Source organism: Cohnella lupini, assembly GCF_003386205.1.
GTDB classification, from domain to species: domain Bacteria; phylum Bacillota; class Bacilli; order Paenibacillales; family Paenibacillaceae; genus Cohnella; species Cohnella lupini.
On the sequence record NZ_QRDY01000008.1, the window covers coordinates 1 to 220103 of the forward strand.

177 protein-coding genes and 4 riboswitches are annotated in these 220103 nt (G+C 52.3%); of the genes, 147 read left to right on the top strand and 30 right to left on the bottom strand.

The window, feature by feature from the left end; translation table 11 throughout:
* Window positions 1-133: 133 nt before the first annotated feature.
* On the bottom strand, window positions 134-8380 hold the full coding sequence (locus tag DFP95_RS15025) for a carbohydrate binding domain-containing protein (RefSeq protein WP_115993469.1): 8247 nt from the start codon (window positions 8378-8380) through the stop codon (window positions 134-136).
* Between the two features lie 128 nt (window positions 8381-8508).
* Between DFP95_RS15025 and DFP95_RS15030 the strand changes: the two genes are divergently transcribed.
* The 10 genes from DFP95_RS15030 to DFP95_RS15075 all read left to right on the top strand — a co-directional run bounded on the left by DFP95_RS15030 (window position 8509) and on the right by DFP95_RS15075 (window position 22527).
* A complete protein-coding gene (locus DFP95_RS15030; RefSeq protein WP_115993470.1) occupies window positions 8509-9552 on the top strand; it encodes a LacI family DNA-binding transcriptional regulator in 1044 nt (347 codons plus the stop codon).
* A 532-nt stretch (window positions 9553-10084) separates the two neighbouring features.
* Window positions 10085-11038 carry an ABC transporter permease gene (locus DFP95_RS15035; RefSeq protein ID WP_115993471.1) on the top strand — a complete coding sequence of 318 codons (954 nt, stop codon included), beginning with the start codon at window positions 10085-10087 and terminating at the stop codon, window positions 11036-11038.
* A 14-nt stretch (window positions 11039-11052) separates the two neighbouring features.
* Entirely contained in the window at window positions 11053-11928 is an 876-nt protein-coding gene (locus DFP95_RS15040; RefSeq protein WP_115993472.1) for a carbohydrate ABC transporter permease, read from the top strand.
* Window positions 11929-12008: 80 nt separating this feature from the next.
* Window positions 12009-13562 carry an extracellular solute-binding protein gene (locus DFP95_RS15045; protein ID WP_115993473.1) on the top strand — a complete coding sequence of 518 codons (1554 nt, stop codon included), beginning with the start codon at window positions 12009-12011 and terminating at the stop codon, window positions 13560-13562.
* A gap of 70 nt (window positions 13563-13632) precedes the next feature.
* Window positions 13633-14886 carry an FAD-dependent oxidoreductase gene (locus DFP95_RS15050; RefSeq protein WP_115993474.1) on the top strand — a complete coding sequence of 418 codons (1254 nt, stop codon included), beginning with the start codon at window positions 13633-13635 and terminating at the stop codon, window positions 14884-14886.
* A 46-nt stretch (window positions 14887-14932) separates the two neighbouring features.
* A complete protein-coding gene (locus DFP95_RS15055; RefSeq protein ID WP_115993475.1) occupies window positions 14933-16570 on the top strand; it encodes a response regulator in 1638 nt (545 codons plus the stop codon).
* On the top strand, window positions 16563-18419 hold the full coding sequence (locus DFP95_RS15060; protein WP_115993476.1) for a cache domain-containing sensor histidine kinase: 1857 nt from the start codon (window positions 16563-16565) through the stop codon (window positions 18417-18419). The genes DFP95_RS15055 and DFP95_RS15060 overlap by 8 nt, the downstream gene beginning before the upstream one ends.
* Window positions 18420-18476: 57 nt before the next feature.
* On the top strand, window positions 18477-20573 hold the full coding sequence (locus tag DFP95_RS15065; RefSeq protein WP_115993477.1) for a glycoside hydrolase family 36 protein: 2097 nt from the start codon (window positions 18477-18479) through the stop codon (window positions 20571-20573).
* A gap of 279 nt (window positions 20574-20852) precedes the next feature.
* Entirely contained in the window at window positions 20853-21938 is a 1086-nt protein-coding gene (locus tag DFP95_RS15070) for a glycosyltransferase family 2 protein (RefSeq protein ID WP_425453291.1), read from the top strand.
* 4 nt (window positions 21939-21942) lie between these two features.
* Window positions 21943-22527, top strand: a complete 585-nt coding sequence (locus DFP95_RS15075; RefSeq protein WP_115993479.1) for a glycerol-3-phosphate acyltransferase — start codon at window positions 21943-21945, stop codon at window positions 22525-22527.
* Here DFP95_RS15075 and ald read toward each other — a convergent pair.
* Window positions 22500-23624: an alanine dehydrogenase gene (gene ald / locus DFP95_RS15080; RefSeq protein WP_115993480.1), complete on the bottom strand. Its 1125-nt coding sequence runs from the start codon at window positions 23622-23624 to the stop codon at window positions 22500-22502. The genes DFP95_RS15075 and ald overlap by 28 nt on opposite strands.
* Before the next feature lie 121 nt (window positions 23625-23745).
* On the bottom strand, window positions 23746-25407 hold the full coding sequence (locus tag DFP95_RS15085) for a PucR family transcriptional regulator (protein ID WP_245987682.1): 1662 nt from the start codon (window positions 25405-25407) through the stop codon (window positions 23746-23748).
* A gap of 771 nt (window positions 25408-26178) precedes the next feature.
* Here DFP95_RS15085 and DFP95_RS15100 point away from each other — a divergent pair.
* Window positions 26179-26745: a hypothetical protein gene (locus DFP95_RS15100; protein ID WP_115993482.1), complete on the top strand. Its 567-nt coding sequence runs from the start codon at window positions 26179-26181 to the stop codon at window positions 26743-26745.
* A 55-nt stretch (window positions 26746-26800) separates the two neighbouring features.
* Here the strand turns inward: DFP95_RS15100 and DFP95_RS15105 are convergent, their stop codons facing one another.
* Genes DFP95_RS15105 through zwf form a run of 3 tightly spaced genes read right to left on the bottom strand, consistent with a single transcriptional unit; the run spans window position 26801 to window position 30215 of the window.
* Window positions 26801-27754, bottom strand: a complete 954-nt coding sequence (locus tag DFP95_RS15105; protein ID WP_115993628.1) for an NAD(P)/FAD-dependent oxidoreductase — start codon at window positions 27752-27754, stop codon at window positions 26801-26803.
* Between the two features lie 38 nt (window positions 27755-27792).
* Window positions 27793-28704: a phosphogluconate dehydrogenase (NAD(+)-dependent, decarboxylating) gene (gene gnd / locus DFP95_RS15110; protein ID WP_115993483.1), complete on the bottom strand. Its 912-nt coding sequence runs from the start codon at window positions 28702-28704 to the stop codon at window positions 27793-27795.
* The gene (gene zwf, locus DFP95_RS15115; protein WP_115993484.1) at window positions 28689-30215 is read right to left on the bottom strand and encodes a glucose-6-phosphate dehydrogenase; all 1527 of its coding nucleotides are present in this window, start codon (window positions 30213-30215) and stop codon (window positions 28689-28691) included. Before zwf ends, gnd begins: the two co-directional genes overlap by 16 nt.
* A 271-nt stretch (window positions 30216-30486) precedes the next feature.
* On the opposite strand from zwf, the gene DFP95_RS15120 reads away from it, so the two are divergent.
* The 4 genes from DFP95_RS15120 (at window position 30487) to DFP95_RS15135 (ending at window position 32995) form a co-directional block, all read left to right on the top strand.
* Window positions 30487-30807, top strand: a complete 321-nt coding sequence (locus DFP95_RS15120) for a winged helix-turn-helix transcriptional regulator (protein WP_115993485.1) — start codon at window positions 30487-30489, stop codon at window positions 30805-30807.
* Between the two features lie 532 nt (window positions 30808-31339).
* Complete coding sequence (locus DFP95_RS15125) at window positions 31340-31693, top strand: DoxX family protein (protein WP_115993486.1); 354 nt, start codon at window positions 31340-31342, stop codon at window positions 31691-31693.
* 18 nt (window positions 31694-31711) lie between these two features.
* A complete protein-coding gene (locus DFP95_RS15130; protein ID WP_115993487.1) occupies window positions 31712-32488 on the top strand; it encodes a pirin family protein in 777 nt (258 codons plus the stop codon).
* Window positions 32489-32500: 12 nt separating this feature from the next.
* Complete coding sequence (locus DFP95_RS15135; protein ID WP_115993488.1) at window positions 32501-32995, top strand: MarR family winged helix-turn-helix transcriptional regulator; 495 nt, start codon at window positions 32501-32503, stop codon at window positions 32993-32995.
* A 74-nt stretch (window positions 32996-33069) separates the two neighbouring features.
* Here the strand turns inward: DFP95_RS15135 and DFP95_RS15140 are convergent, their stop codons facing one another.
* Window positions 33070-34431, bottom strand: a complete 1362-nt coding sequence (locus tag DFP95_RS15140) for a YVTN family beta-propeller repeat-containing protein (protein WP_115993489.1) — start codon at window positions 34429-34431, stop codon at window positions 33070-33072.
* Window positions 34432-34598: 167 nt separating this feature from the next.
* A riboswitch (cobalamin riboswitch) is annotated at window positions 34599-34793 on the top strand.
* A gap of 200 nt (window positions 34794-34993) precedes the next feature.
* Here DFP95_RS15140 and DFP95_RS15145 point away from each other — a divergent pair.
* The 25 genes from DFP95_RS15145 to DFP95_RS15265 all read left to right on the top strand — a co-directional run bounded on the left by DFP95_RS15145 (window position 34994) and on the right by DFP95_RS15265 (window position 63860).
* Entirely contained in the window at window positions 34994-36025 is a 1032-nt protein-coding gene (locus DFP95_RS15145) for an ABC transporter substrate-binding protein (protein WP_181907444.1), read from the top strand.
* The gene (locus tag DFP95_RS15150; protein ID WP_115993491.1) at window positions 36022-37059 is read left to right on the top strand and encodes a FecCD family ABC transporter permease; all 1038 of its coding nucleotides are present in this window, start codon (window positions 36022-36024) and stop codon (window positions 37057-37059) included. Before DFP95_RS15145 ends, DFP95_RS15150 begins: the two co-directional genes overlap by 4 nt.
* 4 nt (window positions 37060-37063) lie before the next feature.
* Entirely contained in the window at window positions 37064-37852 is a 789-nt protein-coding gene (locus tag DFP95_RS15155; protein WP_115993492.1) for an ABC transporter ATP-binding protein, read from the top strand.
* Window positions 37845-38894 (top strand): nicotinate-nucleotide--dimethylbenzimidazole phosphoribosyltransferase, encoded by a 1050-nt coding sequence (gene cobT, locus DFP95_RS15160; protein WP_245987683.1) that lies wholly within the window; start codon window positions 37845-37847, stop codon window positions 38892-38894. The genes DFP95_RS15155 and cobT overlap by 8 nt, the downstream gene beginning before the upstream one ends.
* The gene (gene cobU, locus DFP95_RS15165; RefSeq protein WP_115993494.1) at window positions 38887-39468 is read left to right on the top strand and encodes a bifunctional adenosylcobinamide kinase/adenosylcobinamide-phosphate guanylyltransferase; all 582 of its coding nucleotides are present in this window, start codon (window positions 38887-38889) and stop codon (window positions 39466-39468) included. The genes cobT and cobU overlap by 8 nt, the downstream gene beginning before the upstream one ends.
* Window positions 39469-39473: 5 nt before the next feature.
* Window positions 39474-40439, top strand: a complete 966-nt coding sequence (cbiB, locus tag DFP95_RS15170) for an adenosylcobinamide-phosphate synthase CbiB (RefSeq protein WP_115993629.1) — start codon at window positions 39474-39476, stop codon at window positions 40437-40439.
* The gene (gene cobS / locus DFP95_RS15175) at window positions 40412-41233 is read left to right on the top strand and encodes an adenosylcobinamide-GDP ribazoletransferase (RefSeq protein WP_115993495.1); all 822 of its coding nucleotides are present in this window, start codon (window positions 40412-40414) and stop codon (window positions 41231-41233) included. Before cbiB ends, cobS begins: the two co-directional genes overlap by 28 nt.
* A gap of 12 nt (window positions 41234-41245) precedes the next feature.
* Window positions 41246-42319 (top strand): threonine-phosphate decarboxylase CobD, encoded by a 1074-nt coding sequence (gene cobD / locus DFP95_RS15180; protein ID WP_115993496.1) that lies wholly within the window; start codon window positions 41246-41248, stop codon window positions 42317-42319.
* The gene (locus DFP95_RS15185; protein WP_115993630.1) at window positions 42319-43944 is read left to right on the top strand and encodes a cobyric acid synthase; all 1626 of its coding nucleotides are present in this window, start codon (window positions 42319-42321) and stop codon (window positions 43942-43944) included. Before cobD ends, DFP95_RS15185 begins: the two co-directional genes overlap by 1 nt.
* Window positions 43937-44485, top strand: a complete 549-nt coding sequence (cobO, locus tag DFP95_RS15190; protein ID WP_115993497.1) for a cob(I)yrinic acid a,c-diamide adenosyltransferase — start codon at window positions 43937-43939, stop codon at window positions 44483-44485. The genes DFP95_RS15185 and cobO overlap by 8 nt, the downstream gene beginning before the upstream one ends.
* Before the next feature lie 466 nt (window positions 44486-44951).
* Window positions 44952-45536: a restriction endonuclease gene (locus tag DFP95_RS15195; protein WP_115993498.1), complete on the top strand. Its 585-nt coding sequence runs from the start codon at window positions 44952-44954 to the stop codon at window positions 45534-45536.
* 74 nt (window positions 45537-45610) lie between these two features.
* On the top strand, window positions 45611-48370 hold the full coding sequence (locus DFP95_RS15200; RefSeq protein ID WP_115993499.1) for an MrcB family domain-containing protein: 2760 nt from the start codon (window positions 45611-45613) through the stop codon (window positions 48368-48370).
* Window positions 48342-50753, top strand: a complete 2412-nt coding sequence (locus DFP95_RS15205) for a DUF2357 domain-containing protein (RefSeq protein ID WP_115993500.1) — start codon at window positions 48342-48344, stop codon at window positions 50751-50753. Before DFP95_RS15200 ends, DFP95_RS15205 begins: the two co-directional genes overlap by 29 nt.
* Window positions 50754-50799: 46 nt before the next feature.
* Entirely contained in the window at window positions 50800-51675 is an 876-nt protein-coding gene (locus tag DFP95_RS15210; protein ID WP_115993501.1) for a hypothetical protein, read from the top strand.
* A gap of 126 nt (window positions 51676-51801) precedes the next feature.
* Complete coding sequence (gene mutT, locus DFP95_RS15215) at window positions 51802-52188, top strand: 8-oxo-dGTP diphosphatase MutT (RefSeq protein ID WP_115993502.1); 387 nt, start codon at window positions 51802-51804, stop codon at window positions 52186-52188.
* Between the two features lie 103 nt (window positions 52189-52291).
* Window positions 52292-52864 carry a hypothetical protein gene (locus DFP95_RS15220; RefSeq protein ID WP_115993503.1) on the top strand — a complete coding sequence of 191 codons (573 nt, stop codon included), beginning with the start codon at window positions 52292-52294 and terminating at the stop codon, window positions 52862-52864.
* A 138-nt stretch (window positions 52865-53002) separates the two neighbouring features.
* Complete coding sequence (locus tag DFP95_RS15225) at window positions 53003-53761, top strand: restriction endonuclease (protein WP_115993504.1); 759 nt, start codon at window positions 53003-53005, stop codon at window positions 53759-53761.
* Between the two features lie 12 nt (window positions 53762-53773).
* Complete coding sequence (locus tag DFP95_RS15230; protein WP_115993505.1) at window positions 53774-54508, top strand: suppressor of fused domain protein; 735 nt, start codon at window positions 53774-53776, stop codon at window positions 54506-54508.
* 52 nt (window positions 54509-54560) lie between these two features.
* The gene (locus DFP95_RS15235) at window positions 54561-55016 is read left to right on the top strand and encodes a GNAT family N-acetyltransferase (protein WP_115993506.1); all 456 of its coding nucleotides are present in this window, start codon (window positions 54561-54563) and stop codon (window positions 55014-55016) included.
* 1070 nt (window positions 55017-56086) lie between these two features.
* The gene (gene aroA, locus DFP95_RS15240) at window positions 56087-57394 is read left to right on the top strand and encodes a 3-phosphoshikimate 1-carboxyvinyltransferase (protein WP_181907445.1); all 1308 of its coding nucleotides are present in this window, start codon (window positions 56087-56089) and stop codon (window positions 57392-57394) included.
* Window positions 57395-57439: 45 nt separating this feature from the next.
* Window positions 57440-59032 carry an AMP-binding protein gene (locus tag DFP95_RS15245; RefSeq protein WP_115993508.1) on the top strand — a complete coding sequence of 531 codons (1593 nt, stop codon included), beginning with the start codon at window positions 57440-57442 and terminating at the stop codon, window positions 59030-59032.
* 32 nt (window positions 59033-59064) lie between these two features.
* Window positions 59065-60198 (top strand): acyl-CoA dehydrogenase family protein, encoded by a 1134-nt coding sequence (locus DFP95_RS15250; RefSeq protein ID WP_115993509.1) that lies wholly within the window; start codon window positions 59065-59067, stop codon window positions 60196-60198.
* Between the two features lie 8 nt (window positions 60199-60206).
* Window positions 60207-62216, top strand: coding sequence for an FAD-dependent oxidoreductase (locus tag DFP95_RS15255; protein ID WP_115993631.1), 2010 nt, complete (start codon window positions 60207-60209; stop codon window positions 62214-62216).
* Window positions 62217-62256: 40 nt separating this feature from the next.
* On the top strand, window positions 62257-63039 hold the full coding sequence (locus DFP95_RS15260) for an SDR family oxidoreductase (RefSeq protein WP_115993510.1): 783 nt from the start codon (window positions 62257-62259) through the stop codon (window positions 63037-63039).
* A 389-nt stretch (window positions 63040-63428) separates the two neighbouring features.
* Window positions 63429-63860 (top strand): hypothetical protein, encoded by a 432-nt coding sequence (locus tag DFP95_RS15265; RefSeq protein ID WP_115993511.1) that lies wholly within the window; start codon window positions 63429-63431, stop codon window positions 63858-63860.
* On the opposite strand, the gene hprK is transcribed toward DFP95_RS15265, so the two are convergent.
* Both hprK and DFP95_RS15275 read right to left on the bottom strand, forming a co-directional pair.
* Entirely contained in the window at window positions 63835-64743 is a 909-nt protein-coding gene (hprK, locus tag DFP95_RS15270; RefSeq protein WP_115993512.1) for an HPr(Ser) kinase/phosphatase, read from the bottom strand. The two genes, DFP95_RS15265 and hprK, sit on opposite strands and share 26 nt — an antisense overlap.
* Before the next feature lie 29 nt (window positions 64744-64772).
* A complete protein-coding gene (locus tag DFP95_RS15275; RefSeq protein ID WP_115993513.1) occupies window positions 64773-65228 on the bottom strand; it encodes a hypothetical protein in 456 nt (151 codons plus the stop codon).
* Between the two features lie 278 nt (window positions 65229-65506).
* Window positions 65507-65603, top strand: a riboswitch (glycine riboswitch).
* A riboswitch (glycine riboswitch) is annotated at window positions 65604-65720 on the top strand.
* 87 nt (window positions 65721-65807) lie between these two features.
* Here DFP95_RS15275 and gcvT point away from each other — a divergent pair.
* The 21 genes from gcvT (at window position 65808) to DFP95_RS15380 (ending at window position 88272) form a co-directional block, all read left to right on the top strand.
* Window positions 65808-66935, top strand: coding sequence for a glycine cleavage system aminomethyltransferase GcvT (gcvT, locus tag DFP95_RS15280; RefSeq protein WP_115993514.1), 1128 nt, complete (start codon window positions 65808-65810; stop codon window positions 66933-66935).
* Window positions 66935-68287, top strand: a complete 1353-nt coding sequence (gene gcvPA / locus DFP95_RS15285) for an aminomethyl-transferring glycine dehydrogenase subunit GcvPA (protein ID WP_115993632.1) — start codon at window positions 66935-66937, stop codon at window positions 68285-68287. The genes gcvT and gcvPA overlap by 1 nt, the downstream gene beginning before the upstream one ends.
* Complete coding sequence (gene gcvPB, locus DFP95_RS15290) at window positions 68284-69741, top strand: aminomethyl-transferring glycine dehydrogenase subunit GcvPB (protein WP_115993515.1); 1458 nt, start codon at window positions 68284-68286, stop codon at window positions 69739-69741. Before gcvPA ends, gcvPB begins: the two co-directional genes overlap by 4 nt.
* 27 nt (window positions 69742-69768) lie before the next feature.
* Window positions 69769-70158 carry a glycine cleavage system protein GcvH gene (gene gcvH, locus DFP95_RS15295; protein WP_115993516.1) on the top strand — a complete coding sequence of 130 codons (390 nt, stop codon included), beginning with the start codon at window positions 69769-69771 and terminating at the stop codon, window positions 70156-70158.
* A 430-nt stretch (window positions 70159-70588) separates the two neighbouring features.
* Complete coding sequence (locus DFP95_RS15300) at window positions 70589-71638, top strand: carbohydrate ABC transporter permease (protein WP_115993517.1); 1050 nt, start codon at window positions 70589-70591, stop codon at window positions 71636-71638.
* A gap of 15 nt (window positions 71639-71653) precedes the next feature.
* On the top strand, window positions 71654-72550 hold the full coding sequence (locus DFP95_RS15305; RefSeq protein ID WP_115993518.1) for a carbohydrate ABC transporter permease: 897 nt from the start codon (window positions 71654-71656) through the stop codon (window positions 72548-72550).
* 30 nt (window positions 72551-72580) lie between these two features.
* Window positions 72581-73477 (top strand): HAD family hydrolase, encoded by an 897-nt coding sequence (locus tag DFP95_RS15310; protein WP_115993519.1) that lies wholly within the window; start codon window positions 72581-72583, stop codon window positions 73475-73477.
* 2 nt (window positions 73478-73479) lie between these two features.
* Window positions 73480-74880, top strand: coding sequence for an MBL fold metallo-hydrolase (locus tag DFP95_RS15315; RefSeq protein WP_115993520.1), 1401 nt, complete (start codon window positions 73480-73482; stop codon window positions 74878-74880).
* Between the two features lie 52 nt (window positions 74881-74932).
* A complete protein-coding gene (locus DFP95_RS15320) occupies window positions 74933-76333 on the top strand; it encodes an ABC transporter substrate-binding protein (RefSeq protein WP_115993521.1) in 1401 nt (466 codons plus the stop codon).
* 7 nt (window positions 76334-76340) lie between these two features.
* Window positions 76341-77114 carry a DeoR/GlpR family DNA-binding transcription regulator gene (locus DFP95_RS15325; protein ID WP_115993522.1) on the top strand — a complete coding sequence of 258 codons (774 nt, stop codon included), beginning with the start codon at window positions 76341-76343 and terminating at the stop codon, window positions 77112-77114.
* 129 nt (window positions 77115-77243) lie between these two features.
* Window positions 77244-78827 (top strand): hypothetical protein, encoded by a 1584-nt coding sequence (locus tag DFP95_RS15330; protein WP_115993523.1) that lies wholly within the window; start codon window positions 77244-77246, stop codon window positions 78825-78827.
* Window positions 78828-78927: 100 nt separating this feature from the next.
* Complete coding sequence (locus tag DFP95_RS15335) at window positions 78928-79446, top strand: DUF302 domain-containing protein (protein WP_245987685.1); 519 nt, start codon at window positions 78928-78930, stop codon at window positions 79444-79446.
* Window positions 79447-79791: 345 nt separating this feature from the next.
* Complete coding sequence (locus tag DFP95_RS15340) at window positions 79792-80412, top strand: class I SAM-dependent DNA methyltransferase (protein ID WP_115993524.1); 621 nt, start codon at window positions 79792-79794, stop codon at window positions 80410-80412.
* A gap of 12 nt (window positions 80413-80424) precedes the next feature.
* The gene (locus DFP95_RS15345) at window positions 80425-80931 is read left to right on the top strand and encodes a CYTH domain-containing protein (RefSeq protein WP_115993525.1); all 507 of its coding nucleotides are present in this window, start codon (window positions 80425-80427) and stop codon (window positions 80929-80931) included.
* 137 nt (window positions 80932-81068) lie between these two features.
* Window positions 81069-81416, top strand: coding sequence for a DUF2294 domain-containing protein (locus tag DFP95_RS15350; RefSeq protein ID WP_115993526.1), 348 nt, complete (start codon window positions 81069-81071; stop codon window positions 81414-81416).
* A 192-nt stretch (window positions 81417-81608) separates the two neighbouring features.
* A complete protein-coding gene (locus DFP95_RS15355) occupies window positions 81609-82739 on the top strand; it encodes an ABC transporter substrate-binding protein (RefSeq protein WP_115993527.1) in 1131 nt (376 codons plus the stop codon).
* A 29-nt stretch (window positions 82740-82768) separates the two neighbouring features.
* Window positions 82769-83698, top strand: coding sequence for a nucleoside hydrolase (locus tag DFP95_RS15360; RefSeq protein ID WP_115993528.1), 930 nt, complete (start codon window positions 82769-82771; stop codon window positions 83696-83698).
* An 83-nt stretch (window positions 83699-83781) separates the two neighbouring features.
* The gene (locus tag DFP95_RS15365; protein WP_115993529.1) at window positions 83782-84603 is read left to right on the top strand and encodes an ABC transporter permease; all 822 of its coding nucleotides are present in this window, start codon (window positions 83782-83784) and stop codon (window positions 84601-84603) included.
* 4 nt (window positions 84604-84607) lie between these two features.
* Window positions 84608-85396 (top strand): ABC transporter permease, encoded by a 789-nt coding sequence (locus DFP95_RS15370; protein ID WP_115993530.1) that lies wholly within the window; start codon window positions 84608-84610, stop codon window positions 85394-85396.
* A 38-nt stretch (window positions 85397-85434) separates the two neighbouring features.
* Window positions 85435-86499, top strand: a complete 1065-nt coding sequence (locus DFP95_RS15375) for an ABC transporter ATP-binding protein (RefSeq protein WP_115993531.1) — start codon at window positions 85435-85437, stop codon at window positions 86497-86499.
* A gap of 63 nt (window positions 86500-86562) precedes the next feature.
* Window positions 86563-88272, top strand: coding sequence for an adenine deaminase (locus DFP95_RS15380; RefSeq protein WP_115993532.1), 1710 nt, complete (start codon window positions 86563-86565; stop codon window positions 88270-88272).
* A gap of 99 nt (window positions 88273-88371) precedes the next feature.
* Here the strand turns inward: DFP95_RS15380 and DFP95_RS29415 are convergent, their stop codons facing one another.
* A complete protein-coding gene (locus DFP95_RS29415; RefSeq protein WP_245987686.1) occupies window positions 88372-94377 on the bottom strand; it encodes a discoidin domain-containing protein in 6006 nt (2001 codons plus the stop codon).
* A 483-nt stretch (window positions 94378-94860) separates the two neighbouring features.
* Here DFP95_RS29415 and DFP95_RS15410 point away from each other — a divergent pair, with 483 nt between their 5' ends.
* The 11 genes from DFP95_RS15410 (at window position 94861) to DFP95_RS15460 (ending at window position 113277) form a co-directional block, all read left to right on the top strand.
* Window positions 94861-96801, top strand: a complete 1941-nt coding sequence (locus DFP95_RS15410; RefSeq protein ID WP_115993533.1) for a sensor histidine kinase — start codon at window positions 94861-94863, stop codon at window positions 96799-96801.
* Entirely contained in the window at window positions 96794-98320 is a 1527-nt protein-coding gene (locus tag DFP95_RS15415; RefSeq protein ID WP_115993534.1) for a response regulator transcription factor, read from the top strand. Before DFP95_RS15410 ends, DFP95_RS15415 begins: the two co-directional genes overlap by 8 nt.
* Window positions 98321-98464: 144 nt before the next feature.
* A complete protein-coding gene (locus DFP95_RS15420) occupies window positions 98465-99967 on the top strand; it encodes an ABC transporter substrate-binding protein (RefSeq protein WP_115993535.1) in 1503 nt (500 codons plus the stop codon).
* A gap of 93 nt (window positions 99968-100060) precedes the next feature.
* On the top strand, window positions 100061-100996 hold the full coding sequence (locus tag DFP95_RS15425) for an ABC transporter permease (RefSeq protein WP_115993536.1): 936 nt from the start codon (window positions 100061-100063) through the stop codon (window positions 100994-100996).
* 42 nt (window positions 100997-101038) lie between these two features.
* Window positions 101039-101953 (top strand): carbohydrate ABC transporter permease, encoded by a 915-nt coding sequence (locus DFP95_RS15430; RefSeq protein ID WP_115993537.1) that lies wholly within the window; start codon window positions 101039-101041, stop codon window positions 101951-101953.
* 18 nt (window positions 101954-101971) lie between these two features.
* Window positions 101972-103297 (top strand): glycoside hydrolase family 125 protein, encoded by a 1326-nt coding sequence (locus DFP95_RS15435; RefSeq protein ID WP_115993538.1) that lies wholly within the window; start codon window positions 101972-101974, stop codon window positions 103295-103297.
* A complete protein-coding gene (locus DFP95_RS15440; protein ID WP_115993539.1) occupies window positions 103290-106427 on the top strand; it encodes a beta-galactosidase in 3138 nt (1045 codons plus the stop codon). Before DFP95_RS15435 ends, DFP95_RS15440 begins: the two co-directional genes overlap by 8 nt.
* A 16-nt stretch (window positions 106428-106443) precedes the next feature.
* On the top strand, window positions 106444-109239 hold the full coding sequence (locus DFP95_RS15445) for an alpha-mannosidase (RefSeq protein ID WP_425453287.1): 2796 nt from the start codon (window positions 106444-106446) through the stop codon (window positions 109237-109239).
* A gap of 216 nt (window positions 109240-109455) precedes the next feature.
* Window positions 109456-110937, top strand: a complete 1482-nt coding sequence (locus tag DFP95_RS15450; RefSeq protein ID WP_245987687.1) for a spore germination protein — start codon at window positions 109456-109458, stop codon at window positions 110935-110937.
* Window positions 110938-110985: 48 nt separating this feature from the next.
* Window positions 110986-112128: a Ger(x)C family spore germination protein gene (locus tag DFP95_RS15455; protein ID WP_181907446.1), complete on the top strand. Its 1143-nt coding sequence runs from the start codon at window positions 110986-110988 to the stop codon at window positions 112126-112128.
* A gap of 42 nt (window positions 112129-112170) precedes the next feature.
* Window positions 112171-113277, top strand: a complete 1107-nt coding sequence (locus DFP95_RS15460; protein ID WP_181907447.1) for a GerAB/ArcD/ProY family transporter — start codon at window positions 112171-112173, stop codon at window positions 113275-113277.
* Here the strand turns inward: DFP95_RS15460 and DFP95_RS29420 are convergent.
* Entirely contained in the window at window positions 113267-113740 is a 474-nt protein-coding gene (locus tag DFP95_RS29420; RefSeq protein ID WP_281273418.1) for a DUF4183 domain-containing protein, read from the bottom strand. The two genes, DFP95_RS15460 and DFP95_RS29420, sit on opposite strands and share 11 nt — an antisense overlap.
* A gap of 606 nt (window positions 113741-114346) precedes the next feature.
* Here DFP95_RS29420 and DFP95_RS15470 point away from each other — a divergent pair.
* The 22 genes from DFP95_RS15470 to DFP95_RS15570 all read left to right on the top strand — a co-directional run bounded on the left by DFP95_RS15470 (window position 114347) and on the right by DFP95_RS15570 (window position 140985).
* Window positions 114347-114757 carry a DUF4183 domain-containing protein gene (locus DFP95_RS15470; RefSeq protein ID WP_115993544.1) on the top strand — a complete coding sequence of 137 codons (411 nt, stop codon included), beginning with the start codon at window positions 114347-114349 and terminating at the stop codon, window positions 114755-114757.
* Between the two features lie 548 nt (window positions 114758-115305).
* Window positions 115306-116595: an ABC transporter substrate-binding protein gene (locus DFP95_RS15475; protein WP_115993545.1), complete on the top strand. Its 1290-nt coding sequence runs from the start codon at window positions 115306-115308 to the stop codon at window positions 116593-116595.
* 63 nt (window positions 116596-116658) lie between these two features.
* Entirely contained in the window at window positions 116659-117543 is an 885-nt protein-coding gene (locus tag DFP95_RS15480; protein ID WP_115993546.1) for a carbohydrate ABC transporter permease, read from the top strand.
* Window positions 117544-117561: 18 nt separating this feature from the next.
* Complete coding sequence (locus tag DFP95_RS15485; protein WP_115993547.1) at window positions 117562-118377, top strand: carbohydrate ABC transporter permease; 816 nt, start codon at window positions 117562-117564, stop codon at window positions 118375-118377.
* A 45-nt stretch (window positions 118378-118422) separates the two neighbouring features.
* Entirely contained in the window at window positions 118423-119448 is a 1026-nt protein-coding gene (locus tag DFP95_RS15490) for a LacI family DNA-binding transcriptional regulator (protein WP_245987688.1), read from the top strand.
* 37 nt (window positions 119449-119485) lie between these two features.
* On the top strand, window positions 119486-120430 hold the full coding sequence (locus DFP95_RS15495; RefSeq protein ID WP_245987689.1) for a carbohydrate kinase family protein: 945 nt from the start codon (window positions 119486-119488) through the stop codon (window positions 120428-120430).
* A gap of 25 nt (window positions 120431-120455) precedes the next feature.
* Window positions 120456-121745, top strand: a complete 1290-nt coding sequence (locus tag DFP95_RS15500; protein ID WP_115993550.1) for a glycoside hydrolase family 125 protein — start codon at window positions 120456-120458, stop codon at window positions 121743-121745.
* A 25-nt stretch (window positions 121746-121770) separates the two neighbouring features.
* Window positions 121771-124830: a glycoside hydrolase family 2 TIM barrel-domain containing protein gene (locus DFP95_RS15505; RefSeq protein ID WP_115993551.1), complete on the top strand. Its 3060-nt coding sequence runs from the start codon at window positions 121771-121773 to the stop codon at window positions 124828-124830.
* Window positions 124831-124854: 24 nt separating this feature from the next.
* Entirely contained in the window at window positions 124855-125793 is a 939-nt protein-coding gene (locus tag DFP95_RS15510; RefSeq protein ID WP_115993552.1) for an aldo/keto reductase, read from the top strand.
* Complete coding sequence (locus tag DFP95_RS15515) at window positions 125790-126545, top strand: sugar phosphate isomerase/epimerase family protein (RefSeq protein WP_245987690.1); 756 nt, start codon at window positions 125790-125792, stop codon at window positions 126543-126545. Before DFP95_RS15510 ends, DFP95_RS15515 begins: the two co-directional genes overlap by 4 nt.
* Window positions 126546-126576: 31 nt before the next feature.
* Window positions 126577-129723 carry an alpha-mannosidase gene (locus DFP95_RS15520; protein ID WP_115993553.1) on the top strand — a complete coding sequence of 1049 codons (3147 nt, stop codon included), beginning with the start codon at window positions 126577-126579 and terminating at the stop codon, window positions 129721-129723.
* 226 nt (window positions 129724-129949) lie between these two features.
* Window positions 129950-130141: a hypothetical protein gene (locus tag DFP95_RS28665; RefSeq protein WP_147304170.1), complete on the top strand. Its 192-nt coding sequence runs from the start codon at window positions 129950-129952 to the stop codon at window positions 130139-130141.
* Window positions 130142-130218: 77 nt separating this feature from the next.
* Complete coding sequence (iolD, locus tag DFP95_RS15525; protein ID WP_115993554.1) at window positions 130219-132084, top strand: 3D-(3,5/4)-trihydroxycyclohexane-1,2-dione acylhydrolase (decyclizing); 1866 nt, start codon at window positions 130219-130221, stop codon at window positions 132082-132084.
* 23 nt (window positions 132085-132107) lie between these two features.
* The gene (gene iolC, locus DFP95_RS15530) at window positions 132108-133103 is read left to right on the top strand and encodes a 5-dehydro-2-deoxygluconokinase (RefSeq protein ID WP_115993555.1); all 996 of its coding nucleotides are present in this window, start codon (window positions 132108-132110) and stop codon (window positions 133101-133103) included.
* A 22-nt stretch (window positions 133104-133125) separates the two neighbouring features.
* Window positions 133126-134586: a CoA-acylating methylmalonate-semialdehyde dehydrogenase gene (locus DFP95_RS15535; protein WP_115993556.1), complete on the top strand. Its 1461-nt coding sequence runs from the start codon at window positions 133126-133128 to the stop codon at window positions 134584-134586.
* Between the two features lie 39 nt (window positions 134587-134625).
* Complete coding sequence (gene fba / locus DFP95_RS15540) at window positions 134626-135501, top strand: class II fructose-1,6-bisphosphate aldolase (protein WP_115993557.1); 876 nt, start codon at window positions 134626-134628, stop codon at window positions 135499-135501.
* On the top strand, window positions 135502-136314 hold the full coding sequence (gene iolB, locus DFP95_RS15545) for a 5-deoxy-glucuronate isomerase (RefSeq protein ID WP_115993558.1): 813 nt from the start codon (window positions 135502-135504) through the stop codon (window positions 136312-136314).
* A 439-nt stretch (window positions 136315-136753) separates the two neighbouring features.
* Entirely contained in the window at window positions 136754-137698 is a 945-nt protein-coding gene (locus DFP95_RS15550) for an LLM class flavin-dependent oxidoreductase (protein WP_115993559.1), read from the top strand.
* A gap of 60 nt (window positions 137699-137758) precedes the next feature.
* The gene (locus DFP95_RS15555; protein ID WP_115993560.1) at window positions 137759-138739 is read left to right on the top strand and encodes an aldo/keto reductase; all 981 of its coding nucleotides are present in this window, start codon (window positions 137759-137761) and stop codon (window positions 138737-138739) included.
* Between the two features lie 360 nt (window positions 138740-139099).
* Window positions 139100-139597, top strand: a complete 498-nt coding sequence (locus DFP95_RS15560) for a DinB family protein (RefSeq protein ID WP_115993561.1) — start codon at window positions 139100-139102, stop codon at window positions 139595-139597.
* Window positions 139598-139678: 81 nt separating this feature from the next.
* A complete protein-coding gene (locus DFP95_RS15565) occupies window positions 139679-140671 on the top strand; it encodes a helix-turn-helix transcriptional regulator (protein WP_115993562.1) in 993 nt (330 codons plus the stop codon).
* A gap of 8 nt (window positions 140672-140679) precedes the next feature.
* Complete coding sequence (locus DFP95_RS15570; RefSeq protein ID WP_115993637.1) at window positions 140680-140985, top strand: putative quinol monooxygenase; 306 nt, start codon at window positions 140680-140682, stop codon at window positions 140983-140985.
* On the opposite strand, the gene DFP95_RS15575 is transcribed toward DFP95_RS15570, so the two are convergent.
* Window positions 140982-142070: a M24 family metallopeptidase gene (locus DFP95_RS15575; protein ID WP_115993563.1), complete on the bottom strand. Its 1089-nt coding sequence runs from the start codon at window positions 142068-142070 to the stop codon at window positions 140982-140984. The two genes, DFP95_RS15570 and DFP95_RS15575, sit on opposite strands and share 4 nt — an antisense overlap.
* A gap of 105 nt (window positions 142071-142175) precedes the next feature.
* Window positions 142176-143672, bottom strand: a complete 1497-nt coding sequence (locus tag DFP95_RS15580; RefSeq protein ID WP_181907448.1) for a glycosyltransferase family 2 protein — start codon at window positions 143670-143672, stop codon at window positions 142176-142178.
* Between the two features lie 187 nt (window positions 143673-143859).
* Here DFP95_RS15580 and DFP95_RS15585 point away from each other — a divergent pair, with 187 nt between their 5' ends.
* The 3 genes from DFP95_RS15585 (at window position 143860) to DFP95_RS15595 (ending at window position 148185) form a co-directional block, all read left to right on the top strand.
* Window positions 143860-145668: a sensor histidine kinase gene (locus DFP95_RS15585; protein WP_115993565.1), complete on the top strand. Its 1809-nt coding sequence runs from the start codon at window positions 143860-143862 to the stop codon at window positions 145666-145668.
* On the top strand, window positions 145665-146816 hold the full coding sequence (locus DFP95_RS15590) for a response regulator (RefSeq protein ID WP_115993566.1): 1152 nt from the start codon (window positions 145665-145667) through the stop codon (window positions 146814-146816). The genes DFP95_RS15585 and DFP95_RS15590 overlap by 4 nt, the downstream gene beginning before the upstream one ends.
* 115 nt (window positions 146817-146931) lie before the next feature.
* Window positions 146932-148185 carry a family 43 glycosylhydrolase gene (locus DFP95_RS15595; RefSeq protein ID WP_115993567.1) on the top strand — a complete coding sequence of 418 codons (1254 nt, stop codon included), beginning with the start codon at window positions 146932-146934 and terminating at the stop codon, window positions 148183-148185.
* An 82-nt stretch (window positions 148186-148267) separates the two neighbouring features.
* Here DFP95_RS15595 and DFP95_RS15600 read toward each other — a convergent pair whose 3' ends face one another.
* On the bottom strand, window positions 148268-149377 hold the full coding sequence (locus tag DFP95_RS15600) for a peptidylprolyl isomerase (RefSeq protein WP_181907449.1): 1110 nt from the start codon (window positions 149375-149377) through the stop codon (window positions 148268-148270).
* A gap of 182 nt (window positions 149378-149559) precedes the next feature.
* Here DFP95_RS15600 and DFP95_RS15605 point away from each other — a divergent pair, with 182 nt between their 5' ends.
* Together DFP95_RS15605 and DFP95_RS15610 are read left to right on the top strand one after the other, a co-directional pair.
* Window positions 149560-150411: a patatin-like phospholipase family protein gene (locus DFP95_RS15605; protein ID WP_115993569.1), complete on the top strand. Its 852-nt coding sequence runs from the start codon at window positions 149560-149562 to the stop codon at window positions 150409-150411.
* 54 nt (window positions 150412-150465) lie between these two features.
* Complete coding sequence (locus DFP95_RS15610; protein WP_115993570.1) at window positions 150466-152391, top strand: PAS domain S-box protein; 1926 nt, start codon at window positions 150466-150468, stop codon at window positions 152389-152391.
* Between the two features lie 18 nt (window positions 152392-152409).
* Here DFP95_RS15610 and udk read toward each other — a convergent pair whose 3' ends face one another.
* On the bottom strand, window positions 152410-153045 hold the full coding sequence (gene udk / locus DFP95_RS15615; RefSeq protein ID WP_115993638.1) for a uridine kinase: 636 nt from the start codon (window positions 153043-153045) through the stop codon (window positions 152410-152412).
* A 136-nt stretch (window positions 153046-153181) separates the two neighbouring features.
* Here udk and DFP95_RS15620 point away from each other — a divergent pair, with 136 nt between their 5' ends.
* The gene (locus DFP95_RS15620; protein WP_115993571.1) at window positions 153182-154171 is read left to right on the top strand and encodes a Gfo/Idh/MocA family protein; all 990 of its coding nucleotides are present in this window, start codon (window positions 153182-153184) and stop codon (window positions 154169-154171) included.
* Window positions 154172-154240: 69 nt separating this feature from the next.
* Here DFP95_RS15620 and DFP95_RS15625 read toward each other — a convergent pair whose 3' ends face one another.
* From DFP95_RS15625 to DFP95_RS15640, 4 genes are read right to left on the bottom strand one after another with little or no spacing between them, the layout of a single operon-like run.
* A complete protein-coding gene (locus DFP95_RS15625) occupies window positions 154241-154606 on the bottom strand; it encodes a DUF6220 domain-containing protein (RefSeq protein ID WP_115993572.1) in 366 nt (121 codons plus the stop codon).
* Complete coding sequence (locus DFP95_RS15630) at window positions 154603-155136, bottom strand: hypothetical protein (RefSeq protein ID WP_115993573.1); 534 nt, start codon at window positions 155134-155136, stop codon at window positions 154603-154605. The genes DFP95_RS15625 and DFP95_RS15630 overlap by 4 nt, the downstream gene beginning before the upstream one ends.
* A gap of 38 nt (window positions 155137-155174) precedes the next feature.
* On the bottom strand, window positions 155175-155864 hold the full coding sequence (locus tag DFP95_RS15635) for a response regulator transcription factor (RefSeq protein WP_115993574.1): 690 nt from the start codon (window positions 155862-155864) through the stop codon (window positions 155175-155177).
* A complete protein-coding gene (locus DFP95_RS15640) occupies window positions 155861-157390 on the bottom strand; it encodes a sensor histidine kinase (RefSeq protein ID WP_245987691.1) in 1530 nt (509 codons plus the stop codon). Before DFP95_RS15640 ends, DFP95_RS15635 begins: the two co-directional genes overlap by 4 nt.
* A 189-nt stretch (window positions 157391-157579) precedes the next feature.
* Here DFP95_RS15640 and DFP95_RS15645 point away from each other — a divergent pair, with 189 nt between their 5' ends.
* From DFP95_RS15645 to DFP95_RS15695, 11 genes are all read left to right on the top strand, one after another.
* Window positions 157580-157777, top strand: a complete 198-nt coding sequence (locus tag DFP95_RS15645) for a hypothetical protein (RefSeq protein ID WP_115993575.1) — start codon at window positions 157580-157582, stop codon at window positions 157775-157777.
* 12 nt (window positions 157778-157789) lie between these two features.
* Window positions 157790-158314, top strand: coding sequence for a TraR/DksA C4-type zinc finger protein (locus DFP95_RS15650; RefSeq protein ID WP_115993576.1), 525 nt, complete (start codon window positions 157790-157792; stop codon window positions 158312-158314).
* A 270-nt stretch (window positions 158315-158584) separates the two neighbouring features.
* Complete coding sequence (locus tag DFP95_RS15655) at window positions 158585-159154, top strand: TetR/AcrR family transcriptional regulator (RefSeq protein WP_115993577.1); 570 nt, start codon at window positions 158585-158587, stop codon at window positions 159152-159154.
* Between the two features lie 94 nt (window positions 159155-159248).
* Window positions 159249-159572 (top strand): NIPSNAP family protein, encoded by a 324-nt coding sequence (locus DFP95_RS15660; RefSeq protein WP_115993578.1) that lies wholly within the window; start codon window positions 159249-159251, stop codon window positions 159570-159572.
* A 31-nt stretch (window positions 159573-159603) separates the two neighbouring features.
* Entirely contained in the window at window positions 159604-160155 is a 552-nt protein-coding gene (locus tag DFP95_RS15665) for an NAD(P)H-dependent oxidoreductase (RefSeq protein WP_115993579.1), read from the top strand.
* Entirely contained in the window at window positions 160152-160787 is a 636-nt protein-coding gene (locus DFP95_RS15670) for a DsbA family oxidoreductase (protein WP_115993580.1), read from the top strand. The genes DFP95_RS15665 and DFP95_RS15670 overlap by 4 nt, the downstream gene beginning before the upstream one ends.
* 40 nt (window positions 160788-160827) lie before the next feature.
* Entirely contained in the window at window positions 160828-161565 is a 738-nt protein-coding gene (locus DFP95_RS15675; protein WP_115993581.1) for an SDR family NAD(P)-dependent oxidoreductase, read from the top strand.
* Between the two features lie 53 nt (window positions 161566-161618).
* Entirely contained in the window at window positions 161619-161855 is a 237-nt protein-coding gene (locus DFP95_RS15680) for a tautomerase family protein (protein WP_115993582.1), read from the top strand.
* Window positions 161856-161990: 135 nt separating this feature from the next.
* Window positions 161991-163574, top strand: coding sequence for a spore germination protein (locus tag DFP95_RS15685; RefSeq protein ID WP_115993583.1), 1584 nt, complete (start codon window positions 161991-161993; stop codon window positions 163572-163574).
* Window positions 163571-164749 (top strand): Ger(x)C family spore germination protein, encoded by a 1179-nt coding sequence (locus tag DFP95_RS15690; RefSeq protein ID WP_115993584.1) that lies wholly within the window; start codon window positions 163571-163573, stop codon window positions 164747-164749. The genes DFP95_RS15685 and DFP95_RS15690 overlap by 4 nt, the downstream gene beginning before the upstream one ends.
* A complete protein-coding gene (locus DFP95_RS15695; RefSeq protein WP_115993585.1) occupies window positions 164746-164976 on the top strand; it encodes a hypothetical protein in 231 nt (76 codons plus the stop codon). The genes DFP95_RS15690 and DFP95_RS15695 overlap by 4 nt, the downstream gene beginning before the upstream one ends.
* Here the strand turns inward: DFP95_RS15695 and DFP95_RS15700 are convergent.
* Window positions 164965-166068 (bottom strand): GerAB/ArcD/ProY family transporter, encoded by a 1104-nt coding sequence (locus DFP95_RS15700; RefSeq protein ID WP_115993586.1) that lies wholly within the window; start codon window positions 166066-166068, stop codon window positions 164965-164967. The two genes, DFP95_RS15695 and DFP95_RS15700, sit on opposite strands and share 12 nt — an antisense overlap.
* A gap of 560 nt (window positions 166069-166628) precedes the next feature.
* Here DFP95_RS15700 and ku point away from each other — a divergent pair.
* Entirely contained in the window at window positions 166629-167462 is an 834-nt protein-coding gene (ku, locus tag DFP95_RS15705; RefSeq protein ID WP_181907450.1) for a non-homologous end joining protein Ku, read from the top strand.
* An 84-nt stretch (window positions 167463-167546) separates the two neighbouring features.
* On the opposite strand, the gene DFP95_RS15710 is transcribed toward ku, so the two are convergent.
* Entirely contained in the window at window positions 167547-168668 is a 1122-nt protein-coding gene (locus tag DFP95_RS15710) for a transglutaminase domain-containing protein (RefSeq protein ID WP_181907451.1), read from the bottom strand.
* An 81-nt stretch (window positions 168669-168749) separates the two neighbouring features.
* Window positions 168750-168838, bottom strand: a riboswitch (cyclic di-GMP riboswitch).
* A gap of 108 nt (window positions 168839-168946) precedes the next feature.
* On the opposite strand from DFP95_RS15710, the gene DFP95_RS15715 reads away from it, so the two are divergent.
* From DFP95_RS15715 to DFP95_RS15725, 3 genes are all read left to right on the top strand, one after another.
* A complete protein-coding gene (locus DFP95_RS15715; RefSeq protein ID WP_115993589.1) occupies window positions 168947-170293 on the top strand; it encodes a cytochrome P450 in 1347 nt (448 codons plus the stop codon).
* A 66-nt stretch (window positions 170294-170359) separates the two neighbouring features.
* Window positions 170360-170809 (top strand): GNAT family N-acetyltransferase, encoded by a 450-nt coding sequence (locus DFP95_RS15720; RefSeq protein ID WP_115993590.1) that lies wholly within the window; start codon window positions 170360-170362, stop codon window positions 170807-170809.
* Between the two features lie 51 nt (window positions 170810-170860).
* Window positions 170861-171484: a hypothetical protein gene (locus tag DFP95_RS15725; protein WP_115993591.1), complete on the top strand. Its 624-nt coding sequence runs from the start codon at window positions 170861-170863 to the stop codon at window positions 171482-171484.
* Between the two features lie 23 nt (window positions 171485-171507).
* On the opposite strand, the gene DFP95_RS15730 is transcribed toward DFP95_RS15725, so the two are convergent.
* Complete coding sequence (locus DFP95_RS15730) at window positions 171508-171867, bottom strand: helix-turn-helix domain-containing protein (protein WP_115993592.1); 360 nt, start codon at window positions 171865-171867, stop codon at window positions 171508-171510.
* A 212-nt stretch (window positions 171868-172079) separates the two neighbouring features.
* Here DFP95_RS15730 and DFP95_RS15735 point away from each other — a divergent pair, with 212 nt between their 5' ends.
* Together DFP95_RS15735 and DFP95_RS15740 are read left to right on the top strand one after the other, a co-directional pair.
* Entirely contained in the window at window positions 172080-172415 is a 336-nt protein-coding gene (locus DFP95_RS15735; RefSeq protein ID WP_115993593.1) for a LytTR family DNA-binding domain-containing protein, read from the top strand.
* Window positions 172416-172484: 69 nt separating this feature from the next.
* Window positions 172485-172763, top strand: coding sequence for a hypothetical protein (locus tag DFP95_RS15740; protein ID WP_115993594.1), 279 nt, complete (start codon window positions 172485-172487; stop codon window positions 172761-172763).
* 69 nt (window positions 172764-172832) lie between these two features.
* Here DFP95_RS15740 and DFP95_RS15745 read toward each other — a convergent pair whose 3' ends face one another.
* Both DFP95_RS15745 and DFP95_RS15750 read right to left on the bottom strand, forming a co-directional pair.
* Window positions 172833-175805 (bottom strand): DEAD/DEAH box helicase, encoded by a 2973-nt coding sequence (locus DFP95_RS15745; RefSeq protein WP_115993595.1) that lies wholly within the window; start codon window positions 175803-175805, stop codon window positions 172833-172835.
* Window positions 175802-177445 carry an SWIM zinc finger family protein gene (locus DFP95_RS15750; protein WP_115993596.1) on the bottom strand — a complete coding sequence of 548 codons (1644 nt, stop codon included), beginning with the start codon at window positions 177443-177445 and terminating at the stop codon, window positions 175802-175804. Before DFP95_RS15750 ends, DFP95_RS15745 begins: the two co-directional genes overlap by 4 nt.
* Before the next feature lie 166 nt (window positions 177446-177611).
* Here DFP95_RS15750 and DFP95_RS15755 point away from each other — a divergent pair, with 166 nt between their 5' ends.
* The 4 genes from DFP95_RS15755 (at window position 177612) to DFP95_RS28910 (ending at window position 180138) form a co-directional block, all read left to right on the top strand.
* On the top strand, window positions 177612-178037 hold the full coding sequence (locus DFP95_RS15755) for a MarR family winged helix-turn-helix transcriptional regulator (RefSeq protein WP_115993597.1): 426 nt from the start codon (window positions 177612-177614) through the stop codon (window positions 178035-178037).
* 74 nt (window positions 178038-178111) lie between these two features.
* On the top strand, window positions 178112-179386 hold the full coding sequence (locus DFP95_RS15760) for an MFS transporter (protein ID WP_115993598.1): 1275 nt from the start codon (window positions 178112-178114) through the stop codon (window positions 179384-179386).
* Window positions 179387-179505: 119 nt separating this feature from the next.
* Entirely contained in the window at window positions 179506-179871 is a 366-nt protein-coding gene (locus tag DFP95_RS15765) for a hypothetical protein (protein ID WP_115993599.1), read from the top strand.
* A gap of 90 nt (window positions 179872-179961) precedes the next feature.
* On the top strand, window positions 179962-180138 hold the full coding sequence (locus tag DFP95_RS28910) for a hypothetical protein (RefSeq protein WP_181907452.1): 177 nt from the start codon (window positions 179962-179964) through the stop codon (window positions 180136-180138).
* A gap of 54 nt (window positions 180139-180192) precedes the next feature.
* Here DFP95_RS28910 and hflX read toward each other — a convergent pair whose 3' ends face one another.
* Entirely contained in the window at window positions 180193-181470 is a 1278-nt protein-coding gene (gene hflX, locus DFP95_RS15770; RefSeq protein WP_115993600.1) for a GTPase HflX, read from the bottom strand.
* Window positions 181471-181965: 495 nt separating this feature from the next.
* Between hflX and DFP95_RS15775 the strand changes: the two genes are divergently transcribed.
* The 4 genes from DFP95_RS15775 (at window position 181966) to DFP95_RS15790 (ending at window position 187555) form a co-directional block, all read left to right on the top strand.
* Complete coding sequence (locus tag DFP95_RS15775) at window positions 181966-183096, top strand: site-2 protease family protein (RefSeq protein ID WP_115993601.1); 1131 nt, start codon at window positions 181966-181968, stop codon at window positions 183094-183096.
* A 172-nt stretch (window positions 183097-183268) separates the two neighbouring features.
* Window positions 183269-186742, top strand: coding sequence for an RCC1 domain-containing protein (locus DFP95_RS15780; RefSeq protein ID WP_115993602.1), 3474 nt, complete (start codon window positions 183269-183271; stop codon window positions 186740-186742).
* A 206-nt stretch (window positions 186743-186948) separates the two neighbouring features.
* Window positions 186949-187152, top strand: coding sequence for a hypothetical protein (locus tag DFP95_RS15785; protein WP_115993603.1), 204 nt, complete (start codon window positions 186949-186951; stop codon window positions 187150-187152).
* Between the two features lie 46 nt (window positions 187153-187198).
* Window positions 187199-187555, top strand: a complete 357-nt coding sequence (locus tag DFP95_RS15790; RefSeq protein WP_115993604.1) for a GNAT family N-acetyltransferase — start codon at window positions 187199-187201, stop codon at window positions 187553-187555.
* Between the two features lie 101 nt (window positions 187556-187656).
* Here the strand turns inward: DFP95_RS15790 and DFP95_RS15795 are convergent, their stop codons facing one another.
* Window positions 187657-188487, bottom strand: coding sequence for a helix-turn-helix domain-containing protein (locus DFP95_RS15795; RefSeq protein ID WP_115993605.1), 831 nt, complete (start codon window positions 188485-188487; stop codon window positions 187657-187659).
* A gap of 114 nt (window positions 188488-188601) precedes the next feature.
* On the opposite strand from DFP95_RS15795, the gene DFP95_RS15800 reads away from it, so the two are divergent.
* Window positions 188602-189600 (top strand): Gfo/Idh/MocA family protein, encoded by a 999-nt coding sequence (locus tag DFP95_RS15800; protein ID WP_115993606.1) that lies wholly within the window; start codon window positions 188602-188604, stop codon window positions 189598-189600.
* Between the two features lie 21 nt (window positions 189601-189621).
* The gene (locus DFP95_RS15805; protein WP_342768242.1) at window positions 189622-190569 is read left to right on the top strand and encodes an aldo/keto reductase; all 948 of its coding nucleotides are present in this window, start codon (window positions 189622-189624) and stop codon (window positions 190567-190569) included.
* A gap of 93 nt (window positions 190570-190662) precedes the next feature.
* Here DFP95_RS15805 and DFP95_RS15810 read toward each other — a convergent pair whose 3' ends face one another.
* Window positions 190663-191925, bottom strand: a complete 1263-nt coding sequence (locus tag DFP95_RS15810; protein WP_115993607.1) for an MDR family MFS transporter — start codon at window positions 191923-191925, stop codon at window positions 190663-190665.
* A 223-nt stretch (window positions 191926-192148) separates the two neighbouring features.
* Between DFP95_RS15810 and DFP95_RS15815 the strand changes: the two genes are divergently transcribed.
* The 5 genes from DFP95_RS15815 (at window position 192149) to DFP95_RS15835 (ending at window position 198024) form a co-directional block, all read left to right on the top strand.
* Window positions 192149-193483, top strand: a complete 1335-nt coding sequence (locus tag DFP95_RS15815; protein ID WP_115993608.1) for an ABC transporter substrate-binding protein — start codon at window positions 192149-192151, stop codon at window positions 193481-193483.
* Window positions 193484-193594: 111 nt separating this feature from the next.
* Window positions 193595-194464, top strand: a complete 870-nt coding sequence (locus DFP95_RS15820; RefSeq protein WP_115993609.1) for a carbohydrate ABC transporter permease — start codon at window positions 193595-193597, stop codon at window positions 194462-194464.
* 5 nt (window positions 194465-194469) lie between these two features.
* Entirely contained in the window at window positions 194470-195297 is an 828-nt protein-coding gene (locus DFP95_RS15825) for a carbohydrate ABC transporter permease (RefSeq protein WP_115993610.1), read from the top strand.
* A gap of 157 nt (window positions 195298-195454) precedes the next feature.
* Window positions 195455-197242 (top strand): cache domain-containing sensor histidine kinase, encoded by a 1788-nt coding sequence (locus DFP95_RS15830; protein ID WP_115993611.1) that lies wholly within the window; start codon window positions 195455-195457, stop codon window positions 197240-197242.
* Window positions 197239-198024 (top strand): response regulator transcription factor, encoded by a 786-nt coding sequence (locus tag DFP95_RS15835; RefSeq protein ID WP_115993612.1) that lies wholly within the window; start codon window positions 197239-197241, stop codon window positions 198022-198024. Before DFP95_RS15830 ends, DFP95_RS15835 begins: the two co-directional genes overlap by 4 nt.
* A 135-nt stretch (window positions 198025-198159) precedes the next feature.
* Here the strand turns inward: DFP95_RS15835 and DFP95_RS15840 are convergent, their stop codons facing one another.
* Window positions 198160-199515 (bottom strand): dicarboxylate/amino acid:cation symporter, encoded by a 1356-nt coding sequence (locus tag DFP95_RS15840; RefSeq protein ID WP_115993641.1) that lies wholly within the window; start codon window positions 199513-199515, stop codon window positions 198160-198162.
* Window positions 199516-199899: 384 nt separating this feature from the next.
* Here DFP95_RS15840 and DFP95_RS15845 point away from each other — a divergent pair, with 384 nt between their 5' ends.
* Genes DFP95_RS15845 through DFP95_RS15855 form a run of 3 tightly spaced genes read left to right on the top strand, consistent with a single transcriptional unit; the run spans window position 199900 to window position 201771 of the window.
* A complete protein-coding gene (locus tag DFP95_RS15845; RefSeq protein WP_115993613.1) occupies window positions 199900-200238 on the top strand; it encodes a hypothetical protein in 339 nt (112 codons plus the stop codon).
* A gap of 32 nt (window positions 200239-200270) precedes the next feature.
* On the top strand, window positions 200271-201149 hold the full coding sequence (locus tag DFP95_RS15850; protein WP_245987692.1) for a cytochrome c biogenesis CcdA family protein: 879 nt from the start codon (window positions 200271-200273) through the stop codon (window positions 201147-201149).
* Window positions 201150-201177: 28 nt separating this feature from the next.
* Complete coding sequence (locus DFP95_RS15855) at window positions 201178-201771, top strand: TlpA family protein disulfide reductase (protein WP_115993614.1); 594 nt, start codon at window positions 201178-201180, stop codon at window positions 201769-201771.
* Between the two features lie 14 nt (window positions 201772-201785).
* On the opposite strand, the gene DFP95_RS15860 is transcribed toward DFP95_RS15855, so the two are convergent.
* Window positions 201786-202934, bottom strand: coding sequence for a ParB/RepB/Spo0J family partition protein (locus tag DFP95_RS15860; protein ID WP_115993615.1), 1149 nt, complete (start codon window positions 202932-202934; stop codon window positions 201786-201788).
* Between the two features lie 114 nt (window positions 202935-203048).
* Here DFP95_RS15860 and DFP95_RS15865 point away from each other — a divergent pair, with 114 nt between their 5' ends.
* The 12 genes from DFP95_RS15865 to DFP95_RS15920 all read left to right on the top strand — a co-directional run bounded on the left by DFP95_RS15865 (window position 203049) and on the right by DFP95_RS15920 (window position 214940).
* The gene (locus DFP95_RS15865; protein WP_115993643.1) at window positions 203049-204296 is read left to right on the top strand and encodes a multidrug effflux MFS transporter; all 1248 of its coding nucleotides are present in this window, start codon (window positions 203049-203051) and stop codon (window positions 204294-204296) included.
* Between the two features lie 38 nt (window positions 204297-204334).
* Complete coding sequence (locus tag DFP95_RS15870; RefSeq protein ID WP_115993616.1) at window positions 204335-205276, top strand: sugar phosphate isomerase/epimerase family protein; 942 nt, start codon at window positions 204335-204337, stop codon at window positions 205274-205276.
* Window positions 205277-205792: 516 nt separating this feature from the next.
* Entirely contained in the window at window positions 205793-206539 is a 747-nt protein-coding gene (map, locus tag DFP95_RS15875) for a type I methionyl aminopeptidase (protein WP_115993617.1), read from the top strand.
* A 16-nt stretch (window positions 206540-206555) separates the two neighbouring features.
* Entirely contained in the window at window positions 206556-207356 is an 801-nt protein-coding gene (gene modA, locus DFP95_RS15880; RefSeq protein WP_115993618.1) for a molybdate ABC transporter substrate-binding protein, read from the top strand.
* A gap of 20 nt (window positions 207357-207376) precedes the next feature.
* Entirely contained in the window at window positions 207377-208030 is a 654-nt protein-coding gene (rnhA, locus tag DFP95_RS15885; protein ID WP_115993619.1) for a ribonuclease H, read from the top strand.
* Between the two features lie 290 nt (window positions 208031-208320).
* Window positions 208321-209427, top strand: a complete 1107-nt coding sequence (locus DFP95_RS15890; RefSeq protein WP_115993620.1) for an ABC transporter substrate-binding protein — start codon at window positions 208321-208323, stop codon at window positions 209425-209427.
* A gap of 88 nt (window positions 209428-209515) precedes the next feature.
* A complete protein-coding gene (locus tag DFP95_RS15895; protein ID WP_115993621.1) occupies window positions 209516-210436 on the top strand; it encodes an ABC transporter permease in 921 nt (306 codons plus the stop codon).
* A gap of 2 nt (window positions 210437-210438) precedes the next feature.
* Window positions 210439-211239 (top strand): ABC transporter permease, encoded by an 801-nt coding sequence (locus DFP95_RS15900; RefSeq protein ID WP_425453292.1) that lies wholly within the window; start codon window positions 210439-210441, stop codon window positions 211237-211239.
* Window positions 211236-212288, top strand: a complete 1053-nt coding sequence (locus DFP95_RS15905) for an ABC transporter ATP-binding protein (RefSeq protein WP_115993623.1) — start codon at window positions 211236-211238, stop codon at window positions 212286-212288. Before DFP95_RS15900 ends, DFP95_RS15905 begins: the two co-directional genes overlap by 4 nt.
* A gap of 3 nt (window positions 212289-212291) precedes the next feature.
* Entirely contained in the window at window positions 212292-213086 is a 795-nt protein-coding gene (locus tag DFP95_RS15910) for a DeoR/GlpR family DNA-binding transcription regulator (protein WP_115993624.1), read from the top strand.
* Between the two features lie 5 nt (window positions 213087-213091).
* Entirely contained in the window at window positions 213092-213958 is an 867-nt protein-coding gene (locus DFP95_RS15915) for an alkaline phosphatase family protein (protein ID WP_115993625.1), read from the top strand.
* Entirely contained in the window at window positions 213948-214940 is a 993-nt protein-coding gene (locus tag DFP95_RS15920; RefSeq protein ID WP_115993626.1) for a PHP domain-containing protein, read from the top strand. Before DFP95_RS15915 ends, DFP95_RS15920 begins: the two co-directional genes overlap by 11 nt.
* A 101-nt stretch (window positions 214941-215041) precedes the next feature.
* On the opposite strand, the gene DFP95_RS29425 is transcribed toward DFP95_RS15920, so the two are convergent.
* Window positions 215042-219121 (bottom strand): bifunctional 2',3'-cyclic-nucleotide 2'-phosphodiesterase/3'-nucleotidase, encoded by a 4080-nt coding sequence (locus tag DFP95_RS29425; RefSeq protein WP_245987693.1) that lies wholly within the window; start codon window positions 219119-219121, stop codon window positions 215042-215044.
* Window positions 219122-220103: the final 982 nt, after the last annotated feature.

Here is a 220103-nt window from a genome sequence, read left to right on the forward strand (position 1 = left end):
CCTTTTTAGCCATAAAAATATCCCCTTCAAGTTCACTCGTTCCTCATGATAACATAAGGTTTTTTTCGAGTGTCTACCTGAAGGGGATAATACCATCCCGTGATGGATGTGGGGTTTAGTTTGTTTGGTTCGGCTAGTCGATCAAGCCGAACTGCTTGGCTGCATGAATCAATACCGTAGCCGCTTGAGCGCGCGTGGATACGGCTTTCGGACCGAAGCTGTCCGAGGAGACGCCTTGCATGAATCCAAGCTTATACATGAGCAGTACATCATCCGCATAATTCTCGTCGATGCTTCCGCCGTCTTTGAATAGCGAAGTAAGTGCAACGCTAGCCGTCGGCGCAGCGACATGGTCGTATGCAGCCGCCGCGGATAGGATGCTTGCCATTTCTTCCCTCGAGATCGGTTGAGTCGGCTTGAACTTGCCGCCATCGCTTGTCGTTACCCGATCGAGCAAGCCGGCGGATTTCGCCTTCATGATGGCGTTGGAGAAGAAATGGGTCGCAGGAACATCGCTATAGGCTTTCGTATTCGCGTCCGCGTCCGGGAGCTGCATCATGTTGATTACCATTTGCGTAAACTCGGCTCGGGTGATCGCCTTGGAGGGGGCGAACCTTCCGTTGCCGACGCCGACGACGAGTTTTTTGGCGGCTGCTTGCTCGATGGCTTCCGTATACCATTTGCCTTTTGCCACATCGGCGAACTCGACATGGTTCTCCGCAACGACATACGTGCTATTCGTGAGAGATTCGATAACCAAGTATTTCACGCCATTGATTTCTTTAACGAGATGAGGAACGAATATTAAGTCGTTCGAGGTCTCGTCGATTTTCCAGACGCCGAACCATTCGGGTAGCGAGAAGGGTATTTCCTTTCCTTGTTCGTCGATCGTTGCGTCCGGAAGGCGAATCGATCTTGCTATGGAGTCGTCGAATCGAGAGAGCGTCGCCACCGTTTCTCCCGTGCCGTTATCGATAGCTTCGATCGTATAGCTCACGCCGGCGAATACTTTGCCGCTCGGATAAAGTCGGCTAACCGTTTCGTTAACCGCGGTATCGGTGGACGCGTCCGTTAAAGTCACTTTAAAGCTGATATCATCCTTTGTAAGCTTGCGAGCTACCAGCAGATCCGATAGGCCGTTCGTAATCTCGGCTAAATTCGTCGGCAAGCCATATCCGCCGAAAGGTGTCATTATATCTATGACGGAATTCGGTTTCGAAGCCGCGAGGCTTCCCAAAGCTTTTCCCGAAATCGTCAAGTAGGCTTTTCCGTCGACAGGGGTTAGTTCAGCCGTATATTCATTGGCTGCTTCGTTATAATCCAATGCATCGATCATCTTTCCGTTAGCGTCGATAACAATCGAATCACTCGTTGGATTTCCGCCATCGTTGCTATTGTTAACGTCGTTAACATCGGTAGGGCTATCTACTTCTTCGTTATTTCCGTCTTCTTCGTCCTCGCTATCGTCGCCAGTGTTGCCGTTATCGGTCTGCTCGTCGTCCGTCAGAACGATCTTGCCCCACTTTTCCCTGTTCGTGGAATTGCCGTCTACGCCGTTCCAGAAAAATTGACGTTCGCGCCCTTTGGCACCGCCTTCGTCCATGCCCATGTCGTAGCGGATAACCGTACCGTCCCCGATAGCGGTGGCGCCGATATCCGCGAAAGCGATCTTCGCGTCGATCGTGTACCCTTTGCCGTCGGCATCCATTCGGGCCGCCATATCGATAACGGGCTGTTCCTGCTCCCGATAGCCGGTCCAATAAAAAGCGGTTTGCGTGTCGCCATTGTCGTCCACGGCAGCCGCCAACAATATTTGGCTGTCGTTATACTGCATGGAGCCGCCGTCGTTCACGTTATTCGGGCCGAAGAACAATTCGACCGCATCGCCGGCCCATAGGTAAGCCTTCGCGGCGGGTACGGTGTTCGCCTTGATGACGTTCGGGCTTTGCATCGGCGTCGGATCATCGATATGCGCGCGAATATAGTAATTCTCGTCGTCCCAAGTCAGACTCATTTGCGCTCCGATTCCTTGCTGCATCAATCCGAGAACAAGATCGACGTCCGTAATGTTCTGAGTGACCGCATCCGCCCATTCCGTATCGAAATCTCCAATCGTCGGAGCGGCTCCTGCCTTCGTCACGTCAAGCACCTTGTCGGAGGCTCGATCGACTTGTCCCGGTTTGAATTCATGCTGATACGGACTCGCGTTTCCCAATATGAGGTCATAGATTTTGGCGTTCGTCGTAGATACCGATTGCAAGAAGTCCCGATAGGGACGTCCCGCGACGTTAACGAGCCCGATCGCTCCGGCTTCGCCGTTAAGCCCTTGAAACCATCTTCCGGTAGGCGCTTGATCGAGGAAGGTAAACCAGTTCGTCCCTACGATAAAGCCCGATGCCGCCGCCTTCTCGACGTAGTTGCTGTACATCAAGCCCTTCTCGTGCTCGCCTTCCGCCATTCTTGCGGCGAACGTAAGGCCCGTCGTCGGATCTCCGTAATGGAACTCCGTCATAATAAAAGGCGTTTCTCCAGCAAGCTCATATAGGCGCTCGAGCACTTCAAGATTCAAGTCATAAGTGTAGTAATTGTAAGTGAGCACGTCTAGGTATTTGCCCGCGTATTCGGCCAAGTATTCCCGCAGCTTGCTGTCGTTCATGACGTTGGCCAGCCAACGGTCTCCTATGACCAAGTGATTAGGGTCGTACTTTCTCGTATAATAAGCGATTTGCTTGTAGAGCTCATCCAGATAGATTTCCGTGAAGTCGTCCATATCTCGCGTGGCGAGTTCCGTCTTAGCGGCGAAGGATCCGTTCTTGAGCGCGTCGAAGCTTGCGAAGCTCAGATCCCATGCGGCGTTAAAGCCCGCGATGGTGCCGTATTTCGCCGCGAGCATTTCCACGAGCCTAACCTTGCTTCCGGAGGAAGCGTTGGCGGCCGGAACGGCGGACTTCAGCTTGTTGTAGGGAAGCTCGTTGGCAAACATATAACCTATCAATTCCGTATCGTTCGCGTTATTCGCCAGTGCGCTGAATTTGACGTCCATCTGGTTCAACATATCCGGGTGGAAAATATCGAACAATTCGGTGTCCCCGATTTTCAGGCTCGGCATCGGAAGCCATGAAAGATCCGGCATGCCGCTCGCGTTGGACCAAGCGCCAAGTCCGGTAAAGCCGAGCGACTTCACGAAGTCGACGCTGTCCGCGGAGTATTGCGCCTGGTTAAAGGGCTGTCCGGTCCGGCGAATCAGGTTCGCGACGTAGAACGAGAAGTTCCCGTTCCCGTCGTAAGCGGTTTTGAATGGTCCGTCTTTGCCCGGAAGCCACTCGTATACGGATTCGCGACCGTTGACAACGGTGAAGGTCTCATCCACGTATCCCGTGCCGTTGACCGCCAAGTTAAAGTACAGATTGCCGAGAGGATCGACCATGACCGACTTGCCGTCGAGCTTCCCGATATGGAAAAATCCCGTTTCCCGCAGCCCGTGGACGTCTTTGCTTCCAGCCAACCCGCCGTAAGAATCCCGGCCGCCAGGAGCGGTCAGACCGGCGGTAAACTCCTCGTCGTCGATGGAGGCTTGGGCGAATTCCTCGTCGTCGTTAATTTTCCCCGGGAATTCGGCCGAGCGGATTTGCCCGTATGGATCGACGATCACTTCATCCGCGTTGATGTACGAGAAGGTTCTGGTCAAGCTCGTTTTCTTGCCCGTCTTTTCCGTCCATGCGGTTAAGGTCGCGGAAGAATCCAGCTTGATCGGCGCTTGATACAAAGTCTTGGCTTGGCTTCCCGTTATTTTGTAGTAGATTTCGCCGTCGGGCTCAATCGTGCTCAGAGCGATGAATTGCCCGGGCTCGATCTCTCCCGACCCCGGAGTTGCCGTGACCGGCGCGGCGGTAGCGTTAATCGCGATCTCCGAAATCTGGACGGAGTCCGGAACTGCATTGTCGGGTATCGTGATTTTCAGCAAAGTCATGCCCTCGGGAATGTCGTAGCTCTCGTAAATAGTAAGAGGCAGGTTGGACTTCGCCGTATTCGCATAAGTATCCGCCGTTAACGCCAAATCCTGATACTCGCTTCCGTCTTGGGAGACGGAAACCGAGAGAGGGGAGGGGGCAATCCCGCCGTCCGCATATAAGGAAACGGAAACGGACTTGATGTCCGAATTCAAATCGTATACCAGATAACCATCTCCCGTTCCGACGCGGGCTGCCCTGGCGATGTCGCCGCCGTACCAGGCAGGATTCGCGGCATCGATGCGAATATTGGACGTTTGTTCGGCTGAATCCAAGCCGCCCAGCTCGTCGATCAAGCCTTCGGAAAGAATGAGCTCATTGAAATCGATGATGGAAAAAGCCGCGTTTTCTTCCCAATTCGACTTGCCGAGCTCGAAATCGCGGTTAGGCAACGTATTATTGCGACCTTCCGCATGCAGAAGGAAGTCGTCGAGGTAGAGCGCGCCTTCGCTGCTTTCGTTAACGATCTTAAGAATAGCGTTAGCCGACGCGGCGGCCGTAAACGAGAAGGTTTTCTCTTCCCATTGTCCGGAGAGCGAGGAGAAGCTATGCTCGGCCAGACTTTGCTGATCGTTCGCGTTCAATAGCCGAACCGAGAAGTCGGCATTGCCCTTCGCCCATAGCTTGAAGGTATAGGTTTGATTCGCCGCGATCGGAATAGCGGGGGAGAGGAGGGTTTCCAGTCCGGCCGTTTCCGGCGAGGCGGTAACTTTCATCGCCCAGCTTCCGCTATGGGCATTGGAGCTTCCGGCTGGAGCGGAATAATCGATCGCCGCGAAGTGGTTGGCGGGATGCCACCATTTCGCGCCTCCGTCCTCGAAATCTTCCGCGATCAGGCTGGCGCTGCCGTCCGTCGCCGCCAATGACGCGTCGTCGATGTAAACGCGGCCGGTATGGCTGCCCGAGCTACGATCTCCGATCTTGATGTTGTATTTTCCGGTAGTCGTCGGAGTGTAGGTCGCGGATACGTATTTCCAGTCCGCCGAGGCTTCGAAAGGCGCAACGAGCACCTCCGCCCATGAGGTCGTGTTCTGAATGACGAGCGCCATGCGACCCGAGCCTTTGATCCATGCGCCGAATGTATAATTGACTCCCGCCGTCAATGTGGGTTGGGCGGAGTAGCTGGAGCCGTTGGTGTCGCCGGTGCCTTTGACGTTTGCCGTCAATGCCCAGTTGCCGCTATGCGTATAGGAAGTCCGGGAAGGCTTCTGGATCTCTTCCCAGTCTTCGTCGCCGGAACCGTCGCCCGTGCCGTCCGGCTTGACGTATTCGCCCGTCGCGCCCAGCAGCAAGATATAGTCGACTTTGAAGCTATCGAAGTTGTCGAGCACGTCGTCCGGATTGATTTGCAGCTTGACGGTCGCTCCCTCCGGAATCTGAACGTCATCGATGACGACATAACCGTAGCTATCCGACCACGAACGGCCGTGCTGCGGGAATAGTATATTCTTCTTCGTTAGAACGTTATTGACGTACAGAGAAGCCTTCTGGTCGGATTGCCAGCCTTGATACACGATCGCGATGCCGTCGTCGGCTTTGTTGGCGTTCCCGAAGGAAAGCGAATTTCCCGACCTGTACATCAGCGCGATTCGTCCGCCGGAAGCCCACGGATCGCCGTGAAGCTTATTCGCGCTTCCCGAGAGAACGCCGTCTTCTCCTTCGATTTGCACGTAAGTGTCGCCGATTCCGTCAATGTCGGAAGGCTCGATAGCCGGAGAGGTGTCCGGTGCTCCGTTCGGATTCCATAGCTCACCGAATTTCGCCGAAGCTTGGGGGAAAGCGACGGTATCGTACAAATCATGATCGCCATCGCTTGCCGATACGTTAAAGTAGACATGCCACGCTACGTTATTGTTATCGATCCATTCGTGCATCTTCTCGATGAAATAGGGATTGTCCGCGCCTCCCATTCCGTCTTCCGGCCGTGTCGCCAGACCCCACTCGCATATGCCTAGAGGAACGCCCTGATCCGCGGCGAAAGCGGCGATCATATTCAGGCCCCAGTTGCCGTCGTTTACTTGCGAGGTCCAAGCCAACTGCTGCCTTCTTAACTTCTCGGCCGGGTCCGCGTTAGCATAGCCCGCTCCGTAAATAGGGGATCCGCCGCTTTGCGCCCAGGTTTGATCATAGTGGTCGATCCCGACGAAATCCACGTAATCCCGTCCGGGGAACGCGGCTTCCAGATCGACGCCCCAGATGGCCGTCGCCGGGTTCCAGACGAACTTGAATTGTTGGCCCTCGATGCTTCTAAGCGTCGTTACGAATTGGCGGAAGGCTTCCGCGAAATCCAAGCATTTCTGCAGGTGGTCGGGATTGTTGGCGTTGCCGACCGACCAAATATACCAGCCGCCGTTGAATTCATGCCCGAAGCGAATCGTGGCGTTGGCCATTCCGGCGGCGATAAGGTTCTCGCCTAATTGCCTATAGTGGTCGTTATAGTCGCCGTTTGCCGCGGCAGCCAGACTTCCGCCCGTTTTCGGAAAAGGATAGGCAGCCCATAACATGCTCCCGGCAAAGGGCGAATCCTCCCATGCGGCCAGACGGTTTCCGCCTTCCAGGTCGGACCATGTATTCTGCTCGAGGAAGTCTTCGGCGAGAGTAGGGGTTCTGCCGATCCATTCGCCGAAATCGGCTACTCCGTCCGGGTTCCGGTCCCAGGAATAAACGCCGAGGTTGTTTACGCCGTCGTACTGCTGCGCCGGAGGGTTGTCGGATTGATTCGGATAACGCGTAAATACGGTGCCTTTGTCGCCGCCCCAATATTTCAGCTGCTCTTCGAAGCCGCTGTTCGTAAGCAGATTCGTCTGCACCGGAATGCCGAAGAAGAGATCGTCCAAGTACATCGTTCCTGCTGCTTCCGCTTCGGGGAGGACGTTGCCGGCGCTATCGGATATCGAGAAAATCACGGTGCCCGAATAGGTACCGGAGTTAAAGCTCGCGGACACGTAAGACCAAGTACTCGTGGCCTTCGGTCTTATGAATTGAATGTTGTCCCCGTTGCTTTTGGCGGCTTTGATCGTGACGGCTCCGCTGCCCTTGATCCAAGCGCCGAACTCGTAATTCGTATCCGCGGTTATGCCGCTTACCTGCTGAGTGACGGTTTTCCAGTCGGACTTCTTACCTTTAGGTTTAGCTTCCATAGACCGGTTGCCGGTATGCATGTTCGGCGTATTGTCCGGTTCCGTCGGCGGTTCGCTAGGAGGATCCGTCGGATCTGACGGATCGGTAGGGTCGCCCGGTTCCTGGGGGTCATCGTTCTCCGCGATTCCTTCGGCAACCGAGAAGACCGGAGGGGCGCTATTGTTAGCCACCGTCCATTCCGCGAGCCCGGCCGTGGCTTCGAAGCTGGAATTAATCAATAGGTTAACCGCGGTCCCCTTTACTCCGAAGAACGCGTCATCCATATAGGTTGTTCCTTGCGCTTCGGCTTGCGTAATCCCCGAACCGGGAACGGAAGCGCTGTCATAAATGGAAAAGTATAGGTCCTCGTTCGATGCCGCCGTATACTCGGCATTCCAATAGACCCAATCGCCCGTCGCTTTTTGCCGGACGAACTTCAAAGCGCTGCCGGAGCTCGAGCCTTTCGATATTTTCATCGTTGCCGCGCCGTCGCCTTTGACCCACATTCCGAATTCATAGATCGTGCCCGCGCTAATCCCCGTCACTCTCTGCGTAAGATATGCCCAGAGGCTAGGCAAACCCGCGAGGTCGGCTTTCAGCGAATGCGTTCCCGTGTAAACGGTCGTGTCGACGGGAGGGTCTTCCGGCTCGACCGGCTCCTCCGGCGGCTCGGTTTCCGGGATTCCTTCGACGACGGAGAAAACGTCCTTCAGCAGCTTGTTCCAGCCGTCCGTGCTCGCCTCGAAGCCGGGGTTCTGCAAGAGATTGGCGCCCGTGCTTTGCGCTCCGAAGAAAGCATCGTCGATGTACATGGATCCTGCTACCTGGCTTTGCGGGAAAGCAGTCGCCGCGCTGTCGACGATCGAAAACGTCATTTTGCCGGAACGCGTTCCGGAATTGAAATCGACGGTATAATAGCTCCATTCCTCCGTTGCGACCAGGCGCGTGAAGGATACGGTAGAACCGGCCGCGGCTATTTTCAAAGTCACGATCCCGCTGCCTCTCGCCCATATGCCGAACGTGTAATCCGTATTCGCGGTAATGCCGTCCACCTCTTGCTCGACGTAAGCCCAGTTGCCGGATTCGCCCTTAAGCGCCGCTTGCAGCATATGCGCGCCGGAATGAGAGGCCGGATCGTCCCCCGCTGCCGAGACGGTGGCAAGGTTTGCCGGAACAACGGTTAATAACATGAGAACCGCGCACAAGATTGCGGTTAATCGCTTCATTTTCTTGAAGAGTTGCATCATCATCTTCCTCCTTGATTTAATTTGAGGGTTGCCAATCTATGAGAACGCCTTCATTCTAGGTAAGAAAGCGCTTAGAATATAGTTTCAATTTAGTTACATTTATCGATAACGGGTTTACTAGGGGGAGCAGCATGCCTAGGAAGAAGACGATTACCCTATACACGATCGCCGAGGATTTGGGCTTGACGATTCATACGGTGTCCAAAGCGCTGAGAGGATTGCCGGGTATGTCCGAGGCGACCCGGAAGACGGTGTTCGATCGGGCGCGCGAGCTCGGCTACCGGACGAAGGAGCAGGAGGCGGGCATGTCCGCGGAGCGAATACCGTGGGCGAACGCCAAGCCGCGGAGGTTCGCGATGCTCGTCATCGGGGATACGAATTTTCATCGGCTGCAGTTGGAAGGGGTGGACCTCCGTCTCCGGGAACTCGGGCATTCGCTACATCCGCTCATCGTTCCGGCTGCGGTATCGGAACAATCGGAATTCGACGAGTTGCTGAACGCGAACGACTTGGCTTTCGTGGACGGCTTGTTTCTGACCGCCGCCATACCGGAGTGGATGGAGGCCGCGCTGCTGAAGCTGCCGATTCCGAAGGTGCTGATCAACTATCCGTCCGATTTGGCGGAGGTGGACAGCGTCATCTGGGACGTGGAATACGCGGTTCATCGATCGGTGAAGGAGCTGTACGATCGCGGTCATCGCCGCATCCTGTACGTCGTGGATATCGAGCCGCTCCGCGGCTTTCGCCTGAGGTGGAAGGCGTTCGCGGCGGCGACGGAGATGCTCGGCTTGGAAGGCTTGGCCGATCCCGGAGAGCATGTCATCGGGTTTGCCGCTGACCGGGACGTCTGGATGGACCATCTATGCGGGAAGCTGAGCTCCGGACAATATACGGCCATTCTTAGCGTCGTTCCGGGGTTGGCCGAGTGGGTATATACGGCTGCCCGTATTCTTAAGTTAAGCATACCGGAGCACTTCTCGTTGGTCGGGATGGAGAACGAGGAAAATCGGTTTTACCCCGATATGTCCCGCCCGATACTGCTCGTGAGAGAAGCGGGAGAGCGGGCGGTGGAGCTGATGCTGAGGAGAATAGCCAATCCGCTGCTGCCGTACGAGCATGTCAGGCTCAAGGGCTCCTTCTATGCGGGAAATACGATACGCGCTCTCAGGGCTTAAGGCGCCTGCGGGCTTTCAATGGACGATCCACCGAGGATCGTCTTTTTTGCACGGAATAACCCGTCCAGACCGGGTTATTAATCCCTCGCGGCCCAAATTTCGCCGAATAACCCGTCCAGACCGGGTTATTAATCCCTCGCGGCCCCAACTTCGCGGAATAACCCGTCCAGACCGGGTTATTAATCCCTCGCGGCCTCAAATTCGCAGAATAACCCGTCCAGACCGGGTAATTTGCCCCTCGCGGCCCCAATTTCACCGAATAACCCGTCGAGACCGGGTAATTTGTTCCTCGTGGCCTCAACTTCGCCGAAGCACTATTTATACTCAACTGACCGCTCGATAAAAACGTAACCTGCCGTCCCAAGGACGGCGAAACCGTTTTTCTTGGCTGCCAAGTCCCTAGGACGAAGAAGCCGTTTCTCTTGTTTAACCCCGCAAACTTTATAGAATACGACCAGAAATCGAAGGATTGACTGCTACTCACGCGCTTGCCGATTCTCTAAAATGAAGAAACGACAGAGACAAGAAGGTGATGACATTGAGTAAAGCCGCTACGCCGCCAGCCGCTCGCATCGGAGCGGGAAGCCGCCGCTGGAAGCTGATCCGCGGAAATCTCGGCCTGTATGCGTTGCTGGTTCCCGGGCTTTTATTCCTCCTATTGTTCAAATACGCGCCAATGTACGGCATCATAATCGCCTTTCAGGATTTCAACATTTTCGCCGGAGTGGCCGCTAGCGATTGGGTGGGACTGGCGCAATTCGAGAAGCTGATTCATTCCGACGAGTTTCTGCAGGTGCTCGCGAATACGTTACTGATCAGCTTGTACAAAATCGTCATTCTCTTCCCGATTCCGATCGTGCTCGCGCTTCTGCTGAACGAAGTCAGGAAAATGTTATTCAAGCGCACGATTCAAACGATTATTTATTTGCCGCATTTCCTTTCGTGGGTCATCATTTCGGGGCTGTTTCTTAACATCCTCTCCCCGTCCGGCGGGATCGTCAACGAAGTCATTCGCTCGCTTGGCGGGCAGCCGATTTCATTCATGACCGACAACGACCTGTTCCGCAGCATCGTCGTATTCACGGCAGGCTGGAAGGAAATCGGCTGGAACGCCATCGTCTTCATCGCGGCGATCGCGGGAATAGAGCAAGAGCAATACGAAGCCGCGTCCATTGATGGCGCCGGCCGGATCAAACAGATGATATCGATCACGTTACCGGGCATTCTGCCTATCATCATGCTCATGTTAATCCTGCGAATCGGTAGCTTGCTGGACGCCGGAACGGAGCAAATCTTGACCATGTACAATCCGCTCGTCTACGAGAATGGGGACGTCATAGGAACGTACGTGTATCGAATGGGTCTGGGCCAGCAGGATTACAGCTTCAGCACGGCGGTCGGATTATTCAATTCCGCAGTCGGCTTCCTGCTGATCGTGATCGGCAATAGCCTCAGTCGTAAATTTCTGCAACGAAGCATCTGGTAGGAGGCGAAAGGATCATGCGCGGTAAGAAATTCGGAGATCTCGCGTTGGACGGAGGCATTTACCTCATTCTGATCGCGTTGGGATTAATAACGTTGCTTCCGTTCGCCAACGTACTCTCCAAGTCGGTCAGCGTAGAGTGGGCGATCGTCTCGGGCAAAGTCGGGATTTTCCCGGTCGGGTTCCAGCTCGATACGATGCAATTCGTCATCACCTCGGAGCAATTTCTTCGTTCGTTATTTAATTCGGTACTGATCGTCGTCATCGGAACGGTGGCGTCCTTGCTCATCACGGCGCTGACCGCCTATCCGTTATCGAAGCGGGAGCTTCCCGGCATGGGCATCGTCATTGTCCTGTTCATCTTCACGATGATGTTTAACGGGGGCATCGTTCCTAACTATTTGCTCATCCGCCAGCTAGGCTTAATCGACGATTTGGGAGCCCTCATATGGCCGGCATTGATCAGCGTGTTCAATCTGCTGATTATCAAGAGCTACTTCGAGAGCCTGCCGCCAAGCCTGGAGGAGTCCGCGAAGATCGAAGGGGCACGGAACTACACGATTCTGTTCCGAATCATCCTTCCGCTCAGCGGTCCCGTGCTGGCGACGATCGGGCTTTTCTACGCCGTCTATTATTGGAACGATTATTTCAACCCCATGCTCTACATTAACAGCATGTCGTTGAAGCCTCTTCAATTGTATTTGCAGGATATCGTCATTAACGCGGATACTTCATCGGCCTTGAACGGAAGCACCGACAATCTGATGAACGTTCCTCCGGAAGGGGTCAGATCGGCAACGGTCATCGCTTCGACCATTCCGATCGTGCTCGTATATCCGTTCCTGCAGAAGTACTTCAATAAAGGGGTTCTGATCGGCTCCGTCAAAGGCTGAGTTCCATCGCGTTAACTCTCTCGGGAATCCCCGATAGATTAATGATATATAATAAACATTACATCCAGGAGGGTCATGAAATGAGAAAAAGTTCTAGGTTCGTCATCGCAATGGTAATGGCTTCGCTTATGGTTATGTTATTGGCAGCGTGTTCATCGAACAACAACGGGGAGAACGCTTCGGGCGCGGCAAGCCCGGCGGGTTCCGCGGTATCGTCGGAAGCGGGCAGCCCGGCGGCATCGCCGGAGGACAAGCCGTCTTTAAAGAGATTGGGAGTCTGGCAAGACCAAGACTACAATGCTTATCCGGTAGCGAAGATGCTGGAAGAGAAGACGGGGTATAAGGTTCAATACGACATGCTTCCCCAAGATTGGACGGAGAAGCTTAATCTACTGATGGCATCCGGCGAATCGTACGATCTCGTCTCGATGTTCAGCGATATGGCGCTTTACTCGGACTATGCCCAGAAGGGCGCGTTGATAGACTTGACGCCTCTGATCGACCAATACGGTCCGAACATCAAAGCGGCTATCTCGCAACAATCGATCGATGCGCTTAAGGTCGACGGTAAGCTCTACGCGATTCCGACCTCGGTCACTTACGACATCAATAGCAGTATTCTCATCCGTACGGATTGGCTGGAGAAGGTAGGCCTGCAAATGCCGACGACGACGGATGAATTGGTTGCGGTGCTTAAAGCATTCAAGGAAAAAGATCCGGGCGGCAACGGAGATCAGAACGTTGCGTTGACGGGCAAAGGCGACCAAGCGATGTTCGACAACATCGTAGGCGCGTTCGGGATGCCGAATACTTGGAACGAAGTAGACGGACAATTGGTTCCGAGGCTTATGGATCCCGCTTACAAGGATTACGTCGCATTCGTAGCGGACTTGTATAAGCAAGGTCTATTGGATAGAGAGTACGTCGCCAACAAAGACGCTACGGCCAAAGAAAAGTTCAACAGCGGCAAAGCCGGCGCGATTATCGTTCACTGGGCCGATATTCCGACGATCTCCGACGCGCTTACTAAGAACGTTCCGGACGCGAAATTCGCCTTCGTACCCGCTCTGAAAGGACCTGCGGGCAAAGCCGGATTCTCTTCTAACGCGGGATTCGATCGGTTGACGATCATTCCGAAAGCTTCCAAGCATCCGGAAGATGCCATCAAATGGATTAACGCAAGCTTGGAGCCGGAAACGTTCAAGAATCTGGCTATCGGCGAGGAAGGTAAGCATTATACGGCCGAAAACGATGCTTACACGCCAATCCTTCCTGCTTTCAACGACGAGCGCAATTTGGCGAATAACTTCATGTCGGGCGCGGACGAGCAAAGCTACCCGCTGTACTGGCAAGCTCGCGTTCGTAAAAATCCGGTCATGTTCGAAGCGTTCGATACCCTTAACAACAAACAGCCGGACGAGGTAAAAATACAGAACGTGTTGGGACTTGCTCCTTACATGCAGCAATACTCGAAGAGCAATCAGCAGTTGGAAGCAATGGTCACCGACTATACGGTGAAGCTGATTGCGGGCGCCGAAGATTTGTCGGGGCTGGAAGCCTTCCAAGCTAAGTATAAAGCGGCAGGCGAAGAAGCAAGCGCGAAAGAAGTTAACGATTGGTACGCGAATAAGTAAATCAAAATCAAATAAGCGGCGGCGAGTAAGCAAATCGCTTGCCGCTTCTTTCATTGGAGGAGAGCCTTCCATGCTCAAGGAGAGTTATTCATTCGAACGCCGGATCGAGACGCATATGCAAGCGGACGTCATCGTTATCGGAGGCGGTCCGGCAGGTACCGCCGCGGCGATTAGCGCTGCGCGCTGCGGCAAGAAGGTTGCTTTGCTGGAGAAAACGGCGCAGCTGGGTGGCATGGGAACGCTGGGTAATGTCAGCATCTTTATGCCCGTTGGCAACGTGACCGGCATCTATCGGGAGATCGTCTCGGAGATGCTGGCGGAATATTTGCCGTCCGGTCATCATGAGTCTATCGACCCGCAATATTCTCCTTTCTTGCTTCGCCAATATCTGAACGAGAAGATGAAGAAGGAGCAAGTGCAGGTATTCTTCCATTGCGAATTCGTCGGTACGATTCATAAGGATGGACGAATTCAGGCCGTCGTCGTATCGACGAGAGAAGGCTTGAAAGCGTTCGAGGGAGAGACCTTCATCGATTGCACGGGCGATGCCAGGGTGGCGATCGATGCCGGCGTACCTTATCGTACCGGCAGGGAAGAGGACGGCTTAACGCAGCCGATGACCTTGATGTTCACGATGCAGAATACGGGCAAACCCGTAACTCCCCTATTGCCTGAAGGCTGCTATCGATACGAGGAAGAATCCGATCTGCCGCAAGGACGAAGATTGTATTGGGAGCGCAATAACGACGGCACGCTGCTCGTCAATATGTCGCGCGTTAAAGCGAACGGAGCTATAATTAAGGATGTCAATTACGCGGAGGCGGAAGCGCTGAAGCAAGTGTTCTCGATCGTGAATTATTTACAGAGAACAGGGTTCGAGACGTATGCTTTAGCCCATATCGCTCCGCAGACCGGAGTCAGGGAAACGAATCAAATTCGGGGACTTTATACCCTTAGCGAGCACGATGTGGTGAACGGAACGCGGTTTCCGGATGCCGTCGCACAGACCAATTACGAGATCGACATTCATAGCCCGGATGCGAAGAAAACGACCGACGAGCGGAAGGTCGACGGCTACGATATTCCTTATCGCTGCATGGTGCCCGCGGAGTTCGGCAATTTGCTCGTAGCGGGAAGAGCGATCTCCGCGACTCACGTGGCTATGTCGTCGATGCGCGTTCAAGCGACCTGTTACGCGATGGGACAGGCTGCGGGTATTGCGGCGGCTGTATCGATAGAAGATTCCTGCTCGATGCAGGATATATCCATCGATAAATTGCATGGCCTATTGGAATACCAAGGAGTTCGATTCAGCGGGCGATGATTTCGACGAGCCATCATTTTCAGGAGTGGGAAAGGAGGTCGGAACGATGTACAGATTGCTGATCGTGGACGACGAGCCGACGGTAAGGTTCGGCTTGCGATCTTATTTCGACTGGTCTTCTTACGGAATCGAAGTGATGGGCGAAGCGGACGATGGAGACGTTGCGCTCGACATGATCGAGAAGGAGCGGCCCGATCTTATACTGACGGACGTTCGGATGCCGCACATGGACGGAATTGCGATGTCGCAGCAAGTATCGGCGAAATATCCACAGTGCAAAATCATTTTCGTAAGCGGTCACGGAGACGCCGATTATATGAAATCCGCCTTGAAAATCAGCGCCGTGGACTACATCTTCAAGCCGGTGAATCTGCAGGAGCTAGGAGCTGCGGTTAAACGGGTCGTTACGGAGCTTAACGCGGAACGGGAGGAGCGGCTTCATCAAGAGGAGCTGCTAGTTAAGCTGAAGGAAGGCATGCCTCTGCTGAGGGAGAAATTCCTGCTGGCTTTGATCGGGAACGGAGTGCCTAAGCTGGAGCTTCGCGAACGGATCGAATTCCTCGGCTTGGATCTGGCTGTCGAGTCTTCCTATTGGGTCATGGTCATCTCCGTGGACGACTTGGCTGAAGTGATGGGGAAACGTTCGGAAAGCGATCGGCAGCTGTTGTGGTATTCGGTGCTGAACATCTTCCAAGAGCTCGTCGATGCCCATCTTCGGGGCTACGCCTTCGAGCATCGGAACGGCGAGTTCGTCGGCGTTCTGCAGATCGATGCGGACGGCCCAAGCGTTCCGGATGCCGCGGAAGCCTTGCTGGCGTTGGCCGGCGAGACTCGCGCGAACGTGGAGCGCTGGCTGAAGCTCGGCGTGACCATCGGAATCAGCGACCGGGTAATTGCCTTGACCGACCTAGCCCATGCTTATAAACAAGCCCGCGAGGCTGTCGATCATAAATGGTATTTGGGCAAAAACCGGATCATCACGATGAACAGTCTAGAAAGTCCCGAATCGGATGCGGGCGGGCTGAGCAGATATGATCTCGTTCCTAACGAGCAGCTCATGTCCGCGTTGAAAGCCGCGGATTCGGACAAGCTGCGGGAAATTCTCGATGAGATCTTCGCGGGTTTGAGTCGCAATCGGCGAGACGGATCGAAATACGGACGTAACGTCTGTCTGCAGATCGTCCTTGCGGTCGGACAGCTATTGCTTGAGCTCGGCGTGCAATCCCCGGAGCTGGAGACGTCGGAATCCAGGCTAATGGAAACCTTATTCGAGACGGAGACGGCAGACGAGATGCGCCATTTGATCGAGGCATACCTGTCGGCGGCATGCGAACGAATTCGCGACAAGCGAACGGGCAAGGTGGCCAACTTAGTGGAGCGGGTACGTGCCGTTATTGAACAAGGCTATTCGGATGGCAGCTTGACCGTAACGGAAATCGGCAAGGCGGTCTATTTGACCCCGACTTACGTAAGTCTTCTGTTTAAGCAAGAGACCGGACAAACCATTAACGAATATTTGACGCAGGTACGGGTGGATAAAGCGAAGGAGCTGCTGCGCGATCCTCAGTATAAATTTTATGACATTTGCCATGCCATCGGGTACACCGATCCGAGCTACTTCACCAAGCTGTTCAAGAAAGCGACCGGAGTAACTCCGAGCGTGTACCGTGACACCCATGCGTAAAGCCCATGAAGACGCGTCGCATCGGTCGGATTACGGCATCGGGTCGGTTCGTCGACTGCTGCACCGCTTCTCCATTCCTCGTCCGTGGCTGCTGGCCTACTTGTTGCTAATTGTCGTTCCGGCGGCCGTATTCCTGTATGGCTATTACGAGCGCTCCGCTTCCATCTTGAAGAACGAAGTCATGAGGACGATGCAGCAGGCTCTGAAGCAAGCGGGCAGTAATCTCTCTTATCGGCTGGAGCACATTCAGGATATTAGCAATGCCGCCTTCATGAATTCCAATCTCCATTCCTACCTTTCCGTCGGAGCCGACGATCAGTCGATTGCCATCCAGTTGAAGGTTATCGAAGACTTGAGGTATTTGGTGGACACCGTTCAGTCGAATTCCGACGTATACCATGTCCGCCTGTTCGTTGATAAATCCAAGCTGTACGCGCAGGAGAGAATCAACTTCTTCACGCTGGACAGCTTGCAGGCTCGGCCTTGGTACCCTGCGATTATCGGCGGTAATGGAGGAATTGTCTGGACGGGCATATATCATGAAAGCTTCCTAGGAGAAGGGGACGCGAATATCTTCTCCGCCGCCCGCATGCTGCGCGACCCCGAGAACTACGACAAGGTGTCGGGAGTGTTAATGATCGACGTTCAAGAGAGCTTAGTGTCGGATATTCTGTCGGCATTGCAATTCTCTCCGGGGACGCAGGTGTATCTCGTGGACGAGAGCGGAACGATTGTCTATCACCCGGATCGGTCATTAATCGGTACGAAGGTCGACAGGTCCATATTCGATGTCTTGAGGCAGGGAGACGAAGGCATTCGTACGCTGAAGCAGAATTCGGACGCCAATAACGTGATGTATACGACATTGAATCCAACAGGCTGGAAGCTGGTCGCGCAAGGCACCGAATCCCAGCTATCGCCTCAATCGGTCAAACTCACCCAAAGGTCGGAGTGGACCTCTCTCATTGAATATGTCACTTTGTTTCTCATATTGCCGTTCGTGCTGCTGGCGATTATCGTACGGGGGATGAATCGCAGGGTGAACCATGTCATTACCGTTATCCGCAAGGAAGGAACGGACAGCTTGAACGATCTCCCGGCGGCAAGCGGAGATTTCCATATGCTCGAGAGAAGCGTCGACCATCTGATCATTCGGGTACGCACGCTAGTCGAGGAGAAGTACAAGGCCGAGCTTCATGAGCGCGAAGCGCAGCTTCAGGCGTTGCAGGCGCAGATTAATCCGCATTTTCTCTACAACACGCTCGATACGATCAATTGGATCGCGATCGGCAAAGGCGCGACGGACATTAGCCAGATGATCGACAGCCTCGCGAAATATTTTCGGCTAAGCCTGAATAAGGGCCAGAGTATCGTCAGCGTCGAGGACGAGCTGCGTCTCGCCCAAGTGTATTTGGAAATTCAACAGAGCCGGTTCCTGGATACGTTCGACTTCAAACTCGAGATCCAAGAGGGACTGGACGCGTACCGGATGCCGAAGCTGATTCTTCAGCCCATCGTCGAGAACGCGCTGCTGCACGGAATTCGCAAGGCGAAGGATAGGCGCGGCCTTATCGTCATCTCCGCCAAGGAGGACAAGGGAGATCTCTTCTTCGCGGTTTCCGATAACGGAATCGGTATGGAAGAGAGTCTGGCGAGCCGGCTTCTCACGGAGGCGCCAACTGAATCAGCCAACCGCGGTTCCTCGGATAGCGGAAGCTCCTATGGCTTATTCAACGTAAATGAGCGAATTAAGCTTTATTCCGGAGAAAATTACGGAGTCGGCATTGATTCGCGGCTTGGCGTTGGCACTACGGTTACCGTTCGATTAAAGGCAGGTTTTTCGGAATGATTGACGCTCTCACGGGGCTTTGTTATATGAAAACGGAAACTATGGGAGAGGTTCGACATGGACAACAGAAGAATAGAACATTCCGAAGGCGAGCTGCGGCTCGTATTTGAAATTACCGATCAGGCGGAGGTCAAACTGCTCCACTTTGCTCCTTCTCGATATGTAGAAGAAGAACTGGATAACAAATCTTTCGCGAACCGCCGACTCGTCGAGGTGCAGTGCACCGGCGAGAACGGCTTCGTCCATCACGGGATGAAGCATGTCGGTACTTTGCCCGGAGGGCGCTTGAAGTATCGGACGCATCGGTTGATCAAGCATGACGGCGGCAATAGTCTCGGCATTGAACAATCGGACGAGAAGACCGGCCTCGTTGTCGTCAGCCACTATCGGTTCTATGACGGCTTGCCCTTAGCCAAGTGCTGGACGGAGATTCGGAACGAGGGAACGGAAGCGTTGCCGGTCGAGTACGTCTCGTCGTTTGTCTATAACGGAGTATCCAAGGAAGGCGATAAGCCATGGGACGAGAAAATGCGGCTCCATATCCCCCGCAATTCTTGGTGCGGAGAAGTGCAGTGGCAAGCCCACTCCTTGCCGGAATGGGGGCTGTCGCGTGTCTTTCATCATTCGGTGAATCGGATTTCGATTAACTCTCAGGGGACTTGGTCGTCTTACGAGCATATGCCGATGGCCGTGCTCGAGAATACGGAAGCCGGCTCGTGCTTATTCTGGCAAATCGAGCATAACGGCTCCTGGCAGTGGGAGATCAGCGACGCCGAGGTCAACCAGCTCTACATCCGGCTGAGCGGACCGAACGAGAACGAAGGCCATTGGGCGAAAACTCTGCTGCCGGGAGAGAAATTCGAGTCGGTGCCCGTTGTCGCGGGGGCGATAAAAGGCGATTTCACTGAAGCGACGCGCCAATTGACCGGATATTTGAGACGCGTCCGCCGTCCGGCCGAAGATAATCGCCGGCTTCCCGTCATTTTCAACGATTTCATGCACGCCCTTTGGGGAGATCCGACCACAGCCAAGCTGACGCCTTTCGTCGATGCCGCCGCCGATTCCGGATGCGAAATCTTCTGCATCGATGCTGGATGGTACGAGGGAGTCCTCGGAGAATGGCTTCCGTCCAAGACGAGGTTCGAAGGCGGACTGGGGGCGATGATCGGCTATATCAAGTCCAAAGGAATGGTTCCCGGACTATGGCTGGAGCTCGAATCCGTGGATACGGCAAGCCCTCTAGTCGCAAGAGCGGAGGAGAATTGGTTCTTCCGGAAACGGGGCAAACGAGTCGTGGACGCAGGACGCTATCAGCTCGATTTCCGTCATCCGGATGTCGTGCGACATGCCGACGAGACCGTCGATCGTCTCGTAGCGGAATTCGGCATCGGTTATTTCAAATTCGATTACAACCAGAATGCGGGTATCGGAACCGATGTGAACGCGGAAAGCGCGGGCGATGGACTGCTTGGACATAACAGAGCCTACTTGGCATGGGTAGACCGTTTGTTCGAGCGCCATCCGGGCCTGATCGTGGAAGCTTGCGCAAGCGGAGGTATGCGTATGGACTATGCAACCCTCTCTAGGTTCAGCCTTCAGTCCGTAAGCGATCAGATGGACTATCGCTTAATGGGCATGATCGCCGCGGCTAGTCCGTCCCTCGTCCCGCCGGAGCAGGCGGGGGTTTGGGCATATCCGCTGAAGGAGTCGGACGACGAGGCCGTTATTTTCAATATGGTTAACGTCATTCCGTTTCGAGTCATTCTTGGCGGGCAACTGCACGAGGTGAGCGAATCGGGCAGGAATCTCGTACGCGAAGCCATCCATTATTATAAAACCGTACGTGAATTCCTTCCGGAATCGGTACCTTCCTGGCCGCTGGGCATTTCAACGATTTACAGCGATTGGACCTGCTTGCAGCTGGTCGGCGGAAGTCGCGTTCTGATCGCCGTCTGGCGGTTAAATAGCGATAAAGAGGAGATAGCCATTCCGCTATCTTCGCTTCAAAACAAGAACGTTTCCTTTCGAATGGCCTATCCGGCTGCGGCGACAGCGACAAGCGCGGTCGGGAATTGGGAAAGCGAATCCGGCGTATTAACGGTGAGATTGCCTCAGCTGTATAGCGCTCGGATTATAGAAGCGACTCTTTCTTAAGGAAGCGAAGTTACGGACTCAAACAAATAGTAAGGCGGCGAAGGATTCGACTCCCGAGCCGCTTTTTTGCTATATAGCCGCTATCTGCGGATCGGATATTTAGGATTAGCCGGATAAGTAACCGAAGCTTGTCATAGAAATGATAAAGGAGAGATTGGAAGCGGAGGGTCCGGTGAAAGGCCACCCTGCGGCGCGAAATGAATATGCTACCTAAAGTCAATCTGTTACAATATTATGGAACATTTATCCACTTCCGCTAGAGGGAGGAGAGGTTTCGTGATCTGGTTCATTTCGCTCGCGATCTGTTGTTCCGTCGGCTTCATCCTGTTCAGGCGAAATACGATTCCTTCTCGAAGCCCGCTTAATTCGTATTCTGCCAAGAGGTTATCCGTCGTCATTCCGGCACGGAACGAGGAGCATAACCTGCCCCAATTGCTGCAATCCTTAAGGGAGCAAACGCTCCAGCCGTTCGAGATTATCGTCGTGGACGATTTCTCGGAAGACGGAACGAGGGAGACGGCCGAGAGCTTCGGCGTGACGGTCATCGATAATACGGAGCTTCCGCCCGGATGGACGGGGAAAAATTGGGCGGTGTGGAACGGCTACTCGCATGCTTCCGGGGAGTTGATCGCTTTCTTGGATGCCGATATTCGGCTCGCTCCGAGCGCTTTGGAATCGTTGTGCGCAGCGAGGGAGCGATACGGGGGAGCCGTATCCGTCGTTCCCTACCACTACACGGAGAAATTTCACGAGAGACTCGCCCTGCTCCCCAACATCCTCGGCGTATTCGCGTTCACGTCTCCTTTCGAAGCGCGCAATCCTACCAAGGGCTTGTACGGTTCATGCATTCTCGTCGACCGGGCGGATTACGAGCTGGCGGGTGGCCACGAGAGCGTCAAGTCCGAGTTGCTGGACGATCTCAACCTGGGCGCCAAGTTTATGAAGGCCGGCATCAAGGTTACGAACCTAATCGGGCATAAATTGGTTTCCTTCCGCATGTACGCCCAAGGCATCCGAAGCGAGCTCGAAGGCTTCGGGAAAGGCGCCGTCCTTAGCGCGTCCTCTCTGAGTCTCGGTACGATTCTATTGATATCCCTCTGGCTGGTCGGGCTGCTCGTCTCCGAATTATTCGTCTTCGCTTTCGATACTTCCTTGGCAGTTCCGCTCGCATTCGGCTATTTTCTATACATGGCTCAAATGATTTATTTCGTTAAATATATAGGCCGTTTCGGAATCGCGATGATATTGCTGCATTTCCTGTCCGGCTTGTTCTTCATCGTCGTGATGCTTTACTCGCTCTATCAAGTCGTCGTGTTGGGACACGTGGCATGGAAAGGGCGGAACGTCAAAGTAGGAGGCCGATAGACGAATGCTGACGTTGTGGATCGCGATATCATGGCTGTCGGGCTCCCTGATGTTCTCGTATTGGCTCGGCTTGATGGCCCGCCATAACCTGGGAACCATCGGCGACGGAAATCCCGGCGGCGTTAATCTTTACAAAGCGGCGGGCTTCCGCTGGGGATTGACCGGCATCGCGCTGGATTTCTTGAAGGGCTACTTGCCCGTTGCGATTCTCCTGGGTAGCGGAACGATCGAGGGGATGGCCATCGTACCCATCGCGGCTGCTCCCGTATTGGGGCACGCGACAACCCCCTTCCTGAAATTCAAAGGGGGTAAAGCGATCGCCGTCACGTTCGGAGTATGGAGCGCGCTAACGCAATTCGAAATATCGCTCGTTTACGCCGTAACGTTGGCTGTATTATTGCTGATCGTCAGAGGGATCAAGGGCGGTTCGTCCTCGTCCAGATCGGACGCCGCGCAGATCCTCTTCGGAATGCTAATCGTTCTTGGATATATGCTGGCAAGACATTTTCCGAGGGAATTGCTGTGGTGCTGGTTAGCTATTTTCTCGGTATTGGTCTATAGTCACAGGCGCGAATTCAGAAAAGAGTAAACATCCGTATGCTCGTAGCCATGAGCTTCGGCTACCGCTTGATAGGTCACGTGACCCGCGACGACGTTAATGCCCTTGGCGATCGCATGGTTGTCCGAAGCCGCGCGAACGTAACCTTTGTTCGCGATTTGGAGTCCGTACGGCGTCGTTACGTTCGTGAGCGCCAGCGTGGAGGTTCTAGCTACGGCTCCGGGCATATTCGCGACGGCATAATGGATGACGCCGTGCTTCACGTAGGTCGGATCGTCGTGCGTCGTAATCCGGTCGATCGTCTCGATCGATCCGCCCTGGTCGATGGCTACGTCGACGATGACCGAGCCCGGGCTCATTCTGCGCACCATCTCTTCGGTCACGAGACGAGGAGCGCGCGCTCCGGGAATCAATACCGCGCCGACGACGAGATCCGCACCGCGAACGACTTCCGCGATGTTGTACGGATTGGACATGATCGTCTTCACCCGTCCTTGGAATTGATCGTCCAGTTGGCGAAGCCGATCCGGATTCAGGTCGACGATGCTCAAGTCCGCGCCGAGTCCGATCGCCATTTTCGCCGCGTTCGCTCCCACGATGCCGCCGCCGATTACGGCTACCTTGCCGGGTTCGACGCCGGGGACGCCGCTCAGCAGAATGCCTTTGCCGCCATGCGCCTTCTCGAGGAAGTGGGCGCCGATCTGAACCGCCATACGCCCTGCCACTTCGCTCATCGGAGTGAGGAGAGGAAGGCTGCCGTTGTCCAGCTGAATCGTTTCATAAGCGATCGCCGTCACCTTGTTGTCTACCAGCGCTTGCGTCAATTCCGCCTCCGGAGCTAAGTGCAGGTATGTATATAGGATGAGTCCCGCATGGAAATAGCCATATTCCGAAGGGATCGGTTCTTTCACCTTTACGACCATCTCCGCCGTCCAAACCTCTGCTGCGCTTCCGACGATTTTAGCTCCAGCTTGAGCATAGTCCTCATCCGTGAATCCGATCCCTTGACCAGCCAGAGTTTCAACCCAAACCTCGTGTCCAGCCGCGGCATAGGAGTGCACGGAGCCCGGCGTCATTCCCACGCGATACTCGTTATTCTTGATTTCCTTAGGAACGCCGATGATCATCGTCATTCTCCCTCTCGTTACGATCGATTAAAAAAGATTCATTCTCTACTTGTCTCCAAGTGTAGAATGAATCCGTCGTCGTTCCATTGGACAGAATGTAAGGTAATCTAACATAACATTTTCACATTTCCGATTCGGGGTTCAGAAGCTGGTAGACTCGAAGGGCAACCTGCAGCGCGATACGCTTCTCCGGGGACATATAGTCCTGGCCAAGCAGCTCTTCGATCTGCTCCAACCGGTAATAAAGCGATTGACGAACGATAAAAAGCTTTTGAGCTACGACCTGCTTGGAGCCGTCGTGATCCAAATAGACTTTCAACGTTCGAAGCAACTCGCTGCCTCTCGTCCGATCGTGTTCGATTAGCGGTCCTAAACAGTTGACCACGAACGCGTGAAGCGCCTGTTTGTCCCCGATATGAAACAGCAATTGGTAGACTCCGAGTTCATCGAAGAACAAGCTATCCGACTGCAACGTCGAAGAAAGAGAAATCGACTGGATAGCTTCCTGATAGCTGACATAAGCATTCATAAAACCCCGATTGGCTTGTCCGACGCCGATGATCAGCTTCATATCCTCGTCGGCCTTCATGTGCCGTAGCGATTGGAATACGTGCTGAAGCCTCTCCTTCGCGGGTTTTTTCGGCGTTTGGTCGAAGGCCAGGACGATCAGCCTGTTATTTTTCAGCGTGATAAGAGGGTGGAAGGCCTGTTGCTCGAAGACGGAGCGAACCGATAGGGACAGGTGGATGCCGTGAGACTCGTCGTCTCCTCCGGCGGCAGAACCCGTCTCTTGTCCGTGTGCGAATTCAATCAGGCAGACGTGGTAGCTCAGCTCGTTGAGTCGCTTGAATTCCGTTCCGATCAGAGCCTTGATCTGTTCTTCGTCGCGGATGCGAAGGTGGAGCAAGTCTTCTACCCAGAGCGTCTGGGAGTACAGCTTGCGCTCCTCCATATACCGTTTGCGAAGCAGGTCCTGGGCAATGGATAGAGAGGCCGAATCCAGAATCAAATATTCGTATTCCTGCGGTTTGCGATCTAGCGCGACGACGAGGTGCGCCCATGTTTTACCCATGGCTCCGACAGGTTGGATGATGATCGATTGACCGTCTACCTCTAACAGCTCGGGGGATGTCGTATTGGCCGCCGTCTGCGTTAGATCGCGAAGCGGTGCTTCCAGAAGCTCCGTCCAACGCTTGGTTTCATGGTTGTCGACGTGCGGAATAAAGTGGGGTTGTCCATCTTGCGGAAGATAGACGACCTGCGATTTCAGGCTGCTTTGGAGCAACTGAAGCACATGGGTCACACCTTGCGAGGTTAAGGTCATGCGGTGGAATTCCCGGGATATTTTCTCCAGATCCTTCAGCGCTTGATGGTGTTGGTTAATGATGTGTTCGTGGATGTCCTGCGTAATATCGATAAAACGAACCGCTTGCGGAAAAATAATCAGCGGCAATCCGGCAGTTTCGGCCAGCTCGATCCACTCATTGGGCACCGAGCTGAGGTAGTGGCCCATCTCTATGCACAGGCATGCGACATCCCGCTTAACTAATTGCTCGAGGTAGGTCGTGAACAGGCCGGTATCCGAATTAAACGCGGCACCCGTCGTCAGAATCATTTCCCCGCCTTGTAGCAGCTGCTCGAATTGTATGACCTCTATAATATGCACCCAACGCACCAGTCGTTGTAGCCCTTGCTTCCCTGCAGCGATATAGGCATGACGAAAATGGGGCTTCTCCAGCGCTTCTTGGACCGTTAACTGATAATCGCGAACCAATCGCTTCACGTCGCTTTCTTCCAATCTAGTCTTGCGTTCGGCTATCTTTCTACAATATAAGAGTTCGGCGGAAAATGAAAGTTTCGTTACTCCTGACGCTTACAGCACGCTTGGGGGCTCTACGCATAAAAAGTATGTCTACAGCAAACTAACCCCGCTTCAACCCCCGCGTAAGCATAAAAAGTATGGCTACAGCAGACAACCCGGCTTCAATCCTCGCGCAAGCATAAAAAGTATGGCTACAGCAGACTAACCTCGCTCAAACCCTCGTGTAGGCATAAAAAGTATGGCTGCAGCAAACTAACGTCGCTCCAATCCTCGCGCAGGCATAAAAAGTATGGCTACAGCAGACCAACTAACCTCCAACCCTCGCGCAGGCATAAAAAGTATGGCTACAGCCCGGAGGTGCTTTCGGCAATAATTAGAGCGGCTGGGCCGCATTAAATCGAAGTTGGAGGTACTTTCGGAGGAAATAGAGCGGCAGCGCCACTTTAAATCGAGTGTGGAGGTACTTTCGGCAGAAATAGAGCAGCTGGGCCGCTTTAAATCGAAGTTGGAGGTACTTTCGGAGGAAATAGAGCGGCTAAGCCGCTTTAAATCGAGGCTGGAGGTACTTTCGGAGGAAATAGAGCGGCTGCACCGCTTTAAATCGAGGCTGGAAAGTGCTTTTGGCAGAAAGTCTGTATACAGCTCGGAGTGGGTGAGATTTTGGATCGGTGTTTTTACCGAAATATCTCCAACCAACACAATACCCGCGCGAGAAGCGGCTATTCCGCCACAATGACCTCCAACCAACTCAATACCCGTGCGAGAAACGGCTATTCCGTCACAATGCTCTCCAACCAACTCAATACCCGCGCGAGAAACGGCTATTCCGCCACAATGACCTCCAACCAACTCAATACCCGCGTAAGAAGCGGCTATTCCGCCACAATGACCTCAAACCAACTCAATACCCGCGCAAGAAGCGGCTATTCCGCTACAATGGTTTCCAACCAACTCAATACCCGCGCGAGAAGCGGCTATTCCGCCACAATGATCTCCGACCAACTCAATACCCGCGCGAGAAACGGCTATTCCGCCACAAGGGTCTCCAACCAACTCAATACCCGCGCGAGAAACGGCTATTCCACCACAATGACCTTCAACCATCACAATACCCGCGCGAGAAGCGGCTATTCCGCCACAAAGACCTCCAACCAACTCAATACCCGCGCGAGAAGCGGCTATTCCGCCACAATGGTCTCCAACCAACACAATACCCGCGCGAGAAACAGCTATTCCGCCACAATGGTCTCCAACCAACTCAATACCCGCGCGAGAAACGGCTATTCCGCCACACATTGAACACATCAAAAAACCAGCCCAAGGGCTGGCTTTTCGTATATGTGAACGAATTCGATCAGCCTTCGATCGAATCCAGGTATCGTTCGGCGTCGCCGGCGGCCATGCAGCCGGATCCGACCGCGCTCGCGATCTGGCCGTATCTGTCGTCCTGCACATCGCCGCAGGCGAACACGCCGGCAATGTCCGTTTCCGTCGTTCCCGGCTTGACGAGCAGATGTCCCCGTTTGCCGACGGGAAACTGTCCCCCGAGAAACGCCGTATTGGGCTTGCTTCCGATGGCGACGAAGACGCGCTCGGTCGGGATGACCTCCTCCAAGCCGGAGGCGTTATTTCTCACCTTAAGGCCCGAGACGTGGCTTCCGTTATCCAAGATTTCCAGAGGGGTAACATCCATAACCCATTTGATTTTCGGAGAACGACGTGCGCGCTCCTGCATGCCCTTGGATGCCCGAAGCTCGTTCCGGCGATGCACGATCGTGATCTCAGAAGCGTACCGGGTTAAGTACAACGCTTCTTCCAACGCGGAATCTCCGCCTCCGACCACGACGACCTTCTTATCCGTTGCGAAATATCCCGTGCAAGTAGCGCACGTGCTGACTCCGCGTCCGAAGTTTTCCTTCTCTCCGGGGATGTTCAACGTCTTGAAGGAAGCGCCGGACGCGATAATGATCGATTCGGTGAAGATAGGCTCCATCTCGACCGGGCCATGCGCGGAATTGTGTCCCACCAATCGAATCACGTACGGGCGTTTGGATAGATCCACGCTCTCGACCGTCCCCGTCTGAATGTGCGCTCCGAGCTGCTCCGCTTGTTTGCTCATATCGTCCAGAAGAGCAGGTCCGTTAACTCCTTGAGGGAATCCGGGGTACGCGTCTACCTCCATCGTCGTCAGCAAATACTTGCTCGACTCCAATCCCTTGATTACAAAAGGCTCCGCGTTAGCCTTGGCCAGATAGATGGCGGCGGACAGGCCGGAGGGACCGGCTCCGATGATGACTGCTTTATGCACGTGCACGATGGGGATCGCCTCATTTCTTTCAGAGTGAGTTAGACGGTTTGCAAAGGCTCCGTCTTCTCGACCGCATGGCCGCCGAATTCGTTGCGCAAGGCGGCTACGACTTTGCCGGTGAACGTATCGTTCTCCAGCGACCGATAACGCATCAGCAGCGACATGGCTATGACCGGAGTCGCGGCTTGCAGATCGAAAGCCGTTTCGACGGTCCATCTGCCTTCGCCGGACGATTGCATGACTCCCTTGATCTCGTCGAGATTCGCATCCTTGGAGAAGGCGCGTTCGGTCAGCTCCATCAGCCAAGAGCGAATGACCGAGCCGTTGTTCCAGACGCGTGCCACTTGCTCGAAGTCGAATCCGAAGCCGCTCTTTTCCAATACCTCGAAGCCTTCCCCGATAGAAGCCATCATTCCGTATTCGATGCCGTTGTGGACCATTTTCAAGAAATGCCCGCTACCGGCCTTGCCTGCGTACAAGTACCCGTTCTCGACCGACGTATCCCGGAAAACGGGCTCAACGATGCTCCACGCTTCGGGATCTCCGCCGACCATATAACATGCGCCGTTACGCGCGCCTTCCATGCCGCCGGAGGTGCCAACGTCAAGGAAATGGATGCCGTGGGATTGCAATTGGTCATGACGACGAACCGATTCTTTATAATGTGAATTTCCGGCCTCGATTATGATATCTCCTTGCGAGAGCAACGGAGTGACTTCTGCGATAACGGAATCCACGACGGAGTGAGGAACCATGAGCCACAGAATTCTCGGCGCGGCCATAGACCGGACGAGCTCCTGCAGATTCGTCGTTCCTTGCGCGCCAAGCTTCTTCACCGATTCGACCGCGTCCGCGTTCAAATCGAACGCGGTAACCTTATGACGATGATCCAGTAAATTTTGCGCCAAGTTAAAACCCATTTTTCCTAGTCCGATTAAGCCGATATCCATGTTTGTTCCCTCCTGATGATGTTGTTTGCTTGCGGCGGCTTAGGATCCAGCCACCATTCGAAGCCGTCTTCCTCGAGCAATTGGTCGGAGGCTTCGGGTCCGTTCGAGCCGGCTTCATAAGAATGAAGGGGAACGAGGTTCTCCTCGAAGGCTTCCAAGATCGGTTGAACCCATTGCCACGACAGCTCGACCTCGTTCCAATGGGCGAAGAAGGTGGCGTCGCCTCTAAGAGCGTCGAAGATCAGCCGTTCGTACGCTTCCGGCAGCTTGTCCTGCTCCGCGTTGAAGCTTAATTGCACCGGCTCGAGATTTCCGTTGCTCGCGAAGTTCTTGCCGTTGAATTGGAAGGACACCCGTTCGTTCGGATTAATCTCGATAACCAGAAGGTTCGGGGAAGTGATCTCGTTGCGCGATAAGTATAATTCCTTGGTCGGGTTTTTGAATTCCACCACGATTCGGGTCGACTTTCCGGACATTCTTTTGCCGGTACGGATGTAGAAAGGAACGCCTTCCCACTTAGGATCTTCGATCCATAGTCTGGCGGCTACGAACGTGTCGTTCTTGGAAGTCGCTTCGATGCCAGGTTCCTCTAAATAGCCGGGGACGTCTTTTCCATTGACCGAGCCGCTTGCGTACTGGCCGCGAACTACGCTAAGCGCCGCTTCCGGCTTGTTGATCGGTTGTAGCGACTGAATAATTTTACGTTTCTCGTCTTTGATGTTAGAAGGGGTAATCTGACTCGGAAGGTGAAGGGCGGTCATCATCAGCACCTGCAGCATATGGTTCTGCACCATGTCCCTAATAGCTCCGGCATTATCGTAATAGCCGGCACGTTCTTCCACGCCGACCGTCTCACTGGCCGTAATCTGCACGTTGGCGATATGGTCCTTGTTCCAGACGGCTTGGATAACCGGGTTGGCGAGCACCAGCGTTTCGAGGTTCTGCACCATGCTCTTGCCTAGGTAATGGTCTATGCGGTAGATTTCGTTCTCTTCGAACGCTTCACTTAGCTTGGCGTTAAGAGAGCGGGCGGACGACAAGTCGTGACCGAAAGGCTTCTCGATAATAAGACGTTTCCAGCCCTCGGTATCGCCGAGTCCGCTTTCCTTGATCTGAAGCGCGATCACGTCGAAGAATTCCGGCGCGACGGACAGGTAGAACAGGCGATTGCTCTTCATGTTCAGCTCGTCCTCGCGAGACTTAACCAATTGAAGCAGTTTGCGATAATCCTCGGTATTGTTCACGTCTAGCGGATGGTAGCGGAATGCCGATAAGAAGGCGTTCAGATCGGAGCTTGAGACCGCGTTGGCGGAGCGTCTGGAGAATTGCCGCAGCGATTGCTCCACTTGGCTCTGGAACGTGTCGTTCGATAGTTCGCGTCTACCCAATCCGATGATGGAGAAGGAAGGCGGAAGCTTTCCGTCCACGAACAGATTGTACAGCGCGGGATATATTTTTCTCTTGGCAAGATCTCCCGTCGCGCCAAACAATACGTAAGTCATAGGTTCCATCGTGATTCCTCCTAGCGCGTCTAAAGCGGCGCTTTATGGTTACTAATAGTAACCTGTATACTTAACATCGCCTATCTTACACCCGGTGCAGGGGTACGTCAATAAAAAAGTGTCGAAAGTGTGAATATAAAAAAATAAGTGTCATGTATGCGTTTTCTATGATAAATTATATTTAATGGAGTGATTCGGAAATGTTATCGATGTGCTCATTCGTATTATTAAGCCATCTCGATTGGGTAATAATAAGTAAACTGATTAAGGAGCGGATACGATGGATGCAGTGAAGAATACGGATACGATATGCGAGAAGGTCGAGCATGTACACGACATCATCAGCAAGAAGTGGGTCAGCTCCATTATTCATACTCTTATGGAAGAACCCAAACGCTTCAGCGAGATCAACGCTTATATCCCGGATCTCAGCAAACGCGTGCTGAACGAGCGAGTTAAGGACTTGGAAGACATGGGCATCGTCATTCGGAATGTTATCACGGAGCGGCCGATCCGAACGGAATATTCCTTAACCCGTAAAGGCGTCGAGCTAGGCAGAGCGCTAAAGGGACTAGAAGAATGGGCGAACAAGTGGGTATAAGAGCGATAGCGGCTATGTAAGTTTAAGGCGGGAATTCTCCTCGGAGGGTTCCGGCCTTTTTATTGATACAACGATATCTGCCGTCACAACGGCGGCGAAGCCAGTTACCGCTGCGGCGATCAAGGTGAGGTAGTAGCTAAGTGAGTTTAGAGATATCTCGTTCAAATACGATGTGTTTCATTGTACTTCTGGAGCACGATCAAGAATTTAGCTGAATAAAGATGTTTTTTATTCCTATGGGTCCCCATTTGGTCTATTCCTTTCCTAAATACGATCTATAGTGATGTTCCTCATCCTACTTTGATTGCAAAAGCGCCAAACTGCTCCAATAACGATGATTACCATTCTATTTGCGCGCCTGGGGTGGGCTTATTTTCCGTTGCGGAAAAATTTGAGGCAAACCGTACCCGCAGAGCACGCTTTATTGTCGTACCGACGCAGACGGCGCCCCCTTATTACTTTTATCTTGACGAATCATATATCCTAAGTGTAGGATAAATATCGTTAGGATATAAAATATAGGGGAGTGAGAATGATGAACGTATTGTCCATCGTGCTTCAAAGTATTCTTGGTCTAGGGTTTCTAATGTTCGGGCTTGGCAAATTCGGCAAGCAGATGAAGGAAGAGTTCAACCGATACCAACTGTCGTCCTCCATGAGGATTTTCACGGGGCTGGTGGAAATCGCATCGGCCATTATCGTTATTATTGGAATTTGGGAGGATCCCTATGCCGCGGTCGGCGGAATCCTGATTGCCGTTACGATGTTCTTCGCGGTGCTGGTCCATTTGGTTCGCGTTAAGGATCCGGCAGGCAAAGCACTCATGCCGTTCATTCTGTTCGTACTGGGCTTAGTCGTGGTCGCTTTGAATTGGAGCACATTCTAATAGAAGGAGTTGTTCGATATGAACATTCAAATATTAGGACCGGAGAAACAAGCCAGAGAAGAATTCGACGGCGGTAAAATAATAGCGCAGAAGCCTCTCGGTTTCTCGGGACAAGGGGCCGTCACGGTTAGGCTTGGACCGCTTTTCTACTGGGCATGGGGGCAAGCGGCAGCGGCGGGGGGAATCGGATTCCATCCTCATCAAGGCTTCGAGATCATGACTTACGGGATTGCGGGCAAGGGTCTTCACCGAGACACGCTGGGCACGGAAAGCATTCTGGAAGCAGGAGATATTCAGCTCATGCAAGCGGGCTCCGGTCTTCAGCATGCGGAAAGCGTAGATGCCGGCTTCGAGAGCTTTCAAATCTGGCTTGAGCCTTACTTGACCGAGGCCGTCAAGCGCGCGCCGACTTACACCTTGTTCAAGCACGAGTCGTTTCCTCAGACTCATCGCGACGGCGTGAACGTCAAGACGATCGTAGGAGAGGGCTCGCCCATCGACAAGCTAGTGACGGATGTAAGAATGTATGACGTCGAGATCGAGCGGGGATCGACTTACGTCCATCGGTTATTGCCGGGACGGACGCTTGGCGGGTTAGCGATCAGAGGAAATGGCGGTTTCGTGGGGACGCTCGGCGTGGAGCCCGTTTCTTTTCAAAATAAAGATTTTGCGATCGTCCAGGGCAACGTCCAAGAGGAAAATGTCATCATTCGCGCAGAGGGCGAGAAGCTTCGGATGTTCCTGATTGAAATTCCAACCGAAGTCGAATATCCTTTGTATAACAAAGCCAGATAAGGTGGATGACTAATGACTGAACGCGATACCGAAGGTCAGGCGCTGGATTTAAGACTTATACGAGTCATGAAGAATATGGCGAACGCCATGTTCAAGAGCTTGGAGCGGGACATCGACAGTTATGGACTTAGCGTGGAAACCTTTCAAATTCTCGAGCTTCTTTATAATAAAGGTCCGCATCCCATCCAGAAGATCAGCGAAACCTTCTTGATTCCTAGTGGAAGCATCACCTACGTGGTCGATAAGCTGGAGAAAAAGGGCTTCGTGGAACGGGTTCCCATCCCTGGCGATCGGCGCAAGGCGAACGTCACGCTGACCGACGAGGGACGCGGCTATTTCGATAATATTTTCCCCAAGCATGCCGGGTTGATCTCCGACAATCTGAGCTTCGTAACTGACGAAGAGAAGCACCAGCTGATCGTGCTGCTTAAGAAGATCGGTCTGGGAATCGTGGAGCGCCAGAGCGGGGAAAGCGGACAAGCTCATGGGGAAGATAGCGGAAAATGAAAATAGGTCGGAGCCTCTTCATGGGGTTCCGGCCTATTTTTTGGCGCCTCGTGTGCGACTATTGCGAATGTGCGCTAAGGAATAACCGCGACGCTATTCGGTCCGCTTCCTACTGCTATGGCTAGGATGACAGTATTGGTATTCCCGTCGACGACGGAAACCGTACCGTCCGTTGAATTGGCCACATAGACGCCGTTCGTTAAGGGATTTACCGCTACGGCCTGTGGCGAATTCCCTACAAGTATGGTATCCAAGACGGTATTGCTGATCGCATCGATGATCGAGAGCGAATTGTCCGTGCCATTGGGCACGTATACTCGGCGAGTAATGGAGTTTACTCCGATGCCGACGGGTATGTTTCCTACTTGAATAGGAGTAAGGGGAGTATTGGCGAGCCCGCTAACGGGCGTGACGGTGCCGTCGCCGAGATTCGCCGCATAGATCAGGTTCGATGAGAGATCGGCCGCCACCCCAACGGGGACGAAGCCAACCTGGACGTTGTCTATGATGGTATGCGTCAGTCCGCTGATGACGGTAACACTGGCGCTTGCTTGGTTGGCTACGTATATTCGATTCGTGATCGGGTTCACTCCGATAGCGACCGGGCTGCCACTCACTAGAATCGTGGTGATTACGGTATTGGTCGCTCCATCGATAACCGAGACAACGTTATCACCCGTACTTGCGACGAAAATCTGATTCGTATTCGGATTCACTCCGATTCCTGTCGGACCAGTGGTGACTTGAACGTCGGTAATGACGGTATTCGTAGCTCCATCGATCACCGTGACCGTGTCTACGCCACTATTGGATACGTATATCCGATTCGTCGCCGGATTCACTCCGATGCCACCCGGTCCTGAGCCTACGGGAACAGTAGCTATGACGCTAAGAATATTTCCGTCAATGACGGAGACCGAATCATCGTTGAAATTCAACGCATAGATTCGATTCACCGAAGTCGGAATCGCAGGACCGGCAGGACCTTCGGGGCCAGTGGCTCCTTGGGGTCCGGCGGGGCCAGCGGCACCGGCAGGGCCTTGAGCGCCGGCAAGTCCAGGCGGTCCGGCGATTCCTTGGGGGCCGCTAGGGCCTTGAAGGCCGGGAGCTCCCGGTAATCCGGCGGGGCCTTGAATTCCGGCAACTCCTTGAATTCCCGGAATACCTGGCGGTCCCATCGGACCTTGCGGACCGACAACTCCCGGCGGTCCCGAATTTCCTTCCGCACCTGCGGTACCCCGTAATCCTCTAAACCCGCGGAGACCCCGTAATCCAACAGGCCCTCTTAATCCAGCCGGACCTCGCCGTCCTCTATACCTCGGGGACTCCTCCAGCTCATCCACTTCATGTTCAAGCTTCCGTACTTTTCTACGTAATATTTTAACGACTCGTCGAATTTGCAAGGGTTTACGCTTGGAATTTCCGGAACAGCCCACTGTCAGGCACCTCCTAATCATGATGATGTTTGCACTATGTTATGACAAACAACCAATGGAGGGCTGGACTATTGACTATTTGGGCATGGATTTACGCCCAGGTCGTTCTTCTCTTTTCCTATCGATTAAGCTATAATGCACAAGTGAGATACTCGCTTGATCAATTGAATATTTTACAGCCTGTAGGTGCCTTAGACGCGTCAAGCGATTAAGGTTAAAAGGGAAGTCGGTGCAAATCCGACGCGGTCCCGCCACTGTATATCGGGGACAACCTCGCAAGTCCACTGTTCCGCAAGGAATGGGAAGGAGAGGAAGTCGTCTAACCCGTAAGCCAGGAAACCTGCCTACTCGGCTTCGCCAACGAACATCCTTCGCGGAAAAGGACTGGCCGAATCGGGATAACTATTACAATCTGCTAGATATAGCATGGATTTTCCCTGAATCAGCTAAACCCCTTGTTTCCATATGGAGACAGGGGGTTTTCTCGTTGAATGGCTCTGCCGGTAAAAGATTTAATCGTTCAAGCCCTACTCCATCACTTATTCTGAAGGGAAGAATGAAAATGAAACAACGTTTAGGATTAATGGGATTAATACTTGCTATCGTTATCGTATTAGCGGGGTGCGGATCGAATAACGGTACGAATGCGGCGAATTCGACGAATTCGGGAACCGCGTCGGCGAGCGCTTCCGCCTCCCAGCCAGCCGAATCGCAGCAGAGCGAGGAAGCATCGGCAAGCATCGAGACGAAGCAAACGACCTATCCGCTTACGGTCAAGGATGCGAGCGGAGAGGAAATCACCTTCGAGAAAGCGCCGGCGCAAATCGTATCGACTTCCCCTTCGGAGACGGAGATCTTATTCGCGCTCGGTCTTGGAGACCGGATCGTGGGCGTCTCGGACTTCGATAATTATCCGGCGGAAGCGGCAAGCAAGCAGAAGGTAGGCGGCGTCTCGGAGCCGAACATCGAAGCGATTATCGGAGCCAATGCCGACTTCGTCGTCTCGGGCATATCGATCAAGGATACGGCGCTCGAGAAATTGCGTTCCCTGGGTCTGAACGTATTCAGAACTGAACCTAAGAAAGTGGAAGACGTTCTGAGCAACATCCTGCTATTCGGACAAATCAATGACAAGCAAGCTGAGGCGGAAGCGCTCGTAGCGAAGATGAGAGAAGACATTCGCAAGGTGACGGAGGCTGCCGCCACGATCAAGACCGAAGACAAGAAGAAGGTTTACATCGAGTTCTCTCCGGGCTGGACGGTAGGCAGAGGCGAGTTCATGGACGAATTGATCTCCATCGCCGGGGGCATTAACATTGCTTCCGATGTAGAGGGATGGAACGCCATCAACGAAGAGAAGATCATTAAGGATAATCCGGACGTTATCTTCTATACCTTGAATATCACCGACGAGAGCGGCAAGAAGCTGGAAGATCTTATTCAAGGACGCAGCGGTTGGGACAAAATCAAAGCGATCGCGGACAAGAACCTGGTAGGGCTGGACGGCGATATCCTATCCCGGCCGGGACCAAGAATTACGGAAGCGCTGATCCAGATCTCTAACGGGATATACCCGGGATTGGTTAAAGAGTGAGCAGAAAAATCTTCATCTGGGGAGGAGCAGGCTTGTCGCTCCTCCTTCTTTCCATTGTCTTAAGCTTATCCATGGGCGCCGCGCGCCTGCCTCTGACCGAAGCGTGGGGAATCTTATGGCACCGGCTTCCGATCGTCGGGGATTGGGTCCATGCGGATTGGCCCGTTTCTTCCGAGCAGATCATATTAAAGGTCCGATTGCCGCGCATTCTCTTAGCGATTCTAATAGGCGCATGTCTGTCCCTTGCGGGAGCGGGCTTTCAAGGCGTGCTTCGTAATCCGCTCGCCGATCCCTACACGTTAGGCGTAGCTTCCGGATCCGCGGTGGGGGCCGCCTTCATTATTTTATTCGGATTTCAGACGTTCCTACTCGGCATGTGGACGATCCCTATCGTCGCTTTCGCAACGGGTATCATCAGCTTGCTCGTCGTGCTTCGGTTAGCCAGAATTCACGGCAAGTTCCAATTGGAAACCTTGATCCTGTCCGGAGTTGTCGTGCAAGCCTTCCTGGGATCGATGGTCTCCTTCATGGTATCCCTGTCCGATCAGGTCGTGAATGAAATCGTCTTCTGGCTGATGGGAAGCCTGTCCATTCGCGGCTGGCCCTTTACCCTCATGCTGATCCCTTATCTGGTAGTCGGTCTCGCGGTGCTCTTATCTTATGGTCGCACGTTGAATATCCTGGCTCTTGGCGAGCGGCAAGCCGAGCATCTGGGCGTCCACGTGGCAAGAACGCGACTGATCGTCTTGATCGTCTCGACGTTAATGACGGCCGCAGCCGTGTCCGTAGCCGGAACGATCGGGTTCGTCGGACTTGTCATTCCCCATCTCGTCCGCTTAATGGTTGGGCCGGACTATCGGATATTGCTTCCGATCACGGCGATATTCGGCGGGATCTATCTGTTGTGGGCGGATACGCTTGCCCGCATGCTGCTTAGCCCGACGGAAATTCCGCTTGGCGTCGTCACGGCTTTCCTCGGGGCGCCTTTCTTTGCTTTTCTGCTGAGACAAAACAAGAGGATGAAGGGGGCGTAGAGAGATGCTGGTAGTCCATGATCTCTGCAAGTCCTATCAAGAAACCAAAGTGCTGGATCGTATCGGGTTCTCTGTCGACGATGGCGACTTTTTCGGCGTATTAGGTCCTAACGGCAGCGGGAAATCGACGTTACTTAAGCTGATATCCGGCGTGGAAAAGGCCGACTCGGGTCAACTCCTGCTGAACGGAACTCCAGTGGAGAACTATTCTCGCAAGCAGCTGTCCCGATCCATGGCCGTCCTGCAACAGGAGGCGCTTCCCGTCGTAAACTTCACCGTGCAAGAGGTCGTGGAGATGGGGAGATATCCCTATCAGAACTGGATGGGAGAAGAGAAGGGGAATCAGGGACAGCTCGTGGACTCGATTCTCCATAAGCTCGATCTCAATCGCTTGAGGGATCGATCCTTGCAGGAATTGAGCGGCGGAGAGAGACAACGGGTTGCTCTCGGCAAGGTAATGGCCCAGCAGCCGCGATGGTTGCTATTGGACGAACCGACGACTTATCTGGACATCGGTTATCAGATACAGATGATGGATATTATCAAAGCTTGGCAGAAGGAAGAGAAATTGACGGTCATCGCCGTGCTTCATGACCTCAACCTGGCTTCGCTTTACTGTAACCGAATGGTGCTGATGCAAGACGGCAACGGTATCCGCGTCGGGGCTCCCAAGGACATTATGCAGAGCGAGCTCATCCAACGTGTATATGGCACCAAGCCGATTATCGTCGAGCATCCCGTCCACCTTTTGCCGCAAATCATGCTTCAACAAGGAGGGTCATTCGTTGAATAAGGTAGATCAGACTATTACACGGATTCCATTGCCTAACGAGTCGGCAAGGGAAGAAGCTTCGCGATACTTAGACACCTTAACCAAACCGCCGGGGAGCTTGGGCAGATTGGAGGAGCTGGCCATACAACTGGCTGGCATAACGGGAACTCTACCTCTGGATACGTTGAAAAAAGCGATCGTAGTCATGGCGGCCGATCATGGAGTATGCGAAGAAGGAGTCAGCGCGTATCCTTCGGAAGTGACTTCGCAGATGGTGATGAATTTCCTCCATGGCGGTGCGGCGATCAACGTGCTGGCTCGTCAAGCAGGCGCCGATGTCATCTGCGTAGATATGGGCGTAAAAGCGGATCTGCAGCACGAGTCGTTATATACGCGCAAGGTTAGGCGAGGGACGGGGAATATCGCCGTCGGAGAGGCGATGAACCGCGATGAAGCGATTGCAGCGATCGGTCACGGAATCGAGCTCGTCGAGGAGCTGGCCGAGAAGGGATATCGGCTATTCGCGACCGGCGAGATGGGAATCGGGAACACGACGCCAAGCGCGGCGATGCTTGCCGTTCTCGCGGGCATCGATGCGGAGCAGGCGGTCGGTCGCGGAACCGGAATCGACGATACCGCGATGAAACGCAAGCGGGACGCGATCGAACGGGCGATCGCCGTTAACGCTCCCGATGCCGGCGATCCGCTGGGCGTGCTAAGCAAGCTCGGCGGCTTAGAGATTGCCGGACTTGTCGGCGTTATACTAGGCGCAGCCGCATGCGGTTGTCCGGTCGTGGTCGATGGATTCATCGCATCTATCGCAGCGCTTACGGCGGCTCGTCTAGCTCCGAGATCGCTGGAATATATGATTCCGTCCCACGTCTCGCAGGAAAGAGGGCATCGTCTCGTCCTGGAGCAGCTTGGCTTAGAGCCGATGATGGATCTGAAGATGCGGCTGGGCGAAGGGACCGGCGCGGCATTGTGCTTCAACCTGGTCGACGCCGCCGTTCTGATCATGAGGGAGATGGCTACCTTCGAAAGCGCGGGGGTTTCCCGTGAATAAGGAGCCGAATCCGCTAGTCGCGCTAGTCACGGGGGGAGCAAGGAGCGGGAAGAGCACCTTCGCGGAGCAATATGCGTCTCGTTTGGGGACGGGAGGCATGTACATTGCTACCGCCCAAGTTTATGAAGAAGAAATGCGGACCCGGGTGCGAAGGCATCTGGAGCGAAGAGAGCGTTCCGACTTCGAATGGGAGACGGTTGAGGAGCCCTATCGACTCAGCGATGCGATCAAGGCGTCCAAACATCCGATCATCCTCGTAGATTGCTTAACCTTGTGGTTATCGAATTGGCTGCTATTTTACGAGAAGGAAGAAGATCCGGAGAGCCATGTATTGCTGAAGGTAGACGAGCTAATCCAGACGCTATCCGAGCGATCGGGGACGACCCTGCTCGTTACGAACGAGGTCGGCGACGGAATCGTTCCCGAGTATAAGCTGGGTCGACAGTTCAGGGATCTGGCGGGAGTAATGAACCAGCGAATCGCGCGGATCAGCCGGCAGGTATTCTTGGTGACGGCGGGCATTCCGATCGAGTTAAAGAGCAGGGAGTTCAAGCTGGACGATGGAAATGGGTGAATAGCGTGATTTTCTACTCTTTACCAGAAGTGTTATTGCTATTAGCCGGCGCAATCCTGCTGGATTGGTGGATCGGCGATCCCAAATGGCTGCCGCATCCGGTGATCTTCATCGGCCGGTGGATCGGTTATTGGGAGCGGCGATTGCTGCCTCACCGGACTAAGCGGAGCAATGGCATTCTGTTGATGCTCATCGTCACCTTATCCAGCCTGGCGCTGGTCTGGATTCTGACGTCAGTCGCATCGTGGATACATCCGTGGCTCGGTTACGCCGTCCATATGTGGTTGATCTCCACGACGATCGCGATCAAAGGTCTTAAGGATGCTGCAATGCTCGTATACGATCGGTTGAGCCGAGGCGAGCTGACGAAAGCCCGTAAATACACGGGATATATCGTTGGTCGCGATACGGACGGATTAGAGGAAGCGGAGCTGTCGAGGGCGACGGTGGAAACCGTTGCGGAGAATACGGTGGATGCGGTGATCGCGCCCTTGTTCTTTGCCTTGATAGGCGCAGCCCCGCTGGCTATGCTATACCGATCCGTCAATACGTTGGATTCGATGGTGGGATATCGGAATACCAAATACCTTCATTTCGGATGGGCGTCCGCTCGCTTGGACGACGTCTTGAACTGGATCCCGGCAAGGCTCACGGGGCTCATGCTCATGATCGTCTCCGCGTTCTACCGCCCGGCTTCCGCCGTTCAAGCCTGGAGGGCCGTGGTCGCTTTTGCGCATTTGCATCCAAGCCCCAATAGCGGCATTCCGGAAGCGGCCGTAGCGGGAAGTCTCGGCATTCAGCTTGGGGGCTTGAACCGGTATGGCGGCGTCATTAGCGAAAGAGCAAGACTCGGATGGGCTACGCGAACGATCGAGAAGGAAGATATTATCCATACGATACGGTTGTTATACGGAGTAAGTTATCTCGTGATGGGGGGATTGTTATGCGTAGCTTGTGGATGGCTAGTATAGGCTGGCTTCAGGCGTTCGCTGCCGCCGTACAGTTTCTCACCCGGATTCCGTTGCCCGTTACCATCGATTATTCGGAGGTTCATTTTCGCAGGAGCGTTATTTTCTACCCCTATGTGGGAGCGTTGATCGGTTTAATGGTTGCCGTCGCCGGATTCCTGCTGGATCCGGTTCTTCCTGCTTCCGTCTGCGCGATCTTGCTTGTTGCCTTGTGGACTCTGCTATCCGGAGGGCTGCATATGGACGGATTAATGGATACGGCGGACGGGTTGCTCAGCCACCGTTCCAGGGAACGAATGCTGGAGATTATGAAGGATAGCCGGGTCGGAGCGATGGGCGTTATCGTGTGCGTTTTCTATATCGGGCTTAAGGTGGCGCTGATCATTTCCCTGCTTGAGGATGGGCGAGAGGAAGGGTTGATGCTTCTCATGCTGATCCCGGCGTGGAGCCGGAACTTCATGGTCGCAGCGATCGCCGGCTGGCCTTACGCCAGGAAGGAGCAGGGCTTGGGTTCTCTGTACCGCTCTACTAGCAAGAAACATGCCGTGATCTCCGGAGCGGGCGCTTTTCTCCTAACGGCTGTCCTTCTATTGTTCATTGGGGATTGGTCCTGGGCGGAAAAAGGGTGGGTAATCCTCTCTTACGTGGTCGTTTCCTACGGGATCGGATTTGCGATGGCTACGGCTATCTCGCGGAAGTTAGGCGGACTTACCGGAGATGTGTACGGCGCGCTGAACGAATGCATCGAACTGGGCTTATTGCTGGCGCTTATTTGTTATATGTACAACATGGGATAGGGGGAGAAAAGGATGAGACTCGAGCGGTATGGACATGGCGGAGATTTGTGGACGGCTACGGAAGCATACGGCCGGCCCGTGGAAGAGTGGCTCGATTATAGCTCGAACATGAATCCATGGGGACCGCCGGATGTGGTGGGGCACCTCGTCAAGGAGCATTGGCGCGATATCGCGAGGTATCCGGACCCCGCGGTTCGGCGATTGCGAAGCAAGCTATCCGAAGCTTACCGGATTCCGGCGGAGAGTATTCTCGTGGGTAACGGGGCCGCGGAACTCATCGATCTCGCGGTCCGAGTGCTGCAGCCGGAAGAAACCGTTCTGGCGCGGCCTTCCTTCTCGGAATATGAAGAAGCCGCGCATAAAGCCGGGCGGCGGGTACGTTCCGTTTTCTTATCACGGGATCAACGATTCGAGCTTACGGACGTGAAGGATCTCGTCGGTCATGGAGGGACGGTGTTTCTCGGTCATCCGAATAACCCCACGGGGCGATTGATTCCAATTCCCGTGTTGGATGAGCTGCGAGAGTCTGGAACGCGAATGATTCTGGACGAAGCGTTCATGGATTTCCTTCCGGACGAGAGCGAGTTTTCCTATATTCGCCGGGCATCCGAATCAATGCACATCCAAGTGATCCGTTCGATGACCAAATTCTATGCCATCCCGGGCATTCGGCTTGGCTTCATGGTCGCGCATCCCGATCTGATTCGCCGATTACAGGAAGTACAGACGCAATGGAGCGTGAATTTCCTGGCTCAGCTGATAGGGGAAGCCGTCTTGGACGAGCATGCATATGCCGACCGGACAAGAGCATGGCTGACGGAGGAGCGTTCGTGGTTAGTCAGCGAGCTTGGCAAGATTGGACTTACCGTGTTTCCGAGCGACGTGAATTTTCTGTTGGTCGCCTTGCCCGAAGAGCTTAGAGATTGGAACGTACGGCGACTTCAGCAGGCGATGGCCGAACGAGGCATCATGATTCGGGATGCTTCGCTGTTCGAAGGGCTGGATCCCTCTTATTTCCGCCTCGCCATTCGTCTTCGGCAGGACAATGAGCGCTTGTTGAAGGCGCTGAAGGAGTGTCTATCATGATGGATTCAACGGAGAAAACCCTATCCAATTCCACATCTCCATCCCCAACTTCATCGCCGGCGGTTACTCTTATGATCCAGGGAACGGCTTCCGACGTGGGCAAGAGCCTGCTTACGGCGGCGCTATGCCGCATCTTGAAGCAGGACGGAAGGCGGGTCGCCCCTTTCAAATCGCAGAACATGTCTCTGAACTCCTATGTTACGCCCGATGGCAAGGAGATAGGGCGAGCTCAAGGAATGCAAGCGGATGCCTGCGGGATTGAGGCGACGACGGATATGAACCCGATTCTGCTGAAGCCGAAGAGGGACATGGAAGCTCAAGTCGTCGTCCACGGCAAGCCGATCGGAGATCTGGGAGCGAGAGAATACCGCGAGCAGTATCTTCCTCAGGCGGAGTTGATCGTGAAGGATGCCTTGTTCAGGCTCAGGGAGAAGTACGACGCCGTGATCATCGAAGGAGCGGGCAGTCCCGCGGAGGTCAATCTGAAGGATCGTGATATCGTCAACATGCGTCTTGCCGGGTGGGCGGATGCGCCGGTCATTCTGGTGGCCGATATCGATCGGGGCGGCGTGTTCGCGGCTATCGTCGGGACGATGGAAATTCTGGAGCCGGAGGAACGGGATCGCGTTCAAGGGATCATTATCAATAAATTCCGCGGAGACGTCTCTTTATTGACGCCCGGCCTGGATTGGCTGGAGAAGCGGATTCGGAAGCCGGTGCTCGGCGTCATCCCTTTCCTCGGCGATCTAGCGCTAGAGGACGAGGATTCGGCATCGCTCGACGGAAAGGTGAACCGATGGGAGACGTCGCCTGATCCGCAGCTGGATATCGTCGTTATCCGCTTGCCTCATCTCTCTAACTTTACGGATTTCGATCCGCTATTGAAGGAGCCCGACGTTCGCGTCCGTTTTATTCGTTCGGTGCAAGAGTGGGGCGAGCCCGATGTCGTTATACTGCCTGGAAGCAAGAATACGGTGCAGGATCTGCTCTATCTGCGGGAATCCGGCTTGGCGCAGAAGCTGCACGGCCATATCGAGAGCGGCGGGAGAGTGACCGGCATATGCGCCGGTTATCAGATGATGGGGAGAAGGCTGCTTGATCCCGATCTCGTCGAATCGAACGTGCCGGAGCTTGCGGGGCTGGGGATTTTTCCGATGGAGACGGTGTTCACGAAGGACAAGAGAACGGAGCGAATTAACGGTCGCGCGGTAGCGGGCTTCAAGGATAACGGCATGGCGGTGGAAGGATACGAGATTCATATGGGGAGCACGACCTTCCTGCAGCCGGTTACTCATCCTTTTCACATTCGTCTCGACCGTCTTCCCGAAGAGCCTGAGTCCTACCACGGGGATGGAGCCATTACGCCTGAGGGTATGGTCTGGGGAACGTATATTCATGGGATATTGCACAATGATGATTTCCGCCACCGTTGGTTGAATGAGGTGCGGTGCGGGAAGGGCGTGCCTCTGTCCGAGCAGGCGATATCCTTTAACGGGCTTAGGGAGCAGTCGTTCGATCGTCTGGCGGACCATGTCCGGCAGCATGTGGATATGGAGCGAGTCTATCGGATCATGGATGGATGGGGTTTTGTGAATTCAGAGAAGGCGGGGATGAAGGATGAGTAAACCGAGCAAGGAACGAGGATTAACGCTAGTCTACACGGGAGACGGCAAAGGGAAAACGACCGCAGCACTCGGTTTGGCGGTTCGAGCCACGGGCAGAGGGATGAAGGTACTGGTCATCCAATTTATCAAATCCCCTCAACGGACTTATGGGGAGAAAATCATTTTCGATAAGCTGGGCATCGAGATTCATCAGATGGGTATTGGGTTCACGTGGCTGAAGACGCCCGAGGAGCATCGCGAGGCATTAAGCGCGGCATGGACTTACGCCAAGGCGCGCATCATGGAAGGGAAACATCAGTTGATCATTCTGGACGAGATCAATAACGCGCTGGCGATCCAGACTTTCCCGATTGATGATGTTCTGCCATTGGATGGGGTGCTGGACGTCATTCGAGACCGCCCGCAAGGATTACATCTCGTCCTCACCGGCCGTAACGCGCAACCGGAGATCATCGCGATCGCCGATCTAGTGACGGAGATGAAGCCCGTCAAGCATTACTATGAGGAAGGCATTCCTGCGGTTATGGGGATTGAGTTGTGAGGGGGGGGATAATAGGGGGAAATATGGTGCTGGTAAAATTCATAGGGGGTTATCGGACTCTATTGTTAATACATAGAATTAGGAGCTTATGAAAAAGGCATGCCCGGCTTTCTCCCCATTCCAGCCTCCCTTGCAATGAGAATGGCATGCGTCCGGTCGACCACTTGAAGCTTGTTTAAAATGTTGGACACATGGTTGCGGATGTTTTCAATGTGAGACTCAGTTTACGGGATATTTCCGCGTTAGTTAATCCTTGCGTAATCCATTCGTGGAATAGGTAATTCAGCGACGATGAAAGGATCTTACAACTGCAAACCGGGGAGTCCGAGGAGGAGTAATCCCTCGTCTCGTCCTACTCTATAATTACATACACATCAGGATTCTACATCTTACGACACATACTCATAGGCAAATGTTCCCAAATGGGATAGTATAGTGAGTAAGAAAAGTATAGTCGGAGGTAGTAATGAAAGAGTTTATATGGTTACTTTTGATACCCATTTTCATGGGAGTTATAGCCGGTCTTCTTAAACCCAATAAGAAAAGAAGGCGCAAGAATAGGAATGCCTCCACAAATAAGAAGTCTTCAAATACATCGGTAAATGCAAATCGACGAACATCGAAATCATGCCGAACAGACGACATCATATTAACCAATTCATTCAGTGATATAAATGGAGTAGAGTTCGAAAGATTGTTGGCGTTGTACTTTCGAGATCAGGGATACACAGTACATGAAGTTGGTATTGGTGGAAACGACGGTGGAGTAGACCTTGTGATTATTGATAAACGAGGAGAAAAAACTGCTGTTCAAGCTAAATGCTATGCTGACCACAATTTAATTCCAGTTCAAACTATAAGAGAGCTAGTAGCGGCGAAGAGAAACCATGATTGCATTCTAACATTGCTAATTACAACTTCAGATTTGACTGGTCCGGCGAAGAAGGAGGCCGAACAATTTCGAGTTGAATATTGGCATGGAGGAATAATAGAGCAAAAGCTGCGAGCATGGGGAAAATGGCGTCCCAGTAGTAAGTCTAAAGCCAAATAAATTTGCCAAGATTCTAATTGTACCTTAAGTTACTTCGCCTGAGACTAATACAGACACAGTTTGGAGAGGGAAAAATGGAACTTCCATCAGAGCTGGCTTCGATATTTCGGATCAGACAAAAGTCATATAAAATGGTGTTAATTCTTTCGATAGTTAAAGAGTTTAAAGAAAACCACAGTAAGCAATTATCTATACAGAAGGTTGCTGAGCGATTTTTAACATACTATAGAGATGCTCATGCTAATGGCCTGAATGTGGATTCTCCTCCTAGTGGAATAGCTTTAAGTTGGTATGATTTTACGGCTGCTCAGACAAAGGCATTACTGAAAACCCCTATTGATGCTCTTTCTTCTATCCTAAATAGTTCAACTGAGACAATTAGTTTTAAACCTGAAATTTGGGATACATTAAATACTCAAACACTTAGCGAATTAGAAAGCTACGCCACAACTGAGTTGAATAACTATAACGCCCACATAGCCTCAAATTCATCCCAAGGATCTCCTCTTCGAGATGCATTATCGCAGATACTAAATCATTATTCGCAAGCAAAAACAGAGACATTCGCTAACCATTCCCTCGGAACATTGGTTAGACAGACCATTCCTGAATATATAAGATCTTTCCTTTATATAGATCATAATTACAAAATTCAAGGCTCGATAGGCCAAGGGAATTGGGCAACTATTCCCTGGATAGCTATCTTGGATAAGAGAAACACGGAAACGACTCAGCAGGGTGAATATGTGGTGTACTTATTCGCCGAGGATATGAGTTCGGTCTATTTGACTTTGAATCAAGGTGTGACCGTACCGACAAGAGAAAAAGGTAGAAGAGATGGTTACCGGTACTTGGAACAAAAGGTAGAAGCGATGAGGGAGCAGTTAACTTTAGAGGGCTTACAAAAAGATTCTAATATACAGCTGACATCAAGTGGAATTGGCCGAGACTACCAAGTTTCAACTGTTGCCTATATAAAGTATGATCGTGAGAACTTGCCAGACGAGGATCAGTTATTATCTGATTTACAGAATGTAATGGAAAATTACAAACAGTATATGGCAGGTGTGACAAGGCCAACAACGCTGCCTGTATTTAAGTATACTATGGCCTATCTGTACTACGGACAAGGCATTATCAATTACTTAGGAAGTCACCAATCCTCATCCATACCCATAACTGAATTAATCTCTAATCAATCCATTGTTCTCAAATCTGGTGAAGATGCCAAACATGCCAAAGAAAGAATTCAACATGTAGGGAGAGCGCTGCAGGAGTTGGGGCTACTTATTCACGAGAATGGCAATTATTTGTTAACTACTCAAGGTACGACCTATTTTCAAGAAATGAATGATAGCATTTGGAAGTTAAGCACGGAGCAAAGCCAAATTCTCAGGGAACACCTAGAAGCTAGTCGAGAAAGTAATGCCACAACCCTAGTGAATGTTATTAATTTAGCAATATCTTTGGCGCAGGAATTAGACACATTTACCTTTATTCAATTTAAAGATGTATTTATCTCCGGTATGGGCATTGAAGAAGAGTGGAGCAACGTAACTCAAGACAATAGAACCCGCTTCATGCTCAATTGGCTTGAGGAATTACTATATATCGTAAAAACGAATGATGAGTATAGATTCCAAGCACAAGAGGAGGTAGAGCCTATGGATATGTTATCGGTACCGGAGAGAATCACAGCCATTAAAACTTATATTCGGAGTCAGGGTTTCTACTATCCTAATGCTTTAATTGAGAATCTGTATTTATCTTTCAAAACCAAACCATTTGTGATTCTTGCTGGTGTGTCAGGGACCGGAAAAACAAAATTGGTTAAACTATTTGCCGAGGCATTGGGAGCAACGAGAGACAATAATCAGTTTTGTTTGATCCCCGTCCGTCCGGATTGGAGTGACCCCTCGGATCTTCTTGGCTATAAAGACTTAACGGGAGCATTCCGTCCAGGGCGGTTATCAGAAGTGCTGGTCGAAGCGTCGAAAGAAAGTAATCGACATAAGCCGTATTTCATTTGCCTAGATGAAATGAATTTGGCGAGGGTGGAGCATTACTTCAGTGATCTTCTCAGTGTTATTGAGACGCAAGAATGGAAGAACGATCGAATTGTGACCCACCCGCTAATTCAGAGTAATTCACTCTCAGTCGATGATCAGTCTGTTTACGGAAACTTGAGTCTTCCTGATAATGTTTATTTACTGGGCACGGTGAATATGGATGAAACGACGCATCCGTTCAGTAAGAAAGTATTAGACCGAGCGAATACAATTGAATTTAATTTTATTGATCTTGAACAATATCCTATAGGTATAGATCCAATCACAGAAGTTCTTTCTTTAACAGCACCCAATTCGTTTTTGAGAAGCGACTACCTGCAACTTGTTGATGTTTATGAAGACGAAAAAAAGTTAGTCGAAACGGCAACAAAGAAGCTTGTAAAAGTGAATGGTATATTGGAGCAAATTCACTCGCATGTTGGCTTTCGTATTAGAGATTCAGTGTGTTTCTATATGATCTATAACAAGAGATTTCAATTAATGAGTGATAATGAAGCGTTTGATCTTCAACTACTGCAAAAAATTCTCCCTCGTGTTCAAGGAAGTAATACTACAGTTAAGCGTGTTCTATTGCTGCTAATGCAAGAAGCTCTCGGAAGAGTGATCACTATCAATCAATACGAGGAAGATGCAACGGAGCTCATTAAAAATTGGCTAACTATTGATACTGGAGAGTCGGCTACTTACCCGCACAGTGCTCGCAAAATAGCCTTCATGATACGGAGGTTAGAGGAAGATGGATTCACCTCCTATTGGCTCTCTTAATCAAAATGTCGAGCTTCTTCGAGTGGAAACAAACTTATTTAATGTATACATCCAAGGTAAACCGTTTCATACAACGGTAGAATCATTGCAGTTTCATAGATCGGAAGACAACCAACTCATTCAAGCAAAGATCCAGGTCGTGCCTCTCTCTTCTAAGGTTAGTGTGGATAGAAATCTAACATTTAACCCTGAGTCTAAGCAGATTGAGGATTGGAGCATTGGACAACCAAGTTGGCCAGTATTTTTTGAGACTCAACAATATGAAATTGTCATCGAGAAAAGGCAGGAATGCTCCATTTCTTTTTATCATGAAAATATACTCCTGAGACAGGCAGTTAAACCCCTGGGTAATATGATACTATCAGGGATCCTTAACTTCCAGAACGAAGTTGGGCTTACAGAGTTTGAATTACGATTAGACGGTCTGGCAATACTGCGGGTTCAGCTTGAAATCTTTCCTTCTAAAATGGATTACAAAACGGATTATCAAATGATCATAAACGATGTAAATCAGCAAATCTATAATTTGTCCTTTGACTTCTTGCGTAAAACCTATAATTTAACAGGTTTACGAGAAACGAGAAATCAAAGTATAACTGAGTACTTTACAATCCTGCAGCATATTTTTCGGCAATTGATTCATGCTGTTGAACGAATCAACCATTCTCCCCATACTAGACCTCAAATTCAAAGACGTATGGTTGAAGCATCAAAAGTGAAGAAAACGGGTAAAGAAAATATCTCTTTTCTATCCAAACGCTCTAACCTACTGGTAGCTGACAATAAAAGTGGTTTTATTTCTATTGAAGGCAAGCATTATTATCCAAGTCATGGATTAGAGTCCAAAAGATATTTAAGCTATGATACTAACGAGAACCGGTTTATACGCTGGGTTCTTATTCGCATTTCTAAAAAACTGAATGAATTGCGCGTGCGATTGAACATGAAAGAACGACTTAAGGATCCAATCTTACTTAAAAAAATAAGCAATATGCAGTCTCAATTGCTAAGATTGTTGAAGTTGGATTTCTTAGATGTAGGGGAGATGAGGCAGCTTTCCGTCTCACTAGTCCTTCAAATGGCGCCAGGGTATCAAGAGGTCTATCGAACCTACTTAATGCTATTAAAGGGCCTCTCAATACAAAGTGACCTGTTTCGATTGTCCATGAAAGATCTTGCGCAGCTATATGAGTACTGGTGTTTCCTTAAGATTCATGATCTGCTAAGTAGAAAATACGAACTGATCAACCAAGATATCATAAAGGTAAATCGCACTGGTATTTTCGTAACACTGGATAAAACGCAGAAAGCTAAGATGGTTTACAAGAATCCCGGGAATGGGGAGATCTTTACTTTATATTACAACTCACTTCCTAAAGGTGAGAAAACACCGACATTGAAACAAAAACCTGACAATGTGCTCACACTGAAAAAGAACGACTCGTCATCAGAATATAAGTATATTTTTGATGCGAAATATCGTATTGACCCTGCTTATGAGGGTACGCCATATCAAAGAGATTACAAAACCGCTGGCCCGGTCGAATCGGATATTAATACGATGCATCGTTACCGAGATGCAATTGTGTATTCGGAAGGAAACGGAAGGGAACTAGAACGCAGCATGTTTGGTGCTTACGTATTATTTCCCTATCACAACGAAGATCAATTTAGGGAACATAGGTTTTATAAGAGTATAGAGCTCATTAATGTGGGGGCATTTCCGTTCCTTCCTAATTCCACGCAGCTTATGGAAGATTTTTTAGATGAAATCATATTGGATAGTCCTGAGAAGGCTTATGAAAGATCTACTCGTCCACGAGGAACAAAGGATTACTATCTGAATAAATTCGCAGGCAAGAATGTACTTGTGGGTTCATTAAGAGATGCTTCTCAATTAGGAGATGCACTGAGTAATGGTTACTACCATGTGCCGCTTGAGAATATTACCGATCATAAGCTATTAACGCAGCTTGAGTATGTAGCTCTTTATCAGTCTAAAAAGAAATTTGAATCCACTGGTGAAACGGGTATCCACTGGTACGGAAAAATTATTGACTGGAAAGTGCTTCGTCGCAAAGAAATAACTGAACGGCCAGCCAGACGTGGTACAGAAGAAAATCTGTATGTGAAATTTACTGTAGGTGAATGGCAACGGCGTTCTAAACCAATCATTTCTGGTGGTCGGGGGATATATACATTGCTGTACACTTCTAAATACATATTTGATCGTGCACTTGAAATTTCTGAGCTCAAGTTGGAGAACGACGAGGATCTGGCAACTTGGAGGGAACAACGAAGACTTGGACCTGTTAATGTTGAACTGAACCATAACCAGGTCGATCTGGCTAGTGAGATTACGGGAATAAGAAGTCGTGATTAAAAGAATATAACATTCGTTTAATTTCTGCTGGAGGAAGTGTTTTATTATGATTACCTTAGACAATTTTTTTAGTGGTCTTGGGGCAACATTAATCATTTCTATTTTTGGAGTATTTATAGCTTCATTTCCTTTGTTTTCTTTGACAGTCGAGGAGAAACCTCTAATAAACAATAATATTAGATTATTCAGAAGGGTAATCTTAGAGATTGTGGCTCTTTTATTATTTTTATTAATGTCTGTAAATCTAATTAACTTCAAATTGAAAGATCACATAAGTATAAATGAGTTCCCTTATATTTCAAATTATGTATATGCTAATTACTTTGTGGTTGCAGGCGTTTTCGTTTTGCTGATACTGTTCCCAGCGTTCATCCTGATAAGAAATAATATTAGATTTAGAAATTATATATTTAACAAAATCCGATTGCTCAAAAATATAAGAAGGATAGCATCAATAACTATTTTTCTAATGTTTGTAATAATATTTTATATCTATTTGTTTGCTCCTTTCCTTTGTGTAGGGTACTTATTAAATTTATTTTTATTTTTTTTAGGTCAGCAATATAAAATTGAAGCAGCGACAACAACAGACGTACTATTTGAGCTATTCTCATTACCAGGAGTGGTAGCATTCACTTTTATTTTGCTGTATCTCATCCTATATTTCTTTGTAAGGGTAATTTATAAGCAACTGTTTGCATTTCGAAAATTAATTGGATATTCAAAAGTTACGGCAACTATTCATTTAACAAATGGATCTAAGTTAGACAACAAAACGATAGTTAGGCCAAGTATCGATGGTTCAATTTTATTATGCGATACGGGAGACAATAGTAAAAAAATACTTTTACCCAAACAAAATATTTTATATATAGAGTTTGTGATAAAGCATATTACTTTGCATACTGAAACTGATAATTGATGGAAACTCCATATGTTTTTTGGTGAAAACCAATGAGCTTCGTCTGGCGCTTGAAAGTCGATATGCCTCCGGCGATGGTACCGGCAGCGAATAAAGTCATCGTGTAGGAAAGGCGATGTGAAGCGGATGATCGAAGTGGCTGCGGCTATTATAGAGAATGAGCAAGGGCAAATCCTGATCGCGAGACGGAGAAACGGCAAGTCCCAAGCGGGGATGTGGGAGTTTCCCGGTGGAAAGATTGAAACGGACGAAACTCCGGAAGCATGCTTGATTCGGGAGCTACGGGAAGAGATGGGAATCAAGATCGAGCCATATGCATGGTTCGGCGATAACGAGCATGACTATGGGACGGTTCGCATCAAGCTGATTGCTTATCTCGCGAAATATTCGCATGGTGAAATTCGCTTAGTGGACCACGACGAGTATCGGTGGACGAATCGCGAAGAGCTTGGAGAGTATGAGTGGGCTCCGGCTGATGTTCCTTTTGTGGTGCAGTTGAGCGAAAAAAGTTGAATTAGCTGACCGAGTATTAACACTCTCGCATCTAGTGTTTAGACAGGCCAATATTGGGTAACTTCAATATCATTAGGGTATTGGAGGGATAGATATATCTAATATGGATGTAAAGAATAATGAAGCTGAGATCATTAGCGACATGTCGAGAATATTAAGAGATACTTATGGCAGCGAGAAGTTTCTGAAAATATTTCAGTGCTTTATTCAAGAAGTGAAAATCTTAACCCAATACAGACCGGATGACCAAAATGAAATGATTATGGATTTCATTGGATTGGCACGTATAGCATGCAGTGAGACATGGAGTTGTCCCAATTGTCTTAAGAAGTATGAATTTCGGCATTGTTACGGCGACCTGGACAAAACCATACACGCAATAGAAATTAACTGTGACCTATGCGGGGATAATTTTACTTTTACGGAGAACGACGATACGATATCGTACTTTAATTCTCACGTATTTAATAAAGTTAATAATCTGAGAAGCTGGGGCAAAGGCTTAGACATTAAGCTTTTCTCAAACCTAGCAAGTGCTGCAATGCTAACCGTTGATAGTTCTAGCGGAAGGCCAGTTCTCTGGTTGGACAGGCAAAGAGTCAAATCCGTTAAAGAGGTTGATAGGTACTGGAAGTGGGCAAAGAATGAGTGGAAAAGGCGCTGTGAACAATCATAATCATCTCGTCTGAGAGAACCATCCGTATTTAGGGTGGTTCTTTTTAGCTTTTTTTCATATTCCAGAAAAGGAAGGTTTTGTCGTTAGAGATGTCGAATTTACAAAGATCACACAACCTAGATTAAAGGAGAAAATGTAATGGCAAGGAAAAGCGCGGATAAGAAGCGGGAAGAGGCATATAAATCTTTAATTGGTTTAGTGTTTATTGGATCACTTTCAATTACGTATTACATTTCCAAATCAGCTACAGCAGCCGTCATAGTTGGTCTCTGTGCCCTAGGAACGCTGATTGCGGTCAATTTAATCCAACATCAGAAAAGGGAAAACAGATTGAAGCAATCGGGTATTGCCGAAATCGACAAAATGGACGGAATTATTTTCGAGAGGTATCTTCAACAGCTATTCAAAGCTCAGGGCTATCAAGTAGAAGTCACTCAGGCTATCGGAGATTTCGGCGCCGATCTGATTATGGTGAAGAACGGGATCAAGATAGTCGTGCAAGCCAAGAGACATGCAAGCAATGTGGGCATTAAGGCTGTCCAAGAAGCGCAGGCTGCGATTGCGCATTACGGCGCATCTGAAGCTTGGGTCGTAACGAATAGCAACTACACGGATGCTGCCTATCAATTGGCTAAATCGAATCAAGTGAAGCTCATTAACCGAGAAGCGTTAATCGAAATGATACTCTCTTCCACTACCGGTACAACTCAAGATTTGAGTCGGATACAGACTGCTGCTACGGTAGAAGCTTTGGCGCAAAGCGGGAATGATTTAATAGAGACAAATAATAAACTCTGTAAACGCTGCGGGAGTACTCTTGTTCTTCGCAAAGGTCCCAAAGGGCCTTTCTACGGATGTACTAGTTTCCCGAAATGCAGATATACAACGCAATCATAGGAGGAAGCCCACATGACCAATGAATATTCCAAATCAGGAGATCCCATCTACCGCTACAAGGACAAAGAGACGGGCTGGAGGCCGCCGACATACGGAGAAGAGGGCTGGAGCGAGAAAATCGAGGAGCATATGGAGCGGTATTACGGTACTGTGGATTCTGTTTTTCACGAGGTCCTGTCCGACTTCATACATATCGATGTTCATCACATCAAGCCGTCCGCTCGTCATCCCTATCATGTCTTATTTACGACGGGAATGAGCTATCTACCGATGAATACCCCGGAAGGTAGGGAAGATTATCGTTTTGCCGAGTTAATGGTGTGTTTGCCGCCGGAGTGGCAGATATCGGATGAAGCTTTCAAGAATCAATCTAACTACTGGCCGGTTTATTGGCTGAAAATGCTGGCAAGGTTACCGCATGAACACCATACGTGGTTGGGACAAGGGCATACGATTCCGAACGGTGATCCGGCAGAACCTCTCGCGGACAATACGGCAATGGACGGAATCATTTTACTTCCTCCGATTAGAGTAGAAGCGGGATTCCATACTTTGCGAATGAACGAGGAGGATAGCGTCCGCTTTTACAGTTTGATCCCTCTCTACGGCGAGGAAATGAACTTTAAATTGAATAAAGGCTCGGATGCGCTGACGGATAAGTTCGATAAACAGGGGATTAGCGAGTTGGTGGATATCGGGAGGAAAAATACGTGTAAACGTTCTTGGTTCTCCTTTTGGAAAGGTTAAAGCGAAATAAACGCGGTTAGTTATTACGAACTCTACACCCAGGAGATGGAGCATGAATATACGATTAGCAGTGGAAGAGGACGTAGATGCCCTGATCCGGATGAGATGGGATTTCACTTTGGAGCATCAGCCCGAAGTAGAAGGCGATTACCGACTATTTTCTAAGGAATGCAGAGAATTCCTCACGGCAGCGATCCAAGGGGATCGTTGGTATATTTGGGTTGCTGAAGTAGATGGGAGTCTCGTTTCGCACGTATACATTCAATTGATTGATAAGGTGCCAAGACCCGGGCGCATCACGTATCCATTCGCTTTCATGACGAATGTATATACACATCCCGAATATCGGTCGCAAGGAATTGGAAGTCGGATCCTGCAGAAGTTACAGGAATGGGCGGCGGAAAAAAAGTACGAATTCATTATCGTGTGGCCAAGCGATGAGAGCAGGAACTTCTACGGAAGGAATGGTTATACGCTCTGTAATGATCCGATGGAGCTTGTGTTGTGACATTTCAAACATTTATGTTGAGGCTACGGATCTGGATGGAACGCGCCAGATAGCATATAACAGCAAATTGCCTAAGGGGAGAGGGCCATTTTCGGCTCTCTTTTGTGTGCTAAGAATTTATAAAATTTAGCGCTACCTTAATTTGAGGAGGGGCGCTATAAGGAAGTTGGGGAGCGCGCCAACGGTCGAAGTAAGCGTTCATGGTAGGGCTAAGCAACCAACCAACCTTCGGGACCCTCGCGTAACATAAAAAGTAAGACTCCCAGCAAACTAACCAATCTCCGGGACCCTCGCGTAAGCATAAAAATTATGGCTACAGCACGGATTGGGCGCGTTATCGGATCTCTAGGCATAAAAAGTATAGCTACAGCACGGATTGGGTTAATTTTCAGAGCAGTAACCATAGAAAGTATGGCTACTGCTCGGAGTGGGTTAGTTTTCAGAGCTGTAACCATAGAAAGTATGGCTACAGCACGGAGTGGGTGCACTCACGGAGCTTTAAACATGAAATTTTGCGAAGACAACAGCCCGCGGCTGAAATTGACCGTGCCACGCACGGCGAAACCGTCTTACTTGTGCGAACAGAAGTTGATCCTTAGCTAGGCAATAGTAAGCGAGTCGAGTTGAGAGTAACCCCTTTTAAATACGATGTGTTTCATTGTATTTCTGATGAATGTCCAAGAATTAAGCTGGATAACGATATCATTTATCGCTATTGGGCTCCGTTTGTTCTATTCCTTTCCTAAATACGATCTATAGCGATGTTCCTCATCCTACTTTTATTGCAAAACTGCTCAACAGCTCCAATAACGATGATTACCATTCTACTTCCCTTGACTAACCACCTCTGATAGCTCGCTTTTGGTCAAATCGTACCGCAGAGCACGCTTTTATCTCGAAATGACGGACGGCGAAGACATTTTTCTTATCGTTCTGCTAGTTTAACCGAATTGAAATGTAGAAAGACTAATACTATCTCAAGCTATCTCATGCAAATTCATTCATTTTCATCGAATCCGGCGCGTACCTATTGTTATTCCGGAAAATCCGATGAAAGCAGGGTGGGGCGGTTGGCGAAAAAAAAGGTGACTCCTCATTGGGGGAAAGTGAGCGGCATCGTTCGGGTACCTCCGTCTAAATATCATTTGCATCGTGCGTTGATTTTCGGTTCGCTTGCCGACGGGGAAACGGTCATCCACGGTAAATCCGACGCGCTTCATATTAAGGATACGCTGAATTCCCTGCGCGATTTCGGGATATCCGTCGAGCAGACGGACAGCGGATATAGGGTGAAGGGCGGGGTCTACGTCCCGCGAAATGGCAAGATCCGAGTAGGTAGCTCTGGTTCCACGCTACAGTTCATGCTCGGACTGGGTAGCCGATCCCATGGAATGGCTCCTACATACGACGGTCATAAGGCGTTAAGAGAACGTCCGATCGGTCCGCTACTCGGGGCACTAGGCGATATGGGGATCCGGTGTCTGGCTCACGATGACAAGATGCCTGTCACCGTTATGCCGGGCAAGCCCGAAGGCGGCTATATTCGGATCCCCGGGACTCTAAGCCAATGGATTTCCGGCTTGCTCATCGTCGCTCCGTTCGCCACCAGGGACACGATCATCGAGGCTCTTCCGCCTCATAATGAATTGACTTACGTAGGACTGACCATCCAGATGATGCGGCAATTCGGCATTTGGATCGAAGAAGACGCCAGCGGTACGAAATGGACGGTACCCGCAGGTCAGTCCTACCGTCCCGCGGAAATTCACATCGAGCCGGACCTGTCCTCTTCTGCTTTTCTGCTGACGTTATCCGCCTTGTTCCCGTCCGATATCGTCCTGCAGGGAATCTCGGGGAAGGGCTCGCATCCTGAGAGCAAAGTGCTCGACATCATCGCCGACTTGGGCATTCCGATGGCGTACGATAGCTCGCACGCGGGTACTCGAATCCGCCACTCCGGAATCCGCCCGGTCAGCGGCTTGGAAATCGACATGCGTCATATCCCGGATTTGATCCCGACGCTCTCCGTCGTGGCTGCCCTATCGCAGGGCCGTACGGTGTTGAGGAATATAGGGCCGGGTCGAATGAAGGAATCGAACCGGGTCAAGGCGATGCTCCAACTGAACAAGATGAACGCGCGGATCGCGGAGCACGGGGACGATCTCGTGATCGACGGCGTGGAACGGCTGAAGGGGGCTTCGATCTCGACCTTCAACGACCACCGGGTGCAGATGGCGTTTACGCTGGCTGCGCTCCGGGCGTCCGAAGGGGTGAGCGAGTTGACTTATCCGAACGCGTACCGAATTTCGTATCCCGAGTTTTTCGAGCATTTGGAGCTGGTCGGGGTGAACGTCGGAGACTTGGCTATGACTCGCTGAGAATACAGATCCGCGATTAACGGAGATGAGGAGGACATGGATCGAATGAGCACGGAACATACCTTGGAAAGCGACTTGTTCTTGAACCGGCTGGCCAAGGCGGACGCTTGGAAAAATGCGATCATCGATCTGAACGGCGGCAGCCTTCCGGTCATCCTGAGCTTCGGACAGCTGGACGAACTAAGCGACCGCGCCGCGCAAGGGTTAATCGATCGGGGAGTGGAGGAGGGCGACAATGTCGCTTATTTGCTTCCGAACGGCTGGGAGTTCGTCGTGCTGACGATCGCGATCTGGAAAGCCGGGGCAGTCGCCTGTCCGATGCTCCCGGCTCTGAGGGAGCGGGAGATCCCGTTCGTCATGCGCAAGTCGAAGAGCAAGCTGCTGTTCGTGCCGGAGGAATTCCGGAACTTGCGTTATGGAGAGCTGGTCGAGAGCATTCGTTCCGAATTGCCGGGCATGCGGAGTCTGATCACGATCAAGCTCGGGAAACCGCTGAATCGGAAAAGCAGTCTGGGAGGCTTGGCGGAGAGGGAGCCGGTCGTCTCGCAGCTCGCGCAACGGCGGCCGAAGTCGGCTTCCGCTTCGCAGCTGCTGTTTACGTCGGGAACGACGGGCGAACCCAAAGGTGTCATACATACGCATGGTACGCTCAGCAACGGGGTAGCCGCCCACGTCCAGACGCTGGGGCTAACTTCCATGGACCAAATATGGATTCCATCCCCGATGGCGCATCAGACCGGTTTTCTGTACGGCATGTCGCTCGCCCTCTATCTCGGGGCTACCCAGATTTGCCAGGCGATCTGGAATACGGAGACGGCTCGGTTCGCCATCGAGCAATACGGGGCAACCTTCGTGCAGGCAGCGATGCCTTTCCTGGCGGATCTGACCCGGGAGAGCGAGACTCCTAGGGGGCTAAGGCTGTTCATAGCAACAGGTGCTCCGGTTCCACGTCAGCTTGCGCAAGTAGCTTCGAAGAGACTTGCTTGCAAGGTGGTCGGAGGCTGGGGTTCTACCGAGTCTTGCATGATCAGCGTCGGAAGCGTGCGCGCGTACGGGGAAGAGTCATGGAATTCGGACGGACAAGTCATCGCGGGGCGCGAGATGAAAGTGACCGACGAGGAAGGCCGAACGCTTCCGCCGGGGCAGGAAGGTCTCTTCAAGGTCAAGACGCCGGCGATGTTTATCGGTTATCTGGACCATCCGGAATGGTACGAGGCGGCGGTCGACGCGGAGGGCTTCTTCAATACCGGAGACTTGGCCGTCATCGACGAGCGAGGCAATCTTCGCCTGACGGGCCGGGTGAAGGACATCATCAATCGGGGCGGAGTGAAGGTACCGGTCACCGAGGTGGAGAATCTGCTGTACCAGATGGAGGAGCTGCACGACGTAGCCGTGGTTGGCATGCCGGATCCGAGGCTGAACGAGAGGATTTGCGCATACGTGTCGCTTAAGAACCCCAACTCAACGATCGGATTGGACAAGCTGACCGATTATTTGAAGGTACAGGGCGTTACGAAAATGTATTGGCCGGAGCGACTGGAGATCATCCCCGAGATGCCGCGAACGACGACGGGCAAAATACAGAAGTACGTGCTCAGGCAGATGATCACCGATAAGCTAAATCCGAATTATCATTGATGAAAACGGGACAAGCGGGGGAGGGGAAGCGGATGGAAGGAACGGAGTTTGCTAGGTTAAAGGACGAAGTAACGAGTTATGTGAACGGTCGCTTGCGAGAACTGTCCGAGCGAATCGAGGAAACCGGGCAATGCGGCCCCGACGTCTGGAAGGAGCTGCGCGAGCGCGGTTATTTGCGTCTGGCCGCACCGGTCGAATACGGGGGGCACGGGCTGACCTTCACGCAATATCTGCAGCTGCTGGAGCTGTTTTCCCAGTCGCACGGCTCCATACGGATGATCGTACACGTTATGAACGGCGTCTGGCGGCCAATTGATTTCTTAGCTAGCGAGGAGCAAAGGGAGCGATTCGTGAAGCCTCTGGTTCGGGGAGAGATTAGCGTAGCGTTCACCTTGACGGAGCCGAATGCAGGTTCGGGCGCGGATATCGAGACGTCCGCTTACAAGGAAGGCGACGAATTCGTGCTGAACGGAGAGAAGTGGTTGATTACGTTCGGCGATACCGCGGACTATTACATGCTCTATTGCCGGATGAAAGGAACGATAGGATACGAGGGGACGATGGCGCTGCTCGTGCCGAGAATCGCTCCCGGCATCGAGGTTAAGCTCATGCCGCAGACGCTTGGCCTTACGGGAACCGGGCATGCGCATATTCTATTTAAGAACGCCCGCGTTCCCGCCCGGAATTTGCTAGGAGAAGTAGGACAAGGCTTGGCTAGTGCTCTGAACGGCTTTCTTGATCCGAGTCGCGTTTGCGTCGGGATGACTTGCGTCGGCCTTGCGCAGCGAGCGTTCGATATCGCGATTCAGCGCAGCAACGAGCGGGTGACTTTCGGTAAGCAGCTAAGTCAGCGCCAAGTGGTGCAGACCTGGATCGCGGAGATGGCTACGGATATCGAAGCCGCTCGCCAGCTCGTCATGTACGCGGGCAGACTGAAGGACGAAGGCGCGCTGACTCCTGCGCCTGCGTCGATGTCGAAGCTGTACGCGCTGGAGATGCTGCAGAGGGTAACGGACAAAGCTCAGCAAATCTGGGGCGGTATCGGTTACTTCAAAGGATATGAGATCGAACGAATCTATCGGGATGCGCGAGCGCAGAAATTCGAAGAAGGAACGGCGGAAATCCAGAAGGCGGTCATCTCCAAGTCTATTCTGGCAGGCAGGTGATCGGAGGCATGGCGGGAGAGTCGTTATTGCTTCAACGAGGAAAGATAGGCTCGCTGGAACTGAACCACCGGATTCTGATGGGAGCGATGCATCTAGGCATCGAAGGCGATCGCCGCGAGCTGGGCCAGCTCATCGCGTTCTACGAGGAGCGGGTATGCGGCGGCGCGGCGCTGATCGTGACCGGTCACGTTGCCGTGCTTCCCGAAGGGGGCGGCCATCGCATGTTTAGCTTAACCGAGCCCGATCATCGTGCCCAACTCAGCGAGCTTATCGACGCGATTCGGCGGGCTGGCGGCAGGATGGCTCTGCAGCTTACCCACATGGGGCGTTATGCCAAAAGCGCGGAAACCGGGCTTACGCCCAAAGCGCCGAGCGCCATCGCTTCGCGTCTGACGAGAGAGACGCCTGAAGCGATGACGGAGTCCGATATCGCGAGGGTGATCGAGGCTTTCGCGGATGGAGCTGCATTCGCCATGAATGCGGGGTTCCACGCGGTCGAAATTATGGGCTCTGAAGGGTATTTGTTGAACGAATTCGCGTCACCGCTGACGAACGTTCGAGAGGATGGCTATGGAGGAACGCTTGAAGGTCGGATACGACTAAGCCTAGAGATCGTCCAAGCGATCCGCGAGCGGGTAGGGGCGGAATTCCCGATCATCTTCCGCATGTCCGGGGAAGATTTCATGGACGGCAGCACGACGCGGGAAGAAACTCTCGAGATGGCCCGCCGGCTGGAGCAAAGCGGAGCGGATGCGCTGAACGTTGGCATCGGCTGGCACGAATCGCGAGTCCCGACCGTCGGGGCAACCGTCCCTACCGGCGCTTTCGCGCATATCGTCCGTGCGGTTCGATCCGCCGTGAGCATTCCCGTTATCGGCGCCAACCGCCTCCATACGCCGGAAGCGGCCGAGCAGTCGCTCGCCAGAGGAGATATGGACTTCATTGCCCCGGCGCGTCCGTGGCTTGCCGATCCCACTTTCGCGCTGAGAATCGCCCAGTCGGACCGGGACGGGCTGAACGTCTGCTTGGCCTGTAATCAGGCTTGCCTGGATCACGCGTTCGCCGGCAAAGCGGTCGGCTGCATGGTCAACCCGCGGACCGGCCGGGAGTCCGAGCCGTTCCATAAGACCGAAGCGCCAATATCCGTTGCCGTCATCGGCGGGGGAGTGGCGGGGCTTCAGGCAGCGAAGACGGCCGCGGAGCGAGGTCATTCTGTCACGCTATTCGAGGCACGCGACCGGCTCGGGGGACAGTTCTTGCTGGCCTCGCGGGTACCGGGTAAGGCGGTTTTTCGGGAGACGCTGCGCTATTATCAAGTATCGCTTCAACGACTCGGCGTTATCGTTCGCACGAATACAACTCCTAGCTCGGCGGATCTTGGGGCCTTTGACCGTGTAATCGTGGCAACGGGGGTCGTCCCATACGTTCCAGAGATGCTGGAGGGTGTAGAATTGCCGCAGGTTTGTACATACATGGATATATTGTCGGGCTCGCGAGCCTTCGGAAGCAAGATCGTCATCGTCGGCGGGGGAGGCATCGGCTGCGACGTCGCCCATTACATGGCCGAGACGGCGAGGATGCGTCCGGAAGTAGACTCGTTCTTCACGGAGAGAGGGATTTCGTCCACGCTTGGCGCATCATCGCCGTCAAGCATTACCCTCGTGTCGCGATCCGAGAAGGTGGCGAAGGGCGTCGGACAGACGTCAAGGTGGGTGCTTCTTGAGGAATTGAAGCGCAGCGGGGTGAAGGTATTGAAAGGCTATCGCGTTCGCGCTATCTCCTCGGGAGGAGTCTGGATCGAGAATGAATCGGGCGGACGGTTTGTTGAAGCGGACCAAGTCGTGCTATGCACGGGTCAGAGGTCTCGGACGGAATGGGCCGATGCGCTACTGAGAACCGGGGAACCGACTGCGGAGCGTCGTTTGACCGCCGACTTCGTCGGAGGAGCGGTCGAATCCGCGGAGCTGAACGCGGCGCGTGCCATCAGGCAGGCTTATGAGCTGGCTATGACGTTATAGGCGGCAGATAATTAGGATCGAGAGGAAGGAAGCGAGTCGAATGTCGGGATCTTTTACAGGGAAAAAAGTACTCATAACGGGCAGCTCGAGGGGAATCGGCAGGGCAACGGCGCTTTCGTTCGCCAAGGAAGGCGCGGACGTCGCCATTCATTACCGCAGGGATGAGCAGGCAGCGATAGAGACGGCCGAGGAAGCGCGCAGTTATGGCGTTCAGGCTTTGGTATGCAAAGCCGAGCTCGAAGCGCCGGCGGAAATCGATGCGATGTTCGATACGGTCTCCAGCGAATGGGGCGCCCTCGATGTCTTCATGGCCAACGCGGCAGCCACGTCTTTCAAGCCGGCCATGGAGACGAAAGACTATCACATCGACCGGACGTACCAAGTCGTTATTAAGAGCGTTCTTCACGCCGTGCAACGCGCGGTTCCGCTAATGGAAGGCCGTAATGGCCGCATTCTCACCGTATCTAGCTTAGGTAGCCAATTCACGCTGCCGAACTATTCGAACATCGGGTCCGCCAAAGCCGCGCTAGAGTCGCTTACGAGATACTTGGCAACCGAGCTCGGCCCGCGCGGCATCACGAGCAACTGTATTTCCCCGGGCGTCGTGGAGACGGACTCGGTCAAATTTTACGCCAAGGAGCGGTTCGAAACCTTCAAGAATAACTTGACGCGCCGCACGCCGCTTGGTCGCCTGACCCAGCCGGAGGACGTCGCCGGGGTCGCCCTGTTTCTAGCCGGAGACGCGGCCGCCTTCATCACGGGGCAGGTCATTTCCGTTGACGGGGGACTCACGCTGATTTCGTACGATGTCGATGGAAACTGATGATTGTGAAACGATCCAGAACGATCGCCTCGGTTTCGGTTTCACTATCCGGCTTGCCACTGTATAATTGTTTCTAAGGCCATCTACATCCAATAGCGATGGTTTTCAATGTATTTTTGACGCTTGCTCCAGATTTGAGCGGAATAAAGATGGTTTTCATCGCTATTGACCATAATTTGTTCTATTTCTCTCAGAAATTCGATCCATAGTGATGTTCTTCATCCTACTTTGACTCCACAATGGCGCATTTGTTTGAATAACGATGATTACCATCCTACTTGATGAACACCATCCGACCAAAGCCTCCATGAGATAGCTGATCTCGTAGAGGCTTTCTTTTATTTTATGCGGCTAACTAACCTATCTCTATCTAGGAGATGACTAGTGAAATGAACCGTTTATGGGGTCTGTCGCTAAGCCTAATGCTGCTAATAGCCGGCTGTTCAACGTCGGAGTTACCCCTCCGGATGAAAGCTAGCCAAATAGAAGTTTATTCGTTGTTCAATGACCGCTCTAAGGAGCAGTTACTGACAATTACGGACGCGGCAACGATCGGGAACATCATAACAGAGTTGAATTCACTCCATAAAACATCGTTCGAAGATCCCGAGAGCCCGGGCAATTTGTACGAGATACACTTCATACGTTCGAATGAACGTAAGATATTCGTGCTTGCGGACAAGGGAGAGTTCAAGAGTAAGATTTATACGAACAAATCGGCTGAAAACGGAGATGTCTGGACTGCTAAAACGAAGCTGATAGAGTGGCTGCTTGGCGATAAGCGTAGACCTTACCCTAACAATCCGTCAACCGGCTCATGAACTCCTCCACGGCGCTATAGCCCTGCTGCTTCAGATACCAGCTGTTAGCCGCAGCCTCGATAAGACCGGCAACGTCCCTGCCGGGTTGAAGCTGAATCTCGATATGCGGAACTTGCACGCCTAGATAGTCGGTGAAACGGTGCTCCAGCTCCAATTCATTGTTTAGCGTATTGTCCTTCCACGGCGTCAGCTCGATGTCCAATACGATCCGGGACTCATCCTGAAAAGCCTTCCGCCCGTACAGGCGGACGACGTTAATGAGCCCGATGCTGCGCAGGGCAAGGAACTCCCTGGTCTTGCCGTCATGGCTGCCGAGCAGCGTCTCGGGGCCGAGCTTCTTCAGCGTGACGATATCGTCCGCCACGAGCCGGTGGCCGCGGCGTATTAGCGTATGCGCGGTTTCGCTCTTGCCGACGCCGGACTTGCCGCGCAGCAGGATACCGATACCGGATACGTTCACGCAGACGCCGTGCACGGAGATTTCCTGCGCCAACGCTTTAAGCAGGTACGAATCCAGCTTGGCGATGAATTCCGTCGTCTTCTCTGGCGTCCGCAATAGCGGGATGCCTTCTTGCTCGCAATATTTAATCAAATACTTCAGACCGTCTTGTCCCGCCGCCACGATAAAACAAGGCGGATGATACTTCACGACGTTTCCGATCCGCTCGTTGCGCTCGTTCTCTGTGAGCTTATGTAAATAATTGATCTCTTTCTTTCCTAACACCTGCACTTGCTCGGTAGGGAAAAAATCGAAATACCCCGCGAACTCCAATCCCGGCCGATGCGCCCTTGAACGGACGATCTGACGATCCAGACAAGGTTGACCGGCGAGCACCTCCAGGCGAAACCGCTCCGTCATCTCTTTTACGGATATCGACTTCATTCACATTCCCCTTTTCGCGTTTTCTTTTCTCATACTGGCTCTTCGTGCTTACGCCAAGTGACATAGCCGTCTATATTTTCCTCCGAGGTATCGGATGCGTCGAATGTCTTGAAATAACTTGTCGAGTATACAGCGGCGGGCTCACTCTTAGAATCGTTATAGATGACTAGGTTAACGTTTGATATTGGGCTTTTCCATTTCACGGAGCGAGCCACTTCATTCATGTGATTAATGGTCGTAAACTGCTTCACCCGTTCGAGAATAGAATCTCTAACCCCTTCGGATAGAGCTTCGCTAGTCTTAACGGATATAGTGAATTCCGGTCTGGTGAAATGGAATTGGACGGAATGAACGGTCGGGACTTCATTTTTCAAAGACTTGGATAGCGATGAAGTAGCGGAAGTAAGGACGGAGTGTCGGACACTGCAGCCTAGAATGGCGCATAGAATAATAAGTGCCGCGAATCCTACTTTTATTTTGCGCATGGATTATCACGTCTTTCTTCCGTTTATCATCCCATTTCTATCATACTTGGTAAAGGTCGCTTGGATAACATTTTTTAGTGTCGTAAATTAAAATTGATCGGCAAGAAGATTAACCGAATCGATCTCCAGCCGCAAAGGTCGGAATGAGCGGATAATGTGATGTTAATGTCGGTTAATGCGGATAAAAGAATTTTAATGACATATTAGTTGACATCATGCGTAGGGGGAACGGTATAATGAAACAAGTGAAAAGCAGATATTAACAACTTCATACGCGGATGATGATAGTGGGAGAGATTACCGGTTCAAGAGGTAACGCCGAAGGAGTAAGCCCATGCGGGTGAATCTCTCAGGCAAAAGGACCGCTATCGGACGCAATTCTGGAGAGAATCCCGGCGACGGGATCACCCAAGGGGAAACTTGCACGGTTCCATAGATGCTGTGGAGACGGATGCAAGGTAACTCTCAGGTACAAAGGACAGAACGGAAGGAATGCATTCGCTTCTAACGAAGCGTTTTGAGGTTCCTTTCGGGCTGTCCTTTTTGGCGTGTGGAATAGAATGTATGGGAGGTGTTGGGATGAGCGAATTAAGACGTACTCCGTTGTTTGCCGCATATGCGGGTTATCCCGGCGTCCGTTGCATCGATTTCGGAGGTTGGGAGCTGCCGGTTCAGTTCTACGGTATTCTGCAAGAGCATGACGCGGTTCGTAAACAGGCTGGCCTATTCGACGTGTCCCATATGGGAGAGTTCCTGGTAACCGGCCAATACGCGGAAGCGTTCCTGCAGCAAGTGACGACTAACGACGTGTCCAGGCTGTCGGCGGGGCAAGCGCAGTATACGTTAATGTGTTATCCGGATGGAGGCGTTGTCGACGATCTTCTCGTCTACAAGCTGTCCCAAGACCAATACCAGCTCGTGGTTAATGCTTCGAATATCGACAAAGATTTTGCATGGCTAAGCGATCACCTTATCGGGGACGTCGTCTTGGAGAACCTGTCCGAGCAGACGGCGTTGTTGGCGCTGCAAGGGCCGATGGCCGCACGGATTCTAGCCGGAGTCACGGCGGATCCTGTTGGCGAGCTTGCTCCGTTTCATTTTCTGTATCAAGCGGAAGTGTGCGGGCGCAAGGCGCTGGTCTCGCGTACGGGTTATACGGGAGAGGACGGCTTCGAAATCTATCTCGATTCCGGGGACGCGCCGCACGTATGGCGGGAACTGCTGAAGGCGGGCGAGTCCGACGGCCTTATTCCCGTGGGATTGGGAGCGCGGGACACTCTTCGTTTCGAGGCAAGGCTTCCTCTTTACGGACAAGAGCTGTCCAAGGACATCACGCCGCTGGAAGCGGGTGTCGGCATGTTCGTGAAGCTGGCCAAGGAAGGCGGCTTCATCGGCCGGGACGCTCTGGAGAAGCAGAAGCAAGAGGGACTGACCCGCAAGCTCGTCGGAATCGAGTTGCTTGACCGCGGCATTCCGAGAAGCCATTATCCGATATTCGCGGGCGGCCGTCAGATCGGAGAGGTCACGACGGGAACGCAGTCGCCAACGCTGAAGCGCAATCTCGGGCTGGCTTTGCTGGAGACGGCCTATACGGAATTGGGCACGGAAGTAGAAGTGGAAATTCGCGGCAAGCTCTTAAGAGCCCAAGTCGTTAAAGCCCCTTTTTACAAAAGAACGCAAACAACCGGAGAAGGAGCTAAATCATGATCAAGCACCGCTACTTGCCGATGACCGAACAAGACGAAATCGAAATGCTGAAGACGGTCGGCGCGAATTCCATCGAAGAGCTCTTCGCGGATATTCCCCAATCCGTCAGATACGACGGCATTATGCCGATGTCCAAAGCGCTGGATGAATCCGCGCTGCTCAAGCATATGCGCGTGCTCTCGGACAAGAACGCCGACTTTGACCGGTATACTAGCTTCCTTGGCGCAGGCATCTATGACCATCATATCCCCGTCGTTATTAATCACGTCATATCCCGTTCCGAATTCTATACGGCATACACGCCTTATCAGCCGGAGATCAGCCAAGGCGAGCTGCAAGCAATATTCGAGTTCCAATCTTACATTTGCGAGCTGACCGGCATGAAGGTCGCGAATGCCAGCATGTACGACGGAGCCACCGCGCTGGCGGAAGCCGCAGCGCTTGCCAGCGGGGCGACCAAGCGCAAACGAATCGTCGTTTCCCGTACCGTCCACCCGGAAGCCCGCGAAATCCTGCTCACCTCGGCGCGCGGTTTGGGACTCGAGGTCGTGGAAGTCGGCTATTCGAACGGAGTTACCGACCTCGCCGAGCTGGAAGCGGCGATCAACGACGATACAGCCGCCGTGCTCGTCCAGACTCCGAATTTCTTCGGCTGCTTGGAAGACATTCGTCCCATTGAACATCTCATCCATGAGCGCAAAGGATTGCTAGTCATGAGCGTCAATCCTCTGTCGCTTGGAATCCTCGAATCGCCCGGCGTACTGGGCGCGGATGTCGTCGTCGGCGATGCGCAGCCGCTCGGCATTCCCGCTTCGCTCGGCGGACCGACCTGCGGATTCTTCGCGGTGTCTGAGCCGTTGATGCGGCGTATTCCGGGACGGATCGTCGGGCAGACGGTCGACTCGGAAGGCAAACGCGGATTCGTGCTGACGCTGCAAGCGCGGGAGCAGCATATTCGCCGGGAGAAGGCGACCTCCAATATTTGTTCGAATCAGGCGCTTCTCGCGTTATGCGCTTCGGTATATATGTCGATCATGGGTAAAGCGGGGATGCAGGAAGCAGCCATGCTGAACCTGAGGAAATCCCATTACGCCTCCGGGCAAGTGCAAGGAAGTCCGTCCTTATCGCTCGCGTTCTCCGCTCCGTTCTTCAACGAGTTCGTCGTGAAGCTGCCGGAGGGGGCGGAAGCGGGTGCCTTGAACGCTATGCTGCTCAAAGCCGGCTATATCGGGGGCTACGATCTGGGCTCCGCTTATCCGGAGCTTGCGGGGCATATGCTCGTCGCCGTGACCGAACGCAGGACGAAGGCAGAGATCGAAGGATTCGTAAGCGAAATGGAGGCTTGTCTATGAAACCGGAAAAAGCGTTGATCTTCGAAATGAGCAAGCCGGGACGGGTCGCCTACTCGCTGCCCGAATGCGACGTTCCCGACATCGAGGCCGCCTCCGTCATTCCCGCCGGACTGCTTCGCGGCAAGCCGGCCGAACTTCCGGAAGTGTACGAGGTCGATGTCATCCGACACTATACGGAGTTATCGCGGCGCAACTTCGGCGTCGACAACGGGTTCTACCCGCTCGGTTCCTGCACGATGAAATATAATCCGAAGATCAACGAAGACGTTGCGCGGTTCGCCGGCTTCGCCAAGATTCATCCGTATCAGCCCGAGGAGAGTATCCAAGGAGCGCTCGAGCTGCTGTATACGCTGCAGAATGATATTGCCGCTCTTACGGGCATGGATCAGGTGACGCTTCAACCGGCGGCCGGCGCGCATGGCGAGTGGACCGGGCTGATGCTCATTCGGGCGTATCACGAGAGCCGCGGCGATCATCGCATGAAGGTCATCGTGCCGGATTCCTCGCACGGCACCAATCCGGCGAGCGCTACGGTCGCGGGGTTCGAGACCGTCACGATTAAGTCGGACGAGCGCGGCATGGTCGATCTCGACGCGTTGCGCGCCGCGGTCGGCGACGATACCGCAGCGCTCATGCTGACGAATCCGAGCACGCTCGGCTTGTTCGAGGAACAGATCGTGGAGATCGCCAAGATCGTGCATGACGCGGGCGGATTGCTATATTACGACGGGGCCAATTCGAATGCCATCATGGGTATCGCCCGTCCAGGCGACATGGGCTTCGACGTCGTGCATCTTAACCTGCACAAGACGATGAGCACGCCGCATGGCGGCGGGGGTCCGGGTGCCGGTCCCGTCGGCGTGAAGAGCAAGCTGATCCCGTTCCTGCCGAAGCCAATCGTTAGCCGGAAAGAAGACGGTACTTACTATTGGGACACGGATCGTCCGCAATCGATCGGTCGCGTGAAAGCCTACTACGGAAACTTCGGCATTCTCGTTCGCGCCTATGCGTACATTCGAACGTATGGACCGGAAGGGCTTCGCCGCGTGTCCGAGTGCGCCGTGTTGAACGCCAACTACATGATGCATCGCCTCGCTCCGTACTACGAAGTGGCGTATCCGGGCGTGTGCAAGCATGAATTCGTGCTCTCCGGCAAACGGCTTAAGGCTTACGGCGTCCGCACGCTCGACGTGGCTAAGAGGCTGCTCGACTTCGGCTATCATCCGCCGACGATTTATTTTCCGCTTAACGTGGAGGAAAGCATCATGATCGAGCCTACGGAAACCGAGAGTAAGGATACGCTCGACGCCTTCATCGACACGATGATTCAGATCGCCAAGGAAGCGGAGACGGATCCGCAGCTGGTCCTGAACGCGCCGTATACGACGGTGGTCAAGCGGTTGGACGAAACGACGGCGGCTCGCAAGCCGGTGCTCTATTGCACTTGCGGTTAACATTCAAATGAGAAGAGGGTTCTTAGGATGAGCGAAGTCAGGGAGAAGTTGGCATACAGCGAGGAGCACGAATGGGCGGAAGCGGTAGAAGGTCAGATCGTTAGAATCGGCATCACGGATCATGCGCAGAGCCTGCTCGGAGACATCGTGTTCGTCGAGTTCCCGGAATTGGGAGCTAGCGTTAGCTTCGGGGAAAGCATGGGATCGATCGAATCGGTGAAAACCGTGTCCGAGCTGTACAGCCCGGTCACCGGCAAAGTGGTGAAGGTTAACGAAGCGTTGAACGACCAGCCGGAGCTTCTGAACGGCGAACCTTACGAGGGCGGATGGATCGCCGAGATAGAGGTCGAGGGCAGCGTGGAAGAGGCGTTCGGCAAGCTTCTGACGGCGGAAGGCTATAAGGGCATTATCGCGTAAGCAAGGGTTAGACTTGTTGGACTTCTTGAAAACGGCGGTGCGGGGTATTAATCCCGCGCCGTCGTTTTTTTGCGTACAAAATGTTACCTCAGCCAAATAGGCGTGTCGAGCCTATCGAGTGTTAACGCAACTTTAGCTCAGATTAGGCCGATTGTAAATTTTAACGAAATAGACGATTGCGGCCTTTTAACCGCGCGAACCGCCGACGATAAGAGCTGGCGATTTTGGCGTGCGCGGATAGGTCCGTCATGCCCGATTCTTGACAACCTTTACCGTTTGTCAGGCTAACGTTACCGGTTTAACAAAAATCGGCTGAAAATGAGAGGGAAACGGTAATGTCGTTAATCAATCGAGTGCTTGAAGCAAATGTTCGATTAATATTCGCGCTCTAAACTTAAGACATAGGCAAACGATTAGAAGGAGGCCGACTATGCACAAGGAACGGACAACCACCTATGCCTTCAAGATGATACGCCGACATGGACGACCGAGACATAAGGAAGCCTTGATAGGGTTCGCCTATGCGCTCCCCGCGCTGCTATTGCTGCTGTTGTTCCGATTCTGGCCGCTGGGCTTCGGAGTATGGATCAGCTTCTGGAAGTGGGGGTACGTCCCCGAGAAGTTCATCGGCTTCGACAATTATATCCGGATATTCACGGAAGACCTCGTCTATAGAGATCCGAGTCTCGGCTTGCAACTAGGAGCAGTCGGACAGAGCGTTCTGGTTACCTTGTATTACGCGATAGGGACGATTCCCATTACGATCGTACTCGCCTTCCTGATTTCGTACTACTTGTTTCAGAACCGGAAGGGCAAAGGTTTGCTTCGCACGGTGTTCTTCCTCCCGTTCATCACTTCCCAAGTGGCGGCGGCGATCGTCTTTAAGTGGATCTTCCATCCGAACGTCGGCGTAGCGAACTCCATGCTGGAGAAGCTTCGTCTTCCGATTCAGAATTGGTTCGTGGATCCCGACCCGATAGGAATGAAGCTACTTGCTTCCTTAGGCGGACACTGGCCGGATTGGCTGCCGATTCAATTCGGCGGACCGACGCTCGCACTTGCGGTCATCATAATATTCGCGATCTGGAGCAGCCTTGGATTTAACATCGTGATCCTGCTGGCGGGCTTAAGCAACGTTCCGAGCGAGCTGTACGAAGCGGCCCGGATGGACGGGGCGAGAACGCCTACGCTTATCCGCCACGTCACGTTGCCGATGCTATCCCCGATGCTCTTCCTTCTATTAATCATTTCGGTAATCGGCGCATTCGAGTCCTTCAACGCGTTTTATGTTTTTTCCGGCGGAGAGGGAGGTCCTCTAGGAACGACGATGTCGTTGCCGCTCTATATTTTCCGCAGCTTCTACGTCTACGGTCAGGTCGGGTATGCCTCGGCGCTATCGATATGCCTATTCGCCGTCGTGCTGGCGTTGACCTGGATACAGTACAGATTCGGCGAGAAACGAGTCCATTATCAACACTAAGAAGGAGAGTCCGGAATGAACATAACGCAAGATAGATCCCGGCTCAATTCCAGAATCATGTGGGCAGTTGTCACCGCCGTTATCATCGTTCTGGCCGCCCTGTCGCTGTTTCCTTTTCTGTGGATGATCCTCACCTCGTTCAAGTCGGCGGAGGAGATCAACAGAATGCCGCCTACCGTATGGCCGCAATCTTGGCATTTCAGCAACTACGTGCACGCTTGGACGAAGCCGGAATCGGGCTTCGGGCGATATTTCGGTAATACGCTCATCGTTGCCGGGATCGGCACGCTGCTGCAACTCGTCGTGTGCATTCCAGTCGCCTACGCGGTATCCCATTTCCGGTTCAAGGGCCGAGGATTCATCTTCGCGTTGGTCGTCTCCACCATGATGATTCCTTACGATATCACGTTGATTCCCAATTTCGTCACTCTGCGCCACATTCCTTTCGCGGGCGGCAACGATTGGCTGGGGAACGGCGGGCAAGGGTTCTATGACAGCTACATGGGGATGATGCTGCCTTTCTTCGCGGATGCGTTCACCATTTTCCTGCTGCGGCAAGCGTTCCAATCGATTCCCCGGGATTATTGGGAAGCGGCTCAAGTGGACGGGATGAACCATTTCCGCTACCTGTGCACCGTGCTGCTGCCTTTGTCCATGCCGCCGCTCATTACGGCGTCACTGCTCGCGTTTATCGGCAAATGGAACGGGGTCCTATGGCCGCTTCTCATTACCTCGAGCGAATCCTTGCGTCCGCTGCAGGTCGGGCTGCTGTACTTCGTTAGCGAAGAAGGACCGAATTACCAGCATTTGATGGCCGCGTCGACCTTCACTATTTTGCCGATCGTAGTGCTGTACTTCTTATGTCAAAAATGGTTCCATGCCGGCGTTGCGTCGACGGGAATCAAAGGTTAGACGATTAATGCAACCAAGAGGGAGTTTCTTATGAATTGGACAAGCGACATCGAGGTAGTCGTATTGGATATGGACGGCACCTTGTATCAGGATCAAACTTTTATGCGGCGATATCTTTCCTACTTGCTGGAGGGGACGGACCGGCATGCGGACGAAAGCGAGCTTTACGAACAAGTCGAACGGATCTTGGGCGGAAGCCATGCTTGTAAAATCGGATATTTCTACGACCCGTTACACCGGCTTATTCTTCGCCACCGTCAAGGCGAGGTCATAGCCGCGATCTCTTTGGAGGGAGGCGATGCGGACGAGGAGAAGCGTATCGGTCTATATGGCGCGAACAAAAGGGACATGAGCGATTGCATGTACATCGGCGACGGATGGGGAACGATCGGTTTCATGGCCCACTATCTGGGCATAGAGCCCGCCAAGAGAACGGAGGCATTCCTCCGGGTCAGGGAAGAGATGGTATCGGACAAGCTTGGATTTACTCGCCATATTGCGCTGCTTACCGCGGTAAAACGGCTTAAGTCCAAAGGCTACCGCACCCTTCTGATGACGAACTCTCCGGAGCGAAGCTCACGTGAATTCGTAGCCTACATGGGGATGGAAGGCGAGTTCGACGAGGTGCTGTTTAACGCCTCCAAGCCGACGGGGCTTCTGAACCGTCTGCAACGGATGATCGAGGAAGAGGGCGTTCGGCCCGAGACTGTCGTATCCGTCGGAGACCATGCTTGGAACGATCTGTATCCCGTGAAAAAGCTTGGCGGAAGAACGATCTGGATTTCGCCTTACGACAGCTACGACGAAGAACGATGGGATGCGCGGATGAGCGACCCGGACGAGCTTGCGGACTTCCTGGATCGTTTGCCCGATAAATCCCTCTTCATAAATTCCAATTCGAATTCGAATAAAGGAGCGTCGATTTAACCATGGCACAAGAGACGTTAACGTTTTACGGCGGACTAAACACGATCGGCGGGGTTCAGATCGTGTACGGAAGCGGAAATAGCGGACTGGTCTTCGATCTGGGGCTCAAAATGCACGGCATGTTCAACAATCAAGTCACGATCGATCCGCCTTACGGCATCCGTAACCTGCTGTTAACCCGGATGGCTCCGCCCTTGTATAACCTGTACGAGCCGTCGGTCATCGGCGATCTGTCCGAGGGTACCTTCAAGAGGCTGTGGCAGAAGGAGGAGCTTCCGCAATTTACGGATCTGCACGCGTTCGTCAGCCATATCCATCAGGACCATATGGCATTGATGCCTTACCTTAAAGCGGGGACTCCCGTCTACATGCACGGCGATGCTCATTCCGTGTACAAGGGAGTCGTGGCGGCGGGCGAATATCCGGATTCTTCCGCGGTCATTCATCGGGTGGACGATCTTCAAGAGCTAACGATCGGAGATTTCCGGTTGCAGGTCATCGAAGTCGATCACGACACGCCGGGCGTGGCGGGGTTCATCCTGCAAGGACGGGAGCACCGCATCGGATTTACCGCCGATTGGAGACGCCATGGACGGCATTCCGGACGGATGGACCGGTTTATCGATCTTTGCCGGAAAGCCGATGTGGATATCCTGATCACGGAAGGCACGCGACTGCGGCCGGACACGATTTTCCGTAAGCCGATCGATCGCATGGAAACGGATGTGGCCGTGAAGTACAAGGATGTCGCGACTCAGGCTTCCGGTCTTGTCTACGTGAATATCTTAGCGCGCAACGTCGAGCGCGTAGCCGATATCATCATGGCTACGAAAGCGGCAGGACGTACGCTCGTCATGGATGAGACGACCGCCGTTCTGTGGCATGTCGCCGTTACCGAAGGGATTCGTTCGCTGGAGGGCCATCCGGCATTGGAAGCGGATCGCGAGATCGTTCGCATTCTCCCTGCCCGCCATGGAGGCGCGGTTTCCCCGGAAGTCGAGCTCCCTTACGAGACGGTATCGCTAATGGATGTGGTTGCGGACAAAGCCGCGTATTCCGTCTACATGAATTACGCGCTTACGCCTCTCATGGCGGAGCTGGAAGGCCTCGGCGACCAGACGCCTTCCCACTACGTTCATGCGGACGGCGGACCATTGACCTCCCAAGACGATACGCTGCATCGCTGGCTGACGGAATTCGGCGTAACGTACCATTATTGCGCGACGGGCGGACATGCCGCTCCTCAGGAAATCAGCGAGCTCGTCGAAGCGATTCGTCCGAAGGTCGTCATTCCCTTGCACAGCGTGCATCCTTCCTTGTTGGACAGCCGGGGCGTCCGCAAATATTATCCGGGTCACGGCGAGACGATAACGCTCAATCAACTTGTCGATGCAGGCCGTTAAGGCTGATCAGACAGTGAAAATAGATAACTAGATCAGAGGAGTGGACTAATCCATGTATTCATTGATCATTAGAAGGTTAACCGCGTTAACGCTCGTATTAAGCTTGGCTTTACTGGTTGCTTGCGGCAGCCCGAACAACGAGGCCGCATCGGGAGAAACGTCCCTTGCTCCGTCCAGTTCCGCCGCGGAAAGCCAGGCGGCATCCGGCGGTAGCGCCGCGGACGAGCTCGGCAAAAACGGTCCGATTACCATCGATTTCTGGCACATTCAAGCTACCATATACGGAGAAGCCATCAAAGAGATGGTAGCCGAATTCAATAAAGAGTACGAAGGCAAGATCATCGTGAAAGAAACGTTCCAAGGCACTTACGCCGATCTGAACAAGAAGATTCGCGCGGCGCTTCAAGGCGGCGGTCTTCCGACGGTCGCGATGGCATACGAGAGCGATACGCTCGAGTATATGAAGGCGGACCAAATCGTGCCACTGGACAGCTTCATCGCGGATCCGGCCAACGGCCTCAGCCAAGCCGATCTAGATGATATCATGCCGGGCGTGCTTGCCCGTCAACGGATTCCGGCTTACGAAGGCAAAACCATGAGCTGGCCGCACGGGAACAGCGCGATGGGCGTGTACTACAATATCGATTTGCTGCAAAAAGCAGGCATCGAGAAGCCCGCCCAAACTTGGAAGGAATTCGAGCAGCAAGCGATTACGATCGCCGAGAAAACAGGCGTGCCGGCTTTGGTTATCGGCAACGGCACAGGTTCCGCGACTTACGGCGGAACGTTCAGAACATGGCTTCGCACGATGGGCGTCGATCCGATCGCGGCGGACGTCTCGTCCGTCAACCTCGACAATCCGGAAGCGATCGAATTGGCGACGATGATGAAGAACCTGCTCGACAAGAAAGCGATCGTCATGGCCGAGGATACCGAGCAGGAGTTCACGAACGGCCGGGCGGCGATGGAAATCGGCACGACGGCTAGAACCAGCTCCAAGCTGGAGCTCGTTGCGGACAAGTTCAAATGGGGAGTCACGCTTATCCCGCAAGGAGACGCAAGCTCGCAGAAAACGGAGCTTTACGGCGGCAATCAAGTGTTGTTCAAATCTACTCCCGAGCAAGAGCTGGCAGGTTGGATTTTCTTGAAGTATTTCGCCGGATCGAAAGCGCAAGCGATCTACGCGGCCAAAACCGGCTATTTCCCGGCCACGAAGTCGGCCTTGGAAACGGACCTGTTGAAAACGAACTATACCGACAATCCGCAGAAGCAGCAGGCCTTCGACGAAGTGTTCCCTTACGCGACGATCGACGTTCCGACGGCGGCGCGCAGCTCGATCGAAGAAGCGGTTAACTTCGCGGTAGCATCCGTGCTGGCGGGCAAAGCTTCTCCGGCCGACGCGCTTAAGAAAGCGCAAGCCGACGCGACCAAAGCGCTGGCGGATTTCAAATAAGAAGCGCATGAATTCGAATCAGCGCAGAAATAAGATCGCGGAAGTCATCAAGCGGAACGGAAACGTTCTGGTCGACGACTTAGTGAAGGAATACAACGTCTCGGTGGAAACTATCCGCCGGGACTTGCGTATTCTTGACGTCAAGGGCATCTTGCAGAGAACGTACGGAGGGGCGACAAGGCGGGAACAGACAACTTACGAAATGCCCTACTTGGAACGAATCTACTACAACTACGAGAAGAAGGAAGCCATCGCGAAAGCGGCGATCAAGCTGATGGAGAACGGCGACAGCCTGTTTCTGGACGGCAATACGACGGGCATGGTCGTTTCCCGGCAAATTCCGTTGGATCTGGAGCTTATGATCGTGACCAACTCGGTCATGATCGCTTCTCATATTACCGAGAAGGGCGGACGTTCGAAGGTTTTCTTAGTCGGCGGAGAGATGGGGCCTGACGGGATGACGACCGGACATAAGTTCTATCAGGAGCTTAAGCAATACCGGTTCGACAAGGCGATGTTCTCGTGCATGGGGATAACCCCGCAGGGAATCTATTATTCCAAGATCGAACCGTTGAGGACGGCCCATTCCATGGCGGAGCTCAGCAACAGCCTCATTCTGCTGGCGGATTCCTCCAAGCTGAACCGGACCGGCTTCCTGTTCGGCATGGAAGCGAAACGCATAGAAGTATTGGTTACCGACGACGGAGTTCCGTTAGTGACGCTGGACAAGCTGCGCGAATTGATTCCGAAGGTAATCGTCGTAGAGACCTCGGGTCTGTAGTCTGGAGAAGTCCGCGTATATCCGCGGGCTTCTTCTTTATGTCCGAAATTATTGAAATGAAAGAGGAATCGTGTCGAACGAAATCGAAAGAAGTAGAGTGCGGAAATTCCCATACGTTAGGAGATAATGATGCCTAGGACTCCAAAAGACAAAAAGCCGGGCGGGGAGAAAAAGAAATCGATTTCCCCTTCTTCATCGGCTACCAGCGACGCGTTGTTGGAAATGCAAAGCTCTGTCGGCAATCAAGCTACTCAGATGATCCAGACGAATACGACGGCATCCCAGCCGCCGGGGTTCTTTCACTTCGGATCCGGGGGCTTTAACTATCAAGTTCCTCAGATACCGATGATTCAAGAGTTCAATAGAGATCTGGAAGGAAGCTTCGCAAGCGCGCCGAGCGCGAGCGATCAGGAGAGCTTCCCGCATTTGAACCGAATGGAAGGAGAGAGGCGAACGGCTAAGCTGGAGGAGCCTTCCGATCGTGCCGCCTTGGTGAAGGAAGCCAAGAACCAGGGGAGGGCGCACAAGCTGATGAGCTTGGAAGCCCCTTCGTTATTCGAGCCGGATGAAACTTATAAGCTAGGCAGGATTCAGGGCTCGGCAAATCCGTTTCAGAAGAACGAACAGCATTTTTACGACGCGAGCAGCAGCTTTACCCCTTATCCAAGGGAGGCGGAGCATCTGCAGGAGATGGCAACCGGCGAACAAACCGAGCAGGACGTATGGAGAGGGCTCGATGCGAGCAATAGGGGGGAGCGTCCGCCCGAGGCGTTCGCCGATCACGAGAGAACGCTGCAATCCGTTCCTACGATTTTTAATTTGGCGGAGGTTCAACGTTCGAAGCTGATGGGGGCGAGCAGCAATCTGGAAGTCGCCAATCAAGCTCATACTTTAGGTACGCCTAGATCCTTCGAGGACGAGTTCGGGCATACGGAGAAAAGGGAAATGAAGAAAAGAAAGAAAAAAGCGTCCGATGCGGGTTCGGATACGGACTCGGACACGGCGAGCAGTTCCAAGACCGGGAAAGGGAAGCCTTCGGCAAAGAAAAAGAGCAAAACGGACCCGGATACCACGAGTGTCGATTTCAATGTTCCGGGATCCATCGCGGCTACCGGCTCGGGTGCCGTTCATCAATTTCAAGCCGTCGAAAGCTCGATCATGGGCGGAGAAATGTCGGACAAGAGCATTAGGGAAAAAGTGAAACGCGCGCCTAAAGGGAGCAACGTGGAAGAGGCAAGGGACCTAGCGGTACGCAAAAGGGACTCCTTGCTCAGAACCTTCGGAGAACGCATGCAGATGACCGACGTCGATTTCGCCCAGCAAGAGATCGAACCGGCCGATCGCGAAGCGGCGACGATGTCCCGCGTGAGATCGGGAATTCGCCGTAATTCGATGTCCCAGATGGGGTTGCTACGCGGCAATCTAAGAACGTTGGAAAAGAAGAAGAAGGCGGAAGGCATGGACGTGGAAGAGAAGGTCCCTCACTCGAAGGATCCGTTGATCGATAACGAGAGCGAGGTGGATGAGGACTTCATTCCGGAGGTCGATTCTTCCGACGAAAAGTACGAGTACGACGAAGAGAATTCCTCCGACGAAGAAGAGGACATCGTAGCGGATGACGATATCGGTTGGGATGAAGAGGAAGAGGAAGTAGTGTTCGACGAGGACGTCGCTTCCACGAATGAAGAAGAAGAGGAAGAGCCGGGCAAATGATCGGTCTCCTAGGAAGGTCCCGGGTTTCTCATGACATAGCCCCTTACTAGCCGGAATACACCATATTAGAATCCGGGTTAGTCGTACGTCGGGGAGGGAAGTGGAGACGTCGTATTTCGGGAACGCGATGTTGGCCGGAACCTCGTTCGTGCGGGAAGATATCCCGATGGGGCTTAGCTATGAAGCTTTGGTAAAGGCGTTCGAGAGGGAGATGGGAAAATGGGATCCCGTAGTCGATGCGACTCTTGTTCTGGCTAATGCGCCATGGGAGACAGTGGAGGCAGCCTTTGCGGAAATGGCGGGAAAGCATGGACTTATGATCTTTTTTCGTGCGGATCAAGACCGCTTAACGTCGTTAACGAACGGAATTAAACGCTGCTCCCTATACATTGCGGGCAACGGTGTCATCGCCGAGAAAATATTGACGATCGACGTGAGGGCCAGTCTTTACGTTCCGTTTCGCGTTTGCTTATACGACAACGGCTATCCTGGAGGCGCGATTCTCGGGTATGAACCTCTGGCTACCGTCTTGGCCGTATTTCATCAACAGGCTCTAAACGACATCGGACAGTTGCTGGACAGCAGAATTTTTACTCTGGGAGCAACTTTGAGCGAATAGCACCGCCAGGCACGCTTATTTTTACTCTGGGAGCAACTTTGAGTCAAATAGCACCGCCAGGCATGCTTATTTTTCTCAGGGAGCAACTTTGAGCGAAATAGCACCGCCAGGCACGCTTATTTTTACTCTGGGAGCAACTTTGAGGCAAATAGCACCGCCAGGCACGCTTATTTTTACTCTGGGAGCAACTTTGAGGGAAATAGCACCGCCAGGCAGGCTTATTTTTCTCTGGGAGCGACTTTGAGGTAAAATAGTACAGCCAGGCACGCTTATTTCTACTCGCTGGGTGAACTAAGTAGTAATGATATAACTTAATAAGGATGAGAAATAAAGGAGCTTCGGGAAATGACTCGCAACGACAACGAGAAGGAAGCGCTGAGGCAAGCGTATAATAACTTTGCAGAGCAAAGAAACCAGGCTCAGATGGAGCCGTGGAAATTCAAGGAACGGCAGAGCTTCCTGCAGACGCTAGCCGAGGAGGACAAAAACTCCATCCTGGAGCTGGGATCCGGAACGGGCCGCGACGGGGCATACTTCAAGGAAAACCGATTCGATGTCGTCTGCGTGGATTTATCCGACGAGATGGTGCGACTGTGCCTGGAAAAAGGGTTGGACGCTCGGAGGGCGGACTTCGGCAGTTTGGATTTCGCGCCGGAGCAATTCGAGGCCGTCTATGCGATGAATAGTCTTCTTCATGTTCCGAAGTCCGACTTGGACGAGATTCTGGATCAGATTTACCGCGTCCTAAAGCCCGGAGGATTATTCTTCTTCGGAGTATACGGCGGGGATAACTCGGAGGGAATCTGGGAAAACGATCCTTACGAGCCTAAGCGTTATTTCTCCATGTACGAGGACGAAGAACTGGTCGAAGCCGCGAAGCGATGGTTCGCGGTCGAGGATTTCCATACGGTTGAACTACAAGAGGGTAAACCCCATTTTCAATCTTTACTGCTGCGCAAGGAATAGGAGGAGTACGAGTTGTCATTGGAAATTGAAAAGAAGTTCCTGCTGACGGAATTCCCGGCGAGATGGATAGAAGACGGTTCGTTGAGAATTCGCTCCGATCAGAGGATCGAGCAGACGTACTTGGCGATGGACGAGACACAGGAACTGCGAGTGCGCAAAATTACCGATCTTGGAAGCGGCGCGGTAACTTATAGGCAGACCTTCAAGAAGGGCCACGGTCTTGTCCGCGAAGAGATCGAATACGAAATCTCGGAGGGAATCTTCGACCAAATCATGCAAGCGTTCGAAGCGACGCCGCTTATAAAACGAAGGGTTACCGTGGATTGGAAGGGCTTCGGGATCGAAATCGATTGCTACGAGCATATCGATCTGATCGTTGCAGAGGTAGAGTTCGAATCCGTCGAGGCAGCGGATGCTTTCGTGGCGCCGGATTGGATCGTTAGGGATATTAGCTCGGAGAGGGAATACAGCAATAAGAAGATGTGGAAAGAGGTTCAGGGAAAGGGTTCTTCAGCCTAAGAAACAATTCTGCGTTTCCACATTTTATGCATGTCATCTATTGTTACATAGTGGTTGTCGAACTATGAGGATTTATGTATAATAAACAATATTAATAGTCCAAATGTTCGGATATACCGAGATTTGAAGGTGAAACCATGAGGCACTTGGACACGAACGAGCACAAAAAGAGAATGTGTCAGCTATACAACGAGATATCGAAGGAATTGTTCGGCTTCGGCACGACTCTCTTAAGGGCGACCGTTGACGGAGATATCGTAACCCTCGTTGCCAAGCACCGTCGTTCCCCGCGTTCCGACGCCATGGAGAAGGAATCCCCCGGCTTGAAGCTGGAAGTGGATTTCCGCATGTCGCTTCTTTATAAGAAGAAATTTCGGGAGAAGCTGGAGACGGAGATGGAGCTGTCGATCGATGCGGTGTTGAGGGATTACGATTCCGCCACTCAGTGGGCCATAACGAACGTGATCTTGCGAAGCTCGGATTGAAATTCGGATTCTTGCCGATAATTGAATATAACGGTTGGTTCCTTCGGATCGATTCTGAGGGTAAATCCATTTAAGCGCAACGGGTGGCTGACTTTCTTTGTTTACAAAGAAAAGCGTTCTTGTTTATTCAAGAATGCTTTTCTTTTTGTTTTATATTGCTGTGCCAATACGACACTCCGGGAGGAACAAAAGATGAGTAAGAAATGGATGGGTTTTACGATGGCAACCGCGCTGGTATCTCTGACGCTGTTGGCAGGCTGCGGCAACAACGCGAATAACGCGGGAGAGAGTCCGGCCGCAAGCTCGCCGGCGACTTCGTCCGCTCCGGCGGACGGCTCGGCATCCCCGGACGCGCCTGCGGGCGATCCGACTAAGCTGGTCATCTCCACTTGGGGCTTCTCCGCGGAATTCTTCGACGCGGAGGTATTCGGACCCTTCGAGAAAGCGCACAATGTAAAGATCGTACTGGAGACCGGCAACAACGCCGATCGCTTGAACAAGATCCGCCAAGGTACCTCGGATATCGACGTGGTCTATCTGTCCGACTATTATGCGCAGCAAGCGATCGACGAAGGCTTATTCGAGAAGATCGATCCGACCAAGATTCCGAACATTCAGAATATCTTCAGCATCGCCCAAGCGCCGCTTGGAGTCGATTACGGACCCGCCTACACGGTCGGCCAGCTCGGCATCGCGTACAATCCCGATATGGTGGACAAGGAAATTACTTCATGGAGCGATCTATGGGACCCGAGCTTAAAGAATAACTTGACTATGCCGAACATTACCGGAACGGCGGGACCTATGGTCGTGGATGCCGCTTCGCGCGTTGCGGGCAACAGCACTTTCAACGAGGATGCGGCTTTCTCGAAGCTCGCGGAGCTTAAAGACAACGTCGTGAAATTTTACGGCCAGACGTCCGAGTTCGTGAACATGTTCGCGCAGCAAGAAATCGCGGGCGGTCCGATCATGGAATCGTACTTCAAGGATCTGCAAGCCGCCGTTCCCGGCGCGAAATTCGTTAAGCCCGCTGAAGGCGGATATGCCGTCATGAACACGCTTAACGTCGTTAAGGGATCGAAGAACAAGGAGCTTGCCGAGGCGTTCATCGACTGGCAATTAAGCAAGGAAGTTCAAGAGAAATCCGCCAAAGCCAAGGTCGACTCGCCGGTGAACAAGGACGTGCAGCTGACGGAAGAGGAAGCCAAAGGAGTTACTTACGGCGCCGAAGTCATCGAGAAGCTCAATAAGCTGGATATGGCGTTCGTTAACAAAAACATAGCCAATTGGACCGACCGCTGGAACAAAGAAGTCGCGAACTAACGGTCGGATTATAAGGAGACGAAGCGCAAATGAGTAAGCGAGTCATCTTGGACGTGGATACCGGCATCGACGATGCGCTGGGAATTCTCTTGGCGGTGAAGAGCGGCAAGCTTAAGATCGAGGGAGTTACGACCGTATGCGGCAACGTATCGCTCGAGCAGGCAACGTTGAATACATGCAAAATTCTCGAGCTTGCGGGGGCGGAGGATATTCCCGTCTATGCCGGAGCCTCCGCTCCGCTTATCCGCAAGTCCCATTACGAGCACCGGGTGCACGGTTCCGACGGGTTGGGCGGAGCGCTCTCCGATAGAGTGCCGGTTAAGCAACCCGAAGCGGGCTTCGGGCCAAGCTTCATCGTGGAGACGGCGCTTCGCTATTCCGGCGATCTTACGCTCATCATGACCGCGCCGCTCACCAATCTAGCCATCGCGCTTCAGCAATGCCCGGATCTGCCCCGCCATATCAGAGAAGTCATCTATATGGGGGGCGTCGTTCAGGGACCCGGCAACGTAACGCCTTCGGCGGAATACAACATCTATGCCGATCCCGAAGCGGCAAGGCTAGTCGTCGATGCCGGATTCGAGAGTTTGACGCAAGTCGGACTGGATGTCACGCGGAAGGCGCTTCTGACCGAGGGACACATCGAGTTGCTGACCGAACCGGCTATTCGGAATTATGTGCAAGAGAGTACGGCGATCTATATCGATCGCTATGAATTCGTAAACGGCGTGCGCGCCTGCGCTTTGCACGATCCGCTTGCCGTCGGCGTGGCGATCTGGCCGGAGCTCGTGGAGGCGAAGGAATACTTCGTCGACGTCGAAACGACAAGCCGCCTGAACGACGGTCGAACGGTATGCGACGTTCAGAATAGGTTAGGTCATCCGCCGAATGTTCGCGTCTGCGAGCAGGTCGATTCGGAGAGCTTTCTAGATCGATTTATCTCATCGCTGAATTCGTAGCGCACAATCAGCCGTTCCGCCGATACCGAATATTTCTCCCGCCGCTTGGCAGTCGGCAAGGAGTCTAGCATAGGAGTTGCGTGATGAAAAAATCCGTGCTGTACGGGCTGCTGCTCCCGGGATTGCTCTTTCTGGGAATCTTCATGGTCATTCCGATCGTGCTTACGATCGGATCGACCTTCTATCATGACGGGACATTGACGTTGAGCGGCTATACCCACTTCTTCGGAGATTCGTATTTCAACCAAATTCTGCTCACGACGGTCGTAGTCAGCTTGATCACGACGTTGCTGTGCTTGGCGCTCGGGTTTCCGACCGCGTACTACATCTCCAGGAAGACGGCTCGCAGCAAGGGCATCCTGCTCGCGATAGCCATCTTTCCGTTGCTCACCAGTCCCATCGTTCGCTCGTTTAGCTGGATGATCATTCTCGGCCGTAAAGGCCTGATCAACGACGCCATCGTCGGTTTAGGCTTGTCGGACAAACCTCTCGACATTTTGTATACGCCAACCGCGATCGTCATCGGCTTGACGCATCTATTCCTGCCGATCATGATTATCTCGCTCGTCGGCGTGCTCGAGAATATCGATACTGATCTCGTGATTGCGGCCCAGAGTCTTGGGGCTTCCCGCATGTCCGCGTTTGTCCGGATCGTATTCCCGCTGGCATTGCCGGGCATTGTCATCGGCGCCGTGCTCGTATTCGTAGGAAGCCTGACGGCGTATACGACTCCGGCGTTGCTCGGCGGCAAGCAACGCGTCATCTCTACTTTTCTGTATCAGAACGCCATGACGCTTAACGACTGGTTTCTGGCGTCGGTTATCGCCGTCATCATGATCGCCATTACCTTTATCGTCGTCGGTTTAATGAACCGAGCGGCTCGTCAATTAAATCCGAAGGGGTAGAAGCATGCGGGAAAAACATTTCGGACTGGGCTTATTCAGCCTGCTTGTCTTCGTCTTTCTTCTCGGTCCGCTGCTCATTATCTTCGCGACTTCGTTCGAGCCGGGAATCGTGCTTCAATTCCCGCCGGACGGGTTTTCCTTCCGCTGGTACGAGCAGATTTTCAAAGTGGAAGGTTTTCTGCGCACGTTCAAGACTTCGATCGCGATCTCGCTGCTAGGCAACGTATTCGCGCTATTGTTCGGTATTCCCGCGGCGTATGCCCTCAGCCGTTCTTCCTTTCGAGGTAAGGAGCTGATCAACGGCTTATTCCTCTCGCCGATTCTGATTCCCGGCATCGTGCTGGGGTTCACTTTAATGAAATATTTGATCGTGGTATATCATTTGCCCATGTATGCCGGCTTGCTGATCGGACATACCGTCATTATGCTGCCTTTCATCGTCAGGGTCGTGGCTTCGAGCCTGTCCACTTTCGATTTCGCCATCGAGGAGGCCGCATTGAGCTTAGGCGCCGGAAGAATGTCCGCGTTCTTCAAGGTAGTGCTGCCCAACATCCGTTCCGGCATTATCGCCTCCATGCTGATCGCGTTCTTGGAGTCGTTCAACAATATCGATATTTCGGTTTATATGACCGGACCTGGAGTCAGTACGCTGCCGATCGAGATGCTAACTTACGTGGAAAACCATTTCGATCCTACCATCGCGGCGATTTCCGTGCTTCTCATGGTGCTGACCGGCGTGCTGATGCTCGTGATCGAACGCTTGATGGGGCTTTCCCAGTTCACTCGACGGTAAGCGATTCAACATTACGGTAAAGGAGGCTCTGATAAGCTATGACACTGCTAACGCTGGAAAGCGTCTCGGTCGCTTACGGGAGCCAGACGATATTGAAGGATTTGAATTTAGACGTGGAGAAGGGACAACTGCTTTCCCTTCTCGGCCCTAGCGGCTGCGGAAAGACGACGACCTTAAGGTTGATCGCCGGGTTTCTGGAAGCCAAAGAGGGAACATTCCGGTTCGCCGGCGATGATTATACGAGAAAACCCGTGAATAAACGGAACTTCGGCATCGTATTCCAAAGCTATGCTCTGTTCCCGCATATGTCGGTATTCGATAACGTTGCGTTCGGACTGAGAATGCGCAAGACGAAGGAAACCGACGTCAAGTCCCGCGTGAAGCGTATTCTGGAGGTCGTCAGTCTCGGAGGCTTCGAGACGAGGTTCCCGAAGGAGCTTTCGGGAGGGCAGAGGCAACGGGTCGCCATCGCCAGAGCGCTAGTCATCGAGCCCGATCTGCTTCTATTCGACGAGCCTCTCAGCAATCTCGACGCGAATCTGCGTTCCGGCATGCGCGTGGAAATCCGCCGAATTCAGCAGGAGCTTGGCATTACGACGCTATACGTCTCCCACGATCAAGAGGAATGCTTCTCCATCTCCGACCGGGTCGCGGTCATGAACAAAGGGCTGATCGAGCAGATCGACCGTCCGGAAACGATCTTCAAGTATCCGGCTACGGAATTCGTGGCTCGGTTTATCGGCTTTCATAATTTCTTGAATTTCACCGAGCGCGCGGAATCCGAAGGGGTCATCTCGCTTCGGGCAGGCGAGCATCTGTTTACGGCCGTCGCTAATCCCGGCACAACGCGCCCCGGCGCGCTCAAAGGAGCTATTCGTCCCGACGACCTCGTAGTCGCTGCCGAGGATAGATCGGGACCGGGCGTTATCGGGTCCTTGCCCGGAATCGTGAAGGTCAGCACCTATCTAGGCAGGAGCTACCAATATGTCGTGGAGACGGCGCTCGGCAACTTCACGGCCAATCAGGAGATGGAGAAACCGTTTTACAGCGGACAATCGGTTACCCTGCGGTTTCCGCCCGACAAGCTGGTGCTCGTCGATTGATAGCGGACGCCGTCCGCGCAGATCGGCAGCTTCATTTTCCAGGATAGGAGAGACTTTGAACCCATGAAGGCAGACCAATTGATTACTAACGCGAAGGTGTTCAACAGTTACTATAAAAAGTTTCAAGATGCCGATGTCGCCGTGGCGGATGGAAAAATACTTTACGTCGGCCCCGGAGGCCCGGGGTTGTTCGAGGCAAACGAATACGTGGACGGTAGCGGCAAATACTTGATTCCCGGACTTATCGACATTCACCTTCATATCGAAAGCTCGATGGTGACCCCTTCGACGTTCTCTTACGCGATTATCCGTTGCGGAGTCACGACGGTCGTACCGGAGCCGCACGAAATGGCCAACGTGTTCGGCGTGGAGGGAGTCAAAGAAATGATAGCGGCAGGCCGGGAATGCGAAGCGGACATGTTCTACGCGATTCCTAGCTCCGTTCCGGCTACCCCGATGGAGACGACGGGCGGTTCTATCGACATTCCCGATATCGACGAGCTGTTGCGGGGCGGAGGGATCATTTGCCTTGGCGAAATTATGAACTACGTGGACGTGATACGCGATCCGGATTGCAAAACGAATCACATTCTGCGCTACATTCAAAGCAACTATCCCGAGCTGATTATAGAAGGCCATGTTCCGAAAATTATGGGGCTGGATTTGCATAGGCTTGTCCACGCGGGCGTCGGATCCGACCATACGCATCAAAGCATCGAAGGGCTTGAAGCTCGCATCGCGGCGGGAATGTTCATTGAAATTCAGGAGAAGTCGATGACTCCCGAAATAATGGACTATTTCGGCACGCATGACGTGGCCGAGCGCTTCTGCTTCGTCACCGACGACGTCATGCCGGATACTCTCGTGGAGCGCGGCCATCTCGACCATCTCGTCCGTAAGGCAATCGGGATGGGAATGCGCCCCGAGGACGCGATTTACGCGGCAACCTATACGCCGGCATCGAGAATGCGTATGCAAGACCGGGGAAGCATCGCGCCTGGAAAGATCGCCGATTTCGTGCTCGTATCCGATCCCTCGAAGATGGATATCAGGCAAGTTTATAAACGGGGTCGCAAAGTATACGACGTCGAGAATGAATACGTACAGGCAACATCGTCGGGCCAATTTCCGGAATCCTTTTACGCAAGCGTCCGACTGGATCCGCTGTCGGTTCGGGATTTTGCGGTTGCAACGGAGACCGATGACGGGACGCATCAATTCCGGGTGATGGTCGTGAAGGACGGTTCGACCTTCGTGGAGGAGCAGCACTCCCCCGTCGCAAGCAAGGGCGGAGAATTGCTATGGGAAGAAAGCGGGCATGCGCTTATCGCCACCTTCGAACGCTATGGCATCAACGGCAACCGGGCTTATGGCTTGATCGGCGGCGACACGATTAAACGAGGCGCGATCGCGACGACTTACTCTCACGACAACCACAATCTGCTCGTCGTCGGACGAAACGCGGAAGACATGATGACGGCGGCGAACGCCGTCATCGGAAGCCAAGGGGGCTTCTGCGTAGTAGAAGACGGCAAGGTGCTATCGCATCTGGAGCTCCCGGTTGGCGGTATCTTGACCGAGGAGCCGCTCGAGATCACCTCTAGGAAGGTGAAGGAGCTACGCGAGGCGATGCTGTCGCTGGGGTATGTACATTACAACCCGATCATGTCTATAAGCACCCATTCCCTTACGGTTAGTCCCGCGCTCAAGATCACCGACCACGGTCTTATCGACGTTAATGCGGGAGAAGTCGTCCCATTGCTGGTTAAATAATGAGGAAATCCGCTTCGAAACGACTTCCTACGAACGGCAACAAGGGCCGGGAAGCACCTTATTAAAGGTGTTCCCGGCCCTTGTTATAGTTCTAGCTTCTTATTTGTAAACTTCCAGTTCAAACAAGGAGAATCCGTATTGCGTATTGCGTTGCGTGCCGTTTACTTTGACGAACCTGGCATCGATCGGGTTGATGAGCAGATTATCGATGCTGCCAGCCCCGTTCGTCGTGGAGTAGACTGTCGTCCAGTTAGAGCCGTCCGTGGACACTTCGACCGTATAGGCCGTTGCGCGGGCGTTCTCCCAGTTCAGAAGCACGCGGCTGATCTTAACGGTTTCGCCTAGATCGACGCTGATCCATTGCGGATCGCTGTGCGCGGATTCCCAACGCGTGCTCTTGCTTCCGTCAACCGCGTAATCTCCGGTTTTCATTGGATTCTCGGAGGTAGTCGTCGGTTTCAACAGCGCAAGGTTAACCGTCGTTCCTACGTCGATCGGCTGCAGTACGAAATTGTTCTCGTAACCGCTAGCCCATACCGTGACGTAGTAAGGCTTATGCTCGACGAACAACGCCGCATTCAACGTAATTTTGCCTGCTTCAACGCTGTACTGGTTGGCTTTGAGCGTTACGCCGTTCAGTTCGATGGCGTTGATCGCGTCTCTCCATGCTTTATTATCGGAGAAAGTGATTTCCATCGGTTTTCCGAGCGTATTTTCCGTCATGTCCGCGATTAATGCAGGACCGTTTACGGGGCCGGCTGCGCCGCCGTATACCTCGAACTCCCATAACGAGAAGCCGTATGGCGTTCCGCGCTTCAATCCGTTCATCTTAACGTATCTCGCGCTGACCGGAGCGAACGAAATGTCGTCCGTATCTCCGTTGCCCGCATTGGTCGAATATACGGTCGTCCAAGCTTGTCCGTCGAGAGAGACATCGATCGTATAAGCTTTACCGTAGGCGTTCTCCCAAGTCAGCAGCACGCGGTTAATCGTCGTCGGAGCTCCCAAATCGACGCTCATCCATTGGTTGTCGTTGTGATCGGATTCCCAACGGCGATCGAATCTTCCGTCTACCGCGTCATCCGCGGAACGGTGATATTCAGGCGATGAGGCAGTCGGTCTACCGAATGCAAGATTCGCAGGATTCGGATTGGTTCCCGGATTGCTTGGATTGCTTGGATTACTCGGGTTACTCGGATTACCTGGATTTCCAGGATTACCTGGGTTGCCCGGTTCCACCGGAGCATCCTTCGCTCCGACCGTTTGCAATACGGAAGTCTCCGTATATCCGGTAGCTTGGATCGAGATCCAATACGTATTAGCTTCCGTGAACAAGGCAGGGCTCAATGTCAGCTTACCCGCGCTTATGCTGTATTGCGTAGAGGTTAATGGCGTGCCGTTTACTTTCACGGCGCTAATCGCCGCTCTCCAAGCCGCGTCGTCGGTAAACGCGATGTCGATCGGTTGACCGACTTTATTTATCGTCGTATCCGCCGTTAATTCCGGTGCTTCCGGCACTCCCGAAGGATTGCCGTAAATTTCGAATTCGAACAGGGAGTAGCCGTATGCCGTCGTACGCGCCGTGCCGTTAACTTTGACGTATCGAGCGTTTTCCGGCGAGAAAGTAATGTCGTTGATGCCCGGTTTACCCGTTGTCGTCGTATAGACGGTTTTCCAATTCGCGTTGTCCGAAGAGACTTGAACCGTATAGTTCTTGCCTGCTGCGTTCTCCCAATTCAGAAGCACGCGGCTAACGAGGTTCGCCGTACCCAAGTCGACCGTAATGAACTGCGGATCGCTGGATGCCGACTCCCATCTCGTATCTTTGTTTCCGTCCACCGCTTTATTGCCGGCTTGCAACGGATTAGCGGAAGTGATGGTTGTTTTTCTCAGCGCAAGGTTCACCGTCGAGTTCGTGACGATCAACTGCTGAACGACGGCGTTCGTATATCCTTTTGCCTCGAACGTGATGAAGTAGCTGTCGACCTCGGGGAACACGGAGGCGTTCAAAGTGATCTTGCCGGACGCAACGGTATATTGCGCCGCGGTTAATGCCGCCCCGTTCACCTTCACGCCGTTGATCGCGTTTCTCCAAGCCGCATCGTCTTCGAAGCTAATGTCGATCGGTTGGCCTACCTTGTTATTCGTCGTATCCGCGGTCAAGTCCGGCGCGTCCATATGATCCGAAGGGGTGCCGAATACTTCAAGCTCCCAAAGCGAATAGCCGTAATTCGTCGTGCGGGCCGTACCGTTTACTTGTACGTATCTTGCATTTACCGCAGGGAACGAGATGTCGTCGATTCCCTCGTGTCCGTGAGTCGTGGTGTAAACGGTATTCCATGCTTTTCCGTCCGTAGACGTTTGAACCGTGTAGTTTTTGCCTGCTGCGTTTTCCCAGTTCAAGCGTACGCGGCTGATCTTGTATTCCGATTTCAAATTAACCGTAATCGATTGCGGATCTTTGAAAGGGGACTCCCAGCGCGTATTCGCTTTTCCGTCGACCGCGAAGCTGCTAAGGTTATTCGGCTTCTCGGAAGTGGTCGTCGGTTTATTCAGAGCCAGGTTCACGGTCGAGTTCGTGATGATGACTTGTTGAACGTCGGCATCCGGATAACCGGCTGCTTGAACCGCGATTTCGTAACCGCCTTCCTCGGGGAATACGGATGAGTCGAGCGTGATTTTTCCCGGTTTAACGCTGTATTTCGAAGCGTCTACCGTCTCGCCGTTGACTTTCAACCCGTTGACGGCGTCTCTCCAGCCCGCATTGTCCGCGAACGTGATGTCGATCGGCTGGCCGACCTTATTTTCCGTCGCGTCCGTGTTAAGCTCCGGAGGAGTTTTGTCGTCCAGGTCCGTCACTTTCATCGGATCGACTTTAACGAGCGATTTAGGGCCGACTTTCGCGGAACCCGTTTCTCCTGCAGCGTTCTTGAATGTCACCGTGATCGGAGCGTTAGTCGGGTTCCAGATCATGGCCGAGTATGTCGTGCCTTTCTTGTACACGGTAGCGCCGGACCAACCGCTCGCCCAAATATCCTTCGTGCGTTGTCCTAGCGTTGCCATGTTGTGAACGAACCAGTAAGTGTTGAATATTTCGTTCTTCTGCGTATCTTCGACCGTAAATTTGTTCAGAACCGCTTGCGGGTCGCTGAGCGCTTCGATCGGCCATACGATGTGATACCATGCGTTTTCAGGACCTTTGTTGTCCGCGACCATGCCGTTGTATAGGTCTGCGGCTTTTTGCGGATCGAAGCCGTAGCTTGTCAAATACTCGCCGGTCGGCAGCCAGTGGATACCGTAAACGTTAACCGGATCTCCGCTGAAGAAAGTGCCGAAGTTATACGCGCTTCCGTACACTTGACCGGTCGCTTTGTGATTGAATTCGGGCAGCCAGTTGTCGTTGTCGTAGTTGAACCAGTATTGCTCGACGGCTTTCAGCTCGGTCGTAAAGCCGTAAATGGCGATATCCCGATAGTCCTCGTTGCCGGAAAGCAAGCCCCACAAGTACTCGCCGACCCAGCCGAACAGAGATTCTCCGGCTGCTTCTTGGTTGTTCCCGTTGTTGTTGTCTCCGTATCCGCCGGCCCAAGAATGGCCCTCGTACGGATCGAAGTTGCGGAGGAACGGATACATCGGATCGTCCTTCGAAGGGTTGCCGAAGTCCCGAATAAGATGCTCGACCATTTCGCCGTAATTGTCTTTGAAGTCTTGATCATAAGTCGCCAGAACGGCGGAAGCGAACACGATGTAGCCGTACGTGAAGTGATGGTCCGTCAGACCGGTGTTCGCGCCGAACTCGCTATTTTTGTAGTACATCGTGCCCCAAGTCGGATCGTAATAGAAGAAGTAATCCTTTTCGCCCTTGGTATACGTGTACCAATCGGTCAGGATCGTTTTCAATCGGCTTAGGAAAATATTCTTATAGTAGGTGTCTCCGATTTGATCGGCGACCAATACGCCCATCCCGAGCGGATGAAGCGCTTTGCCCTGCCAATAAGCGTCTCCGTTCATGTAGTTCTTGGCAGTGGATTCGTCAAGGTAGCTCAACATTTCAAGAAGATCGTCCTTCGAATAAGTCGGATCTTCCGGGTTCGTAAATTGCGGAACGATTCCTTGGAACCGGTCTACGGTCGTAAAGGAATTACCTTCATGCAGCTTCAATGTTCCCCGAATCGACGGGTAGGAAAGATCGGTCAGCGTCGAAGGAGTCAACTTCCATTGGTGAGGCAGCAAGGCCATCAAGGTCGTCGGTTCCATGTCCGCGCGCTTCTGATCGATCGTGACGTCGAATCGAGTCGTCACTTCGGAGGAATCCTCGCTGAAGCTTGGCGTTACCGAGGTTTTCGCGACGAAAGCATAAGCATGCTTATAGAAGTAGTTCAAGTCTTTAGCGGCCGGAAGAGTAGCCAGAGACAAGTAATCTTGTCCGTTACCCAACCGGACTTTGATTTTGTTGCCGACTTTCATGAAGACGGAGCCTTCCGGAGCGAACACGCCGTAGTGGCGAATCACCTTGTTTTGCTTCGGAGAGCCGTCTACGTTCGAGACCGCGAATCCGATATGGTCCGTATTCAATGTAGAGCCGTCGGCGGTCAGAATCGGTTGGTTGTTGTCATCGAAAAATTGAGTAGCGACAGGGAAATAAAGCTCGGGCGTCGTAGGATCCGCGAACTCCGAATAGAGGTACGGCGAGCCTTTGACGAATGTCGTTTCCATTTTCTTGGTCGCGTTGTCGCTTAGCACGACGGTCGCGGACCAATCGCCGTAACCCGACACTTTATTTCCGAGGCGGGATGCGCTGATGTTGCCGGCGTTCAAGTAGAAGTCCGGCGATCCGTCCGCGGCCTGAGAGTTTCCGGTGTCGTTCACCCAACCTGCGCCGGGATTCAGAATACTCAAGCCTTTAGAGGTATATTTCGATTTCAACGGCAGCGTAATGAGGCTGTCGCTCAAATTCTTGATCAAGACGGATTGCCACCAATCGTTGGATGGGATCGGCGCCTTAACGTCGTCCGTTTTGTTCATCGGCGGTCTTGGTTGCGGCATGTCGAGATCGTTAGTCAAGTAGCTGCCTTCGCCGACGTTAACGACGGAAGAGGTAGGCAACGACGGAATGTCGTAAGTCGGTTTAGGATCTCCTTCGACGTAGTCGTACACGGAGAAGCCGAACAGGGAGTAGCCGTAGCTAGTCGTTCTGCTGATTCCTTTCATTCTCACGTAACGGCCCGCCGCGTACACGGGCGTGTCCATGACTCCGTCGCGACCGTCTACTTCCCGGTAGACGGTCGTCCATTTGGCGGCATCGTTCGATACTTGGAGATCGTAGATGCGGCCTGCGGCATTCTCCCAATCCAACCGAACGCGGCCGATGGTATGAACGCTGCCCAAGTCGACGTAGATCCACTCGTCGCTCGTTGGGGCGGAGGACCAGCGGGTTGCCGGTTTTCCGTCTATCGCGTTTTCGGGAGGTAGGGCAGGCTTGTCCCCGTCCGCCTTCTGGAAGGAGGAAGCGACGACCGGCTTATTCAGCGCAACGTCTTCCCCTAGTACGATAGGCTGCGGATTGCTGCCGCCCGTTCCGTAAACTTCGAATTCGTGGAGCGAAACCCCGTAACCTCCGGAGCGTTGAAGCGACAACATACGGATGTAGCGACCGGATCCGGTCAGAGAAATCGTATCTATTCCGCCGTCTCCGGCTGTGTTCGTATAAATATCTTTCCAGTTCGATTCGTCATCGGACACTTGAATCTTGTATGATTTGGAGTAGGCGTTCTCCCAATTAAGAACTACCTTATCGATGGTGGCAGGAGCTCCTAGATCGATGTACATCCATTGCGGATCCGCGCTGAAGGCGCTGCCCCAGCGAGTCGTCGGATCGCCGTCGACCGCTTTTTCCGGTGCCAAGCCGTCTCCTTCCATAGAAGAAGCGTAAGCTGCTCCCTCGTAGGATATTAAATGCGAAGCGATTGCGGCTTTTGCCGCTTGCGCGGCGTTAGCCTCCTGGAGCGGTGCCATGCTAAATGTACTAAGCAGCAGGGAGAGAACCATGGATGAAGACGCGATCGGAATGAATTTCTTTCGTGTGCTCTTAGCAAGTGAAGCCATACTTCAAATTTCCTCCTCTGAAGGTCCCCTTATGGGGTCGAATTGTGCCGTGCTTTTCAAGAATATGGAACTAAATCCTCTTTTTTTTGAAAATCTAGTTTCACAGCGTCATTATATTCTGTAGATATAACTAGGACAATGGGCGTTTTCGCCTATGAGAATGAGGTGTATTAGGTCCTCATGTCTATATTTGGAAATTATATTATTAATAATTTTCATGGTTTTTCCAAGTCATATGTGCGACGATAAACTCCAAATTTCGTCGGTAGTCAAGATGGGAAAGGAAAGTTAGTTGAGTCGCTTGGCGCGGTTTTCAGTAGGTATATTGACCTGCTTAGGCGTTTATCGCCTTGTAAAATTGCGAAATATTTCGATCGGTCTAGTTCTCTAGATCGGTTAATGATTAGAATTAATGACAATAACTTACATAAGAATGAGTATTAGTGCTTTAGAGCAATAAAGAAGAAGCGAGGCTTCTACTCGATGCAAGCTCGAGAATCGCGCTCGTGTTATAATGGCGGCAATAACTTCATCATTCGGGCGAGAGAAGGCTTCGGAGTGCGACTCGGAAAGATATACCGCAATTACATCCATAACAACCTGTTTATCAAAGTCATTTTCGTCTTCGCGATTATCGTCAATCTGACGATCATCACGCTGTCTTATTTGCTGTTTAACCTGATGTCGGCTTCTATCGTGAGTAGCGAGCTAAACAACCAGAAGCAGGCGATGGACCGGGTCAACCGTTATATGGAGCAGAAATACGACTGGGTTCAGAACGCTGTCCAGGATATATATAGGAACGGACTGCTCGCGAGCAACGCGTCTTATTTTCTCAGGCATCCGTATCAGGACTACGTGCAATACATGCTGGACCAGAATTTCGCGGGGGGCAACGAGAGCGCGGCGGATATTCTGAGTTACCTCTCGAACCGGATGGAGTCGGATCCCGATATTCAGAATGTACTTCTCTATAGCTCGGAGATGCAGCAGCTGTACGTCTTTAATTCGAACGGTCCCCGCAAGCTCTATTCCACGAATCCTATCCGCTCTTATATTCCCGAGATCATGGCGGCGGAAGGGCCGGTCGCGGCGACGCCGAATACGTGGATACGAAGGCTGATCGGGCAATGGAACCCGCAGCTGTATTCCATGCGCAGCCAGGTGAACGATAAGAATACGTTGAAAAATATCGGGCAGCTGCTCGTTTATTTCGACGCGGGTATGGTAAACAGATCCCTTGAGCAGAACCGAGCCCCGCTGAAGGGAGCGATTCTGGTATTAACGTCGGACGGACAAGTCCTGGCGGACACGTCCAATCGGTATTACGGCATGACCTTTCCTTACATGGAGCAGCTCGGCTCCCTTAAAGAAGTCGTAACGCTGGACGAGCCCTCGTATATTTCCACCTTAACCCAGAACAAAGCCGGCTATATCGTCGTGGGAATTTCCCCGAAAAGCATCATTGCCGAAGCTTACGCAGGGCTGAAAAGGACGATTATTCTCATCAGCTCCGCCTGCATCGCGGTAGCCGTCATTATTCCTTCCCTCGTGATCTTCAACATCGCGAGGAGAACGAACCGAATCGTCCACTTCATGAGAAAGGTCGAAGGAGGAGACTTGAAAGCGCGCCTTCAGGATTCCCGGGAGGACGAGCTCGGTCAAATTTCTCACAGCTTCAACGATATGCTCGACGAACTAGACAGGCATATCGACAGGGAATACAAGGCCGAGATCCGTCTGAAACAAACGGAGCTGGCAGCGCTCCAAGCTAGAGTGAACCCGCACTTTCTTTACAACACGCTGGAGGTCATCCGGATGAGGGCGGTGTCGCAAGGCGCGGCGGACGTCGGGGATATGATCTATAGCTTGGCCGCGTTATTCCGCAACTCGGTCAGCGTAAGACCGGTGAACACGCTGGGCGAGGAGCTGGAGATGTGCAGGCTGTATCTGGAATTATTCCGGATCCGGTACAAGAACAAATTCACTTATACGATTGAATGCGAGTCGGAGATAACGAATATTCCCGTATTCAAGATGCTCCTTCAGCCGATCGTGGAGAACTATATCGTTCATGGCATGGAATCGCGGCGCAAGGATAACCGACTCGCGATCGATGCCGCCATGAAAGACGGAATCGTCACGGTTCGAATTCGGGACAACGGCAAAGGGATCGAGCCGGATCTATTGGAACGGTTAACGCAAGCGCTGGATTTGCCGGAACCGGAATCGGAGCATGGGCAAGCGCAGGGACAAGGCTCCGGTTCGGGACAATCGTTCGGGTTGCGCAGCGTGCATGACAGAATAAGGCTGGTGCACGGTCCCGCATTCGGGATTTCAATCGAGAGCGAGCCGGGAAGCGGAACCTTGGTTGCCGTAAGCTGGCCGATCGTAACGGAAGGAGAGAAGACCGAGGATGTATAAAGTATGGCTAGTGGACGACGAACCGTTCATAAGCGAGGGTTTGATCGATGCGGTGGATTGGTCTGCTTTCGGGCTCGAGATCGTCGGAATCGCGGAAGACGGAGAGGACGCCCTGACGCGAATGCGTCAGGTGCCGGCGGATATCTTGATCACGGACATCTCGATGCCGGTAATGAACGGATTGGAGCTCATCCGCCATGCCCGCGCGTTCTTACCCCACTTGAAGGTGATTATCCTGAGCGGGTTCAACGAGTTCGACTTTTTGAAAGAAGGCATGAGGCTCGGGATCGAGAACTACTTGCTCAAGCCTATTCGTTTCGAGGAATTGGAAGCGACGCTGTCCGACGCGGTGAATAAGCTCAACGCGGACAAGCCCGAGCAGGTATACGGGAAAGACGAGATCGGAATTCTGAGGGACAACGTAATGATTCGCTGGCTGTCGGGGCGAATCGCTCCGCCGGAGCTGGCGGAACGGGCGTCGCTTCTGGGCATCGAGCTCACGAAACCCTTCGTAGCCATTGCGGTCATTCGGGCGTTCGACGCGGATGGAACGAACGATTTTATGGTTATGGCGGAGGAAAAACTTGAGGATGCAGGCGAGTACGTTTCCTTCCGGGACGCGGAAGGAGATACGGTCATCGCGTTTTGCATGGAAAACGCGGAGCGAGGGAAAAGTAAAGCGGTAGATGCGCTCGAACGTCTGGCTCAAGCTTGGGAGATACGGAATTCCCCAATCCGAATCGCGATTGGCGGCGCTCTGCCCATGGCCGAAGCCGGAACGAGTTACGAACAGGCACGCAAAGCGCAGCAATATTTCCTGGTCATGCCGGAACGTAATTTTGTTGATTTCGCCCTGCTTGCCTCCGCTTCGACGGTGTTTTTTCCGGCGGAGCTGTTGAATTGGGATACCTACTCCAAGCCGATTATGGCCAAAGACAAGTCGGAATTGCTCGATCGGATCGATCGCGATTTCTTAGCCATACGGTCGGCGGATGGCATGAATCCCGGCAGGACGAAGAGCGCTGCCGTCGAGCTCATTATCCGGATGAAGATGGAAGCCGATAAGCTCAATCGGGCGGAAACTTCCGAGCCTTACAAGGAAGCGCTCGACAAGGTGATGGATGCGTCTACGCTTGAAGACATCGGGGATGCCGTCAAGGAAGTATCGTTGTTCGCGATCGATTCTTTTTCCGGAGAAGACATGAGTCCCGTGATCAAGCAGGTGCTGCGTTATATTCAAGAGCATTACGCGGAGGCATTGACGCTGAAATCGCTTGGACAGCAATACCACATCCATCCTAACTATCTCGGCCAGCTTTTTCACAAGCAAACCGGCGATACGTTCGCGGATTACTTGAACAAATTCCGCATAGACAAGGCCAAGAAAATGCTTCTAGACAGTAGATTGAAGGTGAACGAAATTGCCAAGCAGGTCGGTTATTGGGAAATCGGCTACTTCTATAAACAATTCAAGAAACACGTCGGAATCGTGCCCAGCGAATACAAGGGACTGCATTAACGCGCTTGCGTTAAGCGGTTCCTTTCTTTAGTTTGTACACTTAATCTTTGATTTCTAATATTTTTGAAAATGTTTTCATTCGATAAAATTACAAATAGAAGTTGCTTAAACAAACGCTTCAAACAGACAAAGGGAGGCAATACCATGAGCAGTACCCGTAAAAAATTATCGATTGGACTAGCGTCCATTCTAGCCGTCATGCTCTTCTTGAGCGCATGCGGAAACAACGCTTCGAACAACAACGCTTCATCGTCCGGCAATGCGAGCGGCAGCGCGAGCAATTCGGAAGAACCGGTAGAGCTTAGTTGGTACATGGTCGGCACTCCGCAAAAAGACGTTGACAAGGTTATGGAAGAAGTCAGCAAATATACGAAAGACAAAATCGGCGTTACGGTGAAAATGACGATGATCGACTGGGGAGACTATAACCAGAAGATGCAGGTGTTAACGGCTTCCGGCGCGGACATGGATATCATGTTCACCGCTTCGTGGGCTTTCGACTACGTGCAGAATGCCCGTAAAGGCGCATTCGCTCCGATCGACGATCTACTTACTCAATACGGCAAAGGCATCACGGACATCTTGGATCCGGCTTTCATCGAAGGCTCCAAGGTAGACGGCAAGAACTACGGAGTTCCGGCCAACAAAGAGCTTCCGGCTCAAGAGGTATGGCGCTTTAACAAAAATCTTCTCGACGAGAACAAACTGAGCATCGATGGCGTTCGCACGCTCGAAAGCCTTGAGCCTTTGCTTAAGACCGTTAAAGCGAATAACCCGGACGTTATTCCGCTTCAAGTCGATAAGAACTTCATGCCTTATACGCCTTACGACTACTTGATCGAGAAATTCCCGCTTGCGGTCAAGCTTGACGACACCAGCTACAAAATCGTGAACATATTCGATACGCCGGAAATGAAGCAAGCTCTCGCGACGATGCATAAATACTACGCGGCTGGCTACGTTCCAACCGAAGCGGCAACGCTTGAATCGTCTTCGGATGTGCAAGCTACGGGCAAATGGTTCGCGGACAAAGCAACGACTCAACCTTTCGCGGACAATGTTTGGTCTACAAGCTACGGCTACCCGATCGTATCGACGCCTCAAAGCGACGCTCTAATCTACAACCTGTCCGTTATGGGCTCGATGCAAACGATTTCCGCCAACTCCAAGCACAAAGAAAAAGCAATGGAATTCCTGAACCTGCTTAACACGGATCCGGCTCTGCGCAACATGGTAGATTCCGGTATCGAAGGTACGCATTACAATGTAACGCCAGAAGGCTACATCGAGAACCTTCCGGAATCGAAGAACTACGACATGCCGACCTTCGCTCTTGGAAACGTCATGCTGACTTACTTGAACCCAGGCGATCCTGCGGACAAATGGGAGCAATTCAAAGCTTACAACGACGCTGGCAAACCGGCGATTCTGCTTGGCTTCAACTTCGATCCTACGAGCGTATCCAGCGAGATCGCCGCGGTACAGAACGCGAAGGAAGCTTTCTGGGCGCCTCTGATGACAGGTACGGTCGATCCTGACAAATACTTGCCGCAAGCGATCAAGAAGCTGAACGATGCGGGTTTAGGCAAAATCCAAGCCGAAGCGCAAAAACAAATCGACGCATGGAAAGCCGCTAACGGCAAATAAGTAAAAGCATAGAACCGAGGGGCGAATGTTCGGCATTCGCCCGTTTTTTTTGATTTTGCTTCGAGTTTAATTCAGACAGAAAGGGTGATTTCCATGAAAACCTTAGGGCGCTTCGCCAAGGACTTCAATCGTAATAAAGCGCTGCTTCTAATGGTGCTTCCCGCCACCCTATGGTTTATATTTTTCTCGTATTTACCGATGCTCGGCACAGTGATTTCCTTTAAGGAATATCGAGTGAAGGGCGGCTTTTTATCCAGCATCATTAACAGCAAATGGGTAGGCTTCGACAATTTCAAGTTCTTGTTCAGCACGGACGACGCGTTCATCATTACCCGCAATACGTTGCTCTACAATATCGTGTTTATTTTCATCGGTCTCGTTCTGGCCGTGGCCATGGCCATAGTCCTTTCCGAAATAGCAAACAAAAAGCTGGCGAAATGGTACCAGACCGGAATGTTCTTGCCTTACTTCCTGTCCTGGGTCATCGTCGGTTATTTCGCATATAGCTTCCTCAGCTTCGACCGGGGAATGGTCAACAAGATCGCTTTATCCCTTGGTTTCGATCCCGTTCAGTTTTATTCCGAGCCTAAATATTGGCCGTTCATAATCGTGATCGTATTCCTATGGAAATCGCTCGGCTATAACAGCGTCGTATACTTAGCGGCCATCATGGGAATCGACAAGTCCTTGTACGAAGCGGCAATGATCGACGGCGCCAACAAGTGGCAGCAGATTCGCAACATTACTCTCCCTATGCTTACGCCTTTGATGACGATTCTTACCTTACTTGCGATCGGACGCATCTTCTACGCGGACTTCGGCTTGTTCTATCAGGTCACCCGCGATTCCGGCACGTTATACGAAGTGACGAACGTAATCGATACTTACGTCTACCGCGGATTGAAGACGACGGGCGAGATCGGAATGAGCACCGCGGCGGGGTTATACCAATCGTTCGTCGGATTCGTACTGGTCATCACGTCGAACTACGTCGTACGCAAGTTCAATAAAGATAACGCATTGTTCTAAACCTAGACATCGCCAATTGAACCAGAGAAAGGAGAATTCTCCATGGCATCCTTGACCAAACCGAAGGACTTCCACCGGCTATCGCCCTCGTGGAACGTCATTTTTAACTTAATCGCCGGGTTATTCGCGCTGGCTTGCGTCTTCCCTTTCTTATTTGTTACGATTATTTCGTTTACGGACGAGAAGACGCTCGCGCGGGACGGCTATTCCTTATTTCCGAAAAAGTGGAGCATCGACGCGTACGATTATTTGTTCAAAGCGGGCGACCAATTACTGCGTTCGTACGGGGTGACGATCTTCGTAACCGTCGTCGGGACGGTTATAAGCCTGATCTTCACCTCTTTGTTCGCATACGCCATTTCCCGAAAGGGATTCAAATACCGTAATTTCTTCTCCTTCTTCGCTTTCTTCACGATGCTGTTCAACGGCGGACTCGTGCCGACCTACATCGTGACGACGAAGCTGCTAGGGCTGCAGAATTCGGTATGGGCGCTGATTCTTCCGCTCGCCGTCAACGCATTCTACATTATGATCATGCGAACGTTCTTTGCCACGATGATTCCGGACGCGATCATAGAATCGGGTAAAATAGACGGAGCGGGAGAATTCGGCATTTTCTTCCGTCTCATCATTCCGCTCGCGCTTCCGGGTCTTGCGACGATCGCTCTATTCAGCACGCTCGGCTATTGGAACGACTGGTTTAACGCCTTGCTCTATATCGAGGATCCGAATCTGGTTCCCCTGCAGTCGATGCTGATGAGAATCGAGAACAGCATGCAGTTCATCTTACAGAACACGAACAATCCTTCGCTAGGAGTGGGCGTACTCCAATCGATGCCTCAGGATACTTCGCGAATGGCGATGGTCGTTCTTGCGACCGGCCCTATCGTGCTTGCTTATCCGTTCTTCCAACGCTATTTCATTCAAGGTCTTACGGTAGGTGCCGTTAAGGAATAAGAAAGAGGGATATTTGTCATGGAACAATTCAGATTACCTAAAATCGCAATGCCGGAGCTCAAGCTTCCGCAATCGGTGCAAGCGGTGCTGGCCGAAGCGGAAACGAAGCTGGCTCATAGACCGAAGCTGCTCCGTCTCTTTAAGAACTGCTTCCCGAACACGCTAGAAACGACGACTAAGCTGATGGACGACGGGACGACTTTCGTCATCACGGGCGATATCCCCGCGATGTGGCTGCGCGACTCCGTCGAGCAAGTCATTCAATACGTTCCTTTCGCCAAAGAAGACGCGGAACTTCAACGGATCATAGGCGGACTGATCAAGCTTCATATGCGCTATATCCAGATCGATCCTTACGCGAACGCGTTTAACGAAATGGCGAACGACTGGCACTGGAATACGGACGATATCACGGACATGTCGCCGTGGGTATGGGAGCGCAAGTTCGAGCTCGACTCCATCTGTTTCTCGATGCGCCTGGCTTTCGCATATTGGAAAGAGACGGGACGAGCCGATATTTTCGACTCCGACTTCAAGAAGGCGATGCGTACGGCGGTCGACCTGTGGAGACGGGAACAACACCATTTCGAGCATTCGCCTTATCGCTTCGAACGGGATAACGGCATCATGACCGATTCGCTCATGAACGGCGGCTTGGGCATGCCCGTCAATTATACGGGCATGGTCTGGTCGGGCTTCCGTCCGAGCGACGACGCCTGCGATTTCCATTACAACATTCCGGATAACATGTTCGCCGTCGTTACCTTGCGCCAGATGCGCGAGATCGCCGAATTCGTATTCCGCGACCTCTCGTTCGAGCAAGAGATGGCCAAGCTCGAGCGTGAAATCAACCATGGCATTCAGCTGTACGGCATCTATCGCCACCCCGAATTCGGGCCGATCTATGCCTACGAGACCGATGGTTTCGGCAATCATTGCCTGATGGACGACGCGGGGACTCCGGGACTGATCTCGATCCCGTACCTCGGCTACGTGGGCGCCGACGATCCGATTTACGAGAATACGCGCCGTTTCGCGCTTAGCAAGCATAATCCGTTCTATTATGAAGGTACCGCGGCCAAAGGAATCGGAAGCCCGCATACGCCGCCGGGCTATATCTGGCATATGGCTTTATCCATGCAAGGATTGACGGCCGCATCGGCGGAAGAGCAGTTGGAAATGATTTCGCTTCTCGAGGCTACGGATGCGGACACCGGCTTCATGCACGAAGGCTTCCATTCGGACGATCCGAACGAATTTACCCGCAAATGGTTCGCATGGTCCAACAGCTTATTCTCGCAGCTTGTATATAAAGCGATGAAGGCGGGTTTACTCGATGCCTAAACCGATCGTGTTCTACGATAGTTCCTTTCCGGGAGCGCCTTTGCTCCGAGAAAAGGATTTAGAAGAATTACGGGGTTTTGGAGAAGTAACCGGAGCCGAAGGGCTCGCGGAGCTTTTGAGACGGGCTGAAGGAGGTTGCTTCGTTTCGCTTCACGCGCCGTACTTCCCGATCTCGATGTGGGAAGAGCTAGTCTCTTTCCTCAAACGAGGAGGAGGATTGATCAGCGCCGGCGGGGCGCCATTCCGTGTTCCGGTGAGGAAATCCGACGGAGAATGGCATGTCGGGCAGGAGCAAACGGCATATCATCGGCAGCTTCGCATTCACGAGATGCTGCCGGTTCGCTCCCTCCCGATCGCGAAGCTTGCGGCGAACGGGGACATTCCGTTGTTCCGGGACAAGGAATCGCTGCTGGATGTAGCGGATACTTGGAATTTAGTGCCGCATGTGACCAAGTCGAGCGATCTACCCCATCAGATGGGGTCCGCGGGTCCGATGGACGCGTTCATTTATCCGGTTCTGAAAGGCATCTCCGCGGAAGGACGCGAAGTCGCGGCTCCAGCCGTATTGTGGGAGAACACGAAGGGCGATTTCGCCGGCGGACGCTGGCTGTTCGTCAACCAGCCGCTTGGCGAGGCTTTCTTCGAGCGTGGCGGCATCGAGGCATTACGCGATTGGGCACGCTACTGCGCCGCAGGCGTTACCGAGCTGTGGTTGAAGCCTAGTTACGCTTCTTACGAATTGAACGAGAGACCGATGCTTACGCTGCAAGCCCAGAAGCTTGGACGCGGCCAAGCTTCGGAATCCGGCGCGACGACGGGTTGGAAATTTACGATTCAGATCGGCCATTCGGGCGACGACGAGAATTCGGACAGCCTATCTTTGGTTTTTGACGCCGACGTTGGACAAGGATTGATGATTAAGCGATTCCCGCTTAGCAGCGATGTCCGCGCCGGTTATTATAGCGTACAATGCCTCGCCGAGTCTTCGGATGGAGAGACGCGTATATTGCGTCAAGGCTTCTGGGGAACGGATGAAGGGCTGCTGCGATCGGGAGGATTACTCTCGGCGGGCAGAGATTATTTCGAGAAGGACGGGCGTCCGTTGCCCGTCGTCGGAATGACTTACATGACGTCGGACGTAGCGCGCAAGTTTCTGTTCCTTCCCAATGCTTCCGTATGGGATAGGGATATGGCTCAAATGCGCAAAGCCGGAATCAACTGGATTCGCACGGGAATATGGACGGCTTACCGGAACGTGATGCAGGTGGACGGCCATGCCTCCGAGGAGGTTCTTCGTTCGATCGACGCGTTCATCCTGACGGCGAAGAAGAACGATTTGCAGGTGACGTTTACGTTCTTCTCGTTCACGCCGGAAACTTGGGAAGGTACGAACCCTTATCTCGACCCCCGCAGCGTTGAAGCGCAGAAGAGGTTCATCCGCTCGATCGTCAGCCGTCACCGGGACACGACGAATATCGATTGGGATCTGATCAACGAACCATCGATGTTCGACCCTGTTCGCATCTTCTCGAATGGCCCGCGGTCTAGTCGCGACGCATTCGAGAAAGCAGCTTACTCGGATTGGCTATCACTGCGCCATGGTTCGATCGAGAATCTGCGCGAGAGGTGGGGTATGACCCCAGGTGAGCTGCCCGACTTCGCTTCGGCCGTCATTCCGGAGCCGGAAGACATCAATTTCGACGTCCAGGATATGCACCAAGGCAAGAAGGGCACGCGTTGGCTCGATTACGTGCTGTTCTCCATGGATATGCACAACCGCTGGGCGAAGCAGTTGTACGACGTCATCAAGGAAGAATGCCCGAAACAGCTCGTTACGGTCGGGCAAGACGAAGCGTTAGGGGCGCAACGCCCTTCGCCGTTCTTCTACGGGGAAGCGACGGATTACACGACCGTTCACTCCTGGTGGCTGAACGACCACTTATTGTGGGACGGAATATTCGCGAAGACGGCGGACAAGCCGAACGTCGTTCAGGAAACGGGCATCATGTACGTGGAGACGCCGGACGGATTCGCGAAGCGATCCGAGGAAGAGCTCCGCGCCATGCTCGAGCGCAAGTACGCTTATGCGTTCGCGGCGGGCGGCGCCGGTGCCGTGCAGTGGATCTGGAATACGAATTTCTATATGGACAATGCCAACGAGTCCCATATCGGCGCCTTGCGGGCGGATGGAACGGAGAAGCCGGAAGCGGACGTGTCCTATCGCTTCGGAAGCTTTATGGAGGAAATCCGGGATTTGTTCCGGGAACGGCAGCTTGAGGATGTCGTCGTCGTTTTCCCTTACTCCAACGATTTCTCCAACCGCAAGCTGGCTTTCGACGCGACTACGCGGTTGACTCGGATTCTGGGATACGATCTTAAAGTACCGTTCCGCGGCGTATCTGAATACCACTTGGAAGCATTGGAATCGTCCCCTGCCAAGCTTATTATCGTTCCTTCGGCGCACAATTTCGACGATGCCGCGTTCGCCAAGCTGCTCGATATCGTAGACCGGACGGGCGCTACACTGTTATTCAGCGGTCCGCTCGGGCTGGATGCTTATTGGCGGAAAGCGGAGAGGCTCGCGGATGTCTTCGGCGACCGGAAGCTGAGCAATGTCGTTCGCGAGGAGCGAATAGCGATCGGCGACCGGGAGTATCCGGTCTCTTACGGAAACAGGAGAATCGCGGAAGCGTTCAAGGAGGTCGTCTTGGACGGCGGGGCCGGTCGAGACGCGGTTAAGGTAGCGGCTTGCGGTCATGGTCGCATAATCTGGTGTCCGCTTCCGTTGGAATTGAACGAGCGGCTGGAACCGATTGCCGGATTATACGATTATGCATTGCAGGCTTCCGGTTACCGCGGAGATCTGGAATGGGTCAAAGGCGGAAATCTGCCGGGCGTTTACGGCAGACGGCTTACCTATCGGGACGGAGCGCTTTACGTCTTCGTTTCCGAATACGCTCACGATACGCAAATCGAGATTAAAGCCGTCGATACGGGAGTAAGCTATTCGTTCGAATTGGAGCGTGAGCGGGCCGTATTGTTCGCCACGGATCTCCAAGGACGGGTAACTTCGGTATACAGACCCGACGAGGTTAAGATACAGTCGCAGTTCGACGGACGCGCGGAATAGAAAGGAGATGTTCATCTTGACGGATGTTACGAACAGAAGAACGGCACATATCATTTCCCACTCCCACTGGGATCGGGAATGGTACTTGCCTTACGAGAAGCATCATGTGCTGCTCATACAACTGATGGACACGTTAATGGATACGCTCGAGAAGGATACGGAATACCGCAGCTTCTATCTCGACGGTCAGACGATCATCATGGAAGATTACTTGCAAGTGCGACCCGATCAGAGAGAGCGACTGGAGAAATGGATTCGCGAAGGCCGCATACACATCGGTCCTTGGTACATTCTCCAGGATGCGTTCCTGACGAGCAGCGAAGCTAACCTCCGCAACCTGCAGGTCGGCCATAAGGACGCTTCGCGTTACGGGACGATCGCCAAAGTCGGCTACTTCCCCGACACCTTCGGCAATATCGGTCAAGCGCCGCAAATCCTGAAGCAGGCCGGCATCGACAACGCGGTATTCGGTCGGGGCGTAAAGCCGACCGGGTTCAATAATACCGTGGCCGATTCCGATTACGAATCGTCTTTCTCGGAATTGGTGTGGGAAGGAGCGGACGGGTCCCGCGTTCTCGGTATTCTCTTCGCCAACTGGTACAGCAACGGGAACGAAATCCCGGTAGACGAGAAGGAAGCGAAGGAATATTGGGACCGTAAGCTCGCGGATGCCGGGAAGTACGCATCGACGGGACAACTTCTGTTCATGAACGGATGCGATCATCAGCCGATCCAGACGGATTTATCCGAAGCGCTTCGCGTGGCGCGCAAGCTGTATCCGGACACGGATTTCGTCCATTCGAATTTTCCGGACTATCTAGCCTCCGTTAACGAATCTTTGAATAACGAGCTGTCCGTCGTCAAAGGCGAGCTTCGCAGCCAACGGACGGACGGATGGTCAACGCTCGTAAATACGGCCTCTGCCAGGGTTTATCTCAAGCAGATGAATCAGCGCGGCCAGACGCTGCTGGAGAAAGTGGCGGAGCCTTTGGCCGCCTTCGCGCACGGTCTTAACCGTGGCGCATCCTATCCGCATCATCTGTTGACGTATGCGTGGAAAACGCTCATGCAGAACCACCCCCACGATAGCATTTGCGGCTGCAGCGTGGATGAAGTTCACCGCGAGATGGTGACCAGGTTCGATAAGAGCCGGCACGTAGCGGAGACGATCGTCGACGAGAGCAAGCGCTCGATAGCGGATGCGGTCGATACGGAAGTTTTTGCCCGGCTGGGTAAAGACGCGCTGCCATTCGTCGTTCTGAATACGACGGGCTGGGCTCGCAGCGGAACAGTGGAGGTTGTGCTGGACGTAGCGAGAGTATACTTCCGCGAGGGGGTAACCCCGAACGAGATGATCCGCAGAATGAAAGCGATCGACGTCACCGGACGGTCGCTCGTGGATTCGGATGGAGGCAAAGTCGTCTACACGATGGAGGACTTAGGCTTGACGTTCGATTACGATCTGCCGGACGATAAGTTCCGCCAGCCTTATTGGGCTCGCCGCGTGAAGCTCTCTTTCGAAGCCTCCGAGGTTCCGGCGCTGGGGCTTAAAGCTTACGGCTGGGTTCTCGGTGCAGGCAGTTCGGGAGTTGCGGGCGACGAAGCAGCCTCCGGCAAGCGGTCCTCGGCGAAATCGATGGTGACCGGTGCCCGCTCGCTTGCCAACGAGTATGTCGGTATCGGGATCGCGGAAGACGGAACGCTTGCGGTCACGGATTTGGTGAGCGGACGCACATACCGCGATCTGCTGATCTACGAGGACACCGGGGATATCGGCAACGAATATATGTATAAGCAACCGGACGGCGAGCAGCCGCTAACGACCAAAGGTTTGACCGCGGAGATCAAAGTCATAGAGGATACCGCGTACCGCGCTTCGTTCGAGATCGTTCACCGCTGGGCCGTGCCGGCTTCCGCGGACGAGCTCTTCGAGCAAGAGAAGCAGGAAGCCGTGTATTATCCCGAGCGTAAGGCCGGCCGGTCGAAGGAAACCGTTCCGCTTACGATCAGGACTATCGTCAGCTTAGAGCGCTCCGGTCGCGGAGTCGGAATCCGCGCGTCGTTCGACAACCAAGCCAAGGACCATCGGGTCCGCGTCTTGTTCCCGACGGATTTGAAGACGTCCGTTCATCGCGCGGACGCGATCTTCGAGGTTGCGGTTCGCGACAACGAGCCGTCCGCCGAATGGGAGAATCCGAGCAACGCGCAGCATCAGCAGGCTTTTGCCGACGTTAGCGACGGCGAGCGCGGATTGACGATCGCCAACAAAGGGCTGAACGAATACGAAGTACTGCGGGACGGCCGCAATACGATTGCCGTTACCTTGCTTCGCGCAGTCGCCGAGCTTGGCGACTGGGGCGTATTCCCTACGCCGGAAGCGCAATGTCTGGGCGAGCAATCGGTCGAGCTCATGATCGTTCCCCATGAAGGGGACGGAGCCACTTCGGGCGCTTTCGCTTCCGCCTATCAATACCAAACGCCGTGGACATCCGTTCAAACCGGCGTTCACGGGGGAGCTCTTGCACCGGTCCACGAATTCTTGTCGTGGCAGGGAGAAGGCGTCGCTTTCTCTTCGGCGAAAATCGGCGAGGATACGGGAGATCTGATGGTTCGATGGTTCAACATGCGTCCGGTCGAAGCGGAGCTTACCTTCCGGTCGGGTAAAGATGGCGACACAGCGGCTGTCTATAAGAGCGACGTTCTGGAACGGGAAATCGAGAGCTTGAAACCTTCCGATGGCGGGAAAGCCACGATCAAGGCAAATCTTGGCCCGTGCGAAATCTACACCGTAGGCGTCATTGCAAGTAAGTAATTCCGAAATAGTTCCCGCAAGAGGCTATCTCGCAAGGTCAATGACCTAGTGGGGTGGCCTCTTCGCTTATTAGCACCCGCTGCCCCAACGGCCGCATTAACGGGACGAGGTTCCGCTATTCGCGGTCTTTTTATAATCGCTCCCGACGTCATCTTTTGAAAAATTGGATAATTTTCGGGGTTTAGGAGCAGAACAAGGAGGGAGGGGGTGTTCACGATGAGCGGAATGCCGACGGGAGATCCGAATAGCGACGACTCGAAGATGCAAGCGAAGGTGTCGGGCAATCTGGAGGAAAACAACCGGATTCTAAAGGAGATTTTTACCGATTGCGGCGACGTGATCTTTCACGATTTCCTAGTCGCGGGCGATCGACATGCGATTGCCCTATACGTCAAGTGCATGGTAAACGTAGAACTTCTTGACCGAAACGTACTCGGAACCCTTAAGCATTTGGAATCGGGAGATTTTGCTTCTCTGAACACTACCCGTACCCTGATACCCTTGTCAGATAGCCATGTAGTCCACACGATCGGAGAGGTCGTGCACGAGATCATGGATGCTAATCCGGTCATATTGATCGATTCGCTTGAAGGCGCGATCAGCTTGGGGATGACCCAATTCGATATGAGAGCCGTGGAAGAGCCCCAAGCCGAATCCGTCGTTCGCGGATCCCGCGATGGTTTTATCGAAGCGATGACCGTTAATTCGTCCCTGATTCGCAGAAGATTGAAGACGCCAGCTTTGAAATTCATTAACTTCTCGGTAGGCCGGTATTCCGAGACGAAGGTGAGGCTTAGCTACATTCAAGGCATAGCCAAACCGGAAGTGATCACCGAGGTATCGGACAAAATATCGCAAATAGACATCGACGGCATCGTGGAAAGCGGCGTTATCGAAGAATGGATCGAAGGCAACAACTATTCCCCGTTTCCCCAGATTCAATCCACGGAGCGTCCGGATGTGGCGGTCGCGGCTCTTATGGAAGGCCGTGTGCTCATCATGACGGACAATACGCCTATCGTCCTCATCGCTCCCACGACGTTCTGGTCATTGATGCAATCATCCGAAGACTATTACCAGCGCTTCCTTATCGGAACGCTCATCCGGTGGCTTCGATACGTGTTTTTCGTCGTCGCGCTTCTTGCGCCTTCCGTCTATGTCGCCGTACTGACTTTCCATCATGAAATGGTACCGACGACCCTCTTGCTTCGCGTGGCGAAATCAAGGGAAGAAATCCCGTTTCCGGCGTGGATGGAGGCCTTCATCATGGAGGTCACTTTCGAAGCTTTACGCGAAGCGGGAGTACGACTGCCTAAGCAGATAGGATCCGCGGTAAGCATAGTGGGGGCCCTCGTTATAGGTCAGGCAGCCATACAAGCGGGTATCGTGTCTGCTCCGATGGTCATGATCGTAGCGATTACCGGGATTTCATCCTTCATGCTGCCGCAATATTCGATGAGCGTTTCTTTGAGGATACTCAGGTTTCCGATCATGTTCTTCTCTGCCATCGTCGGCTTATACGGAATCGTGTTTTGCGTACTCGTGATTATTAGCCATCTCTGCGTCCTTCGATCGTTCGGTGTTCCTTATTTGTCTCCATTGGCCCCATTAGATATGAAGGCATTGAGGGATACGCTAATTCGAGCCCCGCTCAAAAAAATGAAGCGTCGCCCGACTTTCTACGCAAAAAAACCTTGATCAGGAATGGGGGACGCCCCGACGATAAGTCGTAAAAAGTTCAAATCAGTGCTTCGTTTGTCTCTCTTGCTCCTACTGCCGATGACGATATCGGGCTGCTGGGACCAAGACGAAGTAAATCACGTGGGATTCATCATAGCCGCCGGCATCGATAGTACTCAAGAAGATATGGTCCATTTGACCATTCAAGTTTTCATTCCCAATCCCACTTCGGGGGGACCGGACGAGGGAGGGGGCGAAGGAAGGTTATTTACATACATGTGTAGTGGGAAATCGATTCCCGATGCTTTGTCATCCCTGCAGAATAAATTACCGCGTACGTTGTCATGGGATCATACGAAGCTCTTCATATTCGGGGAGAAGCTTGCGACTCTAGGGCTGAAAGACGATTTAGATTTTCTGTTCCGGGACGTGGAGTCGAGGGAGCAAGCCAATTTTCTCATCTGCAAGGGCACGGCAGAGAAGCTTCTCAACTCTTTGGACGATCCCAATACGTACGATACTCTCATTCGAATAGGCGAGATGCCGTCCGTCAATGCGTATAACATGAACTATGTAGAGGAGTCTATCTCCGGAGAATCCGGCTCTTTCGTCTTGCCAATCGCCGACACGATGTCGCTTTCGTCGAGTAAAACGACCAGAACGGTGCTTACGGTCAAAGGAACGGCCGTAATCAAGGATGCGAAGCTCATAGGAATAATCAATGATCAGAAGAACAAAGGGCTGCAGCTAGGGTTTCAATGGCTGCATCAGACGAGTTTAAGCCGAAATCTTACGATTACCCTGAAGCAGGATGGAGGTAAAATTACCGCCAAGCTCGTAAGAAGAAAGCTAAAGTTATTGCCCAGCATCCGAGATGGGGTTTGGAGGATAAAGATACGACTGAAGTTGGATGCAGATATCGTCCAGAATTCCTCCTCCATCGATTTATTAACTCCGGCGGACAGTCTGAGAGCCTTGGAAACGAGATTTAACGATGAAATCGAAAAATACCTTTTGCAAACGCTAGATGAAGTTCAAACTAATATGAACGCGGACGTCATCGGTTTCGCCCGGACGTTTCATAAAATTTATCCTCGACAATGGAAAAAAGTATCGGGAGATTGGGATTCCGTTTTTCAAAAGATCGAGGTAACGATGGATGTGAATTGCACGCTTCGCAAGCCGGGAATAGCCGACATTAAGATGTGAAAAAAACGCTCTCAAGGAAGAATAGAGGAAACCATGGTAGACATGACATTAACGAGCCGGCAAATGTTCTGGATGATGGTCAGCATGCAAGTCATCATGACGCTTCTTCTGACGACGACGCCGACATTTCAGATCGCCAAGCAGGATGCTTGGATTTCCACTCTGCTCGCTTCAGGTGTCGGAAGCGGAATCGCTTACGTATGCGCGAAGCTCAGCTTGATGTTTCCGGGCAGAACCCTCATCGAATTCAGTCGCGATCTATTCGGCAAATGGTTGGCGATTTTGATTGCCGTCATGTATTTGATGTTCTGGATATCCCTGTTCGGAATCATTCTTCAGCAGTTCAAAATGTTCATTATCGGGACGATACTGCCTCAGACCCCGCCGTACGTTATCGTTCTGCTCATGGTGACGGTCGTGCTGTATCTTACTCTACACGGTGTGGGAGCGATCGCGCGCTGTTGCGAGATTATGGGGCCTCTCATCATAATCGGCGTGGTCAGCCCCGTATTCTTCGCTTTCAATCGAATCGACGCGGATCAATTGCTTCCGGTATTCGTTGATAGCGGGTTCATGGCCATCGTCAAAGGAGCGTTGCCCACAGCGACCTTCCTAGGCGATTGCATCATGATCATGGTACTCGTTTCTTTCGTGGGAAAGACACGCAAAGTTGTCCGGCACGCCGTGCTGGGAGTATTGATGTCCGGGCTTTTCACGGTAATGTCCGTATTCTCCTGTCTTCTCATCTTCGGACTTCACGTGACGAAGGGTTATCCATATCCTTTATTGATCGTGGTCCGATCCATTTCCCTGAGCGGCGTAATCGAGAATATGGACGCCATTCTCATCTCCGTGTGGATCATGAGCGTTTTTACGAAACTGACTTTATATTTGTTCGTATCAAGCTACGGGACGTCGCAGTTGCTCGGAATCAAGGATTGGAGAAAAGTGGCTTGGCCAATCGCGTTTTTAGGGGTGGTCATGGCGCTGATCCCCTTGAACTACGTGGAGTCGTCGATCGTTTTTCCTATCAAAGTAGCTGTTCCGTTCTCTTTTCCGATTCTGATGATCGGATTGCCGTTAATGATGTTAATGATTGCTCTGATTAAACGAAAGATGAGCAAGAAGAACAAGCCCATTACTCGGTAGGTATGATCAGCGCATTGAAATTTACGGTTTCAAGAATGATCGGAGTGCCGGTCATAATGATCCCCTCGTTAATGATGAGCGTCAAAGAGTCTTCCTTTATGACGTATAAGCTGCTTTCCTGAAGGATCCCGTTAATGAATAAGTTCGAGTAACCGTTAGAATCGATGCCAAGGAATTGATCCGTGGGATTCCCTTTATCATCGCTAAAGTCACTTGCCTGGACAACAGTAGGCGATTCGATGTTCGATTCGGCAAAATAGAAATATCTTCGCGCGGTAGGGATAATGGAAACTGCGGATACCGTTCCTGGCGGGCCGGGAACACCCTGAGGACCTGGAATGCCTTGCGCTCCCTGGGGTCCAACCGAGCCCGCAGGTCCAACCGGCCCCGCAGGGCCGACAGGACCTTGAGCTCCAGCTTGCCCTTCTGGCCCTTGTGATCCTATCTGCCCTGGAGGACCCACCGGACCTGGAGGACCCACCGGACCTGGAGGACCCACTGGCCCTGGAGGACCCACCGGACCGGGAAGCCCGTTGGAACCTTGAAGCCCGCGAGGACCTTGTATTCCCGCGGGCCCTGAAGCTCTCGGTGCTCCTCTTTTCCTAATAGGTCCTTTAGAACACGCAGATCCAACGCCGAATTGTGCACCGACAACCCCTAACTCCTCTTGCTCCCCTCGTTCTTCATAATAAACGGGAAAGCAGCGCAACCCCCGCTGTCCCGGATTTCCCGCAAACAAAATAAGATTGCGAGTTGCTTTCGTCTTTCTATAGCTCTTTTTCACGCCTATTTTATGGGAAGCGCGCGGTTCTGTTTTTAAGCAAGGCGCAGCTCTTCCTCTTCGTTTCGTCGTTTTCCCGGCGCTCTTCCGGCGAACAGAGCGGCATGCCAAGACGATCACCTCCATACCCTATGTGCTATTTGTATGTCGTAGAAAGGGCATCCGACTGGACATTATCCCGATTTTGACAATGAGGGACAAGTAGCCGCTTCCCTCTTCGGTTTCTTGCATTAAATATGGAGGAGACCAAGCCATTATTTGGTCGTTATATAGAAAGGAGGAACGCAAATGCCCGTTATTAAACCCGTTTACACTGCAGTATCCACGGCTCCCGTCGCGAGCGGCGGCGTTATCGCCACCGCCGTCAACCCTGTCGTTACTCGCTACTTCGCCGTCATTACGGCGGGGATGATCACTACGGACACAACCATTCCCGCGGCGAGCTTCGTTGACGATGCGGATGGTCCGGTAGTTGCTCTCCCGGATCTAACGGCGGATGGTTATTTCAACGTCTATATTAACGGCGTGCTCCAGCAAGGAGCTCTATCTACGCTTACGACTGCTAGCTTAGTATTAGACGCAATCGATATCGGCGTCGGAGTTCCGATATTGCTTGAAGTGGCTAGCTTCTCCAACACTACTTCCTCGCTTACGACTCCCCAAACCATCTCGGCGCCGACGATCACGATCATCACTTGATATGTATTCGTACCAAGAAGCCCATGCTCGAGCGCATGGGCTTTTCCTAATGAAAAGAGGGAAGAACCCCGGGAGCATCGTTAAACGAGGAAGGAGTTAATATAGAGAAAAGGGCTAAAACGAAGTCGGATTAAATATTGTTAATGCACATAAATCATTAATTGCTATTGTCAAAAGGGCAAGATGGGATTATACTTTCAAATATCCATCTGAAAGCGATAACAATAGTGTTTTCTGGTACCGATTCCATAACCATCAGTATTGAGTTTTCAAGAGGGAGTCCGCTTCCGACAAACACTATTCATGTTTCAACTTCTACGAACTCGGGGAAAACAAACGTATGCGATTTTAAATATGGTACCGATTCCATAGCGTTAAATACACTCGAGATAATGAACAAGGCTCTACTTTAATCATCTTCAAAGGTGGTGGTGAACGTCAAAAACAAAAAGCAGTTTCTTCAAGCGGATGACTTAATGAATGCATTAATGTAGCGAGTTTGGCAAAGTATTGTATTCTAAACAATCATTATCGGGGGGAATAAAAGCATGAAGATTAAATCCTTGACCAATGCGTTGCTAGCCATCTTAGTTATCCTAGCCGTCACGGCATGCGGCCAAAATTCAAACAATGCTAGCTCTAGCGGCAATGGGAATGATAACGCTGCAAACGGAAAAGTGAAATTGAAGATGTGGTACTGGAACGGCGCGATCTCCGATTCAACCATCGAGGCTGCTAAAGCGAAGTTTCCGAACATCGACCTTCAAGCGGAAAAGCTTCCATCCGGAGCAGACTTCTTAACGAAGCTAAAGACAACGATTACGGGCGGCGGCAGCGGACCCGACATTGTCACGATGGATAGTTGGATTTCTACGATGTTAAGCTATAACGATAAATTCGTAAATTTATACGATCAAGGGGCACGAGACATCCAATCTGAATACTTGGATTGGAAATGGAAGATGGGGACGACCCCCGACGACAAATATTTAATCGCCTTGCCTATCGACGTCGCTCCGGTCGTGCTTTACTATCGCAGCGATTTGTTTAAGGAAGCCGGCGTAGCGAGCACGCCCGAAGAATTCAAGAATCAAGTGAAAACTTGGGACGATTACTTTAATCTTCTGAAGACGGTTAACGAGAAGACGGGATCGCAAACGGCGACGATCGTGGATATCTTCAGAAGCCTTCTTGGACAAAGCAGCGAAGCTTACTTCGATCAGGACGGCAAATACATCGGAGATCAAGCGCATATCAAGAGCGCGTGGGATTCGGCGGTTCAAGCTTATCAAGCTGGTTTGACGTTCCCTTACTCCAGCGATTCCGAGAAAAACGCAGCAATGAATAACGGAAAAATATCTTCCTTCTCGGGAGCGTCTTGGGCAGTCGGGGACGTAATCGCGGCGGCGCCGGATACGAAAGGGAAGTGGAATATCGCTTATCCGCCTGGTGGCGTAGGTAATCAAGGCGGCTCGTTCATGGGTATCCTGAAATCAACGAAATACCCGAAAGAAGCATATGAAGTTATCAAGTTCCTCGTAAGCCCCGAAAATTTGATGGTAGGCTACAAGGACTTCGGTAATTATCCATCGACTCCGGAAATTTACGCGAAGCCCGAAATGGTCAATAAAAACGAATTCTTCGGAAATCAAGATCTGAGCACCGTGTTCGCGGATGCCGCGAAGGATGTTAAAGTGGCGCATACGGATACGAGAGACGATATGGTTCTAAACGAGCTTACGAAAGCTCTAGGCACGGTAGACGCTCAGAAAAGAGATTCGGAAAAAGCTTGGAAAGATGCGCAAGAACAAATTAATCGTCAGCTTTCGCGTCAGTAAAAAATAGAGGATGAGGCAGGGGGCCAAGCGTGCCCTGCCTCATCGAATTATCGGAGGACTAATATGGGAGGCCTTTTGAAGGAAATATACAAGAGCAGAACGCTTTATCTGTTCATTTCTCCATTTTATATCTTGTTCCTGGTCTTTTCGGTGTTTCCTATTTTCTTCTCGATCTATCTTTCCTTTCATAAATGGGACGGAATCGGGAAAATGACTTCGGTTGGCTTTAACAACTTTACTTATATGTTTCATGATCCGAATTTCTGGCAAGCTTTGATTAACAATGTCGCGATTTGGTTGTTGGCTAACGGTCCCATGCTTGTATGCGCCTTGATTATCGCATACGTCATTAATCTGTCGATCGTAAAGTTCAAAGGATTTTTCAGAATCGCGTTTTTTCTTCCGAATATAACGGCCATGGTCGCGGTTGTCATTATATTTCAGTCCATGTTCGGGAACGAATACGGGCTGGTCAACTTCTTGCTGGTGAAATTAGGACTCGGCCAAGTAGCTTGGTTTAATTCGAGCACCGGAGTGCGTGTCATCATCGCGCTTATGATCGCCTGGAGATACTTGGGTTATAACGCCATCATCTATCTCTCCGGTTTGCAAAGAATTCCTAAGGATTTGTACGAAGCGGCGAATCTTGACGGGGCGACGATGTTCCAGTCCTTCACGAAAATCACCCTGCCGATGCTTCGCTCGATCATTTTGTTTACGGTTATGATGTCGACGATCGGGGGATTCCAGATTTTTACCGAACCTCAGGTGCTCGCGGGTAATCAATCTCCGTATCCGGGATCCGAAACGATTGTGCTTTACATGTTCCGCGAAGGCTTCGTTTATCAGAACTATGGATATGCGGCTTCCGTATCGTGGGTTCTGTTCGTCATTATCGGGTTCATATCCGTGTTGAACTGGAAAATTTTCAATAAGTCCGATGATTGAAGCAAAGGAGCATAAAAGATGACAGCAAAAAAGATATTCGTGCATACTTTTTTGTTAATCGGTGTTATATTTTCGATATTCCCGTTTTATTGGCTCGTGGTTATGTCGACGAATGAAACGAGCGCCATTTTCTCGTCTCCTCCGAAATTGGTGTTCGGAAACTACTTCTTGGTGAATTACCATAATGTCATGGACAACATCAATTTTTATCGCGCGCTATTCAACACCCTTTTTATTGCGATCGCTAGCAGCGTGCTCCAATTGTTTTTCAATTCATTAACGGGGTTTACATTCTCGAAATTCAAATTTCCGGGATCCAAGGTGCTCTTCTATCTGATGATGGCAACGATGATGATTCCGGCGCAAATGCTGCTCGTTCCGCAGTTCATCATCATTAAAGAGCTCGGATGGCTAGGAAGCTACAAAGCTTTGATTATTCCGGGAATGGCAAGCGCGTTCGGGATTTTCTGGATTAGACAATACGCGTTAGCCATTCACGACGATTTACTCGAAGCCGGACGCATAGACGGATGCACCAAGTTCGGACTATACTGGCGAATTGCTTTGCCGATTCTACGACCGGCGCTTGCTTTCCTTGCTATCTCGACCTTCATGGGAGTTTGGGAAGATTACTTGTGGCCGTTGATCGTCTTGACGGATACGTCGAAATTTACTTTAATGTTAACGCTGCAGCAATTAAAATCAGTTCATACCGGGGACTACTCCATGGTTATGACCGGAACGCTTCTGGCTACCATACCGGTAATCGCGTTCTTCCTCCTTGTAAGCCGTCAATTTATCGCGGGAATCATGGAAGGGGCGGTCAAAAGCTAGGGATGCGCTAAGAAAAGTTGTAGCAATTACGAAAGCAGGGTGACGATGATGGCGCCGAAGATTAAAGATGTCGCCAAGTACGCGGGTGTTTCCGTTACGACGGTCTCGAGGGTACTAAACGGAGAGAAGTACGTAACCGACGATCTGAAAGCCAGGGTTCGTAAAGCGATAGACGATCTAGGGTACTCGCCGAGTCATATCGCAAGAAGTCTCGTCCGGAAGAAAACGAATCTCATCGGCGTGATCGTCCCCGATGTTACTTCGAGCTTCTATTCCACGATTCTTAGCACGATCGAGAAAACCGCGAGTCTAAACGACTATAATCTATTGGTTTGCAACATCATCGAAGATACGGACAAAGAGCTTAAATATTTGAACGTGTTCAAAGAAATGCGCGTGGATGGCATTATTATTATGCATGAGAAAATAAACGAAGAAATTCGCGAATTGATAAGCAAGCTGGGGATACCCATCATCTTCTCTAGCGTTAAACCGGCGGATCAGCCTTTTATATCCGTAATCATCGATGATTATTCGGCGGCCTACGACGCTACGAGACATTTAATCGATCTAGGACATTCGCGCATCGGTTTTATCGGGGGCGACATGAACGACGTGACGTCGGGTCAGAATCGCTACTTCGGTTATATTCACGCTTTGTCCGACTTCGGAATCGACCAAGTCGAAGCTCACATTCGGTTTGGAGATTACAAAACTCGTAGCGGGTACGAGATGATGAAGGAAATATTGGCGTCCCGAACCCGCCCGACGGCGGTATTCGCGGTAAGCGACGATATGGCTGTCGGAGCTATGAACTGCATTAAGGATTATGGGTTAACCGTTCCGGATGATATATCCGTTATCGGTTTCGATGGTAGCCAGTTGACGGAGCAGGTGCGTCCGCGCTTGTCGTCCATGGAGCAGCCTATCCTCGAGATGGGGAAAGTCACCGTGGACGCGCTTCTCGATTTAATATCGGGTAACGAAGCGAAGCGGAAAGAAGACGTCATTCTAAAGCACATGCTAGTCGTACGCGACAGCAGCAAGAAATACGTCAACAGAGAAGATTAATCATCATAGGGATCGGAAGAGGGAGAGCACTTTGAAAATGTTCGATGCTGTTGTAATAGGCGATGCCAATATCGATCTCGTGGTGTCGGGGTGCAATCAAATTCCCGAGCCCGGTCAGGAGATTTTAGTCGACAATATCGCGATGCACGTAGGCGGGGGAGCGGCGCTATTCGCGGTCTCTCTTGCGAAGCTGGGAATTCGGGTCGCTTTTAACGGCGTGTTGGGAGAGGATAACCACGGCCGATATATTAGGGACCGTTTTGCCGAATATGGTATCGATACCAGAATGGTTCAAACGAGCAAAGAGCACAATACGGGAATATCGATTGCCTTTAATCCCGGCTCGGATCGATCCTTCATCACGTATTGGGGATCCAATTTGGAGCTTCGGTTCGATAACTTGGATATCGGGCAAATCGCGCAAGGTCGTCATGTGCACCTGACCGGATACAAAGGCAAACGAAATCATGAACAATATATCGCTTTGGTAAAGTCGCTTAAGGACAACGGGGTTACTTTATCCTGCGATGTCGGATGGGACGATTCCGGCGAATGGGATCGCGGAGTATTCGAATTGATGAATTATTTCGACGTTTTCCTGATGAACGAGACCGAGTGTTTTCATTATACGGGGATGGAAAATATAGAAGACAGTCTGAAATATATGAGCGAGTATTGCAGCCATGTCGTAGTCAAGTTAGGAAAAGAGGGTGCCGTTTCCGTTAAGAACGGAATCATAGAACGCCTTCCGGGTTATGTGGTCGAAGCAGTCGATACGACGGGAGCGGGAGACTCGTTTAACGCGGGCTATTTATTCGGATTCTTGTCCGGCCAAGATGCCGTAACGAGCATGAGATACGGCAATGCCTGCGGGGCGCTCTCCGTCAGCGCATTCGGAGGGAGCACGAACACGCCGACTTTCGATCAACTCGAACGATTTATTCGCAATCATGAAAATATCGATCAAGCCGTTCAGTCCTAATAGACGAGGAAGGGAGGAAGCAAGGATGAAGAAGATTCCCGAATCGGTTGCGGAATTGCTGCAAGAAGCCGAGTCAACGCTTGCCGGACATCCGAAGCTGTTGGCTATGTTCCTGAATTGCTTTCCGAATACGTTGGAAACGACCACTAAGCTGTTGGAGGACCAATCGGCCTTCGTCATTACCGGCGATATTCCGGCCATGTGGTTAAGGGATTCCAGCGCGCAGGTCAGACATTACTTACCGCTTGCAGCGGAAGACGAGGAGCTGCAGCGCATCATCGAAGGCTTAATTCGCCGTCAGATCGCTTATATTCATATCGATCCCTATGCTAACGCCTTTAATGAAGAAGCAAACGACAACCGATACGACCAGGATTTGACCGAGCTCGATGCGTGGGTTTGGGAGAGAAAGTACGAAATCGATTCGCTCTGCTACCCGATTCAGCTCTCTTATCTATTTTGGAAGGAATCGGGGAAGACCGGGATATTTGACGACTCCTTCCGATCCGCGGTTCAAACGATCATAGCCTTGTGGAAAACCGAACAACGGCATGCAGAAATGTCGCCTTACCGGTTTGCCCGAATTGATTGTCCGCCTAGCGATACGCTGCGGAATAACCGAATGGGCATGCCCGTTAATTACACGGGTATGACCTGGTCCGGGTTTCGTCCTAGCGACGATGCTTGCACCTTCGGATATCTTATCCCCTCAAACATGTTCGCGGTCGTCGTCCTCCGTTATATCGAGGAGATCTCTTCCGAAGTATGGGAGGACGCGGAAATGGCTCGTCTCGCTGCGGAGCTTCGGGAAGAAATCGACTATGGCATCCAAACTTACGGGACTTATATTCATCCGAAGTACGGTAAGATCTACGCGTACGAGGTAGATGGATTCGGCAATCATAATCTGATGGATGACGCCAACGTGCCGAGCTTGTTGTCGATTCCTTACCTGGGTTACGCGACGTTCGAGGATCGAATCTACCGGAATACGCGCAACTTTATATTGAGCGAGGATAATCCGTATTACCATGAGGGGAAATACGCCAAGGGAATAGGAAGCCCGCATACGCCCGCGGGCTATATTTGGCCGATTAGCTTGGCGATGCAGGCGATCACCGCGCGGGACGATAAGGAGATCGGCGAGTTGTTGGACATGCTTCAACGGACGGATGCGGATACCGGATTCATGCACGAAGGATTCGACCCCAATAGCCCGTCGGACTATACGCGTCCTTGGTTTGCTTGGGCCAATAGCCTATTCGGCGAATTGATTCATCGATTGATGAGAAGAGGCTATTTTAATCAGGGATAATTTATTCAAGGACGGAGGAAATAGGATGATCGGCTTGAATCGCTATTGGGAGAACTTAGACGTTCTCCAAGTGAACAGGGAGGCTCCTCGGGCTTACTATATCCCCTATAAGGAAGACGTTTCCGCGAAATCGGGAAAGCGGGGGAAATCCCCCTTTTATCAAATCCTAAACGGGAATTGGAAGTTCCAATATCAAAACAGCGTGTTAAACGTGGAACAGCCCTTTTACGAGGAAACGGCAGACGTGAGCGCATGGGATGATTTAATCGTTCCGTCTTGCTGGCAAGTGAACGGGTACGACCAACTTCAATATACGAACATAAACTATCCTTTTCCTAACGATCCTCCATTCGTTCCCGATAACAATCCCGCGGGGCTTTACGTTAGGGATTTTAATGTCGCCGATCTATGGGACGATAAAGAGAAGTACATGGTCTTCGAAGGGGTTAATTCTTGCTTCTACCTTTGGGTGAACGGACAATTCGCCGGTTATAGCCAGGGCAGCCGAATGCCTGCGGAGTTTAAAGTTTCTTCTTTTTTGAAGACGGGGAAAAATAGGGTTGCCGTTCTCGTATTGAAATGGTGCGACGGATCCTATTTGGAAGATCAGGATTCTTGGCGTTATTCGGGTATTTTCCGCGACGTATACCTGTTAGCGCGCGATCGCGTCCACGTCAGGGACGTGTTCAATAAGCAGGCATTCGAAGATGGATACCGGAAGGGCATTCTCACCGCGGAAATCGATACGACCGGGTACTTAAATGCAAGCGCCGAATTAAAGGATGCGGACGGTAATGTCATGGCTTCGGCCAACGCTCCGGTCGACGGCAAAGGGACTCTTCGGTTCGAAGTGGCCCATCCGAAGTTGTGGAGCTCCGAAACGCCTTATCTTTACGAGCTCTATATTCGCGCCGGCGAAGAGGTGCTCCGTTTTCCGGTCGGATTCAAGCAAGTCACGATCGAGAACGGAGAGTTCCGTGTCAACGGCCGCGCCGTAAAGCTCAAAGGAGTGAATCGCCACGATTCCCATCCGGAGCTCGGACAGACGATCCCGGTAACCCATATGATCAAAGATTTGGTCTTGATGAAAAAACATAACGTGAATACGATCCGTACCTCTCATTATCCGAACGATTCCCGGTTCATGGATTTATGCAACGAGTACGGCTTCTATGTCGTGGACGAAGCGGATCTGGAGTGCCATGGCATCGGAAACGAACACCAAGAAGGATCGTCTCACTCTCTATCTCGCGATCCTGCATGGAAGGCGGCGTTCCTGGACCGAGCGGTCCGATTGGTGGAAAGGGACAAGAACCATCCGTGCGTAGTTATGTGGTCGCTCGGCAACGAATCCGGTTATGATGCGAATCATATCGCGATGGCGGAATGGATCAGGGAGCGCGATCCATCCATACCGGTTCATTACGAAGGCGCGGCTCCTCACTACAAAGGCAGTACCCACGTGGAATGTCTGGACTTGGAAAGCCGAATGTACTCGTCGGTTCAAGAAATAGAAGCCTACGCTAAGGACGAGAGTAAAGCCAAGCCGCTTTTCTTGTGCGAATACAGCCATGCCATGGGCAACGGTCCAGGGGATTTGAAGGATTACTGGGACGTCATCTATCGATATCCGAAATTGATCGGAGGTTGCGTGTGGGAGTGGTGCGATCACGGGATCAAGACGGAAACGAAGGACGGCGCGTCATTCTTTGCTTATGGCGGCGACTTCGGAGATACGCCGAACGACGGCAATTTCTGCATCGACGGGCTTGTTACCCCGGATCGTAGGCCGCATACGGGCCTTTTAGAGCTGAAGAAGGTGCTCGAGCCGGTACGGTTCGAAATGCATGATTCGAATACCGGTCAGATTAAAGCGACTAATTTATACGACTTTATCGACCTTTCCCACATAGGCGTATTCTGGAAATTGGAGCTTGACGGACGGTTGATTCAACAAGGGCAAATAGACTTGGCTGGGATAGAGCCTCATGACTCTCGCATCATTACCCTGCCGTATAACGTGTCCGTGAAGTCTCCCGGGAGATATGTGCTTACTTTCTCCAGCTGGTTGAAAGAGGAGACAAGGTGGGCGGAAGCCGGCCATGAGATATCGTTCGAGCAGTTGGAGTGGAAAGGCGAGGAAGCTAGCTTGGACGAAGACTTCAGTCACGTTCCCGGTCATGTTCCCGATAAGCCGATTGCCGCGCTCCAAGCCGAGGAGACGGGTCGCTGGCTGACCGTCGAAGGCTTTGATTTCAGTCATATTTTCGACTTGAGGCTGGGAACCGTGCACCGGATCTCGAGGAACGGAGTGAACATGCTGGACGCCCCTTCTTCGTTCTCGGTATGGCGGGCGCCGACGGATAACGATATGCACGTGAAAACAAAGTGGCTGGATGAAGGTTACGATCGCGTTACGATGAAAACATACAGCTGCGACTGGTCTAAGACGGAGGACGGGGGCGTCGAGCTCAGAAGCCGGTTTTCCATGGGAGCCGACAGCAAGCCGTCGATCCTGACAGGGGAATCGACGTGGAAGGTAAACGCTTCGGGAGAGCTTCGCCTTCGGTTGAACGTGAAGGTTCAGGAGGAAATGCCGTACCCTTATCTTCCGCGGTTCGGTCTGCGGCTTTCGATGCCGGAGGGGATGGAAGAGGTGGAATACTCCGGGTTCGGACCGCATGAGAGCTACGTCGATAAACGCCAAAGCGTCAGAAGAGGCAGATTCCTGACGACCGTCGACGAAATGTTCGAGAATTATATCATGCCGCAAGAGAACGGCTCCAGATACGGTACCGAATGGGCAGTCGTTTCCAATACGCAAGGGATGGGACTTCGGTTCTCCGCACCGGATGCCTTCTCCTTTAACGCGTCCCACTTCACGCCGGAGGATCTCGAAGGTGCGAAGCACGATTGGGAGCTTTCGAAGAGGAAGAAGAAAGAAACGATCGTGCACTTGGATTACAAAATGAGCGGAGTAGGTTCGAACTCTTGCGGACCCGAGCTCGCGGAAGCTTATCGGTTGAACGACAAGGAATTCCGTTACGAGCTAAGCTTGATGCCTATATTCAAAGAAGACAACTAGAGCAACTTCAAGGAGGACTCGAGCGTGAAATATATTCAAATCCAAGGCGTCGATAAAAAGATTTCGCGGTTATTCATGGGTACGGGAGATTTAAGGAAGCTGGAGGAGCCGCAACGAATCATGCTGGATGCGTACATCCAATCCGGGGGGAATACCTTCGATACCGCGCATCAATACCGGGGCCGGGAGCTCGTTCTCGGGCAATGGCTGGCGGAAACGAAGCTTCGGGAAAAGGTGGTCATCATGACGAAGGGCGCTCATCACGATGACGGGAGTCCGGGACCTCGCGTGAATCCTCAGGCGATTCGCAAGGACTTGACGGAAAGCTTGGAAAGACTCGGTACCGATTACGTCGATCTATACGCGCTTCATCGCGATGATCCGACCGTTGCGGTCGGCCCGATCATCGAAGAGCTGAACGAGCATCTTCAAGCGAAGAGAATTCACGCGATCGGGGCCTCGAACTGGTCCTACAAGAGAATTCGGGAAGCGAACGAATACGCGGCTTCCCGTAACTTGACGGGTTTTTCCTTCAGCAGCCCGAATTTAAGCCTGGCCAAGCCCCTGGAAGCCAGGTGGGAGGGTGCCATTTCCGCGGACGAGGAAACTTGCGAATGGCACGCCAAGACGCAATTGCCGTTGTTCGCTTGGTCCGCGCAAGCGGGCGGGTTCTTCTCCGGGAACTTCGCGCCGGATAAGCGTACGGACGAGGAAATGGTCCGGGTATACTACAGCGACGACAACTGGGAGCGGTATCGCCGGGCCGTAGAGCTGTCCGAAAAAAAGGGAGTTACTCCGATTCAGATCGCCTTATCCTACGTTCTTTGCCAGACGTTTCCGACTTGCGCCATAATCGGTCCGCAAAATCCGGAAGAGTTCTATTCTTCTATTGAATCTATGAATCTCGAGCTAAGCCCGCGGGAAGTCGAGTGGTTGGATCTCAAAAGCAAGGAGATGGCATGATGATCAGACATAAACTAGCGGCACAGCTGTACACCTTGAGGAACGAAGTGAAGAAGGATTTCGAGGGCGTTCTTAGAGATTTAAGCAAAATGGGATGGGCGGCCGTTCAAATCGACGGTTTGCATGGATATCCGGCTAAGGATATCGCGGCCGTGATGAAGGAAGTAGGTTTACGGGCCGCGGGTATGCATGTCGGTTTAGAACGAATGAAGCATGATCTAACCGCCGTATTGGAGGAAGCCCTCCTGTTCGATACGAAAGACTTCATCTGTCATTCGTTGCCGGACGGTCTGCAAACGCCGGAAGGATACGCTAGCGTAAAGAAGGATTTGCTGGCGGTTGCCGCTAATGTAGACGGCACGGGATACCGAGCCGGTTATCATAATCACGACTTTGAATTTCACACGGCTATCGACGGGAAACTCGCTCTTGAATATTTGCTGGAGGACCCGTCCATCCATGCCGAAATCGATACCTATTGGGTTCTGAAGGCTGGTCATGACCCGTTATCTTTTATAAGGAATTATGCTTTCCGGATGCCGATTCTGCATCTGAAGGACATGACTGCCGACGGCCGGCAATATTTCGCGGAAATCGGGACAGGCTTGATCGACTTCGCTCCGATACTGAAATGGGGACTGGAGAGCGGCGTGGAATGGTTTGCGGTGGAGCAGGACTATTGTCCGGGCAAACCGATGGATAGCTTGGCTACCAGCTTGGACAATTTGTTGAAGCTCGAGAAGACGCTTTGAGTAATTAATCAAGATAGAGGTGAGGATTACGATGTTGTTCACGGAAAAGAAACTGGAAGCGAGACTACGCGAATTAAGCGAAACCCGGTATCGCGACGCTATTCCCATGGGAAGCTTCTCCGCCATCGAAGACGAGGCGGGAGCAACGGCGGCAAGACCGCCCGTCGGCTCCCCCGCTTTTGAATTAAAAACCGGCGAGACATGGGCTGGCCGCGACCGTTATATATGGTTATCCCGCAACATCGAGGTTCCTAAGGAATGGGCAGGCAAAACCGTACTCGGGCGATTCGACTTCGGAGAAACCGGCGGAGGAAACAACGACGGCTTCGAGTCGTTGCTCTATTGGAACGGCGCTCCCTACCAAGGCGTCGATTCCAACCATCAAGAGGTTTTTCTGCCCGACGAAGCCGCAGGATCGGCAGGCAGGATGGACATTCGACTGTGGTCGGGTCTAGATGGCGGCGGCAAGCCGCGCGAGATGAAGCACACGGTGAACCGTGCCGAGCTTTGCTGGCTGGACGAGAAAATCGACGACTTCTATTATACCGGCCGCGCCGTGCTGGAAACGATTCAAGCGCTGGATGCCTCGCATCCCGATCGAGTAGGTCTCGTTAAAGCGCTCGACCGCGCTTTTCTTCTCGTCGATTGGTCCGAACCGGGCTCCGACGTCTATCGCGAATCCGTTTACGAAGCGCGCGAGCTATTGCTGGAGGAAATGAATCGTTTCGAGAAGCGCCATCCGGTAACGGTCACCACCGTCGGCCATACCCATATCGACGTAGCTTGGCTGTGGAGACTGAAGCATACGCGGGAGAAGTGCGCCCGTTCGTTTTCCACCGTTCTGCGTTTAATGGAGCGTTTCCCCGACTACGTATTCTTGCAGACGCAACCGCAACTGTATGCGTACATCAAGCAGGATTATCCGGAAATTTACGAGCAAATCCGGGAACGCGTGCGCGAAGGGCGTTGGGAAATCGGCGGAGGCATGTGGCTCGAAGCGGACTGCAATCTAACTTCCGGCGAATCATTGGTCCGGCAATTTTTGTTCGGTACCCGGTTCATGCGCGAGGAGTTCGACGTGGAAAGCACGTATCTATGGCTTCCGGACGTGTTCGGCTATAGCTGGGCGTTGCCGCAGATTTTGCGTAAATCCGGCTTCGAAACGTTCATGACCACCAAGATCAGCTGGAACCAATTCAATAGAATGCCGCACGATACGTTCAAATGGCGGGGAATCGACGGATCGGAAGTGCTCACGCATTTCATAACGACTCCGGATGATTGGGAGGAAGCGAATTCCTTCTTCTATACGTACAACGGCTTGGTCTCGCCCAAGACGGTCCAAGGCGCATGGGAAGGTTATCAGGAAAAAGAAGTGAACCAAGAATTGCTTCTTTCCTATGGCTACGGAGACGGCGGCGGAGGCGTGAACCGGGAGATGCTCGAAATGCGCCGTCGGTTGGAAAACATGCCGGGGCTGCCGAACGTGAAGACGGGACGCGCGGACGATTACTTCCGGAGGTTGCATGAAACCTTCAATGAAACGGATCGTTACGTGCACACTTGGGACGGCGAGCTGTACTTGGAATACCATCGGGGTACTTACACTAGCCAAGCCTATAATAAGCGGATGAACCGGAAATTGGAGCTTCTCTATCGCGAGACGGAATGGGTAAGCGCGTTGGCCGGCGTATTACGGGGCAATATGAGCGATTACCGCCAACAAAAGCTGAATGAAGGCTGGACGATCATTCTTCGCAACCAGTTCCACGATATTATTCCGGGTTCCTCGATCAAGGAAGTATACGAGGACAGCCGCGAGGAGTATGCCGAAGCGCTGTCCATCGCGGAGGAAGCTTGGAACGAAGCGGCTGCCGTCGTCGGCGGTCTGAAATCGGAAGGGACGATGACGGTTCTCAATAGCTCGCCGTGGGAGCGCAACGATCTGGTTCAGTTCGCGGGCGATAGCATTCCTTCCGGCAGTACTTGGCTGGATGCGGAGGGGAACGCCTTATTATCCCAATATGCCGACGGACTGTGGACGGTTGCGGCTTCGAAGGTGCCTTCGTTAGGTCTAACCTCGATTCGATATCAGGCCGCTTCGGCGCCATCGCCATCGTCCCTTCCGGCAACGACTCCTTTCCATATGGAAGGCCGCGCGCTGAAGACGCCTCATTACGAGATCGAATGGAACGAAGCGGGACAGCTGTCGCGGGTTTTCGACCTGGACAATGGCCGAGATGTGCTCGCGAGCCAAGCCCGAGGTAACGTTCTGCAAGTATTCGAAGACAAGCCGCTTAATTTCGAGGCATGGGACATCGATATCTTCTATCAGGAAAAAATGCGGGAGATTACCGATCTGGTTTCCGCCGAGTTAGTAGAGACGGGGCCTCTGGTTGCGGCCATCGAATTCAAGTGGCGTTACGCGAAGTCCGTAATCACGCAGAGAATGACGGTCTACGCCGGAAGCAGGCGGATCGATTTCCGCACGCATATCGACTGGCGGGAGCACCAGCAACTGCTGAAGGTTGCATTCCCGGTAGACGTCCGTTCGACGGAAGCCACGTACGATATTCAATTCGGGAACGTCAAACGCCCGACGCATTGGAATACAAGCTGGGATTGGGCGCGTTTCGAGACGGTCGGGCACCAATGGGCCGATCTGTCGGAACGCGGCTACGGCGTGAGCCTGTTGAACGATTGCAAGTACGGCTACGACGTCAAGGATAACGTCCTTCGCCTGTCGTTGTTGAAATCGGCCATCAACCCGGATCCGGATGCGGATATCGGAGAGCATGAATTCGTATATGCCCTTTTCCCGCATAAAGGAGATTGGTATGCGGGGGACACCGTGCAGGAAGCATGGTCGCTCAACAATCCGCTGAGTTCTTACCCGGGAGCTCCCGTCAAGGACTCGTTCTCGTTGTTCCGTCTTTCGGTTTCCAACGTCATGGTGGATGCGGTGAAGAAAGCGGAGGATGGAGACCATCTCGTCCTGCGCGTCCATGAATTCGCGGGCGTTCGTTCTATGGTCGGGCTGAGCAGCGATCTCGCAATCGATTCCTTGCGGGAATGCGACCTCATGGAACGTCCGATCGGAGCGGCATTGTCTTGCGACGAGAAGTTCGAGCTGAAGCCCTATGAGATCAAAACCTTTATCGTTCAGCTTACAGTTTGATTTTTCTTAAACACTCGTAACATCAGTCCATACCACCTCTCATTGCGCAGGTAACTTGAGGCAAATAGTACCGCCAGGCACAAATAGCAGCGCCAGGCACGCTTATTTCTCCTCCGGGAGCGACTTTGAGGGAAATAGCACCGCCAGGCACGCTTATTTCTCCTCCGGGAGCGACTTTGAGGAAATAGCAGCGCCAGGCAAGCTTATTTCTCCTCCGGGAGCGACTTTGAGGCAAATAGCACCGCCAGGCACGCTTATTTCTCCTCCGGGAGCGACTTTGGGGCAAATAGCACCGCCAGGCACGCTTATTTCTCCTCCGGGAGCGACTTTGGGGCAAATAGCAGCGCCAGGCACGCTTATTTCTACTCTGGAAGCGACTTTGAGGCAAATAGCAGCGCCAGGCACGCTTATTACCTGAAGCCCGCAAGCTCCGCATGGGAATTGCGGGCTTCCTCATTCTTCATCCAAATCTATGAATAACCGAGGTTTTGCCCAATGAAAACCATTCGATTGACAATGGCGCAGGCTTTGTTGAAATTCCTTGATCAGCAGTACGTATCCGTGGACGGGGAAGAAACGAAATTCGTTCGTGGCATCATGGGGATATTCGGACACGGCAACGTGACCGGAATCGGCGAGGCGCTCGAGCGGGAATCCGGCAATCTCATTTTCCTGCAAGGCAAGAACGAGCAAGGGATGGTTCATGCGGCATCGGCTTATGCCAAGCAGAAGAACCGCAAGCAGATATTCGCATGCACGACATCCATCGGTCCGGGAGCGCTGAACATGATCACCGGCGCCGCAACCGCTACGGTTAACCGGATTCCGGTTCTGCTACTGCCGGGCGACAACTTCGCATCCCGCCAGCCGGATCCAGTGCTCCAGCAACTGGAGATTCCCAGCGATTACTCGATATCGGCGAACGACCCGTTCAAGTCGGTCAGCAGATTCTGGGATCGAATCGTTCGACCGGAGCAGCTCATGTCTTCGCTGCTTCAGGCGATGCGCGTGCTGACCGATCCCGCGGATACCGGCGCCGTAACGTTGGCGTTGCCGCAAGACGTGCAGACGGAGGCTTACGATTATCCGGCGAGCTTCTTCGAGAAGAGAGTTCATCATCTGGATCGCCGCCCTGCCGCGCCCGATGCCATTCAGCGAGCGGTCGATCTGATCGCGAGCAAGAAAAAGCCGCTTATAATCGCAGGCGGCGGCGTTCATTACTCGGGTGCGACCAAGGAGCTTCTCGCGTTCGCGGAAGCATTCGGAATCCCGGTAGCCGAGACGCAAGCCGGCAAAAGCGCCGTTCCTTGGAATCACCCCCTCGCTCTTGGAGGAGTCGGCACTACCGGAACTCTTGCGGCGAACCGGATCGCGGCGGAAGCCGATTTGATCATCGGCGTAGGCACCCGGTTCTCCGACTTCACGACGGCTTCCAAATCGGCTTTCCGCAACCCGGACGTCGCGTTCCTGAACTTAAACGTCAGCCCGTTCGACTCGGTGAAGATGCAAGCCGAGTATGTGACGGCAGACGCCAGGGAGGCTATCGTCGCTCTTCGCGATCAATTGTCCCTATCCGGGTATCGTTCCGGTTACGCGGATGGTTACGTGAAGGGACTTAAAGCGGTATGGGACGACGAAGTCGACCGTCTGTACTCGCTGGAGAGCTCGGAAGGTCTTACTCAGACGCGCGCTCTCGGCGTCGTAAACGGGTTCATCGGCTCGAAGGACGTCATCGTCGCGGCCGCCGGAAGCTTGCCGGGCGACCTGCACCGGGTATGGAGGACGACGGAACCGAAAACCTATCATATGGAATACGGCTTCTCCTGCATGGGATACGAGGTCAGCGGCGCGTTCGGGGTAGCACTTGCGGAGCCCGATCGCGAAGTCTACGCGGTATTGGGCGACGGTAGCTATCTCATGCTCCATTCGGAGCTCGTAACCGCCATTCAAGAGGGAGTTAAGCTTACCGTTCTTTTATTCGACAATCATGGTTTCCAATGCATTCATAACCTGCAGCGCGGTCACGGCAGCGACGGCTTCGGGAACGAATTCCGTTTCCGTTCGAAGGAGTCGGGCCGCCTGAACGGCCAGTATATGCCGATCGATTTCGCCGCCCATGCCCGCAGCTTGGGCGCCGCAGCCTTTACGGCCGGTAACGCCGAGCAATTGGAGCAGGCGCTTCGTCTTGCGAAAGCCGAGCAAGGACCCGTGCTCGTCGAGATTAAGGTGCTGCCGGGGACGAACACCGATGGTTACGATTCCTGGTGGAACGTCGGGGTGCCGGAAGTATCCACGGACGACAAGGTATTACAAGCGCATGCTGATATGCGCAATAAGATTCAAATGGCGAGGCCTTACTAACGGACAAGAAAGAAGGGATCTCGATGGAGCGCGTATCGTTCGCATCCGGCAAATCGCTCGATTTCGTAGCGATCGGCCGACTATGCATTGATCTGAACGCTAACGAAATCAATCGTCCGATGGAAGAGACGATGACGTTCACGAAATACGTGGGGGGTTCCCCCGCCAATATCGCCATCGGCATGTCCCGCTTGGACATGAAGACGGCTTTTATCGGCAAGGTTGCCGATGATCAGATGGGACGGTTTATCGTGCAATACCTGCGCGACAACGGAATCGAGACGTCGGGCGTCGTAACGGATCGGACCGGAGCCGTCACAGGTTTAGCTTTTACCGAGATCAAGAGCCCGGAGGATTGCAGCATCCTCATGTACAGAGACAACGTTGCCGATCTGAAGCTTGAGCCCGGCGAAGTGGACGAAGCCCTCATCGCCGGCAGCAAGGTACTTCTCGTATCCGGCACGGCTCTCGCGAAGAGCCCTTCCCGCGAAGCGGTATTGCTGGCCCTCCGCTACGCGCGCAAGCACGGCACGAAGGTTGTATTCGATATCGATTACCGGCCTTATTCTTGGACCAATCCGCAAGAAACGGCGATTTACTATCACGCGGCAGCCGAGAAGAGCGACATTATTATCGGAACCCGCGAGGAGTTCGACATGCTGGAGCAGTTCGACGGCAACACGGAACGGAGCGACGCAATGACGGCCGCGCAATGGTTCGGGCACCATGCCGAAATCGTCGTCATCAAGCACGGCAAAGAAGGCTCGATCGCATACGGCAAAGACGGAAGCTCGCATCGTGGCTCGATATTTCCCGCGAAGGTCATCAAGACTTTCGGCGCGGGCGATTCCTACGCAGCCGGCTTCATCTACGGACTCATGCAAGGCTGGAACATCAGCCGGAGCATGGAGTTCGGAAGCGCCTGCGCCTCGATCGTCATTTCCAGCCATAGCTGCTCCGACGCCATGCCGAAGCTTAATCAAGTCGAAGACTTCATGAGCCAATTCAAACCCGTTTAATTTCGAGAGGAGAATTCCCGATATGTCTCAAACCAACGCTCCCGCAGCGCTTAGCAATTTCATCGGCGGCCAATGGGTCGCTTCCGCGTCGGGCAAGTCCGATGCGGTATTTAATCCGGCTACAGGAGAAACGATCGCGCATGTCCCTCTATCTTCGAGAGAAGACGTAGATGCCGCCGTCTTGAATTCCAAACAAGCGTTTGCGAGTTGGAGCCGCACGGCCGTTCCTCGTCGGGCACGCGTGTTGTTCAAATATCAACAGCTGCTCGTCGACAATTGGGAAGAGCTTGCGAAGATCATCACCCTAGAGAACGGCAAAAATTACTCCGAAGCGTACGGAGAAGTCCAACGCGGCATCGAGTGCGTAGAGTTTGCTGCAGGCGCGCCATCCTTAATGATGGGCAAGCAGCTTCCGGACATCGCCACGAACGTGGAATCCGGCATGTACCGTTACCCGATCGGCGTAATCGGCGGCATTACGCCGTTTAATTTCCCGATGATGGTACCTTGCTGGATGTTCCCTCTCGCCATCGCATGCGGAAACGCATTCGTGCTCAAGCCTTCCGAGCGCACGCCGTTGCTTGCCAATCGCCTGGCCGAGCTGTTCAAAGAAGCGGGTTTGCCGGACGGCGTTCTGAACGTGGTGCATGGAGCGCATGACGTCGTGAACGGGCTGCTCGAGCATCCGGACGTTAAAGCGATATCGTTCGTCGGCTCCCAGCCCGTAGCGGAATACGTGTACAAAACGGGAACCGCGCACGGGAAAAGAGTTCAGGCGCTTGCCGGCGCCAAAAACCACAGTATCGTCATGCCGGACGCCGATTTGGACGGTACGGTGCAGCAGATCGTGAACGCGGCATTCGGGTCGGCGGGCGAGCGATGCATGGCCTGCGCGGTCGTCGTAGCCGTCGGCGAGGTAGCGGATCCGCTCATCGATAAGCTGGTTGCCGCAGCCGATAACCTTATCATAGGCAACGGGATGGATAAAGACGTGTTCCTAGGTCCCGTTATTCGCGGCCCTCATAAGGATCGCGCGCTCGGCTACATCGAAGCCGGAGAGAACGAAGGAGCCTCTTTACTCCGCGACGGACGCATGGATACGGCGGTCAACGGCGACGGTTACTTCGTCGGACCGACGATTTTCGATCACGTTACGAGCGAAATGAAAATATGGAAAGACGAAATCTTCGCACCCGTTCTATCGATTGCGCGAGTCGACACATTGGAGGAAGCGATCGAACTTTCCAATAGATCCGATTTCGCCAACGGCGCTTGCCTATTCACCCAAGATGGAAGTAACGTTCGACAGTTCCGCGAGAACATCGATGCCGGAATGCTCGGCATTAATCTAGGAGTGCCGGCGCCGATGGCCTTCTTCCCGTTCTCGGGTTGGAAGAAATCGTTCTATGGCGATTTGCATGCGAACGGTACCGACGGAGTGGAATTCTATACGCGCAAGAAAATGGTGACGGCTCGCTGGTAGGAGCAGGAGTCTCAACCCGAGACGGAAGGAGTGAATACTATGGCTCTCGTATCGATGAAAGCGATGTTAGATGAAGCATTAGCCGGACAATACGCAGTCGGTCAGTTCAATCTGAATAATCTTGAATTCACGCAGGCGATATTGCTCGCCGCGAACGAGGAGAGGTCGCCGGTCATTTTAGGCGTAAGCGAAGCTTATATTCCTTACATGGGCGGGTTGCCCTTCATTGCGGGAATGGTCGAATCGTTGATCAAGCATTACGGAATTACCGTGCCGGTCGCGCTTCACTTGGATCACGGTTCCACTTATGAGGTGTGCATTCGCGCGCTTCACGCCGGATTCACGTCTGTCATGATCGACGCGTCCCATCACGAGCTGGAGCGTAACATCGAGATAACGCAGCGAGTGACGGAAGCGGCCCATGTTCTTGGTGCGACCGTGGAGGCTGAACTCGGAAGGATCACAGGGCGCGAAGACGATCTCGTCGTCGACGAAGCGGAAGCGATGTATGCCGTTCCGGAGGATTGCGTTCGCCTCGTCAACGAAACGGACATCGACTGTTTGGCGCCTGCGCTTGGATCCGTTCACGGTCCGTACAGAGGACAACCCAAGCTAGGCTTCGATCGCATGGGGGAAATCAGACGCTTAACCGGTCTTCCTCTCGTGCTGCACGGCGGAAGCGGGCTCCCGGATGAGGAAGTTCGCAAGGCGATTTCGCTTGGAACTGCTAAAATCAATGTGAATACGGATAATCAAATCGCATGCACGTCCGCGATTCGAACCTATTTGCTGGACAATCCCGAGGCTTACGATCCCCGCCATTATTTAGTTCCCGCGAGAAATGCTATCCAACGGTCCGTCAGCGCGAAGATGCGTCTATTCGGTAGTACGGGTAAAGCGGGAGGAGTGGTTTAAATGTCGGAGTTGATCGTAAAGCCCCATAATCGGCCTCAAGCGGACTGTTCCATCCTGTCGGTCACGCCGGAATCCGCCGGGTGGACATATGTCGGGTTCGAAGCGTTGCGTCTGAAAACAGGCGATATAATAAAACGAAATACGGATCAGCGGGAAGTTTGCCTGGTGTTGCTCAGTGGTAGGGCGAGCATCCGTACGCGTCATTCGGAATGGATCAATATCGGGAAGAGGATGAGCGTGTTCGAGAAAACTCCGCCTTACTCGGTCTATGTTCCGAACGACGACCTCTACGAGATCAAAGCATTGACCGATGCGGAAATCGCGGTTTGTTCCGCTCCCGGCCAGGGAACGAATGCGGCAAGATTAATCTCTCCGGAACAGGTCGGGGTAGAGACGAGGGGAAAGGGCAACGTCGAGCGGCAAATCCATAACATTTTGCCCGAAGGGGAGCCCGCGGATTCCTTGCTAGTCGTTGAAGTGTTTACGCCGGAAGGGCATTGGTCCAGCTACCCTCCGCATAAGCACGACCGCGATGCATTGCCCGACGAATCGTTGCTGGAGGAAACTTACTATTTCCGCGTGCAGCCTGAGCAAGGCTTTGCTATTCAACGGGTTTATACCGACGACAGGTCACTGGACGAAACGCTGGCCGTGAAGAACGGAGAAGCGGTATTGGTGCCGAAAGGTTATCATCCCGTATCCGCCCCTCCTGGTTACGAGGTTTACTACTTAAACGTCATGGCCGGTCCTAAACGGTCGTGGAAGTTTCATAACGATCCGGACCATGCATGGCTAATGAACAATCCTAAATAAGTTCGTAGACCGGAAAGACCGTGAGGCGAGGAATCACGTTTTCGTAGAAAGAAGTCCATGCTTAGCTGCATGGGCTTCTTAATGATTCAGTAGTTCATTGAAAGTGAGCTGGGGTGAGAGTCATCCAATTCAAATACGATGGTTTTCAATGTATTTTTGAAGCACGTTCAAAAATTAGGCCGGATAAAGATGATTTTTATTCCTATTGATCTCCGGTCGTTCATTTCCTTAGATAAACACGATCTATAGTGATGTTCTTAATCCTACTTTGATTGAAATAGTGCTCCACGGCTCCAATTAACGATGATTGCCATTCTACTTTCTTGCCTGGGGAGCGCTCCAAGAAGGAAAGCGAGCGGCGAATCGATTATACTATTGTAATAAGCGTGTTCAACCTCTTGGCTACCGAACGAAATAGAAAGGAGCTGCATGAAGCTTAATGAAGGAAAGGACGATCAAGCTTAGCGTGTTGGATCTGGCTCCGTTATTCGGCGAGGCGGATTCGACCTTCGCGCTGGGACAAGCGGTCGAACTGGCGCAGACGGCCGAACGTTTAGGATATAGCCGTTATTGGGTTGCGGAGCACCACGATATGCCGGGACTCGCCTGCACCTCGACGGAAGTGTTATTGTCGCATATCGGAGCGAAGACGCGAAGCATCCGAATAGGATCGGGAGCGTTGCTGCTGCCGCACTATAAACCGCTTAAAGTGGTTGAATCCTTTCATATGTTAGCAAGCCTATATCCGGGGCGAGTCGATCTAGGCCTGGGAAGAGCTCCCGGCGGAGCCGGCGAAGTAAGCTTGGCCCTAAGCGGAAATTTTCTGGAGAACGTCTGGAAAATGCCCGAGCTGCTCAAGGGAGTGACCGAGCTTCTGCAAGGGAAATACGTATACGAAGGGCGACCGATAACCGCTCGTCCGGTTCCGCCGGCTGCTCCGGAAGTGTGGCTGCTAGGAACGAATAAGAAAAGCGCTGCTTACGCGGCCGAGTTCGGAACGGGTTACGCGTTCGGCCAGTTTATGAGCGACGTCCCGGGAGAGGAAACGCTGCAGGCATACCGCGACGCTTTTACTCCATCCCCGCTAACTGCCGCTCCGCGGGCGATGGTCGCCGTCAACGTCGTTTGCGCCGAGACGGACGAGGAAGCCGAACGGCTGGCCGCCTCGCTAACGGCGGTATTCCAACAAGGCGTTGAAACCGGGGAAAGATCCCCGCTGGCGGATCGGAAGTTGCTGGTCGGCTCGCCGGAGAGCATCCGAGGAAAGTTGGAAGGGCTCTCCGTCGTCTACGGCGCGGACGAGTTCATGATTCTGACGATGATTCCGGATTACCGGAAGAGACTTCGTTCGTATGAACTTCTCGCCCAAGGAATGTTAACATAGAGGTTCGGCAAGAGTAACATAGGCTATCGAAATGGACAACAAATCGAGGAGGATAAAAAAATGGATTACGTAAAACTCGGGAATACGGGAACGGACGTGTCGAGGCTTTGCTTAGGCTGCATGAGCTACGGCGTACCTGAACGGGGGCCGCATCCTTGGTCGTTGGACGAGGAGAAGAGCCGGCCTTTCATTAAGAAGGCATTGGAGCTCGGCATCAATTTCTTCGATACGGCGAACGTGTACTCGGACGGCACGAGCGAAGAAATCGTCGGCAGAGCTCTGAAGGACTTCGCCAAGCGGGACGAGGTCGTCATCGCGACGAAGGTGCACGGACGCATGCGTCCCGGTCCTAACGGAGCGGGCCTGTCTCGCAAAGCTATCATGCACGAAATAGACGAAAGTCTCCGTCGGTTGGGCACCGATTACGTGGATCTCTATCAAATCCACCGTTGGGATTCCCGCACCCCTATAGAAGAAACGATGGAAGCCTTGCACGACGTAGTTAAGGCCGGTAAAGCTTTGCACATAGGAGCTTCGTCGATGTATGCTTGGCAGTTCCTTCATGCGCTTCACGTGGCGGAGAAGAACGGATGGACACGGTTCGTCACGATGCAGAATTACGTTAACTTGTTATACCGCGAGGAAGAACGGGAGATGCTGCCGCTCTGCCAAGCGGAAAAGATTGGCGTTATTCCGTGGAGCCCGATGGCCAGAGGACGGTTGACGCGGGACTGGGACGAGTCGAGCGAGCGTTCGCTGACGGACGAATTCGGCAAGTCGCTGTACGCGGCTACCGCCGAAGCCGACCGTAAAGTGGTGGAGCGCGTGGCGGAAGTCGCGGCGAATCGCGGAATTCCGCGGGCTCAGGTGGCGCTGGCGTGGGTGCTTCAGAAGCAACCCGTGACCGCGCCAATCATCGGCGCGACTAAACCGCACCATCTCGAGGATGCCGTTGCCGCGTTGTCGGTCAAGCTGACTCCGGAAGAGATCGCCAAGCTAGAGGAACCTTACGTGCCGCACCCGGTACTCGGGGGGATATAAGGGAAGGGAGAGGGTCGGGGGAACGAATGCCCGATTCTCTCCAGAGTAAAATCGAGCGTACTCAGCGTTCCGTAGCTACTTGGAGCCGAGATGGTAACGAAATCGGACTATCTCCGCTCTCTCCATTCGATAGTAACGAAATCGGACTATCTCCGCCCTCTACAGCCGAATCGAGCTGAGATAGTAACGAAATCGGACTATCTCCGATCTCTACAGTTAAATCGCCGAGACAGTATGTCACGCTTTTTCTCCGAATGAAACGAATCAATAAAAATAATCCAGAATCACTGACCGTAGTTGTCAGTGATTTTTTCGTATGCTTATCTTGCTTGAGCCGATAATGAAAAGGAGGAACGGAAAATGTTCATAAGGATTGATGATTTTGCGGCGGAATGGACTAGCGAAGCGGAAATGACCGCAAGCGTGCTGGACGTTCTTACGGATGCTTCATTGAAACAAACGATTTGCGAAGGCAGACGGACGCTTGGCCAAATCGCATGGCATCTTGTAAAGTCGCCGCATTATATGACAACGTTAGGTCTCGAGTTCGATGCCCCCCAAGGGGGCGACGAGGCTCCGGCTTCCGCGGCGTTAATAGCGTCGGAGTACAGAAGGATCAGTCAGGCCTTGCTCCATGCCGTTCGAACGCAATGGAACGATGGTACTTTACTCGAATCGGTTACTATTCAAGGAGAAGAGTGGCCGAACGGCGGATCGCTGCGCTTTACTCTAATGCACCAAGCTCATCACCGCGGACAGATGACCGTCCTTATGCGACAGGCAGGGCTTCGACTGCCCGAAGTCTATGGTCCGACCTATGATACATGGATAGATAAAGGAGTAGCGCCCTTGGTCTAATCCCTATTACAATGAAGGAAATGGAAAAGGAGAAGCGAGCAACGTCTTTTCCTTATCGAGAATCAAGGAGTGAGGCGCGGGATGTCCAAGGCGGATAACATGCTGTCGATCCTATGGCTGCTTCGTTCGGGGAAGCGGGTGACCGCTCAGCAGCTTGCGGACGAACTGGAGATTCATGTCCGGACCGTCTATCGTTGCATCGATTCGTTGTGCGCGAGCGGGGCTCCGATTATTGCCGATTCCGGACCGAACGGCGGGTATCGGATACTCGGGGAATTCGCCGATTCCCCGTTGCTCTTCGATTCCGAGGAGCAGAAGGCGCTCGTGCACGCATCGGTGTTCGCGCGCGAAGCCGGCTATCCGTTCACGGACGCATTGGCTCGGGCTGTCGATAAACTGAAGCGGTATACGAACGAGGAGCAGCTCGAACGGATCGAAAGACACAGCGGCGGGCTTGCCGTCATCCAGACGCCAACGGACGAGAGGGAGCGCGGTCTGCTTAAGCTGCTGGAGGAAGCCGTTGCCCAAGGAGAGTCGCTGGACATGGACTATGCCAAAGGACCCGAGCTGACCGCAAGCAATCGAATGCTCGATCCGTATGGCATCGTACATTGGAAAGGGATATGGTACGCGGTCGGATTTTGCCGGTTGAGGCAGGAGATTCGGAGCTTCAGGGTTGATCGCATCGTTCATCTCGCGAAGACGGACAGCCGCTTTGAACGTCCGGCCGCATTTTCCGCGCGAAACTTCCTTATGCGTTCTCTGCTCCCGGATTCTCTCGATGCCGAGAACCTGATCGCCGTAAGGATTCAAGGACACGAACACGCTCTGAACGAGCTCTGCCGCCATTGGCTCTTCGGACATGCTCTGACGGAACGCCAGCCGGGCGAAGCCCTATTCAAGCTTGGACAACCTTCGCTGATGACGTACGTGCCTTACTTCCTTCTTCCGTACGGTCGCTCTCTCGATATCCTCGAACCGCGCTCGCTTATAGAAAGAATGGCGGAGGTTAGCTTGGAAATGTCGAAGCATTACGCGGCAATGAAAATAAAAAAGGAAGAAACGAAAGGATGACGAATCGAATGAACAAATTCACTATGTTCGCAAAAATGACGGCCCATCCCGGTAAACGGGATGAGCTCGTACGTCTGTTGCTGGAGTCTTCGCAAAACCTGGAGGATATGGAAGGGTGCGAGCTTTACATTATCAACGAATCCGTGGACGATCCGGACGTTATCTGGATAACCGAGCTGTGGCGCGACGCCCAAGCTCATGCCGATTCCCTCAAGAACGAAGGAGTGCTGGCCGTCATCCAACAAGCTCGGCCGCTTATCGCGGGAGTAGAGCCGATCCGTCTCCGGCCCGTGGGCGGCAAGGGATTGATCTAGCCAATAACCGTAAGTTCCTTTGGGAAGGAAGTTAACACTTCAACCCCATCGGGCGTGACGAGCACGTCGTCTTCGATTCGGACGCCGCCAACCAACGGGACATAGATACCCGGCTCGACGGTGAAAGTCATTCCGGCAAGCACTATATCATCGTTTCGCCCGTGAATGGACGGGTATTCGTGAATATCCATTCCAAGGCCGTGCCCGAGCCGATGGTTAAAGTAGGGGCCGTAACCCGCCGCTTCGATCGATTCCCGGGCGGCGCGGTCCAAGCTGCCGAAAGTAACTCCCGCTCGTACGGCTTCGATGGCCGCAAGATTTCCCGCTAATACCGCGCCGTAAATGATCTTCATCTCGTCCGTGATCTCGCCTACCGCGAACGTTCGGGTAATATCGGAGGCATAGCCGTCCGCGAATACGCCAAGATCGAATAAGAGGAGTTCCCCTTCCGCGATCTTCCGACTATCGGGTTTGCCGTGAGGCAACGCCGACTTGGCGCCGGAAAGCACCATCGTATCGAAGGAGGGTCCTTGCGCTCCGAGTTTCTTCATCCGGTATTCCAATTCAGCGACTAGCTCGATTTCGGAGACGCCCGGTTTTACTTGATCTACGCCGGATCGTAGCACTTCTTCCACGATACGAACGGCATTCTTCATCCGCGCTACCTCGTCCGGCGTCTTGATCGCGCGCAACTCGCGTAGGGGGAAGCCGATATCGACGTAAGCTTCCGCGCCGATAGCCGCGCTGATCGCCTCGAATCGAAGTACGCTTAAATCGTCTTTTTCCACGCCAAGCTTGCGGATATCCCGAGGCATCAGCTTGCTTAATAGCTCGTAGGCATCATCCGTATCGGAATGAGCGTGGATGCTCCCGACTTCGGAAGCAACTTGCGCGGCCTCGTAATCAAGGGCCGGAACTAGCATTAAGGCTTCTTCTCCCCTCGGCAGCAGTAGTCCAAGGAATCTTTCGTGCGGATCGGTTGCGAAGCCGGTTAAGTAATAGACATGCTTCGGCGAAGTGATCAGCATCGCATCTAGTTCGTTATGGTCCAAGTAAGCTTGGAGTTTATTCATTCGGGATTTCATTTCATCGCCCGCCCTTCCTCTTTATTTTACTCCATTCGCGAACCATTACGCACGAAAGAACCTCCCGCGTTAGCGAAGCGGAGGTTCTTCTTGCCGTTTAACCGCTTAATCCGGTCGTCTAATGTATCTGGAGGACCAAACGCTCCCAATCGAGCCTGACCGAGTTACTCGTGCGATGGTCGAATTCCGTTTGCTCAGCCGGATTCGCTTAATCGCTCCGATCCGCGGTCTAGGCAGTCGCCGCCTTATCGCGCGACTCCGTTTGATCCGAGTGATCCGCCGCCATAACGGCTTAGCTAGCTTTGTCGTCCGCTTTTGCCCGACAGTCATCGTCCGCCTTCGTCCGACCGCCGTTCTCCGCCTTTTTCCGACTGCCTTCGTCCGCTTACGTCCAATGCGCCTGATTGTCCGCATGCTTCTTCGCGTTTGTAAGTTCAGAGCTCTAAGAACTTCGTCCAGTATCGCTTTTATCCTCTGATCTTTGTCGGGGGTATTCTCCATGTAAACCGCATCCGCGGTCATAAAAGACTCTAAGAGAGAGAGCTTAAGTCGCCGGTGCTCAGGCGAATCGGGCTGCTTGAAGAGTTCTCTTGCGCATCTGGAGCAAGCTCTAGTAATTCCTCTCGCCGTATGGCGGTAAGCTGCGTGCTTACTGCCTTTCCATGCTTGCAGTATACGCAGAACGTTCTTGTACATCTGAACCCGGTCAGCCGGGGAGCACAAAGAGAACAGGCTGAATTCGGGATCTTGGAAGCCGTGCTGTTGGAAAGCCAAACGAATATTATCGCTGTTCTCGTCCTCGAGCCGGGGAGCGGAGGGATGCTCCTGATGATAGCCGATGACTTCGCTGATGCTGGCGAACTTGTAACCCCGTTGATGAAGGCGGTATCCTAGCTCCCAGTCCTCTAAGCCGTACTTAATGAAATTCTCGTTAAAGCCTCCGACGCTTTGGAAAACTTGCTTGGACATGGACAGGCAGCGAGTCACGCATAACAGCCATGGGGCGACATCGGTTTGCGCGAACTGGACTTTAATCGAGTCGATGACGTCCCAATCTGCAATGACTTTGGGAAGGACATCCGTCTGATTGCGAATATCCTCGGGCGTCACGAACTCGATCAGGTCGGTAGCGATCATGTACTGCTCGTTCCACAAGCCGTGCGGCAACAGCACCCGGGCCGCCAACAGCTTCTCCTGCTCGGAGAAGTCGGGATGAAGATGAGTGAATACGCTTCGCCAAAGGTTGGGAACGCCGGAGACGATTCGATTGTTATCTACCGCTAGATACCGGGCATGAACTTCAAGGAAATCGGGAGTGACGAGGAAGTCCGGATCGCAGAAAACAAGGTAATCCTCCGCGCTTACCGCTACTCCGGCGTTCCGGGCAGCAGATCTTCCCATCGTCGCGTTCGAATTCAGCACTTGAATACGATAGGGGGGATGATAAGATTCTAGCGACGGCACGGTATCGTCCGTCGAGCCGTCGTTGAAGATAATGACTTCGAAATGGTCCATCGGATAAGTCTGCTTCTCGAGAGCGGCCAAGGTCAGCATTAACTGCCTGCTTCTATTGTAGCTGGGAATAATGACGCTGAATTTCATGGAGTAATGGGTCACCTCCGCGGAACTTGAGTTGCTACAAAGTATGCGGCTCGGCATTCGCCCGATAGGGACGAATATCCCGAGGCTGTCGATTCAGGAAACGAAATAAGAAATTATGCGCCGAATTCTGCTATTATTAATTTAAGGTATTTTGTCGTTTTTAATAGAAATAAGGGGGACCGCCGTCGTGGAAACGAGACAATGGATGTCGATATTGCTTAGTCTGGCGACGGCGCTGATGCTGTTCGTGATGTTCCTGTCCTACCGCAAACGGCACTTGCAGGTAGCGAGAACGATGATTTTCGTTATGCTAACCGCTTCCTTTTACGCATTCGGCTACGCTTTCGAGATTCTGAGCGGCAGCTTGCGCGGGGTGAAGCTTTCCATGCAGTTCGAATATTTGGGCATCCCCTTCGTATCCGCGTTCTGGCTTCTGCTGGTCATTCAATTTACCGGCGCGGCGGCTCGATACCGCAAGCTTCTGGTAGTATCGCTTTTCGTTATTCCTTTAGGGACGTTTTTCCTGCATCTAACCAATGATTGGCACCATCTCGTGTATAAAGAATACATATTGAATACCGAGTCGACTCTTCCGTTATATAACACCCTCAAGGGACCATGGTATTCGGTGCATGGGGTGTACAATTATACGATTCTACTGTTCGGCATCTTGCTGTTCATTCCGATGTACCTGAGATCGTTGCCGATCGTGAGGAAGCAGATCGTCGTTCTCATTCTTGGCGCCGCCGCCCCCATGCTGTTCAATATCGGCTACATGTTCGGTAAAACCATCGACTTTACGCCGCTTGGATTCGCCGTATCGGGCGTCGTTTACGCGTGGGGTATTTTCCGGTTTCATTTGCTTCGGTTAACGCCTCTGGCTTTTGCCAAAGTATTCGATACGATAAGGGACGGCGTCGTATTGCTCGATTACGAGAATCAGATCGTTAATCACAATCGCGCGGCGGAAGGGGTTTTTCCGGAGCTTGGTACGACGAAAAGCTTTCCCGCGCACGGCAAGGACGTATTGGCGGATTGCCCGGATCTGCTGGAGCGGATCTCGGCCGCGGATAGCCGGGATGAGCGATTTCCTTTCCAGCGCCTGCAAGAGAACAGGCATAAGCATTATATTTGCAGCTTGTCTTACATATACGATACGGGAATGGTCCCGATCGGCAAAATACTGATGTTTAACGACATTACGGAGTTGATGGAGAACGAGGAGAAGTTGCGGGAGAAGTCTCAAAGGCTGTCCCAATTGAACGAGTTCAAGGACAAGCTGTTCACAGTAGTGGCTCATGATATCCGCGATCCGATCGCGCTGCTGGTCAGCTTGACCGAGCTGCTCGGCGATGAGCCGACGGATGCGGATATCGCGAACGCCGAAATTTTTCAGGAAATCAGAAGGCAGGTCGGGAGCACCTTCTACCTCGTCGACAATTTGCTGGACTGGTATCGCAGCCAGAACGGGGAAGTGACTTTTCGTCCGATGGCTTGGAATTTGCAGCAGGTTGTCCGGCAAGCCATGTCCTTGGCCGGAGCCAGGGCGGGGATGAAGCAGATCCGCTTGGAGGAGCTTGTAGATGAGACGCTGACGGTGAATGCCGACAAAGAGATGCTTGACCTTATTCTACGAAATTTGTTATCGAACGCGATCAAGTTTTCCGGAATAGGCGGAAGAATCGAGATCGCCGCCTTGTCGGATGGCGATTTGGTAAAGGTCTTCGTGAAAGACAACGGGGCGGGTATCGACGAAGAGACGTCGAAGCTGTTGCGACAGGAAGAGCTGTTCTTTAAGGGGCCAGGCTTCGCGAACGAAGGAGGCAAGACGAGATTCGGTCTCGTGCTGACCCGCGAATTTCTCCGTATTCACGGCGGAAGGCTTCAGTTCGAAAGCGTTCATGGGGAAGGAACGACGTTTACGTTTACTTTGCCCGGATCCCACGGCCGCTCGGGAACGAGTCTGAACGATGGAACGGAGGTGATGGCGAATTGAAGATCGTATTGATCGACGATGATCCCGTCATGCATCTAATCATGCGGAAAATGCTCGTCAAGCTTCCGGAGGTGCAGGTTGCGGGAGCCTTCGCGGATACGCAGTCCGCTACCGAGTTTCTGGCCAACAACGCTGATATCGAGCTCGCGTTCGTCGATATCTCCATGCCGGGAGAAAGCGGGATGTCGTTTGCGGCCAAGATGGAAGAAGCGAATAGCAAGGTGCAAATCGTATTCGTCACCTCGCACAAGGAGTATGCCTTGAAGGCATACGATCTGTCCGTAATGGATTATTTGGTTAAGCCGGTTTCCCAGGAACGCCTGGAAAGAACGGTTAACCGCGCGTTAGCCGGGAGAGAATCCGCTCGCGCGTCGCGACTGGGGGACTCCGTTGCCAGGAAGAAGGGCGAGATTATCATTACCGCGCTAGGAGACTTCTCCGTCCAGAACGAGTCGGGCCGCGTAAAATGGATATCGAGCAAATCCGCGGAATTGTTCGCCTATCTGTTGTTGAACCGAGGCAAACGGATAGCCCGTTCCCGACTGGTAGCGGACATCTTCGGAGGCATGACCAGCGATAGCGCGGAGAAGTATTTGAATACGACCGTGTACCAGCTGCGCAAATCATTGGAGCCGCTTGGCTTGCGGGAGGCCGTACGCTCCGAAAACGACGGTTACGCGTTGGAATTAATTAACGTCGTTATCGATTACGAGGAGTTCGAGCAGCGTGCGGGGAAGCCGGAAAGAATGGAGTCCTCCGACGCGGACGATTTCCTGCAATCCGAAAGGCTGTATACGGGAGATTTATTCGGTAATAAAGCTTATGTATGGGCAATACACGAGACGGAGCGTCTTGCCGAGCTATATGCGAACTTCGTAAAGCAGCTTTCCGAAGCGCTGCTTTCTCTTAGGAACACGTCCGCCGCAATGAAGCTATTGCTTAAGCTCCATGCCCGGAATCCGCTGGACGAATCGGTCGTTAGGCTGTTGATGAGGGTACACGGGCAAGACGGAAATAAAAAAGGGCTGACTTCCCAATATACCGATTACGTTAAACTTCTTAACAAGGAGCTTGGTATTCGGCCGTCCAAGGAGCTGCTCTTGCTATACGATTCGCTTGTGAACGAGTTCGCCGACAACAAAAAATAAATAGTCGTTTAGAATCGCCTAGATAGTTTAATATCGTCTCATGGTAGGTCAGGGCTACGCCGGGTTATCCTGAAGGAGGCTGTTTCCAATTCATTCCTTCAGGAGGATCAATCGTATGAGCGCCAAGTCAACATCGATGAACCCCGTCATTACGACGATATTTACGGCCGACCCGTCCGCCCACGTCTGGGAAGACGGTAAGGTATATATTTATGCCTCGCACGACATGGATCCAGCCCGAGGCTGCGACCTCATGGACCGGTATCATGTATTCTCGTCGGATGACATGGTGAACTGGGTGGACGAGGGCGAGATCCTTCGCTCGGACGACGTGTCATGGGGCAGGCCGGAAGGCGGCTTCATGTGGGCGCCCGATTGCGCGTATAAGAACGGGACGTATTATTTCTATTATCCTCATCCGAGCGGTTCCGCTTGGAACGATACGTGGAAAATGGGAGTCGCCACAAGCCGGAGCCCGGCAAGCGGATTTACCGATCAAGGTTATATTCCGGGGCTCGGCGGATTCGCCATGATAGATCCTTGCGTTCTCGTAGACGATGACGGACGAGCGTATATGTATTACGGCGGCGGGAGTAAGTGCGCGGGCGGCGAACTTAACGAAGATATGATGTCCATCGACGGCGAGATGCGCGAGATGGAAGGGCTGGAGGATTTCCATGAAGCGGCATGGGTATTCAAGAGAGAAGGTCTCTATTATTTGACCTATGCGGACAATCTCGAGAACCACAATCGAATGAGATATGCGACGAGCTCCCACCCGCTTGGTCCGTGGACGTATCGCGGGATCTTCCTGGAGCCGACCGGTTGTTCTACTACCCATGGTTCCGTGGCCGAATACAAGGGGAAATGGTACCTGTTCTATCATAACCAGGCTATTTCCGAACAAGGGAATTTGAGAAGCGTATGCATCGACGAGCTGTACTTTAATGAAGACGGGACGATCCGAACCGTCGTCCAGACGTTGGAGGGAGTAAGGCCGGTCGGTCCAGCGCCTGCTCCCGACCCGAATCGGAAGATTTATGCCAACGAAAACAGCGGCGTCCCCTTGCGACAAGCGGATTCTTTTTGCCGGTTCGACCGCGTCGACGGCGCGAACGGCGGCAGAGCCGCGATCCACGTCCGATATGCGACGGCGGAGCGGCTGGCCAAGCTTCATCTGACGGTCAACGGCGAGGATCACTCTTTGCTTAATGCTCCCTCGACCGGCGGCTCATGGGAATTTACCGGTCTGGCTAGCATCACGGTACGATTACAACCCGGAGAGAACAATACGATTCGGCTGACGGGTGGCAATGGCGATATTCGCGTAGAGAGCATAGCCGTAAGCCCGTTCATGGACGGGAATTGATCGGGGAAGCATCGTCCTAAACGAAAACCCGCAACCTGGGAGGTTGCGGGTTTTCGTTGTTTATGCTGCTAGTAAAGGCGCATTATTTCGTCGGAAGCTTGATGGATTGTATGAGAGCCGGCAGATTCTTGTCGAAATAGTTTTGGAAAGCTTGATTGATAAGGCTCGGGAGCAACTGGCTTTTCACTTGCTCGAGCGTCTGAACGACCCGCGATTCGACCTTCATGATATGGTATCCGAATTCGGATTTAATCGGCTCGCTGATTTCGTTGAGCGGTAATTCGGCGCCAGCCTTCTTGAACGCTTCAACATATTGGCTCAGTGGCGCATCCGCGTACAATCCGCCCGTTTCCTTCGAGCCGGGGTCATCCGAATATTCCTTGGCTAGAGCTTCGAAAGTTCCGCCTGCTTTAAGCTTGCCCTGCGCTTCCTTGGCTCTGGCAAGCGCTTCTTCTTCCGTGCGGATCGCTTTACCGGTATCGTTATCCGTCGTAGCGACCAGAATGTGCCGGATATCGGCAATAACGAATGCGGCGGAATCCGCTTGGCGCTGGCGATCGTATTCGGCTTGAAGCATCGGGCGGTCGATCATGCTTTCAAGTGCTTTGCCGGTCAGGAACTGCTGCTTGATGAAAAGCTTGATATCTGATTCGGTCAACTTGGCCGTCTTCAAAGCGGCGGTCATTTGTTCGGCAGAACCTAAGTTTTGCGCCATATTCTTCCATTCCGTAGCCGCTACGCTTGTTGCTTCTTTGCCGAAGGCGGCTTCGGCTTTCGCCGACAGCAGCTTGATGGCGATCAGATTTTTAACCGCCAGCTCTTTATCCGCTTGAGCGGGTGGTCCGAAGATGAAGCTGCTTGCCGCCTCGTAGGCGTCAAGCTCCGCCAGCGTAATCGTGCCGCCCTTGTAGACGGCTATCGACGAAGCGCCGATCGATACCGTGCCGGTTTTGTTGTCGAATGCAACGGGCTTGCCGATCGCACCCGCGACGGATCGAATCGGAACGTAAACCGTATTGTCGTAGACGATGCCGGTTGAGCTTGCGCTTGGTTTGTCCGTGCCGTCAAGCTTGAACTTCAAGTCCCGCAAAATCACGTTAATCGTCTTGCCGTTGGCGGCATAAGCCATGGAACCCGTAACCAGGGAACCGATCAGTAAGCCAACTACCAAGCCCTTCAGCTTGTCTCTCATTAATTTCATCCTCGCTTTGGCATATTAGGATAATTCGGCCTTTTACTATTGTGCATGGACAATCGTTATCATTCAATAGAAATTTTCCCTCTGACCTTGCGCATCCGCCGGACTTAGCCATCATCCCCAGCGTTGGGACAATTCCGCCGAATTTTGTATAATAAGGCGAGGGAGGGTGAACTATGGAATCCATCGGCTTAGTATTGGAAGGCGGAGGCATGCGCGCCGTCTATACGGCAGGCGTGCTGGAGTATTTCGCGGAACAAAACAAGTATTTCCCCTATACGATCGGCGTTTCGGCGGGAGCATGCATGGCGGCGAGCTATTTGTCCAGGCAGCAAGGCCGCAACAAGATCGTCAATATCGATTGGGTGAACGACCCCCGATACATCTCTTGGAGGAATCTGCTGAAGAACGGTCAGCTGTTCGGAATGGACTTCATCTTCGATGAAATCCCGAATTCGTTGGTCCCCTTCGACTACCAAGCTTTCATGGCCAGCCAAGAGGAGTTCGTCGTAGGAACGACGGATTGCACGACGGGCGAAACGGTCTATTATAGTAAGAGCGCCGAGAAATTCGATCTGCTGAAGGTGCTGCGAGCGTCCAGTTCATTGCCTTTCATCGCGCCGATCGTGGAATTCGAGGGCAAGAAATTGCTGGACGGCGGAATCTCCGATCCGATTCCGCTTCGCCAAGCGGAACGGGACGGTTACCGGAAGAACGTTCTCATCCTAACGAGGAACGAACAATACCGGAAATCGAGGAACAAATTTTCTTGGCTCGTTCGTCGGGCTTACGGCAAATATCCCGAATTCGTGAAGACGATGCTCCGTCGCCACGAAATCTACAACGAGACGTTGGACTACATTAACGAGCAGGAACGCAGCGGAACGACATTCGTCATTCGGCCACGACAGCCCTTGAGCGTTGGCCGGATGGAACGCGATCCGGCCAAGCTTCATGCGCTTTACCTGCAAGGCTACGAAGATGCGAGGCAACTCATGCCTTCTTTATCGGCATGGGCGGAAATCTAGATAGTACATCGAAACGCGCAAAGGTATAATAGTCGGTAACAGGGGGGTGCGGGAATGCTCGATCTAGATGTATTCGGCCAACAGTCCGTTTTCGAACACGTATTCAAGAACGCCCCGATCGGAATAGCGTTAGTATCCGTCGAAGGGAAATGGATAAGCGTCAATCCTTCGGCGTGCTCGATCTTCGGATATACGGAAGAGGAGTTGCTGATGCTCGAGGCGACGGACTTCATCTACTCGGATAGCGCGATAACGAACACGCGCTTGCTTAAGGAACTATTCGACGGCGTTACTTCGACTTTCGAAATAGAGAAGCAGTTCTTGAATAAGAACGGCGATAACATATGGACGTCGTTGCATGTCTCTCTCGTTCGCGACGAAGAAGACGGAAGACCTATGTATTTTATTTCCCAAGTCATCGACATCACGAAGAGCAAAATCGCGGAGCTCAAGCTTCAGGAAAGCATCGAGCGTTATACGTCGCTTAAGAAGTACAATCACGATGCGATTATTTCGTTCGGCTTGGACGGCATCATCATTAACGGGAATTTAATGGCGGAGCAGCTAACCGGATTTAAGATTAAAGAGTTAATCGGAACCCCGATAGCCGCCGTCATCGGAGAGAGGAATCTGTTTAACGTGCTCGCGGTGACGGAAGATTACTCGAAGGCCGAAAAAGAAATCAACGCCGTACGACACAAAGACGGCTCTTCGGTTGAAGTACTGGCGACCGTCGCTCCGATTATCATTCACGAGGAGAATCGGGGGTTCTACCTCATCGCGAAAGATATGACCGAACAGAAGCGGCTGATTATCGAGAAGGAGGCCGCCGAGAAAACGAACAAGGCGAAGAGCGAATTCCTGGCTATGATGAGTCACGAGATTCGCACTCCGATGAACGGCGTCATCGGGATGACGGACCTCATTATGGAGACCGAGCTGAATCCGGAGCAGTACGAATACGTACAGATTATCAAAAAAAGCGGTACGACGCTTCTGTCGATTATTAACGATATTCTGGACTTCTCCAAAATCGAGTCGGGTAAGGCGGAGATCGTGGAGGAGCCCTTCAACGTCCGCGCGACTTTATCGGATACGATAAGCGTGATTCTGCCGAAAGCGCTGGAGAAAAATCTCGAGATGACCACCTCCGTTTCTCCCGACGTTCCGAATCTGATGGTCGGCGACGAAACGAAGTTGAGGCAGGTTTTCTTGAATCTGCTGAGCAACGCGATCAAGTTTACTCCCAACGGGGCCATCTCGATTTCGATTCAGTGCGTAAGTAGGGAGGAGGATAACATCCAGCTTCGATTCGCCGTGCGGGACACCGGAATCGGAGTTCCCGAAGAGAAGGTCGGACGTTTGTTCGATCCCTTCTACCAAGTGGATCATTATATGACGCGCAAGGCTGAGGGAACTGGGTTGGGGCTGGCCATCTGCAAGAAGCTGATCGTCTTGATGGACGGCGAAATCTGGTACGAGCCCAACTCGGAACAACCGGGTTCTACCTTCATGTTTACGGCACGATTTCGGACGGAGGGTCAATCTACTACTATCGAGCATGGAGCGCCGGACGATCTGAACGCAAACTTGGACAATCCCTTAAAAATTCTGATCGCGGAAGATAACGAAGTGAACCGAATCGTACTGAAGAAAATGATCGAGAAGCTCGGGTACAATTCCACGCTCGTTCAGAACGGGGAGGAAGCCATCGAAGCCTTCCGGCGGTATCCCTACGATATTATCTTCATGGATATTCAGATGCCGTTATTGGACGGAATTCAAGCCGCTAACCTGATTAAAGAAACCCAGTCGGACAAGAAAAGCCCGTTCATCGTGGCGGTGACGGCGCATGCGGTCAAAGGCGACCGAGAGAAATACCTGGCTGCGGGCATGGACGAGTACGTGAGCAAGCCGGTTCAACTTGCCGAAGTGTCGGCTATCATCGAGAAATTCCAAACAGCCCAAAGCACACCCTAAGCGGGTGTGCTTTTTGAATTAGATTTCATCCGCGAGCAGAGCGCCGGTTAAGTACTTCTCCGTTAGGATGGACAGCAATTGAATGCCGACCTCGTTGTGACCGCCTTCCGGGATGATCAGGTCGGCGTATTTCTTGGACGGCTCGATGAATGCCTCGTGCATGGGTTTGACCGATTTCAAATATTGTTGAAAGATGGACTGGATGGTTCTGCCGCGTTCCTCGATATCGCGAAGCGCCCGCCGGAGAACGCGAACGTCGGGATCCGTGTCCACGAATACTTTGATGTAAAGCATCTTGCGGATATTCTCGTCGGATAAGACGTGCAGACCTTCGAGGATGACGATGTTGTTGGGCTTCAGCTCGACCTTCTCGGTCGTGGAACGGCCATATGCCGCGTAATCGTAGACCGGCGCGTACGCGGGCTTTCCTTGCCGCAGAAGCTGAAGATGCTCGATAAGCAGCTCGTTATCGAAGACGAGCGGGTGATCGTAATTGATCGCTTCGCGTTCGCTCTTGCTAAGATGCTTATGTTCTTTATAGTAGCTATCCTGTGATATGAAGGTCACTTTGTCTTGTCCGAGACGGTCGATGACGGAGCGGGCGACCGTGGTTTTACCGGAGCCAGTTCCGCCTGCGATCCCTATTATGAGCATGGTCATTTGAAGTACCTCCTAAGATGAGTGCCGATGCAATTCCAGTATTGTAGCACAGGCACCGTAATTATTCATCTTGGCCGTATGCGGGTTTATTTTGATACAATAGAAGAAGACAGGAAAGGAGCGATATAGGATGACGGATCAACGCAAGGTGAAATGGGGCATCATGGGACCGGGAGGAATATCCAGCTCTTTCGCCAAGGATATGATCCATGCTCCGGGCGCGGAGCTCGTAGCGGTAGGCGGACGTTCGAAGGAGAAGGCGGAGGAGTTCGCGAATCGCTTCGGTGCTGCGCGCTCCTATGGAAGCTGCGAGGAATTGGCTACGGATCCGGAAGTCGAGATCGTTTATATCGGGACGCTTCATCCTGCTCATAAGGAAAATGCATTGACGTTAATTCGCGGCGGAAAAGCGATTCTATGCGAGAAACCGTTCACGATGAGCGCGGCGGAAGCGAGAGAAATCGTCGAGCTTGCGCGAGAGCGCGGAGTATTCGTCATGGAAGCGATGTGGACGCGCCATTTGCCTCCGATCGCGAAGGTTCGGGGGTGGCTGCGGGAAGGCCGGATCGGCGAAACGCGCCTCTTGAAGGCGGAGTTCGGCTTCGATGCGGGCTGGAACCCGGAAAGTCGGCTGCTTGATCCGGCAAAGGGCGGCGGAACGTTGTTGGATGCGGGCATCTATCCGGTCTCGTTCGCATCGCTGGTTTTCGGCGAGCAACCGAGCCGGATTCTAAGCTCCGCTCATATCGGAGAGACCGGAGTGGATGAGCAGTTCTCGCTTCTGTTCGAATACGATGGCGGACGCACGGCTTCCCTGCAGGGAGCGGTACGTCTCTGGATGAACAACGATGCGTGGATTTACGGCACGAAGGGAAAGATTCACGTCCCGCAGTTTCTGTTTGCAAGCGAAGCCACGCTGCACGTCGACGGGGAAGAAGCGGAGACGTTCAAGGACGACAGAGTCGCCCAAGGCTATGCCTTCGAAACGATCGCTTCCATGAACGCGATTAGGGAAGGCCGCTTGGAAAGTCCGATCATGCCGCTCGACGAGACGATAGCCATCATGGGCACGCTGGACGCGATCCGCGCGCAATGGAATCTGAAATATCCGATGGAATAGAAACGAATAAAAAGATAACCCCGGCTCGACGTTCGAAACGTCTGGCCGGGGTTTCTTTTTCCAAGAATCTCACTGAGCGGGCTTTCCGGGTTTCGAACGGCGGATTAACGCCAGTGCAGCCCATAATAGAAGCAAGGCCGTCACGGGATGAATAGCGGCGATCATCCGCGCGTCGAGGCTTACGCTGATATATTGGAAGATGATCAGGACGTACAGAATGGCAGTCAATACGACGTTCTTCCAACCGATACGGCCGATCCAACCCAATAGGATCATCAGAATCGGAACAAACTCGAAGTAGTGAATAAAGGCGGTGTGCTTCGACCAGTCTCCGTCGTCGAATACGGCAAGCCCTGCCAAGAACACTTGGACGAATAGGGAAGCTGCGAATATCCAAGCCAATACATGATAAATGATTTTAGAATAGCGAATCATCGTGCTTTAGCCTCCTTAATCGGTCTTTTGTAAATTCGGCGCTGTCCGCCCGGTTTCCATACGGATAAAACAAACATGGCGATCAACGATGCGGTCTGCAATGCGATTCCGGTCCACAACCAAGCGTGATTCACGGCAAACCCCGCCGTATCCCAATCGTTTGACCCCGCCAAACCCGTCAGTTCAACTCCTCTCAAAGTCCATCGGTAGATCCCGATCAATCCGATGCCGATCGTAAGCAAGGTTAGTGCTTCCTTGGCGATGAGCCAATGGTGACGGAACAATCCCCACGAGGTAAGAACCGATAGCAGGATGCCGGTAACCGTCGTGCCGATCGTCGAAGCCCGAACGCTGGAATCGGCTAATAGGTGCATGATCGTATAGCAGGCTTGCAGCACCGATACGCTATCCGTAACGGAAGCCGTCAATGCGAGAATGACGAAGACGGCCTGCCCTCCGAGCATGATCGAAGCGAAAATCAGATGAAGCAGCAGCAAAATTTTGCGTTGACGCGAGCTTAGTTTGTTCAATGAGAAACTTCCCCCGATTCGTGCGATGTTCCTCGTTTTCAGAGATTGAAACGGTATCCGACTCCCCAGATCGTCTCCACGTACTTCGGAGAGGAAGGGTCGCTCTCTATTTTCTCCCGCAGCTTGCTAATATGAACCGTTACCGTCGCGTAATCGCCGAGCGCGTCCATTCCCCATATCCGTTCGAACAGATCTTCTTTCCGGAATACCCGGTTCGGATTCGTCACCAAGAACATGAGCAGGTCGTACTCTTTCGCCGTAAAAGGAACCTCCCGTTCGTTCACGAACACTCTGCGTGATTGCTTATCGATGCGAATGCCGTGCAGCTGCAATTCGTCCCGCCGCCATTCGCCGCTACCCACCAACCTGTCGTAACGCGCCATGTGCGCTTTCACCCTGGCAACCAGCTCGCCCAGCCCGAGCGGTTTCAGGACATAGTCGTCGGCTCCAAGGCCGAAGCCTCGGATTTTGTCCACCTCCTCTTTCTTGGCGGAGACGATCAGAATCGGTACGTTGCTGGCTTCCCGAATTTGTCGGCATATTTCGTAGCCATCCACGCGGGGAAGCATCAGGTCGAGCAGAATAAGGTCGTATCGGCTGCGAAGCGCCATCTCCAATCCTATATCCCCGCGATCGGCGACTTCCGCCGAATAACCGTTCGCTTCCAAGTAATCCTTCTGCACCTCGGCGATGACGGGATCATCCTCGATAATCAATATCCGCTTCATATCGACTCTCCTCTCTGATCCACAAGAGTAGCTATAGCGGGAAGACGAATACGAATCGACGTTCCCTGGCCGACTATGCTTAGGGCTTCGACCGTCCCGCCATGCTCGTCCACGATCTGCTTGACGATGGCAAGGCCAAGCCCGCTGCTTCCCGCGTTCGGATGGCGCGACGTCTCCGCCCGGAAGAACCGGTCGAATACGTAGTGCAGCGCTTCTTCAGGAATACCGACCCCGTTGTCCGATATTCGCACTTCGACGACGGTTCCGTCATCGTCGCCGGACAGTTCGAATCGCAGCTGCCGCGGATCGCGTTCCATATGCTTGAGGCTGTTGTCGACGATATTGAGGATGGCCCGGTGCAGCTTCTCGCGATCCGCCCGAACGAGAATGGGATGGTTGAGTGCAACATTATCTTTGCCGGGGCGGTCGAATGTAATGTCCACTCCGGTTAATCGCGGATCAATGCGCAGCTCTTCCAAGGTTCGCTGCAAGTAATCCGCCAAGTCCAGCACCTCCCAATGGAAAGGAAGCTTGCCGATATCGAGCGTCGAGTAGAGGAGAAGCTCCTCGATCATTCGGTCCATGTCGGACGTCTTGCTGCCGATCATGTCCACGTACTTGGACCGCTTCTCTTCGGTGTCCGCTATTCCGTCGCGCAGGCAATCCACGCAGCCTTGAATGGCGGTAATCGGTGTTTTCAGATCATGAGAGATGTTCGCGAGCAGCTCCTTGCGGTTCTCCTCCATCTGCACCTTGGCGCCGATGGAATCCTTCAGACGGATTCGCATTTCCTCGAAAGCCGAACCTAGCTGGCCGATCTCATCCTGTCTACGAAGCCGGATTTCTCGGTCTAAATTTCCCTCCCTGATCCGACCGGCGGCGTCTTTAAGCGCGTAAAGCGGCTTGATGATGCTTCGCGAAACGAAGTAAGTAAGGAGTCCGTTCGTGAGGACGAGCGCCAGGAGCAAGGACAGGAATACAGTAGGAACGAATTTTTTGAAAAACCGGGCAACCGGCTCCATATCCGAAGCTATGACGAGCATTCCGGGGCTCCCTTCGGGGCCGATGTAAGGAATGCCTTCCAGATCGACTCCACCATGGGAATCGAAATTAAAGAATCCTGTATCTCGATCGTCTTTGTTGTCCGCCTCAAGCCGATCGAGGATGTCCTTAGCGGCTAACCCCGGAGAAGCATAGGCGATCGAGCCTCCGGATGCCACGACGATTCCCGCATCCGCCTTCGCGAGATCGGCTTCCGTCTCCGATAGGAATGCGGGGTCCCCGAGCAACCGAGGGTCATGCTCGGCGATGAAGCGCAGGCCGGAGGAAAGCTCGTCGCGTCCTTCGAACAGATTCTTGAATGCCGCGAACGGAATCGGACCGTCTCTCGGGCCGGTATTCTTCAAGCCGTCCGACATATCGCGTATGTACAATCCCGCCGCGAGCACGACCGCCAGACCGAACAGGACGACAGGAACCGCGATCATGGCGATGTAAGAGAAGAGCAATTTCGTTCGAATGGACATAACGCGCGCCCCCTTTCCTTGTCATTCCATTGTATTATCCGCCTATTAACATTCCATAAACCGTTTCTAAAAAAAGTATAAAAAGATTTATAAAGCGACGAAATCGCAACATTCGAAAAAATCGACGTGAACACGGAAGGTTATGATCTCCGCGAAAGGTTTAATAGTTAACAAAGGGGGTGGAGATCTATGGCGTTCGACGGCAAGCGGAACCGTGATCATCCCGAGCAATATCCGACCGACAAGGAAAGCTTGTTCGATCGGTGGGAAAGCGAACGAAACGTGGATGCGATCCCGGTAGAGGATCTGAAAATACAAGTAGAGGACGAGAAGAACAAGACCAAGACGAAGAACTCCTCGTCAAGCGAGAAAAAATATAATCCATAAGGAGGTTACTCGATGACACGCCTAAAAGAATCGCAGATCGCAACGCTCAAAGACAAGCTACTGAAGGAAAAGGAAGAAATCGGCCGGCATTTCGAAATCAACGACGCGGAGGAGCAGGCAGCGTTGACCGATTCCACCGGAGAACTCTCCTCCTACGATAATCATCCCGCGGACATGGCAACGGAAACGTTCGAGCGGGAGAGGGACAACGCCGTAAACGACGCGTTCGGGGAACGGCTCGACGAGATCGAGCAGGCTCTCGGGAGGATGAAGAACGGGACATACGGAATATGCGAGGTATGCGGGAAACCGATTCCTTACGAGCGACTCGAAGCCATTCCTTCCGCTCCGACTTGCGTAGATGATGCTCCGAAGCCGGGGGATCCGGCCGGAAGGCCGGTCGAGGAGCAAGTTATGACCGCCCCGCCTACCGGCGCGGGAGAAGCTCGGCAACGCAACCCAGGAAGATTCGATGATGCGGATGCTTGGAAAAACGTGGAAAGCTACGGAAGCTCGGATACTCCGGCTACGAAATAACAAATGAGGCAGCCCATAGGGCTGCCTCATTTGTCGCGACTATGTTTGAAACCGCTCAAGTCCGTATTAGCAAACGGTTGCTTCAGGCTTGGCGTTCTCCGTTTTGGAGTCGGTCGCGTTTCCGTTGCCGCATTCTCGCTTTCCGATTCGGAAACGACTACAGCTTCGGATGTCGAAGAGTTGGATTCATTCGTTGTTTGAATGGTGTCCGTTTTAGCAACACCAAAATCAGAGGTTGACACACTACCTACTAAAAGGTAGAATGACAACATGAACAAAACAAAAAACACGTCGGAGATTATTCTGGATACTGCTCAGTCGATTGTACAGGAATTCGGATTTAACGGTTTCAGCTATGCGCACATTGCGGAGAAAGTAGGGATACGTACTGCCAGTATTCATTACTACTTCCCGAATAAGGAGGACTTAGCGGACGCTTTAATCGTGCGATACCACAGAAGTTTTAATGCCGCGGCAGCTCAAATCGATTCCGAGACGCAGAACGGTTTGGAAAAGCTGCGCAAATTCATTTTGATTTACGCCGGTCCCGCTCAAGATTATTGCGCTTGTCTGAGCGTCATGTTTTCCAGCGATTGGGCTACTTTATCAGGTAAAGTACGGGAAGGCTTATCCCAGTTCTTCACCGCTAATCTGACTTGGCTGGAACAAGCGTTGGATCAGGGACGACGCGATGGACATTTACGCTTCGAAGGTACCGCGAACGCGCAAGCTCATCAATTTCTTGCTTCGTTGCAAGGCGCTCAATTAATCTCAAGAAGTTTTCGGGATCTAAGCAGGTTTGACATGATTGCCAACGGCTTGATATCCGCTTTGTCTTAAAGGCGGATATTCTTTTTGGATCAAATTCTACCTTTTAATAGATAGGTAAATAATGATGTACCCATGAACATTCCGCGAAAGGTGGTGAGAACAGATGTTGTATGAGCTGCGCGTTTATGATATCCATCCAGGCAAGATGAAGGTTATCCAAGATAGGTTCAGAGATCATGTCATTTCATTATTTATGAAGCACGACATGAAGGTGACGCAATTCTGGGAAGATTTCGATGAAGCCAACAACCGCCTTTATTATGTCGTCGAGCATGCGAATATGGAGATGCGCAATCTGAATTATGAACGATTCCGCAACGACCCCGAATGGATCGAAACGAAACGAATCACGGAACTCGATGGACCGTTAGTAAACAAACAAGAAAGCATTTTTATGAAAAACACGACATTTTTCGAGAACAAATAAAAATAATTCAAGAAGAAACGGAGCAAACAAAATGAAAACATTAGTCATCGTTACTCATCCGAACATCGAAGCATCCAATTGGAATAAATCATGGTTGAAGGAACTGCAAAAGCATGGCGATATCACGATTCATGAGCTACACAAAAAATACCCGGACGAAAATATCGATGTATCCGCAGAGCAACGGTTGATCGAAGCGCACGACCGGATCATCTTTCAATATCCGCTTTATTGGTACAGCACGCCTCCATTGCTCAAAAAGTGGTTCGATTCCGTATTGCTGTACGGCTGGGCTTATGGACCGGATGGCAATAAAACGGAGGGCAAAGAAGTCGGCGTTGCGATCTCGACCTATGGTACCGAAGAATCTTATCAAGCAACAGGGTTCAATCGTTACACGCTGCAAGAAATATTGCGCCCGATGGAAGCACTTGCCCATTTTATCAGCGCGAAATATCTGCCTCACTTTTCGCTAAACGACACTTCCGACGTTACGAATGAGCGGTTGGTACAAAGCAGCCTCGATTACGTTCAACATATTAAAACGGTAAAACCGGTAAAACCGGTTGAGGTGGCTCAATGAAAGATTTGATCATCGACGTTTACATGGATACGATCTGCCCTTGGTGTCGTATGGGAACGACCAGTCTGCGAACCGCATTGAAACAATTGCCGGCAGGCACGAAAGCAACCGTTCGTTGGCATGCTTTCCAGCTTAATCCCGGTATTCGTACTGATGGAGAAGATTATCGGCAAGTTATGATAGGCAGGTTGGGCGGGAAAGCGCAATTCGAATCAAGAATGAGGCAGTATAACGAAACGGGTGCGCAATTCGGCCTTAAATTCAACATGGATATCGTGAAATATACACCGAATACGACTTTATCCCATCAGTTAATCGCTATGACTCCAGAGGATGCGCAAGAGCGATTGATCGAGAATATCTATACGGCTTATTTCGAAAATGGAATCAATATCGGAGATGCGGATGAACTTGCGGAAATAGCAAAAGCCAGCGGGGTCACTGAAGACGTTGCCGGACTTAAGAAGCGGCTCATTCAAGGCGAAGGAATAGAAAAAGTCGAATCCGGCCAACGCAGCGCACAGAAGCTAGGAATCAAAGGCGTTCCTTACTTTGTCATTAATGAGGAGCTCAGCTTATCGGGACTACAATCTCCAGATGAATTTATAAAAGCTTTTAATCACATTAAGTAAAGGTTGGAGCGGTACTTTAGAACGAAAGGAGAAACAACTTATGAGTGTTCAGGGGAAAGTATTTGCGATAACCGGCGGAAGCAGCGGCCTAGGGAAAGCTATGGCGATTGAATTGGTTAATCGAGGAGCGAATGTAGTTATTAATGGTCGCCGTGAACATGAGTTAGCTAAAGCCGCACAAGAAATCGATCCTACGGGAAAGCAAGTGCGGTTTGTTGCCGGCAATATTGCGGATTCTAAGATCGCGCATCGCTTGATCGACGAAAGCGTAACTCACTATGGACGCATCGATACGCTGGTGAATAATGCCGGAATCTTCATGTCTAAGCCTTTTACGGAGTATTCGGAAGAGGACTTGGCAACGTATTTATCAACGAATGTCGTCGGCTTCTTCCATGTTACCCAACGGGCGATGGAGGAGATGCTGAAACGAGGAACCGGACATGTCGTTACCATCACGACGAGTCTGGTGGATCAAGCGTCGGCTTCCGTTCCTTCCGTACTCGCCTCATTGACTAAGGGAGGCCTGCAATCGGCGACGAAGTCGCTTGCAATTGAGTATGCGACCAGAGGTATTCGCGTGAATGCAGTTTCGCCGGGGGTAGTTAAAACGCCGATGCACCCCGTCGAATCGCACGAAGCTCTTGCTAAATTGCATCCTATGGGGCGTATGGGCGAGTCGCATGAGATCGTCGAAGCCGTCTTATATCTGGAATCGGCCAACTTCGTTACGGGCGAGATCCTTCACGTTGACGGCGGACAGAGCGCCGGTCATTAAGCAAGGGCAACGAAAGTTGCGAAACAAATCCATTTCGATTGGGGAGAATAGACATGCCTATCGTTACGATTCAAGTAACCCGCGAGGGGACTACGGCGGATCGACAATCAATCACAGCCGAAGAAAAAGCGGCGCTCATTAAAGGGGCTAGCGAGCTTCTGCTCAACGTTCTGAACAAGCCGTTAGATTCAACCTTCGTAGTCATCGAAGAGGTTGATACCGATAATTGGGGATGGGGCGGACTACCCGCATTGGAGTATCGCAAACAGCTTGCCGCTAAGAAGAAGTAATCGCTATATTCCAACAATATCAAGCCCAGTGCAGCGTTTGCACTGGGCTTGATAACGTGACATTGCAAGTAAAAGGATATTTTAACGAAAAGGGGGGATCATACTCGTCAGTGCTTTCTCTGGGGGGCCGATTAAGTGAAACGGATAAAAAAATGGCTGCGCATAAAACCCGGGTATCCCAAATTACCGGAGGATCATTCTAAAGAGCTAGAGAACTCGAAGTTATCCTCGAACTTAGAATATAACGAGTTGAAGCTGAATGGTATTTTCCATAACATCTCCGATATCGTATTCCGTAAGGTTAGGATGGCTGAAGAAGACCATTGGCTTGTCGTATACATATCAAGTCTAGTTGATGAAGAAATAATTGACGAACATATATTGAAACCATTGATATCTAATCGAACACAAGATGGTTTGAGCAGCAATAAAGCCGAAGTACTGGATGATCGGTTTATATCCGTCGGGAAGACGGTTGTTACTTCCCGAATAACCGACGTTGTTAGTCATGCTTTAAATGGTTATGCCGTCATTCTAACGGTCGGGAATAGCGATGCGTTGATGGTTAAGGCGAATAGTACCAAAGCGCAGAGAAGCCTTGAAGAACCTTCTTCGGAGCCGGTCATTCGAGGTCCTAGGGATGGTTTTGTCGAGAACATTTCAACGAATATCGGACTCATACGCAGAAGACTTAAAACCTCTCGGCTAAAAACGGAATCCATAACGCTTGGAGAGCTTACTCAAACGCAAGTCGTCCTCACCTATATTGACGGTATTGTTTCGGAATCCATAGTCGAGGAAGTACGAAAAAGGGTATCTCGGATTCAGATAGACGGAATCATCGATTCGGGTTACGTTGAGGAATTTATCGAGGATTCGCCATTCACTCCTTTTCCGCAAGTACATAGTACGGAGCGACCGGACGTTGTGGCCGCTGAGTTATTAGAAGGAAAAGTTGCCATACTTGTCGACACCAGCCCATTCGTATTAATCGTTCCCATGACATTCTGGAATGGACTCCAGGCAAGCGAGGATTACTATGTTCGCTGGCCTATCGCGACTTTCGTGCGTTGGATTCGATTTCTATTTATAATCATCGCTATATTTGCTCCTCCCTTATATGTAGCAATTACGACGTTTCATCAGGAAATGATTCCGACGAATCTCGTGCTGAGTATTGCCTCGTCTAGAGAGCCTGTTCCGTTTCCTGCTTTAGTCGAAGCCTTATTAATGGAAATCATTTTCGAGGCACTGCGGGAAGCGGGGATTCGCCTACCCAAGCAAATAGGTCAAGCGATAAGCATCGTCGGGGCATTGGTTATCGGACAAGCTGCCGTACAGGCGGGAATTATATCCGCTCCTGTCGTTATTATCGTATCGATCACCGGCATTGCGGCGTTTACTATTCCACGATATAGCTTTGCGAACGGAATCCGATTGCTGCGATTTCCGATGCTATTCTTGGCCGGAACGCTTGGATTATATGGAATCGTACTTGGGTTTGTAGCCATCGTTTTACATGTTACATCGCTTCGTTCGTTCGGCATCCCTTATTTTACGCCTCTATCCCCGCTTACAATCGCGAATTTGAAGGATGTCCTCATCCGGGCACCTATTTGGGCTAAAACTCGCCGTCCGCAGGCAACGGGATTTAACGATCCGGTTCGTGAACCGTCAGGTCAGAAACCAAGTCCAAGTCAAGGGAAGTCTTCAGAATGAAACCACTCTTCCGCATCGGCTTACTATTCACGGTATTAATCGCAACCGGTTGTTGGGACCGAACGGAGATCAATGATCTTGCGTTTATCTCGGGTGCGGCATTTGATTTAAACGAGGACGGGAAATTTTTATTATCGTTACAGATCGCAATTCCTTCTTCCAGTCAGGCGGGGCCGGGTAGCGGAGGGAGTAACCGAAACGAGAAGTATTTCGTCATATCCGCCGTAGGAAAGAATGCCAACGAGGCATTCGAGAAGCTTCAGAAAAAAAGCTCGCGCAGGTTATTTACCGCGCATCGCAGCGTTATTTTCATAGGCGAATCATTAGCCAAAAACGGGGTAAAGGATATTCTTGATGTTTACATTCACGATCCGCGTCAACGGTTAAAAACTTATATTATGGTCGTAAAGGGGGGAGAAGGACGAGAAATCCTGCAGATTAAATACCCTTTCGAACAGGTGCCGATCGAAGCGGTCAAGGAAATGGAAGGTTTAGAAGGCGAGTTGGCGGTTACTTTAAGAGACTTTTTTATAGCTGCATCAAGCGAAGGGATCAATCCCGTGATGGGAGTCATAGAGGCCGAGGATTTATCGGAAGGATTAAGAGGGAATAAAAACAAAATTTTCAGTCTAGCGGGATTAGCCGTTTTTAAGGAATTAAAATTAGTCGGGTTTTTAGACGAAAATGAAACCGCCGGATTTATCTGGTTAACGGATAGATTGAAGCAGGGCAGGCTCAGCGCCGAGTTACCGGAAGGTGCCGGAACGGTGGGGATGGTGTTAAACGACACAAAGCGAAGAATCACCTCGCAAATAAGCGGCGATCGGATTAAAATCGAGCTTCGATTGGAAGGTCAAGGAAATATCTCCGAAAATAATTCCCGCTTGGATATCAGTCTGCCGAATAATCTCGGGATAGCGCGGGTTGCGTTGGAGAAATCGGTCGAAAATCAAGTCCGCGATACGTTATTCAAAGTCCAAGCAAAATACAAAGTAGATAGCGTGGGGTTCGGCCGGGAAATTTACCGGAATAAGCCGAAACAGTGGAAGACGTTAAAAAATGAATGGGACCATACGTTTCCGGACGTAGAAGTTTCGATTGAAGTAAAGCTGACTTTAGGAACCGGAATGGCAGGGGCTCCTATGCAATGGAAAGAAGAGGAGATCGAGGAATGATCGTTCAGACAACGGGTTTTGCGCTTATTTTGATGATATGGTCTTTTGTACGAATACAATCGTTGGTAAGCAAGCAAAAGTTCAAGGTAGCGGCCGTATACGGAGGGTTAATGGGAGTATCGACGTTAGTCGGATGCTTGTTAATTGCCCGAGTAGATGTACCAAGCACGATCATCCCTTTCAAAATGATTTTCGAACCCATCGGAAAACTCATATTAACGCAGTGATCGGCCCGCTTTTCTTTTTATAGCGTCTATCAATAATAGCGACAACGGGATGAGGCTTTGCGTGATCAAACCCGCGCTCGGGTATATGAACGTAAGATAAGCGAGAAGATCCGAGCTATTCTTGAAAACCCAGACCGATCCAATGATCGCTAATAGCGTTACCGGAGATATGATGTCGCGATAATTTCGGATGCCGAAAAGCTGGCTTATGCTAAGACATAGTATAAACAACGACACCGCTATCTTTTCGAAACTTCCCAACACCCATATCGAAACGGCGATTGCCTCAAGGCGTTCAAATGATCCTTCGACGCCAATATATTGCATGACGCTTAAATAGGAATAATTCAGTTTTCCCGTCAATGGCCCGAGAACCATAATCGTAAAAAGAACAACGATAAAAATAAAAATAGAAATGCCCAGGAGCGCTAGCAACGAAACCTTTCGAGCTTTTTTCGGGAAATTCAAGTAAGGAAGAAGCCATCCTAATATAAACATTTGATTCATGAACGCTCCTGCCGGAACGATAGCCCCCTGTAAGACCGGTAGTATTCCTTCGGCTAAAACCGGCTTTAATTGGCCGGGATCCAAATCCCTAAGCGTTAGGAAAAAGAGCGGCAACAAAAGAACCATTTTCATAGGAGTAAGAAATTCGGTACTTCTACCGATAACTTCAATTCCCAAATATACGGCTATACCGCTTAGGACCAATACCGTTAGACTCCCGACAATGGAGGGGCTTTTAGGTAATAGGAGAGTATGAATAAAGAAGGTATGTTGTTTTGCCATTACCGAAATAGACATGAACCAAAAATAAACGTAATAAAATCCCAAGCATTTTCCTAACCATTTCCCGATGATTTTTTCGCTATATTGCATAATCGTCATACCCGGATAACGTTTGGCGAGAGCGGTCATTACCCAAATACTTAATAATCCGGTTGTAATCGAAGGAAACACGGATAACCATGCGTCTTGTTTCGCAAACATCTCCATTAATCCGGGAATGGTTAAAATAATCGTGGAAACGATAAAAGTGAATAGGAGTAAGCCTAACTGGGAACCCGTGATTTTTTCTTCTTCTGTCCGCATCCGTCGCACTCGCTCTCCTTGCCTCACAGAGGTGTTCCAAGTATTGGCTTATCGCTATCCGTTTATTCGTTTACATAAGGACGGAAGCACGATCCAAGCGATGTAGAACCGGCGTTTACCGAAGCGGCAAAGTTTAAACGAAAAAGACCGTCCGAAGACGGTCTTTTCTACCCGAGAGGCGCTATTCCAAACCAGAACCGTATCCCGCGCCTCCGGCAGCAAAAGTCTTAAATGCTACCGGATCGGGTAAGGGATACGTTCAACATCTGACTGCTACTAATGTTGACGCACCTCCTTTCCTGTACAGCTATAATAGCACAGCGACATTTGAAAATCTACCGTATTAATTGAATTGTCAGATAATTAATTTTTGGAAGTCTTGAGGAAGAAGTCGGAACTATTTGTATGCATCCGGACTTGGTTCTGAGGAAGTAAGAGGGTATCGAACTTTCTGTGCCGCCCGCGACATCATTTTTCCGAATGGAAGTAGTATCTATCACTCTCGCTTCGGGAATACTCGCAAGTAATAGAGTAGATTCGCAAGCGAGAGGATGGATGACATGCACGCGGTATGGAAAGGCACGATTCAGATCGCGAAGTTTCAGATTCCGGTTAAGCTGTATGCCGCGACGGAAGACAGGGAGTTATCACTTAAGCAAACCCATGCCCCATGCGGCGGCTCGATTTCCCATCTTAAATATTGCCAGGCTTGCGATGCGAAGGTCGAGCCGGAGGAAATACGAAAGGGGTATGATCTTGGCGGAGGCAACTTCGTGGAGATCTCCGAAGAGGAGCTCAAGGGGATCGCTCCTCAAGCATCAAAGACGATGATTATAGAGCAGTTTGCCGAAGATTCGGCAGTTAGCCGTATGCGCTTAAAGAGGCATTATTACATCGGGACGGACGAGGTTGGCGAAGAAGCCTTTAGGTTGTTTCACGCCAGCCTTCTGCAATCGAAGAAGGTCGGATTGGGATATCTTACGCTGCGTTCGGTTCAGAGCCTTGCCGCCGTGTGGCCGCTAGAGGAAGGGTTGGTCTTGTCGACGATGCTATACGAGGACGAGATCCGTCCGGCGGTGCGGGTTAACGTCCCCGTTCACCCGTCCAAGCCGGAAGTAACCGAAGCTCATATGTTCGTGTTCAATCAATTGATACAAGCAATGTCCGCATCCTTCGTCGGGGCTAAATACGAGAACAAATACGCCGAAGCTTTGAAAGCCCTCATCGAGAGCAAAGTCACCAAGCTAGCGCCGAAGGCTAACGACAAGGAGCTTCCGGCGATTCCGCGCAGCGCCAATCTGGAGGACTTGTTATCGACGCTGAGCACAAGCTTAGACTTCGTGAAGAACGAGAGCGATGCTTTCTCCCAATCGGATTTCAACCAGAAGCATTGATATCCGGCCTTAGGCAAGCCATAACACGAAAACCCGACCGGGTTGGACCGCGGTCGGGTTTTCGTGTTGGTTCCGGGAAAGCTATTAATATTTGAACACGATGCGAAGCAGCTTGTCGTTAATCGGCGTCAGGGAGTAGTCCTCGTAAGAATAGCTATAGCCGGTAATCCCTTTCTGGCCGGCGAAAGCTTTCTTCATGTCCGTTTTCAACATAACGCCTCTCGTATAACGGACCAACAATTCCTTTTGGCGTTTATCGACGGCATCGCTTATTTTGTTTGTTAATTGTTGCAAGCTGGTTGCGGTACGGGAATCTTCAAGATAAGCGTAACCCAGTTGCTCGTAAATGGTCTTGTAGAAGGAGACTTTGGATTTATCGGTGACGTTGAGCGTGCTCAATGTTTGATCAAAAGGAGTCGCCGCGGCGGGATAGGATGAAGATGCCGGCCAAGAGTGATCCGCGCGCATTTGGGCATCGGTGAGATTGTAGTAATCGTACGACACGCGTCCGGCGACATTCGGGACGGGGTCGTTCCAAGTCGTATCGAGATGGTACCATTTGCCGCCGAGCTGAACTAAGTTCCAAGTATGGGCGATTCCGCGCGACGAGCCTTCCACGATTCGTACCGGAATGCCGGCTTGCTTCATCATTTCGTAAGTAAGAAGGGCGTACCCTTGGCATACGGTTTCGCCGTTCACTAGCCCGTCATAGGCGGAATGAGCGGCGAGGCTCGTATCGTAGGAGAGGTTGGTAACGATCCAGTCATGAATCGCCTTTTCCTTCTGATAGTCGTTCATGCCGGGAGTTAATATTTTCCGTAATGCCTGCGAGACGCGCTTCTGAACTTCCTTCGTCTCGGACAAGCTCTCCCAGTAAGTGAACTTGAAGTCGATCTCGGCTTTGCCCCCGCTCATCGAAGCTTCGTAGCCATAGGTTTTAACGATGTAGTGCAGGTAGTCGTCCGAATTCACGGCGTCGTCCAAAGTAGCCCGGATATCTTTCTTCATCGAAGCTTCATTGCCTTTATAAGCGATCTCGAGCGATTCCGCGCGCTGAGCAATCGCGTTAACGATTTCCTTGCGAAGCTGCGCTTGGGAGTCTGTGCTAGCTGCTTGCGCGGACGATCCGTCGAAAGCTATCGTCAAAGGTAAAGTCCCCGCCATAATCGCAAGGGCAAGTCCTACCTGCATACCAATTCTCTTCATCGTCATACCTTCCTCTCGCGTCTCGTTGGAATAAAACAAAAAAGAACTCTGATCACAGAGTCCTGCCGCGTGTGGGGTATGCGTGGCGGCTCGGCGGTCATAACCGAAATTCGGTCTCTAGATCCGTAGCTTTGCGTCCCAGCGTTTCCGCTGGTTTGCCTTTTTCTGTTATTTTTCGACTATAACACACATTTCGCCGATAATCGAGTCCTTGTATGAAATTGGCTAAATCCATGTTTATAATGATAGAATTTCCTTATAAGGAAGGGGGGAGAACGATGACTCGGATTACGGATATTCCGACGTCGCGTACGGCCAATTTCATTCGGTTTCAACGGGATCCGCTTGGGTTTCTCGTCGACGCATTGCCGTTAGGCGATGTCGTATCGCTAAGGACAAGCTCGTTCCGACCCACGTATATCATAAATTCCCCGGATTTCGTACAGGAGATACTCGTACATCAGGAGCAGGGTTTCCGTAAGGGTCGTAGTTCGGACGTTCTGCGAAGGACGATCGGGGACGGCTTGCTAACTTCGGAGAATTCGGTGCACAGGCATCAGAAGAAGGCGCTTATGCCGGTATTCTATAAGGAAAGAATCATGGCTTACGCAGAGGTCGTAGAGGAAGAAACCAAGAAGCTCGCCGACTCCCTGGAGGAAGGGACTCCTATCCCGATGCATGAAGCGATGATGCAGTTGACTCTCGGAATCGTAGCCCGAAGCCTGTTCAAGACGGAGCTTGATTCGAGGAAAGCAGAGCTCGCCGCCGCGGTGGACGTGACGATTCGAGAGACGGCGGGCACGATTTTCTCGCCGCTTATCCTTCCGTTCGGCATTCCGACGCCGGGCCACGTGAAGCATAAACGGGCCATTCGGACGTTGGAAGCGATGATCTACGAGGCGATCGCCAAGGCTAGGGCGAATCCCGAGCATTATTCCGACAGCATGCTCGGTTTGTTGCTGGATACGCAGGACGAGTCCGGCCAAGCCTTGAACGATCGGGAAATCCGCGATCAGATGATGACGATGCTTCTGGCCGGACACGAGACGACGGCTAACGCGTTAGTGTGGGCTTGGTATTGCTTGGAGCGGACGCCGGATGCCGCCGCGCGGTTGCGCGCGGAGCAGGACGAGCTTCGGGAAGAGGAGCAACGAACGGGCAAATCTCAGCCGGCTTACGAGAAATACCGCCGAATGGTTTACGCGAAACAAGCCGTGCAGGAGACGTTGCGGCTCTACCCTCCCGCATGGGCGATTCTTCGCGAATCGGAACGGGAGCTCACGATGCTTGGAGATCGTTTTCCGAAGAATAGCAGCTTTCTGATTAGTCCGTATGCGATACATCGTAAAGAGGGCGTATTCGGCGATGCGTACGCGTTTCGCCCGGAGAGATTCGACGAAGGGGTATCCCAGTGGGCTAGGTTTGCTTATTTTCCGTTCGGTGGAGGGTCCCGAGGTTGCATAGGATCGCAGTTCGCCTTATTGGAAGCGGGGCTTATTCTAGGCTCGCTGGCCGGAAGATTCGAATTCTCGTCGGTTCCCGGGCAGGGAGAGGGGAAGCCCGAGCCGCTTGTTTCCCTGCGCGTGAAAAACGGTCGCTGGATGGTGCCAAGAAGGCGTAGATAGGAGCTGCAGTGGGTAATAAGAAGCAAGAATGCCGTAAGGCCATTCGGCGACAAGGAGGGGTAATCGATGGGAAATCCTCTAGGCGAGATCAAGAAGAACGTAAGCGACATCAAGGAATCGATCCGAGAAATCAAGGAGGACGTTCAATCAACTGTGCTAGGAGCCAAGGAAGCGATGAACGAAACGAAGGATGCGATAACCAGATGGAAGTCCGCGGACGGTACCGACGAGATCGGCGAGTTGATCAAGGAGGAGAATGCTTTCGTTCTCCGCGGCCCGGATGGCCAGATCGGCGAGATTACGTATGCGGAGCTGGGAGGAAGCACGTGGATCATCAATCACACTTACGTCTCTCCTCCATACCGGGGACGGGGCCAAGCGAGGAGGATGCTCCGACGGCTTGCTGATGAAGCCAGAGCGGAGAATAAGAAGCTCGTTCCGATATGCTCGTTCGCGGCGGCACAGTTCAAGATGGAGCTGGAGTATGACGATGTCTGGGAACGTAACGAAATGTAACCTGACTCTATATGTAACGCAACGCAACGCAACGCAACGGAGGAATGACGGATGAATTTGTTCCGGATCAAGCCGGATCCGAAAGGGATAGACAGAATGCGAATCTTCCTCAAGGATAATTTCGTGAGCATCGCTATTCCGGGAATCGGCGATTTGGAGTCGGTAGACGGGAACGAAGAGGGAAGCGATAAGTCCGAGGAAGCGATTATTTTCTCCCGAACGATGCAAGACGGGGACTATGTATTGGTTCCTTACGAGGATTCGGTCTACTTGGGGGATCTCGGGGATTATTATTACGTCGAATCTCCCGATCCGGAAGAGGATGACGGAATGCGGCATCGCAGGGGCGTGACGTGGTTGAACCGCATTCCTCTGGACGAGTTGAACGAGTACGTCCAAGAGCTAGTGAACGATCGTTCCGCGCTACGGGAATTCGGACACCCGTTGTCGTTGGCGCAATTGGACCGCTGGATATCGTTCAGGCAACCGGAAATAGCGGCGAACCTTGCTACAAGCGGGGGTAGTCGGATTGAAATAGACAAGGAAACGATCGCCGAAGCGATTGCCGTTATGAAGGAAGCCATGAAGAGCGAAGACGCGGAGCGCCGCGAAAGGGCGGCCGCGGCGATATTGAATTATGCTTCGTCGTCTATAGACATTGGAAAGCCGACCTGACGAGAAATCGCGGTCGGCTTTTATTATCGGGTCGTATATTTATCGTTGTCCCCTAATATTTCCCTCACGACATTGCGTACCATCCGGACTTGATCGGGGCGTTGATACCTCAAGGTAGTAAGAATCTCCTGCAGGTCGGTCTCCGATTCCGTGCGCTGCTCCTCCTCGTCCGCGTAAGTGAACAATTGGGACAGGCTAACTTCGAGCGCCGAAGCCATCTTCGCGAGATTGAGGAGGGAAATGTTTTTCTCGCCCCTCTCGATCTGACCGATATAGGAGTAGTGAAAGCCGCCCTTTTCCCCGAGCAGCTCCTGCGACATCCCCCGTTCTTTACGCAGGCTCCGAATGCGCCTCCCGACAAGCTTAAGAATATCCATATCCATGACCACACACCTCTTGAGTACAGTGTAGGGAAAGCTTGATCGGCTTTACATTCGTCGTTAGGTACAGAATTGTAATAAAATGATATTTAATCGTATTAAAATCGGGTATAATTAAGATCAATGATGACAATGTCGAACCAATATTAGATTCATCGGTATCATTCCGCGTCTTAGCATCGTCTATACATAGCCTTGCGAATGAGGGGATAAGCATGCAACTGCCGTTACTGAATTCCGAAGGAGTTATTCGTTGGGTAGACGGGCAAGACATCTTGTACTTGCAGACGGACGGCTCGGGCGACGTTACGTTATTCGCATACGACGAAACCTATAAGGCGATTTCCACCGTCAAGGAATTGTTCAGGCTTCTGGAGCCGGCGGGATTCGTAAGGGTAGATAGAGGCACCGTCGTAAATCCAAGCCGCATCGATTCTTTCGATCCTCTGTTGAACGTCGCGAGAATTCGAACATCGGAGAGCATCATTCTGATTTCGGTACCCGAGAGAATGCTGGGAATCCTAAAACTTTTCGGCACCGGCGGGGAATAGAAGGTTTAGAACGGGGGGTAATTGTCAACTCTATTAGAGTGAAAGATTCTAGTAGAGCGGGGGATTGAGATGCTCCTATTGGGAATAGCCGGAATGATCGCATCCATTGCTTGCGCAGCGCTTTTCGTTACCGGAAGAATGTCCATCATAGGCAGGACGTTGGCATTCGCTTTCGTGGCCATGGGGGTCGCACTGGGCTCGACTGCAGGTACGATTGCGGCCGGAGCCGGAGCCTCCGATATTCATTCCGCATCCATAGGTATTATCGCCGGAGGGCTACTCGCATTCGCCGGCAACATGGCTATTCGCAAGCTCATCAAGAAGGTAGATCTACGACATCATTCCTAATTCCGCTATGAAGTAGTAGCCGGTTATGACAAAGGCACCGACCTCGAGGGTCGGTGCCTTTGTTGCGCGTCAGCCGATCATGTCCCGGCGCAAGGTGAACAAATCCTTCAGCTCGTCCGTCGACAGCTCGGTAATCCAGCCTTCGGACGAAGAGATAACGTTCTCGCTGAGCTGCTGCTTGCTCTCGAGCATCTCGTCGATCCGTTCCTCCAGCGTGCCCAGAGAGATGAATTTATGCACCTGCACGTCCCTAGTCTGACCCATTCGGTAAGCGCGGTCGGTGGCTTGGTTCTCGACGGCCGGATTCCACCAGCGATCGAAATGGAACACGTGGTTGGCCGCCGTAAGATTGAGACCGACGCCCCCGGCTTTGAGCGAGAGAATGAAGACGTTCGGCTGCTCTGCGGGCTCGGAGCTTTCCTTCGCTTGGAATTGGTCTATCATTCTGTCCCTCGCGACTTTGGACGTGCTTCCGTTCAAGTAGAGAACGGGCTCCCGAAGCTCATGCTCTAGTACGCGCTTCAGCATCTGCCCCATGCCGATATACTGCGTGAAAATTAGGCACCGGTCGCCTTCATCCCGGAGTTCCTTCACCATGTCTAACAATCGTTCCAGCTTGGACGACCGGCTAACGATCGCCTCCGTGTCGAATGGCGTTTCTTCGGACGAGGGCGATAGGCTTGGCTCCGGCAAAGGCTCTTTCGTCATCAGCATCGGATGGTCGCAAAGCTGCTTCAGTTGGGTAAGCGCCGCCAGAATCGCTCCCTTGCGTTCGATTCCCTCAAGCTTCTGCATTCTTTCCATAAGCTCGTTAACGGTCTGTTCATACAGCGCGCCTTGCTCGGCGGTTAAGTTGACGTAGGTCTTCATTTCGTTCTTGTCCGGCAAGTCAAGCTGGATAGCCGGGTCCTTTTTCTTGCGACGAAGCATGAACGGCCTAATCAGCTTCTGCAGATCGGCAGTGAGTTGCTCGTCCTTCTCCTTCTCGATCGCGATGGCGAACCGGTTGTTGAATTCGCGTGCGCTTCCCAAATAACCGGGATTGATAAAGTCGTAAAGCGACCACAACTCCGCCAGCCGGTTCTCGATCGGCGTTCCCGTAAGCGCTATTCGATGCCTGGCGGGAAGGCTGCGGACTACAGTGGATTGCTTCGTCTGGGCGTTCTTGATATTTTGCGCTTCATCGAGGCTGACGGAGGTCCAAGTCAGCATCTGAAGCGTTTCTTGGTCGAGCGAGCATGTGGCGTACGAAGTAAGGACGACGTCGGCTTGCTTCGCTTCCTCGACGAAGGCCTCCCCGCTAAACCGCCTGTTCCCGTAGTGCAGCATGACCTTCAAGCTAGGAGCAAAGCGGCTGATTTCCTTCTGCCAATTTCCTAGCACCGAGGTCGGACAGATGATCAAGGACGGAATCCTATTGGGATCCGAATCCGACGTGTTTTCTTTGATATGCAGCAAATAAGCGATGAGCTGTACCGTTTTGCCGAGTCCCATATCGTCCGCCAAGCACGCACCCAGGCCGAATCCGCGGAGGAAAGACAGCCACGCGTACCCGTCTTGTTGATAAGCGCGAAGCTCCGCTCGGAGCCCGGCCGGAACGGCAAGCTTCGGATGCTCGGCTTGTTGGGTAAGCTGACTGATGAGCTTAAGCATATGCTGATTAAGTTCAACCTCCAGCTGGAGCCGGTGCGCGCGGTCGGCCTCCAACTCCTCGTTATCCGCGTTAGATGCTTCAACGTTCGCATCGTTGCCCAACAGATGCAGCTGCAGTACGTCCTGGAAGGAAAGGCCCTGTTCTTTGTTCACGGAAGCCATCGCTTTGCGAATTTGGGCAAGCAGCGTCGGATCCAACTGGATCCATTCTCCGCGGAAACGAACGAGCCTCGCATTGCGAGCGACCAGCTCGGCGAATTCGGACTCGGATAGATCGGCTTCGCCGATGGCGATTCGCCAGTCGAAGTCGACGAGCGAGTCGAGACCGAACAAAGAGCTTCCCGCACGTCCGCCTTCGCCGGAGCTAACCTTGGCGCGTAGCCGAGGCTTCTTCCGACTGGCGGTTTCCCACCATGCGGGAAGCAGGACATGCCATCCGGAATCGAGCAGCCGCTGGCTTTCCGTCGTCAAGAATCTCCATGCGGCTTCGTCGTCCAGCAGTCGGGAGAAAATATTATCGCTCGCTCCGCTAAACCTCTCCGCGGGAAGGCTAGCCCGCAATCTCTCCAGCCAACCGCTTGAACGGGTTCTGACGTGCGGAGTCCAATCGCTTGGCCATGAGCCGAATACTTCGCCGTTATCCGCCAGCCGTACAAGGGATAACCGAGAAGAATCCCGTTTATCTTGAAGGACCAGTTGCAGGCGCCAACCGGATTGGTCTTCGTCCGGCTCCAGCAATTGCAAAGCGGGCCGGAAGGGAGCGGTATCGGCTTTCCAGCCGATAGCGACTAGCCAAGCTTGTTCGTCCAGGCCGGCCTCGACTGTTTTGTTCCGCGCGAATAAGAGCGGGAATTCGCTTCGCAGATCGGAGGCCGTCATTTCAGATCCGTATTGCCGATGAAATACGGCAGCGGAGAACGCGGCTAGGAGCCCGTTCATGAAATCGGGATCTTCCTTGATCTCGTCCATGGCCGCGCGTTCGTCCGCGCCGATCGCTTCCTCGTCCCACTTCCACTGCAATTTGCCGGACTGGAACGAGGAGAAATCAGGGATATACTTCTTGTCCTCCAAGCACTGGGCCAATATCGGCGCGACCTTGATCAAGCGTTCTGCGACATCGCTCCATAGCCATTGGATATGCTGAAGAAGGCGGGCTTCCGCGAAGAAAGGAATGACCATTTCCGCGGGGAGTTGCACGAGCTCGAGCTGTTGGAAGGGGTGGATTTCCAGCTCCGTTCCGTAGAAAGACTCTTCGTGCCAGGCAAACAAACCCTGCTTAAGAGACAGTCCGGACACGAACGATTCCTCGTTGTAAGCGCCATGGATGAGGGCATTTCCGTGCCCGTCGAAAACGATCTGTATTTGAATGTATTCCGTATATTTGTTCATTCCAGCAGTTTCCCTTTCCGAAGCTCCTCTTGCAGCGCGCGAAGACGACTATTGCGGCTGGCGAAGGAGTCGATGAACGATTCCCAGCGAGGCTCCCGCTTTAATTTCTTATATAGCTTGGCTAACCTCTTGAGCATCTTTACCGCGGACTTATAGCTGTCCCGGTTCTTGTGAAGGACGTAACGTTCGACCGCCTGATGGTAGAAGGGAAGCAATAGCTCGGGAGCGTTCTTCTCGATCGGTTGCAGGTCCGTTACCCGAAATTCGAGCGGATCGCTGTCCATGCTCAAATGGTAGTCCATCCAGCGTTCCCATTTTTCGTTGGCGAGCAGCTTCTCTTCGTAGATCTGGCGGGATAAGGGCAGCAAGGAGGCGAGGGTATCCCACATTTGCGGCTCCGCGTCGGGAAGGTGCTGTACGGCGACTTCCCAATAGTCCGAGTAGGAGCGGATATTGTTGTTCCTTCGCAGGTTGAGCAGAGGCGCGATTTCGGTTAACCATGAAGTTAACCGGCTCCATTGCTCCGTTCGCGAGAGATGGTTCAGGAAGAACGTTAAATATTCCGCGGAAATACCGGAGACTTCCTTCGCGGAACCGAGCAGCTTCCAAGCCTCCCGGTCGTTGGATAGATGCATGTACATCCCCGCCTTGGCCATCTTCAAAGTAAAAGCGGTACGGGAAGAGCCCGCCTCGGCTGCAACCTCTTCCAATCTTCCGATTTCCTCCGAATAAACGGTTTCGTTGACCGGAGGGATTAGCCACTGGCTCCAAACCTGCTGGTAGTGCGACAGGAAATAATGGTTGTCGTTAGTCTCCGCCAGCATTTCCTTGCGCAAGTAATCCAAGGTTTGCAGCGTGTAGGGCAAGTTAACCCCATCTCCTGCCGCCGGGGCTCCGTCCGCGATATCCTTCTCGATAGCTTCCTGAAGATCGGATGCGGCATGATGGGTGTGGAACGCCAGATAGGAATAGGCGTATCCCGATTGGTCTTGCGGTTGTTTCGTTAACTTGGACAATACGAATAAGCGGGCATGCAATATAAATAACCGGTTGATGTCCGGCGAAAGGGAAGGTTTAATTCGGAAAATGGCCTCCAGCATGTCGTTCACGAACTGAGTATTCCTCGAGCCCTGTGTTATTCGCTCCGTGCAATGCTCGAATAGCTCGTGCCACTGGGAAATATCCATCTTCGGGATATACTTGGCTTGCTCCTTCAATCGGGCGGCGCTTTCGGCCGACTTTTTAGCCTCCAACAGCCTCGCTTGACCGTAAGTCTTGGCAGGGGAAGGGTTATCCGACTTCGTCGCGGTCAGGTTCTTGGCGTTCACGAGCGCGTGGGTCGAACGATTATGCAGCTCCGCGTACTTAAGCACGGAGGCGAAAATATGCTTGCAAGGGACGTTAACCGGGCAATCGCACCGGCATGCCTCGAAATGATCCAAATTGATCTCGACGGAATAATTCTCGGATCCCTCCACGATCGCTTTGATGTATCGATGAGAGGGAATCGTGAGTTTCAAGACGCGGTTTTGCTTATAATATTGAAATCCCCTGTTCAGGGTAACGTCGTCGAAATGATCGGCAACATCCTGGACGAGCCGGTTCCATTGGTCGTCGTCCAATTCGTAAGTGGGTATCATAGGCAAGACTCCTAAGTAGGAATTACATGATTGCGAGTTCGGGCTCGATTGCTTAAGTATAGCATTTCTTCCTAACGTTGAAATCAGCCGCGGAATAGCTATTGACGTCGGATGAAAATCGTATTAAATTAGTTGTACATACAAAATAGAAAGTAGGGATTAACCGATGGACGACTCCTTCCTGCGCACCTGCCTCTTTTTCACCTCCAACCGGTTAAGCCGCGCCATAACGAAGATCGCGGAGGAACAATTCGCGTCTACGGGATTAAGTCCCATGTACGGGTATCTTATTCTATTAGTTAACGGAACGCCCGGAATTACGCAAAAGGAGCTAGCCGAGAAGTTATCCGTAACGCCTTCGACCTTAACTCGGTTCATCGATAAGCTGGAAGGACGCCATTTGGCGGAACGAAAAGTACAAGGGAAGACGGTGCTCGTATACCCTACGGAGAAGAGCAAGGAGTTGGAAGTTACGATACGCGCGGCTTCCAGGAAGCTGAAAGAAAGCTATTCGGCGGTACTTGGTTTAGATGACGCTTCTAAGCTATCGGATGACATTCTGGCGTCCAGCGAGCTGCTCGAGAAGAGATAAGAGCTGCGTTATTTCTTCGATTGTAATATTGTATGTACAAACAATATATATATGGAGTGAAGGAGAAGAGAGAAATGGAACAGCAGAAAGTCGCTTCAAAAATATATTATGGTTGGATAGTCGTCCTTATTACTTTTGTAACCTTACTCGTATCGGCGGGAATTCGTTCGTTGCCGAGCGTATTGATGCTTCCCTTGGAAGACGAGTTCGGATGGAGCCGGGGAGGGATCTCCGGCGTCGTCTCCGCGGGTATATTCCTGTACGGGTTAGTCGGTCCGTTCTCCGCTGCGTTATTACTTAAGTACGGTATTCGCAAGGTGATGGTCATCGCCTTGGCCGTACTGGCGGTCAGCCTAGCCGTAACTCCGATGATGACAACCCTGTGGCAGTTCGAATTGCTGTGGGGCTTCGTCGCGGGCCTCGCGACGGGAATGATGGCCAATGTATTAGGCGTAACGGTAGCAAACCAATGGTTCGCGAAAAGAAAAGGGCTGGTCGTCGGGATGCTGACGGCAAGCGCGGCTACGGGACAGCTGTTGTTCATGCCGCTTATGGCCAAGATAACCGTTGAAGCGGGTTGGCGTTATGCCTTATTCGCCGCGGTTGCTGCAGTGCTTATATTGCTTGTCGTCGTTGCGATATGGATGAGAAACCATCCTTACGATGTAGGAGCTGCCTCGTACGGATCGGAAGAAATCGTTAAGCCCGTCCCCTTTAAGGGAAACATTTTTATTGCTCCGTTAAAGGCGCTACGTTCCGCAATGAGAAACTCGACGTTCTGGCTGCTTGCCGGAACCTTCTTCTTCTGCGGCTTCTCGACGAACGGGCTGATCGGTACGCACTTAATTCCCGCATGCGGCGATTTGGGCATCCCTGGCGTCGTGGCTGCGGGTTTTCTGGCTATGATGGGGTTATTCGATCTTGTCGGCACGACCTTATCGGGATGGCTCTCCGATCGGTTCGATAGCCGTTGGTTGTTATTCTGGTATTACGGGCTGCGGGGTCTGTCGCTTATTTTCCTGCCGCAAGCTCTTCAAATGGGCTACATGGAAATGATGATATTCACCGTATTCTACGGGCTGGACTGGATCGCAACCGTTCCTCCCACCGTCAAAATATCCTCGAACGTGTTCGGCAAAGAATCCGCGGGCATGATATTCGGCTGGATCGTCGTCGCGCATCAGCTTGGAGCATCGGTTGCGGCATACGGGGCAGGAATGATGAGGGATTGGTTGGGAAGCTATTCCGTTTCGTTCGTCGCCGCGGGTTTCGTCTGCTTCTTCGCCGCCTTGATGGCGATCAAAATTCCGAAGGCGGAAGGCGCGGTCACCAGAACGGCTAAAGCGTAACGCCTAAGCCATATAGCGCTAAGCGCCGCCGCATTAGCTCCGGTCGAAACGCTCAATCGTTATGACAACCTTCCGAATATGCTAGAGTACGAGCTATTGCTCTAGCGGGAGGTGAAATCATGTCGTCATTTCAACTAAGCGGAATCGTCGGCGGCAAGAATGCGATTCCGGTCGCTCCAGGCAGAACCGTTCTATTGCAGCAAATCATTTTGGAGGTCGCGGACGGGATGCGGCTTATCCTTAAGGACGTTAACTTTCTTTTTAACAACGAAGCATTCGCAATCAAAATACAGGCCGAACCGTCCCCCGGTAAGTTTACTGCCGGAGGAGGGGGAGGAGAATTAACGCCGAACAAAGTGCTTTTTCGTAACAATACGGGCTCGACGGTTCGTATTTTCCTGCTCGTCAGCGCGGTTAATAAGGCAAAGAACGCCCGTTCGTTAAGCCGTTCCGACAGCTGGCATCTTACTCTTCAGCGCAGGTGAGCGTGATTGGCGATTGTTATTTTCAAATAAAAAGACGCGGAAGCACCGTGCTTGCAGAAGAATTAATTCTGCTCGCGCGGTGTTTTTCTGTTGTCCATTGGAGGAATAAGCAAATGTACGCAAAGGTTAAGCTCGACCAAAGCCTCCATTATTTTCGATCAGTCGGGCGAGTTGGTGTCATTGGATGAGGATGCATTGGAATACGACGTCTTCCGGGATCCTGTTTACGTGCTCAACCATGGCGCTATCAAGGATCTCGATCTATGAGAAGTATGTTTAAAGCAAAATAACCCGGCTACGCCGGGCCATTCGCCAACCGGCTTAACCGATGGATATAAATACGTCGCGATACTTCTCGTAATCGGCTTCCCTGCAGGTCATCGACAATCTCGTGCCATCTTCCTCATGGCTGATCCGATGAACATGAGCATGCTCGTTAAAGAAGGACACTAGCTTCCCGTGTTCGAAGGGAACTAGAATCTCGTAGTCTTTGTAGTCCGTGAAGACTCGTTCGCTAATGAGCCGCACCAGCTCATCCATCCCGATTCCTTTTCCAGCGGACAAGTATATGTTACCGTCCTCTACCCTAGGATAATCCTGGTTCGTAGCCAAATCCGCTTTGTTGTACACGAACAAGGTCGGAATTTCGTCGGCGCCGAGATCGCGCAAGGTCTCGTTCGTGACTTCGATTCTACGCTCGTACTCCGGATCCGAGCAGTCCACGACGTGAAGTAAAAGGTCCGACTCGGTTACTTCTTCAAGCGTGGAACGGAACGCCTTGATCAAATGATGCGGCAGCTGACTGACGAATCCCACCGTATCGGTTAAAAGGAAAGACCGGCGATCCGGCAACTCTATGCTGCGTACAGAAGTCTCTAGCGTGGCGAAGAGCATGTCCTTGGCGAGTACTTCTTTGTCGGAGCCGGGATTGAACTTGCGCACGAGTGCATTCATGAGGCTCGATTTCCCGGTGTTCGTGTACCCGACCAAGCAGACAACCGGAACTTCGTTCTTGCGGCGCTGTTTCCGCTGGATATGACGCCGGGAGACGAGCTTCTCCAAGTCCGCTTGCAATGCGGTTATTCGATCTTCGATCCGGCGACGATCCAACTCCAGTTTCGTTTCGCCGGAGCCCCTGTTCTTGAGTCCGGACCCGCCTCCTCCGCCTTGGCGTCCGAGGGATTCTCTTAATCCGGACAAGCGAGGCAACATGTATTGCAGCCGCGCCACCTCGACTTGGAGCTTGGCTTCCGTGGTTTGAGCTCTGCCGGAGAAGATGTCCAGAATCAGAATCGTCCGGTCGATGACCCGACAATCCAGCTCCTTCTCCAGATTGCGAATCTGGGAGGGAGAGAGCTCGTCGTTGAAGATGGCGACGTCCGCGCCGGTTGCCTCCATTAACGACTTAAGTTCTTGGATCTTGCCCTTTCCCATATAAAGCGAAGAATGGATTCGTTCCGCCTTTTGCGTAAGCTCTCCGACGACTTCGATGTCGCAAGCGTCGGCCAGACTGCCGAGCTCCTCCATGGCGCTTTCAAAATGGTCGCGGTTGTTCAAACGTACGCCCACGATAATCCCTTTTTCTCTATTTCGTTCCATACTATTCATCCTCTCTCTATGTCCGAACCGTAAAAAAACACAGGCAGCGCTCTGCCTGTGCGGTCGTATGACGTTAGAGGAATCCAGAAAGAAGCGCAAGCGAACGCCATGCGTTGACGCTTGCCGATCATGCCTATTCCTAAGGAGAGTAGACGCATAGAAAGCCCGGAACCGAACGACGCATGTATTCCGGCCGTCGTTCGGCATCCACTCCAAGCTTTATTCGCGTTTCCATCTCCGATATAGGGTTCATAGGACAGACCAATCCCGAGTCCTCTGCACACAGGCAGAGCCTTAAGCGCTATTCAATTAGCCGCGCAAGGATCTAACTCGGATGTAGTCTATCACACGTAACCCCTCCGTTTCCTTTAAGTAATCCTATGGTAACATAAGTCAAATCGCGAGGCAACGAAACCAGCTCTTATCCAAATTCGTATTTAATGAGATACTGTACATCAGGGTATCATTACGGATTATAAGGAAAGGAAGTTCCAGGTGAATAATTCTCGCGGCCGGTCGTTGTGGGTAGGGATCGGAATCTTTCTGTTAGCGAAGTTTAAGTGGGCTTTGGCGTTGCTGAAATGGACCAAATTCGGCGGCACATTCATTTCGATGATGATAAGCTTGGGGGCATACGCGGCCATCTACGGCTGGAAATTCGGCGTTGCCATCATTTATTTGATATTCGTGCATGAGATGGGACATCTTGTCGCGGCTAAGCGCAAAGGCATTCCGACTTCGCCGGCGTTCTTCATCCCGTTCGTGGGAGCGCTCGTATCGCTGAAGGAGCGTCCGCGCGACGCGGCAACCGAGGCTTATCTCGCGTATGGCGGACCTTTGGCCGGATTAATCTCTTTCCTTCCTGCCGTCGCGTTGTATTGGATGACCGAAGACCCGTTCTGGGCCGTCGTCATTTTTACTGGCGCTCTGCTTAACTTGTTTAACATGATACCCGTGTCTCCTCTAGATGGAGGTCGGATCGTATCGGTATTGTCTACGAAAATATGGCTGGCCGGGTTGATCCTTCTTGGCATTATCGTCGCAATATCCCCGAGCCCTATACTTTTTCTCATTATCATCATCGGTCTTTTCACTTGGTGGAACAGGGCGAAGGAAGACAGCAGGAATGCGGTGCTTTCCTACGAGAAGCAGAAGCTGGTCGAATACCGGACGGAGATTCGCCGTTGGCCTGCGTTAACGAGCACGTGGAATTTGAAACAAACGCTGCTGGCTGACGTAGGCGCAACCAAGAAAGAGGAGTCGGGCAAACGCAAACGATTGCTGCCTTTCCTGCATGAGGAAGAACGGATTGCCCGCGATAAAGAGACCATGGATAGGCACTATGCGAATCTGACCCTTAATCTGCTGCAGGAATGGGAGCATCAGCCCGTGGAGTACGAGGATGCCGATCCTTCCAAGCCGATCCCGTCCAGATTGCTCGTTGCCGCTGAGCAGGCTGCGGATGAAAGAATCGGGCAACTGGAGGAGGAACTACAACATAATAGGGCCTACTACGTCGCATCTTCATCCTTGAAGTGGAAGGTGTTGGCGGCTTACTTGGCCTTGGCGGCCGTGCTGTCGCTGTTCATGTTATATGGGAATCACCTTATGAAGCTACATGAGTAAACGGTAATCCATAAATAACGACGACCATCAGGGGGACCTGGTGGTTTTTTGTCGTTAAAAAGCAAAGAAAGTTGAAAATAGTTAACTTTAGTAAATCGAAAAATAACTTTTTAATTTATAGAATGAACGGAGGCTCAACGATTGAACGACAGATTCTCGGAGGGAAACGAAAATGAAACGGATGAAGCGAGTGTATAGGATAGCTCTTAGTATATTGGTGTTAATAGGGATGATCCCTTTTGCCCGGGAGAAAACGGCGGAAGCCGCCGATATCGTAGTCGAGCCTCGGATCGCATCGGGATATTACCATACCCTTTCCCTGACAACGGATGGAAACGTCTGGTCTTGGGGTCAGAATACGAAGGGGCAATTAGGCGACGGAACGAATAGCGGAAGGAACGCGCCGGTAAAAGCCGTTGGCCTTAGCAACGTCGAAGCCGTTGCGACCGGCGTTCGCAGCAGCTATGCGATCAAAACCGACGGCACTTTATGGGCATGGGGGATGAATGAAAACGGGCAGCTGGGCGACGGGACGCTGACGGATAGGAACATACCCGCGCAAGTGCCCGGGTTATCCGGAATCAAAGCGGTCTCGGGGGGAGTCGGTTACCATGTCCTTGCATTGGACGAAGACGGCAACGTGTGGGCATGGGGAACGAACGACAGCGGAGAGCTTGGCGACGGGACGACGACTGGGCGGACTTCGCCCGTGCAAGTAACCGGATTGACGGACGTGATCGCGATTGCCGCCGGAGGATGGCACAGCCTGGCTCTTAAAGCGGACGGAACGTTGTGGGCATGGGGTTATAACGGTAAAGGGGAGTTGGGGGACGGTACGACGGTTTCCCGTTCCATTCCTTATCAAGTCGATATTGGTGAAGTTAAGGCGATTTCCGCCGGTAACGATCATAGTTTAGCCGTGATGAACGACGGAACGGTGTGGAGTTGGGGATACAATCAATGGGGAGCCCTTGGAGACGGAACCGCCGTTACGCGGTACATTCCCGTGCAAGTATCCGGACTAAGCGGAGTTTCCACTATCGCTGGGGGAGCCAACAGCAGCATTGCGTTGAAAGACGACGGAACGGTGTGGGGATGGGGATTAAACAATTATTCTCAGTTGGGAGACGGTACTTCTACGCAAAGGAACTCTCCCGTGCAAGTGTCGGGTCTCTCGCGAATAAAAGGCGTTTCCGCGGGCGGATTTTTCGGGATGGCGGTGAGCGACGATGGAAAAGTATGGGGCTGGGGACTGAACAGCAGCGGAGAATTGGGTGACAGGACGGCGACCTCGCGCTTGGTTCCCGTGCAGAATGCGGCCGTATTGGATTTAACCGTTCCGGTTCCTAGCGCGGACCCCGTAACGGCTTCCGATATAACGGAAACGGGATTAACCTTGAATTGGGCGAAAGCGACCGACAATTTAACCTCGCCGAGCGAGTTGCAATATTTGGTCTATCGGATCGGTAGAGCCAACGCGGGCACGGTTAACGATATTGAACTCCGGGGGATTCCGATCGGCGCGTACGAGGAGGACATAGATACGAAGGAAGTAACGGGGCTGTTCGGAGGCGTAACGTATTATTTCGGCGTTATCGTGAAGGACAAGTCGGGCTTGAAAAGCGCGTATGCGGTCAAATCCGTGAAGACTCTTGACGTGCCGTCCTACCTCGTGACTTATGACGGGAACGGGAGCAGCTCCGGGAGCGTACCCGTGGACGACTTTGCCTATTGGGTAGACGAGAGCGTCGAAGTGCTAGCGAATTCGGACCATATGAAGAAAACGGGATTCATTTTCAAGGGGTGGAACGCCAACGCGGACGGAACCGGAACGGCATACGCGGTAGGAGATACGTTCTTTATGCCGGCTCACGATGTCATCTTGTACGCGCATTGGGTTCCGGATTCGGATCCCACAGATCCAACGGATCCGACCGATCCAACAGATCCCACCGATCCCACGGATCCAACCGATCCAACAGATCCGACCGATCCCACCGATCCCACCGATCCTCCTATTCCGAGTCGGGATGCATCGTTAAGCGGTCTTGATTTACGTACCGCCGGCGGCATTCCGATAGCGATAGGGCCTGACTTCTCGCGCGATACAACGGCATATTCCGCCGGCGTGGCTTATGCAATATCGTCGGTTTCCGTCGCCGCGACGACTTACGAGAGTCAAGCCAGCGTCGTCGCGAGCGTATACGACAGTTCTAACGTACTCCGATTCGGACCGGTGAACATAGGGAATGGCATCGTTAGCGACAGCCTTCCTATGAAGGTCGGGCTCAACTTAATCGAGTTGGGAGTAACCGCGCAGGATGGCACGATGCAGACTTACCGACTAACGGTAACCCGCGATGCTCCTCCCGAAAATAACAACGAGCAAGACGACGATGACGAACCGATTCCTGAACCCATAACCCGAATAACGATCGGCGGTCAGTCGACAGGGAAGCTGGCGACCGAATCGTCCTCGGCGGAAAACGGCCGAAGCGTATTAAGGGTAAGAATGGATAACGGAGCATTCAAAGAACAGCTCGGCAAAGAAGGCGATAATCCGTCCATCGAAATTTCCATGACGACTTCCTACGCGGCAAAAGTTATCGTGGAGTTTGCTGGAGATTCGATTAAAGCATTGGAAGATAAAGAAGGTCTAATCGAAGTAACGACTCGCTCCGGAAGCTACAAGATTCCCGCCGGACAAATTCGGATGGAGAAGATCGCCGAGAGGTTTGGCGAACGAGTCCCTCTGGCCGACATCTCCGTGAGCATCGTAATCTCTCGTGAAGAAACGGCTGAAGCGACCGGGTTAACGATCGTCGTTCCGCCGGTCGAGTTCGCGATCGTTGTTTCTTACAAAGACCAAAGCTTGCAGCTTAACGAGTTCGGCGCTTTCGTCGAGCGGACGATTCCGATCCCCGAAGGCGTTGACCCGCGGCGGATCACGACGGCGGTCGTGGTGGAAGCGGACGGATCGTCACGGCACGTTCCGACCTCGTTCGCTGTTCGGGATGGCAAGGCCGTTGCCGTTATTAACAGCATGACGAACAGCAAGTATGCATTAATATGGAATCCGGTCGCGTTTGCGGACGTTGAAGGCCATTGGGCGCAGGCAGAAGCGAACGACTTGGCCTCGCGTTTGATCGTGAACGGAACGGAAGCAGCTCGGTTCGATCCGTCCGAAGCCGTTACGAGGGCGGAATTCGTCGCCACGTTAATAATGGCGTTAGGCTTGCCGGGCAAATCCGAGCTCACGCATTTCGCGGATGTGAACAACGTCGATCGGTATAGCGGTTACTTAGCGAAAGGTATGGAACTGGGACTTGTTTTCGGATATGAAGACGGAACTTTCCGGCCGACGCAGACTCTTACGCGGGAAGAGGCGGCGGTGATGCTTGCCAGGGCTATGAAACTGGTCGATCTAGAAACGGATATAAGCGAATCCGATGCGAATATAGCTCTTGCTTCATATGCGGATATAGCATCGATTAACGAGTGGGCGAATGAAGCAATCGCGATAACGGTTCGAAACGGACTGTTCAAAGGAAATAATCTGAAGCTGAGACCGAAGAGCGCGATCTCAAGGGCAGAAACGGCCGTCATCGTTAGGCGGTTGCTTGTTAAAGCGAAGCTCATCGATTAAGGACGGAAAATAGACCGAAGTCCCTATGACCATCATGGTTATAGGGACTTTTGCATTTTAATTCGGCTAAGTCTGAATACGAGGACCTAAGACTATTATGGGATTATTTTCCCCCAATCGATGGCGGATCGGGTAAACTTATGATACAACTATCAATAAATACGTTCATTTCTTGACTAGGAATTCTAACGACAGGGTGGGTGGAGATGGAATTAGTCAATTGCGGAAGGTGCGGCAAGCTTCAAGTCCAGAGACCGGATACCCTGTGCAAGGAATGCCAGCAAATTTATGTCGCCGAAGCGCAAATCGTAAAAAACTATATCAAGTCGAACCCTGGAGCCACGATCATGGACGTCGTACAGTTTACGGGATATCCCATGAGACGAATTAACGAAATTCTCGAGCGTTGAATCCCCTCCGCATTGGGTAATGAAGTATAAAAGGAGGGTTCAGGATATGGGAGAAACCGAACGGAACGAATTAGGAGAAGCGGAAGAGACGACGCGGGCAAGGGAGCAAGCGGAAATGGCCGTTGATATACGCAAGCAGGGCACCGGCTTCATCGTGCTTGGGGTCAGCGGCCAGGTGGGAGAGATCACCTATAAGCTCGTAGACGTGGGAACATGGGTCATCGACCATACTTATCTGGATCCGAGATATCGCGGAGGCAATATCGCGAGGAAGCTCCTCGACCTCGTCGTCGAGGAAGCGAGAGCCGAAGGCAAGAAAATCATCCCGGCTTGCTCGTACGCTCTCGTTCAATTCAAACGGAACAAGGAATACGCGGACGTGTGGGAGAAGAACGGCATTTAGTCATAAGCCGACTCGAGGTAGAGCCCTTGAAGAAGAGCTGAAGGAAGTAAGCGGGAGCTTCCGGGCAATCAGAGTGATGGTATAGTATCGAATAAGCATTCTTAGGCGTGAAGCCGGCGGTAAACCGTCGGAGTCACGCCTTCCTTGTCTTTAAAACGCTTGATGAAGTAGCTGACGCTATCGTAGCCGCAGGTCTGCGCCACGAATTCAACGGAGCTGGCAGGGTCGTCCAGCAGCAGTTGTTTCGCTAGCCGGATGCGACACAGCGTAATGAAGTCCATCGGCGATAGTTGAGTGGCTTTGCGGAACATTTTACAGAAGTAGTAGGTGCTGATTCCCGCTTTAGCCGCCCAAACGTCCAACGAGAAAGGCTTGCTAGCCGCATCCTGCATAGCGGGAAGCAGATCAGTAATTTCCCGCAGAGTCTCTTGGTTGCGGCTGGATCGATGCGGGACGGCTTGCGCCATGAACTCGGCGATGACTCCGTAAGTGAGCATGGAGAGGGTTGAAGGCCTCAGAAGTTTGTGGTTATCGATTTCCTGTATGAGGTTCCCCATCCTTTGCTTCAAGCCCTCGTTGCGGTTGGTAGACCATACGACGGATCGTCGAAAACCTAGCTCAGTCAAGTGCTCGGAAATTCGATCTCCGTAAAAATGCATCCAGTAAACATCCCAAGGATTTTCCTCGCTGGAGCGGTACTGTTGGGATTGATGAGGGAAATAGAAGAAAGCATCTCCCGGCTGCACGAGTTGCCATTGTCCCTCGACCTCGACGAAGCCCTGCCCGGATGCGACGTAATGAAAATTGAAGTAGGGGAAATCCGATTGCCGTTCCGTGCGATGATCCGGCATCTCGTTGTATCTCCCGACGGATTCCGGAAAGACGAGATAGGGATTGGAATCCATGGAAGGGAGCGTTAAATGTAATTTCATGACTCTTCACCCTTATCGCAATATTATTATATTAGAGCAATATGATTGTATATACAGCTGTATAGTAACGATTCTATAATAACAATATTGATCTATTATGAGAAGAGGTTGAGTATGGGAGACAAGCTTCGTTGGGGGATTATCGGCGGCGCGAATATCGCGGTTCACGCCGTCATGCCTGCGATTAGGGAATCGGAAACAAGCGTAATCGCGGCGGTGGCCAGCCGCGATAAGCGGAAGGCGGAAGAAATCGTAGCTAATTACGAGGGCGCTACAGCTTACGGAAGCTACGAGGAACTGCTCGCGGATTCGCGTATCGACGCCGTATACATTCCGCTTCCCAACCACTTGCATCGGGAATGGACGATTCGTGCCGCCGCGGCTGGCAAACATATATTGTGTGAGAAACCGTTGGCTTTGACGGCGAAGGAGTCGTTGGAGATGGCGGAAGCGTGCGCGGATGCGGGGGTACATCTTGCGGAAGCGTTCATGTACCGGCATCATCCCCGCTGGGAGCAAATCCGGAAGATCGTCGATTCGGGAGAGATCGGTCGGGTTAGAGCGCTTCGAGGCGCATTCTCATTCAATAACGCGGGAGATAAGAACAATATTCGTTATCGCGCCGATTGGGGCGGAGGAAGCTTGTACGACGTGGGTTGTTATCCGCTTAGCGCGGCAAGGCTGCTGCTCGGCTCCGAGCCGGAAGCGGTCACCGTTCACGCCCAGTTCTCCGAGGAGCACGACAACGTCGATATGATGGCGTCCGGGCTCGCGGAATTCCCCGGAGGTGTTTCATTGACCTTCGACTGCGGCATGTGGGCGTCCTTCCGACAGAATTTCGAAATCGTCGGTGCAGACGGAACGATCGATATTCCTAATGCCTTCTTGACCGGGAAGGATAATGCGGACTTTATCGTTAACGGGCAGAACGGAAGGCGAACGGAGCAATCGGTCGGCGTTAACGCTTACGCTCTTCAGGTCGACGACTTCGCCCGCGCCGTCCGGAACGGACAACCGCAACGCTTCGCGCCGTCCGACGCCGTGTCGAATATGAAGGTGCTGGACGCGTGCTACCGCTCGGCTTTAGAAAAAGCGAGAATTACTCTTATTTAAAAGGAAAAGGGGCGTAATTAAATGACGCGATCGACGATGAGCTCCATTCGCATAGAAGGTATCGAAACGCCGATATCCCGTCTTATTATGGGATCGATGATGCTTCACGAAGACCGCATGGAGCATGCGAACGAGCTGCTCGATGCTTACATCGAGGCGGGCGGGAATACGATCGACACGGCTCACGTCTACGGGGCGGCGGGCAAGAGAGCGCTCGGTCGATGGATGAGAGAGGGTAACCATCGCTCCTCGTTGATCTTGATCGGGAAAGGAGGTCATCCGGACGAGAATGGACCCCGGATGACGAACCAAGCGATGGAACGGGATCTGGAGGAATCGCTCGAACGTTTGCAGACGGACTATGTGGACATCTACATGCTGCACAGGGATGATCCGTCAGTGTCCGTCGGGTACATCCTCGAATCGCTCGAACGGCTGCTCGAATCCAAACGCTGCCGCGCGCTCGGGGTATCGAACTGGACGACCGCCAGGTTGGAAGAAGCCAATGCTTACGCCTCTTCAAGCGGACTGACCGGTTTCGCCTGCAATAGTCCGAATCTAAGCTTGGCTAAGCCGAACGAGCCCCGCTGGGCAGGATGTATCTCTGCGGACGCGGACTACGTGTCTTGGCATGAGACATCGCAGCTCCCGCTCCTTTCCTGGTCGTCGCAAGCCGGAGGGTTCTTCACCGGAAGGTTCTCGCCGGATCGGTTGGAGGATCAAGAAGCAGTTCGCGTCTACTATAGCGACGCGAACTGGGAGCGGCTGCGCCGGGCAAGGCAGCTTGCGGAGAGCAAAGGATGCGATGCCAATCATATCGCGTTAAGCTACGTGCTGAGGCAACGGTTCCCGTCCTGCGCGATAATAGGACCGAATAGTCCAGCGGAGCTCCACTCCAGCCTTCGGGGCTTGGAAGTCGGATTAACGCAGAAGGAAGCGGATTGGTTGGATTTATTGACGGACGAATAGTCGGAAAGAAAGGGCCGAGCGGGAGTTATACCTGCTCGGCCCTTCGCGTGCGTGCGGACGGACTAAATGGACTGACATCGTCTGTTAACGTTATTAACCTTGCCGATCATACCGATTAAACATGAGATGGTATAGGAAAGCGGCTAGGATCGACAAGCCCGTCAATATCCAGAACGTCCATTCGAAGCCGATCCAGCTGCTGAGCGGAATGGACAGCGGTGCAATGGTTCTACCCAGAGTGAACCTTACGCTCGAGGCGGCAAAATACTGGCCGCGCATATGCTCCGGCGCTAACCGGGATACAAAAGCCTGCTGCGGACCCGCGGACATCAGCTCGGCAAGCGTGAACACCGCAATCGCCAGCGTGAAGCCCCAGAACGTGGACATCTGGCCGAATATGGCGATTCCGAGAGCGTAGAACAGGGCACCGCCTATGAAAACGATGCGGTCCCGGAAGCCTAGCATCCATCTCGTCACGATAACGGTGAAGAGGGCGACGAATAGCCCGTTCTCCGATACGATAAGTCCGAACAGCTTTTCTCCGGTCAGCTGCCAGCTCCAATCTCCGTAGGAGAGTACTGTCGTAAGAGGCACGGTTTCCTTCAAGAAAACGGGAAATAACAAATCCAGTTGCATGAACGTTTGCGACAGAAGAACGCCTGCCAGTATAAAGAGGAAAAACACTCTGTCCGATGCGATAACCCGATAATCCCTTAGCTGCTCCGTAATAAATCGATACCAAGGGCGGCCTTTATCCGCGTTTACTCGATCTGCAATCTCGATGGGAAGGGTTTCCCGGATTAGCCGTCCAAGTAGGATAGCGAGCAGAACGCACAGTGCCGATGCCGCGGCCAATACGATGAACGGATCGTCCAGGAACAGTACGGATCCGATCAACGGGCCGATCACGACGGCGATATTCGCCGCGGTATAGAAAACGGCGAAAACGCCGGCGCGATGGCGATCGGGAACGACATCCGCGACCATCGCCTGGCTGGCCGGATAATAGAAGGAGCTGAAAAGGCTCGCGATGGTGAATCCCGCGAATCCGACGATCGGCTGGAACAACCACGGCGACGATGCGAGCGCGAACAACCCGTACCCGACGGCTTGTCCGATTGCCGCGACGACCATCATTTTCTTCCGCCCGAATCTGTCGGCGCAGTAACCGCCGGACAGGTTGGCGAGAACCGATAAAGCCTGCGAGAGCATAAGTAGGATCCCGGTCCAGCCCTTGCCGAACGATTCCGCGAAGTAGATGGACAAGAACGGGAAAAAAGCCCACAGAATTACGTTGAAAGAGGCTTCCCCGGCTAAACGAATTTTTAAGTTGCGATCCCAATCTCTAATTCTCATGATGTGAACGACCTCTGGCTGTTAAAGTATTCACACATCATAACGCCTATCCGTTCCGGGAACAAGAAGGGAACGATGGTAAAGAAAATGCGAAATGGCGCGGAAAAGCAAATTCAGTACAATGAAAAACAAATCGACGCCATTATCGGCGAACGATCGGAACTTTATAATGAGAAATGTAAGCGCTACGCAAAAACATTCATTCTACTGGGGGAACAGAAGTATGAAACGAATTTGGACACTTGCGATCATGATCGTACTCGTCGCGGCTACGATATCCGCATGCGGCGGAAACAACAAAGGCAATAACGGTAACTCGACGCCATCTAGTCAAGCCGCTAGCTCGGAAGCGCCGGTCGTCACCGAGACGGCTTCGGCTACGGCAAGCGAAGCGGGAGCGGGAACGGACATTAGCGGGAAGATCGTATTCGCGACGAACCGCACCGATTTGATCGATACGAAGTTCAAGGAGTACGCGGAGGCATTCCGCGCGAAATACCCGAATGCCGAGGTAGAGTTCGAAGCGCTGAAGGATTACGAGTCGGCGATCAAGCTTCGCATGGCGACGGCGGAAATGCCGGACGTTATTCTCATTCCGAACATGCCGAACGCGCAGCTTCCGGATTATTTCGCCGAATTGGACGATCTGGGGTTAAACGACGTCATCCGGTTCAAGGACTACAAGTCGCTCAACGGCAAAGTATACGGCTTGGTATCCGGCGGTTCCACGACGGGTATCGTCTACAACAAGAAAGCTTTCGAGAAAGCCGGCATTACCGCGGTTCCGAAAACTTTAGACGAGTTCTATGCGGCAAGCGAGAAGCTTAAGACCGCCGGAATCGTACCGATGGCCACGAATTACAAGGACAAATGGCCGTTATACGGATGGCAACACGTTGCCATCGCAATGTCCGGCAACCCGGAGTTCTGGAACGACCGCCTGAAGCAAGAGAAAGCGTTCGAGCCGGAAGGAGCATGGGCGAAATCGCTATCGATCCTGAAGACGATCATCGACAAAGGATATGCCGAGAAGGACATTAACTCCACGAATTGGGAGCAATCCAAGAAAGATGTAGCCTCCGGTAGAATGGCGATGTACCTGCTGCCGAACTGGGTCATTCCGCAAGTCATCGAGAACGGCGCGGCATCCGAGGACGTAGGCTTCTTCCCGTTCCCCTACGATAACAGCGGCACGCTGACTACTCTGTTGACGCCGGATTACTTCTACGCGGTGAGCAAGAACAGCAAGAATCTGGCTACGGCGAAGGCATTCGTGAAATGGTTGATCGAGGAGTCCGGCCATGACGACTTCTCCGGCTTCATTCCTTCGATAAAGACGAAACAATCCACAGTGAAGCAGTTGTCCGACTTCCTGGCAACGCCGGGCTTGAACTTCGTGGAGATCGCGCCCGACAACAGCGACGCGATGGAGATTCAGAACAAAGGACAGATCGATTTCAACGACATGGCGCAAGAAATCGCGGTATCCGATATCGCCGGCGTATTCGACAAATACAACAAGAAGTGGGACGAAGCCAAGAAAGCTCTCGGTAAATAAACGTTCGGTAAATAAGCCTTATACCACTCGGGAAGCGGGTAATCATGCGTCGGCATGATTACCCTTTCTCTTCTCGACGATTCAGAATCCAAATATCGATGAGGGCTGACTATGAGCTATAACCTGCAGAAGAAAAGCCTGATTATCTCGTTCATGCTGATTCCGCTCGTGCTGCTGTTGACGTTCACCTATTATCCGGCGGCTAGATTGATTTACTTGAGCTTCACATCTTGGGATGGATATAGCCCCGTAAAGCAATGGGTAGGTTGGGACAATTACCGGACGATATTCGCCAACAACGAGACTTTCTCCGTCTTGCTGCACAATATGGCTTACTTCGCGGGCGGCATCGTGCAGAACGTCGTCGCGTTCATGTTCGCCGTCCTTCTTAACGGTAAGCTGAAGGGGAGGAACGTATTCCGAACGACGTTATTCCTGCCGTACATTATGAACGGCGTTGCCGTAGCTTTCATGTTCGGGTACGTATTCGATACGAATAACGGTTCGCTGAACTTCCTATTAGAGCGCATCGGAGTAGAGCCCGTTAGCTGGCTGGGGACGCCGGTCCTCGTTAATTTCGTGCTGGCGTTCATCAGCGCGTGGAAGTTCATGGGCTTTAATATGGTCGTTTACTTGGGGGCGCTGCAGTCGCTTCCGGAAGACGTCTTCGAGGCCGCGCGCATAGACGGCGCCAAAGGCCGGCAAGTTCTGAGATATATCACGTTACCCGGATTGAGGAGAATCATCGAGCTCAATCTATTCTTAACGGTAACCGGAGCATTGGAAGTATTCGACCTGCCGTTCGTATTGACGCAGGGAGGACCGCTTAACGCAAGCGCCACGTACGTTCAGAAAGTGGTGGAAACGGCGTTCCACTACAGCAATTTCGGGTTAGCCTCCGCCATGAGCGTCATTCTGATGCTTATCGTCGTCGTTGTCGTATCCGTTCAAAGAATGCTTGTTCTCGGAAAGGGGGATTAGCGGATATGAAAACCTCCGCCGCCTCTCTATCGTTCAAATATACGCTGTTGCTGTTCGCGTCCCTGATCGTCTTTTTCCCGTTGTACATCCTGTTCATCAATTCGTTCAAGGGAAGCGCGGAATACGGCTCGACCAACATCTTTACCTTGCCGAGATCGTTTATGAATTTCGAGAATTTCAAGCTCGTATTCGAACGCGCGCACTTGGACGAGGCATTCCTGAACACGGTCATCGTGATCGGACTTTCGCTGATCGGCAACATTCTGTTGGGAACGATGGTATCCTACGTTTTGGGGCGCTTCGAATTCAAAGGCCGCAAGCTGATTCTCGGTCTGTACGCGGGAGCCGTCGTCATCCCCGCAATCACGACCCAAGTCGCGGTTTTTTCGATTATTCGCACTTTAGGCCTCTTTAACACGCACTTCGCCCCTGTGCTGCTGTATATAGGCGCAGACGTTATCCAAATCTATATTTTGCTGCAATTCATACGCAACATTCCTTACGAATTGGACGAGAGCGCGATGATCGAGGGAGTAAGCCTGTTCGGGATATTCTACCGGATTATCGTTCCGTTGCTGACGCCGGCCATATCGACGCTGATCATCTTGAAGACGATTTCCATCTATAACGACATGTACACTCCGTATTTGTATATGCCCGCGCAACGACTCGGAGTCGTGTCCACGACGCTAATGAAGTTCACCGGCAACAATAGCGCGGAGTGGCAATTAATTTCGGCGGCTATACTCGTTATTTTACTGCCTACGGTACTCTTGTATTTATTTCTTCAGAGGTACATCTTCTCGGGCATTACGAGCGGAGCGGTTAAATAGATCGGCGAATCGGCTTTCCTGTCCGCAAGCTTAACGGCAGGAAGGCCATTTCCGTCATCGGTGCTTGAAAGTGCTTTCAACTCGTAAACGGGTGTGATACGGTGATTATTGCGATCCTTCAAGGACCGAGAGTCATGTTATCAAGGAGGAAACGGGATTGCCGCGGAATCTATGGATGAAGTTCATTAAGTTATCGCTCACGACGAAATTGATAGCCGTGCTGATCATACTTATTACCGTTCCCTTGCTGCTCATCAGCTTCTTCTCGTATTCCAACTACACTCGCTCGATACAGAACAATACGGTAGTATACGTCAATCAGATATCCAAAAATATATTGCAGCGAGTAGATCAATACGTATCCGACATTAAGCGGGTGACTGGCAGCCAAATCTACATGCAGGATATCCAAGTTTCTTTGGCCAAGCCGGACAAGAGCTTGGACGACAACCGCAAGCTGCAGGATTTCACCAAAGGGCTAAACAGTCTTAAGAACGATACGGAAGCAGTCTATATTTTCGATAAATACGGCAGTTTCTACTACGCGACCAAGGGAGATAGCATGCGCGATGATATCGTCGAGCAAGTCGCCCGGCTTCAAGAAGAAGTGAAGAAGGCTAACGGCTCGTCTATCGTCATAAGCACTCAGAAGCTGAGTTCTCCCACGTCGGGTAGCTATTATTTCTCCGTCGCGCGTGAACTGAAGAACACGAATACGCTAGAATCGATCGGAATGATTATTTTCGATTCGAACATTCGGGTCATCGCGGACGCGGTGAGCGAACTGGATCAAGTGACTCATGGGCAGACGATCGTGATCGATGATCGGAACACCGTCATCTACGACAGCGAGCAACGCTGGATATCGACGAACTTGGACAATAACCCGATCGTCCGGCTAGCCTCAGGTTCGGAAGGGAGATTTCATTACAAGCTGGATGGCAGGAATTACTTGTGCACGTACGCCACGTCGGAAGTAACGGGATGGAAGCAAATCGTGCTTATTCCGATAGACCGGTTAACGGAGGAAGCGAAATCGACTCGCAACGTCACCTTACTGCTGGTCGCGCTTCTGATCGTAGCGGCCTTGTTCCTCTCGATCTGGCTTACGCTTAAGCTGACGCGCCCGATGCGGGATCTGATGAGAACGATGAAGCAAGTGAACAAGGACAATCTCGACGTTCAGTTCCCGGTCAAGCATTCCGACGAGTTCGGCATTCTGGCAAAGCAATTCAATAGCATGATTCGGCGGATTCGAAACTTGGTCGAAGAAGTATATCATACGCAGAACCGCAAGAGGGAAGCGGAGCTGAGGTCATTGCAGCACCAGATCAATCCCCATTTTATATATAACACCTTGGAAGTGATCCGCATGACAGCGGAAGTGAAGCAAGATTACGAAATCTCCGACATGACTTACAATTTGGGGGAGTTGCTCAGGTACGGAATTATCCGCGGCACCGAAGCCGTAACGTTCGACAAGGAAATCGAACATCTGGAGCAATACGTGACCTTGCAAAATTACCGCTTCTCGAAGGACATCCAACTCGAAGTAACGGTAAGGGAGCGGCATGTCCACTATCGGATGATTAAGCTTTTGTTCCAGCCGATCGTAGAAAACGCGATTCTGCACGGTTTCGAAACGAAGGATGACGATTGCCGGATCCGAATGACTTCGGAAGAGGATTCGAGTTATGTGTACTTCATGATAGAGGATAACGGTTCAGGCATGGATGAGGACACGCTAAAGGGAATTCGGGCGACGATCCAAAGCCATGGAGAGCCCTCCGACCGTTCCAGCATAGGAATCGAGAACGTTAACGAGAGGATTCGGCTGCATTACGGACCGCAATTCGGGCTTCGAATAGAAAGTCGGATCGGATCGGGGACGATCGTGACGATTGCGTTGCCCGCTGTTAAAGAGGGGGAGGAAGAGAACATATGATGATAAAACTTCTGATCGTGGACGACGAGGAAAGGATTCGCAACGGACTGGCCGCAATGGTGCTGTCGATGGGGCTTTGCATAGAGATCGAGGGGTTATGCGGCAACGGAATTCAAGCCCTGGAGAAGGTAAGAGAGTGGACGGGCGAGGATTGTAAAATCATGATCACGGATATTAAGATGCCGATGATGGACGGAATGAAGCTCATCGAGAAGGTGAACGAGGAAGCTCCGGAAATCCACATGATCCTGCTCAGCGGGTACAGCGAATTTCAATATGCCAAGCATGCGATTCGCAACGGCGTCGTCGAGTACCTATCCAAGCCGGTGAACCGCAAAGAGCTGCAGGCGACCTTGGTAAGAATCCAGAAGAAAGAGCTTGGCGGGGAATCGGGGGACGGAGCGCTAGCGGACAAAGCCGAAGCTGCAGTCGAAGGCGAAGCTCCCAAAGGGCATCGGAAGCACGCGGTAGAAGAAGTCATACGACTGCTGGAGTCCGATCTGAAGGAGTCCTTCGATTTGCTCGCGTTATCGGAGAAAGTCAACTTGAATCCTAGCTATCTCAGCAAGCTGTTCAAGAAGGAGACGGGAAAGACGATCACCGATTACCTGATGGAAGCGCGAATCTCCAAGGCTAGGCGGATTCTGGAGGAATACCGGGATGTGAAAATGTACGAAGTCGGCTCGCTGGTAGGTTATCCCGATCCCATGTACTTCAACAAACTGTTCAAGAAACATGTGGGCATGGCTCCCAAGGAATATCAGGATTCGCTCTCCGGTTAGTCGGAAGACAGAACGGCGAGAATGATGTGGAGTTCCAAATACGGATTTCGAAGCGAGCCCGCTTCATATTAAAAGCTCCGCAGTCAGTCGAAATGACTGCGGAGCTTCTTTATTGGTCGAGTAGGATTGACCGCCTTAAACGGCGGTCAAAGCGATTTCTTCGTCTTCGTCGCGATTAAATGCCTCGCGGTCGAATTCGCCTTCGGAATTCGCCACCAGCAAGGAAGTGACGGTCGTTCCGGTCGCGTTAACGGCGGTGCGTCCCATATCGATGAGCGCTTCGACGCCGGCAACGATCGCGATTCCTTCGAGCGGTAATCCGAGAGCGGTCAATACGACGGTCGTCGAGATGACGGCCGGGCCGGGAACGCCGGCGACTCCGATGGAGGAGATAATGCTAACGACGACTAGAATGATATAGTCCGTTAACGACAAGTGAATGCCGAATACTTCGGCGGTGAACACCGCGACGATCGCCGGCCAAACGCCGCCGCAGCCGTTAAAGTTGACGGATGCGCCGAGCGGAGCCACGAAGCTCGCGATACGAGGGGAGACGTGCAATCTCTTCGTAATGACTTCCAGATTAATAGGAAGCGTTGCGTAGCTGCTGCGGGTCGTAAAGGCAACCGCGATGGTCGGATAGATTTTGCGGAAGAAACGAATCGGATTGACTTTGGCTACGAACAGGACCAGTCCTCCGAATATAAGAACGAAATGAATGATAAGCGCAACGTAGGAGGTCACGATTACGCTTCCGAGCTCCTGCAGGGTATCCCAACCGTAACGCGCGGTGATGCCGGCAATTAGCGCGAATACGCCATAAGGAGTTAACCTAATCACGTATTTCACCACTTGGTGAAGAATTTGCGTGAGCGATTGAATGAGATCGCGGACGGGCTTAACCGATTCCGCGTTCTTGGAACCGATCTTGATAATGGCTACGGCCAAGAAAATGGCGAATATAAGTACCGGTACGACTTTGCCCTCGGCTGCTTCGCTGATAGGATTCGAGGGAATCAGATCCAGGATGACCTCGGAGAATGTAGGGATTTCCCGCGCGGTGAAGCCTTCCGGGACGGCCTGCTGGATGCCGCTGCCGGGATTGAAGAGCAAAGCGATCAACAGCCCGATGATCGAGGCTATTCCGGTCGTTCCGAGGAACCAAGCGAAGGTCTTGAAGCCGATTTTCCTTAAGTAATCCAAGCTTGTTAAAGAAGCGATACTGTTCAATACGAGCACGAATACGAGAGGAACGACCAACATGCGGATCAAACTAATGTAGATACTGCCGAATGTCGTAATGCCTTTCGTTTCGAAATCCAAATTCTGAAAGAGGATCCCGACGGCTACTCCTAATCCAAGACCGATTAGAACCCGCGAGCCGAATCCGATGCGTTTCCGGGCAAGGTAATACAGCAGGCCGAAAACGAAAATCGAAGTGACGAAGCTGTACCAGTTTGTTTCGATTGCGACCAATAAGTTATTCTGGATGTCGTCCAAAATATAAACCCCCTAAACACACTAGTTTGATAGGAATTACAAACTCCAATGTACAAATAACATTTAAGATTGTCAACATAAATCTTGGAAATAAATAACCGTTATTTATAGAAAAACGCTGAAATAATCGTGAATGCTTTAGTGATATATATGTAGAGACATCGGAATTAATTCCGACAAAATCGATAGGAAATTTATTGACAAAGGGTTGTACATCGAATAATATTAAGCACTAAAATGGACGATTCGCATCGTTATTATCGGAAATAGAGAACGATCAATCTACTGGACAACCAGAGATTCAACGTTGGGCGCGTAATAGCGCCGCGTTGGGTCTTCTTTTTTTATCCGGAACAATCGGGAGGGTGTTAAGAAATGAAAAAACCGGAAGCATCTAAGCTAACATTGTCTTTAATCATCGGCTCTTTGGCATTCGCTATTTTAACTTTTGCCGCCGTATCTGCTAATCAGACCAAAGAGGCTGCCGCCGCGCCGCAAGAAAGCTCAGCGGCTCCCGAAGTGAAAGCAATCATCGATGATCGACCGAGCGTAACCGTGCAAGAGACGGCGGAAATCGCGGCTCCGAAAGTCGTTTCATCGCAAGCCGAAGCGAATGTTCAAGCAACGACTCAATCGACTCCAGGGACTGAAGTTCAACAAACGGATGCCGGTTCATCCCAAACAGCCCGGAACATTCTCCTAATGCAAAGGTAACTGCACCGGTAACGGAAACCCAGTCCAAAAAAGTGGCTGCCCCGTCGATTAAGGAAGCCGCCCCGAAAGCGGTCGCTTCTTCGGCAACGCAGGAAAAGAAAAAGGAAGTCGAGAAGCTGACATCGTCTACGTCAACTGAGGCTCCCGTTGTATCCAAGGAACCTAAGTCGGAGACTCCCGCGACTATAGAAGATCAATCGGAAACCGATTACAAGTTGGATTTCATACTGGCGTTTTCGGCAGGTTTACTCTCTTTCTTATCGCCCTGCGTCCTGCCGTTAATCCCGGCGTATTTAAGCTATATGTTAGGGTCTTCGGTAACGGAAATTCATACCCGCAGAGAGAAAATAAAAGTGGTGATGAAGGCTGTTTTTTTCGTTGCGGGATTCTCGATCGTGTTTGTTCTGCTTGGAGTGTCCGTGAGTTCGTTAAGCAAGCTATTCTCCGACAATATAAGAATCATACAGCAGGTAGGCGGAGTTCTTATCGTGATTTTCGGTCTTCATATGACGGGCATCTTCAAAATCAAGTGGCTCTATTCGGAAAAAAGATTTCTGCCGAGCGGCTCCTCGGGGAAAAACGTAGGCTCGCTATTGCTGGGAATGGCATTCGCCGTCGGTTGGACGCCGTGCATAGGACCGATCCTTTCTACCATTCTTATCTACGCGGGAAGCATGGATACGATCGAGAAGGGCGTATGGCTCTTAACCGCTTATTCGCTGGGGTTTGCCGTACCGTTCTTGCTCTCGGCGGTATTGGTGGACAATTTATCGAAGTATCTTAGGAAGATCTCGAAATATCTTCCCGTTATTTCGGTCGTTAGCGGAATCATCATGATCGTAATGGGAATCCTCGTATTTACGAACAAGCTGGAGAAGCTCGGCCAATACTCCGGAGTATTTAACTTGTAGAACATCCATCAAGAAGGGAGACTTAACCATGAAGAAAAACTCGATCTTATGGGGAGCCGTTCTGATCTTCATCCTGATTTCCGTGTACGTCAGCCGAAATCATAGTATAAGCAGTCCGGATGCCCTTCCGAGCTCGCAGGTAGTCCAAGCGCAGAACGCTAACGGCAGCGATATTGCCGTACAGGAGGAGATCGTCGCTAACGTTAGCGATACGAGGGAGCAGGCCATCGACTTTACTTTGACGGATCTGGACGGGAACGAAGTGAAGTTATCCGACTATAGAGGTAAAAAAGTCTATATCAACTTCTGGGCGACCTGGTGCAAATGGTGCAAAAAAGAAATGCCCGATATAGAGAAAATATATCAGGCGCATCAGGGCGGAGATTTGGTCGTATTGGCGTTAAGCGTGGGGGAAGACAGGGACAAAGTGAGTTCTTATATCGAGGAACACGGATATCCGTTCAAGGTGCTGCTGGATCCCGATAAGAGCGTTGCCCTGAAATACGATATCAAGCCTATCCCGGTGTCTATTTTCGTGGACAAAGAAGGATATATCGCTTACAGGAAATTAGGCGCGATGACCGAGGCGGAGATGATCGCCGTTATTGAAGGGCTCGCATAAGCTGCCACATACCGTCATCGTGGACCTTGCATTCGATCCTTTACCGCTCTCCACTCGGCCAGATGCTTCTCGAGATCGCCGATGAGCGAGTCGACGTCACGAACGAATTGTTCTCTTTCCACGCCTGCCAAGTCCGGCAAGTCGCTTGGGGTGAACGAGATCGGCGCCGGCAACGAGGCGAACAATAGATTCATCATGCCCTCGATCAAGCTTTCGGAGGGCTGTTCGGCATGGCTGGAAGCTCCGTAAAGATCATTGTCTTCGTCGTTATCCGAGTCGGGGGTTGCTTCCAAGTCGTCCATTACCAAAGTTGCTTGCGCTAGACTCGCTAATCCGGTGAACGAAGAATCAGGTCGCGATACGCGTTCCTTATTTTCGGGTTTGGCGCCCCTAACCGGTTCCTCATGCGACTTGCCGGGTTCTTCTTTCGGCTCTGCGCTCTTGGCGCGTTCCTTCTTATTATGCTCGAACGTCGACCATGTCTCGAGAAGCTGAGGTCCCGTCTTGAACAGAAGCTTGCCTTTCGTCGATTCGGAAATTTCCTTGTCTTTAAACAGCTTGGCAATGCGCTTTACGTCGGGAACGGGCATTTCGTCCGCTGCCATGAGCAAGGCGAGAGAGTCGCGATATTCCATGGGCAGATCTTTAAGCGGCATTAACTGGTCCTCGGTCAGCTTGTCCTTCCGGATTTCCGTACCGTACACGATCAGGACGCGCACCGAGCTGCTGAACTTGAGCAAGTCGAGCTTGTTCTTGATATACGATTCCGGCTTGCCGAGCTTTCCCGACATGTACTTGATCGAGCTGCTGAATTTGGGATCGTTAAGAAGCTTATTGAACGCCTCGGCCTCCTCGATCGGAGAGAAGCCTTGACGAGTCAGGTTTTCGGCGATTTGCTCCAAGTAAATTTCCATTTCGTCCGTGACATTGGAGACGATACAGGGGATCGTCGGCAGTCCGAGCGTCCGGCACGCTTTGTAGCGGCGGTTTCCGTAGATGATTTTGTATCGGCCGTCAGGAGTCGTTCTAACTTTAATAGGCGATAACAAGCCGAGCTCCCCGATGCTGTTCATCAGTTCCTGAAGGGCTTCTTCGTCGAACTGGTAGCGGGGTTGATCCGTATCTTCATCTATTAAACGCGTGGGTAGCTGAATGATATCCATGAGCGGTCTCCTATCGGTTAAGGTCGTTAATGGAATTATATATCAGCGTTTGATAGATGGGAATAAAGGCTTTAGAATAGATAGGATCGAGCTTGAGAGAAGCGGGTGTTGAAAATAAACGGATATCGGGAAAAGACGGCTGCGGACGGTATTGGAGCGAAGAAAGCGAATCTAGCATGGCTAGTCGTTCTATTAGGCTCTCTATCGGCGTTCGGACCGTTGTCGCTGGATTTATATTTGCCCGCGCTGCCCCAGCTAGCGGACAACATGAACACGAGCTCGTCCTACGCGCAGCTTAGCCTGACCGCCTGCATGATCGGCTTGTCGGTCGGGCAGTTATTCGCCGGCGCGTTGAGCGATTTTCACGGACGTCGGCTGCCCTTATTAATCGGATTATTGCTTTACGCGGTATCTTCCATTCTTTGCGCGTTCAGTCCTTCTATCGAAGCGTTCGTGGCATTAAGATTCATACAGGGCCTGGCCGGTTCGGCCGGCATCGTCATCTCCCGCGCGGTCGTGCGCGATATGTATTCGGGGCCGGAGCTGACGAAGTTCTTCGCCATGCTGATGCTAGTAAACGGAGCGGCGCCGATCTTCTCGCCCGTCCTCGGCGGGCAGCTGCTGAAGGCGATTCCTTGGGAAGGGTTATTCGTAGTGCTCGCCGGATGGGGCGTGCTTACGCTATTGGCCGTGCTGTTCGGATTGCCGGAAACGTTGGCGGCCGACAAACGAATGACCGGCGGCATACGCGAAACGCTGAACACCTTTCGCAGGCTCTTCCGCGATCGAACCTTCATGGGATACGCGCTTGCCCAGGCGCTCGTTACCGCGGCGATGTTCGCCTATATCGCGGGCTCGCCTTTCGCGCTTCAGAATATATACGGGGTATCGCCCCAGATGTTCAGCTTGTTCTTCGCCATTAACGGATTCGGAATCATCGTTGCCGGTCAAGTAACGGGAAGGCTGGCAAGCCGGATCGGGGAGAAGAGGTTGTTCCTGATCGGACTCCTCCTTGCGTGCGCCGGCGGCGTAACGCTGCTGTCCATGATCGCGATCTCCGCTTCGTTGGCGGCGATCCTCGTTCCGCTCTTCTTCGTCGTATCCAGCGTCGGAGTCGTAAGCGCGACGGGCTTCTCCTTAGCGATGAGCAACCAGGCTCAAGCGGCAGGAAGCGCCGCGGCGCTTCTGGGCCTGATGTCCTTCTTGTTCGGAGGCATTCTGGCGCCGATCGTCGGCATCGCGGGGAGCGCGAACGCGATGCCGATGGGCATCATCATCGCTGCGACCGATGTTGGCGCGGTGTTGACGTATGCGTTCTTGATACGCGGAAAAGGAAACCGGCTGGTGAGGGCGAAGTCTTAAGAGATCGCATCGAATAAGAAAAGGAGCGTTATCCTCTCATGCAAAATTATGAAGCGAAAAACGTCAAAATCCGCGAGGCATTCGAGCATCTTAAGAAGACTAATCCCCAAGCCCTGCGCCGGCAACGCCTGAATCTATCTTGGAGCAATTGGGGCTTCGGCATGGAACCGCTGGAAGAAACCGCGGTCCGTCTGCAGAAAGCGGGGATCGAATATATCGAGCTCCACGGAAATCATTACGGTCCCGATCTGGGGTACAAGCCGGCCGAAACGATCGATATTCTTGCTTCTTACGGCATTCGCACCGCCGGTATATGCGGGATGTTCTCGGTCGATAACGACCTTTCGAGCAATAAAGCGATTCAACGCCAAGCTGCGATCGATTACCTGAAGCGGGAGATCGAATTCACCGCGGCCGTCGGCGGCTCCTACATCTTGGTCGTTCCCGGCGCCGTCGGCCGGCCGGACAAGTACGACGATACGGAAATCGAGCGCAGCGTCGATACATTGCGGCTTGTCGCGGATCGATTCGTCGAACACAAGGTCTTGGCCGCGATCGAACCGATACGCTCCGCGGAGACGAGCTACGTCCATACGATTAGCGACGCGTTATCCTATATTAATTCCGTGAATCATCCCGGCGTTCAGCACATTAACGCCGACGTGTACCATATGCAGGTCGAGGAGTCGCATATCGGCGAAGCTTTGCTCGCGGCCGGCGACCGACTGCTCAATCTCCACTTGGCCGATAGCAACCGCGGAGCGTTAGGCGATGGATCCATGGATTTGGACACGATTATCATGGCTTTATACCTCCTAGGCTTTAACCGCGAAGGCCGTTACGTTACGCCCGAGCCGCTTGGGCCGGGGGGATCCCCGTATCCTGCGATGTACGGCAAACCGGACAAGGCTTCGCTCGATCGCATGGTGATGCAGACGGCTGCCTATTTCCGGGAACGAGAGAAAGCTCTAATCGAGTAACACGTCCAAACCGGGTAACGCCCGCCGCAGCTGGCGAGATGCATGGAGGTACAAATTCAGATCGCCAGGGCGGTTCATCAGCCCAATTCGTCATTCTTACAACGAGAAGAAGCAATCGCTTCCCAAAAAATAATCCACCCCCGCAAGGGGGGGTTATTTTTTTCGTATATGAATTTATAAGTTTGGGGCTCAAATACGATGCTTTTCAATGTATTTTTAAAGCTCGTTCAAAAATGAAGCTGGATAAAGATGTTTTTTATTCCTATTGGCCTCCGTTTGACCTAGTCCTTTCCTAAATTTGATCAATAGTGATGTTCTACATCCTACTTTGATTGCAAGTGCGCTTGATAACTCCAATAGCGATGATTCCCATTCTACTTTTGATCAAGTCATACAGCGGAGCATGCTCTAATCTCGAAGTGATGGACGACGAAGTCCGTTTACTTGCATATTGGCGCGACAGGGACGGTTAGGGTAAAGTGGAAGATGAGAAATAAGCTTGGTTAAGGAGCGCGCATGACTATACAATCCCAGCAAGATATCGAACGATTAATGAAAATAGGAAAGATCGTCGCCCTGACGATCAAAGAAATGAAAGGCGCGATCGAACCGGGAATGACGACGGGACAATTGGATCAAATCGGTCTAGGAATGTTATCCCGGTACGGCGCCGTCTCGGCTCCGATGAAAGACGCCGGGTTTCCGGCGCATACGTGCATTAGCGTGAATGAAGAGGTCGCGCACGGGATTCCGGGAGATCGGGTCATTCAGCCGGGAGATCTCGTCAATATCGACGTTTCGGCCGAACTTGACGGATTTTACGCGGACGCGGGGGAGTCATTTCAGATCGAGCCGGTTAAAACCGAAGTGGATGCCCTTTGCCGGTACACTTACGCGACGTTGATGAAGGTTATTTCCGGGCTGAAAGCGGGAGTGAAGCTTAACGAGGTCGGAAGAATCATTCAGAGCGAGGCGAAGAAGGGCGGCTATCGCGTCATCGAGGATTTGTGCAGCCACGGTGTTGGCAGATCGTTGCATGAGGAACCTTTGGACATTCTCCCGTATTACGAGCCGCGGGATAGAAGAGTGTTAAAATCGGGACAAGTCATTACGATCGAGCCGTTTTTGTCCACGGGCGCTACCTACGTCGTGGAGCGAGCGGACGGATGGACGCTGGCCGTGCCCGATCGCAGCCGAGTCGCCCAGCATGAGCATACGATCGTTATTACGAATAATAAACCGATTATCGTTACCGCTTGTTAATATCGGGGGAAATATTATGAAGTTAATCGATAATACGAACCTCCCGGCCGCGATTGCCATCATCTTGTTAATTACAACGATCGGATGCGGGAGGATCGATTCCGAGTCGTCATCGCGTACCGAAATTCTCGTATCCGCAGCCGCCAGCCTAACGGATAGCTTGTATGAGATCGAATCGCGATACGAGAAAGATCATCCGGATATCGATATCGTCTACAATTTCGGATCGTCCGGCGCGCTGCAGCAACAGATCGAACAGGGAGCGCCAGCCGATCTTTTCCTATCCGCGGGAACGAAGCAGATGAGGGCGCTAGTTGATAATCAATTAGTCGACGCCGCTAACCAAATTGGATTATTGCGCAATGAGCTTGTCGTGATCGTTCCTACCGATAGCAAGAATACGATCGATTCCATCGGTCGGCTAGCTGAGCCCGAATTCATCAAGCTGGCGATCGGAGAGCCGGATACGGTGCCCGCGGGAAGCTATGCGAAGGAGTCGCTTGAGCGCGCCGAGGTCTGGGATCGGTTGCTGCCGAAGTTCGTTTACGCGAAGGACGTGCGCCAGGTTCTGACTTACGTGGAAACAGGCAACGCGGATGCCGGATTCGTGTACAAGACGGATGCGATGACATCCAAGAAGTCGCGCATTGCTTTCATCATGGATTCAGACAGCCATAGTCCCATCGAATATCCGCTCGGAATCGTGAAGGCGACGAAACATCCTAAGGAAGCCGAAAGCTTCTATGCTTTCCTGCAAAGCGACGACGCTCATGAAATATTCGCCGAATACGGCTTCGGCATCCCTTCCGCCGAATAACGAAACGAGGTCATAGAGAAATGGCGAAACAGAAATTCTACGTCGTCTGGGTGGGCAGAAAACCCGGCGTATACGCCGATTGGGCAGCTTGCCAGGAACAGATCAATAAGTTCGACGACGCGAAGTTCAAGTCTTACGAAACGAGAGCAGCCGCCGATCTTGCTTATAAGGAAGGCTGGAAGAAGCACTGGGGAAGCGGCAAGGCGGCCGGAGTTAGCGCCGGAAGCAGCTTCAAGCCTAGGAGTACCGGCATCGAAACGACGGAAGAGATCGACTACGATAGCATCTCCGTAGACGTCGGAACAAGCGGCAATCCGGGTCCGGTCGAGTATAAAGGCGTTGACACTCGGACGGGCGAGGTTATTTTCTCCGTAGGGCCGATTCGCAAAGGGACGAATAATCTCGGAGAGTTCTTGGCGATCGTCCACGGCTTGGCGTACTTGCAGAAACTCGGAAGCAACAAGACCGTGTACAGCGACTCCGTCAACGCGTTGAAATGGGTCAAGCAGAAAGCGGTATCCTCGACGCTTGCGAGAGACGAGTCGACCAAGGAAATTTGGGATCTTGTGGATCGCGCCGTCCAATGGCTAAAGACCAACTCATATCCCAACAAGGTCGCGAAATGGCAAACGAAGCAATGGGGAGAAATCAAAGCCGATTACGGACGGAAATAATTCGCTATAATAATATGCATAAGAGGCAAGCCCTAGATCGTATCGGGTTCGCCTCTTTTTTGCGTTGGAACGCCTTTTGCTAAGAGTGTCATCCCCTCCGTTATAACCCCGGTTTTTACAAAAGAATGAATTTAGTTAATGTTATTCATCCAATTTGCGTTATTTTTTACAAAACGGACTATCGAGGTTAATCTGTCGGAAATAGTACGCCACTATAGTTGGAGATGGGTAGGAAACACAAGAATATAGAGACACACCACAAAAAGCCACATTGGGAGGAATTAGAAATCATGAAAAAAGGGTTGCGTAAACAATCGGCCGTCGGGCTCATCCTTACTTTACTCGTCGTAATGCTTGCTGCTTGTGGAGGAAATAACAATAAGAATAACGAAGCGGATCCGGCTGCGGCGGAATTGTCGCTAACTGACATCGAAGCGAAGGCGAAGGAAGAAGGTTCGGTCGTCAGCGTCGGAATGCCTGATTCGTGGGCAAACTGGGTAGGAACTTGGGCGGACATTCAGAAGAACTACGGAATCTCGCACACGGATACGGATATGTCGAGCGCGGAAGAAATCGCTAAATTCGAAGCGGAGAAGGACAAGCCTACCTCCGACATCGGCGACGTGGGTATTGCCTTCGGACCGGTTGCGATCGAGAAGGGCGTAACTCAGCCTTACAAAACTTCCTACTGGGATGAAATCCCCGCTTGGGCGAAGGATGCCGATGGACATTGGGTTATCGGGTACCAAGGAACGATCGCTTTCCTAACGAACACGAAGCTTGTTCCGAATGCTCCTAAAAGCTGGGAAGACCTCAAAAACGGCGATTATAAAATCGTTGTCGGAGACGTGACTAAGGCGGCTCAAGCTCAAATGGCCGTGTTGGCTGCAGCGATCGCTTTCGGCGGCGACGAAACGAACATCGAACCGGGAATCGCATTCTTCGAGGAGCTGGCGAAGCAAGGCCGGATTTCCAACGTGGAAGCATCCGTGGCCAATATCGAGAAGGGCGAAGTCGACGTAACCTTGCTGTGGGACTTTAATGCTCTTAACTATAGCGATCAATTAGGCAAAGAGCAGTACGCGGTAGCTGTTCCGAAAGAAGGCAGCGTCGTTAGCGGTTACGCGACGATCATCAACAAATACGCTCCTCACCCGAACGCGGCTAAGCTGACGCGCGAATATATCTTAAGCGATGCCGGCCAGATCAACCTTGCTAGAGGATACGCCAGACCGATTCGCGATAGCGTGAAGCTTCCGGACGACGTAGCGGCTAAGCTGCTGCCGCTCGAAGAATACGCGAATGCTAAACCGGTAGGCGACTATAAAGCATGGGACGAAACGGCTAAAACCATTCCTCAATTGTGGCAGGAACGCGTTCTCGTCCACTTGAGCTAAACTATTCTTTTCTTTGAACCTCTAATGGTGCGCCTTCGTCCAAGTGCCGAAGGCGCCCGTTTCATTCCGGCTTAGGAGAGTGGATAGCTTGAAACGCAGAAATCGTTGGATGTGGCTCGGCTTGGTTCCCTTCGCGTTCATGGTGCTAGCATTCCAGTTAGCGCCGATCCTGTCCATGGTTACGGGAAGCTTTAGCAAGATCGACGGCTTCGGGTTTACGATGGACCACTACGTGAAAATCTTCAACAGCGCCTATTACCTGAAAGCCATTAAGAACAGCCTGCTAATCGCGGCTTATTCCAGCATAGTAGCCATTATCGTCGGGCTCGCGTGCGCGTATTCAATCACTCGGTTCACGCCTTCCGTCAGAGACAGACTGCTTATGATTTCCAACATGACTTCGAATTTCGCAGGTGTTCCTCTCGCCTTTGCCTATATCATCTTGCTTGGAAACAATGGGGTTTTCACGCTGCTGTTCAAGCAATGGGGCTGGAACGTATTCTCCGGTTTTGATTTGTATAGCTGGACGGGGCTAGTTCTCGTGTACGTTTACTTCCAAGTTCCGCTCGCATTGCTGCTGCTATACCCGTCCTTCTATGGTATACGCGAGCAGTGGAAGGAAGCGGCCGCATTGCTCGGAGCAAGGCCTTGGCAATTCTGGAGAACGGTCGGATTGCCTATGCTGACCCCGTCGATCTTCGGTACGTTAGGGATTCTCTTCGCCAATGCCATGGGCGCATACGCTACCGCATATGCTCTTGTCGGAGGAAATTTCAATTTGCTTGCCATCCGGATCGGATCGTTGGTAGCGGGCGATGTCGTCAACCAGCCCGAGGTCGGCAGCGCGTTAGCCGTCATTCTTGCGGTATCGACGCTTCTGGCCGTATTCCTCAATCATCAGATGACCAAACGTTCCCAACGTTTTACCGGGACTTACGCTCCCAAATCAAATTCGTCTAAAGAACGTTCGCTGCGCGCGCGGGCCAGAGCTAAGGAGGAAGCCGGATGAATATGAAGCCCAAGGTAGGTTGGACGCACCGTTCCCTGCTGTTCCTGCTGATGCTCTACTTATTGCTTCCGCTTGTCGCTACGGGGTTATACGCGCTAGCTACCAACTGGCAGACCACCATCCTTCCCGAAAGCTGGACCTTGAATTGGTTCAAGGACATGTTTCAGGATCTCCGGTTTCTCGAGGCGTTGTGGACGTCGTTCTATTTATGCTTGATCAGCGTGGCTTTGAGTCTCGTCATCATGTTGCCCGCCGTATTCGTGATCACGGTTTACTTGCCCAAATTGGAATCGTTCATGAAGGGTCTCGTCGTATTGCCTTACGCGGTGCCCGGCGTCGTGGCGGCGGTCGGACTTATCCGTACCTATTCCTCGGGTCCGATCGACATCGCGGGAACGGCTTACATTCTGATCGGAGCCTACTTCGTCGTCGTGCTTCCTTACATGTATCAAGGGATCCGCAACAGCCTTCTTACCGTCTCCGCCGTCGAATTGCTCAATGCCGCCGAAATGCTGGGGGCAAAGCGGGCGCGGGCATTCGTGACGATTATTTTGCCTAACATATGGCCGGGCGTCATCATTTCGACATTGTTGTCCTTTTCCGTCCTCTTCGGCGAGTTCGTCGTCACGAATATGCTGGTCGGAGGGCATATTCATACGATTCAGGTGTATTTGTATCAACGGGTCTCGGAAAGCGGGCATCTGGCAAGCGCAATCGCCATTTCGTATTTCATATTTATCATGATCCTATCTACGATACTGATGAGGTTGGGTAGAAAGATGAACGGAGGGACGCAAGGATGAATAAATCCTATTTGGAATTGCAGGGCATTCGCAAAAAGTTCGGGGACTCGACGGTGTTGAACGACGTGTATCTTTCGATCCGTGAAGGCGAGCTCGTTACTTTGCTTGGACCTTCGGGCTGCGGCAAGAGCACGTTGCTTAGATGTATCGCCGGATTGACGGAGCTTGACGGCGGAAGAATCGTGTTGGGACAGCAAGACCTTACGAATCTAGCCCCGCGTAATCGGGAAGTCGGCATGGTGTTCCAATCCTATGCGCTTTTTCCTAATCTAACGGTATCCGAAAATATAGAGTACGGCCTGAAGATGCGCGGCGCGGGGAAAAAAGAGAGGGCGAACCGAAGCGAAGAATTGCTCGCGCTGATCGATCTCGAAGACAAACGGGACGTGTATCCCCAGAATCTATCGGGCGGTCAGCAGCAGCGGGTAGCGCTGGCGAGAGCTTTGGCGGTTCAGCCTAAGGTTCTTCTGCTCGACGAGCCTTTAAGCGCTTTGGACGCCAAGATTCGCAAAAACCTGAGAACGGAAATCCGCGAAATCCAGAAGAGGCTGCAGATGACTACGGTTTTCGTTACGCATGACCAGGAAGAAGCGCTTACGGTGTCCGATCGAATATGCATTATGAACAAAGGGAATATCGTGCAGGATGGAACCCCCGAGCAGTTATATTCGACTCCGAGGACCGAGTTCGTAGCCAGGTTTATGGGTAGCTACAACGTGCTTACCCGCGCCGAGGCAAACCGCTTGTTCGGAGATGGAATCGGTACGGCCGAAAGCTTCGCGCTGCGTCCCGAATCGGTAGGGCTGTTAGGCGAGGGGATGAATGTTGGCGGAGATGTTCCGTCGGCGGATAAGCGGATAGTCGAAGGTACGGTCGACTCGGTGAACATTCTGGGCAACGTCATCCGGTATTTCGTCGACGCTTCCGGCGTTAGGCTCACGATAGACAGATTAAACGACGGACGTTCCCCGACCGCGCAAGCGAACGGCAAAGTTCGTCTAGCTCTGGACCCTTCCCAGCTTCTGCGACTAGAGAAGGAAGGAGCGTAAGGAATGTCCATTTCGTCCGAACAACGTAAAAGAATGATTTTGGAGCAGCTTAGGTTGGAAGGACAAGTGAAGGTTCCCGATCTCTCCCGGAGTTGCGCCGTCTCTGACGAAACGATTCGGCGCGACCTCGTTCTCCTGGAAGGAGACGGTCTTGTCAAGCGGGTATACGGCGGGGCGGTCTTGGCGAAAAGCGCCAATTACGAGCCGCCGTATTTGCAACGGCAGAAGGAGAAGGCGGAGGAGAAGACCCGCATCGGGCAAAGGGCGGCCGCGCTGATCGCTTCCGGCGACACGATCGTCATCGACGTCGGGACGACGACTCTAGAGTTGGCTAAAGCGATCTCCGGGAAGGAGCGCCTAACGATACTAACCAACTCCATAGCGGTAGCTTATCATTTGATGGAGTCCTTGAACGAAGGAAGGTTCTCCGGCAAAATCATCGTCATCGGCGGAGAGCTCAATCCCGTGCAGCAATCGATGTCGGGAGCGACGGGCGAACAGGTTATGACGCAATTTCGCGTCGACAAGGCTTTCCTATCGGTTGGAGGAATGTCCATCAAGCGGGGAATAAGCGATTTCGACTTGAACGAGACGATGATGTCTCGAAGGATGGTGGAAGCGGCGGGGCAAACGATCGTGCTGGCCGACGATTCGAAGTTCGACAAGGAGGCTTTCGTCGAAATCGTTCCGATTCGCGGAGTGGATACGATCGTTAGCAATGTCGCGCCGCCGACGGATTGGTTGTCCGCTCTGAAATCCCATCATATCCAATGGATAGAAGCCAAAGGAAAGGCGTGATAACGATGACGCAAGCATCTCGTAAATTAATCGTAGTCGTATTGGACGGACTCCGTTACGATACGGCTCGCAGCTGCATGGGTTACATGGAGCATCTCGTCGAGCAAGGGGAAGCGGTTTGTTATACGGTAAACTCCGAGCTGCCAAGCCTCTCCCGTCCTTTGTACGAAGTGCTGCTAACCGGTACGCCGGCGCATGCGAACGGCATCACGGGAAATCACGTCGTCAAGCTAAGCAAGGAGCAAAGCGTGTTTCACCTCGCTTCGAAGGCCAACTTAAGGACGGCTGCGGCGGCTTATCATTGGGTCAGCGAGTTATACAATTCGGCGCCGTTTAATCCGGTTACCGACAGGCATCAGCATGACGAGAACAAACCGATCCAACACGGAATCTTTTATTTCGAAGACCATTATCCGGATACTCATTTGTTCTCGGACGCGGAACACTTGCGGAAGACGCACGACCCGCATTTTCTGTACGCCCATCCCATGAACATAGACGACGCAGGACATAAGTTCGGCGGAGAGAGCAAGCAGTACGAGGCTTCCGTCCGACTCGCAGATAGCATTCTAGCCCTATTAATTCCGATGTGGCTGTCGGAAGATTATCAGGTAATCGTAACTTCGGACCACGGCATGAACGCGCACGGCCAACATGGAGGAACGACATCCGAAGAGAGAAAAGTACCTTTGTACGTTTGCGGAGATCGCTTGAATTCGTTATGGGACGGGGAAGAAACCCTTTCGCAGTTATGGCTTGCTCCGTTGATGTGCGAATATTTAGGGATCGATCCATCCGCCGCGATGGTTCGGTTACCGGCGATCGAGCCTATGAGATCAACTTGGAGGGGGGAAATGGACGATGAAGGTTGATTTGCATTTTCATCTGGAGGAAGGACCTTATTCCATTAATTGGTTGAATCGAACGATGCAAGCGCTGGTTGCCACGACGGAAGACTCTGATAACGCGATGAGAAACTCGCTGAAATGGGCGGAACAATTATCCTGGCAATTGGATAACCGGTTATGGAACGGTTGCTTCAGCGAGGACTGGCTGGATCGGTACTTGACGACGGGGCGTTCGAGGGGAATAAGCCAATTCGGCGTAGTCGATCATTTGTACCGGTTCCGGGAATGCCGAAGCTATTACGAGAAGCATATGCTTCTGGACAATAGCCCGATCGGCCGTTTGCAAGAAGCATGGTTAAACCACGTGTGCGTATATTCCTTGGATGAATTCGTCGATTTCGTTACGGAAGCCAAGAAAACCCGTCCCGATCTATTGCTCGGAATAGAGGCGGACTTTTTCGAGGGAGGAGAAGAGGAATTAAGCAATATCCTTGCGGGTCATGACTGGGATTATGTAATCGGGTCGGTTCACTTCATGGACGGATGGGGGTTCGACAACCCGGAGACGCAATCGCGGTTCGCCGAATTGGATCATATGGCGGCTTATGGTCAGTATTTTGACTTGTTGCGCCAAGCTTGCAAGTCGCGCTTGTTCGACATTCTTGCCCACCCGGACAATCTTAAGGTGTTCGGCTTTCGTCCCGCAGACGAGCAGGCGTTGGTGCCGTACTATCGGAGCTTGGCTGAAGAGTTGACCTTGTGCGGGATCGCGACGGAAATCAATACCGGACTGGCCTATCGCTATCCGGTGGCCGAGGCTTGCCCGAGTCCCCTGTTTCTGTCCGTGCTCGCGGAGCATGGCGTTTCGATTACGTTATCCTCCGATTCACACTTCCCCGACGATATCGGCCGTTTATTGGACGAAGCCCGGGAAGCGGCCATTCAAGTGGGCTACAAGGAACTAATAGTGTTTAATGGACGTAAGTCCTTTAATGTTCCTATCTGATCTCCGACTAACGGTTGCATATATAAGAACAAGAGGCCGAGCCAAAGCAATCGCTTTGGACTCGGCCTCTTCTTATCGGTTATCAAGAAGGCTTAGTGGGATTAATTCACTTTGGTGAAACGTCCTTCGGTTTTCGCCGTGATCGAGCCGTTAGCGAACTTAGTTTTGACGTACGTAATCGTAGCGTCGAGATCCACGGCACCCGCCGCACGGTTGGTACCTTTCGTTAATATCGTGTAGCCGTCGCCGCCCGTTGCCATAAAGTCATTGACGACGATGGTGTAGCTTGCCGCATCGTCCAGGGCAGTGCCGTCGGCTTTCTTTATCTCGACGATTTTCTGACCGGCGGGCTTGCTATCGTCGTACTTATAGGTAAAGCCGGAGATTTGGCCGATTTTCGTGCCGGTAGCTCCCCATTGCTGGTTCAAGAGCTCTTTCATTTGCGCTCCCGTCAGCGTCATCTTGACGAGGACGTTGCCGAAAGGCTGAACGCTGAACATGCTGCCATACGTGATGTTGCCTTGCGGCAAGTCGTTGCGAATGCCCCCGGAGTTCATGAAGGCGAAATCCGTTCCCATGGCATCGCGCATGCCGTCGGCGATCAAGTTGCCTAACGCCGATTCTCCGGATGCGTTCGCCGTGCGGGTAATCGCCTCGTCGGTCTTGCCTACCGGGGCGTTCATGACGGGCGCGTTCTGTTCTTGGTAAGTTTTGATCATTTGAGTAATTTCCGCATCGGGAGTTATGCCTTCCCGTTTCACGTCGACGATCTCGGCTTTGGCGGATACGACGTCATGCGTCGCGCGATCTATCTCCAGCTCTACGTCGGAGAACGCGGTGCCATAAGAGAAGGCTTCCGTGATCAGCTTTCCGTCGATCACCTGATTAAGTCCGCCGTGATTATGTCCGGCGAAGATGACGTCTACTTCATCGTCCACGTTATTGGCCAGATCTACGACTTCTCCCGTTGGCGCGTCGCTCTTGCCTTCGTAAGGGTCGTGGGCAAGGATGACGATGGTTTCGATGCCTTGGGCTTTCAATTCCTCCACGGCTTTATTGACGGCAGCCGCTTGATCCGTAAAGGTTATGCCTTTGATGCTTTCCGCCTTCACGATGGTCGGCGTAATGTTCGTTACGAGTCCGATGAACCCGATTTTGACGCCTCCCGATTCCAACACCGTGTAAGCATCGAGCAGAGGCTTTCCGGTCGCGTCAACGACGTTGGCCGCCACGTAAGGGAAGTTAGCGCCGGCGAAATCGTTGCCTGTTTTCGGATTTTTCCCTCCGTTTATGAGCCTAAGAGCTTCCGTCGCTCCTTGGTCGAATTCATGATTGCCCAGCGTACCGATATCGAATCCGAGGCGATTCAGAAAGTCGATCGTCGGCTCGTCCTGGAGCAGCGCGGATACCGGAGCGCTTGCTCCGACGGTGTCGCCAGCGTGAACGAGCAGCGTATTCGGGTTCGTGGCTTCGCGTTGCTTGAGATAGGCCGCCAAGTAATCGGCTCCGCCTAAAGTGGAGACGACTTTGCCCGTAGCCGCGTCCTTCACTTCTTTCTTATAGTCGAGCTGCCCGTGGAAGTCGTTGATGCCGAGCAACTGCACGGAGACATTGCTGATCAGCGTATGGATGACCTTGGCGGCTTCCGCGCGCGTCGTCGGAGCCTTCGGAACGAACTTGCCCGCGCCGCGTCCGCCCATGACTCCCCGCGCTACGGCTACTCTTACTCCCGCGGCGGCCCAATCGCTGATGCTGGAGTTATCCGCGTATTCCATATCGATATCGGTTTGAATCGCTTTGCCGGCTTTAAGCTTCAGCGCGCTGCTGGCCATGACCGCCATTTGCTCGCGGGTAATCGTATCGTTCGGAGCGAATAAGCTCGGAGCGATCCCGCTGACCAATCCGTTCTCGTTCGCCGCGGCTACGGCGTCCGCATACCAAGCCGTTGCCGGAACGTCTTGGAATGCCGGTTTGTTCTTTGCGGTCAGCTTCAAAGCTTTGACCAACAGAGTGGCGAATTCCGCCCGAGTGACGTTCGATATCGGGTCGAACACCGTATCCGTCTTGCCCGTGACGATCTGATTCGCGGCAAGGTCGTTAATGGCATCGAATGCCCAATGCGTAGCAGGAACATCCGCGAACTTCTTGCTTGCGTCAAGGGAGAGGGAGAAAATGCCGAAGCCCTTGTCGTCTACCTTGTTAAGGGAACGAATATTGTCCGTCGATGCGGCGTATTCCGCAGCTTTAGGAGAAGAAGTAAACGTTACGTTCACTTTGCCGGCGATCGGCGCGATCGACCAATTGTTGTCGATCGACGGATTCACTTCTTTGCTCGCGGAAATGTAATCCATGAGAATCTGGCGGTTCTCGTCCGGGGAATCGATCACGTACTTGCTCCCTTTTACCCCGGGGAAGTTGCCGCCGCCGCTTGCGCGGTAATTGTTCGTAACGACGATGAAGTCTTGATTCGGATCGACTGGCTTGCCCTCGTAGTTCAGCTTGATGATACGGCTGGAGGACGCGTCGTTGATCGTTCCGTCCGGCTTGTATTTGGCCGGCTTCGTGACGTCGACTTGATAGGTTACGCCGTCGATGACATCGAAGTTATACACCTGGAACGAAGAATCGAGCAACGGCTGCTCTTCTTGCTTGGTCGGGTCGATCCGGTTGAATTTGCCCGCGGACATTTCCAACCATTCCTTGACGACCGAGCCCTTAACCAAGATCGCTTTCAAAGTGTTGTCGTACAAGTATAGGTCGCCCGCGCTCTTGATAGCGAGAGGACCCGTCTTGATTTCCGTGAATTCCTCGGGACCGTTGCGTCCGGCTTTGAACGGGGCGCCTACGGATAGAACGGGAGTATCCTTGTATTGAGGTAGATTTTGCTTAATGTAGTTCTCGACGTAAGCCTTCTGAGCATTCGTAACGATTTGGACGGATGGATCGTCCTGCACCAAGGCGAAGTAGCTATGGATCGGCGCGGTCGTCGTACCGATCGGGTTGTTCGCGTATTTAACCGTGTCGTCGAAGTCCTCTTTAACGGCATCGACGACCGTCTGGTCGGTTTCCGCGAGCGGCTTCTTGGCAACCGCGTCGTAAATCGCCTTCGTGGACGATTGGGAAGCGGCGACCTTCCATTTGCCATCTTGCTTTTCGAGCGTCAGGTCGATGATTCCGAGGTTGCTTCCGCCGTATCCGGCTTGAACGGCCGCTACGCCGTTAATCGTGCCTTTCGCATTGTCGACTCCGGCGTATACTTTACCGGTCGAGTCTTTGAAAAGGGCGTCGAGCGACTTCTCGTCCGCGGCCGGAAACACCTTGTGGGTGTGGGAGAAGGTGATAGCGTCTATTCCGGGCACTTTGCTCAGGAGCAAGACCGCGTCTTCCGCATCCGTATTAGCTTGCGCCATTCCGTTAAAGCCGGTATGCGCCATCGCGATGATGACGTCCGCGCCTTCCGCTTTCATCTTCGGAATGAATTTCTCCGCGGTTGCGGCAATGTCCTTCGCGATAACTTTGCCTTCCAACCAAGATTTGTCCCATTGAATGATCTGCGGAGGCGCGAATCCGATGACGCCGATCTTAAGCGTCTGCTCTTGGCCGGACTCGTCGATCGCTTTTTTCGAGATGATTTCGTAGGGCTTGAAGCGGTTGACGTCATTGTCCGGATTACCGTCTTTGTCGTCCACGTAAACGTTAGCGTTAACATAGGGGAAATTGGCGCCTTTGGCGGCTTGATCGAAGTAATCCAAGCCGTAGTTGAACTCGTGGTTCCCTAGAGTGGCTGCATCGTAGCCCATCAGATTCATCGCTTTGTATACCGGGTGGATCTCGCCCGCTTGAATAGGGTCTACCAATGCTTTATAAGTACCGAGAGGAGTGCCTTGAATTAAATCTCCGTTATCGACGAGGAAAGCGTTCTTCGATTCCGTACGCGCAGCTTTGACCAGGCTGGCCGTTCTCGCAAGTCCGACCGTGTCGGATGCCGCATCCTTGTAGTAATCGTAGGGAACCAGGTTTGTGTGGATGTCCGTCGTTTCCATGATTCTTAGCTTAAGGGTGGAACCGGGATCCGCGGCCGCGGCGAACATGCCGTTAAACGGCATGGACAGCAGAGCCAGCGTCAACGACGAAACGGCAATTTTGCGAACGGGATTGTTTTTGCGCGCGCTTTCTTTCATTCACTAGATCATCCTCTCAAGTGGTAAGAATGTTAACACCAACATAATAGACCACAACCTATTAAATTCCAATACTAGATTAAGGATTTTAATAGAATAACGCCAATTTTATTAGATATTTGGAAAATGGAACAATGGAGAGAGGTTTATGCGCGCAAAAATAGAGCGAAACACCTAAGAATCGATTATCGTCCGGGCGTCTCGCTTACTCTTATTCGGGGGATTTATGGTCTATTAAACTAATTTTCCGAATTCGAAACATTTTGGTAAATGAAAGTTTCGAACCCAGGTCCGACCATTCGGCGGAATTACGTTTCTGTTGAACGTTGGCTGGAAGATGGACGCTTGCCGCGTCCGTTATGGGAAATAAGCGTGCCTGGCGGTGCTATTTGCCTCAAAGTCGCTCCGCGAAGGGAAATAAGCGTGCCTGGCGGTGCTATTTGCCTCAAAGTCGCTCCGCGAAGGGAAATAAGCGTGCCTGGCGGTGCTATTTGCCTCAAAGTCGCTCCCTGAGAAAAATAAGCATGCCTGGCGGTGCTATTTGCCTCAAAGTCGCTCCACAAAGGAAAATAAGCGCGCCTGGCGGTGCTATTTGCCTCAAAGTCGCTCCGAAGAGGGGGAATTCAAACATTTCTGCTACTTAAGTTTAAACCTATCGTCTAGAGAGACGCCAAGGAGGAGTGAATCAAGTCAAGTAGAATGGTAAACATCCTTATTCGAGCTAATGAGCCATTTTGGAATCCAAGTAGGATGTAGAACATCACTATGGAACGAATTTTAGTAAGGAATAGACCAAAGTTAGATCAATAGTAATGAAAAACATCCCTTTTCAGCTTACAGCTGGTAGCGTCAAGAAGTATGTGTAGTAGGATTATCCAGCGGGAAACTTAGTTAGTTTGTGGAGGGGGAATTCCCTCGGGCATAACGTTCAATGTACATCTTCTCAAACACGGTTTTAGTATCGGGGTCTGCAAATCCACGT

Excerpts from the sequence above, each read along its gene's own strand:
- DFP95_RS15025 (WP_115993469.1), bottom strand. The coding sequence starts at position 8,380 with ATGATGATGCAACTCTTCAAGAAAATGAAGCGATTAACCGCAATCTTG.
- DFP95_RS15030 (WP_115993470.1), top strand. The coding sequence starts at position 8,509 with ATGCCTAGGAAGAAGACGATTACCCTATACACGATCGCCGAGGATTTG.
- DFP95_RS15035 (WP_115993471.1), top strand. The coding sequence starts at position 10,085 with ATGACATTGAGTAAAGCCGCTACGCCGCCAGCCGCTCGCATCGGAGCG.
- DFP95_RS15040 (WP_115993472.1), top strand. The coding sequence starts at position 11,053 with ATGCGCGGTAAGAAATTCGGAGATCTCGCGTTGGACGGAGGCATTTAC.
- DFP95_RS15045 (WP_115993473.1), top strand. The coding sequence starts at position 12,009 with ATGAGAAAAAGTTCTAGGTTCGTCATCGCAATGGTAATGGCTTCGCTT.
- DFP95_RS15050 (WP_115993474.1), top strand. The coding sequence starts at position 13,633 with ATGCTCAAGGAGAGTTATTCATTCGAACGCCGGATCGAGACGCATATG.
- DFP95_RS15055 (WP_115993475.1), top strand. The coding sequence starts at position 14,933 with ATGTACAGATTGCTGATCGTGGACGACGAGCCGACGGTAAGGTTCGGC.
- DFP95_RS15060 (WP_115993476.1), top strand. The coding sequence starts at position 16,563 with ATGCGTAAAGCCCATGAAGACGCGTCGCATCGGTCGGATTACGGCATC.
- DFP95_RS15065 (WP_115993477.1), top strand. The coding sequence starts at position 18,477 with ATGGACAACAGAAGAATAGAACATTCCGAAGGCGAGCTGCGGCTCGTA.
- DFP95_RS15075 (WP_115993479.1), top strand. The coding sequence starts at position 21,943 with ATGCTGACGTTGTGGATCGCGATATCATGGCTGTCGGGCTCCCTGATG.
- ald (WP_115993480.1), bottom strand. The coding sequence starts at position 23,624 with ATGATCATCGGCGTTCCTAAGGAAATCAAGAATAACGAGTATCGCGTG.
- DFP95_RS15100 (WP_115993482.1), top strand. The coding sequence starts at position 26,179 with ATGACCTCCAACCAACTCAATACCCGTGCGAGAAACGGCTATTCCGTC.
- gnd (WP_115993483.1), bottom strand. The coding sequence starts at position 28,704 with ATGGATATCGGCTTAATCGGACTAGGAAAAATGGGTTTTAACTTGGCG.
- zwf (WP_115993484.1), bottom strand. The coding sequence starts at position 30,215 with ATGGAACCTATGACTTACGTATTGTTTGGCGCGACGGGAGATCTTGCC.
- DFP95_RS15120 (WP_115993485.1), top strand. The coding sequence starts at position 30,487 with ATGGATGCAGTGAAGAATACGGATACGATATGCGAGAAGGTCGAGCAT.
- DFP95_RS15125 (WP_115993486.1), top strand. The coding sequence starts at position 31,340 with ATGATGAACGTATTGTCCATCGTGCTTCAAAGTATTCTTGGTCTAGGG.
- DFP95_RS15130 (WP_115993487.1), top strand. The coding sequence starts at position 31,712 with ATGAACATTCAAATATTAGGACCGGAGAAACAAGCCAGAGAAGAATTC.
- DFP95_RS15135 (WP_115993488.1), top strand. The coding sequence starts at position 32,501 with ATGACTGAACGCGATACCGAAGGTCAGGCGCTGGATTTAAGACTTATA.
- DFP95_RS15145 (WP_181907444.1), top strand. The coding sequence starts at position 34,994 with ATGAAACAACGTTTAGGATTAATGGGATTAATACTTGCTATCGTTATC.
- DFP95_RS15155 (WP_115993492.1), top strand. The coding sequence starts at position 37,064 with ATGCTGGTAGTCCATGATCTCTGCAAGTCCTATCAAGAAACCAAAGTG.
- cobS (WP_115993495.1), top strand. The coding sequence starts at position 40,412 with ATGCGTAGCTTGTGGATGGCTAGTATAGGCTGGCTTCAGGCGTTCGCT.
- cobD (WP_115993496.1), top strand. The coding sequence starts at position 41,246 with ATGAGACTCGAGCGGTATGGACATGGCGGAGATTTGTGGACGGCTACG.
- DFP95_RS15185 (WP_115993630.1), top strand. The coding sequence starts at position 42,319 with ATGGATTCAACGGAGAAAACCCTATCCAATTCCACATCTCCATCCCCA.
- cobO (WP_115993497.1), top strand. The coding sequence starts at position 43,937 with ATGAGTAAACCGAGCAAGGAACGAGGATTAACGCTAGTCTACACGGGA.
- DFP95_RS15195 (WP_115993498.1), top strand. The coding sequence starts at position 44,952 with ATGAAAGAGTTTATATGGTTACTTTTGATACCCATTTTCATGGGAGTT.
- DFP95_RS15200 (WP_115993499.1), top strand. The coding sequence starts at position 45,611 with ATGGAACTTCCATCAGAGCTGGCTTCGATATTTCGGATCAGACAAAAG.
- DFP95_RS15205 (WP_115993500.1), top strand. The coding sequence starts at position 48,342 with ATGGATTCACCTCCTATTGGCTCTCTTAATCAAAATGTCGAGCTTCTT.
- DFP95_RS15210 (WP_115993501.1), top strand. The coding sequence starts at position 50,800 with ATGATTACCTTAGACAATTTTTTTAGTGGTCTTGGGGCAACATTAATC.
- mutT (WP_115993502.1), top strand. The coding sequence starts at position 51,802 with ATGATCGAAGTGGCTGCGGCTATTATAGAGAATGAGCAAGGGCAAATC.
- DFP95_RS15220 (WP_115993503.1), top strand. The coding sequence starts at position 52,292 with ATGGATGTAAAGAATAATGAAGCTGAGATCATTAGCGACATGTCGAGA.
- DFP95_RS15225 (WP_115993504.1), top strand. The coding sequence starts at position 53,003 with ATGGCAAGGAAAAGCGCGGATAAGAAGCGGGAAGAGGCATATAAATCT.
- DFP95_RS15230 (WP_115993505.1), top strand. The coding sequence starts at position 53,774 with ATGACCAATGAATATTCCAAATCAGGAGATCCCATCTACCGCTACAAG.
- DFP95_RS15235 (WP_115993506.1), top strand. The coding sequence starts at position 54,561 with ATGAATATACGATTAGCAGTGGAAGAGGACGTAGATGCCCTGATCCGG.
- DFP95_RS15245 (WP_115993508.1), top strand. The coding sequence starts at position 57,440 with ATGAGCACGGAACATACCTTGGAAAGCGACTTGTTCTTGAACCGGCTG.
- DFP95_RS15250 (WP_115993509.1), top strand. The coding sequence starts at position 59,065 with ATGGAAGGAACGGAGTTTGCTAGGTTAAAGGACGAAGTAACGAGTTAT.
- DFP95_RS15255 (WP_115993631.1), top strand. The coding sequence starts at position 60,207 with ATGGCGGGAGAGTCGTTATTGCTTCAACGAGGAAAGATAGGCTCGCTG.
- DFP95_RS15260 (WP_115993510.1), top strand. The coding sequence starts at position 62,257 with ATGTCGGGATCTTTTACAGGGAAAAAAGTACTCATAACGGGCAGCTCG.
- DFP95_RS15265 (WP_115993511.1), top strand. The coding sequence starts at position 63,429 with ATGAACCGTTTATGGGGTCTGTCGCTAAGCCTAATGCTGCTAATAGCC.
- hprK (WP_115993512.1), bottom strand. The coding sequence starts at position 64,743 with ATGAAGTCGATATCCGTAAAAGAGATGACGGAGCGGTTTCGCCTGGAG.
- DFP95_RS15275 (WP_115993513.1), bottom strand. The coding sequence starts at position 65,228 with ATGCGCAAAATAAAAGTAGGATTCGCGGCACTTATTATTCTATGCGCC.
- gcvT (WP_115993514.1), top strand. The coding sequence starts at position 65,808 with ATGAGCGAATTAAGACGTACTCCGTTGTTTGCCGCATATGCGGGTTAT.
- gcvPB (WP_115993515.1), top strand. The coding sequence starts at position 68,284 with ATGAAACCGGAAAAAGCGTTGATCTTCGAAATGAGCAAGCCGGGACGG.
- gcvH (WP_115993516.1), top strand. The coding sequence starts at position 69,769 with ATGAGCGAAGTCAGGGAGAAGTTGGCATACAGCGAGGAGCACGAATGG.
- DFP95_RS15300 (WP_115993517.1), top strand. The coding sequence starts at position 70,589 with ATGCACAAGGAACGGACAACCACCTATGCCTTCAAGATGATACGCCGA.
- DFP95_RS15305 (WP_115993518.1), top strand. The coding sequence starts at position 71,654 with ATGAACATAACGCAAGATAGATCCCGGCTCAATTCCAGAATCATGTGG.
- DFP95_RS15310 (WP_115993519.1), top strand. The coding sequence starts at position 72,581 with ATGAATTGGACAAGCGACATCGAGGTAGTCGTATTGGATATGGACGGC.
- DFP95_RS15315 (WP_115993520.1), top strand. The coding sequence starts at position 73,480 with ATGGCACAAGAGACGTTAACGTTTTACGGCGGACTAAACACGATCGGC.
- DFP95_RS15320 (WP_115993521.1), top strand. The coding sequence starts at position 74,933 with ATGTATTCATTGATCATTAGAAGGTTAACCGCGTTAACGCTCGTATTA.
- DFP95_RS15325 (WP_115993522.1), top strand. The coding sequence starts at position 76,341 with ATGAATTCGAATCAGCGCAGAAATAAGATCGCGGAAGTCATCAAGCGG.
- DFP95_RS15330 (WP_115993523.1), top strand. The coding sequence starts at position 77,244 with ATGCCTAGGACTCCAAAAGACAAAAAGCCGGGCGGGGAGAAAAAGAAA.
- DFP95_RS15340 (WP_115993524.1), top strand. The coding sequence starts at position 79,792 with ATGACTCGCAACGACAACGAGAAGGAAGCGCTGAGGCAAGCGTATAAT.
- DFP95_RS15350 (WP_115993526.1), top strand. The coding sequence starts at position 81,069 with ATGAGGCACTTGGACACGAACGAGCACAAAAAGAGAATGTGTCAGCTA.
- DFP95_RS15355 (WP_115993527.1), top strand. The coding sequence starts at position 81,609 with ATGAGTAAGAAATGGATGGGTTTTACGATGGCAACCGCGCTGGTATCT.
- DFP95_RS15360 (WP_115993528.1), top strand. The coding sequence starts at position 82,769 with ATGAGTAAGCGAGTCATCTTGGACGTGGATACCGGCATCGACGATGCG.
- DFP95_RS15365 (WP_115993529.1), top strand. The coding sequence starts at position 83,782 with ATGAAAAAATCCGTGCTGTACGGGCTGCTGCTCCCGGGATTGCTCTTT.
- DFP95_RS15370 (WP_115993530.1), top strand. The coding sequence starts at position 84,608 with ATGCGGGAAAAACATTTCGGACTGGGCTTATTCAGCCTGCTTGTCTTC.
- DFP95_RS15375 (WP_115993531.1), top strand. The coding sequence starts at position 85,435 with ATGACACTGCTAACGCTGGAAAGCGTCTCGGTCGCTTACGGGAGCCAG.
- DFP95_RS15380 (WP_115993532.1), top strand. The coding sequence starts at position 86,563 with ATGAAGGCAGACCAATTGATTACTAACGCGAAGGTGTTCAACAGTTAC.
- DFP95_RS29415 (WP_245987686.1), bottom strand. The coding sequence starts at position 94,377 with ATGGCTTCACTTGCTAAGAGCACACGAAAGAAATTCATTCCGATCGCG.
- DFP95_RS15410 (WP_115993533.1), top strand. The coding sequence starts at position 94,861 with ATGCAAGCTCGAGAATCGCGCTCGTGTTATAATGGCGGCAATAACTTC.
- DFP95_RS15415 (WP_115993534.1), top strand. The coding sequence starts at position 96,794 with ATGTATAAAGTATGGCTAGTGGACGACGAACCGTTCATAAGCGAGGGT.
- DFP95_RS15420 (WP_115993535.1), top strand. The coding sequence starts at position 98,465 with ATGAGCAGTACCCGTAAAAAATTATCGATTGGACTAGCGTCCATTCTA.
- DFP95_RS15425 (WP_115993536.1), top strand. The coding sequence starts at position 100,061 with ATGAAAACCTTAGGGCGCTTCGCCAAGGACTTCAATCGTAATAAAGCG.
- DFP95_RS15430 (WP_115993537.1), top strand. The coding sequence starts at position 101,039 with ATGGCATCCTTGACCAAACCGAAGGACTTCCACCGGCTATCGCCCTCG.
- DFP95_RS15435 (WP_115993538.1), top strand. The coding sequence starts at position 101,972 with ATGGAACAATTCAGATTACCTAAAATCGCAATGCCGGAGCTCAAGCTT.
- DFP95_RS15440 (WP_115993539.1), top strand. The coding sequence starts at position 103,290 with ATGCCTAAACCGATCGTGTTCTACGATAGTTCCTTTCCGGGAGCGCCT.
- DFP95_RS15450 (WP_245987687.1), top strand. The coding sequence starts at position 109,456 with ATGAGCGGAATGCCGACGGGAGATCCGAATAGCGACGACTCGAAGATG.
- DFP95_RS15460 (WP_181907447.1), top strand. The coding sequence starts at position 112,171 with ATGACATTAACGAGCCGGCAAATGTTCTGGATGATGGTCAGCATGCAA.
- DFP95_RS15470 (WP_115993544.1), top strand. The coding sequence starts at position 114,347 with ATGCCCGTTATTAAACCCGTTTACACTGCAGTATCCACGGCTCCCGTC.
- DFP95_RS15475 (WP_115993545.1), top strand. The coding sequence starts at position 115,306 with ATGAAGATTAAATCCTTGACCAATGCGTTGCTAGCCATCTTAGTTATC.
- DFP95_RS15480 (WP_115993546.1), top strand. The coding sequence starts at position 116,659 with ATGGGAGGCCTTTTGAAGGAAATATACAAGAGCAGAACGCTTTATCTG.
- DFP95_RS15485 (WP_115993547.1), top strand. The coding sequence starts at position 117,562 with ATGACAGCAAAAAAGATATTCGTGCATACTTTTTTGTTAATCGGTGTT.
- DFP95_RS15490 (WP_245987688.1), top strand. The coding sequence starts at position 118,423 with ATGATGGCGCCGAAGATTAAAGATGTCGCCAAGTACGCGGGTGTTTCC.
- DFP95_RS15495 (WP_245987689.1), top strand. The coding sequence starts at position 119,486 with ATGTTCGATGCTGTTGTAATAGGCGATGCCAATATCGATCTCGTGGTG.
- DFP95_RS15500 (WP_115993550.1), top strand. The coding sequence starts at position 120,456 with ATGAAGAAGATTCCCGAATCGGTTGCGGAATTGCTGCAAGAAGCCGAG.
- DFP95_RS15505 (WP_115993551.1), top strand. The coding sequence starts at position 121,771 with ATGATCGGCTTGAATCGCTATTGGGAGAACTTAGACGTTCTCCAAGTG.
- DFP95_RS15515 (WP_245987690.1), top strand. The coding sequence starts at position 125,790 with ATGATGATCAGACATAAACTAGCGGCACAGCTGTACACCTTGAGGAAC.
- DFP95_RS15520 (WP_115993553.1), top strand. The coding sequence starts at position 126,577 with ATGTTGTTCACGGAAAAGAAACTGGAAGCGAGACTACGCGAATTAAGC.
- iolD (WP_115993554.1), top strand. The coding sequence starts at position 130,219 with ATGAAAACCATTCGATTGACAATGGCGCAGGCTTTGTTGAAATTCCTT.
- iolC (WP_115993555.1), top strand. The coding sequence starts at position 132,108 with ATGGAGCGCGTATCGTTCGCATCCGGCAAATCGCTCGATTTCGTAGCG.
- DFP95_RS15535 (WP_115993556.1), top strand. The coding sequence starts at position 133,126 with ATGTCTCAAACCAACGCTCCCGCAGCGCTTAGCAATTTCATCGGCGGC.
- fba (WP_115993557.1), top strand. The coding sequence starts at position 134,626 with ATGGCTCTCGTATCGATGAAAGCGATGTTAGATGAAGCATTAGCCGGA.
- iolB (WP_115993558.1), top strand. The coding sequence starts at position 135,502 with ATGTCGGAGTTGATCGTAAAGCCCCATAATCGGCCTCAAGCGGACTGT.
- DFP95_RS15550 (WP_115993559.1), top strand. The coding sequence starts at position 136,754 with ATGAAGGAAAGGACGATCAAGCTTAGCGTGTTGGATCTGGCTCCGTTA.
- DFP95_RS15555 (WP_115993560.1), top strand. The coding sequence starts at position 137,759 with ATGGATTACGTAAAACTCGGGAATACGGGAACGGACGTGTCGAGGCTT.
- DFP95_RS15560 (WP_115993561.1), top strand. The coding sequence starts at position 139,100 with ATGTTCATAAGGATTGATGATTTTGCGGCGGAATGGACTAGCGAAGCG.
- DFP95_RS15565 (WP_115993562.1), top strand. The coding sequence starts at position 139,679 with ATGTCCAAGGCGGATAACATGCTGTCGATCCTATGGCTGCTTCGTTCG.
- DFP95_RS15570 (WP_115993637.1), top strand. The coding sequence starts at position 140,680 with ATGAACAAATTCACTATGTTCGCAAAAATGACGGCCCATCCCGGTAAA.
- DFP95_RS15575 (WP_115993563.1), bottom strand. The coding sequence starts at position 142,070 with ATGAAATCCCGAATGAATAAACTCCAAGCTTACTTGGACCATAACGAA.
- DFP95_RS15580 (WP_181907448.1), bottom strand. The coding sequence starts at position 143,672 with ATGAAATTCAGCGTCATTATTCCCAGCTACAATAGAAGCAGGCAGTTA.
- DFP95_RS15595 (WP_115993567.1), top strand. The coding sequence starts at position 146,932 with ATGAGCGCCAAGTCAACATCGATGAACCCCGTCATTACGACGATATTT.
- DFP95_RS15600 (WP_181907449.1), bottom strand. The coding sequence starts at position 149,377 with ATGAGAGACAAGCTGAAGGGCTTGGTAGTTGGCTTACTGATCGGTTCC.
- DFP95_RS15605 (WP_115993569.1), top strand. The coding sequence starts at position 149,560 with ATGGAATCCATCGGCTTAGTATTGGAAGGCGGAGGCATGCGCGCCGTC.
- DFP95_RS15610 (WP_115993570.1), top strand. The coding sequence starts at position 150,466 with ATGCTCGATCTAGATGTATTCGGCCAACAGTCCGTTTTCGAACACGTA.
- udk (WP_115993638.1), bottom strand. The coding sequence starts at position 153,045 with ATGCTCATAATAGGGATCGCAGGCGGAACTGGCTCCGGTAAAACCACG.
- DFP95_RS15620 (WP_115993571.1), top strand. The coding sequence starts at position 153,182 with ATGACGGATCAACGCAAGGTGAAATGGGGCATCATGGGACCGGGAGGA.
- DFP95_RS15625 (WP_115993572.1), bottom strand. The coding sequence starts at position 154,606 with ATGATTCGCTATTCTAAAATCATTTATCATGTATTGGCTTGGATATTC.
- DFP95_RS15635 (WP_115993574.1), bottom strand. The coding sequence starts at position 155,864 with ATGAAGCGGATATTGATTATCGAGGATGATCCCGTCATCGCCGAGGTG.
- DFP95_RS15640 (WP_245987691.1), bottom strand. The coding sequence starts at position 157,390 with ATGTCCATTCGAACGAAATTGCTCTTCTCTTACATCGCCATGATCGCG.
- DFP95_RS15645 (WP_115993575.1), top strand. The coding sequence starts at position 157,580 with ATGGCGTTCGACGGCAAGCGGAACCGTGATCATCCCGAGCAATATCCG.
- DFP95_RS15650 (WP_115993576.1), top strand. The coding sequence starts at position 157,790 with ATGACACGCCTAAAAGAATCGCAGATCGCAACGCTCAAAGACAAGCTA.
- DFP95_RS15655 (WP_115993577.1), top strand. The coding sequence starts at position 158,585 with ATGAACAAAACAAAAAACACGTCGGAGATTATTCTGGATACTGCTCAG.
- DFP95_RS15660 (WP_115993578.1), top strand. The coding sequence starts at position 159,249 with ATGTTGTATGAGCTGCGCGTTTATGATATCCATCCAGGCAAGATGAAG.
- DFP95_RS15665 (WP_115993579.1), top strand. The coding sequence starts at position 159,604 with ATGAAAACATTAGTCATCGTTACTCATCCGAACATCGAAGCATCCAAT.
- DFP95_RS15670 (WP_115993580.1), top strand. The coding sequence starts at position 160,152 with ATGAAAGATTTGATCATCGACGTTTACATGGATACGATCTGCCCTTGG.
- DFP95_RS15675 (WP_115993581.1), top strand. The coding sequence starts at position 160,828 with ATGAGTGTTCAGGGGAAAGTATTTGCGATAACCGGCGGAAGCAGCGGC.
- DFP95_RS15680 (WP_115993582.1), top strand. The coding sequence starts at position 161,619 with ATGCCTATCGTTACGATTCAAGTAACCCGCGAGGGGACTACGGCGGAT.
- DFP95_RS15690 (WP_115993584.1), top strand. The coding sequence starts at position 163,571 with ATGAAACCACTCTTCCGCATCGGCTTACTATTCACGGTATTAATCGCA.
- DFP95_RS15695 (WP_115993585.1), top strand. The coding sequence starts at position 164,746 with ATGATCGTTCAGACAACGGGTTTTGCGCTTATTTTGATGATATGGTCT.
- DFP95_RS15700 (WP_115993586.1), bottom strand. The coding sequence starts at position 166,068 with ATGCGGACAGAAGAAGAAAAAATCACGGGTTCCCAGTTAGGCTTACTC.
- ku (WP_181907450.1), top strand. The coding sequence starts at position 166,629 with ATGCACGCGGTATGGAAAGGCACGATTCAGATCGCGAAGTTTCAGATT.
- DFP95_RS15710 (WP_181907451.1), bottom strand. The coding sequence starts at position 168,668 with ATGAAGAGAATTGGTATGCAGGTAGGACTTGCCCTTGCGATTATGGCG.
- DFP95_RS15715 (WP_115993589.1), top strand. The coding sequence starts at position 168,947 with ATGACTCGGATTACGGATATTCCGACGTCGCGTACGGCCAATTTCATT.
- DFP95_RS15720 (WP_115993590.1), top strand. The coding sequence starts at position 170,360 with ATGGGAAATCCTCTAGGCGAGATCAAGAAGAACGTAAGCGACATCAAG.
- DFP95_RS15725 (WP_115993591.1), top strand. The coding sequence starts at position 170,861 with ATGAATTTGTTCCGGATCAAGCCGGATCCGAAAGGGATAGACAGAATG.
- DFP95_RS15730 (WP_115993592.1), bottom strand. The coding sequence starts at position 171,867 with ATGGATATGGATATTCTTAAGCTTGTCGGGAGGCGCATTCGGAGCCTG.
- DFP95_RS15735 (WP_115993593.1), top strand. The coding sequence starts at position 172,080 with ATGCAACTGCCGTTACTGAATTCCGAAGGAGTTATTCGTTGGGTAGAC.
- DFP95_RS15740 (WP_115993594.1), top strand. The coding sequence starts at position 172,485 with ATGCTCCTATTGGGAATAGCCGGAATGATCGCATCCATTGCTTGCGCA.
- DFP95_RS15745 (WP_115993595.1), bottom strand. The coding sequence starts at position 175,805 with ATGAACAAATATACGGAATACATTCAAATACAGATCGTTTTCGACGGG.
- DFP95_RS15750 (WP_115993596.1), bottom strand. The coding sequence starts at position 177,445 with ATGATACCCACTTACGAATTGGACGACGACCAATGGAACCGGCTCGTC.
- DFP95_RS15755 (WP_115993597.1), top strand. The coding sequence starts at position 177,612 with ATGGACGACTCCTTCCTGCGCACCTGCCTCTTTTTCACCTCCAACCGG.
- DFP95_RS15760 (WP_115993598.1), top strand. The coding sequence starts at position 178,112 with ATGGAACAGCAGAAAGTCGCTTCAAAAATATATTATGGTTGGATAGTC.
- DFP95_RS15765 (WP_115993599.1), top strand. The coding sequence starts at position 179,506 with ATGTCGTCATTTCAACTAAGCGGAATCGTCGGCGGCAAGAATGCGATT.
- hflX (WP_115993600.1), bottom strand. The coding sequence starts at position 181,470 with ATGGAACGAAATAGAGAAAAAGGGATTATCGTGGGCGTACGTTTGAAC.
- DFP95_RS15780 (WP_115993602.1), top strand. The coding sequence starts at position 183,269 with ATGAAACGGATGAAGCGAGTGTATAGGATAGCTCTTAGTATATTGGTG.
- DFP95_RS15785 (WP_115993603.1), top strand. The coding sequence starts at position 186,949 with ATGGAATTAGTCAATTGCGGAAGGTGCGGCAAGCTTCAAGTCCAGAGA.
- DFP95_RS15790 (WP_115993604.1), top strand. The coding sequence starts at position 187,199 with ATGGGAGAAACCGAACGGAACGAATTAGGAGAAGCGGAAGAGACGACG.
- DFP95_RS15795 (WP_115993605.1), bottom strand. The coding sequence starts at position 188,487 with ATGAAATTACATTTAACGCTCCCTTCCATGGATTCCAATCCCTATCTC.
- DFP95_RS15800 (WP_115993606.1), top strand. The coding sequence starts at position 188,602 with ATGGGAGACAAGCTTCGTTGGGGGATTATCGGCGGCGCGAATATCGCG.
- DFP95_RS15805 (WP_342768242.1), top strand. The coding sequence starts at position 189,622 with ATGACGCGATCGACGATGAGCTCCATTCGCATAGAAGGTATCGAAACG.
- DFP95_RS15810 (WP_115993607.1), bottom strand. The coding sequence starts at position 191,925 with ATGAGAATTAGAGATTGGGATCGCAACTTAAAAATTCGTTTAGCCGGG.
- DFP95_RS15815 (WP_115993608.1), top strand. The coding sequence starts at position 192,149 with ATGAAACGAATTTGGACACTTGCGATCATGATCGTACTCGTCGCGGCT.
- DFP95_RS15820 (WP_115993609.1), top strand. The coding sequence starts at position 193,595 with ATGAGCTATAACCTGCAGAAGAAAAGCCTGATTATCTCGTTCATGCTG.
- DFP95_RS15825 (WP_115993610.1), top strand. The coding sequence starts at position 194,470 with ATGAAAACCTCCGCCGCCTCTCTATCGTTCAAATATACGCTGTTGCTG.
- DFP95_RS15835 (WP_115993612.1), top strand. The coding sequence starts at position 197,239 with ATGATGATAAAACTTCTGATCGTGGACGACGAGGAAAGGATTCGCAAC.
- DFP95_RS15845 (WP_115993613.1), top strand. The coding sequence starts at position 199,900 with ATGAAAAAACCGGAAGCATCTAAGCTAACATTGTCTTTAATCATCGGC.
- DFP95_RS15855 (WP_115993614.1), top strand. The coding sequence starts at position 201,178 with ATGAAGAAAAACTCGATCTTATGGGGAGCCGTTCTGATCTTCATCCTG.
- DFP95_RS15860 (WP_115993615.1), bottom strand. The coding sequence starts at position 202,934 with ATGGATATCATTCAGCTACCCACGCGTTTAATAGATGAAGATACGGAT.
- DFP95_RS15870 (WP_115993616.1), top strand. The coding sequence starts at position 204,335 with ATGCAAAATTATGAAGCGAAAAACGTCAAAATCCGCGAGGCATTCGAG.
- map (WP_115993617.1), top strand. The coding sequence starts at position 205,793 with ATGACTATACAATCCCAGCAAGATATCGAACGATTAATGAAAATAGGA.
- modA (WP_115993618.1), top strand. The coding sequence starts at position 206,556 with ATGAAGTTAATCGATAATACGAACCTCCCGGCCGCGATTGCCATCATC.
- rnhA (WP_115993619.1), top strand. The coding sequence starts at position 207,377 with ATGGCGAAACAGAAATTCTACGTCGTCTGGGTGGGCAGAAAACCCGGC.
- DFP95_RS15890 (WP_115993620.1), top strand. The coding sequence starts at position 208,321 with ATGAAAAAAGGGTTGCGTAAACAATCGGCCGTCGGGCTCATCCTTACT.
- DFP95_RS15900 (WP_425453292.1), top strand. The coding sequence starts at position 210,439 with ATGAAGCCCAAGGTAGGTTGGACGCACCGTTCCCTGCTGTTCCTGCTG.
- DFP95_RS15905 (WP_115993623.1), top strand. The coding sequence starts at position 211,236 with ATGAATAAATCCTATTTGGAATTGCAGGGCATTCGCAAAAAGTTCGGG.
- DFP95_RS15910 (WP_115993624.1), top strand. The coding sequence starts at position 212,292 with ATGTCCATTTCGTCCGAACAACGTAAAAGAATGATTTTGGAGCAGCTT.
- DFP95_RS15915 (WP_115993625.1), top strand. The coding sequence starts at position 213,092 with ATGACGCAAGCATCTCGTAAATTAATCGTAGTCGTATTGGACGGACTC.
- DFP95_RS15920 (WP_115993626.1), top strand. The coding sequence starts at position 213,948 with ATGAAGGTTGATTTGCATTTTCATCTGGAGGAAGGACCTTATTCCATT.
- DFP95_RS29425 (WP_245987693.1), bottom strand. The coding sequence starts at position 219,121 with ATGAAAGAAAGCGCGCGCAAAAACAATCCCGTTCGCAAAATTGCCGTT.